Below are 225,203 nucleotides of genomic sequence, written 5' to 3'. Positions count from 1 at the left end.
ATGTCTTCGACTACAAGGACGGCGAGGTCTACTGGTGCACGGCCGACGTGGGTTGGGTCACCGGCCACAGCTACATCGTCTATGGTCCGCTCGCCAACGGCGCCACCACGCTGATGTTCGAAGGCGTGCCGACCTATCCGGACGTCTCGCGCTTCTGGCAGGTCATCGACAAGCACAAGGTCAACATCTTCTACACCGCGCCGACCGCCATCCGCTCGCTGATGCGCGAGGGTGAGGGCCCGGTCAAGAAGACCTCGCGCGCCAGCCTGCGCGTGCTGGGTTCGGTCGGCGAGCCGATCAATCCGGAAGCGTGGCTGTGGTACTACAATGTGGTCGGCGACGCCCGCTGCCCGATCGTCGACACCTGGTGGCAGACCGAGACCGGCGGCATCCTGATCACCCCGCTGGTCGGCGCCATCGGCCAGAAGCCGGGCTCGGCGACCAAGCCCTTCTTCGGCGTCCAGCCGGTCGTCGTCGACAACGAAGGCCAGATCCTGGAAGGCGAGACCGAGGGCAACCTCTGCATCGCCGATGCGTGGCCGGGCATGATGCGCACGGTCTACGGCGACCACGAGCGCTTCGTCCAGACCTACTTCTCGACCTTCCCGGGCAAGTACTTCACCGGTGACGGCTGCCGCCGCGATGCCGACGGCTATTACTGGATCACCGGCCGCGTCGACGACGTCATCAACGTGTCCGGCCACCGCATGGGCACCGCCGAGGTCGAAAGCGCGCTGGTCGCCCATCCGAAGGTCGCCGAGGCCGCGGTCGTCGGCTATCCGCACGACCTGAAGGGCCAGGGCATCTATGCCTACGTCACCCTGAACGCCGGCGAGACCCCGACGGAAGAACTGCGCAAGGAGCTGGTGAACTGGGTCCGCAAGGAGATCGGCCCGATCGCCTCGCCCGACCTGATCCAGTGGGCCCCCGGCCTGCCGAAGACCCGTTCGGGCAAGATCATGCGCCGCATCCTGCGCAAGATCGCCGCGAACGAGCATGACAGCCTGGGCGACACCTCGACGCTGGCCGATCCGGGTGTCGTGACCGACCTGATCGACAACCGCATGAACAACGGCTGATCGGCGGTAGCTTGATGGGAAGAGGGGGCGCTCCGGTTGGGGCGCCCCTTTTTCTATTGGAGGTGTTGGCTTTTTGCCCCCTCCCTAACCCTCCCCCACCTTCGGTGGGAGAGGGAATTCCGCCGCTCTCGCGCTTAACTCCCTCTTTCGCGTTAGCGGGCGAGGGCTGGGGAGGGGGCAATCGCCAGCCAACCACTCCCCAAACCGCGAACGCCCTCAGCCCTCCGGCAGCACCAGCGGGGCGGCAGGGGAGATGGAGAAGGAGGTGGGGGAGGGGTGGCGTTCGGCGATCCGTTTCCGCGCGTCCTCCGCACTCTCGGCGGCGACGGCATAGGTTCGCACGCCCGTCCAAGGGGCGGCGGCGTCCAGCGCCTCCACCGCGACATACCACAGTGGACCGGCGGAGCGGGCGACGCGGTCGACGCAATGGAACTCCATCGGCGCCAGGGCGGAATCGGCGGTCACGGCGGACTGCAGGGACAGGATCTCGCCCTCGACCTCCGCCACCTCGCGGCGCAGGCCGGCCAGCATCTCTTCCGCCTCCACCCGGCGGACGGCGGCGAGCTTGGCATAGTTGGCGTAGACGTCCAGCCGTTCCCTCAGGGCGGCCAGTTTCTCCGACTGGCGGCGGGCGCGGATGCCGAGGATCCGTTCGCCTAGCATGCCGACGCCAAGGCTGGTGACCGCGCCCAGCAGCCAGACGATGGTCATGGCGCGACGGCTCCGGCAACTGCCTCTTCGTCCGCACCCTCGCTGGAAACGGTCACGCCCACCCCGTCGTGGAAAATGTTGCGGGTCAGCATCTGGGCGGCGGCGAAATCGCCGGCCCAGACCTGCGCCTCGTTCTCGAAGCGCCAGATGGCGGGATGGACCACCGCCTTGGCATCGGGGCGTGCGGTGAAGCCGGGCGCCATCGCCAGCCGGAAGACGAAGCGGTTGCGTCCCGGCTCATGCCGGCCGATCTCGTGGATGAAGTGGCGCGCGGTGTCGGCGCGCTTGCCGCCGCGACGGTTGAGGATCAGCTTTTCGGTCGATAGCTCGACCAGCTTCGCCTTCATCGCCCCGATCTCGGCCTGCATGGCCTCAAGCTCGTTGGCCTTGCTTTCCAGTGCATCGCGTTCGGCGGTCAGGGTGGCGCCGCAACGGCGGATCTGCTGGTCGGCCCGCAGGATCAAGGCACGGCGGATGCCCAGGAACAGCAGGGTGGCGCCGATGCAGAACAGCGCCAGCAGCATCTCCGACGTCATAGGCGCCCGCTCCGCAAACCATCCGGCTAGTTGAGGGAGTTGTAGCGCAATCCGCGCGGGTACGCATCACAAGCAAGTGCTTAGCGGCCATGAAAAACGGCGCCCCGAAGGGCGCCGTCATTCCTTGCACCGGCGAAGGTGAGGATCACTTCCGCGCGGCGATGGCGGATTGCGCCGCCTTCACCAGATCGGGGCCGATCTGCTTGGTCCACTTGTCGAAGACCGGCTGGGTGGCGGTCTGGAAGGCCTTCTGCTCGTCCGGCGTCAGGCGCACCACCTCGACGCCCTGGGCGGTGATCTCCTTCAGCAGGCTGTCGTCCTCGGCGGTGATGCCCTTGCGGGAGATCGCGACCTCTTCCGCCGCGGCCTGCACGGCGGCGGCGCGCACCGCCTCCTGGTCTTCCTTCGACCAGCTGGCCCAGACTTCCTTGTTGACGACGAAGATCAGCGGGTCGGCGACATAGCCCCACAGGGTCAGGTTCTTCTGCCCCAGCGTGGCGAGCTTGGCGGCGACGAAGATTGCCAGCGGGTTCTCCTGCCCGTCGACCGCGCCGGTGGACAGCGCCGGCTGCGCGTCGGCCCAGCTCATCTGCGTCGGGTTGGCGCCCAGCGCGGTGAAGGTGTCGAGATAGAGCGGCGAGCCGACAACGCGGATCTTCATCCCCTTCAGGTCGGCCGGCGTGCGGATCGGGTGCTTGGAATTGGAGATCTCGCGGAAGCCGTTCTCACCCCAGGCCAGCGGCACGACGTCCTTGGTGGCGAGCAGGTCGAACAGCGTCTTGCCCACCTCGCCCTGGGTCAGGGCGTCGAGCGCCTTGTGGTCGGGCATCAGGAAGGGCAGGGAGAAGAGGTTCAGCTCCTTCACCTGCGGCGACCAGTTGATGGTGGAACCGACCGCCATGTCGATGGTGCCCTGGCGGAGCGCGGTGAATTCCTTGGTCTGGTCGCCGTTCACCAGCGAGGTGCCGGGATACATCTTGATGTTGATGCGGCCGCCGGTCTTCTCCTTGACCAGCTCGGCCCAGCGGTCGCCGCCGACGCCCCAGGGGAAGGGCTTGCCCAGAACGGTGGAAAGCTTGTACTCCGCCTTGTAGTCGGCAGCGTTCGCCGCACCGGCAACCAAGGCCGGAACCGTCAGCGCGGCCAGCGCGATGCCGGCGAGCAGAGCCTTCAGCGATTTCATACTTGTTTCCTCCCAAGCGCCCTATACGAAAGATACGGAGCGGGATCGTACAGATGCACGCAGGACTGTTCCACGAGCAATTTGACACGACCGTCCGCGGTCCGAACAATGCGGCCATGCGGCTGGGCCTGATGCTCGGTGCTTGCGTCTGGCTGGTCCTGCCGGTCGCGACAGGCGCCCAGGGGTTGCAAAATCCGGCGATGCCGATGGGGCCGAATCCCAGCGAATGCGAGATCGAGGCGGCGCTGCTCGGCACCACCGGCCCCAATTGCCCGCCGGTGGCGATGCAGAGGCCGGCCGTGCCGCCGCCGGCCACTCCCCCGGCTTCACCTCCGACCGGGCGGCCGGCGCCGGTGACGGTGCCGCCCCTGCCGGGACCGGCGGCGATGCCGGCGCCGGAGCTGCGCGCCGCCTTCCGGGTGGAGTTCGATTTCAATTCCGCCCGCATCCGCCCGGAATCGCGGACGATCCTCGACAAGGTAGCAACGGTGATGGCGGCGGCCGGCAACACCCGCTTCCGCATCGTCGGCCACACCGACGCCGTCGGCGGCGACGCGGCGAACCTCGCCCTGTCCAAGAAGCGGGCGGCGGCGGTGGTCGAGTATCTGGTATCCAAGCACCAGATCCGCCGCGACCGGCTGGAGGCGTCGGGCATGGGCGCGCGGGAGCTGCTCCTGCCCGATCAGCCCAAGGCGGCGGCCAACCGGCGGGTGGAGATCGTCAATCTGGGCGGCTGAAAATTTTCGGATCCGAATTTTCGCACCGGGGGGAACCTTCGGCGCCGTGAGGTGTTGCGCAGGTGCGCCAGCGGGCCGTGGCCCCGCGCGCACCGACCCTCCACCCTCCAACCGGGAGAGCCGATGCCCGACCACACCCCCATCCCCATCGACAGCCGCCGCATCGCCGACGACGAGGTCGGCAAGCCGGCGGTCTTCGGCGCCATCCTGTCCGGCCAGCCGCTGGAGATTCACCGCAACATTTTCGAAGGCGACTATGGCCGCTTCCGGTCGGGGGTGTGGCAGTGCACGCCGGGCTTGGTGGCGATGAAGGACTGGCCCTATCACGAGTTCTGCCTGCTGCTGTCCGGCCGGGTCATCATCACGCCGGAAGGCGGGGTCCCGCGGGAATACAAGGCCGGCGACGCGCTGGTTCTGCCGATGGGCTTCACCGGCACCTGGGAAATCCTGGAGACGGTGCGCAAATACTATGCGGTGCAGGCGCGCCAGCCGCTGATGCGCCGGGTGAAGGAGCGGGTGAAGGGCTGGCTGCGGCCCGGCGCCAAGGGCGGGCGGACCACCGATGCGCAGGCCGGGGCCGCGTTCTGACGCCTCGCCATCCGCTGGACGCCCGTGTTAGGGTCCGCCGCGCCGTCCGTCAGGACGGCCCGTGAAGAGTCCGTCCGCAGGGGCGGCCCGTGAAGACCCTGACACCGGTGTTCCGACCATGACCAAGCACCCCATGACCCTCACCGAGATCGCCGAAGCGCTGGGCGCCGCGGTCGAAGGCGACGGCTCCCTCACCATCCGCCGCGCCGTCCATCCGTCGGAAGCGGAGGGGCCGGAGGATCTGGCGCTGGCGATGGACAAGGACCTGCTGGCCCTGCTACCCGGCAGCAAGGCGGTCGCCGCCGTGGTCGCCGAAGGGGTCGAGGTGCCGGACACGATCAGGGGCCGCATCGTGGTGAAGCGTCCGCGCTATGCCATGGCCGGGATGCTCGACATCTTCGAAAAGCCGGTCCATGCCGAACCGGGCGTGTCGCCGCAGGCCTATGTGGCGCCCGACGCCGTGGTGGCGCCCGACGCCTCCATCGCCCCCTTCGCCTATGTCGGCCCGCGTGCCCGCATCGGTGCCGGGGTCGTCATCCTGCCGCACGTCACCGTCGGCGCCGACGCGGTGATCGGCGAGGGCTGCCTGCTGCATCCCGGTGCGCGCATCGGCGAGCGGGTGGAGATGGGCGCGCGCTGCATCATCCATCCCAACGCCGCGGTCGGAAACGACGGCTTCAGCTTCGTCACGCCGGAGCCGGGCAGCGTCGAATCGGCCAAGACCACCGGCCGTGTCGTCGGCACCAACGTGCTGATCCGCCGGGTGAACTCCATCGGTACGGTGATCCTGGGCGACGATGTCGAAATCGGCGCCGGCGCCACCATCGACCGCGGCACGGTGACCGCCACCCGCATCGGCAACGGCACCAAGATCGACAACCTCGTCCAGATCGGCCACAACGTCCAGGTCGGCACCAACTGCATGCTGTGCGGCCATGTCGGCATCGCCGGCAGCACGATCATCGGCGACCGCGTGGTGCTGGCCGGCAAGGTCGGCGTGGCCGACCATGTGAAGATCGGCAGCGACGCGGTGGTGGCCGCCAATTCCGGCGTCGGCATGGACATCCCGCCGAAGTCGGTGTGGATGGGCTATCCCGCCGTGCCGCGCGCCCGCGCCTTCGAACAATACAAGGGCCTCGCCCGCCTGAAGCGCCTGTATGCCGACGTCTCCGACCTGAAGAAGCGCCTGACCGCCATCGACGGCGGCCCGGTGAAGGTCGAGGCGCCGGAGACGGAGCAGCAGGAATAGGCGGGGCGCGGGTCCGGATTGCCCCCTCCCTCCCACGGCTTCGCCGCGGGTCCCTCCCTCCCCCGCTTCGCGGGAGAGGGAGGAGCTTGCGAGGCGGCGGCAGTTCCCTCTCCCTCGAAGAGGGAGAGGGTTAGGGAGGGGGCCTCAGCACTTCACCTCAAACGAACTTACGTCCAATGACCTCCGGCCAGAATCCCACCCGTGAGTCCATCCTTGGCGGCCCCGCCGTCATCCTGGTGCAGCCGCAGCTCGGCGAGAACATCGGTGCCTGCGCGCGCGCGATGCTGAATTGCGGGCTGACCGACCTGCGCCTCGTCAAGCCGCGCGACGGCTGGCCGAACGCGAAGGCCAGTGCGGCGGCGTCCGGCGCCGACCTCGTCATCGACAACGCGAAGATCTTCGAGACGACGGCCGAGGCGGTCGCCGATCTGGAGGCGGTCTACGCCACCACGGTGCGCACCCGCGACATGATCCAGCGCTTCGTCACCCCGCGCGTCGCGGCCGGCGAGATGCGCGAACGCTATGCCGCCGGTCAGAAGGTCGGCGTCATGTTCGGGCCGGAGCGCACCGGGCTGGTCAACGACGACCTGACCTTCGCCCAGACGCTGGTGACGGTGCCGCTGAACCCGGCCTTCTCCTCGCTCAACCTGGCGCAGGCGGTGCTGCTGATCGGCTACGAGTGGTTCCAGGCCGGCGACCGCACGCCCGACCGCTTCCTGCACACCGGCCAGACCCGCCCGGCGACGATGGCGGAGCGGGTGAACTTCTTCGAACGGCTGGAGGCGGCGCTGGACCGCACCGGCTTCTTCACCAGCGAGGAGAAGCGGCCGTCGATGGTCCGCACCCTGCGCAACGCCTTCGAGCGGATGGAGATGACCGAGCAGGAGGTGCGCACCTTCCATGGCGTCGTCGCCGCCCTGGTCCAGGGTGACCGGCGGAAAGGCGAGAGTTAAGGGCCAAGCGCGGCTATAGTGGGCATCCATGGACTATGCGTTGCAGAACATGGATGTCGGGCTGGTGCTGCTGGACGGCGCGCGGCGGGTGCTGGCGCTGAACCCGGCGGCGGTGCGGCTGCTGGGAGAACGGGCGGCCGGGCTGGTCGGCGCCTATCTGCACGACCTGCACCCGCCCTCGCACCGCGCCAAGGTGGAATTGCTGCTGGCCGCGGCGGGCGATCCGTCCGCCCCGGCGTCCGCCTGTTCGATAATGGTGGCGTTGCCCGGCCGGGTGCTGGTGGTCAAGGCCACCGCGCTGGCGCCCGCCGCGGCGGTGGCGGAGGGAAGCGCCGTCACCGCCCTGATGCTGATGGAAGGCGGGCGGCCGGCGGCGGCCGATGCCCAGGCCGTTCCGGTCCCGCCGCCTGAACCGCTGGTCAAGCTGCCGGTGGAGAAGGGGCAGGGCATCGTGCTGCTCGACCCGGCCGATGCCGTCTATCTGCAGGCCGACGGCCATTACACCACCGTCCACACCGCCGACGGCGCCTTCTTCTGCGGCCTGCCTTTGTCGGAGCTGGAGGCGCGGCTCGACGCCCGGTCCTTCGTGCGCACCCATCGCGGCTACATCGTCAACCTGCGCCATGCCCGCGCGGTGGAACGGCAGGATGGCCGCGCCGCCTTCGTCATGGCCGCCCCCGGCGCCCCCCGCGTGCCGGTCAGCCGCAACCGGGCCGAGGCGCTGAAGAAGCGGCTGGCGCTGTAGGGTCGCGCCATTCGTGCGGCGATCCGGCCATTCGCGCGAGCCGGATGCTGCTGGTGCGGCGCGGCTTGATGGCGGGGTCGCGGGCGGGGGAGCATCGGCGTCATGTTCCCCGCCTTCGGCAACCGGCATGAGGAGACCGCTTCCGTGGACAGCATCGACGCGCCCGACCGTTACGTATCGTTCAAGGGAATCGACTGCGACGGCAACAGCCGCCGCATCATCGACCGGCTGTACATGCACATCGACGATCCCGCCAAGACCAACGCCTTCTGGGAGCGGTTCCGGGCCAAGCTGGCCGTCGCCGAGGACCCGCTGAAGCGACAGGCCGACGGACTGTGCCTGCTCTGCGCCAACATCTATTACATCGCCGACCTGTTCGAGGAACATGACGACGAGGACGGCCTGGCAATGCTGCGCCAGCTGGAGGACGAGTGCTGCTGAGCGGTCAGCGCTCAACAGTCAGCGCTTGGGGCCCGCCGCCGGCTCCTTCTCCGTTTCCTTGTCCGCCGCGGCGTAGGCGACGCGCCAGACCGAGCCGGAGGCGTCCTCGGCGATCAGCAGGGCGCCGTCGGCGGTCACCGCCAGACCGCTCGGCCGGCCCCAGACCTTCGGTGTCTCGTCGCCCTCGGCGGCGCTTCCGGTGGCGGTGCCGGCGGGGCTGGTCACGCGGAAGCCGGTGACGAAGGTCTCGTAGGTGCCGGTCGGCTTGCTCTTGTCGAACGGCGCGGTGTCGAAGGGCACGAAGGCGACGGCATAGCCGGTGGGGCGGGACCGGTTCCAGGAGCCGTGCAGCGAGACGAAGGCGCCCATGCGGTAGCGTTCCGGGAAATGGGTGGCGTCGCCGAAAGCCAGCCCGATCGGCGCCGAATGCGCCTGGAACAGCAGGCCCGGCACCAGCGCCGCCTTCACCAGATCGGGCCGCCGATCGGCGAAGTCCGGCTGCGGGTTGTCGCCGATGTAGGAATAGGGCCAGCCATAGAAGCCGCCCGGCTTCACCGCCGTCAGGAAATCGGGCACCAGCTGGTCGCCCAGCCCGTCACGCTCGTTCACCACGGCATAGAGGTCGCCGGTGCCGGGCTTGAAGGCGAGGCCGACCGGGTTGCGCAGGCCCGCGGCGTAGGTGCGCTGGCCGCTGCCGTCCATGCGGAATTCCTGGATGGTGGCGCGCGGTTCGGCCTCCATCCCGATGTTCGATTCCGAACCGATCCCGACATAGAAATGCCGTCCGTCGGGCGCCACCGCGATGGAGCGCGTGTTGTGGCCGCCGCGCCGGCCGAAGGCACCCTCGGCCGTCAGCCGCCGCCGTTCCCCCGCCTGGACGGTCCCGGCGGTCCAGGGCAGGCGCCACACCCCCGCCAGATCGCCGACCAGCACCGCCCCGTCATGGAAGGCGAGACCGAAAGGATGGTCGAAGCCGTCGGCCCAGACCTGGGCCATCTCCGCCCGGCCGTCGCCGTCGGCATCGCGCAGCAGGGTCAGGCTGCCCGGCCGCTGCTGTGCCACCAGCACATCGCCGTTGGGCAGGACCAGCAGGTTGCGGGCATTCTCCACATGGTCGCGGAACAGGGTGACGGTGAAACCGCGCGGGGCGCGCAACGGCTGGTCCTCGGGACGCGGCACCTGCACCGCCTGGTTGGCGACGGCGGGGGTGGCGTAGGGCTTCGGCAGCGTTTCGATCCGGACATGGACCTCGGCGCCGACCGTCTGCATCGGATCGGAACGCACCGGACCGGTCATCGCCGCCTGGGCCAGGGCGGTGGCCGGCAGCATGGACAGGGCGAGGGCGGAACCGGCGGCCAGTGCGAGTAGGCCGACCAGAAGATGCTTGAGCGACGGGGTAGGGCGGTCGGCCATCGGACGGGCGCTTTCACGGCGAAACGGAGGATCGGATAACGAAGGATCGGACGGGGGATGAGACAAATGTCGGACTTAATTATGGGGACGATGCCGCAGGCCGCACGGAAAGGCAGGCGGTGCAAGGGGGGCTGTACCGGAGGGGTCCCCCACAAGCGCCGGGTGTCGCCAACGTCATCGTTGCACCCATCAACTTGCTTGCGGTCGCCACCGGCGCAAGACCATACTCCGACCGATCTAGGCGGAAGGGCCGGCGGGCGGCGATGATTCGGCAATGATGGACAGACACGGGATCGACGCTGCGGTTCTCACGCTATCGCCCACGCGGACCCGCCTGCTGCTGGCCGCCGCCTTCGCCCTGATCGCGCTGATGGGCGCCGGCTTCTGGGGCTATGTCGTCTGGGCCGACCGGGAAGAGACTCTGCGCCACAGCCGGGAGCAGGCCCAATCCACCGCCCGCCTGCTGCAGGAGCATGTGCGGCGAACGGTCGCAACCGCCGACCTCGCCATCGGCCGCGCGCAGGATCTGATCCATCACCACGGCATGGTCGGCCTGGACACCAACCGCGAGGCCTGGATCACCATCCGCGACATGGTGGAAGACCTGCCGGAGATTGCGGCGCTGTGGGTGCATGGCCCGACCGGCGACAATATCCTGTCCAGCCGCCAGTTCCCGGCGCCGACCGGCAACGCGTCCAACCGCGCCTATTTCCAAGCCCACCGGGACGGCGCCGATTTCCATGTCGGCGAGCGGATCACCGGCCGGATGACCGGCGCCCAGTCCTTCACCGTCAGCCGGTCCATCCTGCAGGACGGCCGATTCCTGGGCGTCATCCACGCCAACATCGAGATCGATTACTATCGGATGCTGTTCGAGGGGCTGGATCTCGGCCACGGATCGGCCATCGCGCTCTACCGCACAGACGGCAAGTCGGTGCTGCGTTTCCCCTCCACCGAACCGCTGGATGGGCCGGAAGGGCCGACGGTGCTTAGCCACGCGGCGGAGGCCGCGACCGAGGTCTTCGAGGTGGACGGGCCGGCGGGCCGGCGCATCCTGTCCTACCAGCGGGTGCCGACCCTGCCGTTGGTCGTCTTCGTCGCCTTGTCGGAGCGGACGGAGCTGGCGCCCTGGCGGGAGCGGACGTTCCGCGGCAGCATCCTGGTCGGGCTGGCGGTTCTGGCCTGCGCCGGGCTGGCCTATGCCGCGTTGCGCAGCCTGGAACGCGAGGTCGCCGGCCGCCGGGAACTGGCCGACACCAATGCCGAGCTGGACGCCAAGAAGCGCGAGCTGGAGACCGCCAACGAGGCCTTCGCCAGCGCCAACCGCCGGCTGAACCTGATCCTGCATTCGGCGTCCGACAGCATCTGCGGCGTCGACCGCGACGGGCTGATCACCTTCGCCAACCCCGCCACCTCCGCGCTGACCGGCTATGACAACGAGGAGCTGCTGGGCGGCAATCTGCATCTGCTGATCCACTCCCGCCGCGCCGACGGCAGCCATTTCCCGGCGCTGGAATGCCCGGTGACCGAGGTGCTGCTGAGCGGGGAGAGCCGCCGCGGATTGGAGGACACATACTGGAGCAAGGACGGCAAGCCGTTCCTGGTCGAATACACGGCCTCGCCCATGCTGGCCGACGGCAAGGTGGAAGGCGCCGTGGTGGTCTTCCACGAGATCGCCGAGCGCAAGCGGGCGGAGGCGGCGATGCAGCGCGCCCGTCTGGCGGCGGAGGCGGCGAGCCGCGCCAAGAGCGAGTTCCTGGCCAACATGAGCCACGAGATCCGCACGCCGATGAACGCGATCCTCGGGCTGATCCACCTGCTGCAGCAGACGGAGCTGACCGGACGGCAGGCGGACTATGTGCAGAAGGTGCGGGTTTCGGCGCAATCGCTGCTGGGCATCCTGAACGACATCCTCGACTTCTCCAAGGTGGAGGCCGGCAAGCTGGAGCTGGAACGGGTCGATTTCCGCCTGGACGACCTGCTGCAGACGCTGGCGGTGATCGTCGGGTCGGCCGCGCAGGAGAAGGACATCGACGTCCTGTTCTCCGTCGCGCCGGATGTGCCGCTGGATTTGATCGGCGATCCGCTGCGCCTTCAGCAAATCCTGATCAACCTGACCGGCAACGCCATCAAGTTCACCGAGGCCGGCGAGGTCGTGGTGTCGGTCCGGGTGCGGTCGCTGAGCAACGAGCGCGCCGTGCTGGACTTCGCCGTGCGCGACACCGGCATCGGCATCGCGCCGGAGCAGCGCGAGCGGCTGTTCCAGGCCTTCAGCCAGGGCGACAGCTCCACCACGCGGCGCTTCGGCGGCACCGGTCTGGGGCTGGCGATCTGCGCGCGGCTGGTCCGGCTGATGAACGGCGCCATGGATGTGGAGAGCGAACCCGGCAAGGGCAGCGTCTTCCGCTTCCAGGCGGAATTCGGCCTCCAGCGCGGCGCGGCGGGACGGCCCGCCCTGCCGTTGCGCCCGGTGCCGCGCGACCTGGCGGTGCTGGTGGTCGACGACAACCCCACCGCGCGCGAAGTGCTGGGCGAGATCGCCACCGCCTTCGGCTGGACCGTCAGCGCCTGCTGCGACGGGCAGTCCGCCATCGCCGAGCTGGAGCGCGCCGCCGGCGCCGGCCATGCCTACGACGTGGTGCTGATGGACTGGAAGATGCCGGGGATGGACGGCATCGAGGCGGCGCGCCGCATCCGCGCCGATGCCGAGTCCGGCACGCCGATGATCATCGTCATCAGCGGCTATGGCCGCGAGCGGCTGGGCAGTCGGTTCGAGGAGGCCGGGATCTCCGGTTTCCTGGTGAAGCCGGTCACCGCCTCCACCCTGCTCGACGCCGTCACCGTCGCCTATGCGCAAGGTGGCCATGCCCAGGGTGGTCAGGTCCCGGCCGGCCCGGACGACGCCGGCTCGAACGGCGGCGGTCTCCGCCTGCCGGTCCCGGTCCCGGCGCCTGCCGGGGAGCCGGGGGGCGGATCGCCCGGCGGCCTGTGGGGGCCGGTCTGGGATGCCAGCCGGGGGCTGCATGGCCGTCGCCTGCTGCTGGCCGACGACAACGCCATCAACCGTCAGGTGGCGCGGGAGATCCTCGAACGCGCCGGGGCGAGCGTCACCACGGTCGGCACCGGACGGCAGGCGGTGGAATGCGTGCGGATCGCGGAGCAGCCCTTCGACGCCGTGTTGCTGGACGTGCAGATGCCGGACATGGACGGCTTCGCGGCCACGGCGGCCATCCGTGCGCTGCCGGGCGGACGGCAACTGCCGATCATCGCCATGACCGCGAGCGCCCTGCCGGCCGATCGGCAGCGCTGCCTCGACAATGGAATGGACGCCCATGTGCCGAAGCCGCTCGACCTGCCGCAGCTGTTCGCCACGCTGGCCCGCTGGATCGGCCCGCCGCTGGTGGCTGTCCGGCCCTCCACGCCCTGCGGTGCCGGGCCGATCCCGCCCCGGGGGGAAGCCATGCTGACAGCCGCCGGCGCTTCCGCATCGGGCATCGCCGCCGCTTCGCCCGCGCGGGCCGGCCAAGGGACAGGTTTGCCCGACGAGCTGCCGGGCATCGACCTTGCCGACGCGCTCAACCGGCTGGACGGCGACGCCGGCCTGTTCCGCCGCTTCATCGGCCAGTTCGCCGGGAGCTATGGCGATGTCGTCGAACGGATCGCCGGAGCGCTGGAGGTCGGCGACCTGTCGGCGGCGAAATCCATCGCGCATGAGCTGAAAAGCGTCGCCGGCAACGTCGGTGCCCGCCGGCTGTCGGAGTCCGCCGATGCGGTGCAGATCGCGGCCCAGCGCGGGGATGCCGCGGCGGCGGCGGCCGAGGTGCCGGTGCTGCGCGCCGAGCTGGCGCTGGTGCTGGACAGCGCACGCCGCCTCGCGGCGGAGGGCGCCGGCGGAGGAGCGGCGGACGGAGGGGCGGCAGAACCGGCCATGCCCGCCCGGTCGGCGGAAAGCCGGCGGCTGCTGGCCGGGCAACTCCCGCAATTCGCAACTTTGTTGCAGGACAGCAACTTCGCAGCGGCGGAAGAGTTCGCTATGCTGGCGCCGTTGCTGACGGATTGGATCGAGCCTTCGACTATGAAGGGGCTGTCCGCCGCCATCGACGCTCTGGATTTCACCAAGGCGCTTGGGATTGTGCAGCGGATCGCACGCGACCTCGGCCTTTCGTTACCGACGGTCTGAACGCGCCCATGGCCGATCCCCGCCCTAAGATACTGGTGGTTGACGATATCCCGTCCAACGTCCATGTGCTCAGCCGCATCCTGAAGGACGATTACGACATCTATTTCGCCACCGACGGCGAAAAGGCGTTGGATCTGGTCCAGTCGCGGATGCCCGACCTCGTCCTGCTCGACATCATGATGCCGGGGATGGACGGGTTCGAGGTGTGCCGCCGCATCAAGGACGATCCCACCACCCACGACATCCCCGTCATCTTCATCTCCGCCAAGAGCGAAGTGGAGGACGAGACCCGCGGGCTGGAGGTGGGAGCCATCGACTTCATCACCAAGCCGATCAGCCCGCCCATCGTGAAGGCGCGGGTGCGCAACCATCTGCTGCTGAAACGGCAGACCGACCTGCTGCGCAGCCTGTCCTTCCTGGACGGGCTGACCGGCATCGCCAACCGCCGCCGCTTCGACGAGACGATGGCGCGCGAATGGCGGCGCTGCGCCCGGTCGCATCTGCCGCTGTCGCTCGTCATCCTCGATGTCGACCATTTCAAGGCCTACAACGACCAGTACGGCCATCAGGCCGGCGACGAATGCCTGCGCATCGTGGCCGAGGTGCTGGCGGAGCGGGCAAGGCGGCCGAGCGACCTCGTCGCCCGCTATGGCGGCGAGGAGTTCGTCTGCCTGCTGCCGGAGACGGACGGTCCCGGCGCCGCCCGCGTGGCCGAGGGGTTCCGGGCCGCCGTCGCCGAGCGCCGCATCCCGCACGCCCAGTCGCCGGTCGCCCCCTATGTCACCATCAGCCTGGGCGTCGCCACCGTGATCCCGTCCCTCGACAGCAGCCCCGAAAAGCTGGCGGAGATGGCCGACCAGCTGCTCTACCGCGCCAAGCGCACCGGCCGGAACCGCGTGCAGGACGCCACGGTGCCGGCGCTGTGACGGCCCGGCCGCCTCCGCCGCCCGTCCATGACGTCCGCGGGCGCGGATTCACCCGCCGCGCCCCGCTGACGGAGGCCTGGGACTGGGTCGACGCCAGGATTGCCCCGCCGCCTGCAAGGATTCTGCCCCTGGCGGCGTGTTCCGGGTTGCGGCTGGCCGATGCGGTCGCGGCGGCGGGCGACTGGCCGCCGGCCGACCGGGCGGCGGTGGACGGCTATGGCGTGGCGGCGGCCGACACGCTGGGGGCCGGCTCCTACAACCCGGTGTCGCTGACGGCGGCGGTGGCGGTGAGTGCCGGCGATCCGCTGCCGCCGGGATGCGACGCGGTGATCCCGTACGAGGCGGCGCAGGCCGTCGGCCCCTTCATCGAGGCGATCGACGCGGTGGCGCCCGGCAGCGGGGTGGAGCGCCGCGGCGCCTGGACCGTCGCCGGAAGCCCGCTGCTGCCGGCCGGGCGGCGCCTGCGCCCCGCCGATCTCGGCCTGCTCGCCGCCGCCGGTCACAGCGCCGTGCCGGCCCAGCCGGCGCCGCGGGTGCGCATCCTGATTGCCGGCGGACCCAAGGCCGGCGCGCCGGAGCAACTCGGCGCGATGCTGGCTGCGCTGGTCGGGCGCGACGGCGGTGTGGTCGAGGCGGTCGAGGAGCTGCCTGCCGACCTCGCCGCCCTGGCCGACGCCTTCGCCCGGCCGGGCGCCGACCTGATCCTGTCGGCCGGGCGCACCGGAACCGGTCCCGACGACGTGGCGCCGCCCGCCCTGGCGCAGGCTGGCAGCCTCGACCTGCACGGCATCGCCATGCGGCCGGGCGGTAGCGCCGGGCTCGGGCTTGCGGGCGGTCCTGCCGGCGGCGTTCCGGTCCTGCTGCTGCCGGGCGAGCCGATGGCGGCGCTGGCGGCCTATGAACTGCTGGCCGGGCGCGCGGTGCGTCGTGCCGCCGGCTTGCCGGCCGCATTGCCCCATGCGACGGTCGAGGCGGTGACCGCGCGCAAGCTGGTGTCGGAGATCGGCAGCTTCGACCTGCACCGGGTGCGGCTGGACGAGGGCGGCAGGGTGGAGCCGGTGGCCTCGCCCGGCTGGCCGGGACTGGCGGCGGCGGCGCGGGCCGACGGCTTCGTCCTGATCGGGGCGGACAGCGAAGGCGTGCCGGACGGCGCCGCAGTCATTATGTATCGTTTCGCCTGATCTTCTTCCGCCCTGATCTTCTTCCGTAAGGGTTTGCCGCGTGCACAGCTCCGACCGCAGCCGTGAGGACATCCGCCGTTTCGTCGCCCAGGCCGCCCGCCAGGACCAGTTCCTGGAGGTGGTCAGCGGGGAGGAGGCGCGCGCTCGTTTCCACCGCCATCTCGACCTGTCGCCGCGGGGGGAGGAGCGGGTGCCGCTGGCAGCATCCCTCGGCCGCGTGCTGTCCGCCGATGTGGTGGCGGAGGTGGACGTTCCCGGCTTCGACCGCTCGGTGGTCGACGGCTTCGCCGTGCGCGCCGCCGATACGGTCGGCGCGGCGGAGGACCGTCCGGTCGCCCTGCGCCTGAACGACGAGGTGCTGGCCGCCGGCCATGCCCCCGAACTGACGGTGGAACCCGGCACCGCCACCGTGATCGCCACCGGCGGCATGCTGCCGCGCGGGGCCGACGCCGTGGTGATGGTGGAGACGACCGAGGCGGTGGAACGGCCCGACGGGCTCTTCGTCACCCTGACCCGCCCGGCGACGCCCGGCGCCTTCGTCGCCGCCGCCGGCTCCGACATCGGCCGGGGCGAGGTGGTGCTGCGCAAGGGCCAAGCCCTGACCTCGCGCGAGATCGGCGTGCTGGCCGCCATCGGGCTGGCCGAGGTGCCGGTGGTGCGCCGGCCGCGCGTCGCCATCCTGTCGACCGGCGACGAGATCGTGGCGCCGGGCCAGCCGATCCGCACCGGGGCGGTCTATGACAGCAACGGCGCCATCCTGGCCGCCGCGGTTTCCGAACTGGGCGGCGAGCCGGTGCCGCTGGGCATCGCCCCGGACGAGGACGCGGCGCTGGAACGGCTGGTCGCCCAGGGGCTGGAGTGCGATGCGCTGCTGCTGTCGGGCGGCACGTCGAAGGGAGCCGGCGACCGCTCCCACCGCATCGTGGCGCAGCTGTCCGATCCCGGCATCGTCGCCCATGGCGTGGCGCTGAAGCCGGGCAAGCCGCTGTGCCTCGCGGTGACCGGCGGCAAGCCGGTGGTGATCCTGCCGGGCTTCCCGACCTCGGCCATGTTCACCTTCCACAGCTTCGTGGCTCCGGTGATCCGCGCGCTGGCCGGCCTGCCGCCGGCGCTGGCGGAGGAGGTGCCGGCCACCCTGCCGGTGCGGCTGGGGTCGGAACGCGGGCGCACCGAATATGTGATGGTCTCGCTGGTCCATGGAGCCAACGAGGACGAACTGGCGGCTTATCCGCTGTCCAAGGGGTCGGGCGCCGTCACCGCCTTCAGCCATGCCGATGGCTTCCTGGCCATCGATGCCCAGGCGGAGGCGATGGAAGCCGGCACGCCGGTGTCGGTCCAGCTGCTCGGCCGCGCGCTGGCTCCCGCCGACCTGATCGTGGTCGGCAGCCAGTGCATCGGCCTCAACGCCGTGCTCGGCCGCCTGATCGGCGAGGGGATGAGTGTCAAGGCGCTGAATGTCGGCTCGATGGGCGGGTTGGCGGCGGCGCGGCGCGGGGAGTGCGACATCGCCCCCGTCCATCTGATGGACCCCGCCACCGGCGCCTACAACACGCCCTTCCTGGCGCCGGGTCTGGAGTTGGTGACTGGCTACCGCCGCATGCAGGGCATCGTCTTCCGCCGCGGCGACCCGCGGTTCGAGGGCAGGACGGCGGCGGAGGCGGTCGCCGCGGTCGCCGGTCTGGCCGACTGCATCCTGATCAACCGCAATGCCGGCAGCGGCACCCGCATCCTGACCGACCGTCTGCTGGGCGCGGCGCGGCCGACTGGCTACTGGACGCAGGCCAAGTCGCACAATGCGGTGGCCGTCGCGGTGGCGCAGAACCGCGCCGACTGGGGCGTCGCCATCGAAACCGCGGCGAACCTCTACGGGCTGGGGTTCCTGCCGCTGCAGGAGGAGCATTACGACTTCGTCATCCCCACCGCCCGCCGCGACCGCCCGGCCGTCCGCCGCTTCGTCGAGGCGCTGGAGACGCCTGAGGTGGCGGAGGCCCTGCGCGCCATGGGCTTCGTCAGATAGAGTCTGACCAATTCGTCAGGCAAATCCGAACAAAATGCCGCGGGTCGGGTTTTTTCGTGATCCAACGGCCGGGTGGTTGCGTACCGAAGGTCACGATGCGACATACAGCCCGGCGTGTTCGGCGGTGATGTGCAGGATTGACGCAGAGTCCTTGAAAAAGGGGGCGCTGCCGCGATTTCCGGGAATGGGTGCCATCCCCGGCTTGTGCGGCGGCCGATGTTCCCCTTGAATGGGACCATGCAGGACCAGCACACCCCCGCGGCCGACACGGCCCCCAGTCTGGAAACCCTGCTCGTCGCCGTCGGGCGCGAGCGGGACAAACAGGCGTTCGGGGTGCTGTTCGGCCACTTCGCGCCGCGGCTGAAGACGTATCTGCGCCGGTTGGGATGCGATTCCGGTGCGGCGGAAGAGCTTGTTCAGGAGGTCATGCTGTTGGTCTGGCGTCGTGCCGAAACCTACGATCCGAGGCACGCCTCGGCCGGCACCTGGGTGTTCACCATCGCCCGCAACAAGCGAATCGATGTGCTGCGCCGCGAACAGCGGCCGGAGATCGACCCCGACGATCCTGCCCTGGTGCCCGAACCCGACGAGTCCGCCGACCGCCGGATCGAGGCGAAGGAAAGCAGCGGGCGCCTGCGCGCCGCGCTGAAGGATCTGCCGCCGGAACAGGCCGAGCTTCTGCGCATGGCTTATTTCGAGGACAAGCCGCACAGCGTCATTTCCGCGGAGCACGGCATCCCGCTCGGCACCGTCAAATCGCGCCTGCGTCTGGCGATGGAACGCCTGCGCCGGTCGCTGAAGGATGTCGGATGAGGCATTTCCGATGAACCGGCCGAGCCACCACCCAGGCGACACCCTGCTGATCGACTATGCCGGCGGCGCCCTGTGCGAAGGCGCGTCGCTGGCCGTCGCCACTCACATGGCCTTCTGTCCCGCCTGCCGTCATGCGGTGACGGAAATGGAGGCGATCGGCGGCGCCCTGCTGGATGATCTGGAGCCGGAACCGCTGTCCGACGGTTGCCTGGAAGCGCTGATGGCCCGCCTGGACCACGAGCGGCCGGCGCCCTGCCGCCCGGCGGTCAAGCCGTCGCCTGAGAAATCGCGCTATCCGGAACCGTTGCGCAGCTATCTGCGCGGGCGGCTCGACGGCGAGGGGCGGATCGGGGAGGGCGGCTGGCGCTTTCTTCAGCCGGGCATGCGCTGCATGGATTTGCTGTCGGGTCCGAACGGGACGACGCGGCTGATCAGCATGAAGGGCGGGGTCGGCGTGCCGCAGCACACCCATGGCGGCATCGAGCTGACCGTGGTGCTGGAGGGCGGCTTCTCCGACGAGTTCGGCGCGTTCCTGCCCGGCGATATCGCCATCGGCGATCCGTCGCTGGTCCACCGGCCGGTGTCGGACCCGGAAGGCTGCCTGTGCCTCGCCACCACCATTGGCGGGCTGAGGCTGACCGGGCCGTTGGGGCGGTGGTTCAACCGGTTCGTGAAGTTCTGAGAGGGATGGGCGCCGGAGCGCCCATCGCACGCGTCTTGCTGGCCCGCTCGCCTTACTGGAACGCGATCTTCGCGTGGTCGCCGGGATCGGGCGACTGGCCGGTCAGCTTCGCCTTCACATAGCCATAGGCGTAGACCATGGTGCTGGACGGGCTGTCCCAGTATTCGGCCTGATCGACCGAAACCTTCAGCAGCGCCACCTCCGGATCGTCCGGACCCTGGGGAAACCAGGTGCTCATGATGTCGCGCCACAGGAACCGGATCTTGTCGCGGTCGCGCACCACTTCGGCGACGCCGGAGACGGACACGTAATCCTGCTTGTCGGGATTGGCGTAGGCGAGGTTGACGCGCCAGTGGCGGTCGATCTCCGCCACCTTTTCGGAATGGGCGCGGGTGAAGAACCACAAGGTGCCGTCTTCGAACCCCGCATGGGACAGCGTCGCCATCGGACGGGAGTTCATCCGGCCGTTGTCGTCCAGCGTCGTCATCATTGCGACCTGGACGCCCTTCATCATTTCCCAGAGCTTCTTGACTTCGCCCTGGTCGGGGTTATGGCCGGCGGTGGTGCTATGGACCATGGTCTGCCTCTCGTTCGGTAGCCCAACGGAGACTGGGGAACGCCTGCCGCGGTCAGAAAGTTCCGACCTGTTGATTCACTCCCCCGACAGACCAGGATCCCGTCCCGGTGTGGTGGTGGTCGATCCGGGTCAGCGACCAGGGGTCGATCCGCAGCCGCAACGCCGCTTCCGGCGTGAGATCCAGCGCCAATGCCAGCGCCCCCCGGATGCTGCCGGCATGGATCACCGCAACCAAATCGCGCCCGGCATGGAGGTCGGTCAGCCGCCGTAGCGCCGCCGCCGTGCGCTCCATCACCGTGGCGAAGCTTTCGCCGCCGGGCGGGGCGTTACGGGCCGGGTTTCGCCAGAAGCGCGCCGCCGCCTCTGCATCGCGCAGGGCCGCGGTGTCGTGGCTGATGCCCTCCCAATCCCCGAAATCCTGCTCGGCCAGTGCCGGCTCCACCACGGCGGTGTCGGCAAGCCGTGGGTTCCGGCTCCACAGCGCCTGGGCGGTCTGGCGGCTGCGGCGGAGCGGGCTGGTCAGCCACAGGGCGTCGGCGGGAAGGCCGGCTGCGAGCGCCGCCGCCGCGGCGCGGTTGCCGGTGTCGGCCTCGCGGTCGCTCGACCCGCAGATCAGGTTGTCGGGGTTGTGGACCGGCGCATGGCGGATCAGCCACCAGCGGGTGACGGTCAGGGGGGTGAGGCTCGCCGCGCTCATGCCACTGCTCCCAAGAAAGCGGAGAGGGTCAGCAGCACCGCGGCCTCCGCCACCTGCTGCGCGGCGCCGAAGACGTCGCCGGTGTGCCCGCCGATCTGCCGCCGGGCCAGCGCCGCCACCGCGACCACCGCCAGAAGCGAGGCGGCCAGCGCGGGCAGGGCCAAGCCGCCAAGGGCGACCGCCGCCACCGCCGTGCCGGAGACGAGCGCCAGCAGCACCGTCGCCGTCGCCGGACGGCCCTGTGCCGCCGCCAGCCCGTCGCGCCGCGCAGGGGACAGGGCGCGCGCCATCGCCGCCAGCCCGCAGCGCGACAGGGCGCCGGCCGCCACCAGCCCTGCCACCGCCGCCGGCACCGGCAGGGCGGCCAGCGCCGCGGCACGGATGCCGATGGAGAAGACCAGCGCCAGCACGCCGTAGCTGCCGACCCTGCTGTCGCGCATGATCTCCAGCTTGCGGGCCAGGTCACGTCCGCCGCCGAAGCCGTCGGCGACATCGGCCGCGCCGTCCTCGTGCAGTCCGCCGGTCAGCCGCACCGTCGCCGCCAGGGCCAGCAGCGCGCCCGCCAGCGGCGGCAGGTGCAGCGCCGCCGCTGCCGCGAAGACGGCACCGCCCGCCAGCCCGACCAGTGCGCCGACCAGCGGGAACCACCCCATCGCCCGCGCCGACGCGCCCTCGGCCAGCGGGCCGTTGAGCGGACCCAGCGGAGGGAAGGGCAGGCGGGTCAGGAACACCAGCGCCAGGGCGGCATCCTGGGTCCAGCGCGGCGGGGGAGCGGGGGCGGTGGTCGCGTCGGGCATGATCGGCATCGACTACGCCCAAGCGGCGTCCGGCGCAACCTCCTCCACTCCCTCTCCCGCCCCGGGAGAGGGAAGGGGCCCATGCGGAGCATGGGAAGGGTGAGGGGCATTCCAAGAAACCATGCGCTTCCGGATTCTTGGGTTACCCCTCACCCTCCCCACGCCTACGGCGCGGGTCCCCTCCCTCTCCCGGGGCGGGAGAGGGCATGAAGCAGCGCATGGCTGCTTCGCTCCCTCAGGCCCGATTCCTTGACCAAAACACTCGGTCCGCCTACTTTGTCCGTTTGAACTCCCCCTACCAGCATCGAGCACCCATGGCCCGTCTTCCGATCCTCGTCGCCCCGCATCCGATCCTGAAGCGCAAGGCGCAACCCGTCGCCGAAGTGGATGCGCGCGTCGTCAAGCTGATGGACGACATGGTGGAGACCATGTACGACGCCAACGGCATCGGTCTGGCCGCCCCGCAGGTCGGCGTGCTCGACCGCGTCATCGTCGTCGACGTCCACGAGAAGGGTGAGCCGGCGAACCCGATGCGCCTCGCCAACCCGGAGATCGTCTGGTCCTCCGACGAGAAGTCGGTGTGCGAGGAAGGCTGCCTGTCGGTGCCGGAGCAGTATGCCGAGGTCACCCGGCCCCAGCGCATCCGCGTCCGCTATCTTGACGAGAAGAACCAGCAGCAGGAGATCGAGGCCGACGGTATGCTCGCCACCTGCATCCAGCATGAGATCGACCATCTGAACGGCGTTCTGTTCGTCGATTACCTGTCGATGCTGAAGCGGAACATCCTGCTGAAGAAGGTCCAGAAGATGCAGAAGGCGACGGCCTGACCCGCCTCGATTGGAAATTGATGACTCCGCTCCGTCTCGTCTTCATGGGCACGCCGGATTTCGCCGTGCCCAGCCTTGCCGCGCTGATCGAGGCGGGGCATCAGGTCGTCTGCGCCTACAGCCAGCCACCGCGCCCGGCCGGCCGTGGCCAGCAGGTGCAGAAATCGCCCGTCCACCGCTTCGCCGAGGAGCACGGCATCCCCGTCCGCACGCCGAAGAGCCTGCGCAACGCCGAGGCCCAGGCGGAGTTCGCCGACCTCAAGGCCGACGCCGCGGTGGTCGCCGCCTATGGCCTGATCCTGCCGCAGCCGATCCTCGACGCGGCGCGGCTGGGTTGCGTCAACGTGCATGGCTCGCTGCTGCCGCGCTGGCGCGGGGCGGCGCCGATCCAGCGTTCCATCCTGGCCGGCGACGCCGAGACCGGGATCACCATCATGCAGATGGACATCGGCCTCGACACCGGCGCCATGCTGTCGAAAGAGGCGGTGGCGATCACCCCCGCCACCACCGCCATCAGCCTGCATGACGAGTTGGCGGCGCTCGGCGCCCGCATGATCGTTCCGGCGCTGGACGGTCTGGCCGCCGGCACGCTGGCCGCCGTGCCGCAGCCGGAAGAGGGCGTCACCTACGCCGCCAAGCTGACGCGCGAGGATGGCCGGCTCGACTGGACACAGCCCGCGGACTACGTCGAGCGGCAGGTCCGCGCGCTGACGCCGTGGCCGGGCTGCTGGTTCGATGCGGCCAATGGCGAGCGCATCAAGGTGCTGGCCGCCGAACCCGCGACCGGCACGGGCACGCCCGGCACGCTGCTCGACGACCGGCTGACGGTCGCCTGCGCCGATGGTGCGGTGCGGTTGATCAAGGTGCAGCGGCCGGGCAAGGCGCCGGTGGACGGCGCGGCCTTCCTGCGCGGATTCGCGCTGGCGGTCGGGCAGCCGGTCTCCGCCGAAACCGTTGCGGACTGACCGCCGTGCAGCGCTGGAAACTGACCGTCGAGTATGACGGCCGTCCCTTCGTCGGCTGGCAGCGCCAGGACAACGGCCCCTCCGTCCAGCAGAGCCTGGAGGAGGCGGTGCAGCGCCTGTCCGGCGAGGTGGTACGGGTCCATGGCTCCGGCCGCACCGACGCCGGCGTGCATGCGCTGGGGCAGGTCTGCCATTTCGACCTGGAGAAGCCCTTCACCGGCCTGAAGCTGCGCGACGCCCTGAACTTCCACCTGAAGCCGGCCCCCATCGCGGTGCTGGAGGTGGAGGCGGTGGCCGAGGACTTCCACGCGCGGCTGACCTCCACCGGCCGCGCCTATGTCTACCGCATCGTCAACCGCCGGGCGCCGCTGGCTCTCGACGCCGGCCGGGCGTGGCACGTCACCCGGCCGCTGGACGCGGAGGCGATGCACGCGGCGGCTCAGGTGCTGGTCGGCCAGCATGACTTCACCAGCTTCCGCGCCGCGCTGTGTCAGGCCAAGTCGCCGGTGAAGACGCTCGACCGGCTGGATGTGGAGCGTCAGGGCGAGGAAATCCGCGTCCACGCCGCCGCGCGCTCCTTCCTGCACCATCAGGTCCGTAACATGGTCGGCACGCTGGAACTGGTCGGCGCCGGCAAATGGAGCGTGGACGATGTCCGCCGCGCGCTGGAGGCCCGCAACCGCGCCAAGGCCGGGCCGACCTGCCCGCCGGACGGGCTCTATTTCATGGCGGCGCGATATTAGGTGCCGGGAAAACTACAGATCTCAAGTAGTGTTGCTATACACTAAAATAAATTTCAATATAAGCTGAGATATTTTTTGAGTATTGTATAGTCATCCGAAAATATAAGTTGATAGATTTATTTGAGAATTTGCGTGATTTTATGTGTGGCGTTATCTATATGTCTTGTGATTATTCAGAGAACTTCTCCAATTATTTGATTGTAAATGTATTGTTTGTGTACGATTAATGAAATCGCAAGCGTGCAAGCTGTGTGGCATGTTGATATACTGAACTCTTTTTCATATTATCTGAGAGAATTTTTGTATTTCCTGATATGAATGCGCGAGAAATACATCGCGGACGTATTGAGAGAAGGTGGAGATGATGGCAAATATTACTCAGCATAATCAGGAATTGGCTCGTGGAATAAAAGAGCTATTCCATCAAAGGGACCAATTTATTGTTATTGGATTGACTGGAAGAACGGGGAGCGGGTGCAGTGCTGCTGCGGATATTCTTGCTAGCGATGCCTCATCCATTAACCTTCCGTCTCCGGCTTGCCCAATGAAAAGTAATGAGCAAAGAAAGTATGGTATAATTTATGAATGGGCAAAGAGCAACTGGTCAAGATTTAAGGTGATTAGTGTAAGCAGCATCATATTCTTTAAGATTTCACGTCTCGACGACGAACAAATTCGATCAATTCTTGAGAAATTCTGTTCCGATGATTGTCTTAATCGAGCGTTGAGTATTTTTAACGATGTAAAGAATATATCCAATAGTTATAAAATTCAGTCTATCATCAATGAGCAAGAGACATCTAATGAGATCATAGAAGGGGCTTATAACTTCTATTTCAATATTCTAAAGGATCGAGCTTGTGAGTTCAAAAAGGTATTTTCAAGCCATGGTCTTCAGAATTATACAAAATTGATGCAGGCAGTTGGAAATAACATTAGACGTTCTGGGGATTCTTCAAAAGACAGTCCTGATCCTGAAAATATATTTGCGTTGCCAAAGTTTATAAATTCTCTTTTGAAACTTGGGCGTAGATATAGTGAAATTAAAGACGAGCCTGGATATTTTGTTATTGATGCAATCAGAAACCCTTTTGAAGTTCAATTCTTCCGCGGGCGCTATTCTGCATTTTATTTATTTGCAATTACAACGGATGAGGTCTCTCGGCGAGCAAGGTTGCACAAGCATAATTTTACAAATGACGCAATAAAAGATTTATCGGAAAAAGAATATCCGAAGAAAGATAATCTCACGAACTACGATATGCTCGTTTCTCAGCATATAGGGAAATGTTTGGAGCTTGCGGATATTATCGTCGAGAATCCGCAAGATGAAGCTGATATTGAGCGTAGTGTCCTTAGGAAGTCGCTTATTAAATATGTATCGCTCATACAACATCCCGGCTTGGTGCCTCCAAATCAGCTAGAAAGATGTATGCAGGTTGCTATAACGGCAAAACTCAATTCAGGATGCATCTCAAGACAAGTTGGTGCTGTTGTCACCGACGACAGTTACTCTATTCGTGCAGTGGGTTGGAATAGCGTGGCCGAGGGACAAGTCCCTTGCGTCTTAAGAAATGTAAAAAGAATAAAAGATCAGAGTGATGTCGAAGCTTTTAGCGACTTTGAGCGAGATCCAAACGATATGAGATTTAAGAATGGCTTTGATAAGCTGTCCCAATTTAGTCAGGAAGGTTACTCTATACAAGGAAGACCGCTATTTTATTGTTTTAAATCGACTTACAATAAAGCTATAAATGAGAAGAACCAAGTCCATACTCGAGCGTTGCATGCAGAGGAAAATGCTTTTTTACAAATTACAAAGTATGGCGGGCAAGGCATTAAAAGGGGTGCTCTTTTTACTACTGCGAGCCCATGCGAACTTTGCTCAAAGAAGGCTTACCAGTTGGGGGTTTCAGAGATATACTATATTGATCCATACCCTGGCATCGCAGGTGAGCACATCTTATCTTGCGGTAATGCCCGTCCAAAGTTGAACTTATTTACAGGAGCTGTTGGAAGGGCATACGTACAGCTCTACCAACCTCTAGTTCCGCTGAAAGACGAGCTTGATATTCTGATGAGTAGCTCATGATTATTGGATATTTAGATCGTCTAGAAAACAGGAAAAGCGCGCTAGATTTTCTACTGGGCGAAAATGTCGAGAATAGCGACGTACAGTGTATGCTGAAAGCTGTGGTCGCGCCAACGACTCTTATACTGGAGGATCCTGTGATGGTATTATCAAGCGTAGCTTAACTTGTGATGATTCCCGCCAGCCGCTCCTTCTCGGCGGTGAACACCGCCACCAGATGCTCGATCACCGCCCGTACCCGCGGCACTTCGCGGCGGTCGCGGTGGACCAGCAGCCACGCCTCGCGAGTCAATGGTGGACCGGGGAGGGCAAGACGCTCCAGCCCCGGCACGCCGTCCGCCAGCATGCAGGGCAGGAAGGCGGTGCCGAAGCCGGCGACCGCCGCGGCAAGCTGCCCCTGCACGCTGTTGGAACGGAAGGCGACGCGCCGGCCGCCGCCATGGCGGTCCAGCCACAAGGCCTCCGGCAGGTCCGCCATCGACTCGTCGTAGGCGATCAGCGTGTCGGGCGCGTCCGGCGCCGCGTACAGCCCATAGCCCAGCGTCGCCAGCCGCCGTCCGACCAGATCGCCGCGTTGCGGCCGGGCCAGCCGGATCGCCAGATCGGCCTCCCGCCGGGCGAGGCTGAGGGTGCGGTTGTCGACCACGATCTCCAAATCCAGGGCGGGGTTGGCCACCCGCAGCGGCCCAAGCCGGGGGATCAGGAAGACGTCGGCCAGCCCCTGGGTCATGGTCAGACGCACGGTGCCGGTCAGGCCCGCCGCATCTCCCTCGCGCCGGCGGATCGCCTGCGCCCGCTCGTCCATCGCCTCGGCCAGGGCGCGGACGCTCTCGCCCTCCGCGGTCAGGACATAGCCGTCGGGGCGGCGCTCCATCAGGCTGCGGCCGAGCGTTGCCTCCAGCGCGGCCAGCCGGCGGCCGACCGTGGCATGGCTCAGCCGCAGGCCGCGTGCCGCCGCCGACAGGCTGCCGGCGCGGGCCAGTTCCAGGAAGACGCGCAGATCGTCCCAGTCGAGCGGGCCTGTGAATTTCTGAACAGTCATCGTGCAAGGATAGCGGATGGCCGCGCATCGGTGAACGGGGCAGCATGGCCCCCATCAACGCTCAAACGACAGCGGAGCATTTCCCGATGACGACTCTTCCCGCCCGGACCCTGCGCCAGATCGTCGGCGCGCCGAGCACTCCCGCCCCGCTCGACAAGGCGGTTCTGGTGCTGATCGACCTTCAGCGCGAATACACCGACGGCGCCGTGCGGCTGTCCGGCGTCGATGCGGCGGTGGAGCAGGCGGCGGAGTTGCTGGGCCTTGCCCGCGCCAATGGCGTGCCGGTGATCCACATCGTCCATCACACTGCGGCGGGCGCGCCGGTGTTCGACCCGACCGGGCCGATGGCGGAGATCGTCCCGGCGGTCGCCCCGCGCGAGGACGAACCGGTGATCGTCAAGAAGCTCGCCAACGCCTTCGCCGGGACGGATCTGCAGACGGTGGCGCGCGATACCGGACGGACGGAGATGATCGTCGCCGGCTTCATGACCCACAACTGCGTCAGCAGCACCGCGCGGTCGGCGGTGGATCATGGCTGGCGGGTGACGGTCGTGGCGTCGGCCACCGCCACCCGCGACCTGCCGGACGGCAAGGGCGGCGTGGTGCCGGCGGCCGACATCCAGCGCGGCGTGCTGACCGGCCTGTCCGACAGCCTCGCCACCGTGGTCGAGGACGCGCGGGCCTGGGGGTGAGACGGGAGGGGGCGCGGTCGGCGCCCCCGCCGCATTCTTACTTCTTCTCGGCCTTCCAGTAGTAGTTGGTGTCGAAGCTCGGCCCCCAGACGAGGCCGGTGACGTCCTTGCGCTCCGCCACCATCTCGGTCTGCTGGAACATGATGACGAAGGGCGAATCGGCCAGGACCGAGCGCTGCAGCTCCTCGTACATCTTGGCGCGCTTGGCGCTGTCGCGTTCCTCGACCGCGGCGGCGGTCTTCTTGGTCAGCTCCGGAATGTCCCAGGCGTTGCGCCAGGCCAGCGGCTTGGACTTGGCGTCGTCGCTGTTGTCGGGGTTGGAGGCGAAGGTGTCGGCGTTGGAGTTCGGATCCTGGTAATCCGCGCCCCACTGCTGGATCATCAGTTCATGGTTGCGGGCGCGGAACTTGGTCAGCACCTGCTTGCCGTCGCCGGGGATGATCTCGATCTTCACGCCGGCCTTGGCGGCACTGGCCTGGATCGCCTGGGCCATGTCCTGGGTCGGGTTGGTGTTGCGCACGTCCATGCTGACGGTGAAGCCGTCGGGATAGCCGGCCTTCGCCAGCAGTTCCTTCGCCTTGGCCGGATCGTACTTGTAGGGGTTGTCGTTGACGGCGCCCAGGAAGCCCTTGGGCAGGAAGGCCTGATGGACGGCGCCGATGCCGTTCATGATGGAGCCGGCCATGCCGTCGTAATCGACCAGATACTTGAAGGCCTCGCGCACCTCGGGCTTGGCCAGGGCGGGGACCTTCTGGTTCAGGCTGAGATACCACAGCGTGCCCTTCGGCGCCTGGACCAGACGGATGGCGTCGCTGGACTTCAGCGGTTCGAACTGCTCCGGCTTCAGGTTGCGTGCGACGTCGACGTCGCCCTTCTCCAGCAGCAGGCGCTGGGTCGCCGGTTCCGCGATGTGGCGGATCAGCACGCGCTTCAGCTTCGGCGCGCCGCGCCAGTATTTCGTGTTGGCTTCGAAGGTCAGCAGTTCGCTCGGCTTCCACTGCTTCAGGATGAAGGGGCCGGAGCCGGCGGAGTTGGTCTTCAGCCAGCCGGCGCCGAAATCGCCGTCCTTCTCCTTGCTCTTCACCAGCTTGGAATCGACGACCGACGCGACGTCGGCGGTCAGGCAGTAGAGCACGAAGGTCGGGGCATAGGCCTTGTCGGTGGTGAAGACCAGCGTCTTCGGATCGGTGGCGCGCACCATCTGGTCGACATTGGCCGGGGTCAGGCCGAACTGGGTCAGGATGAAGGCCGGACCCTTGTTCATCTTCACCGCGCGGGCGAAGGACCATGCCACGTCGTCGGCGGTCAGCGGGTTGCCGGAATGGAAATTGATGCCGTCGCGGATCTTGAAGGTGAAGGTCTTGCCGTCGGGCGACACGGTCCAGCTTTCGGCGACCTCGCCCTCGATCTTGCTGACGTCGTTGACGTCGAAATGGATCAGGCGGTCATAGACCTGTGCGCTGTATTCCGCGCCCGACAGCTCGAAGATCTCACCGGGGTCGAGGCTGACGATGTCGTCGAACTGCCACGCCATCACCAGCGAATCCTTCGGCGTGGCGGCGATGGCCGGGGCGGCGAGGCTGACGAGGGCGAGAGCGGCGGCGCCGAGAACGGTCTGGGCAATAAGGCCGCGCTTGAAGCTGGTCATCCGTGAAGTCTCCCTGGAGGCCCGTTCGGGCACTGTTGAAGAGTGAATCTTCCTGCTGCCTTCCCCGGTATGTCAACCCGGCAGGTTGGCCGGTTCCGCCCCGCCTGTTTCCAGCCCGCCGTTTCCAGCCGGGACGGGTTGCAATTCGTGGGGAAAGCGCCTAGCTCCTATCGCCCCCCGGCACCATTCTTGTATTCGCGGACATTCGGCAGAAGGAATCCACCGTCATGGGCTATACCGTCGCGGTCATCGGCGCCACCGGCAATGTCGGGCGCGAGATCCTGCAAACGCTGGCCGAGCGGAAGTTCCCGGCCGACAAGGTCATCGCGCTCGCCTCCGAAAAGTCGATCGGCCAGGAGGTGTCCTATGGCGAGGACGACATCCTCAAGGTCCAGGACCTCAACAAGTTCGACTTCCATGGCGTGGACATCGTGCTGTCGTCGCCCGGCGCCAAGGTGTCGGCCGTCCATGTGCCGCGCGCCGCCGCCGCCGGTGCCATGGTGATCGACAACACCTCGCACTTCCGCATGGACCCCGACGTGCCGCTGGTGGTGCCGGAGGTGAACCCGGAGGCGCTGGCCGGCTATCGCAAGCGCGGCATCATCGCCAACCCCAACTGCTCCACCATCCAGATGGTGGTGGCGCTGAAGCCGCTGCACGACCGCTACAAAATCCGCCGCGTCGTGGTATCGACCTACCAGTCGGTGTCGGGCGCCGGCAAGGAGGCGATGGACGAGCTGTTCACCCAGACCCGCGCCATCTTCGTCAACGACCCCATCGCCAAGAGCGTCTTCCCCAAGCAGATCGCCTTCAACGTCATCCCCCAGATCGACGCCTTCATGGAGGACGGTTCCACCAAGGAAGAGTGGAAGATGATGGTGGAGACCAAGAAGATCCTCGATCCCAAGATCAAGGTCGCCGCCACCTGCGTCCGCGTTCCCACCTTCATCGGCCATGCCCTGTCGATCAACATCGAGACGGAGGAGCCGATCAGCGCCGAGGAGGCCCGCGTCATCCTGCGCGCCGCCCCCGGTGTGTCGGTGGTCGATCAGCAGACCACCGACGGCTATGTCACGCCGGTCGAAGTCGCCGGCGACAATCCGGTCTTCGTCAGCCGCATCCGCGACGACTTCACGGTGGAGAACGGCCTGTCCTTCTGGTGCGTCGCCGACAACCTGCGCAAGGGCGCGGCGCTGAACGCCGTGCAGATCGCCGAGCTGCTGGTGCGGGATTACATGGTGGAGTGAAGGGACGGGTGTAGCTGGCCCCCTCCCTAACCCTCCCCCGCCTTCGGCGGGAGAGGGGACTGCCGCCGCTTTGGCATATACATCACGCCGACAAGCATTCTGCCCCCTCTCCCTCGAAGAGGGGGAGGGATGGGGAGGGGGCACCCGCGCAACCACTCTCTCACCTTCCCACCCTTCCAAATTGTCGGTAGGCTGAACCATCCCACCTGACCGGGCGGTTCCGTGCCTCGCATCCTGCCGCTGTTGTGCCTTGTCCTGCTGCTGCTCACCGGGTGCGGCGTCGATGCCGACCAGGACGCGCTGTGCCGGAAGCTGATCCCGGCCTTCGACGACGGTCCCGTCACCGACCTGTCCACCCGCTCATACGCCGAGGACAAGCGGGTGCTGCGTGTCGATTACCGCAGCGGCGGGCAGGCGCATTGGATCGCCTGCCGCTTCGCCGGCACGTCGATGGAGGAGGGACGGCGCACCCTGGCGGCGGTCGCCACCGACCGCAGCGGCTGGCTGACCGGGATCCGTTTCGCCATGCTGCAGCAATGGCTGCGCATCAGGCCGCCGCGCGATGCCGTGGGCGGCGTGGTGGAGGTGGAACGGGCGCCGCCGACGCGCTGGACGCCTGTCCTGTTCCTGGTCCAGCAAATCATCAATGCCGCCACCGTCGCCTGCGTCTATGGGCTGCTGGCGCTGGGCTACACCCTGGTCTACGCCATCCTCGGCCAGATCAATCTGGCGATGGGGGAACTGACGATGCTGGGCGCCATGCTGACGGCGATGGCGGCGGCCGGTCTGGGCATGGCCGGCTGGGCGACCTGGCCGCCGGCCCTGCTCGGCGTTCTGGTGCTGGTGATGGGCTTTACCGCGGTGCAGGGCTGGACGATGGACCGGCTTGTCTTTCGCCGCCTGCGCGGGGTGCGCAGCCACACGCCGCTGATCGTCGCGGTGGGGCTGTCCATCGCCTATCAGGAGGGGGTGCGGCTGCTGCATGGCGCCCGCGACTGGTGGCCGGCGCCGGTGCTGACCGGGCGGTACGACCTGCTGAGCGACGGGGCCTTCACCGTCACCGCGCTGACCGCGCAGCTGGCGATCCTGGCGCTGACCGGCGGTCTCTATGCCTTGCTATGGGGAATCATGCAGCGCACCGCCTATGGGCGGGCGCATCGCGCCTGCACCGACGACATCGCGGCGGCGGAACTGGTGGGGGTGGACGTCAACCGGACGGTGGCGGCGACCTTCGCCATCGGCGGCGGACTGGCCGCGGCGGCGGGGGCGGTGATCGCGCTGTATTATGGCGGGGTGAACTTCTTCACCGGCTACCTGATCGGCTTCAAGGCGCTGGCCGCGGCGGTGGTCGGCGGCATCGGCTCGGTGCCGGGGGCGATGCTGGGCGGCGCCCTGCTGGGGCTGGTGGAGACCTTCTGGTCGGCCTATTTCGCGCTCGCCTACAAGGACATCGTCGCGTTCGGACTGCTGACGCTGTTCCTGATCTACCGGCCGCAGGGATTGATGGGGCAGGCGCGGGGGAGGGGCGATTAGGCGGGAGGTGCCGGCCGGCGACTATTCGGCCCCGGCCGGCACCGTGAGCCTCCTTACCCCACCTTCACCAGTGCATGCCGCTTCTTGCCGGCGCTGAGCTTGACCACGCCGTCGGCGTTCAGGTCCGCCGCAGTCGCCTTCGCCGTCTCGTCGGCGATCGGCCCGTCGTTCAGCTTGGCCCCGCCGCCCTTGATGAGGCGACGCGCCTCGCCCTTCGACGCCGCCAGACCGGCCGACACCAGCAAATCGACCACCGGCAGACCGGCCTCCAGATCGGCGCGGGAGACCTCGATGCTGGGCAGCCCCTCGGCCGCGGCGCCCTCCTCGAAGGCGCGGCGCGCGGTCTCGGCGGCCTCCAATGCGGCCTCCTCGCCATGGGCGAGCCTGGTCACCTCGTTGGCGAGGATCTTCTTGGCCTCGTTGATCTCGGCGCCCTGCAGGCTTTCCAGCCGGGCGACCTCGTCCAGCGGCAGTTCGGTGTAGAGGCGCAGGAAGCGGCCGACGTCGGCATCCTCGGTGTTGCGCCAGTACTGCCAGAAATCATAGCTGCCGAGCTTGTCGGCGGTCAGCCACACCGCGCCGGCAGCCGTCTTGCCCATCTTGGCGCCGGAGGACGTGGTCAGCAGCGGCGTGGTCAGGCCGAACAGCTCCGCCCCATCGGTGCGGCGGCCGAGTTCGACGCCGTTGACGATGTTGCCCCACTGGTCCGACCCGCCCATCTGCAGCGTGCAGCCATAGCGACGCTTCAGTTCCACGAAATCGTAGGCCTGGAGGATCATGTAGTTGAATTCGAGGAAGGTCAGCGGCTGCTCGCGGTCCAGACGCAGCTTGACCGACTCGAAGCTCATCATCCGGTTGATGGTGAAATGCCGGCCGATGTCGCGCAGCAGCGGGATGTATTTCAGCTCGTCCAGCCAGTCGGCGTTGTTCGCCATCACCGCGTCGGTCGGCCCGTTCCCGAAGGTCAGGTAACGGCCGAAGATGCGCTTGATGCCCGCCATGTTGTTGCCGATGACCTCGTCGGTCAGCAGCTGGCGCGCCTCGTCCTTGCCCGACGGGTCGCCGATCTTGGTGGTGCCGCCGCCCATCAGGACGATCGGCTTGTGGCCGGTCTTCTGCAGCCAGCGCAGCATCATGATCGGAAGCAGGCTGCCGACATGCAAGCTGTCGGCGGTGCAGTCGAAGCCGATATAGGCGACGATCGGCCCCTTTTGCGCCCGCTCGTCCAGCGTGGCGAGGTCGGTGCACTGGTGGATGAACCCGCGCTCCTGAAGGGTGCGCAGGAACTCCGAGGCGGGGGCCGAGGGGGTGGTCGTCGTCATGGCCGCAATCCGGCTGTCGTTGAAATGAAGGGCGGGCAGGGTCGCAGAATTCCCGCGGTCTGTTACCACGGAACGGCCCCTGCCTCAATGCGGCGGCCGGATCGGCGCCGGATCGGCGGGGTGGGAACCGACGCGGCTGCCCGCCGGTTCTCCGGCTCAAGCATCGCTGCACCGCCGCAAGTCAAATCCCACAAGTTATGCTGGGGAATTCCCCGGATTCCGTCCTTATCGCAATTGACATTGATTCGCAAAACAGACATCCCGCCCTGACTGTATTTTGTGCAGCCCGCGACCGACCCAAATGATAGTGACTATCAACTACATTTATGTTTCTACAGGAGATTTTTATTGTGCGAGTCCTTCGTCTGTGACAAGGTGCGTCAAATTGTCCATTTCGGAGCATTCCATCATGCAAGGCGATCAAGGGGTCCTGGACCGTTTGAACAAGCTGCTCACCGGCGAGCTGAGCGCGGCCGACCAGTATCTGTCCCACGCGCGCAGCATGGAGGACATGGGCCTCAAGGCGCTGAGCGAGCGCATCTCGCACGAGCGGGTGGAGGAACTGGAGCATGCCGACAAGCTGATCCGCCGCATCCTGTTCCTGGAAGGCACGCCCGACGTCGCCAGCCGCGACCCGATTCACATCGGCAAGACCGTTCCGGAGATGATGCGGAACGACCTGAACCTGGAATATGAGGTGGTGGCCGCCCTGAAGGAGGCAATCGCCTATTGCGAGCAGGTGAAGGATTACGACACCCGCCGCATCCTGCTGGAACTGCTGGTCGACACCGAAGAAGACCACGCCCACTGGCTGGAACAGCAGCTTGGCCTGATCGACATGCTCGGCGTGCAGAATTACCTGCAGTCGGCCATGGGCGGCTTCCCCACCTGAGCGGAGGACGGACCATGAAAGGCAACAGCGACGTCATCGCCCAGCTTCAGATCGTCCTGAAGGACCAGCTGACGCAGATCAACCAGTATTTCCTGCACGCCCGCATGCTGAAGAACTGGGGCGTCAAGGCCCTGGGCAAGTGGGAGTATCACGCCTCCATCGAGGTGATGAAGAGCGCGGACGAGATCATCGAACGCATCCTGTTCATCGAGGCGATCCCCAACCTCCAGGACCTCGGCAAGCTTCACATCGGCGAGGACGTGCCGGAGATCCTCTCCAGCGATCTCGCCGCCGAGCGTGAGGCTCGCGACCGCATCGCCAACGCCATCGCCGTGTGCGAGGAAAAGGCCGACTACGTGTCGCGCGACGAGCTGTCCGAACTGCTGGAAGAGTCGGAAGAGCGCATCGACTATCTGGAAACCCAGCTGAGCCTGATCGACGACATCGGCCTGCCGAACTACATCCAGTCGGCGATGGGCGAGTTCAAGGACTGAGGGGGATTGGGGGGCGAGAGCAGCTTGCCCCCTCAAACCCGCTCCAAAATCTCCTCCGCCAGCGCCTGCATCTCCGCCGCCGCCTGGGTCTTGCGCGCGGCCTCCGTCACCGACAGGCCGGTCATCAGCGTGCCGGCATAGGCGGTGCGGTTGCCGACCTGCGCCGTCGCCAGGTCCACCGCCGGCGGATCGACCAGTTCATGCACCTTGGCGATCAGTTCGTCGGCGATTCGGGCGCGCGGCGGCACGCGGTTCAGCACCAGTAGCAGCCGGCGCTTCTCCTGCGCCGCCAGATCGATGGTCGGATGCACCGCCCACAGGTCCATCGGGCTCGGCTGCACCGGGGCGATCACCAGCGTGGCGGCACGGACGGCGATGCGCGCCTCCGTCTGGGCGTGCGGCGGGCTGTCGATCACCACGATGTCGTGGGCACGCGCCAGCTTCTCCACCTCGGCCTGGGTGCGCCAGCCGGTGATCTGCACATGGGTGAAGCCGGGCTGCCCGCCGGTCGCCTCCGACCGCACGGCGTGCCAGCGGGTCAGGCTGCCCTGCGGGTCGATGTCAACGGTGGCGACGCGGTATCCAAGCTGCGCCCAGGCGATGGCGAGGTGGGCCGCCAGCGTGGTCTTGCCGGCGCCGCCTTTCTGCTGCGCCACGGTGAAGACCTTGCCCGTCATGCCCGTACCCATCATGTTGTGTTCGGTGATTGCGCACTCCCCTCATAACCTTGGGCATGGCACCGGTGCAACCGCGCGAATTGACACCGGTGCTGCACGGGCTAGAAAGACGCCGTGACCGACCATTCCGCACCCGATACCGGTGAAAAGCGCCCGGCGCTGATCCCGGCCACCCCCACCGGCATCGCCCGCGCGGCCGAACTGCTGCGCGCCGGCCGTCTCGTCGCCTTCCCGACCGAGACGGTCTATGGCCTGGGCGCCGACGCCACCGACGACCGCGCCGTGGCGGCCATCTTCGCCGCCAAGGGCCGGCCGCAGTTCAACCCGCTGATCGTCCATGTGCCCGATCTGGTCGCCGCCCACTCCTGGGGCCTGTTCGACGACCGCGCCCACGATCTGGCGACGCAGTTCTGGCCCGGTCCCCTGACCATGGTCGTGCCGCGCCCGGCCAACTCCGCCCTGTCGCTGCTGGTCAGCGCCGGGCTGGACAGCATCGCCATCCGCGTGCCCAACCACCCGGTGGCCCAGGCCATCCTGCGCGCCGCCGGAAAGCCGATCGCCGCCCCCAGCGCCAACCGATCCGGCGCCGTCAGCCCGACCACGCCGCACCATGTGCTGGAAAGCCTGGGCGACCGGGTCGACGCCATCGTCACCGGCGGCAAATGCATGGTCGGCCTCGAGTCCACCGTCATCGACCTGACCGGGCCCGAGGCGGTGCTGCTGCGCCCCGGCGCCGTGCTGCCCGACGAGATGGAGCGGCTGATCGGCCCGGTCCGCCTGTCGGCCGGCGACCCGACCGCGCCGAAATCGCCCGGCCAGCTGGAAAGCCACTACGCCCCGAATGCGGCGGTGCGCCTCAACGCCTCTTCGGCGGAGGAGGACGAGGCGTTCCTGACCTTCGGCCCCGACCGCTTCGTCTTCGGCGGCATCACCCGCCTGAACCTGAGCCTGGAAGGCGACCTGAACGAGGCGGCGGCCAACCTGTTCTCGCATCTGCGCAGCCTGGACCAGAGCGGGGCCAAGCGCATCGCCGTGATGCCGATCCCGGAGGTGGGGCTGGGCATGGCGATCAACGACCGCCTGCGCCGCGCCGCCGCCCCGCGGAGCTAAACGCCCAAAGAGCCAAAAGCTGGCGTGGCGGCTGGTCTGCGCAACAGTTGCATGGAAATGAGGGCGGCTAGATTGTAGAAGTGTCGCGTTTCGATGCGACCACCTCCACCTGCCGGACCCCGCGCCATGACCAACATCGCCGCTGCTCTCGACCAGATCCGCGCCATCGTCGGCCCGTCCGGCATCCTCACCGATGCCGCCGACATGGCCCCCTACCTGTCGGAGTGGCGCGGGCGCTTCAAGGGCAACAGCCCGGCGGTGGTCCGCCCGGCCAGCACCGAGGAGGTCGCGGCGGTCGTCAAGGTCTGCGCCGAGGCCGGCATCCCCATCGTGCCCCAGGGCGGCAACACCAGCCTCGTCGGCGGCTCCATCCCCTACGAGGAGGGGCGCGAGATCGTGCTCAGCCTGTCGCGCATGAACCGCATCCGCGACATCGACACGCTGAACTACACCATGACGGTGGAGGCCGGCGTGGTGCTGACCAGCATCCAGGAGGCCGCGGCCGACGCCGACCGCCTGTTCCCGCTGAGCCTGGGGGCGGAGGGCACGGCGCAGATCGGCGGCCTGATCTCCACCAACGCCGGCGGCATCAACGTCCTGCGCTATGGCAACACCCGCGACCTCGTGTTGGGACTGGAGGTGGTTCTGGCCGATGGGCGCGTCTGGGACGGTATGCGCCGCCTGCGCAAGAACAACACCGGCTACGACCTGAAGAACCTGTTCGTCGGCGCCGAAGGCACGCTGGGCATCGTCACCGCCGCCGTGCTGAAGCTGTTCCCGCGCCCGCGCCAGTCGATCACCGCCTTCGTCGCCGTGCCGAGCCCGGCGGCGGCCATCGAGCTGCTGGCCCGCCTGCGCGCCGCCTCCGGCGATGCCGTGTCGGCTTTCGAGCTGATGTCGCGCCGCTGCCTGGATTTCGCCCTGAAACACGTCGCCGGCACCATCGACCCGCTGTCGGAGCCGTCGCCCTGGTATGTCCTGACCGAGCTGACCGCCGGCACCCGGTCCGACGCCTTCCAGGAGACGGTGGAGACCGCGCTGGGCGAGGCGTTCGAGGCGGAACTGGCGACCGACGCCACGCTGGCCCAGTCGGACGCCCAGGCCAAGCAGTTGTGGTTCATCCGCGAGGCCATCGTCGAGGCGCAGAAATTCGAAGGCGGCTCGATCAAGAACGACGTGTCGATCCCGGTTTCCCGCGTCGCCGAGTTCATCGAACTGGCCGAAGCCGCGGTGGCGAAGGCCTGCCCCGGCATCCGTCCGACCCCCTTCGGCCATGTCGGCGACGGCAACATCCACTTCAACCTCAGCCAGCCCGAGGGCACCGACACCAAGGCCTATCTCGACCGCTGGGACGAGATCTGCCACGTCGTCAATGAGGTGATCTTCAAGCTCGACGGTTCCATCTCCGCCGAGCATGGCGTCGGCCGCTTCAAGAAGGACGAGATGCCGGTCATCAAGGGGCCGGTGGAGTTCGACATGTTGCGCGCCATCAAGGTGACGCTCGACCCCAAGGGCCTGCTGAATCCGGGCAAGATGCTGCCCTGAACACCTCTTCAACGGCCGCCCGCGTCATAATATTGCGGGGGACAGGCTTGCGGCGAAAGACGTATGGCCGCGCTTGTCCCCGGCGCGACACAAGGCTATGGTGCGGCCTCCGATTGTTCTGCGCCTGTCGTACCGCGAGAGAGAGTTTTTCCGATGTCCAAGCCGCGCACTCTGTTCGACAAGATTTGGGACAGCCACGTCGTGCATCGCCAGGACGACGGCACCTGCATCCTCTACATCGACCGCCATCTGGTCCATGAAGTGACCAGCCCCCAGGCGTTCGAAGGACTGCGCGTCGCCGGCCGCAAGGTGCGGCGTCCGGAAGCAACTCTCGCCGTGCCCGACCACAACGTCCCCACCACCGACCGCTCCAAGGGCATCGTCGAGGAGGAGAGCCGGATCCAGGTGGAGACGCTGGACAAGAACGCCCGCGACTTCGGCGTCCGCTACTTCCCGATGGACGACGTCCGCCAGGGCATCGTGCACATCGTCGGCCCGGAACAGGGCTTCACCCTGCCCGGCGCCACCATCGTCTGCGGCGACAGCCACACCGCCACCCACGGTGCGTTCGGTGCGCTGGCCTTCGGCATCGGCACGTCGGAGGTTGAGCATGTGCTGGCCACCCAGACCCTGCTGCAGAAGCCGGCCAAGAACATGCTGATCCGCGTGGACGGCAAGGTGAATCCGGGCGTTACCGCCAAGGACATCGTGCTGGCCATCATCGGCAAGATCGGCACCGCCGGCGGCACCGGTTACGTCATCGAATTCGCGGGCGAAGCCATCCGCGACCTGTCGATGGAAGGCCGCATGACCGTCTGCAACATGGCGATCGAAGGCGGCGCCCGCGCCGGCCTGATCGCCCCGGACGAGAAGACCTTCGCCTATGTCCAGGGCCGCGCCCTGGCGCCGAAGGCCGGCGCCTGGGAACAGGCCGTCCAGTATTGGAAGACGCTGCCGTCGGACGAGGGTGCGGTCTATGACGCCACCGTCGTGCTGAACGCCGCCGACATCGTCCCGCAGGTCACCTGGGGCACCAGCCCGGAAGACGTGCTGCCGATCACCGCGACCGTGCCGAACCCGGCCGAGATCGCCGATGCCGGCAAGCGCGCCGCCGTCGAGCGCTCGCTCGCCTACATGGGCCTGACCCCCGGCCAGCCGCTGACCGAGGTGAAGGTCGACACCGTCTTCATCGGCTCCTGCACCAACGGCCGCATCGAAGACCTGCGCGCCGCCGCCGAGGTCGCCAAGGGCCGCAAGGTCGCGGAGGGCGTGCGCGCCCTGGTGGTTCCGGGCTCGGGTCTGGTCAAGGAGCAGGCCGAGGAAGAGGGTCTGGACAAGATCTTCACCGAGGCCGGCTTCGAGTGGCGCGAGCCCGGCTGCTCCATGTGCCTGGCGATGAACGCCGATCGTCTGGCTCCCGGCGAGCGCAGCGCCTCGACCTCCAACCGCAACTTCGAAGGCCGTCAGGGCCGCGGCGGCCGCACCCACCTCGTCAGCCCGGCGATGGCCGTGGCGGCGGCGGTGACCGGCCATCTGGCCGACGTCCGCGCGCTGTAAGACTGTAAGGTTTGGTTGTTGAAGGGGCAGGATCGGGGTTTCCCCCGTTCCTGCCCCTTTTGCTTGGAACGTCGCTTCGTACCGGTACGGTGGGCTGACGCCTCACCGCGTATGCGCCTCCGGCGGCGCCTTGGTGTCGGGCATCGGCGTGCCGTCGCCGCCCAGGAAGAACAGGTTGCGTAGGAAACCCGGCGCCAGCACGGCCAGCGGGTTGACCGACACGTCCGGGTCGGACAGCGGTCCCTGCACATGCCAGGTGGCGGAGAAGATGCCCTGGCCCTCGCCGCCGCTCAGGATGTCGCCCAGCAGCGGGATCTGGCCGATCAGCCGGTTCAGGCCATAGACCGGGACGATGGTGCCCTGCAGGTTGGCGGTTTCCGTCTCCAGGTCGATCTGCCCTTCCAGCGTCAGGCCGAGCGCCGAGCCCGAGGTGCGCAGGTCCTTCAGCGTCAGCAGCCGGCCCTCCTTGCGGAAATCCGCCACCATCCGACCGAAATTGACACCTTTGCCGCCGCCCAGCAGTTCAGCAAACCCTGATGGCGAGATGGCGTTCAGGATGCGGGCCAGTGCCGGAACGTCGATCAGCGTGTAATCGCGGATCTCGGCCTTGCCGACGATGGCGGCATCGGCCCGCGGCTCGGCAGAGCGGCCGGTCAGGGTCAGCCGGCCGCCGCGCATGCGGTCGTTCAGGTCCATCGCCTGCAGGGCGGAACCCAGATCCTCGGCATTGATCGCAAGGTCGTAGACGCCCTGCGGACCCGGCCGCCATTTCAGCGACACGCCGCCGCCTTCGCTGCGGCCGGTGAGGTCCAGCAGGGTCCATGCGGCGGCGTTCCGCCGCATGGTTCCCGAGACCTGCCGCAGCCGCCGTCCCTCGCCGAACACCACCGAATCGAACTTGATGGTGACGTCAAGCGGCGTCTTGCGGCCATCGTCGGTGGGGGAGGGCGGCTTCTTGGGCGGCGGAGTGACGGCGCCCTCGCCGGACGGCGTCTTGCCGGTCAGGCCGCGGGCGTCCAGGCTGGCGCCGGTGATGGTGCCGGCATAGCCGCCGGACGGGCCGCCGGGCTTGGCGGGAGGCAGAACGGTCAGGTCGGCGCGCAGGTCGGTCTGGCCCAGCTTGAAGCTGGGGGTCTGCACCCGCGCCACCCGTTTGCCGCCGTCGGCCAGCTCCAGGTTGGTGACGCTTTTCAGCCCGCCGGCGTCGATGGTCAGGTTGCTGATGCGGGTGGGACGGTCCTTGTCGAACTCCAGCGTCAGCTTGCCGGTGCCGGGTTTGCCGGGGGGCTTGGCCCAACCCAGTTCCTCGATCGACAGCCGGGTCTTCTCCAGGTTCAGGTTGCCGGTCAGCAGCAGCTTGTGCTTGCGGTCCACCGTGAACAGGATGTCGGCGCCGAAGGGACCCTGCACCCGGTCCTCCAGATCGATGCCGTGGGCGCGCAGATCGTCGGCGGTGGCGTCGCCCTTCACCGCGATGCGGGTGCGCGGCCCCTTGGCGGCGCTGTCGAAGGACTCGTTCCAGTCGACGGTGACGGGAATGCCGTCCAGCTTGGTGGCGCCCTTGATCTGCATCGCCTTGAGGTCGAGGGCCAGCGACAGCTCGCCGTCGGTGGCGTTCAGCCCGGCCGCGACCTTCTCCACCGCCACCTTGTGCAGCTTGCCGGTCACGTCCAGTTCCAGCTGCTCCACCTTCAGGTCGGCCAGCAGGGGGAAGGCGAAATGCAGCTGCGCCTCGGCGGTGCCCTGGGTGCGCTTCGGGTCCATCTCCAGCTTGGTCGGATAGCCCAGCGGCGGCATGTCGATCAGGGTCAGGATGGAGCGTACCGGACCCTGGACCGGCAGGCGGATGTCCATCGTCTCCTTGCCGATGTCCAGCCCGCCGATCACCACCTTGCCGTCGCCGATCTCGATGTCGCCCGATTTGGGGTCGGCGATCCGGCCGCCCTTGGTCAGGACGGTGAAGGTCTTGCCGTCGGTCGTCGCCTCCAGCCCGGCGCCGGTGACCGGCGTCAGGTCATGGAAATAGCGGACGCTGATGTCCTGCCCGGCCATGGTGGCGAGGAAGCGCGTCTGTTCGGGCGGTCCCGACCCGTCGAGTGGTACCGAGAGGTCCACCTCCGCCCGCGCCTCCGTCACCGTCCCGTGCGACAGGTTCCGGGTCACCCATTCCCGCGCGTTGCGACCGGCGACGGTCGGCCAGTAGCGATGCAACTCGTCCAGCGCGACGCCGCGGGCCGCCGCCTGCGCCTCCACCGCCATGCGGTCGCCCTGGCGGAGCGCGGTGCCGCTGGCCTCGACCTTCGGCTGCGGCCCGCCGGTCTCGCCCAGCACGGCGCTCAGCCCATCCAGCTCGATGCGGTCGCGGTCGCCATGCAGCCGCAGCCGGGCCGATTCGATCGGCAGCGGTCCTTCGAACAGGTCGGGGCGGAGCAACTGCCCGCGTCCGGCGGTGATGTCGGCCTTGCCGCCGGTCGGCTGCAGCGACGGGTCGAAGGCGACCTCCACCGTTCCCGACAGCGGCAGGTCGGCGGCCTTCAGCGGTTCCAGCGGCGGGGCGAGGCCGGCGACGGCGGCGGGGGTGAAGCCGGTCAGCCGCGCGGTGGCCCGGCCATCCTTGTCCGGCCCCTGCCGTCCCGACAGCTCCAGCCCGGCGGTCCGGCCGCCGGCGGTCAGCGACAGGCTGGCCTGGAGGGCACGCTCGCCATCGGTATCCACCAGTTCGCCCCGGCCGCTCAGGCCCAGCGCTTCGCCGCCATCCGCCGCCGCCAGCGACAGATCGTCGATCCGCAGCCGCCGGCCCGGCACATCCAGGCTGCCGCGCAGCTCCAGGCTCCGCACCGTGAGCGGCTCCGGCCGCAGGGCGGCGGGCAGGGCGACGCTGCCGCTGCCGCCGCGCAGGTTCAGATCGACCGTCGAGGGTTCGAAGCGCGGGTCCAGCCGCGCCGAGACCGTGCCGGACAGCGGCAGCTTCACCGCCGACAGCGGCGCCATTGCCGGCCCGACCTCCGCCAGCGCCGCCGGCTCCAGCCCGTCGACCGACAGGGTCAGGTCGGTGGTGGCGTCGGCGATGTTGTAATGGCCGGCGGCGGCGACGGTCACCGCCTGGGGCGTCGCTCCACTGCCGCCATTGCCCAAATCCAGCGTGACGCGGGCGCGGCCCTGGGCGCCCTGGGAGTCGCGGGTCAGCACGACGTCGGCGCGCGTGGCGTGCCAGGACAGATCGAGCATGCGGTTCTCGACCCGCAGGTCGGCACCCACCACCGACAGACGGCGCAGCAGACCCAGCGGCCGGTCGATGTCGGGCGGGCGGCGCAGGCTGTCCAGCGCCTCGTCCATCAGGTCGGGGCCGCTATTCTCGGAACTTCCGGCGGACTCGGCGTCTGCCCGCACGTCGAAGGCGAGGCTGCCGTCGGCGCGGCGCAGCACGGTCAGGCGCGGCCGGACCAGATCCAGGCGCGTCGGCGACAATGTGCCGCGGAACAGGGCCGGAATGGAGAAGCCGATGCCCATCTCAGGCACCGCCGCCAGTTCCGCCCCTCCGGCATTCAGGGCCTGCACCCGGCGGGCGCGCAGGTCCAGACGCCGTCCGCCGGTGTTCTCAAGCCCGTCCTCGTCCTCCAGCGACAGCACCAGTTCGCCGATGTCGATGTGGAAGCGGCCGTCACGGTCGCTCAGCGCCTGCTCGACATAGGGGATCAGCGGATCGAGCGCGATCGGCCCCTGCGACAGCCGCCACGCGAACAATCCGCCGGCGGCAAGCGCCACGGCGCCGACCCCGGTCAGCGTCAGGCCGAGGATCTTCGCGGTACGGCGGATCATCGGGCACCGTTGGAAATAGAAGGAGAATCGGTCCGATTGACCTTCGCGCCCGACACGTGCAGCTTTCTGCCCATGATTTGAGCAGGAAAGACGGTTGCCATGCCCAGCCCCATCGCGTTCTCAAGCCCCTTGCCGAAGCCCTTCGATGCCGCGCAGGCGTCGTTGGGGATGGAGCGCTGGCGCCAGCAGGCCGCCGCGGCGGAGCCGGAGACCCGCGCCTGGGCGGAGGCCTTCGCCGATTCGGAGCCCGGCCGGGCGCTGATCGAGGCGGTGTGCGGCAACAGCCCGTATCTCGGCCACAGCCTGACGCGGGAGCTGCCCTTCGTCGCCCGGACGGTGCGGGACGGCTTCGACGACACCTTCGCCGCCCTGATCGCCTCGCTCCACGCCGAGCATGGCGAGGAAAAGTCGATGGACCGGCTGATGGCGGGCTTGCGGGTGGCAAAAAGGCGGGCGGCGCTGCTGATCGCGCTGGCCGACATCGCAGGGGCATGGCCGCTGTTCCGCGTCACCGGCGCACTGTCGGAATTGGCGGAGACGGGGGTGCAGCTGGCCGCGAATTTCCTGCTGCGCCGCGCCGGGGAGGCGGGGACGCTGACGCTGCCGGATCCGCAGCGACCGTGGGTCGGTTCGGGCCTGATCGTTTTGGGCATGGGTAAGCTTGGCGGGCGCGAACTCAACTATTCCAGCGACATCGACCTGATCGTCCTGTACGACGACGCTGTTGTGCAGACGCCCCAGCCGGACAACCTCGCGCGAACCTTCATCAGGCTCGCACGCGATCTTGTCCGCATTATGGATGAACGGACCAAGGACGGCTACGTCTTCCGCACCGACCTTCGGCTTAGGCCGGATCCGGGCGCCACGCCGCTGGCGGTTTCCGTCTCCGCGGCCGAAATTTATTACGGCAGCGTCGGCCAGAACTGGGAACGCGCGGCGATGATCAAGGCCCGCCCCATCGCCGGCGATCCGGAGGCGGGGGCCGCCTTCCTCCGCTTCCTGGAGCCCTTCGTCTGGCGCCGCAACCTGGATTTCGCCGCCATCCAGGACATCCATTCGATCAAGCGCCAGATCAACGCCCACAAGGGCCACCGCGAGGTGACGGTCAACGGCCATGACATCAAGGTCGGCCGCGGCGGCATCCGCGAGATCGAGTTCTTCGCCCAGACCCAGCAGCTGATCTTCGGCGGTCGCGACCCGCGCGTGCGCATCGCCCCGACCCTGATGGCGAACGAGGCGCTGCGCGACGTCGGCCGCGTGCCGCCGCAGACGGTGGAGGAGCTTGCCGGGGCCTATCATTTCCTGCGCCGTGTCGAACACCGCATCCAGATGATCGACGACCAGCAGACCCACCGTATTCCCGCCGACGATGCCGGGGTGGCGCATCTGGCGACCTTCCTCGGCTACGGCGACCCCGCCGCCTTCCGGGCGGAGCTGCTGGCGACGCTGGGGCAGGTCGAAGACCGCTATGCCGAGCTGTTCGAGGAGGCGCCGTCGCTCTCCGGCCCCGGCAATCTGGTCTTCACCGGCACCGACCCCGATCCCGGCACGGTGGAGACGCTGAGCGGCATGGGCTTCGCCGATCCGGCGCGCGTCATCAGCGTGGTGTCGGCCTGGCACCGCGGCCGTTACCGCGCCACCCGGTCGGGACGCGCGCGGGAACTGCTGACCGAGATGACGCCGGCCCTGCTGAGCGCGCTGGCCAAGACGCCGGCCCCCGATTCGGCGTTGATGAACTTCGACGATTTCCTTGGAAAGCTGCCGGCCGGCGTCGGGCTGTTCTCCCTGTTCGTCGCCAATCCCTGGTTGCTGGAGCTGGAGGCGGAGATCATGGGCATCGCGCCGCAGATGGCGCAGACCCTGTCGCGCAACCCGTCGCTGCTGGACGCCGTGCTGTCGCCGGACTTCTTCGATCCTCTGCCGGGCAAGGCGGACGGGCTGGCCGACGACCATGCCCGGGTGATGGCGCCGGCCCGCGACTTCGAGGATGCGCTGACGCTGGCCCGGCGCTGGACCAATGACCAGCGCTTCCGCGCCGGGGTGCATATCCTGCGCGGCATCACCGACGGCGACCGCTGCGGTGCCTTCCTGGCCGATCTGGCCGACATCGTCGTCCCCGACCTCGCCCGCCGGGTGGAGGAGGAGTTCGCCCAGCGCCATGGCCGCATCCCCGGCGGCGCCTGGGTGGTGGTGGCGATGGGCAAGCTGGGCAGCCGGCAGCTGACCATCACGTCGGACATCGACCTGATCGTCATCTATGACGTGGCGCCGGGCCAAGGGAGCGGCGGGGGGCCGCGCCTGTCCGACGGCACGAAGCCGCTGTCGCCCAACGAATATTACATCAAGCTGACCCAGCGCCTGACCAACGCCATCACCGCGCCGATGGGCGACGGGCGGCTCTACGAGGTCGACATGCGGCTGCGCCCCTCGGGCAATGCCGGACCGCTCGCCACCTCGCTGGACGCCTTCGTCAAGTATCAGGCCGCCGACGCCTGGACCTGGGAGCATATGGCCCTGACCCGCGCCCGCGTGATCGGCGGCGATCCGGAACTGGGGGGCCGCGTCCAGGCGGCGATCCGGTCGGTGCTGACCGCGCCGCGCGATGCCGACCGGCTGCTGTGGGATGTCGCCGACATGCGGCGGCGAATCGAGAAGGAGTTCGGGACGACCAATGTCTGGAACGTCAAATACGCCCGCGGCGGCCTGATCGACATCGAGTTCATCGCCCAGTACCTGCAACTGCGCCATGGGCACGAGCGGCCGGACATCCTGCATATCGGCACCGCCAAGGCGCTGCGATGCGCCGCCCGGACCGGCGCGCTGGACCCGGAGGTGGCGGAGGATCTGGAAACGACTCTGCGGCTGTGGCGGCGGGTGCAGGGCTTCCTGCGGCTGACCACCGCCGGGGTGCTCGACCCCAATCAGGTGTCGCCCAGCCTGCTGGCCGGGCTGGTCCGCACGGCCTTTCCTGACGAGCGTGAGCCTGACGGTGTTGACTTCCCGGAACTGGACCACAGAATCCGTGCCGTCGCCGCCCGCGCCCACGGCCATTTCAAGGCCCTGGTCGAGGAACCGGCGGGCCGTCTGGCCCCACCCACCACCACGCCCCCGGCCTGAGGGTTTCCGATCCCCGCCGGCAGGAAGAAGGATAGTCGAGCAGCCATGACCGTAGACGTCGGATCGCCCGCCCCGGATTTCACCATGCCGACCGACGGCGGGGGCAGCGTCACGCTGTCGGCCCTGCGCGGCAAGCCGGTGGTGCTGTATTTCTACCCGAAGGACGACACGTCGGGCTGCACGTCGGAGGCCTGCGGCTTCCGCGACCAGCTGCCCGACTTCTCCGCCGTCGACGCCGTGGTGATCGGCGTCTCCAAGGACAGCGTCGCCAGCCACGACAAGTTCAAGGCCAAGCACGAACTGACCTTCACGCTGGTGTCGGACACCGACGGCGCCGTGTGCGAAGCCTATGGCACCTGGGTTGAAAAGAGCATGTACGGGCGCAAGTACATGGGTATCGACCGCGCCACCTTCCTGATCGACAAGGACGGCATCGTCCGCAACGTCTGGCGCAAGGTGAAGGTCACCGGTCATGTCGCCGCGGTTCTGAAGGGCGTGCAGGCGCTGTAACCTTCAACGGGAAGGTGGGGCGCCTTTTTCTCCCGGCATGGTCCGGACGGGAAGGGCGCCCTGCCGGCCCGGCTATTCCCCCGGCGTGTGGGCGTACGCCCGAAGGGTATTTTTAGAATCGCCCCAAACAAGCCTACACTTCGTGCATTCCCGCACCAGAGGCCGCGCAACCCACCGCGGTTTTGGTCCTTCGGCTGCCCCAGGGATGCACACGCCATGAACGTTGCGAACATTGCCCGGCGCCTCGTCGCCGGAGAGCTTCACTATGCGCTGGGCCGGTTCGAATCGGTGCGGCGCGGCTACAGTGCTCTGCGTCGCCTGTCTCCCCGGTCGCGCCAGCGGGCGCCGGCCGGCCCGCCCATATCGCTGCCTCCGCTTCCGGTCAGCCTGTTCCCCGGCCAGACCATCGACCGCGCGTTGGCCGACCTGCGGCGCGACTCGATCGCGCTCGGTTTCGATCTGCCCTGGCCGATGGTGGAGGAGATGGTGGAGTTCGCCACCCACTCCCCCCTGCAGCGGCGGCTGCGCGACGACCGCGTGTTCTATCGCCACACTGTCCGCAAGGGCCGGCTGGAGGATGGGTCGCCCGCGGTGATGGGCATCGTCCCCGATCCGCTGGACTGCCCGGCGGTGCGCCGGGTCTGCCGCGATCCGCTGCTGATGCAATGCGCCGGGGCGTTCCTGGGCTTCCCCGCCACCAAGATCATCCCGCGCCTGTTCTGGAGCTTCGTCACCGATGCCACCGACGAGGAGCGGCGGCAGCTGGGCCAGACCATCGACTGGCATTACGACGTCCACGACTTCCATTTCTGCTCGGCTCAGTTCTATCTGACCGATGTCGGGCCGGGGTCGGGGGAGCATGCGCTGGTCCGTGGCAGCCATCACGGCAAGTCGCTGCGCATGCTGCTGGGCTCCGCCAATGCCCGCGACGATGAGCTGTTCACCCGCTTCGCCCGCGACCGCATCCTGGTGGTGGAGGGACCGGCCGGCACCGGCTTCCTGGAGGACACCTCCTGCTACCACCGCGCCACCCCGCCGGCCAGCCGCGAGCGGCTGATGCTGCAGCTGTGGATCAGCTGAGCTAGACTGGTCCGCATCGTCACTGGGGAATGCGGATCGGATGATGGAAGCGAAGGACGGGCTGCGCACGGTCGTCGGCCTGATGAGCGGCACCTCGATGGACGGCATCGACGCCGCCCTGCTGCGCACCGATGGCCGCGACCGGGTGGATGCGCTGAACTTCCTGACGATCCCCTATGACGACGGCTTCCGTGCCCGTCTGCGCGGCTGTCTGGGACGCACGGACAATGGCGAGACGGTCGCGGCAGTGGAGCGCGACCTGACCGACGCCCATGCCGACGCGGTGCGCCGCCTGCTCGACAAGGCGGGCGTCGCGGCGGCGGCGGTCGATCTGATCGGCTTCCACGGCCACACCATCCACCACGATCCGGACCGGCGCATCACCCGCCAGATCGGCGACGGCGCCCGGCTGGCGGCGGCGACCGGCATCGCCGTGGTCAATGACTTCCGCAGCGCCGATGTCGCCGCGGGCGGGCAGGGGGCGCCGTTGGTCCCGCTGTTCCACCGGGCGCTGGCGCATGGGCTGCCGCGTCCGCTCGCCGTCCTCAACATCGGCGGCGTCGCCAATGTCAGCTGGATCGGCCCCGAATCTGCGGACGGGGAAGCCGATGTCGTCGCCTGCGATACCGGTCCCGGCAACGCCCTGATCGACGACTGGGTGCTGCGCCACGGGATCGGCCGTTTCGATGCCGGCGGCGCACTGGCGGCGTCGGGGCGGGTGGATGACGCGGCGCTGGCCCAACTGATGGCCCACCCCTATTTCGGCCGTCCGGCGCCCAAGTCGCTGGACCGCGACGCCTTCGATCCGGCGCCGGTGGCGGCATTGTCGCCCGAGGACGGCGCCGCCACCCTGACCGCCTTCACCGCCCTGTCGGTCGCCCGCGTCGTGCCCCACCTGCCGGCCGCGCCGGTGCGCTGGCTGGTCTGCGGCGGCGGGCGGCACAACGCCACGCTGATGGCGATGCTGGCCGACCGGCTGGGCGTGCCCGTCGAGTCGGCCGATCTCGTCGGCTGGGATGGCGACGCGCTGGAAGCGCAGGCCTTCGGCTATCTGGCGGTGCGCAGCCGGCTGGGACTGCCGCTCAGCCTGCCGGCGACCACCGGCGTGCCGGCGCCCATGCCGGGCGGGGTGTTCCACCCGAAGCCCTAATCGGCGGCCGACCCCAGCAGGTCCGCCAGCGCCGACCGCTGGTCGACGCCGCGGAAGTCGGTCTTGCGCTCCATCGCGGCGGCGAGGCGGCGGCGGTAGTCGGTGCGTGGGATCTCGATGGCGCCGAATCGGCTCAGATGCTCGGTCACGAACTGGGTGTCGAGCAGGGCGAAGCCGGCGGCGCGCAGCCGGGCGACCAGATGGACCAGCGCCACCTTGCTGGCCCCGGTTTCGCGGCTGAACATGCTCTCGCCGAAATAGGCGCCGCCGATCGACACCCCGTACAGCCCGCCGACCAGCCGGCCGTCGCGCCAGCATTCCACGCTGTGGGCGAATCCGCTGTCGAACAGGTCGCCGTAGAGGCGGACGATGTCGTCGTTGATCCAGGTCTTCGGCCTGTCCTCCGTCGCTTCGGCGCAGCCCTCGATCACCGCGCGGAAGGCGCTGTCGAAGCGCAGTTCGAACGGGCAGCGCCGCAGCGTCTTGCGCAGGCTGCGCGGCACATGGAAACCGTCCAGCGGCAGGATGCCGCGGAGTTCCGGGTCGAACCAGTGAAGCTCCCGCGATTCGGCGCTTTCGGCCATCGGGAAGATGCCGGCGGCGTAGGCACGCAGCAAGATCGGTGCGGACAGGGTGAACATGCCGGTCACTATACCCGCTGATGGGGCGGAACGCGCAAACGTTCGGCCGAAGTTTGGCTGAGTGATACTGGTGTCGAGACCCCGCGACAGCAATCTCCTTCCATGGTATGCAACGCAGGGAAGCACATCCGTGGGGAAGACTGTCATGCGAAGCGCCGTCGCCGCCATCCTGTCCGTCATGGTTGCCGGACTGCTCGCCGCAAGCCCCTCCTGGGCGCAGAGACGGGCGGAGCCGGGCAACTTCGACTATTACCTTCTGTCGCTGTCCTGGACGCCGACCTATTGCGCCCGCGACAAGAACGGCCCCGATCCCGACCAGTGCGGCGACCGCAAGTACGGCTTCGTCGTCCATGGCCTGTGGCCGCAATACAATGACGGCAGCTATCCCGCCACCTGCACCCGCGACCGCAACCTGCCCAAGGCGGTGGTGGACCAGACCATGCCGGTGATGCCCAGCGTCGGGCTGATGATGCATGAATGGCGCAAGCACGGGACCTGCTCCGGCCTGAACGCAACCGACTATTTCGCCAAGCTGCGCGCCGCGGCGTCCAAGGTGGCGATCCCGGAGCAGCTGAAGGTTCCCGGCCCGACCGTGCCGGCGACGCAGGTGGAACGCCTGTTCCTGGAGGCCAATCCCGGCCTGACGGCGGAGGGGGTGGCGGTCGTCTGCTCCCGCCGCGACGTGGCCGAGGTGCGGGTCTGCCTGAACAAGGATCTGGGTTTCGTCGCCTGCGGCCAGAAGGTGGTCGACCGCTGCCGCGACCGCGACGCCGCCCTGTCGCCCGACGTGGTCCCGGCCCAGCCGCGCCGCAGCGCCACCCCGCCCGCCGCCCCGGCCCTGCCGCCGGCGCCTGCTGCGGCACCCGCCCCGGCGCAGTGAGGCTCAGCCGCCCGTCCCCTCCGCCAGCGACGCCATCACCGCCGGGATTTCCGCCAGCAATTCGCGGGCGAGGAATCCCAGCGGGCCGATCCGGCTGCTCAGCCGGTTGCCGGCCTCGCCATGCAGGTAGACCCCCCAGATGGCGGCCTGTTCGGGACTGGCGCCGCGGGCCAGCAGGCCGGTGACGATCCCGGCCAGCGTGTCGCCCGAACCGGAGGTCGCCAGCCCGACCGTGCCGTCGCGATAGGCCCAGGCGCGGCCGTCCGGCGCGACGATGCGGGTGCAGCCTCCCTTCAGCGCCACCACCGCCTTCAGCCGGGCCGCCGCCTGCCTTGCGCTGCCGAGCGGGTCGGCATCCACTTGTTCGCGCGGGCAGCCCAGCAGGCCGGCCATTTCGCCGGCATGGGGGGTGACGACCACGCGGCCTTCGTGCCGGTGCAGCGGCGCCGGGTCCTGCGCCAGCCCGGCCAGCGCCCCGGCATCCAATACGAATCGTGGGCCGTCCCCACCCGGGTCCAGCCGCCTCAGCAGGTCGGCGGTCAGGGCCGCCGTTGCCGGTTCGTCCATCATGCCGGGGCCGATCAGCACCGTGTCGCAGCGTGAGGCCCGCTCGGCCAACGCCTGGGCCGACTCGGCGGCGATCCCGCCCTCCGGCGTCTCACGCAGGCCGGCGACCAGGGCTTCCGGCAGGGCGAGGCCCAGATGCGCAGCGACGCTGGCCACGGTGGCGATCTGTAGCTTGCCGGCCCCCGCCCGCAGCACGCCGATCCCGGCCAGCAGGGCGCCGCCCGGCACCGGCACGCTGCCGGCCACCACAAGCGCCCGGCCACGGGTTTCCTTGTCGCCGTCGCCATCCGGCTGGGGCAGGGGCATGCCGCGCAGAAGCCCGGCGGTGATGGGGATCTCGGCGTCCAATCGGCTCTCCTCGGCGGGCGGCCCTCTGCGGGCGGCGATTTATCGGGCGGCGACTGCGGCATCCGGCTCGGCGGTGACCGGGGCGCCGGCCTCCTCCAGCGGGGCGACGAAGTTGTAGCGGTGCAGCAGCAGTCCGCCGCGCGGCCCGGCCTGGGCATCGAAGCGGTATTCGGTGACGGAGCAGTTGGCGACGTCGCCGGTCGCGTCGATGGCCAGGATTTCCTCCTCCGTCATGTTTTCCAGCAGATAGCGCAGGCACAGCACCACCACCTGGTGCCCGACGATCAGCACCCGGCGGCCGCCGTGATGCAGGCTGACGGTGTCGAGCGCGCTGCGCAGCCGCAGGATCACGTCGCACCAGCTCTCACCACCGGGCGGGCGGTGATAGAACTTGCCGAGCAGGCGGCGGAATTCGGCCTGTTCCGGGAATTCCTGGCGGATGCCGGCGCTGGTCAGCCGGTCGAGCACGCCGAACTCCTTCTCGCGCAGCCGCTCGTCGATCACGAAATCGGCCGGGTCGATCGGCAGCCCGCCCGACTGGTGCAGCCGTTCCGCCGTGCGCAGCGCCCGGCGATAGGGCGAGGTCAGCACCACGTCGGGCCGCTCCACCGCCGGCATGGCGGCGAACCAGCGGCCGAGCGCATCCGACTGCCGCTCGCCCAGCGGGCTGAGCGGCACGTCGACGTCGCGTTCGTCGATGTCGATCCGGACATGTCCGGCGGCGTGGGCGGCGTCGCGCGCGACGTTCCCGGCGCTCTCGCCATGGCGGACGATCCACAATCGGTCGGGCCAGCGCTGTTGCATCGGCGATCCCATTCCCTGGCAGGCGAAACTGTCGGAAATAACCGCCCGGCGGGCCGAAAGGTCCCTCCGCCGTGCAGGGCACGGTATGGCAGCCATGCTGCCCGTTCCGCCGCTATGGCGACGCGGCGCCTTGCCGGTGGCGCCGGCCGGGCCACACTTTCCTGTCCAGTTTCCAACCAGCAGCCAGTCTTCAATCATACAGGATGGATCGGACATGACGGACAGCCAGGACGCGGCCCCCCTGTTCCAGCCGGTGACGGTCGGGCGCCTTACCCTGCCCAACCGCATCGCCATGGCGCCGCTGACCCGCAGCCGCACCGACAACGCCACCGGCGTGCCGACCGCGATGAACGCCGAATATTACGCCCAGCGCGCCAGCGCCGGCCTGATCATCGCCGAGGCGACGCAGATCTCGCCGCAGGGCAAGGGTTATGCCTACACCCCCGGCATCCACAGCGCCGAACAGGTGGCGGGCTGGAAGCTGGTGACCGACGCGGTCCACGCCAAGGGCGGGCACATGTGCCTGCAGCTCTGGCATGTCGGCCGCATCTCCCACCCCGATCTGCAGCCGGGCGGCGCCCTGCCGGTGGCGCCGTCCGCCGTCAAGCCGGAGATGAAGGCCTTCACCGTCGACGGCTTCAAGGACATCCCGGCCCCGCGCGCGCTGGAACTGTCGGAACTGCCGGGCATCGTCGAGGATTACCGCCGCGCCACCAGAAACGCGCTGGCCGCCGGGTTCGACATGGTGGAGGTGCATGCCGCCAACGGTTACCTGATCGACCAGTTCCTGCGCGACGGCACCAACAGGCGCACCGACGCCTATGGCGGCTCGGTCGAGAATCGGGCCCGCTTCCTGTTCGAAGTGCTGGACGCCGTGGTGGCGGAGGCCGGGGCCGACCGCGTCGGCATCCGCCTGTCGCCGCTGAGCCCGGCCAACGACGCCCAGGAAAGCGACCCGGTCGGCACCTTCAGCCCGGTGATTCGCCGCCTGAATGATTACGGCCTTGCCTATCTGCACATGATCGAAGGGGTGACCCGCGGTCCGCATCCCGGATTCGGCGGCGATCTCGCCGAGCTGCGCGCGCTCTACAAGGGCCGCTACATGGCCAACAACGTCTATGACCGCGCCATGGCGATCCAGGCGACCGCGAGCGGCCATGCCGACATGATCGCCTTCGGCCGGCCCTTCATCGCCAACCCGGACCTGGTGGAGCGGCTGCGAATCGACGCCCCGCTGGCCGAGCCGGACCCCAAGACCTTCTATGGCGGCGACCGCCACGGCTACACCGACTATCCGACGATGAGCCGGTCGGTCGCCTGATCCGGCGCCGCACGGCCTGCGTGCAAAAGCCCTTCCGAGTCGCGCCGGGGCCGGCAGGCCGGGGGTGCCGGACAGGGGTGGCGAAGCGGCACTTCGGTGCCGCTTCGGGCGGTCGCAAGCACCGGGGATGCCGCAAGCGTGAGCCAGGGGTGAGGCATTTAAAGGCGATTTGGTCATCTTTCCTTTGGAAGGCTTGACCTGGGACCGGATCCCTGTGACAAAAGACATTCGGCACACTCTATGAGCTTGAAGACACATGTTCGACCGCCCGCCCCGCCAGGGCTTCCGCGCTCCCGAGATCACCAAGTCCAACGTCACCGCCACCGTGAAGTGGTTCAACCCCACCAAGGGGTTCGGCTTCGTGTCGCCTGAGGACGGTTCGCCCGATGCCTTCCTGCACGTCTCTGCGGTTCAGGCCGCCGGCTACGACGCGCTGGACGAAGGCACCACCATCACCTGTGACCTGGCCCGTGGGCCGAAGGGTCCGCAGGTGGCCTCCATCCACTCGGTCGATGCGTCGACCGCTCAGCGTTCGGCCCGTCCGCGGACCGGCGGCTTCGACCGTGGCGGTTTCGACCGCGGCGGCTACGATGCCGGCGGCGCCGGTGGCGAAGAAGTCGACGGCACCGTGAAGTGGTTCAATGCCGACAAGGGCTTTGGCTTCATCACGCCCAGCACCGGTGGCAAGGACGTCTTCGTCCACGTCAACGTGCTGCGCCGTTCGGGCATGCAGACCCTTCAGGAAGGCGATCAGGTGCGCGTCACCGTTCGCCAGGGCCAGAAGGGTCCGGAAGCGGGCAAGGTCGAGTACCTGTAAGGCTCCGGGAACTCCGGGCCTCGGCCGCGCGGCGTTCGTCCTTTCCGGACGCGCGCCATACCGGCCGGCTCCGCTTGGCTGAATAGCCTCTTGAGGTCCTGAGCCGTACCGGCTGCGGGCCTCCCGGTGAGAATCCGGACTTTCAGCGCACGGCGCCTCCCTTCGGGGGCGCGCCGTGCGTTCCTGTCTTTTATGCTGCTGCTTTTGCGGTCCTGGCTCGTGAGTGATCCGGCCGTGGCTCTGTTCGGCCCGGCTGTTCGTTGCGTGTGTCTTCCGCTCTTTCTTTTGTTCCTGCTTTTTTCGTGACGCCTGTTCTCCTGCGCCGCCCTCCGGGGCGGCCGGCGCCACGTCTCCCCGCTGTTGTCCCCCTTGCTGCCAAAGGTCCGATCCGGCATGAGCGAGGTGTTGACCGACTTAGTCGCCGTCTTGACAGGTGGGGGGGCCGGTGGGGAAGGGGTGGCGGGCGGTGGATGGTCCGCGGCCCAGCTGATCGGTTTCTGCGGCACCGTCGGCGGCATGCTCTGGCCGTTCTTCCGCAGCCGGACCGGCATGCTGCTGGTGCAGCTGGTGCCCTGCCTGTGCTTCGCCGTGCATTACGCCCTGGTGGGCGCCCCGACAGCGTCGGCGCTGAACGGGCTTGCGGCGCTGCAGGTGGTGGCGGCGCTGGCGATCGGCGCGCGGCCGGCCTTTCGACTCGTCTATCTGGCAATCCTTCCGGTGATCGCCGCGGTAATGGCCTTCACCTGGACCGGGCTGCCGTCCGTCTTCGCGGCGGGGGGCATGGCGCTGATCAGCCTTGCCCGTTACCAGACGCGGGTCGCACCCTTCCGCGGCATCATGCTGGTGGCATTGCCCTGTTGGTTCGTGCACAACAGTCTGGTGGGGTCGGTGCCGGCAATGATCTCGGACGTGACCGGAATCGCCGTCAATGCCTGGATGCTGCTGCGCGGCACCGGACTGACGCCGCCCTCACCAACACCAATGCCACCGGCTGCTGCAGCAATGCCGCCGGCGGCCGGGGAGGCGAAGCTGTCATGACCGTCAACCATTCCAATCTGTCGGCGGAAGACGCCGCCGCACTGCGCGCGATTCCGCTTTTCGCCAAGCTGACCGACCGGGCGGTGTCGCTGCTGGGCGGGGTCGCCATCGTGCGCCCGGTGTCACGCGGCACCACCCTGTTCCTGCAGGACGAGACGGCTGATCGCTTCTTCGTCCTGCTCGACGGCTGGGTGAAGCTGTACCGCCTGACCCGCGATGGGACGGAGGCGGTGGTGCATGTCATCGGTCCGGCCGAAAGCTTCGCCGAAGCCGCCATGTTCGCCGACGGCAAATTTCCGGTTTGCGCCGAGGCGGTGACCGATGCCCGCGTCCTGACGCTGACCGCCGACGGATTCGCCCGCTGCCTGCGCGAGGACGACCGCATCGCCTTCGGCATGCTGGGTTCACTGTCGGTCCGCCTGCGCCATCTGGTGACGCAGATCGAACAGCTCCAGGTCCAGCCGGCGCCGCAGCGGGTCGCCGCCTTCCTTATGCGCGTCTGCCCGCCGGGCGACGGGCCGGCGCAATTCCAGCTTCCCTTCGACAAGGCGCTGATCGCGCGGCGCCTGGGCATGCAGCCGGAAACCCTGTCGCGGGCTCTGGCCAAGCTGCGCGCAGTCGGGGTGGAAACCCAGGGGCTGACCGTCAGCGTCGCCGAACGTGCTTCCCTGCGCGCCATGGCCGAGGCCGGCGAGGAGGAGTGACGGGGATGGTGCGCCGACGATGCTTGTGACAGCGTCGGCGGAGCGGTTCAGACCCGATTGACGGCGGTGTCCCCCCGTGCGAGTTTGCACCCCTCCCGGTACCGCATTTGTTCAGGATTTCGAGGCAGCGATGGGCGACAGCAAGACGGTGGCGACGGCATCGGATCCGGCGCAGGATCTGGTGGCCTTCGCCGGTGACCGGCGCTTCGCCACCGTGATGGCGGACCCGCCCTGGCGCTTCGTCAACCGCACCGGCAAGATGGCGCCGGAGCATCGCCGCCTGTCGCGCTACGGCACCATGACGGTGGAGGACATCTGCGCCCTGCCGGTCGCCGACATCGCCGCCCCCACCGCGCACCTCTATCTCTGGGTTCCCAACGCCCTGCTGCCGGAAGGGCTGCAGGTGATGCGCAGCTGGGGGTTCGAGTACAAGACCAACCTGATCTGGCACAAGGTGCGCAAGGATGGCGGGTCCGATGGGCGTGGCGTCGGCTTCTATTTCCGCAACGTCACCGAACTGATCCTGTTCGGCGTGCGCGGCAAGAAGGCCCGCACGCTGCCGCCCGGCCGCACCCAGGTCAACCTGATCGAGAGCCGCAAGCGTGAGCACAGCCGCAAACCCGATGAGCAGTATGAACTGATCGAGTCCTGCAGCCCCGGCCCCTATCTGGAGATGTTCGCCCGCGGCGCCCGGCCCAACTGGTCGGTCTGGGGCAATCAGGCCGACGACGGCTACGAGCCGACCTGGAAGACCTACGCGTTCAATTCCGCGACGGATCGTGAGGCTGCGGCGGAGTAGGGGGGCCGCATCAAAGCAGCCCCACTGCCTCCAGATCGCGCCGCAGCGCCTCGGCGCCCAGGAACAGGTGCGCCGACATGCCCACCGACCTTGCCGTCTCGACATTGTCGGGATTGTCGTCGATGAAGTAGCAGTCTTTCGGTTCGAGACCGTAACGATCCATCAGCAGCCGATAGATCGCCGGGTCCGGCTTCACCAGTCGTTCCTGACCCGAAACGATGATCCCGTCGAAGCCGTTCAGGAAATCGAAGCGCTTGCGCGTCAACTCGAACTTGTCGACCGAGAAGTTGGTGATGGCGTAGACGGGGACGCCGCGGGCCTTCAGCTCGGCCAGGATTTCCGGGGTGCCGGGGATCGGGCCGGGCACCATGCGTTCCCACATGTCGTCATAGGCGCGGATCAGCTCGGCGCAGTCCGGATGCTCCTCGGTCAGCAGGGCGACCGCGTCCGACCAGGGACGGCCGCGGTCCTGTTCCAGGTTCCAGGTCGGAGTGCAGACCCGGTCGAGGAAATCCTCCATCAGATCTTCGTAACCGTCGAACAGTTCGCGGTAGAGATGCCGCGGATCCCATTCGATCAGCACCTGCCCGACATCGAAGACGACGACGGACGGCTTCCCCTGCTCGGTCATTCCGGTCATGAAACAGTCCGCCTCAGCCCTTGGCGCGGGCGGCTTCGGTCAGCCGCTTCATGTCGTCCAGCCGGATGGCGCCGGGCACCAGCTCGTCGCCGAAGATGAAGGCGGGGGTACCGCGGATGTTCAGCTTTTCGGCCAGTGCCTGGTTGGCGGCGATCACCTTCAGCACGTCCGGCGACTCCATGTCCTTCTTCAATCGGTCGGTGTCAAGCCCGACCGACTTGGCGAGGCGCATGATGACGGCCTCGTCCAGCTGGCCGCGCTGCGCCATCAGGGCATTGTGGAACTCCATGTACTTGCCCTGTGCGCGGGAGGCCAGCGCCGCCTTGGAGGCAACCACGGAGGCCGGCCCCAGGATCGGGAATTCCTTCAGGACGAAGCGCAGCTTGGGATCGCCCTTGATCAGCGACTGGGTGTCGGCCTGCACCGCCTTGCAGTAGCCGCACTGGTAATCGAAGAATTCCACCACCGTGACGTCGCCCTGCGGGTTGCCGGCGACCGGGTCGGCGGGGTTGCGGGTCAGCTCCTGCTTGTTCTCCACCAGAGCCTTGCGCGCCTGTTCGGCCTCGGCCGTCTTCTGGCGTTCCTGCATGGCGTCGACGGCCTGCAGGATCACCTCCGGATGCTCCATCAGATAGTCGCGGACGATCTTCTCGATGGCGGTCTTCTGGGTGCTGTCGAAGCTCGCCGATTGCGCATGGGCCGGGGCGGCGGCGGACAGCGCCAGCGCCGCGACGGGCAGGGCCAGCAGGGCGGAACGCAGGAACGGCAGGGCGGGGCGCATGAGGGCGGTCTCCGAAGCACGAAGAGAGTTGGGCCGAAGGCCGCCCACACTGGACCGACAATGCGGTCCGGACAAGTGCAAAGCGCCTGTCCGGACATCACCTTTGCGCGATCAGCGATCGGCGATCATTTGGGATTGGCGATCATTTGGCGCGCAGCAGCTCGCCCACCGACAGCAGCGCCATCTCGTCGCCGTCGGCCTTGCCGATGGTCCGGCCGGTGGAGTAGGGCAGGTTGTTGTCGTTGACGACGACGATGTGGTCGCCATCGACGATGTTCACCCCCTCCGGCCCGAGATGGGGCATGACGAAGCGGCCTTCCGGTGCCTGCCCGGCGCGGGCCTTGTGGTCGGGGTCGGCGATGTCGGTCAGGTCGATGTAGCCGATCTTGCGGACGAACCCGTCGGCATCGGCCCCGGCGATGTCGATCTTGTAGATGCGCTTGAAGGCGGCGGGCGCGTTGAAGCAGTCCGGCTTCGGCTCGCCCTGGCATGCCTCGGTCCTGGCCCCTTCGGTGCTGTCGTCCCGCTCGATCACCAGGGCGCTGCCGGCGTCGATCATCGCCATGTCGGCGACGACGTTGGCGTTGTCCTCCAGCCTGTACTTCCACGACTTGCCGGTGTACGTGCGGCCGGCGACGTCGAATTCGAGGATGCGGGTGTACGCGTGGCCGTCCTTGTTCTCGAAGCTGTTGCCGGCGGCGTTCCACAGCGGGCCTTCCAGCGACGGGTACAGCGTCTTGCCGTCCGGCGACACGCCCATCGGCTCGAATCCGCGGGACCGGCGGACCTCGAAGGTGACGGCGCCGGGGACCGCCGGCAGGCCGTTGTTGCGGTAATGGTCGGGCGAGCGGGCCGGCTTGCCGTCGATCACCGTCTCATGCACCGCGATGACCACGCCGTCCCGGCTCAGCTCCAGGATATAGGGACCGAATTCCTCGCCGATGAACAGGCGGTCGCCCTGGACCACCAGCGATTCGGGGTCGAAGTCGGCGCCGGTCAGATAGCGGCTGGTGCTGTTCTCGTTGACGATGGCGAAGGGGACCTTGCGGTCGGGGTCGCGCAGGAAGATGGTCTCCAGCCGCTGCATGGCGCCGCTCTGCCAGTCCGGCTTGACACGATGGACCATCAGCAGGGCGTCGACGGAGTTCACCTTGCTGCCGAAGCCGTTGTCGGTCAGCGCCAGGAACTCGCCGTTGCCCTGCGGCACGATGGCGGAGAAGCCCTGCACCGCCTGCCCCGCGACCGGCAGCATGATCTCCGTCCCGCGCGGCGCCTTGGGATCGGCGGCGAAGGAGGTGGCGCGGATGGTGCCCACGGCGTCCACCCGCTTGCGGTCGGCGTTGGTGAACTTGCCGGCGCTGGCGAACAGCGGCCCGGCATCGGCCGGCGGCTGCACCAGCGTGTCGGCCGGCAGCACCGCATGGCCGGCGAGCGTGGCGGGATAGCGCTTGGCCTGCTGCTCCTGGGCCGGCGCCGGGATGGCGGCGAGGCTGGCGGACAGAAGGGCGGCGGTGGCGAGCAGGGGGCCGCGCCAGGATTTCGGACGGACGGACGGCATGCGGTGTACTCCGTGGACGGAACCGCGCGCCCGGCTGGCGTGGCGCGCTCGATGTCCGCGGAATAGCAAGCGGCGATGACTTGGCCGGGACGGTTCGGTGACCGTTGCGTTACCGGAAGAACGCTTTCGTCATATGACCCGCAGGCCGGCGTTACGGTCGGCTGGCGTTACTGCCCGCCGCCGGTCTGGCCGCGGATGTCCTGGGCGCGCAGCCAGCCGGGCGAGCCGGCGGGCAGCAGCTTCTCCGCCCGCTCCGCCTGTGCCTTGGCCATCGGCATGTCGCCGCGCGCCAGCGCCTCCTCCGCCGTGGCGTAGGCGACCATGCCGTCGTTCTTCTTCATGCTCCAGGCCTGTGCGGTCAGCCGCCACAGGAAGGCGGACTGCGCCTTGCCCTTGGAGGCGATCTGCAGATTCTTCAGCGCCTCGTCCGCCAGACGGGGATCATGCTGTTCCAAGAGGGCGTGGGCGAGGGAGACGCGGATCGTTCCGGCTTCGGAACCAGCCAACTCCACCGCCTTTCGATACGGGGCCGCCGCATCCGGCGCCCGGCCGGTCTGCAGCATCAGGTCGCCCTTCATCTCGTAGAGGTAGGGGTTTTTCGGCTCGTCGGCGATCAGCCCGTCGATCAGCGGCGTCGCCTGCTTGATGTCGCCCTGGCGGAAATAGGCATAGGCGCGGCCATAGCGGGCGGCCGGGGACGGGTCGTTCGCCTTGTAGCGCTGCAGGGCGCCGCGCGGGTCGAGATAGCCGTACAGCTTGGCCTGGATGCGCCGCAGATCGGCCTCCGTCGCCGCCGGCAGATTGGCGTTGGCATAGCGGGAGCGGGCGACGAAGGTCTTCACCGCGTCGATGCGCTCGCGCGTCAGCGGGTGGGTCAGGCGATAGCCGGCGTCGCGGTCGTTCATCAGCGGATCGCCGACGCCCAGCTTCTCCAGGAAGGTTTCCATCCCCTTGGCGGAGATGCCCGACTGTTCCAGGAAGGACAGGCCGGCCTGATCGGCCGATGCCTCCTGCGTGCGGGAGAAGGACAGGTAGTTCCGCTCCGCCAGATGCTGGCCCAGCATGACGCCGGCGGCACCCGCCCCGGCATTGCGCGAGGCCAGGCCGCCGATGACGCCCAGCCCCATGCCGAGCAGCGAGGAGAGGAAGGCGTTGTCCATCGCCTCCGCCCCGCGCACCAGATGGCCGCCGGCGATGTGGCCGGTCTCGTGGGCGATCACGCCCAGCAACTGGTCGGCGTTGTCGACGTCCAGCAGCAGCCCGGTGTGGATGAAGATGTTCTGCCCGCCGGCGACGAAGGCGTTCACCGTCGGGTCGTTGATCAGCAGGATCTGCACCGAATCCGGGTCGACGCCTGCCGCCTGGAAGATTGGCCGGGCCATCTTGCGGATGATATGGTCCGTCTCGGCGTCGCTGAGGATTTGCATCTCCGAGCGGCGCTGCGCGCTCGCCGGTGGCGCTCCCCACACCAGCGACATCAGACAAACGGACATGATGGCGACGACCGAAACCAGCCTGCTGGGCTTGCGCACCGTGACGACCTCCGGCTTGGAACAGCGGATTCCCGCGCGCGACCGGCGGAACTCCGGACCGCGACACACTCGCTTGCAAATCTGGCAACGGTTGGGCGCGGTTGCCATAGCTGCATCACTGCTGGCGGGCTGCGTCAACACCAAGTTCAAGACCGACGCCACGGTGCAGAGCTTCGTCGTCGCCGACGAACCCTATGCTGCCGGCGTGGGGCGCGACATCATCGCCCAGGGCGGCAAGGCCGGCGACGCGGTCGCGGCGATGGCGCTGGCGATGACCGCCAGCCTGCCGTCGCGGGTCGGTCTGACCGGCGGCGGCGTCTGCGTTCTGTTCGACGCCGCCTCGAAAAAGGCGCGCACCATCGATTTCCTGCCGCGTCCGGCCGGTGCCGGCGGCGTCGCCATGCCCGCCATGGCGCGCGGCCTGTTCGCCGTCCAGGCCTCCGCCGGCGTGATGCGGTGGGAGCAGGTCGTCTCCCCGGCCGAACAGCTGGCCCAGTTCTCCCCCGGCCTCAGCCGCGCGATGGTGCAGGATCTGACCGCCTTCGGCGGGCGGCTGGCGCCCGATTCGGAGACGCGGCGCCGCTTCCTCGGCAGCGGCACCCCCGCCGTCGGTGCGGTGGTCGGCCAGCCGGAGCTGGCCGCGACCCTGTCGGTCCTGCGCCGGCAGGGGGTGGGCGCCTTCTACAGCGGGCCGCTCGCCGCGACGGTCGCCCAGGGCACCGGCATCGACCCGGCGCAGCTGCGCGCCTATCAGCCGCGTGTCGCCGGAACGCTGACCGTGCCCTTCGACATCAGTGACCTGCATTTGCCCGACCTGAACGAACCGGAAGCCGGCGCCGCCCTGGTCCAGGCATGGAAGGCGGTGGCATCGCTGCCGCCGGCCGAGCGCGCGACCCGCGCCGCCCAATTGCTGGGCGCCACCGGCAGGGGCGCAACCGCCGCGGGGGCCGGGGTGATGGTGATCGATCCGGACGAGAACGGTGCGGCCTGCGCCTTCACCCAGGGAGCGCCCTTCGGCACCGGCCGCGGCATCCCCGGCACGGGCATGCTGGTGGCCCAGGGGGTTGACCGCGGCGGCTTCGGCGCGCCGGCGCTGATCGCCAACTCCATCATCGGCCGCACCCTTTTCGCCGGGGTCGGCACCGCCAACGGCGACGACGGCCCGGCCGCCGGCCCGGCGGCACTACTGTCCGCCGCCCTTCCGGCCGGTCTGGAGGACAAGTCCACCGCCCCGCAGATCCAGGCGGCCCGTCCGCAATCCATCCCCGGACGGGTCAGCTTCGTCGGATGCCGGGTTTCGATCGAGGACGGGGTCCGCTATTGCCAGACGGCGATCGACCCGCGCGCCGGCAGCCTGGGACTGACGGTCGAAAGCGAACGCAAGCGGGAATGACACGGCCGGAAAACGGCCCGCCCAAAGAAAGCCCGCCCAAAGAAAGTTAGAGACGGACGATCATGAGCAAGCAGCCCAAGGTTTCCAAGCGGGGCGCGATTCCGCCCTTCTTCGTGATGGAAGTGATGCGCGCCGCGGCAGAGCGCGAGGCCGCCGGACTGGAGGTCCTGCATATGGAGGTGGGGCAGCCCTCCACCGGCGCGCCGAAGGGCGTGGTGCAGGCGGCGGCCGCCGCGGTGGTGGGCACCGATCCGCTGGGCTATACCGGCGCGCTCGGCATCCCGCCGCTGCGTGCGGCCATCGCCAAGTGGTACAAGGACCGCTACGGCGTCGATGTGCCGGAGCGCCGCGTGGTCGTCACCACCGGGTCGTCGGGCGCCTTCCAGCTGGGCTTCCTCGCCGCCTTCGATCCGGGCGACCGGGTGGCGATGGCCTCGCCCAGCTACCCGGCCTATCGCCACACCCTGACCGCGGCGGGCGTCGTCCCGGTGGAACTGCCGACCGGGCCGGAGCATCGCTTCCAGCCGACCATCGAGCTGCTGGAAGCCCTGGACGAGCCGGTCCAGGGCCTGATTGTCGCCAGCCCGGCCAACCCGACCGGCACGATGTTGAGCCGGGAGGAGCTGACCGCCCTGTCCGACTGGTGCCGCGCCAATGGCGTGCGCATGGTGTCGGATGAGATCTACCACGGCCTGACCTATGGCACCGACGCGGTGACGGCCGCCGAGGTGAACGATCAGGCCCTGGTGGTCAACAGCTTCTCCAAGTATTTCTCGATGACCGGCTGGCGTCTCGGCTGGATGATCGTGCCGGATGACCTGCTGCGCTCGGTCGAATGTCTGGCGCAGAACCTGTTCATCTCCGCGCCGACTCTCAGTCAGGTTTCGGCGGTCGCGGCCTTCGACTGCACGGAGGAGTTGGACGGTCACGTCGCCCGCTATGCCCGCAACCGTGCGCTGCTGCTGGAGGAGTTGCCGAAGGCGGGGTTCACCAAGATGGCTCCGGCCGACGGCGCCTTCTACATCTATGCCGACGTGTCGGACATGACCGACGACAGCGAGGCGCTGGCGAAGCGGATCCTGGAGGAGACGGGCATCGCCTGCACCCCCGGCATCGATTTCGACACCGCCCGCGGCCGCCGCTTCCTGCGTTTCAGCTTCGCCGGGGCGGAGGAGACCATCGCCGAGGCGGCGCGGCGGCTGATCGCCTGGCGGGCGGGGAAGTAATGCGTATTTGAGAGGGGGCGCTGCGGGTGCCCCCTCCCTAACCCTCCCCCACCTTCGGTGGGAGAGGGGACTGCCGCTGCTCAAGCACTTACTCCCTCTCCCGCAAAGCGGGGGAGGGTCGGGGAGGGGGCGGCCGTTTGAGGCGCCCCTCTCAAAACAGATGCTGCCCGCCGGTGATGAAGGTCTCCGTCCCCGTCACATAGGCGGCATCCGGCCCACAGAGATAGAAGATCACCGCGGCGACATCCTCTGGCTTGCCCATGCGCTTCAGCGGGATGCGCGGGATCAGCACGTCGTATTCCGGGCCGGTCATCGAGGTCTCGATCTCGCCGGGGGCGACGGCGTTGACGCGGACGCCGATCTCCGCGAACTCCACCGCCATTTCGCGGGTCAGGCCGGACAGCGCCGCCTTCGAGGTCGAATAGGCCGAGCCGGCGAAGGGATGCACCGAATGGCCGGCGATGGAGGTGACGTTGACGATCGCCCCCTTCGCCCGCGACAGCGGGGCGGCGAAACCGCGCGCCAGCACCAGGGCGGCGAAGAAGTTCAGCTCGAACACCCGGTGCCAGCCCTCGATCGAGCCGTTCAGGCAGCCGAGCCGCTCCTTGATCGGGGTCTTGGGCGAGATGCCGGCGTTGTTGATCAGGGCGTGCAGCGGCGCGCCGTCCAGCGCCTTGTTCGCCTCCTCCACGAAGGCGGCGCGGCTGGCCGGGTCCGACAAATCGGCCGGGATGTGGTGGGTCCAATTGGGATCGCGCCGGCAGTGGTCCGGCACCTCCTCGCGCGAGCAGGAGATCACGCGCCAGCCTTCGTTGCTGAACCGGGTGACGGTGGCGTGTCCGATACCCCGGCTGGCGCCGGTGAGAATGACGACTTTGCGGTGCGGCATGGGGGCTGCGCTTCACGAATGATTGCGGTCGGCGGGGAAAGCGGACACCCTGGGAACGGCCTTGGGGTTACGGATGCGGGAGCCGGGTGCTCCCCATCCTCCGGTGGTCCACCGCCTGCGGCGATCCTAACCGCCGCCGCCCCGCCTGTCATCCGCCAGCATGCCGGGCGCCTGTTCGCCGTCCGGCGCGCCTGAATCCGGCGCGACTGAACGACGCAATCGCCGGCTTTGTCCATTGACGTTGCGCCCGGCAGCGCCAACCTTGGCGCAATCCCCGCACCGACGGAGCCAGCCCTTGCCGCGCCAGCCCTTCCGTCCCGCCGTCGCCGTTCCGCGCCGCCGCCTCGCCCTGCTGACCGTCGCGGCGCTGTTCCTGAGCGCTCCCACCGCTTGGGCCACGGAGGCCAAGGCCGAGGACGCGGCGCGCATCGGCTGCGTGCCGCCCGGCGTCTGGGCGGACGGCACCGGAACGGCGGTGGAGCCGGTGCCGCTGCTGCGCCGGATCGCCGAGGCGCCCGTGGTCCTGCTGGGGGAACGGCATGACAAGCCGGACCATCACCGCTGGCAGCTCCACACCCTGGCAGGGCTCCATGCGCTGAACCCCGATCTGGCGATCGGGATGGAGATGCTGCCGCGCCGGCTGCAGCCGGTGCTCGACCGCTGGGTGGCGGGAGAGCTGACGGAGAGCGAGTTCCTGAAGGAGACGGACTGGCGCGCGGTCTGGGGCTTCGACCCGCAATTCTATCTGCCGATCCTGCAGTTCGCCCGTCTGCACCGGCTGCCGGTGGTGGCGCTGAATGTCGAACGCTCGCTGGTCAGCCGCACCGCCCGCAACGGCTGGGCCGCCATCCCGGAGACGGACCGCGAGGGCGTCGGCACGCCCGCCCCTCCGACGGAGGAATACCGCAAGCGCCTGAACGAGACGCTGGCGGCGCACGACCGCTCGGAAGCCCGCGCCGCCGCGCCCGACGATGCCCCCAACAAGGCGGCCCAGCGCTTCATCGAGGCGCAGGGCGTCTGGGACCGCGCGATGGCGGAGAAGATCGCCGAGACCCGCCGCGCCACCGGCCGCAGCGTGATCGGCATCCTGGGGGAGGGGCATGTCGCCCGGCGGGATGGCGTGCCGCACCAGCTGGCCGATCTCGGCATCGGCGAGGCCGCCGTGCTGTTGCCCTGGGACGTCGACCGCGATTGCGATGAGCTGGACGGCCGCATCGCCGATGCCGTCTTCGGCCTGGGGCCGGAGCGGGAGGATGCCGAACCGCAACGGCCGAAGCTGGGTGTGCAACTCGATCCCGCGCCGGACGGCATCACGGTTGGGGCGGTCAGCAGCGGCAGCGTGGCGGCGGCGGCGGGCCTGCGCACCGGCGACCGCATCCTGGTCGCCGCGGGAATGCCGGTGCGTGCACCGGCCGATCTCGTCGCGGTGATCCGCCGTCAGGCGCCGGGCACCTGGCTGCCGCTCACCATCCGGCGCGACGGGGCGGAGCAGGAACTGGTGGCGAAGTTCCCGATGGAGGGGAGGTAAGGGCGAGGTTGTCGCCCGCTACAGCATCTTCCCCCACCGCGCGAGCGCATCGGGCGTGGGATTGACCGCCGGCGCGCAGTCGGAGCGGCCGAGCCGCTCATGATGCTCGCGCAGGGCCCAGACGACGGTGGGGAAGGCAAGCTCGCTCCAGGGAATGTCCTTCCAGGCGAACAGGCCGACCTCCAGGCTCTCCGGGCCGGGCTCCACGTCGGGGGACAGCAGGCGGGCGCGGAAGATCATCTGGACCTGGCTGATGCGCGGGATGTCGTAGATCGCCAGCAGATGGTCGATGTCGATGCGCGCCCGCGCCTCTTCCCAGGCTTCGCGGGCGGCGCCCTCGCGGGTGCTTTCGCGCTCTTCCATATAGCCGGCGGGCAGGGTCCAGAAGCCCTTGCGCGGTTCGATGGCGCGGCGGCAGAGCAGGATGCGGCCATCCTCCCAGGTCGCCACCGCCCCCACCACGATCAGCGGGTTCTGATAGGCGATATAGCCGCAGTCCGGGCACATCAGCCGCTCGCGATCCTCGCCGGGCGGGATGCCGCGGACGCGCGGGCCGCCGCAGTTCGGGCCGCAGTCGGAGGATTTGTCGTCGGGAATCGTATCGTCTGGCATGGCCACCGATATGGCGCCGCATCCTTCGCCGGGCAAGCGGAGAAAGCGCCAGCCGGGCCGCTGCGGCGCCGCGCCCGTTCGCGGCCTGTTCCAATTCGCGATTCGTTCCGATAGGCTGTGCCCGTCTCAGTGGTGGGGCCTGTGGTGAAGGAATTCGGGGTGACGCAGTTCCTGGTGAACGGGATGGTGATCGACGGCCTGTCGCTGGCCGCCGGGCTGGTGGCTGGGCTGCTGCTGGGCGCCGCCGTCGCCTGGGCGGTGATGCGCGCCGCCGCCGGCCGGGCGGAAGCCGCCGCCGCCGCCCTGCATGCGGAGTTCGCCACCCGTCTCGACCTCGCCGAACGGACCGAGGACGATCTGCGCGAGGAGATCGAGGCGCGCGACCACCAGATCGCCCGCCTGCATGGCGAGGTCGCCGATGCCCGTGAACGCCATGCCCAGCTGTCCACCCGGCTGGAGGCGGAGCGGACCGCCGCGGCGGAGAAGATGGCGCTGCTGGAGCGCGCCCAGGCGGCGCTGGCGGACAGCTTCAAGGCCCTGTCGGCGGAGGCGCTGCACCAGAACAACCGCAGCTTCCTCGATCTGGCGCGGGAGACGCTGACCGGCTTCCAGGAGCAGGCGAAGGGCGACCTGGACAAGCGCCAGACCGCCATCGCCGCCATCGTCGACCCGGTGCGCCAGTCGCTGGAAGCGATGGACCGCCAGATCCGCGAACTGGAAAGCACGCGGGCCGGCGCCTATGAAGGGTTGAAACAGCAGGTGCTGTCGCTGGTCGAAACCCAGACCCAGCTGCGGGCGGAGACCGGCAACCTCGTCCGTGCGCTGCGCACCCCGGCGGCGCGTGGACGCTGGGGCGAAATCCAGCTGCGCCGGGTCTGCGAGATGGCGGGGATGCTCGACCATTGCGACTTCGTCGAGCAGGTGTCGGTCGACAGCGGCCGGCTGCGCCCCGACCTGATCGTCACGCTGCCCGGCGGCAAGACCATCGTGGTCGATGCCAAGACGCCGCTGGAAGGCTATCTGGACGGCATCCAGGCGGTGGAGGAGGCCGGGCGGCGCGACGGCATGGTCCGCCATGCCCGCCATGTGCGCGAGCATATGAAGCAACTCGGCACCAAGGGCTATTGGGACCAGTTCGACGACAGCCCGGAATTCGTCGTGCTGTTCCTGCCCGGCGAGAACTTCTTCTCCGCGGCGCTGGAGCAGGACCCGGCGCTGATCGAGGCCGGCATCGACCACCGCGTCATCCTGGCCACCCCGACCACCCTGATCGCGCTTCTGCGCGCCGTCGCCTATGGCTGGCGGCAGGAGCGGCTGGCCGACAATGCCCGCGAAATCAGCGCGCTGGGTGCCGAGTTGTATAAGCGGCTGTCCGACCTGGGCGGCCATATGGAAAAGCTGGGCGGGCAGTTGGACAAGGCCGTCGGCTGCTACAACAGCGCGGTCGGCACGCTGGAATCGCGGGTGCTGGTCAGCGCCCGCCGCTTCCGCGACCTGCACGCCGCGCCGGAGGGGGCGGAGATGCCGCTGCTGGAACCGCTGGACCACAGCCCGCGCCGTCTGCAGGCGGCCGAACTGCGCGCCGTGCCGCCGGTGGAGACCACCGCCGCCGATTGAGGCGCATCCAACCGGGTGATGCGGCATTTCGCCCCAGCGGTGACGGCGCCCGGTCGCTGCTCATCGACGCTGCGGTGCGGCAGCGGGCGTGCTATCCATGCGGCCTTACCGCCCTTCGACCTCATGGAACCCACCGATGTCGGACCAGACCGCGACCGACCAGACCGTCCGCTGCGACCGCTGCGCCCACCGCTATCCCGCCGCCGAGGACGGGTGCCCGCGCTGCCGTTCGATTCGCCGCACCAATGCCGTGATCGTGGCCCTGCTGGTGATGCTGGTGATCCTTGCCCTGGCCGGCTGGGTCGGCACCTTGGTCTTGGCGTGAGCCGATATCCGGCACCTTGGTCTGTTCTTGCGCAGACTCTGCACAATCCGCGTGCAGAGCGCTCAATGAAACATCATTTCCGTTTTACCCGATAATCGAGCAAGTTTTTTGCTTGTCACATTAGGTTTATTTTGAGAAGCAACCCTGTGCCGTCGTCTCTGCGCAGGGGTTGCAACATGCTGAAGAACCTCCGGATTGCCGCGCTTACCAATCTGTTCGGGGTGGTGGTCACGCTCGGTTTCCTGGCGGTGGTCGTCACCAGCGCGCTGGCGATCCGCGAGTTGAAGGTGGGTGGGCCGATCTACCAGCGCATCGTGCTGGGCAAGGACCTGATCGCCGACATCCTGCCGCCGCCGGAATATGTGATCGAAGCCTATCTGGAGGCGACGCTGGCGATGAACGACCCGGCGTCGGTCGAACAGCGCCGCGCGCGGCTGGCGCAGCTGCGCAAGGATTACGACGAGCGGCACGAATATTGGCTGAAGGAGAGCTTCGAGCCGGCGCTGCTCGACCAGCTGACCCGGACGTCCCACGCGCCGGTGATGCGCTTCTGGAGCGAGATCGAGTTGAAGTTCCTGCCGGCGCTGGCCCGCAAGGACGAGGCGGCGGCGCGGGCATCTTATGCCGCCATCGCCGAGGCCTATGCCGCTCACCGCGCCGTCGTCGACCGGATCGTCGAGGACACCACCCGCTACAACAGCGAGACGGAGGTCTATGCCGCCGGCCGCGAGAGCCTGTTCATGACGGCGGTGTGGGGCGTGTCGGCCGTGGTGCTGGCGGTCGTGGTGCTGGGTGTGCTTGGCATCCGGCGGCGTGTGGTGAGGCCGGTGGGCGAACTGACGGTGGCGATGCGGACCCTGGCCCAGGGCAACCTCGCCGTTGCCATTCCCGGCGCCGACCGCGGCGACGAGGTGGGGGCGATGGCACAGGCGCTCAGCGTCTTCAAGGAGAATGCCGAGGAGGCCGAACGCCTGCGCCGCCTGCGCGACGAGGAGCGCGAACGGTCGGAGCGCGAGAAGCAGGCGGCACTGCTGCGCATGGCCGAAACGGTGGAGACCGAGGCGTCGAACGCCGTCGATGTGGTCGCCAACCAGACCAGCCAGATGGCCGGCAACGCCACCCGCATGGCCGAATCGGCCCGCGCGGTCAGCGACAACAGCCAGAATGTCGCCGCCGCCGCGACCCAGGCGCTGTCGAACGCCCAGACCGTGGCCGCCGCGTCGGAGCAGCTCAGCGCCTCCATCCGCGAGATCGCGACCCAGATCGGCACCGCCACCACGATGACCGGCGATGCCGTCGGCGCGTCGGTCCGGGCGGAGGAGACCATCCAGCGTCTGGCCGAGGCCGTGACCCGCATCGGCGAGGTGACCGACCTCATCAACGACGTCGCCGGCCAGACCAACCTGCTGGCGTTGAATGCCACCATCGAAGCGGCGCGGGCCGGCGAGGCGGGCAAGGGCTTCGCCGTGGTGGCGAGCGAGGTGAAGCAGCTGGCCGGCCAGACCGCGCGGGCGACCGAGGAGATCGAAAGCCAGATCGCCGCCATCCAGGCGACCACGGCGGAGGCGGTGAACGCCGTGCGCGCCATCGCCGAGCGGGTGCGCGGCGTCGAAACGGTGTCGGCCACCGTCGCCGCCGCCATCGAGGAGCAGGAGGCGGCGACCGGCGAGATCGCCCGCAATGTCGTCCAGACCTCCAACGCCGCGCAGGAGGTGGCGACTCGCATCGCCGCCGTGTCGCAGGAGGCGACGGCCACCGGCGAGCGGGCCAGCGAGGTCAATGCGCTGTCCACCCGCGTCGCCACCAGCATCGACCAGCTCCGCCGCGTCCTGATCGAGGCGATCCGCACGGCGACGCCGGAGGTGAACCGTCGCGTCGCCCCGCGTTACCCGCTGAACCGCCCCGGCCGGCTGACGGTTGGCGGGCGTGATTTGCCGGTGACGGTCGACAACGCCTCGGAAGGCGGCGCCCAGCTGAGCGGCCTGCCGCAGGAGGCATGGAGCGGATCGGTGGGGAGCGCATTGGCCGAAGGAACCGCGCTGCGCGTCGCCCTGCCGGGGCTGGAGCCGGTGCCTGCCGTCGTGCGCGCGTTGGAACGCGGTGGCGCCGGGCGCCTGCATGTCACCTTCACCCTGGCCGGGGCCGAGCGCGACCGGTTCGCGGCGCAGTTCGGCCGCAGCGTCGCCGGGCTGGTGCCGATGGAGCGCGCGGCCTGAGCGGCTGGCCCGCCACAGCGCGGGAAAAGCCTTAATCATGACAGGGATTTCATGACGTCGGGAGGGGGCGCGGGTCCAGAATGGCCTTGGTTCCAGGGCCCCCCGCCCATGCTGAAAGCCCGTCTGCCATGGTCGACACCACAGCCTGTCCCTATTGCGGGTCCGATTACGGGCATGGTCCCGACGACTGCCCGCTGTGCCGCTCCGCCCGACGCAAGGACCTGATCGTGCGATGCGTCATCGGGCTGATGTTCCTGATCCCGATCCTGACGCTGTTCGCCACCATCCTGTTGGACAACGGCATGGGGAAGATGCTGTCGATGGATTGAAGCGGGTGGGGATCGAGCGGAAAGCGGCCGGCGCCTACAGGTGGCCGGTCCGCGCCGACTGTTCCAGCGCCTTGATGTGCGACAGGCCGGGCAGAATCTCCGACTTCACGAACTCCATGCGGCGGTTGGGGCCGCCGCCGCCGCGGGCGAAACGGTGCTTCCACAGGTTCATCTTCACCGCCAGGCCGCACAGCACCCCGCCGATGGTGACGTGGTGGGACGAGATCAATTCGCGGATCGACCGGAAGGTGTCGGCGTTGATGTCGCTCCAAAAATCCTTGGAGCGGTTGTCGAAGCTCTCGAACCGGCCGGTGATGGAGGTCGAGATGTCGGTCAGGTCGCGGGCGATGTCGTCGAGCATCCGGATCTGGCGCGGGTCGCGCTTGACCTCGGCGGAGCTGCGGATTTCGCCCATCCAGCCGACGAAGCGCTGGACCTCCGGCACGATCTCGTCCAGGCATTTGCGGAAATAGGCCAGGGATAAAAAGACGTCGCCGTATTCCTCGAGGAACTGCGGGATCTCGCCCAGGCCGATGTCCAGCCGGTCGGCCATCATGCGCAGGTTGCGCAGAGCCTCGTCCCGGTTGGGGTTGGCGAACAGCTGGATGATGTCGGTCACGTCGGCGACCTGCAACTCCTCCGTGCCATAGACGTATTCCATCAGCGGCCGGGTGAAGACCCGCATGTAGTTGGTCAGCTCGGCCTTCTTGCGATCGGACAGGGTGAGCGACTCGACGTTGTTGACGTCGATGTTCAGCCTCCGCAGCTCGATCCGCGAGGAATAGACGTCGAAGCTGGAGGCGGCGCCGATCTTCTCCAGCTTCACCAGATCGCGTTCGATCTCGTCCTTGTAGGATTCGAAATAGGCGGGGATGTGGCGGGGGGAGACTTGCCCGCTGCCGGTCTGGGCATCGCGGAACATCTCCACCACCGTCTGCAGGCGGACATTCTTGATCAGGCGCGCATGCTGCAGGCCGGGCGTTTCCAAGGGGATCGCCGACAAGGGCAGGATGTGAAGGGAATCCCGCGCCTCGTCATCCCAGGCCCTGCGCTTTTCCGTGTCGGGAGCGGACTTCGCATCCGCCGCCGTTTCGCTTGCCCCGCCGTCCAACCGACCGTCCCCCACTGCCTCTTCGCGTCTCGTCTCGGCGATTATCGCAGAGCGCACCTTACAACAGGAGTTAGGGCTGACAAGGATCGAGATGTGGCGATCGAGATGTGGCCGATTGCGGCGCAACCGGCCGGGGGCGCCCGCCGATGGCGGCGGCGCCCCCGGCCGGACCGGTCAATGGACGCTGACCGGTTCCATGTCGTTCTGCACGATGGCGGCGAAGGCCAGATCGCGGTCGGCCACCACGCTCAGCGGCGTGCCGTCGGCGGCGTGGATGGCGAAGGCGGCGGTTCCGTCCATCTCGACCGGACGGACATAGGCGACGTCGCCCAGGCCGAAGCTGGCGAAATCCTGCGGCGACAGCTGGCGCAGCTGGGTGTGGGTATCGTTCATCATGATCGTGGTCTCCCGGCGGCTCCCCGTCATGGGCGGCCGCGCGTGCAGAGTGTCGGGGGTAGAGTGTCGGAGAACAGGGGTGAAGGCCGTGACCTGGATCAGACTTACCGGCGATCAGGCTTCCGGGCGATCAGTCGTCCCGGCCATCGGCGGACACGTCGATGGTGCGGGGCATCGCGCCGCCGGCGGCCTTCTTCGGCTGCTCGATCTTGATGGTGCGGACCTTCGGTTCCGGCATCGGGCGGGTCAGGTCGATGTTGAGCAGCCCGTTGTCGAGCGAGCAGCCCACCACCTCGATCCCCTCGGCCAGGACGAAGCTGCGCTGGAACTGCCGCGCGGCGATGCCGCGGTGCAGGTAGACGCGCGATTTGTCGTCGGTCTGGCGGCCGCGGATGACCAGCTGGTTGTCCTCGATCTGGACCGACAGGTCATCGGAGGTGAAGCCGGCCACGGCAAGCGTGATGCGCAGGCCGTCGTCGCCGATCTGCTCAATGTTGTAGGGGGGATAGCCTTCGGCCGAATTCTTGGCGATCCGGTCGAGCGTCCGCTCGAACTGGTCGAAGCCAAGCAGCAGTGGACTGTTGAAGAGCGAAAGGCGAGTCGTCACGACGCATCCTCCTCACGACGGGAGCGAGTTGCGAAAGATGGGCCCGTTTCCGGCGCCCGGCGGGTCGGCGGCCCAGCATCGGCCGGCGCCGCCATGCCTATAGATTGGGAGACCCGAGGTCGCGGTCAAGAACCCTGTGAGCCTCAGGAATGGTTAAGAATTTCAGGCGCCTCGCCGAGCGCCATCGCCACCGCGTCGGCGATGGCCAGACAGGAGGTCAGACCCGGCGATTCGATGCCGAACAGGTTGACCAGACCGTCAACCCCATGGGTATCCGGCCCCTGGATCAGGAAGTCGGCCTGCGGCTGCCCCGGCCCGCTCAGCTTCGGCCGCACGCCGGAATAGGCCGACACCAGCGCGCCGTCCGGCAGACCCGGCCAATAGGCGCGCACCGCGCCGTAGAAGGAGTCGGCACGGGCGGGATCGACGGCGTAATCAACAGCGCCTTCGATATCGCCCAGCCATTCCACGTCGGGACCGAACCGGGCCTGTCCGGCGAGGTCCAGCGTCAGGTGCACGCCCAGCCCGCCCTCCACCGGCACCGGATAGACCAGCCGCGAGAAGGGGGAGCGACCGGCGGCCAGCGCATAGTAGTTGCCCTTCGCCAGCACGCGTGGCGGCACATGGACGGCGTCCAGACCCTCCAGCCCGCGCGCCACGCCCCAGGCGCCCAAGCCCCCGGCGTTGACCAGGGTGGAGCAGGCGATGCGCATCGGCTCCGCCCCGCCGACTTCCAGCTCGAAGCCGGTGGCGGTGCGGTGCGAGCGCGTCAGCGGGCTCAGCAGCGCCAGCATCGCCCCGGCCTCCTCCGCGTCGCCCAGCAGGGCCAGCATCAGCCCGTGGCTGTCGATGATGCCGGTGGAGGGCGACAGCAGGGCGCCGACGGTGCGCAGGTTGGGCTCCCATGCCCGTGCGGTGGCGGCGTCGATCTCGGTCAGGTCGGTAACGCCGTTGGCGGCGGCCTGGGCGCCGATCGCCGCCAGCTTGGGCAGCTGGTTCTCCTCCGTCGCGACGATCAGCTTGCCGACGCGGCGATGCTCGACCCCATGGGCGGCGCAATAGTCATAGAGCGCGTCGCGCCCAGGCACGCACAGCCGGGCGCGCAGGCTGCCGGTGGGGTAATAGATGCCGGCATGGATGACCTCGGAGTTGCGCGAGCTGGTGCCGGTGCCGATGGCGTCCGCCGCCTCCAGCACGATCACCTCGCGCCCGGCCCGTGCCAGCCGCCGCGCCACCGCCAGCCCGACCACGCCCGCCCCGACGACCACGCACTCCACCCGTTCCATCGCGCCATTCCTGCCTGCAGCTTGCGGTGCCGGGAAAGGGAGCGCAAAAGGATGGGAGGGCGCAAGAAGTTCCGGATATGCCGTCGGGCTTGACTCGGCGGCGCCAATGGGTATTGTGCGCGCCTTCACCTCCTGGGAAAGCGGGCGCGCGCAATCTTTGACGCCCCGTCCGCCGCCTGTAACAGGGCGGATGGAACTACCGGGACAACATCAACTCGTGTCCAACGAGGCCTGAGAGTTATGAGCAAGCGTCAAGAGTCCAAGTACAAGATCGACCGCCGCCTTGGCGTCAACCTGTGGGGCCGTGCCAAGAGCCCGCTGAACAAGCGCGAGTATGGCCCGGGCCAGCATGGCCAGCGCCGCAAGAAGCCGTCGGACTACGGTCTGCAGCTGATGGCCAAGCAGAAGCTGAAGGGCTACTACGGCAACATCGGCGAGAAGCAGTTCCGCCGCATCTATGCCGAGGCCGTCCGCCGCAAGGGCGACACCGGCGAGAACCTGGTCGGCCTGCTGGAGCGCCGTCTGGACGCGGTGGTCTACCGCATGAAGTTCGCGCCGACCCCGTTCGCCGCGCGCCAGCTGATCAACCACGGCCACATCCTGGTCAACGGCCGCCGCCTGAACATCGCGTCGGCCCGCATCAAGGACAACGACACCGTCGAGGTGCGCGCCAAGTCCAAGCAGATGGCGCTGATCCTGGAAGCCTCCGCTTCCGGCGAGCGTGACATCCCCGATTACCTGGAAGTCGACAGCAGCGCGCTGAAGGGCCGCTTCGTCCGCGCCCCGCTGCTGGCCGACGTTCCGTACCCGGTCCAGATGGAACCGAACCTGGTCATCGAGTTCTACTCGCGCTGATCGGTCGGCTCCCGCCGAACGCGAAAGGCCGCTCCCTCGGGAGCGGCCTTTTTGCTTTTCAGCGGGTCGCTTGCCAATGCGGTTCCTCCCGCATGCGGTGCTATTTCCGCCGCGTCAGCAGCAGCGCCGTCAGGTCGTCGTCGATGGGGCCGGTCGCGGTCAGGTCGCCGAGCAGGCCGGACAGCAGGGCGGCGTCGTCCGGCTCCTGCAGTCGGCGGGCGAACAGGGTGGCGAGGCCGTATTCGTCCAGAACCTCGTGGCTGTCCTCGCCGCCGATCGGAATCTCGATGGCGGCATCGGAGTAGAGGAACAGGCGGGCGCCGGGCGGCATCGGCATCAGGCGGCTGTCGTAGCTGGCCGACGCCAGCAGGCCGAGCGGCAGGCCGCTGCCGTCGCCCAGCCGCGGCGCCTCGTCGCCGGGATGCCACATCATCGGCGCCGTCGATCCGGCCGAGGCATAGTGGAACAGGCCGGCCGCCGGGTCGATCACGCCGGTCAGCATCGTCGCGAACTGGCCGCAGGGCAGCAGCCCGCACAGCCGTCGGTTCACGGCGGCCAGGAACTCCGCCGGGCTCAACTCCGTGCTGCCGATCTGGCGGCAGATGGCGTCCAGCCGGAAGGTGTTCAACGCCGCGCCGACGCCATGGCCGGAGAAATCAACCAGATAGATTGCCACCCGGCCGTCCGGCAGCCGATTGATTCCCCAGAAATCGCCGCCCAGCTCGGACGAGGGGGCGAAATGGGTATGGATGGCGATGCCGGTCGCCGCCTCCAGTTCCGCCAGCCGGTCGGGGCCGGGCAGCATCCGGGCCTGCATGGCACGGGCCAGCTCCAGCTCGGCTTCCGTGCGGCCGTGATACTGCTGCAGGTCGCGCAGCATGGTGCGCTTGCGCAGATGGATGCGGACGCGGGCCAGCAGTTCCACCGCGTTGATCGGCTTGGTGACATAGTCGGTCGCCCCGGCGGCGAAGGCGCGGGCGCGATCCTCCGCCCGGTTCAGGCTTGACTGCACCAGGACCGGCAGCGATTTCCAGCGCGGATCGGCGCGCAGGCGCCGGCACATCTCGAACCCGTCCATCTGCGGCATCATCAGGTCGAGCAGCACGAGGTCGGGCTTGAACCGCTCGATCCGGACCAGGGCGTCGTGCCCGTCCTCCGCCTGTTCGATCAGGGTGATGCCGCCGCGTTCCAGCAATGCCAGCAGCAGATGGCGGTTGATGCGGTTGTCGTCGACGACCAGCACACGGGCGCCGGCCAGCCCGTCGAAGGCATCGCGCGTCTCTATCGGCAGCAGTCCGGGCGGCGGGGAACCGGTCATGGCGCCGTCTCCCGCTCGATCCACAGCAAGGTGTGGTCGTCGCCGCTGGCCTGGCCCAGGGCAAAGCCCAGCGAGCGGACCACCGCGTCGAAACCCTCGCCTTCCGCCACCGCGCGGGCGATCATCCAGCCAAGCCCGATTCCGGTCCCGCCGGCGTCCAGCGCTTCCAGCACCGCGACGGAGTAGAGCGCCAGCACGCCGCCGCGCGGCAGTTCCATCATTTCGCTGCGATAGCGGGTGCCGGGGGCGATGCCGATCGGCAGGCCGGTGGCCAGGCCGAAATGCGGCCCGCCGTCATCATCCAGGATCATCGGCGGGGCGCCGTCGGCCGAGGCGTGGATGAAGCGGCCGGCCTCGCCGTCCACCACCCCATAGGTCATGGTCGCCTTTTCCCCCGCTGCCAGAAGCCCGGCGGCGCGGTCGTTCAGCGCGGTCAGCAGGCCGGCGGCATCCTGGCCGTGGATGGGCCCCAGCTCCTGCAGAAGGGTATGCAGGCGGAAGGCGTTCAGCGCCGCCGAAACCCCGCGGCCGGCGACATTCAGCAGATAGACGCCGAAGCGCCCTCCGCCGAGCGGCAGGAGCCCCCACAGGTCGCCGCCGAGATGGGGGGAGATCGCGCTGTGGGCCCGCAGGCGGCAGCCGGCGGCGGCGGCCACCGCGTCGCATTGCGCCGGGGTCGGCAACAGGTGCTCATGCATCGACCGGGCGATGGACAGTTCCGCCTCCACCCGCGCCCGATAGGCCTGCAGACGGCGGATCAGCACCCGGTCTTCCAGATGGATGCGCACGCGGGCCAGCAGTTCGGTGCGCTCCAGCGGCTTCGACACCAGATCCGTGGTGCCGGCGGCGAACGCGCGGTTGCGGTCCTCGCCGGACGACAGCGCGGTCTGCACCAGGATCGGCAGGTCGGCGGTCTCCGGCATGGCGCGCAGGCGGCGGCAGACCTCGAACCCGTCCATTCCCGGCATCATGATGTCGAGGATCAGCAGGTCGGGGAGAGCGGCCTCGATCATCGCCAGAGCCTCCAGCCCGCTTGCGGCGAAAGAGACCCTGCGGAAGCCGGCTTCGGCCAGGAAGGCGCCGATCAGGGTGCGGTTGAAGGCGGTGTCGTCCACCACCAGGATCGGGCAATCGAGAATGGTGCAGTCGGGTTCCTGGCAGTCGCAGGCACGGCCGTCCGGTCGCTGCGGATCGGCAAACCCGTCCGGGGGCGCCGACACGGCCGCGCAGCCGGGGCTATGCCATCCCGCCGCGGTCACAGCCGGAACCTCAGGCGGATGCTTCGGCCGCCATTTCCGATCTCCAGCTCTTCGGCGATGTTGCCGATCAGGTCGAGGCCACGGCCGGAGGCGCCGGAACTGATGCGCGGGCCGGGGGTGAAGCCGGCGCCTTCGTCGGTGACCTCCACCGTCGCCAGCGCGCGGCCATCCTGCGCCGGCTCAATCCGCACCGCGATGACGATGCGGCGGGCGGCCAGAGCCGGGTCGGCCAGACGGTCGCCCAAGTCGCGGGAAAAGCGTTCCAGTTCCTGCGCGCTCAACTCCTTCATGCCGGCGACGCCCAGATTGCCATGGACCAGCGCGTTGCTGACCGCCTCGTGCAGGGCCAGCTCCAGATCGTCGCGGCGATCCCCATCCAACGGGTGGCGCGCGTTCAGCGCAGCCAGAAGGCGCCCGCCGAGTTGGAGATCATGGGCAGTCCCGGTCGTCAGGTTGAGGTAGAGGTCGTTGGCCGCCGCTTCGGCGAGCAGCGGAGCCAGCCCGGCGGCCTCGCTTCCGGCGGGCGGCTCGATCCAGGCGGCGACGGGGGGGAGCCACAGCTCGTCGGCATCGCTGCCGGGGGACGCGCCGGTCAGCAGGATGGCCAGCGCCGCCGGCCCGGCGGGCTCCGCAACCGGGGCCAGACCCAGAGCCTGAGCCAGACCGGCTAGCCGTTCGGCCGGCATCCGGGGAGCGGCGATGCCGGCGAAGCGGGTGCGGCATCCGGTGATCTGGGTCGTCCCGTCGCTCACCGGGATCAGTCCTCCATCGGAACGATCTTGGCGATCTGCGCCACGGTCAGCACCCGCTTCACCTGACCGGCGGCGCCCCGCAGAACGAATTGCTTGGCAGCGCGGTCCATCTCCTCCCGCGCGATCAGCAGCATGCCGATGCCGGCGGAATCGACGAACTCCAGCGACGACAGGTCGAGCACCTGGCGCTTGAGCTTGTTCTGCCCCATCTCGCCGATCAGGGTCCGCAACTTTGCATGGTCGTTGAAGGTCAGGCGGCCGCGCAGGCGGACGACCGCCTCCTGATCGCGCACTTCTATGCCGTAATCCATAGCCCCGTCTTTCCGGAAAAGTGGTTCACTGTACAGGCGGCGGGCGCACCGCGCTAGAAGAGTTCAATATCACCGCCCGAGCCGCCTCCCCCTGCGGCATTGAGGTCGAGCACGCCGTTTTCGTCCAGCGCGGTGCCTTCCAGCAGCAATTTGCGGACGAAGCGCTCGCGCATCTCGCTGAGCGTGAATCGGCCCATCAGCTGGTTCAGCCATTCCTCCGGCTCCCGCGCGCCGATGCCGGCGGGCACCTGGGCACGGATTTGGGTTTCCAGCTCTCCCAGCCCGGCGCCCATGATGGCGAGGCTGTCGTTGATCGCCTCGATCCGCTGCTTGGTCAGGTCCTGGAACTGCATGCCGGTGATGACATGGGCGATGGTGGCGGACATGTCGGACGACACCGATGCAGCCGTTTCCAGCACCGACTGGAAATGGTTGGTCTGCGCCACCAGGCTGTCCATCGTCTTGTCGACGCGCTCCTTGGCCAGCATCTGCGGCGACATGTCGGTGTTGGCGATCTGGCGCAGGATGTCGTGGCCGTTGCGGACGCCCTTCACCACGGCGGTGACCTTGCTGCGCATGCGCTCGGCCAACTCGCCGGTGGAGCGGGAGAGGTGCCGCACCTCCTGCGCCACCACGGCGAAGGTGCGCCCGGCCTCGCCGGCGCGGCTGGCCTCGATGGTGGCGTTCAGCGCCAGGAAGTTGGTCTGGCGGTTGATGCCGTCGATGTCGCCGATCGACTTCTCCAGCTCGGCCACATCCTTCTGCACGTCGTCCAGCAGATAGACCATGCTCATGGCGTGGCGCGACAGGGTGACGATGTTGGTCACCATGTCGGTGATGATGTCCTGCATGCCGACGACCAGCGTGTCGAGCGGCACCCGTTCGCCGTCGATGTCGACCGACCCGGCCATGGCGACGATCTGGGCCACCCGCTCCGACTGTTCCAGCGCCTTCTGGGCCAGCTCGCGGAAACGGTCCGACAGATCGAGGGTGGAAGCCTCCACATGGTTCGAGGTGCGCGTCAGCTCGCCCTGCACGACGTCCAGCGTGCGGCGCTGCACATCGGCGAAGCCGAGCCATGTCGACAGAAGCTCCGCGGTGACCGCGACCTTGGCGTTTCCGCCCTGGGAGTTGTCCGGCGTCGCGGGCACGGCATCGGTGGAAGCGGGGGTAAACATACTGGTGCTCCTTGGAAACTCTGCCCGGGAAACCTTGCCCGGAAAAACTCTGCCCGGATGCCCGGTCGGATCAGGCGGTACGGGGGCGCTCGCCGACGGCGTCGAAGGCGCGCAGCATTTCGGCGGGGATTTGGCCGAGCGGCAGTTCGACCGCGACCGCGCCGGCCTCCTTGGCGGCCCGCGGCATGCCATAGACGACGCAGCTCGATTCCTGCTCGCCGATGGTGAAGGCGCCGGCATCGAACATGGCTTTCATGCCGATGGCGCCGTCGCGGCCCATGCCGGACAGGATGACGCCGACCGCATTGCCGCCTGCCGCCTTGGCGACGGAGGCGAACAGCACGTCGACCGACGGCCGGTGGCCGCTGACCGCGGGGGTGTCCTGGATGTGGCAGACGAAGCCGGCGGTGTCGCGGACGATGGCGAGATGGCGGTCGCCGGGGGCGATCAGCACCAGCCCCTGGGCCGGCCGGTCGCCATGGGCGGCCACCCGGACGGTGGGCGCCGACAGCCGGTCCAGCCGCGCCGCGAAGCTGGGCACGTAGCTGGGCCCCATATGCTGGGTGATGACGATGGGCGGGCAATCGGCCGGCATGGCGGCCAGCACGTCGCGGATGCGCTCCACCCCGCCGGTCGAGGCGCCGATGGCGATCAGCCGCTTGCCCGACCCGGCGCGGCGCGGCGTCGGCAGGACGCCGTGCGTGGCGGCCGGCCGGCGCATGGTCAGGCGCGCGGTGGCGGCGACGCGGATCTTGGAGACCAGCTCCATCGCCGTCGCCTCGAACCCGTGCCCGTCGGAGCCGCCGGGCTTGGCGACGCAGTCCACCGCCCCCAGTTCCAGCGCGCGGATGGCGGCGTCGGAACCCTCGCGGGTCAGGGAGGAGACCATGATGACCGGCGTCGGCCGCAGGGTCATGATCTTCTCCAGGAAGGACAGCCCGTCCATCTTCGGCATCTCGACGTCCAGGGTGATGACGTCGGGGTTGGTGGCCTTGATGACCTCGCGCGCCTCGAAGGGGTCGCGGGCGACGCCGGCGACCTCCATCCCGGCCTCCCGGCTCAGGATGTCCTTCAGCATTTCGCGCATCAGGGCGCTGTCGTCGACGATGACGACACGGATCGGTCTGGGCATCGGTCAGCTCCCTCCCGGATCGGCGGGCGCGAACAGTTCGACCTCGCCTTCCTCGGGGGTCTGGCTCAGGTGGGTGATGAAGCGACGTTCGCGGGTGACGGTGTCGGCCGCCGCCTCCGGCCGCAGCAGGCGCCGCAGCGCCCGGCCGCTGTGGGGGAAGTAATGCAGCCGCCGGGCGGAGCCGCCGCCCAGATCGTGGCCCGCCAGCATCAGTCCTTCCGCCCGCACGTAATCCAGGGCGAAACGGCTGTTCAGCCCGCCGATGTCGTAGCTCGACTCGATGACCCGGCCGCCGCCGAACAGCTTGACCTGCAGGCGCCGGCGTTCGGCCCCCGCCGCCAGCAGCGCGTTGATCAGCCGCTCCATCGCCACCGAGCCGTAGCGCGCGGCGACGCCGGCCCCCTCCAGTTCGCTCGCCGGCAGGTCGGGCAGCATGAAATGGTTCATGCCGCCGATGCCGCGCACCGGGTCGTGGATGCAGGCCGCCACGCAGGACCCCAGCGTCGTCGCGATCATCAGGTCGGGCCGGTCGCTGACCGCCTGCTGGCCCAGCGCGATCTTGACGGTGTCGACCTTGAATTCCTGGTTGAAGTAGCGCCCGCTGCCCAGACGGCGGGGGGATACGGCATGTGTGGAGTCGTGTCGGGGGAGGGGGGCGGCGTTCATCGCTCAGTCCCTCCGGTAGATCGTCGGACCGGCCTGCCGGAACAGGTTCGACACGCCATACAGGCTCTCCGAATGGCCAAGGAACAGATACCCGCCGGGGCGGAGCATCCGGGCGAAGTTTTCTATCACCTGCATCCGGCCGCGGCGGTCGAAATAGATCAGCACGTTGCGGCAAAAGATCGCGTCGAAGGGGCCGGACATCGGCCAATGTTCCAGCAGGTTCAGCGGCTTGACGGTGACGAGGCGTTTCAGCTCCTCACCCATCGCCACTGCCGGCTCGCCGTCCAGCCTCGTGTCCTGGGTGAAGCGCTGGCGGACCTGTGGCGGGATGCCGGTGGCGCCCGACAGCGGATAGATGCCGCGCCGGGCGGTGTCCACCATGTGGGTGTCGATGTCGGTGGCGAGGATGCGGGCGTCCCAGCGGCGCAGATCGGCGCCCATGGTGGAGACCAGAACCATCGCCATGGTGTAGGGCTCCGGCCCCGACGAACAGCCGGCCGACCACAGCCGCAGGCGCGGCTTCGATTGATGGGCGTTCAGGTCCCGCACCTCCGGCAGGACGGTGGAGGCGAGGAAGTCGAAATGGTGCGATTCGCGGTAGAAGCTGGTCAGGTTGGTGGTCAGCGCATTGACCAGGAAGCCGATCTCGTCCGCCACCTCGTCGCTCTGCAGCAGGGCGCAGTAAGCGTCGAAATCGGGCAGGCGCAACTCGCGCAGGCGCCGCGCCAGCCGGGCATAGACCATCTCGGCCTTGTGCGGGGCCAGCGCGATGCCGGCCAGCTGATAGAGCAGCCCGGCGATCAGGTCGAAATGGTGCCGCTCGAACCGGAACTCGCGTGCGCCGCCGAACACTGCGGCCGGCGAGGCGGCGAGGGAGCGCCGCAGCGTCGCGGGTTCGGTCGACAAGGCGGGCGAGCGGTCGGTCATCGCGGCACCGGTGGCGTCCTCAGGCGGATTTGCGAGAAGCGGACTGGCGGTCCAGGGTGAAGAAGGTCATCTGGCGGCGCAGCTGGTCGGCCTGTTCCTCCAGCGAGCGGGCGGCGGCGGTGCTTTCCTCCACCAGGGCGGCGTTCTTCTGGGTCATCTCGTCCATCTGGGCGATGGCGATGTTGACCTCGTCCAGGCCGGACGCCTGCTCGGCGGTCGCCCGCGCGATCTCCGACACCAGATCTGCGACGCGGCCGATGCCCGACACGATCTCGGTCAGGGAGCTGCCGGCGGAGCGCACGAGGTCGACGCCGTCGCGCACCTGCCCGCCGCTGTCCATGATCAGCGCCTTGATCTCCTTCGACGCCTGGGCGGAACGCTGGGCGAGCTGCCGCACCTCCTGCGCCACCACGGCGAAGCCGCGCCCGGCGTCGCCGGCCCGCGCCGCCTCCACCGCCGCGTTCAGCGCCAGCAGGTTGGTCTGGAAGGCGATCTCGTCGATCACCCCGATGATGTCGGAGATCTTCTGCGACGACTGCTCGATCCGGCGCATCGCCTCCACCGCGCTGGTCGCCACGCCGCCGCCGCGCGAGGCCGCGCTCCGCGCCTCGGTGGCATAGCCGTTGACCTGCTGGGCGTTGTCGGCATTGGAGCGCACGGTGGCGGCGAGCTGTTCCATGCTGGCCGCGGTCTCCTCCAGCGAGGAGGCCTGCTGTTCGGTCCGTTCCGACAGATCCAGGCTGCCTTCCGCCACCTCGCGGCTGGCGACGGCGATGGAGCCGGCGGCCTGGTCGATGCGCTGGACGATCTCCGACAGGCGGGCGACCGTGCCGTTGAAGTCGTCCTTCAGCCGCTGGAACACGCCTTCGTACTGCTTGTCGATGCGGCGGGTCAGGTCGCCCTGCGACAGCGCCTCCAGCACCGAGGCGAGTTCCTCGGTGACGCCGGCGATGTTCTCCGACAGCCGGTTGATGCCCTCGCTCACCAGCCGGAAGAAGCCGGTCTTGCCGTCCAGCGCGATGCGGTGGGTGAAGTCGCCGCGCACGGCATTCTCCACCATGGAACCGATCTCCGCCTCGATCGCCAGCTCCTCGGTCAGGTCGCGCCATTCGATGACGGTGCCCAGCCTCTCGCCCTGGCGGCTGACCACCGGGTTGGCGATGACCTGGAAGGTGCGGCCGCCGGTCTTGGCCAAGCCGCGGTGGGTCTGGGTCAGGTCGGCCAGCAGGCGGCGCTGGTGGCCGGGGTCGCGGTGGAAAACGTCGAAGTTGCGGCCGACCAGCGCGTTCGGGTCGAAGCCGGGCAGCGAGACGCGCAGGTCCGCCTCGGCATGGCGGAACATCGCCATGATCGAATCGTTGGCGTAGAGGATGCGGCCGTCGATGTCCGCCATCATGATGTTGGCCGACACCCGTTCCAGCGCGATGCGGGAGCGCAGTGCCTCCACCGCCTCGTCCTTGAAGGCCGCGACGGCGCGGGCCATGTCGCCCAGCTCGTCCTGCTGGCCGGTGTGGGGGACGCTGACCGACAGCTTGCCTTCGGTCAGGTCGGCCATCACCCGGCGGATGCCGGTGACCGGCCCGATGATCGAGGCGGCGATGCGGTTGGCGGCGACGATGCCGATCACCAGCGACAGCAGCCCAAGACCCAGCGTCAGACGGATGGTGAAGGTGGCTTCGGTCTCGGCTTCGGCCTCCGTCACCTTGGCGCTGGCGGCAATGGAGGCGACGATGCCGTCGATGGCGCGGTTGATCGCGGCGGCGGCGGCGGCGAGGTCGTCGGTCAGCCGCTTCGCCTCGTCGTTGGCGGCCATCGCGTCGCGGAAGGCGGCACGGTAGTCGGCGGCGCGGGCGTCGATCTCGCGCAGGGCCGCCAGCAGGCCGCCATTGCTGCGGACCATGGACGACAGCCGGGCGATGCTTTCGCTCATCGCCTTTCCCACCGCCTCGACCTGCGCCGCGGCGGCGGCGTCGCGCAGGCCGATGGCGCGGTTGGCCTGGAAGCGGGTCATCAGCCAGCGGTTCTCCACCTCCTGCACACCGAAGGCGAAGTCCTTGTCGCCCGACGTCTCGGCGGCGGACACGATGTCCTCCAGCCGCTTGGTCACCTGGGCGCCCAGCGGGTCCATGCGCTCGTGCAGCAGGCGGTCGGCCCGTTCGCGCACGGCGCGCACCGCCTCGAACCGCTCATGGTAGGCGGTGTGCAGGCTGCCCAGTTCGGCGAAGGCGGCGGCCTGGGGCGAGGCCTTCAACTTGGCCTGCCGGGCCGCCATCGCCTGGTCGAACTCGCCGCGCAGGACGCGCAGCCGGTCCAGCGCCTCGGTCGAGCCGATGTTGATGTACTCGCGGGTCTGCAGCCGTTCGGCGGCCAGACGGCTTTCCAGGTCCTTGGCGAAGACGGCGAGGTCGCCCGACGCGATGACGCCGTCGACGCGGCGGTTCAGCCCGTCCAACCCGTAGATGCCGGTGCCGGACTGGGCGGCGATCAGCACCAGCAGCAGGCCGAAGGCCAGCCACAGCCGCTTGGCGATGCGCATGTTGCTGAGGAAGGTGCCGGCCTTGGCGATCGTACCGTCGGTGGCCATCGGTGACGTTCCCTCTTTTTATTGTTTCTCGTTGCGGCTGGCCTGCCGGGGGCTCGGCAGCCTGCCGCGGTCAGGTCGATTCCAGGGCGGCGCGGGGCATGGCGTCCTGATCGACATGCTCGCCCGCGAACAGCTTGCCCACGTTCAGCAGGGTCACCATGCGGTTCTCGGCGGTGTAGAGGCCGCTGAGATACTCGGCGTCGATCAGCCCGCTGTCGACGTCGGGCGGCGGCTTGATCGCGTCATGGCCGATGGCCAGGATGTCGGAAATCGCGTCGACCAGGATGCCGCGCGTGCGCTCGCCCACCTGCATCACCACCACGACATGGCGCTTCGTCACCTGGGTCAGGCCGCCGCCGAAGCGGGCCCGCAGGTCGAAGATCGGGATGATGATGCCGCGCAGGTTGATGACGCCGCGGACATAGTCGGGGAGATTCGGCAGGCGGCTTTCCGGCGTCCAGCCGCGGATTTCGCGCACGGCCAGGATGTTGACGCCATATTCCTCGCTGCCGACCGTGAAGGTCACATACTGCTCCTCCGTCCCGTTGGCGGCGGAGCCTGCGGCCGAAAGGTCGGTGCGGGAGCTGACGGGGGCGATTGCGGTGGAACTGCTCATCGCTGGGCCTCAAACCGTTTGGCGTTGACGCTGGGCGGACCTGTCCGCCGGGGCGGGCAGGGACGGGGGAGGGGTGGTGGCGGACGGGCCGGCGGGATCGCTGCCGGAGCCGTGGCGGCTCATTTCGCGCAGGCCCGCCACGTCCAGGATCAGGGCGACCCGGCCGTCGCCCAGGATGGTTGCGGCGGCGACGCCGTCCAGCCGGCGGAAGTTGGCTTCCAGGCTTTTGATGACGACCTGCTGCTGTCCCAGCACCTCGTCCACCACAAGGCCGAGGCGGGAGCCGTCCTCCGTCTCCACCAGCACGACAAGCCCCCTGGTGGCGTCGTCGATGGCCTTGGGGATGCCGAACAGCCGGTGCAGGTGGACCAGCCGCACGTACTCGCCGCGTGCCATCATGACGTCGCATTTGTTGACCAGCCCATGCAGGTCGGCGGGCTTCGGCCGCAGGCTTTCCACGATGTTGGTCAGCGGCAGGACGAAACGCTCCTCCCCCACCGAGATCACCATGCCGTCCAGCACCGCCAGCGTCAGCGGCAGTGACAGGACGAAGCGCGAGCCCTCGCCCGGCGTCGAATAGACGCCGATGCGCCCGCCCAGGCTGGTGATGTTCCGCCGCACCACGTCCATGCCGACGCCGCGGCCGGACAGGTTCGACACCTGATCGGCGGTGGAGAAGCCGGGCAGGAAGATCAGGTTGTCGATCTCCTCGTCCGACAGGCTGGCTCCCGGCTGGACCAGCCCCTTCTCGATCGCCTTGGACAGCACCTTGGCGCGGTTGATGCCGCGGCCGTCGTCGGTCACCTCGATCACGATGCGGCCGGACCGGTGGGCGGCCGACAGATGCACGGTGCCGGCGCGCGGCTTGCCGATGCGCTCCCGCTCGTCCGGGCCTTCCAGCCCATGGTCGATGGAGTTGCGGATCATGTGGGTCAGCGGATCGACGAGGTTCTCCACCACCGTCTTGTCGACCTCCGTCGTCTCGCCCGAGGTGACCAGCATCACCTCCTTGCCGGTCATGGCGGCGCATTCGCGCACCAGCCGCGGCATGCGCGAGAAGACGCTGGAGACGGGCTGGGCGCGGATCGACATCACGCTCTCGCGCAGTTCGCGGGTGTGCTGGGCGAGGCCTTCCAGACCTTCCAGCAGCTCCTGGAACTGGCCGGGCGGCAGGTCGCGCAGATGCTCCGCGATCATCGCCTGGGTGATGACCATCTCGCCGACCATGTTGACCAGCCGGTCGATCTTGTCGAGGTCGACGCGGATGGTGTGGGTGGTCGGCCCGGTATGATCGCCGCCGCCCGTGCCGCCAGCACCGCCGTTGGGGCGCTTGGCGCCGTCGCCGGGCTTCGCCGAGCCCGAGGTGGTGGCGGCCGGAGTCGCTGGCGGGGGTGGGGGAGCGGCAGGTTCCGGCAGGTTGGCGGCGACCGGGACGGGAGCCGCTTGAGGTGCCGGGGCGGGTTCCGCCGGCGCAATGATCGCGGGCGGCGGGGCTTCGGCGCTGATGCGGATGTCGCAGTCGTCGGCGACGAATTCGAACACGTCGTCGATCTGGGCGCGGTCGACCTGCGGGTCGGCCAGCAGCGTCACCGTCCAGGACAGGTGCAGCAGTTCGGCGTCGAGGTCGCGCAGCGACGGCAGCTGGTCCAGATGGCAGACCACCTCCGCCTCGCCCAGCCGGCGCAGAGCGCGCAGCATGTAGGTCGGTTCGTTGCCCGACAGCAGCAGTTCGGCCTTCGGGCGGAAGACGATGGTCCAGCGGACCTTGCCCTCCGGGACCGGGCCGGATGGCGCTGGGGTCGGGTGATCGTCGCGGGCGGCCTGGATGGCGGCCAGGGCGTCGCCGAAGATGCCGGCCTCGTCATCCTCGTCGTCGGGATAGAGCGTGGCTGGCGGCGCTGCGGGCGCGGGCGCCGTCGGCGCTTCGCCCTTGCCCAGGAAGCGGCGGAGCGCGGCGACGGTGTCGTCGGTGGTGCCGGCCGGCGCCTCCGTCTCGTCGGAGGCATGGGACAGCAGGCGCGCCAGCAGGTCGTTGGCGCGGATCAGCGTGTCGACCAGTTCGGTGGTGACCGGAATCTCGGCGTTGCGCACGCCGTCCATCACCGTTTCGAATTCATGGGCGAAGGCGACGAGATCGTTGAATCCGAAGGCGCCGCCGCCGCCCTTGATCGAATGGACGGCGCGGAAGATCGCGTTCACCTCGTCCATGTCGACCTCGCCGGGGGCGAGGCGCAGCAGCCCGGCCTCGGCGACGGCCAGCAATTCGGCGCTCTCGTCGAAGTAGGTCTGCTTGAAGCGGCTGAGATCGTCCACGGCTGTACCCCTTCCTTCGCTGACGGCTCGCGGTCAGCCGCAGACCTTCTGCACCACCGACACCAGCTTGTCGGGGTTGAAGGGCTTCACGATCCAGCCGGTGGCGCCGGCGGCGCGGCCCTCGGCCTTCTTGCTTTCGTCCGCTTCGGTGGTCAGCATCAGGATCGGCAGGGTGCGGTGGGCCGGGATGGCGCGCAGCCTGCGGATCAGGGTCAGCCCATCCATCACCGGCATGTTCAGGTCGGTGATGACCAGATCGACCTTGGTGGCGGCGATGGCGCTCATCGCCTGCTGGCCGTCGGCGGCCTCCACCACCTCATAGCCGGCACCGCGCAGGGTGAAGGACACCATGTCGCGCATGGTCCGCGAGTCATCCACCGTCATCACTTTTTTCTTCACGCACGCCTCCACTGCTTCAGCCAGCCGGCCAGCCCCAGATCCTCGCAGGCATCGGCGAGGACCTCCGACGGGCGCAGAATGGCGAAGGAATTTCCCTGTTCCGCCGCATCGCGGGCGGCGACGACCAGCGCCTGGACGCAGGCGACGCTGATGCGCTCCACCGCGTCCGCCTGGACGCCGACGTCCACCGAGGCCTTGAAGGCGGCGCGCAGGCTGTCGAGCAGAGGTTGCGCCATGGGCAAATCGAGGTCGCTCGGCAGGCCCAGGCGAATGCGCCCGTCATCCTCCTCCGTCCACTTGATCAGCGACACGCCACCCCTCCGTCCAATGCCGGCCCGCTCCTGCGCACTCCGGTTGCAGGAGCGACGTTGCCAGAAGGCGTCTCAAGGATTCGTTAAGCGGACGTGGTGGACGGACCGGGCGTCGTCGGGAAGTTGGGGATAACCGCAGTCAAAATTGGGACATGCTGCCGGGACCGGTGCGGGGGTATGCGGATCAGCCCTTTGCCCGCGCGATCAGCGGACGGAATTCCGCCAGCACCGATTCATAGACCGGCCGTTTGAAGGCGACGATCAGGCCCGGCAATTCCTCGGCATCGATCCATTTCCAGGCGTCGAATTCCGGATGGTCGGTGTCGAGCCGGATGTCGGTCTCGGTTCCCGTGAAGCGGGCCAGCATCCACATCTGCTCCTGCCCGCGCCAGCGGCCCTTCCATACCTTGCCCAGCAGGTCGTCGGGCAGGTCGTAACGGTGGGGGGCGGCGGTCATGGCGATGAACTCCGCCTTGGCGGTGCCGATCTCCTCTTCCAACTCGCGGAAGGCGGCGCTGCGGGCGTCCTCGCCGTCGTCGACGCCGCCCTGGGGCATCTGCCAGTCGGCCTCCGACCCGCAGCGCCGGGCGACGAACACCTCGCCGCGGTCGTTCAGCAGCATGATGCCGACGCAGGGGCGGTAGGGCAGGGCGTCACGGTCGATGGAGGCGGTCATGCCGGGGGAACTCCGTTGGGGTCAGGTCTTGGTGATGAAGAAATAGACGGTCATGCCCGCCCCCACCAGGATCACCATCTTGCGCAGGACCGGCGGCGGGATGTGGCGGGCGACCGACGCGCCGGCATAGCCGCCGGCCATGGCGGCGACCAGCATGACCAGCGCCTCCGGCCAATAGACCGCTCCGCCGGCGACGAAGGCCGCCACGGCGACGGCGTTCAGGCATCCGGAGACCAGCGACTTCAGCCCGTTCATGGCGTGCAGGTCGGTCAGGCCGAAGACGCCGAGCGTCGCCAGGATCAGGATACCGATGCCGCCGCCGAAATAGCCGCCATAGACGGCGATCAGGAATTGCACCGCCAGCACCGTGCCGTGGCCGATGGTGAAGTTGCGGCGGATCCAGGCCGACGCGGTCGGGCCGACGGCGAACAGCAGCGTCGCGAACAGCAGAAGCCAGGGAACGATGATCTCGAAGGTCTTTTGCGGCGTCCACAGCAGCAGCAGGGCGCCCAGCAGCCCGCCCACCAGGCTGATGCCGAGGAAGGAGGGCAGGTGGATGTCGCGGATGCGGCCCAGTTCCCGCCGATAGCCGAAGGCGCTGGCCAGCGCGCCGGGCGACACCGCGACGGTGCTGGTGGCGTTGGCGTTCAGCGGCGGAACCCCGGCGAGGATCAGCGCCGGAAAGGTCAGGAAGCTGCCGCCCCCGGCCACGGCGTTCAGCACGCCCGCGAAAAAGGCGGAGACGATCAGCAGCAGCGTCAGCATGTCACCTTACCCGAAACCCAGCCCGGCCATGGAACGGCGCGTTGCGTTTTGCACACGCCCGCCCATACCGCAACGCCGAAGTCCCACAACCGCGCGGCTTTCGCAACCCCGAACAATTCGTTAAGGTCGTCGTCCCTTCAACGGATAGAGTGTCTGGAGACCTCCATGTCCGCCCTGCTCGACACCACCGACGCCCTGCACGACCAGATGATCGCCCTCGGCCGCGCCGCCCGCGCCGCCGCGGCCGCGCTGGCGACCGTGCCAGGACCGTCGAAGGACCGGGCACTGAGGGCGGCGGCGGCGGCCATCCGCGCCCGCGCGTCCGAGATCAAGGCCGCGAATGCCGAGGACATGGCGAACGCCCGCGACCTGTCCGGCCCCATGCGCGAACGGCTGATGCTGGACGACAAGCGCATCGAGGCGATGGCCAAGGGGTTGGAGGACATCGCCGACTTCCCCGATCCCATCGGCGGCGTGCTGGCGGAATGGACGCGGCCCAACGGCCTGCGCATCCAGCGTGTCCGCGTGCCGCTGGGCGTCGTCGGCATCATCTATGAAAGCCGGCCCAACGTGACCGCGGACGCCGGCGGCATCTGCCTGAAGTCGGGCAACGCCGCCATCCTGCGCGGCGGGTCGGAGAGCATCCGCTCGTCCCGCGCCATTGCCGACTGCCTGGTGCAGGGACTGCGCGAAGCGGGGCTGCCGGAGGCGGCGATCCAGCTGGTGCCGACCACCGACCGCGCCGCCGTCGGCCACATGCTGACGATGCGCGACCACATCGACGTCATCATCCCGCGCGGCGGCAAGTCGCTGATCCAGCGCATCGCCGACGAAAGCCGGGTGCCGGTCATCAAGCACCTGGACGGCAACTGCCATGTCTATGTCGATGCCGGCGCCGACCTGGAGAAGGCGCGCAAGGTGGTGCTGAACGCCAAGATGCGCCGCACCTCCATCTGCGGCGCCGCCGAGACGCTGCTGGTCGACCGCGCCATCGCCGACACGGCGCTGCCGGTTCTGGTGAAGGACCTGCTGGATGCCGGCTGCGCCGTGCGCGGCGACGCGGCGGCCCAGGCGGCCGATCCGCGGGTGACGGCGGTGGCGCCGGAGGATTGGGACACCGAGTATCTCGACGCCATCATCGCCTGCGGCGTGGTGGACGGGGTGGATGCGGCAATCGACCACATCAACGCCCACAGCTCCCACCACACCGAATCGATCCTGACCGAGGATTCGGCGGCGGCGGAGCGGTTCCTGTCGCGGGTGGACAGCGGCATCGTGCTGTGGAACGCCTCGACCCAGTTCGCCGACGGCGGCGAGTTCGGCATGGGGGCGGAGATCGGCATCTCCACCGACAAGTTCCACGCCCGCGGCCCGGTGGGTGCCGAGCAGCTGACCAGCTACAAGTATGTCGTGCGCGGCGATGGCCAGACGCGACCGTAAGGAAAAGGCCCCCCACCTCTATTCCGGCCCGCTCTATGCCGGCCTCACCGTCGGCATTCTCGGCGGGTCGTTCAATCCGGCCCATGCCGGGCACCGGCACATCAGCCTGTTCGCGCTGAAGGCGTTGGGGCTCGACCGCGTCTGGTGGATGGTCAGCCCGCAGAACCCGCTGAAGTCGGCGTCCGGCATGGCTTCGCTGTCCGACCGGATGGCGGAGGCGCGGGCGGTCGCCGCCCATCCGCGGATCGAGGTGACGGCGATCGAGACCGCGCTCGGCACCCGCTTCACCGCCGACACGCTGGTCAAGCTTCAGCGCCGCTTTCCCCGAACACGCTTCGTTTGGTTGATGGGGGCGGACAATTTGCGACAAATTCCGCGCTGGAAGCATTGGAATCGAATCTTCGACTCGGTGGCCGTTGCGGTTTTCGCCCGTCCAACCTATTCTCTTGGTGCGTTGAGCGGCAAGGCCGCCCAACGCTACACCCGTCGACGGGTGTCGGTGTCGGGGGTCAAAGGGCTGGCGCGCCGCAGGCGGCCGGCCTGGGCGTTCTTACGCAACCCCTTGCACCCGGCCTCGGCGACGGCGATCCGGCAGGCACGGGCCGCCGGGTCGTGAAACCGTTGCAAGAGGTTGGAGCCATCACCACGCACACCGAAACGGCCGCGACCGCTCCGCGGCCAGCCGCCGTTCCCCAGATCCTGGAACCGCAGGACCTGAAGGCGCTCATTCAGGCGTCGCTCGACGCCGATCAGGCGGATGACGTCACCGTCATCGATCTCGCCGGGAAAACCACCTTCGCCGATTACATGATCGTGGCGTCGGGCCGCAACACGCGGCACATCGCCGCCATGGCGATGAAGCTGGCCGAAAAGCTGAAGCAGGCCGGCGTCCGCGGCGTCGAGATGGAAGGCATGGCCCAGTGCGACTGGGTGCTGGTCGATGCCGGCGACGTGATCGTCCACCTGTTCAAGCCGGAAGTCCGGACCTTCTACAACATCGAGAAGATGTGGGGTCTGGAACTGCCGACGCCGTCGGGCACGGCGCGGCTGAGCGCCTGACAGGACGAGGGCGGAGGGCCGCACCATGCGTCTGTGGCTCGCCGCCGTCGGGCGGTCGCGGGGCGGACCGACCCGCGACCTGTTCGACGAGTATGTCGGACGGCTCGGGTGGCCCTTCACCCTGAAGGAGGTCGAGGTGAAGAAGCGCCTCTCCTCCGAAGAATTGAAACGGCAGGAGGCGGAGCTGCTGCTCGCCGCCGTGCCGGCCGGCGCCATCGTGGTGGCGCTCGACGAACGCGGCAAGGCACTGCCCAGCGAGAGTTTCGCCGCCAAGATCGGCGACTGGCGCGACCGCGGCGCCGGCGACCTCGCCTTCCTGATCGGCGGTGCCGACGGCCATGGCGACGCGGTGCGCGCGCGGGCCGACTTCCTGCTCGCCTTCGGGCCGATGACCTGGCCCCACATGCTGGTGCGCGGCATGCTTGCGGAGCAACTCTATCGCGCCCAACAAATTCTTGCCGGTCACCCCTATCACAGGTCCTGATTCCCTGCGTCGCATCCGGCGCGCGGAAAAGCGCCGGAGCGGAAAAACACAAAACTCCGAGACCACAACCTTTCGAGAAAGGTAAGCGCGATGACCGAGACCAACCGACCCCGCCCTGTCGTCCTCTGCATTCTGGACGGCTGGGGCTATCGCGAGGAGCGGTCCGACAACGCGATTGCGCTGGGCGACACCCCGAACTGGGACCGCCTGTGGTCGGCCGAGCCGACGGCCTTCCTCGACGCCAGCGAGGAGGAGGTCGGCCTGCCCAAGGGCCAGATGGGCAACTCCGAGGTCGGGCACATGAATCTCGGCGCCGGCCGGGTGGTGATGCAGGACCTCGTGATGATCGACCACGCCATCGTCGAGGGCGATCTGGAGCGCAACGCTGCGCTGAACGATCTGGTCAAGGCGATGCACAAGACCGGCGGGCGCGTCCATCTGATGGGCCTGCTGTCGCCGGGCGGCGTCCATTCGCACCAGGACCACATCGCCGCGCTGGCCGGCGTGCTGTCGCGCGAGGGCGTGCCGGTGGCCGTCCATGCCTTCACCGACGGCCGCGACGTGCCGCCGCAGAGCGCCAAGGATCAGGTCGCAGAGTTCATGGCCGACGTCTATGAGCTGCCGGGCGTCGAGGTGGCGACCGTCATCGGCCGCTATTACGCCATGGACCGCGACAAGCGCTGGGACCGTGTCGCCAAGGCCTATGCCGCGATGACCAAGGCGGAGGGCGAGCGCGCCGCCGACCCGATCCAGGCGATCGAGCAGAGCTATGCCGCCGACAAGCATGACGAGTTCATCCTGCCGACGGTGATCGGCGACTATGCCGGCATGAAGGACGGCGACGCCATCCTGATGGCGAATTTCCGCGCCGACCGCGCCCGCGAGATCCTGGCCGCCTATGTCGATAAGGATTTCGACGGCTTCCCGGTGGAGGGTGCGCCGAAGCTGGCCGCCGCCGTCGGCATGGTCGAATATTCGTCGGTGCTGGCGAAGCTGATGACCACCATCTTTCCGCCGAAATCTCTCACCAAGGTGCTGGGCGAGGTGGTTTCCGAGGCCGGAATGAAGCAGCTGCGCATCGCCGAGACGGAGAAGTACCCGCACGTCACCTTCTTCTTCAACGGCGGCGAGGAGCGGGTCTATGAGGGCGAGGACCGCATCCTGGTGCCGTCGCCGAAGGTCGCCACCTACGACCTGCAGCCGGAGATGTCCGCCGCCGAGGTGACCGGCAAGCTGGTCGGCGCCATCGATTCCGGAAAGTACGACCTGATCGTCGTCAACTTCGCCAACCCCGACATGGTCGGCCACAGCGGCATGCTCGACGCCGCCATCAAGGCGGTGCAGGCGGTCGACGGCAGCCTGGGTCAGGTGGAGGCGGCGGTGCGCCGCGCCGGCGGCACCATGCTGGTCACCGCCGATCACGGCAACTGCGAGCTGATGAAGGATCCGGAGACCGGCGGCCCGCACACCGCCCACACGCTGGACAAGGTGCCGCTGATCCTGATCAACGGCCCGGCCGGTGCGCGCATCGAGAGCGGGCGTCTGGCCGACATCGCGCCGACGCTGCTCGATCTGCTGGGCCTGCCGAAGCCGGCCGAGATGACCGGCCGCAACCTGCTGGTCCGCACCGCCGCCCGCGCGGCGGCGGAGTAACGGATGGCGCCGCGTGGCTCTTTCATGCCGTATTCCCCCTCTCCCCCCCGGGGAGAGGGTCGGGGTGAGGGGGACGCGTGGCGTGGAGTCGCGGGAAGCCCGGCGCTTGGTCCTGCATTTGGATTTACATTCCGAAATGCATCCCCCTCACCCAGCCCTCTCCCCAGGGGGGAGAGGGTATCCGGGGCGGGAGAGGGAATCCTCGCCGGCTTCGTCATCATCGCCGGCCTGATTCTCGCCCAGCCGGCGAATGCGCAATCGGAAGCGCCCAAGGACACGCTGAAGCGCGTCGAGCAGCAGCTTCAGACCGGCAAGCAGCGCCAGCAGCAGCTGGAACGCCAGTCCCAGGCGCTTCAGACCGAACTCGACGACCTGCGCGGCCGGCTGATCTCATTGGCCGATCAGGCGCGCGGGCAGGAACAGGCACTCGATCAGCTGGAGGACTCGCTCGCCGCGCTGGAGGCGGAGGAGCGCGAACGTTCCGCCGGTCTCGACGCCGAACGGCAGCAGATCGCCACCCTGTTGGCCGCCCTGCAGCGGCTGGCGCGCATCCCGCCGGAAGCGGCGCTGGCCCGGCCGGAAAGCCCGGTCGATACGCTGCGCTCCGCCCTGCTGCTGCGCGATGCGGTGCCGGCGCTGAAGGCGCGGGCCGATGCCTTGGCCCGGGCGCTGACCGCACTGGCCGACACCCGCGGCAAGCTGGTGGGCCAGCGGGCGAAGGCGCTGGCGGCGCGGGTGGCGCTGTCGGAAAAGCAGGACGAGATGAACCGCCTGATCGCCCGGCGCGAGGAGCTGTCGCGCCAGACGGAGGAGGAGCGCGTCCAGGTCGGCCAGCGCATGGCGGACCTGTCCGGCCAGGCCACCGACCTGCGCCAGCTGATGGAGCGGGTCGAGGCCGAACGCCGCGCCGCGATTGAGGCCGCCGCCCGCCGCGAAGCCGAACGGCGCGAGGCGGAACGCAAGGAAGCCGCCCGCCGGGAGGCGGAAAAGCGCGAGGCCGAACGCCGCCTTGCCGCGCAGAAGGAAGCGGAGCGCAAGGCGGCCGAACGTAAGCTGGCCGAACTGCGCGCCGCGGAGCAGAAGGTGGCGGAAGAGAAGGCCGCCGAGGAAAAGCGGGCGAAGAACGCAGCCGCCAGGGAAGCGGCGCGCGAGCGGGAGCTGGCCGCCCGCGCTCCGGACGGCCCGCCGGCCGTCGCCGGCATGGTGCTGCCCGCCGCCGGCAAGCTGACCACCCGCTTCGGCGAAGCCGACCGCTTCGGCGCCACCAGCCGCGGCGTGACGGTGCAGACCCGTCCCGGCGCGGCCGTGGTGGCGCCGCGCGGCGGCACGATCGTGTTCGCCGGCCCGTTCAAGGGCTATGGCCTTATCTTGATCGTGGAACACGGCAACGGATATCATAGTTTGATTGCGGGTTTGGGCCGGATCGACACGGCCGTCGGGCGTAAGGTGGCCAGCGGGGAACCGCTGGCGGTCATGCCGTCGGACGGCAATCCGGATCTCTATTTCGAGCTGCGACGAAACGGCCAGCCGATCAACCCGCAACGCGGGTTCGGCGCCCCGGAGGGGAAAGGACAAGGGTAGATGAGGATGATCAAGCGCGCCGCCACGGCGGCTGCTCTGGTGTTTCTGGGCGCCGGCGTCGCCACCGTCACCGCGCAGTCCAGCAATTCGTCGGACACCTACCGGCAGCTGAACCTGTTCGGCGACGTCTTCGAGCGTGTCCGCGCCGAATATGTCGAGCCGGTGACCGATGAACAGCTGATCGAATCGGCGATCAACGGGATGCTGACTTCGCTCGACCCGCATTCCAGCTATCTGAACAAGAAGAGCTTCCAGGACATGCAGGTCCAGACCCGCGGCGAGTTCGGCGGGCTGGGCATCGAGGTGACGATGGAGAACGGCCTGGTGAAGGTCGTTTCGCCCATCGACGACACCCCGGCCTTCCGCGCCGGCCTGCAGCCGGGCGACCTGATCGTCCAGCTGAACGGCGAGGCGGTGATGGGCCTCAGCCTGAACGAGGCGGTGGAGAAGATGCGCGGGCCGGTGGGCAGCGAGCTGAAGGTCACCGTCCGCCGCGGCGAGGCGGGCGAGCCCTTCACCGTTTCGCTGACCCGCGCCGTCATCAAGGTGCAGTCGGTCCGCTACCGCACGGAAGGCGACATCGGCTATATCCGCATCACCAGCTTCAACGAGCAGACGCAGAGCGGGCTGGAGAAGGCGATCTCCTCCATCCAGCAGCAGTTGGGCGACAAGCTGAAGGGCTTCGTGCTCGACCTGCGCAACAATCCGGGCGGCCTGCTCGATCAGGCGGTGTCGGTGTCCGATACCTTCCTGGAAAAGGGCGAGATCGTGTCGACCCGCGGCCGCCGGGCGGAGGAGGGCACCCGCTTCAACGCCAAGCCGGGCGACCTGATCAAGGGGCTGCCGATGGTGGTGCTGGTCAACGGCGGTTCGGCCTCGGCCTCGGAAATCGTCGCCGGCGCCCTGCAGGACCACAAGCGTGCGATCATCATGGGCACCCAGAGCTTCGGCAAGGGATCGGTGCAGACCATCATCCCGCTGCCCGGCCATGGCGCCATGCGCCTGACCACGGCGCGCTACTACACGCCGTCGGGCCGTTCGATCCAGCAGCTGGGCATCACCCCGGACATCGAGGTGCATGTCGCCAAGGTGGAGGATCTGGACAAGAACGTCATCCGCCGCCGCGAGGCCGACCTGAAGGGCGCGCTGGTCAACCCCGACGCCTCCAACAAGGCGCCGCGTCCGGCCACCACCAACCCGGCCGCTCCCGGCACGCCGGCTGCTCCCAATCCGGGGGCGCCCGCTCCGGGTCCGGGCGCCGGCGCTGCTCCGGGGGCTGCTCCTGCGCCGGGTGCCGCTCCGGCCGAGGGGGCGGCGGCGGAAGGGGCCGAGCCGCCCTTCGACTTCCAGCTCGCCCGCGCGCTGGATCTGCTGCGTGGCGTCGCCCTGTTCCAGCAGCGCGCCGCGGCGCGCTGACCGGAGCAACCGACGGTGAAGGCTCCCGCCCTGCTGGGTCGTCTGCGGTTCGATGTCCGGGGTCTGCGCCCCGGACTCGGCTGGCTGCGCCGTTTCCGCCGCAATGGAGGCGATTCGGCGGGACGGCCGCGCAAACCGCTGTCCAAGCCTTTGCTGGCTGCCGTCGCCCTGGTGGCGGTCGCCGGTGGCGGGCTGGCCGGCTGGCTGGCCTTGAACGGCGAGGCGACGCGGGAGGCCTGGCAGGCATCGATTCCGGCGGCGACGGTCGCGGTCGCTCCGCTGCCGCCGCCACCGGTGCCGGAAGCCAAGGCCGCCGCACCGGCGGCGCCTTTGCCCACCGACGCAGCCCCGCTGCCCCTGCCGGGCGTTCCGGCGGCGGCGGTGACGCTGACCCCGGCGCCGGTGCCGGGACTGGTGGAGGACAGCCGCAACGGTCCCTTGCCACGCATCGCCCAGGATGGCCGCAAGCCCTGGCAGGTCTATGCCCGGCCCTTCCCGGCGACGGACAAGCGGCCGCGCATCGCCATCGTCATGTCCGATCTTGGGCTCAGCGGCGTCACCACCGGCAACGCGCTGGCGAAGCTGCCGCCCGGCATCACCCTGGCCTTCCTGCCCTATGCCGAGCGGCTGGACGATTGGGTCGAGCGGGCCCGCACCAAGGGTCACGAGGTGATGCTTTCGGTGCCGATGGAGCCGCTGAACTATCCGCGCGACGATCCCGGTCCGAATGCGCTGCTGACCATGCTCGGACCCGACCGCAATGTCGAACGGCTGGAATGGTCGCTGGGCAAGGCGGTCGGCTATGTCGGCATCACCAGCACCACCGGCAGCAAATTCACCGCTAACCCGGCGGCGATGCAGCCGGTGATCGACGTGCTGAAGGCGCGCGGTCTGCTGCTGGTCGATTCGCGGGTCAATCCGAAGAGCGTGGCCGGGCCGCTTGCCAATCTGGCCGGTGTGCCGCGGGCGCTGGGCGACCGCGTCATCGATCGCGACCTGTCGCGCGGCGCCATCGACGACCAGCTGCGCGAGTTGGAGGAGCTGGCCAAGACCAACGGCGCCGCCGTCGGTTTCGCCTCGCCCTATCCGACGACGATCGAGCGTCTCAATCTGTGGCTGACCTCGTTGGCCGACCGCGGCATCGCGCTGGCCCCGGCGTCGGCGGTGGTCAACATCCAGAAATAGCGGCCCCAGAAATAGAGGCCCCAGAAATCGAGATTGCGACGGAGCCGCCCGATGCGACAACGCGCATCGGGCGGCTTTCCGTGTGCGGCTTGCCTGATTGCGTCCGTTGCGCGAATATCTCGACCGAATTTCGAATTGGTGGAGAGGGCGGATGTATCACCCCGAAGCGCTGGAACCCATCGTCGCCTTCCTGCGCGGCATCGACATGCAGGTGGAATATGGCGAGGGCGGGCGCGACGGCTTCCTGCCCGGCGTGAACATCCATGCCGGCGCGCTCCATGTCGATCCGGAGACCCTGAAGGGACCGGGCGACCTGCTGCACGAGGCCGGCCACATCATGGTCATGCCGCGCCGGTACTGGCCGTTGCTGAACCGCGACGTGCAGACGGACATCGACGCCATCCTCGCCGACCAGACCGCGCGCGACGGCACCCCCGATCCGATCCTGACCCGTGCAGCCCGCCAGGGCGAGTTCATGTCGCAGGCCTGGTCCTATGCCGTGGTCCAGTATCTGGGCCTGCCGCAGGAATGCCTGTTCTTCCCCGGATCCTACCAATACCACGACTATCAGGGCACCCACCCGATGCAGGCTTGGATCGAGCAGGGAACCCATTTCGGCCTGATCAATCTGGCGCAGGCCGGCTTCACCGGCTATGCGGGAATGTTCGCCTATATGGGCGACAACGGGCTGGCGCCGTTTCCGCAAATGGCAAAGTGGACGTTGGATTGAGGGGGAATCCGGCGGAAAACCCTCACCCGCAAAGCGCATCCCAATCCAGCGCCCCCGGATCCTCCACCAGATGGTCGACGGTGTCGAAGACCACGGCGGGGTGCTGGGGCCAGGCGATGGTCAGCATGCCGGCGGCCTTGGCGCTGCGGGCGCCGGTGGGGCTGTCCTCGATCACCGCGCAGGCTTCCGGGGGCAGGCCCAGCATCTTCGCGGCCAGCAGGTAGGGCTCCGGATGGGGCTTGCCGTTGGCGACGTCCTCGCGGGCGATGCTGAAGCGGAAATGCGGGATCGACATCGCGCGCATGTTGGCGTCGACGATCATGCGCCCGCCGTTCGACACGCAGGCCTGCGCCAGCCCGCGGGCGGCGAAGGCCTCCACCAGGGCGAAGGCGCCCTCGCGCGGGCGGACCTGATGAACGCTGGCGACATACTGCGCGTTGATCTCGTCGGCCCAGGCGTGCAGGTCGATGGGGAAGGGGCGGCGGGCGTGAAGCGCCGCGTAGATCTCGCGGAACGCCACCCCGTGCATCGACCGGCAATCCTCGTCGCTCAGCTCATGGCCATAGCCGCGGCAGACCTCGACGGTGATCTGCTGGTGCCAGGGTTCGCTGTCCATCAGCGTGCCGTCGATGTCCCACAGGACGGCGCGGATCGGGTTGCGGGCAGGGGAATCCAGACTGGTCACCGCACCACCAGATCGTCGCGGTGGATCATCTCGTCGCGCCCCTGATAGCCCAGGATCTCCGGGATCTCGGTGCTCTTGTGGCGCAGGATGCGGCGGGCGTCGTCGGCGCTGTAGGCGACGAGGCCGCGGGCGACCTCGCGTCCCTCCTGGGTGCGGACGATCACCACGTCGCCGCGGTCGAAATCGCCCTGAACGGCGGTGACGCCGGCCGGCAGCAGGCTGGCGCCATGCGACAGGGCGCGCATGGCGCCGTCATCGACCACCAGCACGCCGGTGGCATTGACATGGCCGGCGATCCAGGCCTTGCGGGCACTGGTCGGCTCGGCGGACGGCAGGAACCAGGTGCAGAGCGCGCCGCCATCCTCCGGCCGCTGTTCCAGCGCCGCCAGCGGGTTCATGCGCTTGCCCTTGGCGATGACCATGCGGCAACCGGCCGACAGGGCGACTCGCGCCGCGGCGATCTTGGTCACCATGCCGCCGCTGCTGTAGCCGGGGGGCGGCTCGCCGGCCATGCCCTCGATCTCCGGCGTCAGCTCGCGCACGGTGGGGATATGGCGGGCGTCCGGGTCCTTGCGCGGGTCGGCGGTGTAGAGGCCGTCGATGTCCGACAGCAGCACCAGCGTGTCGGCGCTGACCATCTGCGCCACGCGGGCGGCCAGCCGGTCGTTGTCGCCGAAGCGGATTTCCGCGGTGGCGACGGTGTCGTTCTCGTTGATGACGGGAACGGCGCCCAGCTTCAGCAGCGTGTCGATGGTGTTGCGGGCGTTCAGGTGGCGCCGCCGCTCCTCCGTGTCCTCCAGCGTCACCAGGACCTGGGCGACGGTGACGTCGTGGCGGGCCAGCGTTTCCTGATAGGCGTGGGCGAGGCGAATCTGGCCGGTGGCGGCGGCGGCCTGCTTCTCCTCCAGCTTCAGCGCCCGGCCGACGAGGCCGAGATGCTCGCGCCCGCAGGCGACGGCGCCGGAGGTGACGATCACCACCTCCTGCCCGCGCTTGCGGCAGGCGGCGACGTCGTCGGCCAGCGCGTCGAGCCAGTCCCGGCGGATTTGCCGGGTTTCCCCATCGACCAGAAGGGCCGAGCCGATCTTCACGACCAGCCGGCGGGACTCGAGAAGGGTAGGGGCGTCAAGCGCCATGGCGGGAGGTTCCGTCCGTATCGTCGTCCGAGCCGTCCTCTTCGCCCTCCGGCTCCTCTCCGTCAAGGACTTCGTCCGAGTCGCTGTCCAGCTCTTCGCCGTCCAGCTCCTCACCCTCTTCGAGATCGCCCTCTTCGAGATCATCCTCCTCGAAGTCCTCGTCCTCGCCGCCGACCCATTCGCCGGTTTCGTCATCCCACTGCATCCCGCTGTCGTCGGGCAGCTTCTGGCCGACCGGCGGGCGCGGGATGGAACGGGTTGCGGGGGCGTGGATGACCTCGGGTTCTTCCGACTTGGACTCCTTGATGACCGTCAGCAGCCGGTAGAGGACCTGTTTCACGCCCTGGCCGGTGGCGCCGGACAGCACCATGACCTCGGCGCCCGATGCCTCCTCCAATGCCGCCTTCTTCTCCTCGATCTCCTCGTCCAGCAGGGCGTCGGCCTTGTTCAGCCCGATGACCTCCGGCTTGTCGGCGAGGTTGCCGCCATAGGCCTCCAACTCGTTCCGGATCGTGCGGTAGGAGGCGACGACGTCGTCGGCCGTGCCGTCGATCAGGTGCAGCAGGATGCGCGAGCGTTCGACATGGCCGAGGAAACGGTCGCCCAGCCCATGGCCCTCGTGCGCGCCCTCGATCAGGCCGGGGATGTCGGCGATGACGAATTCTTCGTCACCGGCGCGGACGACGCCCAGGTTGGGGGCCAGCGTGGTGAAGGGGTAATCGGCGATCTTCGGCTTGGCCGCCGTGGTGGCGGCCAGGAAGGTCGACTTGCCGGCGTTGGGCAGGCCCAGCAGACCGGCGTCGGCGATCAGCTTCAGCCGCAGCCACACCCACTGCTCCTGCCCCGGCCAGCCGGGATGGAACTTGCGCGGCGCCCGGTTGGTCGGCGTCTTGAAGTGCGCGTTGCCGTGCCCGCCGTCGCCGCCGCGCAGGAAGACTCGACGCTGGCCGGCCTCGGTCAGGTCGCACAGCACGGTTTCCTGATTCTCGTCGAGGATCTGGGTTCCGACCGGCACGCGCAGGACGACATCCTCGCCGCGCGCGCCGTTGCGGTTGCTGCCCATGCCGTGATGGCCGCGCTGCGCCTTGAAGTGCTGCTTGTAGCGGTAGTCGATCAGCGTGTTCAGGCCGTCCGCCGCCTCGATGATCACGTCCCCGCCCCGACCGCCGTCGCCGCCGTCCGGGCCGCCGAACTCGATGAACTTCTCGCGCCGGAACGCCACGGCACCGGGGCCGCCGTCACCGCTCTTCAGGAAGACCTTGGCTTGATCGAGAAACTTCATCGGGGAACCTGCCCGTAAACGGAAGGGAAACCGGCGGCGGGACGGCACCGGACTGAAAACGAAAATCGGGGAGCCGGTCGCCCGGTCCCCCGATTTTATCCCACAAGCGTGCAGGCCTGCGACACAGGCCGCGCAACGACCTTAGAGGTTACTCGGCAGCGACGGCCGGAACTTCCTGGTCGTTGGCCGGAACGACGTTCACGAAAGTGCGGCCGTTCGAGCTGTGCTTGAAGTAAACCTGGCCATTGGCCATCGCGAACAGGGTGTGGTCGCGGCCGATGCCGACGTTCTCGCCCGGGTGGAACTTCGTGCCACGCTGACGGACGATGATGTTGCCGGAGACGACGTTCTCGCCACCGAAACGCTTCACGCCGAGACGGCGACCGGCGGAGTCACGGCCGTTGCGGGACGAGCCGCCTGCCTTTTTGTGTGCCATGGGGTGTTGCTCCTAAACTGAAGATGCGCCTGGAAGCCCGACCGGAGAACCCGGATCAGGCCGCGCCGTTGATGCCGGTGATGCGCAGGACGGTCAGGTCCTGGCGGTGGCCGTTCTTGCGGCGGTAGTTCTGGCGGCGCTTCTTCTTGAAGACGATGATCTTCGGGCCGCGGTCCTGGGCGACGACCTCGGCGACGACCGAGGCGCCGGCCACGGTCGGGGTGCCGATGGTGGTGTTGCCTGCGTCGCCGACCATCAGCACGTCATCGAGCGTGATGGAGGCGCCAGCATCGGCCTCGAGCTTCTCAACACGGATCACGTCGCCATTGGCGACCTTGTACTGCTTGCCGCCGGTGCGGATCACTGCAAACATTGTCGTCACTGCCTATGTCAAAACAAACGGCGGGCTTCTCGCCCACCGTTCGATGCGCAAGCCCGTTCATGGGAGCGACGATCTATACTCAGGAGGGACTGAGAGTCAACAGGGTTGCGGGCCAAGGCCATCGCATTTTTCTGCAAAAAAGGCTTGCACGCCCGAAGGCGTTTATATAGGTTCCGCCCACCCCGCCAAACGGGGCAGCGGATGGGTGGCAGAGCGGTTGAATGCACCGCACTCGAAATGCGGCATACCCTCACGGGTATCGGGAGTTCGAATCTCCCCCCATCCGCCATTCTCTCTCTTCTGAGAGAGAGAAGATAGCGGAAAGCGCCAGCCGGACCGGCTAGGCGCTTTTTTGATGCCCGGATGCCGCCTCGGCCGGTCGGGTTTCCCCTTTTTCGCCGCGCGTCGCGATGGCCGTTCCCCCGGCTGGTTTGTTGGTCATGTCGACGCCAACGCCCAGATAACCAACGCTCAAGATCCCTTTGGTGCGATCCGCCAGGGGTGCGACCGGAGGGGTGCCGCCATGAACACGCTCAGCCGCCGTGATGGATGCCTGCGATTCTCCTATGTCGTCGAGGGCGGCCTGCGCGTCGAAGGCACTCATGATCCGGCGGAGCAGGTGCTGATCCTGAAGGTGACGGCGCCGCAGGGGCGGGTGATCCATATGGATGCGATCCCCTGCGACGATCCCCGGGTCATCCTGGAGGCCTTGCGCGAGTGGGGCGAGCCGCCGGAGGAGGTGCGCGATGCGCTGCCGGCACTGGGCGGCAACGCGATCCTGCTGGAAACGCGGCTTGGCGACTCGGTGCGGGCCTCGGTTCGCCGTCATGGCATGAAGGTGGAGGTCGTCTTCATCGATGTTGACGGCCGGCGTTTGGCGGAACTGCGTGCCGGCAGCCTCGAAGCGCTCGACGCCAAGGCCGGCGGGCTGCTGCGCCTGTCGCAGCGGACCCGCGCGGTGCTCGGCGCCTGGCTGTCGGCCGAACCGCTGTGGCTGGCGGCATTTCTGCTGGGCGGGCCATTCCTGGGGGCTTTGCTGATCGGATTCGGGGCGCAGGTGCCGCCGGAGCAGGTGTTGGTCACCGCCTACGCCGGCGCGGCCGGGCTGGTCGCCGCCTACGAGCTGATGCGGGCAGGTTACGCGGAGTGGGTGCTGGCGCCCCCGGACAGTTTTCCGCGGCGGTGACGCGGTTCCGGCCGGCCGGTCGATAAAAGGCATTTTATCAGCATTACGGATCTTCCGTTTTGCGGAAAAACAAGAGCCGATGCTGTGGCGACGGCATCGCTGGTCCGACCATCGCCCCGCCCATCCATGGGCCAAACGACTGGGAGGACACCACATGACGCAGGCTCGATTCTGGATTGCCGGCTGTGCGATTTCCCTGCTGTGCGCGGGCACGATTTCCATGGCGTCGGCCGCAGACCCGGCATTGGAAGGGTCGGTGCGCAAGGCGGTCAGTCCGCAGGCCCAGACCTGGCTGTCCGATCCGGCGGTGGTCGGGGCGGTGAAGTCGCAGAATGCCAAGCATGCCGGCATCGCCCAGTCCAAGATCGACGAGATGGACAACCAGTGGAAGGCGGCGGCGAAGGCCGGCGGCGCCAACCCGGCCTTCGATGCGGTCTTGTCGAATGCGGTGTCCAAACAGCTGAAGCAGGTCGTGGCGGGAAGCAACGGCCGGATCGTCGAAATCCTGCTGATGGACGACCACGGCCTGAATGTCGGCCAGACCGCCGGAACCTCCGACTTCTGGCAGGGCGACGAGCCCAAATGGCAGAAGGTCTTCACCGGCAACGCCGATCTCTACATGACCGATCCGGAGAAGGACGACAAGAGCGGCGCCATGCTGACCGAAGCCAGCGTTCCGCTGCTGGACCCGGCGGGAAAGCAGAAGATCGGCGTGGCGATGATCGTGCTGGATACTGCGAAGCTGGGGCAATAGACGCCGCGGACATCGACTGATCGGCAAAGGAAACGGCGCCCCGGATGGTCCGGGGCGCCGTTCCCATGTCCGCGTCATGCGCGGACGGATCGTGTCAGGCGTGTCAGGCCGCCTGCTGGGTCAGGGCGGGGGTCTCGACCTCCACCGCGCCGCTGCCGGCGGCGGTGACGATCGGAATGCTCCGCGGCTTCATCGCTTCGGGTACCTCGCGCGCCAGCTCGATGTGCAGAAGGCCATTCTGAAGAGACGCGCTGGTCACCTTGATGAAATCGGCCAGCTGAAAGCGGCGCTCGAACGCGCGCCCGGCGATACCCCGGTAGAGGAATTGGCCGGTCGGCTCGTCCTTCTTAGCTTTACCCGTGACGGTCAACGAGTTCTGGTGAGCGACGATGTTGAGGTCGTCGATCCCAAAGCCGGCGACGGCCATGGTGATCCGATACGAATCCTCGCTCAGCTTTTCGATGTTGTAGGGCGGATAGGATGCAGACTCGTCACCGGTGGTCGCGGTCTCCAGCAGACGCGACAGGCGGTCGAAACCGACGGTGGATCGGAACAGCGGCGAAAGGTCGTAGCTACGCATGACATATCCTCCGAAAGAGCGATACGGCCGTCGAGGACCACGGCATCGGTCGGTCCTCTGAGGGCTGGCCCAAGGGCCGGTTCGATGGCGGACCCCGTATGGGCATCCGCCTGACGAGCGAGAGATAATCGACGCTTTTCCCTGTTCAAGAGGGCGGGGCCACAATGACCGGTCAATCCCCGCCTGGGGTTGCCGGGTGCCGCCCGGTCACCAATTGTTAATCAGTTGCGGCAAGGCTCACGCTAGGGCCGTAAGTCCGCAGGAGGGGGCCGACGACCATGACTTCGCACACCTTCTTCTTCAACGGTCCCTATGACGAGACGATGGCCCTCTTGATCGAGGCGCGGAATTACATCGCCTATCATGATGCGGCCGAACACCGGAAGCTGCCGCCGCAGGTGCGTCTTCAGATCTCGTACGAATCCATGCGGGTGACCAGCCGCCTGACCCAGGTGATGGCGTGGCTTCTGGCGCAGAAGGCCGTGCATGCCGGCGAGATGTCGAAGGAACAGGCGGCGAGCGAGGATTTCGCGCTGTCCGGCGGCGAGATCTGTTCCGACCCCAGCGGCCCCGACAACGAGGATCTGCCGTCCGGCCTGCGCAGCCTGCTGGAGCGCAGCCACAGCCTGTATATGCGCGTCCACCGGCTCGACGCCATGGTCCGCGCCGATGTGGAGCGCGAGGCCGCGGCGGCGGTGGGGTAGCGGTTTCCTGCGGAAACTGCACAAACGATCCTGCGGATCAAGCGCAAACGAAAAGGGCGTCCGAACCGGTCGGACGCCCTTTTCGCATCGGCAGGATAGAAGTGCGGTAACGCTTACTTCTTGAGGCCGAAGTTCGCGAAGCGCTTGTTGAACTTGGCGATCTGCCCGCCGGTGTCCAGCAGCTTCTGCACGCCGGTCCAGGCCGGGTGCGACTTCGGGTCGATGTCGAGGCGCAGCGTGTCGCCCGGCTTGCCCATGGTGGAGCGGGTCGTGAACGAGCTGCCGTCGGTCATGACCACGGTGATCTCGTGATAGTCGGGATGGATGTCAGTCTTCATGGCCGGGGTTCCTGCAAAGCGAGCGGCGTCTATACCAAAACCCCCTCCCCGGCGCAACCCCGGAATCTCGCCTCATTCGGGATGGTCGCGACGCGCTCCACGGCTCTTTTCCGGGCAGTTTCGCCTGTCCGTCGCCTTGTTGGCGTCCCTTTACCGCGCTATATGCCAGCGATCCGCATCAATAACCCCAACTGACAAGCGGGAACCGCGTGGCTCGCCAACCCTCCCCCGACATGATCGCCGCCTCCGCCCGTGGCGAGGCGGATACCCGCCGCCGCGACCTTGGCCCGCTACGCCGACTGGTGCCGTTCCTGCTTCCTTACAAATGGCGGATCCTGGGCGCCATGATGGCGCTGACCGTGGCCGCCGGCACCGTGCTGGGGCTGGGGCAGGGGATGCGGGTGCTGATCGACCAGGGCTTCGCCGGCGGCGACACCACGCTGCTCGACCGGGCGCTGCTGGTGCTGCTGGGGGTGATCGCGCTGATGGCGGCCTCCACCTATGGCCGCTTCTATCTGGTCAGCTGGATCGGTGAACGGGTGGTCGCCGACATCCGGCGCGCCGTCTACGACCATGTGCTGACCCTGTCGCCGGGCTTCTTCGAGACGACCAAGACCGGCGAGATCCTGTCGCGCCTGACCACCGACACCACGCTGTTGCAGGTGGTGGTCGGCTCGTCGGCCTCCATCGCGCTGCGCAACACGCTGCTGTTCCTGGGCGGCACCGGCATGCTGCTGATCACCTCGCCCAAGCTGACCGGGCTGGTGGCGCTGGTGGTTCCGCTGGTGGTGGCGCCGATCATCTTCTTCGGCCGGCGGGTGCGCAAGCTGTCGCGCGACAGCCAGGACCGCATCGCCGACATCGGATCCTTCGTGGAGGAGACGCTCGCCGCCATCCGCACGGTCCAGGCCTTCACCCACGAGGCCATCGACCGCGCCCTGTTCGGCAAGCGGGTGGAGGAAGCATTCGACGTCGCCATCCGCCGCGTGCGGGTGCGGGCGGTGATGACGGTGATCGTCATCGTGCTGGTGTTCGGCGCCGTCGGCATCATCCTGTGGATCGGCGGCCATGACGTGGTGGCCGGGCGGATCACGCCGGGCGAATTGTCGGCCTTCGTCATCTATTCCGTGGTGGTCGCCGGATCGGTCGGCGCCATCAGCGAGGTGATCGGCGACCTGCAGCGTGCCGCCGGTGCCACCGAACGGCTGTTCAGCCTGCTGTCCGTCGAGTCGGAGATCCGCGCGCCCGCCGTGCCGAAGCCGCTGCCGCTCCCGGCGGCGGGTGCGCTGTCCTTCGACGCCGTCCGCTTCCATTACCCCTCGCGGCCCGATTGGGCGGCGCTGGAGGGCTTCTCGCTGGACGTGCGCCCGGGCGAGCGGGTGGCGCTGGTCGGTCCGTCGGGCGCCGGCAAGTCGACGGTGTTCCAGCTTCTGCTGCGCTATTACGACCCGCAGGCCGGTTCGGTTCGACTCGACGGGGTCGAACTGCGCGACGCCGATCCGGTGGAGGTGCGCCGTCGTTTGGGACTGGTGGCGCAGGACCCGGTGGTCTTCTCGGCCAACGCCTGGGAGAACATCCGCTACGGCCGGCCCGATGCCTCGGACGCCGAGGTGCGCGCCGCCGCCGATGCCGCGCATGCGCTGGACTTCCTCGATGCGCTGCCTGAGGGGTTCGATACCTTCCTGGGCGAGAAGGGCGTGCGGCTGTCGGGCGGCCAGCGTCAGCGCCTCGCCATCGCCCGCGCCATCCTGCGCGACCCGCCGGTGCTGCTGCTGGACGAGGCGACCAGCGCGCTCGACGCCGAGAGCGAACGGATGGTTCAGGACGCGCTCGACCGGCTGATGCATGGCCGCACGACGCTGATCGTCGCCCACCGGCTGGCGACGGTGCTGAACGCCGACCGCATCGTGGTGATGGACCAGGGCCGCGTGGTGGAGACCGGCACCCATGGCGAACTGGTGGCGCAGGGCGGCCTCTATGCGAGGCTGGCGGCGCTGCAGTTCGACCGCGCGGACGGGGTGGCGTAGGGGGAAGTGTCGGCTTCGATGCCCCCTCCCTAACCCTCCCCCTCTTCGAGGTGGAGGGGACTGCCGCCGCATTGCGAATCCACCCTCTCCCGCGAAGCGGGGGAGGGAAGGGGCCCATGCGCAGCATGGGAAGGGAGGGGGCATCGACGCTTCCATCGAACCGCGCTACCCTTCTCCCCATCCCCAGCCCTGTGAGGCAGTGCGATGGCGCGGATATCGGCGGGCCGCCTGATGGCGGTGATGGTGAAGGAATTCATCCAGATGCGGCGCGACCGGCTGACCTTCGCCATGATGGTGGGGGTGCCGATCCTGCAGTTGATCCTGTTCGGCTTCGCCATCAACTCCGACCCCAAGGCGCTGCCGACCGCGGTGCTGGTCGCCGATTCCAGCCCCTTCGCCCGCACGCTGGTCGCGGCGATGGAGAATTCCCGTTACTTCGCCATCACCCGAACCGCGGGGTCCGAGGCCGAGATCGACCGGCTGCTGGCGGAGGGGGAGGTGCAGTTCGCCGTCACCATCCCCACCGGCTTCGCCCGCGATCTCCAGCGCGGCACACGCCCGGTCCTGCTGGTGGAGGCCGACGCGACCGACCCGGCGGCGACCAGCAACGCCCTGTCGGCGCTGTCCACCATCGCCCGGCAGGCGCTGAACCCCGACCTGACCGGGCCGCTGGCGGGCCTGCGTGCCGGCCCGGACCCGGTGGAACTGCGCGTTCACCGCCGCTACAACCCGGAGGGCATCACCCAATACAATGTCGTGCCGGGGCTGATGGGCGTGGTGCTGACCATGACCATGGTGATGATGACGGCGCTGGCCGTCACCCGCGAGCGGGAGCGCGGGACCATGGAGAACCTGCTGGCCATGCCGGTCCGGCCGTTCGAGGTGATGCTGGGCAAGATCGTGCCCTTCGTCGTCGTCGGCTATGTCCAGGTGCTGCTGATCGTGGTGGCGGCGCGGCTGCTGTTCGACGTGCCGATCGTCGGCAGCCTGGGACTGCTGTCCGCCGTGCTGATCCTGTTCATCGCCGCCAATCTGGCCGTCGGCTTCACCTTTTCGACGCTGGCGCGCAACCAGCTGCAGGCGATGCAGATGTCCTTCTTCTTCTTCCTGCCGTCGATGCTGCTGTCGGGATTCATGTTTCCCTTCCGCGGCATGCCGGGCTGGGCGCAGGCGGTGGGCGAGATACTGCCGTTGACCCACTTCCTGCGCATCGTCCGCGGCATCCTGCTGAAAGGAAACGGGTTCGCCGAGATCGCGGCGGAGGTGCTGGCGCTGGCGCTGTTCCTGACGGTGGTCACGGTGGTGGCGTTGAAGCGCTACCGCCAGACGCTTGACTGAGCGCCTTGCGCTGAAAGCCGTCAGGCGGCGGACAGATACTGGAACACCGCCCGCCGGCTGTCATAGGCCGTTCCCTTGTCGATGACGAGGTCGAGGCCGCCGCCCTGGAACCGCCGGTTGGGATCGACGAAGGCGGAAACCAGGAATTTCTTCGGAACTGTCAGGTTGAACTGCGCGATGCCGTGCTTGGACGCCGGATACTGGTCGGCCGGCCCCATCGCCTGGTCGTGGCCGATCACCGGGACGATCTTGGCAAGGCGGCGCTCCCCCGTTGCCGGGATGTCGCCGGCGATCTTGCGGGCAAGGCCGTTCACCCCGGCGACCCCGAATTTCTGCTCCAGGGAGCCTTGGACCGTCTGCCGTGCCGTCTCCACCGCGGGATCGTTGCTGGGCAGGCCGTATTTGCCGCCGGACAGGTGGGTGTAGCCCAGGAACTGGAATTCCCCGGCAGCCATCGGTTCCTTCAGAAGCAGCAGGTAATAGCCGCGGCTGAGGCGCCCACGGTGGAAACCGATCAGGTCCTCCAAATGAATAGGATCACGGTTGATAATATCGATCAGTCGGGTCAAGCAACCGCGGACACTGACGATATCGCCAATACGGAAGCTCATTGTCGGTGGCATTTTATCGAATTCCTTGTTGATGATGCTTTGACGTTTCCATTGCTAATGATGGCCTGTCAATATTCGCTGCGGCTAGTCCGGTCAGCCAGGGTGGGGTGCTCCTGTGCGGCGATGGTGGCCAGAACGGGGCCGTCGGACGCACCCCGGACGGATTGCCCGGATGGACCCGGCCGGTGCCGGACGGTCCGGTTGTGCGGTCCGGATGCATCCTCCATCATTCCTTAACCACGGATCCGCTATAGCGGTATCGGCCGCGGTGCCGGGGACGGCGGGGGGACGGACATGGGGATTCGTGCTTTCGGGGGGCGCGCCTTCAAGGCGATCGCATGCGTTGGACTGGTGGCCGCTCTGCTGGCGGCCGGCGATGCCGACGCCAAGTCACGGAAGAAGAAAAAGCCGGTTCCGATCCCGGCCTATGCCACCAGCATCGCCTGGGGGGCGGTGGCCGGTCCCTCGCTGGGGACACCGAGATCCATCGGCGGTTACGCGGCCGGCTGCATCGCCGGTGCCCGCGCCCTGACGCCGGAAGGCGTCGGCTATCAGGTGATCCGCCTGTCGCGCCAGCGCAATTACGGCCATCCGGTGCTGGTCGACATGCTCCGCGACTTCGGTCAGCGGGTGGCGCAGGCCGGGCTGGGCACGGCGCTGATCGGCGACATGGGGCAGGCGCGCGGCGGACCGATGCCGTCGGGCCATGCCAGCCACCAGATCGGCCTGGATGCCGATGTCTGGCTGCGGCTGGACCTGCCGCCGATGGGCCGCGCCGGGCGCGAGCGGCTGGACGAGATCAAGTATGTCGATTACGACCGCATGCGCGTCACCGCCGACTGGTCGGACCGGCAGGCCCGGATGATCCAGATCGCCGCCAGCGACCCCCGCGTCGCCCGCATCTTCGTCAATCCGGCGATCAAGCTGGCGATGTGCCAGCGCAGTTGGTCCGACCGCGGCTTCCTGAACAAGCTGCGGCCCTGGCACGGCCATGACGGCCACATGCACATCCGGCTGAACTGCCCGGCCGGCAGCCCGCTGTGCGAACAGCAGACGGCCCAGCCCGACGGCGACGGCTGTGACGACGAACTGATGTCCTGGCTGGACAGCGCCTCCCCCGCGACCGAGCATCCGCCGGGTTACAAGCCCGAGCCGCGGGTGGTCCGCAAGATGCCGGAAGCCTGCGCCCCGGTGCTGAATGCGTCGGGCACGCGCATGGCGTCCCTGCCCGAATCGGGCGCGGCCCATGCCAAGACCGCGCGCTGACGGCCGTGTTTCCGCGGAGAAATTTTTCCACTTGCATGCAATTAGCGTGCGTCTAACCTGAAGCCGGACGGATTCTTGCGGGCGGTGTGTTTGGATCGCGCAGAACAACCGCAAGCATGTTGCGCCCTGCGGATTCGGACGGGCGGATTCGGACGGGCGGCGTCGGATGGGGAAGTCGGCGATGACGGACAAAGGGCGATGACGGACAAGGACGGATCGTCCGGGCATGGACCGAGCCTGAAGACGCGCCTCTATGCGTGGTGGGAAGGCTATGACCTCTCCGGACTGAAGGCGAAGAAGGGCGAGGAGCAGCCGCACCAGCCCGAACAACCGCAGCCTGCCGCACCCGGCCCCGGGATGAACCGCTGGGGAAAGCCGCTGTGGACCGCCACCCGCATCGAGGTGGCGGAGAAGATGTGGGGCGAGGGCTTCAACACCCCCGGCGGCGCCGATCACATTCCCTATCTGGTCAAGCCGCTGGGCCTGAACCCGGCGATGAGCGTGCTCGACCTCGCCGCCGGGCTGGGCGGCACCAGCCGCACCATGGCCGGCAAGTACGGCTGCTGGGTCACCGGTCTGGAGGCGTCGGAACTGCTGGCGAAGGAGGGGATGGTCCGCTCCTTCAAGCTGGGGCTGGAGAAGAAGGCGCCGATCGAGACCTTCAATCCCGAACATTTCGGCTATCCCAAGCGCGTCGACGCCATCGTCTACAAGGAAGGCCTGTTCTTCGTCCGCGACAAGGAACAGATGTTCGACGGAATGGAACTGGCTCTGAAGCCGCGCGGCCACCTGCTGATCACCGACTATATCGCCGAAGCGGATGTGATGGGCGCCAAGGCGATCCAGAGCTGGTGCGACAAGGAGCCGTTGACGCCGAACCTGTGGCCGAAGGACCGTATGGCGAACGCGTTCGCCCAGCGCAACCTCGACCTCCGCATCGCGGAGGACATCTCCGACACCCATCGCGGCCTGATCCTGTCCGCCATCCAGGGGCTGGTCGAACATCTGGAGAAATTCCAACTCGACACCCCCACCAAGCTGGCGGTGATGGAGGAGGTCGAGTTGTGGGCCCGCCGCGTCGCCGCCATCGAGGCCGGCGTGCGGGTGTACCGCTTCTACGCGATCAAACCGGCGGAGTAGGGGGCGTTACGCCCCCGCCCCAAAAAACTTTTGCGCGATTGCATTTTCCCCCTTGAGTGCGACGCCCGGTCTGGGTACATAGAGCGCCCCGCGTGACCCCAAGTAACGCGGATGCGCTTGTGGCGGAACTGGTAGACGCGCTAGGTTCAGGTCCTAGTGGCTGAAAGGCCGTGGGGGTTCGACTCCCTCCAAGCGCACCAACATCTCCAGTGTTGGTGAAGAGTAGAAGAAATATAGTGGGGCCATAGCTCAGCTGGGAGAGCGCTACAATGGCATTGTAGAGGTCAGGAGTTCGATCCTCCTTGGCTCCACCATTTCTTCCCGCCTGTCGGGGCGGTTAATTCCCGACCAATCCGGAAATTTATCGGTACAGCCACTGTGGCTATCCTGCATCAGCAAGATGCAGACAGGGTGTTACCACCTTGGGGCGCATGGCCGAACGGGTGCCGCGCACGGATAATTGCGCCTGTCGAACCGCGAGCTTTCATCTGTTCGCTTCGATTCACGCGCATCAGAACCGCATGCCATTCCGATTTTTCCGGAGCCCCCGCCATGTCCACACGGATGGAACACGGGTTGAGGACGCTTGTCCTCGCCCTTTACGATGAAGCTGCATTGACGGCGGCTGCCAAGGGCCTGACCGGGCTGTTGGCCGAACGGGCGGCTTTGTGCGAGGCGGCAAGCCTCGCCTCCGTCACGGCCCGTCGTGCGGTGTCCGAAGAGGAGGTGTTGCGCCTCGTGCTGTCGGCACGCCGGCTCCAGCGGCTCGGCGGCACGCGCGACGACCGGCCGGTGTTTGTCCCCGGCCTGGCGTCGATCCCGCCCGTGCATCGGGCGGCCGAGGCGATGAAGCCGCGTCGCGGCCGTCTGGCGCTGTGGGCGATGCGGTCGCTCGCCCGGAATCCCTCGGCGCCGCTGATCTGACGCGCGCCGCACTCCGGAACGGGCCGCTGTCGCTTTTCGCCGCAGCGGCCCGTCGCCACATAGGTTGATTGGGGCCGGTCAATTGGAGGCGGCCGCATTCGGCGCGGCTCCGACGCTCTCCTGCGAGGGGGAGCTATCGCGGATGCGCGCTGGTGCGCTGCAGCGGGACGGGTTACATACGCAAGGCTGTGCTTGCGTCGCAGCGATTGCGTCGCGAGCATCCGCGCCTGCGTCGGATTGGCCTCCCCCGGAGTTGACCGTTGACCAGTGGACCGTTGACCAGCTTGCTGCCCGTCTCCCTTTCCACGCGCCCGTCCGCCGCCGCTGCGCGCCGTCCGGCTCGCCGGCACTGACATCCGGGGATCGGAACCGGCATGCGCAGGACGACGATGAAGCCGCGGGCCGATTGGCGCCCGGGCCTCCGCAAATATCCCTATGGTGTGCGCGCCATGTCGGCCGGAGCCGCCTGGCGGGAGGACACCGTCTATGAGTTCACCGCTTCGCAGATCGACCTGATCGAAAGCGTTGCTGACGAGCTGCACAGCATGATCGCGGTCGCCGTGCGCCATGTGATGGAGCACAAGCTGTTCGCCTCGCTCGGCATCCGCGGCGACCTCGCGCGCCTGCTGGAGGCGTCGTGGCTCGATTACTGGGCCGGCGGGCGGCGAAACGAACGGGCGGGCGGGCTCGCCGGACGATTGACGCTGGCCTATGACGGGCGCGACAGCGTCAAACTGCTGGGCTGCAATTACGACACCTGCGAGGGGCTGTTCGCCGCCTCGCTGATTCAGCGCAACTGGCGCGAGGCGATGGCCCCCGACGCCAACCAGTTCAACGGTCTGCACGAGGCGCTGGTGGAGCGGTGGGAGGAACTGGCGACGGGCGTACAGGGGCGCGGCCGCATGCATGCGACCTGCGCCACCCCCGATCCGGTGCGCGAGGGCGAACTGGTCTATCTCGCCGCCACCGCGGCGGAGGCCGGCATCGACACCCGCCTGCTGCCGCTGCAGTCCATCGCCTGGGACGGCCGTCGCTTCCTGGATGACGAGGGGCAGCCGATCTCCTGGCTGGCGAAGCTCTACCCCTGGGACGGGCTGGCCGACGACGGGTTCCTTCAGCGGCTGCGCAGCAGCGGCATGAGCGTGCTGTCCCCGCTGTGGTGCTGGCTGTGGTCGAACCACGGGCTGTTGGCGGTGCTGTCCTATCTCTATCCACGCCACCCGAACCTGTGCCGTGCGGCGCTGGATCCCAGCGGCGTGGCCGGAGCCGACATGGTGACCGTGCGCGCGCTGCATGGGCTGGACGGCGCGCCGAGCCGCATCCTGGAGCAGGGGGCGGTGATCGCCGACGACGGGCCGGACATCGGCGAGGATGTCGCGGCCCATGGCGCGGTCTGGCTGGAAACACCGCCCTGCTTCCGCGAGGAGGACACGCGCGCCGTCCTGCACGCCTGGATCGTCGGCGACAAATGCCTGGGCATGGGGGTGCGGGAATCGGCCGATCCGCGCCTGGGCTCCGGCGTCGGCCCGGATTCGGCGATGATCCCGCACCTGTTCAGGGGCTGATCGCTCCGGTTAGATCGGATCGCGTAAAATCGGAATCGATTTGGAGCGTGAATCCGATCGCCAAACATAAAGCTACAGCGCCGTTAGGGAGCGAAGGGGTTCTTGAGCGCCGGGCCGAAGGTCGCCTTGCGGGCGGCGCGCCAGATATTCTCGGCCGCCACATCGTTGCCGCGGTCGGCGATTGCCATGCCGGCCACGCCCGGCTGATGGCTGAGCCAGTCGCGCAACAGGTTTTCAAAACGCGTGACCTCGCGCGGGTCGTCGCTGGTCATGGTGATCGAAACGGTCAATTCGGTGGTCACGGTCGGTTCCCTCCTGACGGTTGGACGGGCCGGCAAATCCGGCAATTCCGCCGGACCGGCACCGTGGACGCGAAGGTGCCCCCTATGCACAGTTCCAAGCCTGCGCGCCCGTCCCGGCCCGCGCAATGAAAAAGGCGGGGTATGACCCCGCCTTCCGTGCCGCCGGTTTGTCGGAAAAATCTTCCGCCGGATCCGTCCGACCGTCCGGTTACTTTGTGTCCGACTTGCTACCCGGGCTGGCGATGCTGGCGATCTGCTTCTGCAGCTCGTCGATCTGCTTCTGCAATTCGTCGAACGTCACGCCGCCCGGTCCGGCGGGCGGGTTTGCGGACGACGGGCCGGGCTGGCCGGCCGGGCGCTGGCCGCCGGGAATCTCGTCCGGGCCGCCGGCGGCGCCGAAGGGCGTGAACATGCGCATGGCGCGCTCGAACATCGCCATGTTCTGCTTGCTGACCTCGTCCAGCCGGCCGAACGGGAAGATGCCGCCCAGCGTGTTCTGGAAATAGTCGCGCATCTGCTCCTGATTGCGGGAGAAGGCCTGCATCGAATATTCGAGATAGCGCGGCACCACCGACTGCATGTTGTCGCCGTAGAAGCCGATCAGCTGGCGCAGGAAGCTGATGGGCAGCAGGTTCTGCCCCTTGCTTTCCTCTTCCACGATGATCTGGGTCAGGACGGACCGGGTGATGTCTTCACCGGTCTTCGCGTCATAGACCACGAAATCCAAGCCGTCCTTCACCATCTGGCACAGATGGTCCAGCGTGACGTAGCTGCTGGTGGCGGTATTGTAGAGCCGCCGGTTGGCGTACTTCTTGATCGTGATCGGAGCGGACTTCTGGTCTTCCTTGTCGGCCATCGCGGACTCTTTCAAGAAGGGACGTGTTCCAGGGCTGGTGTTCCGGAACACGCGGGACAGGCGGCGGAAATTGTTCCGTCATTAGGACTACTCGAAGGGATAGCAATTTGTCCAGCGTTGCGCCGCGGCATAGCGCCGCGGTTGCGTTGGTTCAGCCGGTGCAGACGGAGAAATGGAACGCGCCCGGGCCACTCCCGCCGATACCCGAAAGGTCAGGTGACCCGCCATGCCGGACTGGTCAATCCGGCCCCGCCGCCCCTATAATCCGGCCATGGCCGACCCGTCGAACCCAGACCGTCCTTCCGATCAATCGTCCGGCGATCCGCCTTCCTACGAATCGCTGGCGCGCCGCTATCTGGACCTGTGGCAGGACCAATGGACGGCCAGCGCCGCCGATCCGGAAGCGGCGGACATGATGACCCGTCTGTTCCAGATGATGGGGCAGGGCGCCGGGGCGTTGGGTTTTGGAATGGGCGGTTTCGGAATGGGCGGGTTCGGCGCCGGCTCCATGGCCGGCACCGGCTGGGATCCCCGCCCGTGGCCATTCCCGAACACCGGCTACCCCCAACACGGACAGCCTTCCGATGAGCGATCGTCTGGCGGACGACAGGCAGGCGGGGGGGACTCCGCCCGGCACAGGGACAAGGCCGGGGAGGCGGCAGGGGCCGCGCCCGCTGGCCCTGCATCTGACGGCGGCTCTGGGCAGCTTGCTCAGCTCCTCGGCCGCATTGCCGCTCTTGAGGAACGGCTTGCTGCCCTGGAGTCCGGCCCTGCGGGACCGGGCGGCGGCGCTCAGGGACGAAATGTCGCAGGCCGACCGGATGACCCCGGACAGAAGGCCGGACGGAGCCCTGGCCGGGGTGGCGGACGGCGCCGACCGCCTGACCGGTGAAGTCGACCGCGAGATTCGCCGCCGCATCGACGCCGTCCTGACCGGGATCGAGCGGTATCGCCACCACCCCTACCGCCGCGACCTGCCCGACCCGCCGGTGGTCTGGACGGAAGGCGGATCGCGCCTGCTGGATTATGGCGATGGGGCCGGCGGTAATGGGGCGGGTGGCCGGCCGGTGCTGTTCGTGCCGTCGCTGGTCAATCGCGGCTATATCCTGGACCTGTCGCGGGACAAGAGCCTGATGCGCTGGCTGGCGGCGCACGGCTTCCGGCCGCTGCTGCTGGACTGGGGCAGGCCGGGGCCGCTGGAGCGCCGCTTCACCCTGACCGATTACATCGCCGGCCGGCTGGAGCGGGCGCTGGACTTCGTCGTCGAGACGGTGGGGGCGCCGGTGCCGGTGGCCGGCTATTGCATGGGCGGGCTGCTGGCCGCGGCGCTGGCGCAGCGCCGGCCGCGCGCCGTCGCCGGGCTGGTGCTGATGGCCACGCCGTGGGATTTCCACGCGGAGGATGCAGCCACCGCGCGTCGGGTGGCGACCTTCATCCAGCCCTGGGGTCCGGTTCTGGACCGCTGGGGCGAGTTGCCGACCGACGCGCTGCAGGCGCTGTTCGCCCAGCTCGACCCGCTGCTGGCGCTGAAGAAATTCACCAGCTTCGCCCGCATGGTGCCGGACTCCCGCGCCGCGGCCGCCTTCGTCGCGCTGGAGGATTGGCTGAACGACGGGGTGCCGCTGGTGGCCGGGGTGGCGCGCGACGCGCTGGCCGGCTGGTACGGGCGCAACGACACCATGGCCGGCACCTGGATGATCGCCGGCCTGCCGGTCGATCCGGGCGCCATCCGCGTGCCCACCCTGGCCCTGATCCCGGAGCGCGACCGCATCGTCCCGCCGGCCTCCGCCCTGGCGCTGGGCGCCGCGATCCCCGGTGCCCGGATCCTGCGCCCCCCGCTCGGCCATATCGGAATGGTCGTGAGTGCGGGCGCCGAGACCGGAGTGTGGAAGCCGCTGGCCGAATGGCTTGCTGCGACAGGTTAGCGCCGCGACCTTCAGCCAGCTTGCACCTGTCATGTTGCCCGACTTAAGGTAACAATCACTCCGAGCGTCCCACCAGCGCTATAATAAAACTGTCCTATTTCGAGGAGCGTTCAATGACCGAAGTCGTCATCGCCGGTGCCGCCCGTACGCCCATCGGCAGCTTCAACGGTGCCCTCAGCGCCGTTCCCGCCCACGTCCTGGGCGAGGTCGCGATCCGCGAAGCGCTGGCCCGCGCCAAGACCGACGCGGCGGAAGTGAACGAGGTCATCTTTGGCCAGATCCTGACCGCCGGCCAGGGCCAGAACCCGGCCCGCCAGGCCGCCGTCAACGCCGGCATCCCGGTGGAGGCCACCGCCATCGGCGTCAACCAGCTCTGCGGTTCCGGCCTGCGCACCGTGGCGCTCGGCTATCAGGCGATCAAGAACGGCGACGCCGATATCCTGGTCGTCGGCGGCCAGGAGAGCATGAGCATGGCGCCGCACGTCATGCACCTGCGCAACGGCACCAAGATGGGTTCCGCCGAACTGCTCGATACCATGCTGCGCGACGGCCTGACCGACGCCTTCCATGGCTATCACATGGGCAACACCGCGGAAAACGTCGCCCAGAAGTGGCAGCTGACCCGCCAGGAGCAGGACGCCTTCGCCGCCGCCAGCCAGCAGAAGGCCGAGGCCGCCCAGAAGGCCGGCCGCTTCAAGGACGAAATCGTCCCGGTCACCATCAAGGGCCGCAAGGGCGACGTCGTCGTGTCGGACGACGAGTATCCGAAGCACGGCACCACGGTGGAATCGCTGGCCAAGCTGCGCCCGGCCTTCTCGAAGGACGGCACGGTGACCGCCGGCAACGCCTCGGGCATCAATGACGGCGCCGCCGCCCTGGTGCTGATGACGGCGGAGAACGCGGCCAAGCGCGGCATCACCCCGCTGGCCCGCATCGTCTCCTGGGCGACCGCCGGCGTCGATCCGTCGATCATGGGCACCGGCCCGATCCCGGCCTCGCGCAAGGCGCTGGAAAAGGCCGGCTGGACCGTCGACGACCTCGACCTGATCGAGGCGAACGAGGCCTTCGCCGCCCAGGCGCTGGCCGTCAACAAGGACCTGGGCTGGGACACCAGCAAGGTCAACGTCAATGGCGGCGCCATCGCGCTCGGCCACCCGGTCGGTGCTTCGGGCGCCCGCGTGCTGACCACGCTGCTGTTCGAAATGCAGAAGCGTGACGCGAAGAAGGGCCTCGCCACCCTGTGTATCGGCGGCGGCATGGGCATCGCCCTCTGCGTCCAGCGCGACTGATGACCGGACGGGCCGCTTTCCAACCTGGGAAACGGCCCGCTTCGCTTAAGGCTCGGGACATCCGCCGGACCTGCGGAGGGAGTCCCGTGCCCAACAATAAAAAGTCAAAGAAACCAACCAATCATCACTAAATCTGGGGAGAAGAACTATGGCTCGTGTTGCAGTCGTCACTGGGGGCACCCGCGGCATCGGCGAGGCGGTTGCCGTCGCCCTGAAGAATGCCGGTTACAAGGTCGCCGCCACCTATGCCGGCAACGATCAGGCGGCCGAGGAGTTCACCGCCCGCACCGGCATCCCGACCTACAAGTTCGACGTCGCGGATTTCGACGCCTGCAAGAAGGGGATCGCCGCGATCGAGTCCGACCTGGGCCCGGTCGACGTGCTCATCAACAACGCCGGCATCACCCGTGACGGCGTGATGCACCGCATGACCTACGATCAGTGGGAGAAGGTGATCCACACCAACCTGTCCTCCTGCTTCAACATGTGCCGCAACGTCATCGACGGCATGCGCGAGCGTGGTTTCGGCCGCATCGTCAACATCGGCTCGGTCAACGGCCAGGCCGGCCAGTACGGTCAGGTCAACTACGCCGCGGCGAAGTCCGGCATCCACGGCTTCACCAAGGCGCTGGCGCAGGAGAGTGCGGCCAAGGGCATCACCGTCAACGCCATCGCCCCCGGCTACATCGACACCGACATGGTGCGCGCGGTGCCGGCCAACGTGCTGGAGAAGATCGTCGCCCGCATCCCGGTCGGCCGCCTGGGCCGCGCGTCGGAGATCGCCAAGGCCGTGCTGTACCTCGTCGACGACGACAACGGCTTCATGACCGGCTCGACCCTGTCGGTCAACGGCGGCCAGCACATGTATTGATCCCAGGCCCTGATCCCTTGGCCGGGTCTCGCACCCCGGTCCCTGAGAGGTGACGAAGCCCCTTTCCCGCTTCCGGATGGACCCCTGGTCCGCCAGGGGCGGGGAAGGGGTTTTGTTTTGTGCGGGTGGCGGCGTCCTGTATTTTGAGGTGGAGGTGGTTATGGTAACGGACACATCGAAGCAGCCGATCGATGGCATGGACGAGCACTCGCAAAGCACGATCGACCTGCTTCGGCGGCTGATTGCTCAGCGGCTGGCCGGGCCATTTATTGATGCTGACGAGTTCAACACACTACTCGCCGCCCGGCGAAACCGACGTCGGAAGGAAGGCTCGGCGAGCTAAGCGCCAATACAGGTCTTTCTCCGCATTTCCGCTCCACCGCACTTGACGGACCGGCCGCCGAGTTGAAGGTTATCGTCCGTTTCGGATGCACCACCACATTGGACACCCCGCGATGCCCTACACCTCGTTGCGTGACTTCATCGACCGGCTGGAAAAGGCGGGGCGGCTGGTGGTGGTGAAGGAACCGGTGTCCACCGTGCTTGAGATGACCGAGATCCAGACCCGCCTGCTGGCCGAGAACGGCCCGGCGGTGCTGTTCGAGAATGTCGTCAAGGCCGACGGCACGCGCTCCGAGATGCCGGTGCTGGTCAACCTGTTCGGCACGGTGGAGCGGGTCGCCTGGGGCATGGACCGCGAGCCGCACCAGCTGCGCGCGGTCGGCGAAACGCTGGCCTTCCTCAAGCAGCCGGAGCCGCCGGGCGGCTTCCGCGAGGCGCTGGAACTGATCCCGCTTGCCAAGACCGTGTTGTCGATGAAGCCGAAGACCGTCGGCTCGGCGCCGTGCCAGGAGGTGGTGCTGACCGGCGACGACATCGACCTCGGCCGCCTGCCGGTGCAGAGCTGCTGGCCGGGCGAGCCGGCGCCGCTCATCACCTGGCCGCTGGTGGTGACCAAGGGGCCGACGGGGAAGCGCGAGGACGACTTCAACCTCGGCATCTACCGCATGCAGGTGCTGGGCAGGAACAAGACCATCATGCGCTGGCTGAAGCACCGCGGCGGCGCCCAGCACCATCACCGCTGGGCCGCCCATCAAGACAAAAAGGGCGGAAAGCGCGAGCCGCTGCCCTGCGCCGTCGTGCTGGGGGCCGATCCCGGCACCATCCTGGCGGCGGTGACGCCGGTGCCCGACACCCTGTCCGAATACCAGTTCGCCGGCCTGCTGCGCGGCAAGAAGGTGGAACTGGTGGATTGCAGGACGGTGCCGCTGAAGGTGCCGGCCCAGGCGGAGATCGTGCTGGAAGGCCATGTCAGCCTGGACGAGTACGCCGACGAGGGGCCCTACGGCGATCACACCGGCTATTACAATTCGGTCGAGCCCTTCCCGGTCTTCACCGTCACCGCCATGACGATGCGGCGCAAGCCGATCTACCTGTCTACCTTCACCGGCCGTCCGCCCGACGAGCCGTCGGTGCTGGGCGAGGCGCTGAACGAGGTGTTCATCCCGCTGCTGGTCCAGCAATTCCCGGAAATCGTCGATTTCTGGCTGCCGCCGGAAGGCTGCTCCTACCGCATCGCGGTGGTCAGCATGAAGAAGGCCTATCCCGGCCATGCCAAGCGGGTGATGATGGGCGTCTGGTCCTTCCTGCGCCAGTTCATGTACACGAAGTGGGTGATCGTCGTGGACGACGACATCGACGCGCGGAACTGGAAGGACGTGATGTGGGCGATCTCCACCCGCATGGACCCGGCCCGCGACATCACGGTGATCGAGGGCACGCCGATCGACTATCTCGACTTCGCCAGCCCGGAATCGGGGCTTGGCGGCAAGGTCGGTCTGGACGCCACCAACAAATGGCCGCCGGAGACCAAGCGCGAATGGGGCGAGAAGCTCCACATGACCGATGAGGTCGTGGAGAAGGTCAGCCGCAAATGGGACCTGTACGGCCTGCCCGGCAGCGGGAAGCCGATCTGGAAGTGAAGTGAGCGCCCTCTCCCGGCTTGGGTCGGGAGAGGGACACGATCACCGCCGCGGGTCGCGGCTCAGGCCCTTGGCCTGCAACTCCTCAAGATATTCGGCCCACAGGGTCTCCTGTTCGGTGCCGATCTCGTAGAGGTATTTCCAGCTGTAGATGCCGCTGTCGTGCAAATCGTCGAAGACGATGCGGATGGCATAGTTGCCGACCGGCTCCAGACGCATGATGCCGACATGGCGGCGGCCGGCGACGGTCTGCTTCTGGCTGGGGTTGTGGCCCTGCACCTCGGCGGACGGGCTGACCACGCGCAGGAACTCCGCCGGGTAGGAGAAGGTCCGGCCGTCGTCGAAATCGACCTCCAGCCGCTTCTCCTCCTTCTTCAGGCGGATTTCGGTCGGCCAATGGACCGTTCCGAAGCCGTCATCACTCATCGCTGCGACCCCGCCTTGTCCAGGCTGCGGGCCTCGTCGATCAGCATGATCGGAATGCCGTCGCGAATCGGATAGGCCAGCCCGGCGCGCTCGCTTACCAGTTCGGCGCGTTCGGCATCATAGCGCAGCGGACCCTTGGTCAGCGGGCAGACCAGAATCTCCAGCAGCTTCGGGTCGACGCGGGCGTTGGTTTTCGCGTCGCTGCTCTTGTCCTCGGGCGTCGCCATGTCGTGTCTCATAATGATTGGAAGAAGGGCGGTGATTGGAAGACCGTCAATGCTTGGGCGGCGGACCGTCCCCGTCATGGCTGTCGAGAATGGCCATCTCGACCAGTCCGATCAAGAGCTTCCCGCGTTCCGCCAGGGTCGGCGCCTCCAGCAGCGCCTGTTTTTCGCCGGGCGTGAAGGGGCAGATCATCGCCAGAGAGTTGACCAGCCGCTCGTCCAGCGTCGATTCGATGGATTTCCAGTCCACCGACAGGCCCTGGACGCGGAAATAGGTCTTCAGCGCGCCGAGCAGCCGGTTGCGGTCGATATCGCCGCAGGCCTCGGGCTCCAGATCGGCGCGGAAGGGGCGCCAGTCGGGAACCACCCGGCGGTAGCCGCGGGTGCCCTCCACCTCGCGTCCGATCTCGAACCGGGCGACTCCGGTCAGGGTGATCAGAAGGCGGCCGTCGTCGGACTCGGCGAAGCTGGTGATGCGGCCGGCGCAGCCGCAGGGATAGACGGCCGGCTCGCGCTCGCGTCCGGCCGGGTCGAGGGGCTGGACCATGCCGATCATGCGACCGCTGCCCAGCGCGTCCTCGACCATGGCGAGGTAGCGGGGCTCGAAAATGTTCAGCGGCAGCCGCGCCCGCGGCAGCAGCAGAACGCCGGCCAGCGGGAAGATCGGCATCATCGCCGGCAACTGGCTGAACTCAGGGTCGAAGGGGTATCTGGTGGGGTTTCTGGTCATGCCAATCAGATAGAACCCCTTCGCCGATGGAACAGCCGTCCTGTTTTCGGAAAAGCGTCAGCTGAACATCATGGTCGACAGACGGCGGCGGGTCTTCACCGTCAGCGGGTCGGTCTGGCCGAACGCCTCGAAGAACTTCACCAGCTGCTTGCGGGCGCCGTCGTCGTTCCAGGTCCGGTCGCGCTTGAAGATTTCCAGAAGCTCGTCCACCGCCGCCTCACGCTTGCCGGCGGCGAACAGCGCCATGGCGAGGTCGAAGCGCGAAGCATGGTCGTTCGGATCGTGGGCGACCTTCTCCATCAGCTCCGGGATCGGGCCGGCGTTGGCGGCCTGCTCCGCCACGTCGAGAGCGGCGCGGACGTTGGCCAGTTCCTTGTCCTTGGCGATGGCTTCCGGGGCCTGGGCCAGCATCTGCTTGGCGTTCTCCAGGTCGCCGGCGGCGATCAGGCAGCGGATGATGCCGGCATAGGCCTGGGCGTTCTCCGGCTCGGCCTGCATGATCTGGCTGTAGAGGTCGAGCGCGCCCTGCAGGTCGCCGCCCTCCATCATCTCCTTGGCCTGGGCGAAGGCCTCCTCCAGCAACTCGCCGGCGCCACCGCCGGCCCCGGCCTGCTTGGCCAGCGCCACCAGCTTGTCGACGAAGGCCTTCACCTGCGATTCGGGCAGGGCGCCCATGAAGCCGTCGACCGGACGGCCCTGGAAGAAGGCGTAGACCGCCGGGATCGACTGCACGCGCAGCTGCGAGGCGATCATCGGGTTGGCGTCGGTGTCGATCTTCACCAGGCGCACCGCGCCCTTGGCGGCGCGCACCACCTTTTCGATGATCGGACCCAGCTGCTTGCAGGGGCCGCACCAGGGTGCCCAGAAATCGACGATCACCGGGACGTCGGCCGAGGCCTCGATCACGTCCGCCATGAAGGCGCGGTCGGTGCTGTCCTTGACGATGTCGGCGGCACCGGGGGCGGCACCGGGAGCGGCGGGCTTGGACCCGTTGGCGGGGGGCATGGAGAACATGGCGTGTTTCGGTCCCGTTGGTGATGCCTGGCCCATTAGGACATCCCGGTGGGCCATGGAGTTGCCGGTCAGGCCGCTGGCGGTCCTGGACCCTGTCGTTGCCGACATATGTGAGCGCGCAAGGCGGCTCAGGCAAGCATTGCGTGGAAACGGCCGCCCTGCCGGTCAGTCCGCCCTGTCGTTCTCTGCGCGGCCGAACTCGACGATCGCCGGTTCGTGACCGCAGGCGCGGATGAAGCGCAGCAGGTCGTCGCGCCGGATCGCCGTGGTGCGGTCGTTCAGCAGCGGATGATAGTTCAGCAGGTCATGCTCCATCATCGCCTGCTGCAGGACCACGCGAACCTTGCGCTCGGTGTCGTTGACCAGGGCGAAGGGCGTGACCGATCCCGGCCGGATGCCAAGGAAGCGCCAGAGCCGCTCCGCCGAGGCGAAGGACAGCCGCGCCGACCCGATGACCTTGTCCAGCCGGTTCAGGTCGACCTGCGCATCCTCCAGCGCCACCACCAGCCAATGCTGGTCCTTCTTGTCCTTCAGGAACAGGTTCTTGCAATGGCCGCCGGGCAGGGCGCCGCGCAGGGCCTTGCTCTCCTCCACCGTGTGCAGCGGGGGGTGGCTGTGCGTGGTCGCCTGGATGCCCAGCGCGTCGAGCCGCACCAGCAACTGGTCCGGAGAGGTCGGAAGCGGCGCGTCGCCATCTGGCAGGGAGACGCCCGGAAGGGAGGTCGATGCGGTGTCCATGACAGCCCTTTTACCGGCTGTGCGGAAAATCGTCCAGACGGTGAAAAAAACTGAAACAAGGCCCTTGCATTGCGTCGGCCGATGAGTATAGTCCGCCGCACACCGCCGGACGGCACCGACAAGTTGCTGAACGGCAGTACGGAGCGCGGGCGTAGCTCAGGGGTAGAGCACAACCTTGCCAAGGTTGGGGTCGAGGGTTCGAATCCCTTCGCCCGCTCCAGTTTCCTCCGGTCATTACGCCGGAGCATGCGATCTCAAAAGGCCGGACCTTCGGGTGCCGGCCTTTCGCATTTTGGCTCCGTGACAGCTTGCGAGCTGCCCGCCTGCTCTCCAGCCTGCGCACTTAACGGATGGCTCCGCACCTTATCTCCGCGTCATCCCCGCGAAGGCGGGGATCCAGGCTTAACCCATTGGTTCGGCTTGGGAAACACTGGATCCCCGCCTTCGCGGGGATGACGGTCGATGAGGGTGTCCTTGGCTTCAAGAGCAATCAACCCTGTAGGTTCACGCCTGTGCACGCCGGTGGCGCAACCCGAGGCCCGGCCGGACGGCACACGGTCACTGCAATCCCGTTAAAACTGCGGGGAAAGCACCCGAGCGCCCTGCCGTGCATCCGCCCAGTCGCGCGCGGTCGTCGGGCGGCCGTCGGCGTCGATCAGGCCGCGGGTGAACAGTTCCTCGGCGTGGCGGATGAAGAAGGCGGCGGTGCTCGGCCGCTCCCAATGCTCCATCCAGTTCTGCTCCAGGAAGGCCAGGATCCCCGGCTGGCCCAGTTCCACTTCCCACAGCACGCCGAGCAGGGAGGTCTGCTGCTCCTCGTGCATGCAGTCCTCGAAGCACAGGCGCTTGTCGGCGCGCGCTTCCCGGCGGGCGGTGGTCTCCGGGCCAGGGCCGAGGCCGTAGTCGATCAGGGTCCGCCGCTCCGGCGTCGCGCACAGCCAGTGCGCCACCTCATGCACGATCACCGTCGCCTCGACATCGGTGCGGATCACCTTGCCGTCCCACATGAAGGAGCGGCTGGGCGGCTCGTCCAGCGTGTCGATGCCGTGGGCATGGGCAAGCCGCACCGCGTCCGCCCGATGGGCCGGCGTATCGACACCGCCGCCGGGCTCGTCCGCCGGCCGGACGGGCCAGGTGGCGGCGATCCGGCGGAAGGCGGCCCGCGCTTGGGCATGGCTGTCCAGATGGGCGTCGAAGGCGGCGATGGCCTTCGGCATGTCGTCGATGGCGATGGGGGTCAGGATCATCGCGCCTATGTGCCCAAGGGGGCGGCGTGGCGCAAGGGGAAAGTAACCGGACAAAGGAGCAGGGCTGCCCGCCAGAAGAAGGGCGCCGGCAAGCCCCGGTCCATTCGGGTCCCGCCGGCGCCATAACTGTCACCGTAGCGCTGAAGATCGGTGCCGTTTCTTACGCGGCGCGCATTTCGGCCAGGAACCGCGACACGAAGCCGCGCAGGTCGGTCGCCTCGTGGTTCAGCCCGTCGGCGGCGGTCAGCACCTCGCGCGAGGCATCGCCGGTGGAGGCCGCGGCTTCCGACACGCCGGCGATGTTGCCGGACACCTGCTGCGTGCCGCGCGCCGCCTGCTGGACGTTGCGGCTGATCTCCTTGGTGGCTGCGCCCTGTTCCTCCACCGCGGCGGCGATGGTGGTGGAGATGTGGTTGATCTCGGCGATCACCCGGCCGATCTCGGCGATGGCGCCGGCGGCCTGCCGGCTGATCTCCTGAATGCCGGCGATCTGGCTGCCGATTTCCTCCGTCGCCTTGGCGGTCTGGCTGGCGAGGTTCTTGACCTCCGAGGCCACCACGGCGAATCCCTTGCCCGCCTCGCCGGCGCGCGCCGCCTCGATGGTGGCGTTCAGCGCGAGAAGGTTGGTCTGGCTGGCGATGTCGGTGATCAACTGCACCACCTCGCCGATGCGCTGGGCGGCGTCGACCAGACCGCGGACGGTGCCGTCGGTCTTCTCGGCGGTGGCGACCGCCTGACCGGCGATGCGGGTGCTCTCCGCCACCTGCCGGCCGATCTCGGCGATGGAGGCGGTCAGTTCCTCCGTCGCTGCGGCCACCGTCTCCACGTTGCCGGTCGCTTCATTGGATGCGCTGGCGACCGCATCGGCCTGCCGGGTGGTCTGCTCCGCGGTGGCCGACATGGTCTGGGCGGTCGCCTGCAACTGGGTCGCCGCCGCCGATACCCGGCCCAGCGCCTGCAGCACCAGCCGGTCGAACTCCTGGGTCAGCCGGTCGATGCGTTCGCCGCGGCCACGCTGCGCCGCATGGTCGGCGCGTTGGGTTTCGGCAAGCCGGTCGCTCTCGATCAGGCTGTCCTTGAACACCTGCAGGGCCTTGGCCATGCCGCCGATCTCGTCGGCGCGATCCAGGCCGGGGATGTCGACACTGCGGTCGCCGCCGGCCAGCCGGGTCATGCGGTCGGTCATCGCCACCACCGGCCGCGACAGCCCGCGGCCGATCAGCAGCGCCGTCGCCAGCCCCAGGACCACGGCGACCAGCGAAGCAAGCACCATCCCGCCGCGCGCCTTGTCGAGGAAGGCGCCGGTTGCCATGCCCAGGCTCTTCTGAGCGCCGACGCTGGCTTCCGTCAGCTGTTCCGCCTCCTTGGCGATGGAATCGCCGACGGGGATCAGCACCTCGTTGACCAGCCGGTCGCGCTCGGTGGTGGCCTTGACCACGGCGTTGAAGCCGCTGACGTAGACGCGCAGCATGGCGGTGTAGGACATCGCCATCTTGCGGCGGTCCATGTCCGTCAGCTTCGCCATCATCGCGCCGCCGCGGCCGGCGGCGTCGGTGAACTGGGACCGGGTCTGGGCGGCCAGCGCCGGGGAGCCGTCGACATTGTAGCGCGTCGCCGAGATGCGGGCCGACAGCATGTGGCGCAGCGCCATGCCCGCCAGATAGGCGGCGTCGGTGTCGCCCGCCGCGCCGGCGCTGTCCATGATGCCGTCCAGCGCGGTTTCCAGCCGCGGCCCGATCTCGTCCAGGTCGGCGATGGCCTTGCTGCGCTGGTCCTGGAAATCCATCATGGCAGCGAAGGCCTCCCGATACTGGGCGATCTCCTGCGCCATGTGGTCGGCCGTCTGCAGCAGGGCGGGGTCGGTGAACAGGGCGCGGGCCTTGTCGATGGTCTGCGCCGCGTCCTCCGCGGTGCGGCGGACGGTGGCGCCGACCTCCGCATCGCCGGTCAGCAGGAAACGGGTGGCCTGCTGGCGCATCTCCAGCATCAGGGCCTGGATGCGTCCCAGCTCGTTGGTCTGCTGGCCGAGCCGCCGGTAGGTGTCCACGGCGCCGCCGGCTTCCGACAGCGCCGCAATGCCGATACCGCCGATCAGCACCAGGAACACCAGGATGCCGGCGCTGGCCGCCGTGATCTTGCTTCCTACGGAAAAGCGATTGAAAAGGCTCATGGCCGGGGCCTCCATCGGCACAGGGACGTTGCCCAACCTTGGTTCGGGGACGATCCGAAAAGGTCAGGCATTGCGACCTGTTTCAGAAAGCGTGCCACATGCCCCGGTATGGTGCGGTTGCGTGTGCCGGCAACCGGAGTGACCTGTGGGTGACGTAGGGAAATGCGGTCGTTCCGCTGCAATGGAATAAACGGCAACGGAGGATGTTTGCCTGTTTCGGCAGATCGCAGGTAACCGGGGTCCGGACGCTTTCACGGGCGGACAGACCATTTTTTGTGCCGTGGCGGTCACAGGAGAGGCATTTTGAACATCCCCCCGTATCGTGATATATGCCGAAGGGCGCAGCGGCCGACCGGGGTCGTCGCCGATCCCTTCATCTCCCGGTCCCTGACGCTTTGACCCGACGGCTGGCCATGTCCATTCCCGACGCGCCCCTTTCCGCGGCTTCTCCGGAGGTCCGGACCACTCCCGTCCGCCTTGAGGGCGAGGTCCTTCCATCGGCGAACCGGCCTCCGGCGAACAGGTCGGGTCGCCCGCGACGCGGCTGCCTGTCGGTCGTCATTCCCTTCTACAACGAGGGGCCGAACATCGAGGCCCTGTTCGCCCGGCTGGTCCCGGTGCTGGACGGGTTGGACATGGATTGGGAAGTGGTGTGCGTCAACGACGGCAGCCGCGACGACACCATCGACCGGCTGCTGGACGTCCATGACCGCGAAGCGCGGGTGAAGGTGGTCGATCTGTCGCGCAATTTCGGCAAGGAGTTGGCGTTGTCCGCCGGCTTGAGCCACACCACCGGCGACGCCGTGGTGCCGATGGACGCCGACCTGCAGCATCCGCCGGAACTGCTGCCGGCCTTCATCGCCAAATGGCGCGAGGGCTTCGACGTGGTGGTCGCCGTGCGCCATGCCCGCGTCGGCCAGAGCCTGAAGCACCGGCTGTTCGCCCGCCTGTTCTACTGGGTCTTCGACCATCTGTCGGAGATCAAGCTGCCGCGCGAGGTCGGCGATTTCCGCCTGATGGACCGCCGCGTCGTCGAGGTCATCAACCGGATGCCGGAGCGCACGCGCTTCATGAAGGGCATCTTCGCCTGGGTCGGCTTCCGTCAGGCCGCGATCCCCTACGAACAGGGGGAGCGCGCCGGCGGCGACACCAAATGGGGCTTCGTCAAGCTGCTGCGCCTGTCCTTCGACGGGCTGACCGCCTTCTCCACCTTCCCCCTGCGGGTGTGGAGCCTGGTCGGGATGGCGGTTTCGGGCGTCGCCTTCGTCTATATCCTGATCCGCCTGATCCGCACGCTGGTCCACGGCATCGACGTGCCGGGCTATGAATCGCTGCTGGTCGCGGTGCTGTTCCTGGGCGGCATCCAGCTGATCACGCTGGGCATCATCGGCGACTATCTGGGCCGTGTCTTCGCCGAGGTGAAGGGCCGGCCGCTGTTCATCGTGCGATCGGCCCACGGCTTCGGCCCGGCGGATGGCCGGGATGAGCATGAGTTCGATCCCGTCGGCGGATCAGTGGGGCGGGAGCCGCGCCGATGAGCATCGAGACCGGCCTGCGCGACGACGGAGATACCGTCGGCGGCCCCACTTCCTCTGCCCGCCGCCCCGCCGTGGCGACGGCCGCGCCGTCCACCGCCGGCGCTGGCGGCGTCGTGCTGCCGCGCGGCGAGGCGGCTTTGTGGGACGGGCTGTCGCGCGCGCTTCTGCTGGGCCTGCTGATCCTCGCGGCGCTGACCTTCCTCAGCTACGGCATCAGCACGGACGAGGAAGTGCAGCACATCTACGGCAAGAAGCTGCTGTCCTACTACCTCAGCGGCTTCCAGGACCGGTCGGCCTTCCATTTCAAGGATCTGGCCTATTACGGCGGGCTGTTCGACCTCGTCACCGCCGTGATCGTGCCCTTCTCTCCCTTCGAGGAGTATGAGACGCGGCACCTGCTCTGCGCGCTGGTCGGCGTGCTGGGCATCGCGGGCACCTGGCGCTACACCCGGCTGCTGGCCGGTCCGCGCGCCGGCTTCATCGCCGCGGCGCTGCTGTCGCTGAGCGGTGTCTATTACGGCGCCATGTTCAACAACACCAAGGACGTGCCTTTCGCGGCCGGCATGGTGTGGACGCTCTATTTCGCCACCCGCATCCTGAAGCAGATGCCGCGGCCGAGCCGCAGCGCGGTGCTGAAGTTCGGGCTGGTGCTGGGCCTGACCCTGGCGATCCGCGTCGGCGCGGTGCTGGCCGGCTTCTATCTGGCGGTCGCCATGGCGATGCATTTCGCGCTGGTGACGCGGCAGGAGGGCCGGCGCTGGGCGCTGGTCGATGCGCGGCGCGCCTTCCTCAGCCTGTGGCCGGCGATTCCGGTCGCCTATGTCATCATGGCGGTGTTCTGGCCCTGGGTGGTGCAGCGGCCGTTCCGCAACCCGTTGGAGGCCCTGCGCGTCGTCTCCCATTTCCCCATCGACATCCAGACGCTGTTCATGGGCGAGCTGGTCCATTCCAACGCGCCGCCCGCGCTGTACCTGCCGGTCTATCTGGCGGTGAAGCTGCCGGAAGCGGTGGTGATCGGCGTCGGGGTGGCGGTGGTGATGGCGGCGGTCTGGCTGGCGCGCGGCGGCTGGCGGCGGACCGGCGCCTTCACGGTCGTCCGCTACACGCCGCTGGTTCTGGCGGGCTTCCTGCCGATCCTGCTGTTCGTGCTGATGCGGCCGTCGGTCTACAACGGCATCCGCCATTTCCTGTTCCTGGCCCCGCCCATGGTGGTGATGGCGGCGATCGCCGCCGACCGGCTGTGGACCCTGTGCCAGCGCGGCGGCCGGGCGTTGGGGCAGACCTTCGCCGCGGCGATGACCGTGGTCGGCGTGGTGTACGCATGGCAGCTGGGCGCCATGCACCCGAACCAGTACGTGTACTACAACCAGTTCGTCGGAGGCGTACGCGGCGCCGACGGCAAGTTCGAGCTGGATTACTGGGGCAACTCGCTGCACGAGGCGCTGCAGGAACTGGTCGAGTATGTCGAGCGCGAAAATGACGGCCATGCCCCGCCGCGCCAGTACACGCTGACAGTCTGCGGCAACACGCTGGCGGTGCGGTTCGAACTGCCGCCCTGGCTGCGTCTGGTGAACGGGATCGAGCCGGATTGGCGCAAGGCCGATTTCTTCCTGGCCTTCACCCAGGTGAAGCGGTGTCCCTCGCTGCTGGACGGCCATCCGATCCTGGAGATCGCGGCCGACGACGTTCCGCTGTCCATCGTCAAGGACCGCCGCCCGCCCAGGGCCGACATCCCCACCGAATAACCCCCGCAAACCTGCCAAGCCCGACCGGTCGGGCGGTGGCGGGGCGGTGGTGGAGTACCCCGGCGGCTCCCGCGCCGTCTTTCGTCGCATCGCCCTTCGCGGCCCTGTGCGCCCGCCGTACGTCCGCCCACTCTCCGTACTCGCGATTGGGGCCGGGCGGAGGCGGGGATGCGGCGCGGGCTGCTCTGGGGCGTTTTGTGTCTGCTGCTGTGGAGCGTTCCGCTCGGGCCCACCGGGGCCATCGGCCTGGACCGGAGTCCCGACCAACTGGTGGGCGACGTGACCCGCGCGGTGGAGGACCGGCAGCCGCCGGCCGGTGCCGGCAGTCTGGTGGTCGGCGTGATCCGCGACGGCCGGACGCTGGTGGTCGGGCGCGGCGATGCCGGGCGCCCCGACGGCGGGCCGCCCGATGGGCGCACCCTGTTCCAGATCGCCTCGCTGACCAAGCCCTTCACCGGCACCATCATGGCGGAGCTGATGCGGGAGGGTCGGGTCGATCCCGCCGACCCGCTGCAGCGTCATCTGCACCGCGTCGGCCCGGTGCCGGTCGCCCATGTGCCGGAGTATGAGGGCCGGCCGATCCGGCTGCGCGACCTCGCCACCCACACGGCCGGCCTGCCCAACGTGCCCGAAACCCCGCGTTTCTCGTGGAACCGGCTGGAGGACCCCCGCAACCCCTACAAGCCGCTGTCACGCGGCGAACTGGCGCTGTGGCTGTCCGGCTATCGGCTGCCGGTGTCGCCGGGCGTGCGCTTCAGCTATTCCAATGCCGGCATGTCGGTCCTGGGGGAGGCGCTGTCGGCGGCGGCCGGTCAGCCCTACGAAACGCTGCTGAAGCGGGTGGTGACCGACCGCTTCGGGATGCGCGACACCACCCTGCATCCGACCGCCGAGCAGCGGGCGCGCAAGGCGGCAGGCCATGCCCGCGGCCGGGTCGTTCCGGATTGGGAGGCGCCGGCGATGCTGCCCGCCTTCGGCCTCTATTCCTCGGCCGACGATCTGCTGCGCTGGCTGTCCGCCAATCTCGGCGACTGTCCGGCGGGTGCGGCTGCCGGGCTGGGCGGCCATGGCTGTGCCCCGCCGGTGGCGGCGACCTTGGCGCTGGCGCAGTCGGTGCAGGTGGATGGGCGGTCGCTGGCCGATCCCGGAAGCCTGGGAAGCGGGGCGATGGCGCTCGGCTGGTTCGTCGCCTGGGCCACGGACGGCACGCCGATCCATTGGCATTCCGGCTCCACCGGCGGCTTCAACGCCTATATCGCCTTCTCGAAGGCGCACCGCTGGGGCGTGGTGGCGCTGACCAACAGCGACCCCGACCGGGTCACCGCCGACCATGTGGTCATCGATCTCGTCCGCCGCCTGGAAGCGCGGCCGGAGGTGGCCAGTCTGCCGTGAGAGCCAGGATCAGTGCAGGCGGCGAGGCGGCTTGGCCGGGATCTCGACATCTGCGCGGGCATGGGCGATGGGGCCGGCCTGATGATGGGCGAGGCGCCAGCTGCCCTTTTCGCGGGCGAACAGGTTGGTGGCGGCCAGCACGGCGTCGCCCAGCGTTTCCTCGCAGACCACCAGCGCGGTGTCGCCATGCAGGGTCACGCGCTCGTTCCGCGCCTCGACGACGATGCCGCTGGGCGTGCGCAGCACGTCCCGCCAGCTGGTCAGCACCGCGTCGCGCCCGAACAGGGCGGTCCAGCCGGGATGGATGCAGGAGACGGGCAGCGTTTCCGCCCACAGGGCTTCCATCGCGGCGGCGTCGCGATTTGTGAAGGCCCGGTAGAAGGCTTGGTTCAGGGCCAGCAGCGTGTCGCGGTCGGTCATGGCGTTCATCCGGGCGATGGTTCCGGGAGGACGGACGGTGCACGGCCCTGAGGCCGTCACCGCGACCGCTTGTAAAGAAGCCATCCCGCATGGGCAAGCGCCGGTCCGGACGGATCCGGGCCGGTGCTGTGACAATGAACGTAGAAAACCGGATCAGGCCGTCAGGTTGACGCCCTGCGGCTTCGCTGACGTGCCGGCGGTTGCAGCGGTCGCCGCACCGTCCGCCGCCGCAGCGGCCTTCCCGGTCGACAGCCCCGCAATCGGCGTGGACAGGTCGAGCGTCAGGTGGGTGACGCCGTCCTTCGACGTGGTCGGCTTCAGCACCGCCAGCCCCTTCATTCCATCGCCGCCGCCACCCTTGGCGGCCATGTCGTTCAGCTTGCCGAGGATATCCTTGATCTCATCCTCGCTGAAACCTTCGGAACGGACGATCATGCCGGTGGACTTGCCGGTGGCGGTGGTGGTCATGCCGGTTGCGCTGAGCGCCATGTCGCCGCCCTTGCCCAGCGACGCCTGCAGACGTTGATCGTCGCGCCGGAAGTCCAGGGTCGATTTCGCGAAGGAAATCTTGACGCTGCGGTCGCCATCCTGGATTTCCAGGTCGATTCCGTGGGACTCGATCGACCATTGCGACTGGGTGGCCTGCATGTCCACCGACAGATCGCTGAGGTTCATGCCGTCGAGCTTGGACTTCAGGCCGTCGCCGAAACCCTTCACGGCATCGTCGATGCGGTTCTGCGGAACGCCCAGTGCGCTCAGCGTATCGCCCAGCCCCTGCTTCAGCGCGTCGATGCCCTTGCCGAACATGCCGGCCAGATCCTTGCCGTGGTCCAGCGCCGACTGCATCAGCGATTGCGCCTGCTTGGCGCGGTCCACGCCGCTGTTGGCGGTGGCCGGCCCGCCGCCGCCCGCCGCCTGGGCGCCGCCCTTGCCGGTCATGCTGTCCAGCAGCGATTCCATCGACTGGCTGATGGTGTAGGCCGGCGACTGTGTCTTCTTGTCGCCGTCCACCGGTTTCGCGTCCGATTTGGCCAGCCCGTCCTTTGCCGTGCCGGCCGTCTTTGACGAACCGTTCTGCACAGCCGTGGACAGCACCGACGGTTTGCCGTTCGGGCCGCTGAGCTCCGCGTAGTACATGGATGCCCCCGCATCGCGTTGTTTGTGCGCAAGCGGAAGCATGGCGCCGACAACCTTTACCATTTCTTAATTTCGCGATCTTCTTTCAATAATTGAAATAAATTCGTTACCTTACTAATTGTTCGCAACTGTGGAACTTCATCCCATCTCTTGCCGCCACTTGTTCCGCCTGCGTGATGACCTGCGACGAGCGGCGGCTTTCACCGCGGGTGAGGCGCTGCTACCCTTGTCGGAAAAGGACCCGCCAGAAGGAAGCCGACCATCATGACCGATCGCCTGTCCATCGCGCTTGCCCAGATCAACCCGACCGTGGGCGACCTCACTGCGAATGCCGGCCTGATCCGTGCGGCGCGGGCGGAGGCCGCGGCCCGCGGCGCCGACCTCGTCATCTGTCCCGCGGGCTCGTTGTCCGGCGCCCCGCTGCTGGATCTGGCGGCGCTGCCCGCTTTCCTCGACGCGGTGGAGGAGACGGTGCGGGTGCTGGCTGACGCCACCGCCGACGGCGGTCCGGCCCTGCTGGTCGGCGCGCCCTGGCGGGAGGGCAAGGGGCGTCACAACGCCGCTCTGCTGCTGGATGGCGGCAAGCTCGCCGCCATTCGTTTCCAGACCGTAACGGATGCGGGTGAGATCGGTGCGCCGGAGGAGGACCGTTTCGATAGCGGTCCGATGCCCGGCCCGGTCAATGTCCGCGGGGTGCGGATCGGCCTGCTGATCGGCGGTGATCTGGCGACCGGCGACGTGGCGGAGACCCTGGCGGAGAGTGGGGCCGAGCTTCTGGTCGCGATGCTGGCCGGCCCCTTCGCCCCCGGCCGCGCCGATGAACGCGTGCAGGCCGCCGTCGCGCGGGTGGTGGAATGCGGATTGCCGCTGGTTGCGGTGAACCTTGTCGGCGGGCAGGAGGAGCGGGTGTTCGACGGCGGCAGCTTCGCGCTCGCCCCAGGTGGCCGGCTGGTCGCCCAGGCTCCGCTGTTCGCCCAACATCTGCTGCTGACCCGGTGGGAGCGCGGACTCGACGACAGCTGGGACAGTTCCGAGGCTGAAACGATTGCTCCGGCCGAGGGGACGGAGGCGCTTTACACGGCGCTGATGCTGGGCCTGCACGATGCCGTAACGAAAAGCGGCGCGCCGGGCGTGGTGGTCGGGCTGACAGGCGGGCTGGACTCGGCGCTGGTCGCGGCACTGGCGGCCGACGCGCTGGGACCGGAGCGGGTGCTGGCCGTTCGCGCTCCGCTGCCGGCCGGCGAGGCCGGGGCCTCGGCCGATGGCTTGGCCGATAGTTTGGCCGATGCGGCGGAGATCGTCGAGTTGCTGGGCTGCCGCCTGGACAATGTCGCGCTCACGCCGGTGCTCAAGGCCGCCGACTCGCTGCTGGCCCCCGCCTTTGCCGGGCGCGACTCGGCTGCGGCGGCCGACCGCCTGCATGCCCGCCTGCGGGCCGCGACCCTGGCGGCCCTGGCGGAGCGGATGGGCGCCGTGCTGCTGTCCACGGCGGACCGGACCGACCGCCTGCTCGGCCTTGCGGCGGAGGAGACGGGCTGCGGCTATGCCGTGCTGTCCGACGTGCCGAAGACGGCGGTTCTGGAACTGACGCGCTGGCGCAACGCCAACCAGCCGGCGGGATCGCGCGGGCCGGCGGGGCGGGTGGTTCCGGAACGGGTGCTGGCGCGCAGACTGAAGGCCGAGACTCCGGCCGGACTGCCGCCGGTGGAGGCGCTGGACGATCTGCTGGCCAGCCTGCTCGACGGCGGGTTGTCGCCGGCCGACCTTGCCGGGCGCGGCCATGCTGTCGAGACGGTGGAGATGGTCTGGCGGCTGGTGGTCCAGGCGGAGGCGGGCCGCCGCAGGGCTCCGCCGGGGCCGCGGATTTCCCGCCGGACGGTCGCGCGGCTGCGTCGCTTTCCGATTGCCGGCGGTTTCGTCGACTTGATGTAGAGCGGACGGGGAGGGGGAGCGGTCCCCCTTCCCCCTTCGCCTCCGCGCCGGCTTCAGCCGCGCGTCAGCTTGATGATGGTGGCGATCATGCCGAAGGTCCACAGCACGGCCGGCAGCACCACCCAGGTCGGGTGGAAGATGATCGCCAGCGGCATGATGAAAATCAGCAGCATGGCCGGGAAGACGAAGAATGGCGAATTTCCCCAGTTGCTCAGCAACCCGGAGGGGTTCTCGTCTGCACCCAGATAAGCATCGGCGGTAACCGCTTGGTCCGTCATCTCTATCACCCAAGTTTCTTGTGGTTATTCCCTGTCCTGCACTGCAGCAGGACAGGGGTTCATACGCCACGATGCTTTGGATGACCAGAGCGCGGCCTTGGCCGGCCCTTTCGACTTTGGTCGAAGGTTGGGGTCGAAGGGGAGATTACGCGGCTTCGGTCAGCGCCAGCTGCGGACGGCGCAGGCTGGACTGGATGGTGAAGGGGGCGCGGACGCCGCCGTTGAACAGCTCGGCGCATTCGAGGGCCTTCAGCACGCGCTCTTCCGGCGGCTGACCGACGGTGGAGGCGAGCGAGCCCAGCGCATAGTCCGACCCGCAGCCGATGGCATGGTAACCACGCACCGCCTCGCCGACCTGATAGTCCGACTGCACGGTGAAGAGCCGGCCTTCCAGCCCGACCATGAAGGTGCCGCCGGTCTCCACATCGTTGGAGCGGTGGGCGTAGCCGCCGTCCTTCAGGCAGTTGCGGACGGCATCGACGAAGTCCACGACCATGTAGCGGAACAGGTCGACGTCATGTTCACGCGGCGGGACCTCCAGCCGGTAATGCAGCAGCTGGCCCATACGGAAGGAGCTGGTGAAGCCGATCAGGCTGTCGCCATTGCGGAACACCTTGGTGTCGGCCCGCACCGTAATGTCCAGGCCGTTCACTCCGGCGCTGTCGCCGCCCATCCACACCCGGTCGCCGTCCACCAATCCCACAATGCAGGTCATCGCCAACCCTCGCCTGATAGAAAAGAAGCTGAGGCAAAGGGTGTGGGAAGGCGGTTAATGAATTATTGCTCAGCTTTGTGACATTGCCGGTGACAAAGGAGGTATCTCTACCTCCTTCGTCGGAAGTTTTCACTTGGTCACTTCACCAGATCGACCAGAGCCTTGACAGTATTCTCGGCGCCCTCGGCAATCTGGACCAGATTGGCGTCCAGCATGTAGCAGGGCGAGGTGACGACCTTCAGGCCGCGGTCGATGACGATCTCGCCATGGGTGGTGGTGCGGTGGACGGCGCCCATCGACTCCAGCGCGGAGGCGGTACCGGGATCACTGCCGATGGTCAACTCCACGCTCTGCTGGCCCAGGATCTTGGCCAGAATGGCCGGCGCGATGCACAGCGCGCCGATCGGCTTGCCGGCCGCGCGCATGGCGGCGACCGCGGCGACCACCTGCGGGTTGACCGAGCAGTCGGCCCCCTTGAAGGCGAAATCGCTGAGGTTCTTGGCGGCACCGAAACCGCCGGGGAAGATCAGCGCATCGACGTCGCCGGCCGAGAATTCGCTGAGCGCGGTGATCTTGCCGCGGGCGATGCGGGCCGATTCGACCAGCACGTTGCGGCTCTCGCCGGTCTCCTGGCCGGTCAGGTGGTTGACGACATGGGCCTGCGGGATGTCTGGGGCGTAGCACACCGCCACCGCGCCCACCTTGGCGATCGCCAGCAGGGTGCAGACCGCCTCGTGGATTTCCGCACCGTCATACACGCCGCAGCCCGACAGCACGACGCCGATGCGCAAGCTCTTGTCCGCCATAGGATGTCTCCGAGATTGGATTTGCCGCCAAGCTAACGCAGCCGGACGGCCGCGCCTACCGCGCGGACGGACGCAGGGCACCACCTGTTGCCGGGATGCATCGGTTGCGGACCGCTTTCGGAAGGCGCGCCGGCCGTGCTAGGACTGCCCGCCTGTCCCGTCTGCAATCGAGTCCAGCCATGTCCACCGCCGTCCGTTTCGCCCCCAGCCCGACCGGCCGCATCCATGTCGGCAATGTGCGCCTCGCGCTCGTCAACTGGCTGTTCGCGCGCAAGACCGGCGGCAGCTTCATGTTCCGGCTGGACGACACCGACGAGGAACGCTCGACCCAGGAGTTCGCCGACGCCATTGCCGCCGACCTGACCTGGCTCGGCCTGAGCTGGGATCGTTTCGCCCGCGAAAGCGACCGTTATCCGCGCTATGACGAGGCGGCTGCGGCGCTGAAGGCCGCCGGCCGGCTCTATCCCTGCTACGAAACGCCGGAGGAACTGAATCTCAAGCGCGCCAGTCTGGTGTCGCAGGGCCGCCCGCCGATCTACGACCGCGCCGCCCTGCGCCTGACCGACGAGGACCGCGCCCGGCTGGAAGGGGAGGGGCGCAAGGCCCATTGGCGCTTCAAGCTGAACCCCACTCCGGTGGAATGGACCGATCTGGTCCGCGGGCCGGTGCGGTTCGAGGGCACGGCGCTGAGCGATCCGGTGCTGATCCGCGAGGATGGCCGGCCGCTCTACACCCTGACCAGCGTGGTCGACGACGCCGATTTCGCCATCACCCACATCATCCGCGGCGAGGACCATGTCGCCAACACCGCGGTGCAGATCCAGATTTTCGAGGCGCTGGGCGCCGCCGTGCCGTCCTTCGCCCATCTGCCGCTGCTGACCGATGCCGGCGGGCAGGGGCTGTCGAAGCGGCTGGGCAGCCTGTCGGTCGGCAGCCTGCGCGACGAGGACGGCATCGAGCCGATGGCGGTCAACAGCCTGCTGGCAAAGCTCGGTACCTCCGACCCGATCGAGGCGCGGCTGACGCTTGACGAACTGGTGGCGGAGTTCGATCTGTCGAAGATCGCCCGCGGCACGCCGAAGTTCGATCCGGAGGAACTGGGCCGGCTGAACGCCCGTATCTTGCACCTGACGCCGTTCGAGGCGGCGGCATCCCGGCTGGAGGCGCTTGGTCTGACCGATGTCGACGCCGCCTTCTGGGAGGCGGTGCGGCCCAATCTGGCGCGGCTGAGCGACGCGCGCGACTGGTGGGCGGTGACCCATGCGCCGGTGACGCCGGTGGTGGAGGATGCAGGATTCCTGGCCCAGGCGGCGGCGTTGCTGCCCGACGAACCGTGGGACCTCGGCACCTGGGGCGCCTGGACCAATGCGGTGAAGGGTGCCACGGGCCGCAAGGGCAAGGAGCTGTTCCTTCCTCTGCGCCGCGCCCTGACCGGGCGCGACCATGGACCGGAATTGAAGAACCTGCTACCCCTGATCGGACGGGCGCGCAGCCTCCGGCGACTGGCCGGCGAAACCGCCTGAAACCTCTCTTCATTCAGGAGTTCGGACCGTGCCGTTGGACCTCTACAACACGCTGACCCGCCGTAAGGAGCGCTTCGAGCCGCTTCGCCCGGACCATGTCGGCATGTATGTCTGTGGTCCGACCGTCTACGACACCGCCCATATCGGCAACGCCCGGCCGGTTGTGGTGTTCGACCTGCTGTTCCGGCTGCTGTCGCGGCTCTATCCGGCGGTGACCTATGTCCGCAACATCACCGATGTGGACGACAAGATCATCGACCGGGCGCGGGACAGCGGCGAGCCGATCGACGCGCTGACCGCGCGCACCACCGACCTGTTCCATGCCGACATGGACGCGCTGAACGCCCTGCGCCCGACCATCGAGCCGCGGGCGACCCAGCATATCGGCCAGATGATCGCGCTGATCGCCACGCTGATCGAACGCGGCAACGCCTATGCGGCGGAAGGGCACGTGCTGTTCTCCGTGCCGTCGATGCCCAACTATGGGCAGCTGTCCCGCCGCTCGCTGGATGACATGATCGCCGGCGCGCGGGTGGAGGTGGCTCCTTATAAGCACGATGCCTCCGATTTCGTGCTGTGGAAGCCCAGCACGCCGGACCAGCCCGGTTGGGACAGCCCGTGGGGCCGCGGTCGTCCGGGTTGGCATATCGAGTGCTCCGCCATGGCGAAGGAGCATCTCGGCGTCACCTTCGACATCCATGGCGGCGGGCTGGACCTGATCTTCCCGCACCATGAGAACGAGATCGCGCAGAGCTGCTGCGCCAACGGCACCGACCGGCTGGCCCGCACCTGGGTCCACAACGGCTTCGTGACGGTCGAAGGCGAGAAGATGTCGAAGTCGCTCGGCAACTTCTTCACCGTGCACGACCTGCTGGACGAGTTCCCCGGCGAGGCGATCCGCCTGACCCTGTTGAGCGCGCATTACCGCCAGCCGCTGGACTTCACCCGCGAGGGCATCCGGCAGGCCAAGGGTGCGCTTGACCGCTGGTATCAGGCGTTGCGCGGCGAACCGGTGCCGGCGGCGGGCGAACTGCCCTTCGATGTGCTGGCGGCGCTGGAGGACGACCTGAACAGCCCGCTCGCCATCGCGCATCTGCACGAGCTGGCGACCGCGGTGAACAAGGCGAAGAGCGATGCCGAGAAGGCCGCTGCCAAGGGTGCACTCCTGGCGGCCGGGCAACAGCTCGGCCTGTTGCAGCAGGACCCGGAGGCATGGTTCCGCTGGGCGCCGACAGGCGGGGCTGAAGGGCTGAGCGACGCCGAGGTCGAGCAACTGATCGTCGACCGCAAGTCCGCCCGTGCGGCCAAGAACTTCGCCGAGGCCGACCGCATCCGCAAGGAGCTGGCCGACAAGGGTATCATCCTGGAAGACGGCCCGCAGGGCACGACCTGGAAGCGGGGGTGAGTTAGCGAAAGTCCCCTCTCCTCCCCGGGGAGAGGGTTAGGGTGAGGGGGATGCGTGGCGAGGATTCTTGGGAAGGCACGCGGTGCCTCCCCCTCACCCAGCCCTCTCCCCGGGGGAGAGAGGGTTACCGAGCCGGGAGAGTGTGCTTCCTCCTTATTGTCCCTCCGTCCGCAACAAACATTCGTCAATTCTGCGGATTATCCCGCACCTCGATCCGGCCTAATCTCCTCTTCAGACAAAACGCGGCCCCTCTGGCCCACCTGATCGAGGAGACCCTGACCATGATCGACAATCGCACCGCTCCCTATGCCGCCTTCCTGCTGCGCGTCGGCCTCGGCCTGCTGTTCCTGGCCCACGGCCTTGTGCTGAAGGTGCTGACCTTCACCATTCCCGGCACCGTCGGCTACTTCGAGAGCATCGGTTACCCTGGCGTCTTCGCCTATCTGGTGATCCTGGGCGAGATCGGCGGCGGGCTGCTGCTGATCGCCGGTATCTATACCCGCTGGATCGCGCTGGCTCTGCTGCCGATTATGATCGGCGCCACGCTGCAGCATGTCGGCAATGGCTGGGTGTTCAATTCGCAGGGCGGCGGTTGGGAGTTCCCGGCCTTCTGGACGGTCCTGCTGGTGGTGCAGTCGCTGCTGGGCGACGGGGCCTTCGCGCTGAAGGTTCCCGCGCTGGGTGCCCCGGCTGCCCGTCGCGAACTGGCCTGATCCGCAACCGTAAACGGCATTTGATGGCGACGTGGAGCGGGGAGGGGGCAATTTGCCTCTTCCCCGTTCCGCGTCGCCGTCCCATTTGGTAGACAGGACGGAGACCAACCGGAGAGCCTGATGACCGTTTCGCCGAACGACCAGCACAAGACGGATTCGTCCGGGGTCCTGAATCTGCTGGACGACCTGATCGCCAAGGCGCGCGCCGCCGGTGCGGATGCCGCCGATGCCGTGCTGTTCGACAGCGCGTCCGTGTCCCTTTCCCACCGGCTGGGCAAGACCGAGAAGCTGGAGCGCTCCGAATCCGGCGATCTCGGCCTGCGGGTGTTCGTCGGCAAGCGGCAGGCCATCGTCTCCTCGACCGACCGCAGCGGCAAGGCGCTGGACGAGCTTGTCGAACGCGCCATCGCCATGGCCCGCGTGGTGCCGGAGGACGGTTTCGCCGGCATCGCCGATCCGGAGCAGCTGGCCCGCAGCTGGCCCGACCTCGACATCTGCGACAGTGAAGAGCCGTCGTCGGAAACACTGATCGAGCGGGCGCGAATCGCCGAAGAGGCGGCGTTGGCGGTCCAGGGCGTCACCAACTCCGAAGGGGGCGATGCCGGCTGGAGCCGCTCGACCATCGCGATCGCCGCGTCCAACGGCTTCGCCGGCACTTATGGCGTGTCGCGCCAGTCGCTGTCCGCCTCCGTCCTGGCCGGGACCGGCACGGGGATGGAGCGCGACTATGATTATGACAGCAAGGTCTATGGTGCCGACCTGCGCGATCCGGCCGAGATCGGGCGGGAGGCAGGCGAGCGCGCCGTCCGCCGCCTGAACCCGCGCCGGGTCAAGAGCTGCAAGGTGCCGGTGTTCTTCGACCCGCGGGTGTCGCGCGGTCTGCTCGGTCACCTGACCGGCGCCATCAGCGGCCCCAGCATCGCCCGCGGCACCAGCTTCCTGAAGGACAAGATGGGGCAGCGGATCTTCGCCCCCTCCATCACCATCGTCGACGACCCGCATGTGAAGCGCGGCCTGCGCTCCCGTCCCTTCGATGCGGAGGGCGTCGAAGTGTCGCGCCGCACGCTGATCGAGGACGGTGTGCTGACGACTTGGCTGCTCGACCTGCGGTCCGCCCGGCAGCTTGGCCTGCAGACCACCGGCCATGCCGCCCGCGGCACCTCCGGCCCGCCGGGTCCGGCGCCGGCCAACGTCTATATGACCGCGGGAACGCGCAGCCGCGCCGACATGCTGGCGGAGGTCAAGGACGGCTTCTACGTCACCGACCTGATGGGCATGGGTGTCAACGGCGTCACCGGCGACTACAGCCGCGGTGCCGGCGGCTTCTGGATCGAGAACGGCCAGCTCGCCTATCCCGTCAACGAGATCACCATCGCCGGCAACCTCAAGGACATGTTCCTGAACATGGAAGCCGCCGACGATCTGGAGCTGCGCTTCGGCATGGATGCGCCGACCGTGCGCATCGACGGCATGACCATAGCCGGTATGTAGGCGTTAGGGGCGGAGGCATCTCCGCCCGTCTCTTCATCACTTGGCATCGTTCTTGCGCAGACAGCGGGCAACCCAAAGCGGGTTCGCCCGCTTTTTGTGCTGCATTTCCGCCACTCTGCCTGTCCAAACGTCAGCTAGGCCCTTGCGCATATTTGCCTGATCTGTTAGCAATCTGCCGCTTTTTTGGGCGAAATGCTGAAGGTTTGTGCAAATGGATGCGGCAAAGACGGGTGGCGACGTCCTTTTCGTGCTGATGGGCGCGGTGATGGTGCTGGCGATGCATTGCGGCTTCGCCCTGCTGGAGGTCGGGACGGTCCGGCGCAAGAATCAGGTCAACGCGCTGGTGAAGATCCTGTCGGACTTCGCCATGTCGACCATCGCCTATTTCTTCGTCGGCTATGCCGTGGCCTATGGCGTCGATTTCTTCGCCGACGCCCACACGCTGGTCGGCAAGGGCGCCGGCGGCTTCGCGGCCTATGGCTACGACCTCGTGAAGTTCTTCTTCCTGGCGACCTTCGCCGCAGCGGTGCCGGCCATCGTGTCGGGCGGCATCGCCGAGCGCGCCAAATTCTGGCCGCAGGCCGGCGCCACCCTGGCGCTGATCGCGCTGTTCTATCCGCTGCTGGAAGGCACGGTGTGGGGCACCCGCTTCGGCCTGCAAAGCTGGATGGCGGCGACCTTCGGCCAGCCCTTCCACGACTTCGCCGGATCGGTGGTGGTCCATGCCTTCGGCGGCTGGGTGGCGCTGGGTGCGGTGCTGAATCTTGGCAACCGCCGCGGCCGGTACCGTCCCAACGGCTCGCTGATCGCCATTCCGCCGTCGAACATCCCCTTCCTGGCGCTGGGCGCCTGGGTGCTGTGCGTGGGGTGGTTCGGCTTCAACGTGATGAGCGCGCAGGTGCTGGACGGCGTGACCGGGCTGGTCGCGCTGAACTCGCTGATGGCGATGGTCGGCGGCATCGTCACCTCGCTGGTCATCAGCCGCACCGACCCCGGCTTCGTCCACAACGGCGCGCTGGCCGGTCTGGTGGCGGTCTGCGCCGGCTCCGACGTGATGCATCCGCTGGGCGCGCTGATCACCGGCGGCATCGCCGGGCTGCTGTTCGTCTGGGCCTTCAACAAGTGCCAGATCGACTGGAGGATCGACGACGTGCTGGGCGTCTGGCCGCTGCACGGCCTGTGCGGCCTGACCGGCGGCCTGCTCGCCGGCGTCTTCGGCCAGGAGTCGCTGGGCGGCCTCGGCGGCGTGTCGATCCTCAGCCAGATCGTCGGCACGTTGGGCGGTGCTGGCTTCGGATTCGCCGCTGGTCTGGCGGTCTACGGCCTGCTGCGGGTCACCGTCGGCATCCGGCTGGACCCCGAGCAGGAGTACAAGGGCGCCGACCTGTCGTTGCACCACATCACCGCCTACCCGGAAGAGGATGCGCCGGGGATGTGACGGTCAGGCCGTGCAATGACGAAGGGCGTCGCTGTGGCGGCGCCTTTCCGTAAGGACCAATCCATCCGGACGTGCGGCGAGCCGGTCAAGAATGCTTGATGATGAAGCCGGTCGTAATCGAATCCAGCAAAAGCGCCATGTGATGGGGGCTGATGTTTCGGAAGCGCAGGTTGTAGATCAGGGATGTGTAGTTGAACCAGTCACACGTCTGCCAATACTTGGCGAGATAATCTTGCAGATCGGGTCGGCGCGGTTGGACGTTCGCCCGCTTCATGATCGCAGTCGTGTTGGGGTGATCCGCGTAGCGCAACAGCAGATCGGTCATCAGCCAGACGGAAACCTGCTCGTTGATGTCGCAGATCTCCGCGTCGCTATTGACCTTGGCCGCGAAACGGATGGGCTTGAGCCGTCGAACCCAAAAGGCCAGTCCGGCGATCCGCTTGTTCACGGAGATCTCGTTGCCCTGATGGTATTCGAGTTTGGACAGGTCTTTCTGGTAATGCGAGGCGACCTGAACCAAGCAATCATCGGACAGTTCGATCTGCACGCTTTTCAGCCGGCAAAGCGAGAACAACAGGTTATGAAGCCGTAGTGCGTCTACGGCTATACGGTCTTCGCTCATGCGGGTTGGTTCCAGCGCCTGACGGGAGTTCCGGTGACAGAGAGTGCGCCGACGGTGGATCAGCGTTTGGTCTGATAGAGGGCGGCGGTAAGGGCTGGATCGGGAAACATATCAGCTGATGCGAGGATGTCCGTCGCGGCGGTCACCAAGTCGTTGCTGAACTCTTCGTCCGATGGCCCACCGTTCGCAGGCTCCTGAATCGGGGTGCGGTCAACAAGTTTGCGGAAGCGTTCAATCGTTTCCGGGGTTTCCTGCAGAAACCCGGTTATGAACTGCCTGGACACACGCACGCTCCTGCAAAAGGCAACAACTCGTTGGGAGTGGGGCCTTATCACGGCGCCTCAACCCTCGCAACGGTTATTATTTTTGCAACTCTTGGAACAGCTTAGCAGCCTTCGTCATGGCTTGGCCCGCGCAAATCGTTGCCGTGCCATGCACGAAACGCGACTCAGCTCAGCCAAATGGCTGTGTTTCGAACCCGCCGCCGCTTGCTTTGCCGGGGCGGCGGCTTTAGTGTCCGGCCTCGAACAACTCCCTCCACGACGCCGGATTTTGACCGCCCCATGAAGGCCGCCATCGTCGTTTTCCCCGGCTCCAACCGCGAACGCGACGCCGTCGCCGCGCTGGAGGCCGTCAGCGGGACCAAGCCGCATCTGGTCTGGCACCGCGACACCGAACTGCCCAAGGTCGACCTGATCGTCGTGCCCGGCGGCTTCTCCTATGGCGATTACCTGCGCTCCGGCGCCATGGCGGCGCATTCGCCGATCATGCGCGAGGTGAAGGCGCGGGCCGATCAGGGCGTCCGGGTGCTCGGCGTCTGCAACGGCTTCCAGATCATCACCGAGGCCGGGCTGCTGCCCGGCGCGCTGATGCGCAACGGTGCGCTGAAGTTCGTCTGCCGCGTCCAGCATCTGCGGGTGGAGAACACCGACAGCCCCTTCACCAAGAAATACGCCAAGGGCCAGATCGTCCGATTCCCGGTGGCCCACGGCGACGGCAACTACTGGACCGACGCGGAGACGGTGAAGCGGCTGGACGGCGAAGGCCAGGTCGCCTTCCGCTATGTCGGTGACGAGGCGCGCAGCGACCCGCGCGGCAACCCCAACGGCTCGGTGTCCGACATCGCCGGCATCTTCAACGCCAAGCGCACCGTGCTGGGCCTGATGCCGCACCCCGAGGACGCGGTGGAGGCCCTGCACGGCAACACCGACGGCAAGCCCATGTTCGAAGGTCTGGTGGAGGCCCTGTCGTGAGCGCTGAAGCTACCAAGGCGCAGGAGCGTCCGGTCTCCGCCGAACTCGCCAAGGAGTTCGGCCTGTCCGCCGAGGAATACCAGAACGCCCTGGACATCCTGGGCCGCTCCCCGACCTTCACCGAGTTGGGCATCATCTCGGTCATGTGGTCGGAGCACTGCTCCTACAAGTCGTCCAAGGTGTGGCTGAAGACGCTGCCGACCACCGGCCCGCAGGTGATCTGCGGCCCCGGCGAGAATGCCGGCGTGGTCGACATCGGTGACGGCGACGCCGTCATCTTCAAGATGGAGAGCCACAACCACCCGTCCTACATCGAACCCTACCAGGGTGCGGCGACGGGCGTCGGCGGCATCCTGCGCGACGTGTTCACCATGGGCGCGCGCCCCATCGCCAACATGAACGCGCTGCGCTTCGGCGATCCCTCCCATCCCAAGACCCGCCATCTGGTCTCGGGCGTCGTCGCCGGCATCGGCGGCTACGGCAACTGCGTCGGCGTGCCGACCGTGGGCGGCGAGACCAACTTCCATCCGGCCTACAACGGCAACATCCTGGTCAACGCCATGACCGTGGGTGTCGCCAAGACCGACAAGATCTTCTATTCGGCCGCCGCCGGCATCGGCAACCCGGTCGTCTACGTGGGATCCAAGACCGGCCGCGACGGCATCCATGGCGCCACCATGGCGTCGGCCGAGTTCACCGAGGATTCGGAGGAGAAGCGTCCGACCGTGCAGGTCGGCGATCCCTTCACCGAGAAGCTGCTGATCGAAGCCTGCCTGGAACTGATGGAGACGGACGCCATCGTCGCCATCCAGGACATGGGTGCGGCCGGCCTGACCTCCTCCTCGGTCGAGATGGCCGGCAAGGGCGGCCTGGGCATCGAGCTGACGCTCGACACCCTGCCGATGCGCGAACAGGCGATGACGCCCTATGAGATCATGCTCTCCGAAAGCCAGGAGCGCATGCTGATCATCCTGAAGCCCGGCCGCGAGGAGGTGGCGAAGGCCATCTTCGACAAGTGGGAACTGGACTTCGCCGTCATCGGTCACCTGACCGACACCGGCAACCTCGTCATCAAGATGTATGGCGAGACCTGGTGCGACATGCCGATCGCCCCGGTGTCCAACGCCGCGCCGGAATACAACCGTCCGTGGGAACCGACGCCGAAGGCGTCCGACCTCGACGACAGCGTGTTCGACGGTTATTCCGAAAGCCTGGGCGACACGCTGACCAAGCTGTTCGGCTGCCCCGATCTGGCCTCCAAGCGCTGGATTTGGGAGCAGTATGACAGCCTCGTCGGCGGCGACACCCGCTTCATGTCGGGTCAGGCCGACGCCGCGGTCGTCCGCGTGCCGGGCCAGACCAAGGCGGTCGCCATCACCACCGACTGCACCCCGCGCTACTGCCTGGCCGACCCGGTCGAGGGCGGCAAGCAGGCGGTGGCCGAGGCGTGGCGCAACCTGTCGGCGGTGGGCGCCCTGCCGCTCGCCATCACCGACAACATGAACTTCGGCAACCCCGAGAAGCCGCGGATCATGGGCCAGTTCGTCGGCGCCGTCCAAGGCATCGGCGAGGCCTGCAAGGCGCTGGACTTCCCGGTCGTGTCGGGCAACGTCTCGCTCTACAACGAGACGAACGGCGAGGCGATCCTGCCGACTCCGGCCATCGGCGGCGTCGGCATCATGCCGGACGCGATGATCGCCGTCGGCATCGCCTTCCGAGGTGAGGGCGACGTGATCCTCGCCGTCGGCGAGACCAAGGGCCATATCGGCCAGTCGATCTTCCTGCGCGAGATCCTCGGTCGCGAGGAGGGGGCTCCCCCGCCGGTCGATCTGGCGGTGGAGCGCCGCAACGGCGACTTCGTCCGCGGCCTGATCCGCGATGGTCTGGTGGTATCGAGCCACGACGTGGCCGACGGCGGCCTGATCGTCACCATCGCCGAGATGGCGCTGGCCGGCGGCATCGGTGCCTACCTGACCGGCTTCGACGGCCAGCATGTCCGCGTGCTGTTCGGCGAGGACCAGGGCCGCTACGTCCTGGCCGTCCGTCCGGACGTTGCCGCGACGGTGCAGGAGAAGGCCAAGACGGCCGGCGTTCCGGTCAGCGTGTTGGGCGAGACTCGCGGCACCGCGCTGTCGGGCCGTGGCGGCGACATCGTCTCGCTGAAGCGCCTGCGCGAGGCCAACGAAGGCTGGCTGCCGACCTACATGGCGGCCGAGCTGTAAGACGGCCGAACGGTTTGGCGGCCGAGCAGTAGGATGATTGGCGGGGTCGCTTCCAGTGAAGCGGCCCCGTCCATTTTTCGGCGATCATTTCTTGCCGAACGTCCACCATCGTGTACATACCGAAGGATCGCGCTAAACTCGCCGTCCAAAGGGGTTGGAACGGTGCATCGTTGCGCCTGGAGGCGGGGGAATGGGGTTTTCAGTCACCTTCTGGGGGGTGCGCGGCACGATTCCCTGCCCGATGGCCTCGCATCTGGGGTTCGGCGGCAACACGTCCTGCGTCGAAGTGCAGGCGGGAAAGCAGCGGATCATCATCGACGCCGGTACCGGACTGCGGATGCTGGGCCGCAAGCTGCTGGCCGAGGGGGTGACCAGCGCGACGCTGCTGCTGAGCCATACCCATCTGGACCATATCAGCGGCTTTCCCTTCTTCGCGCCGGCCTACACCAAGGGGTTCGACCTGCGGGTGGTCTCCGGCCATCTGGCCGGCAGTCCCGACATCGAATCGGTGATGGCGCGCCAGATGGAACGGCCGCTGTTCCCAGTGCCGCTGCGCACCATGGGCGGCAACCTGAGCTTCCTTGAGGTGCCGCCCGGCCACAGCTTCAAGCTGGAGGGCGGGGTGCGAATCCACACGGGGGCGTTGAATCATCCCGACGGCGCCACCGGTTATCGGATCGAGTATCAGGGCCGGTCGGTCGCCTATGTCACCGACACCGAGCATGTGCCGGACAAGCCCGACCGCAACATCCTGAACCTCGTCGATGGCGTCGATCTTCTGCTCTACGACTCGACCTACACCGACGAGGAATGGGCGCAGCGCGTCGGCTGGGGCCATTCCACCTGGATGGAGGCGGTGCGGATCGCCCGCGCGGCCCATGTGAAGACGCTGGGCCTGTTCCATCACGATCCCGACCACGACGATGCCACCATGGAGCGGATCGAGGCGGCGGCGAAGGCGGAGTTCCCGAACTGCTTTGCCGCGCGCGAGGGAACCACCATCTCCCTCGACTGACTTTCCCTGCGCATCGGGCATTATGACCGCCACCATCCTGATTCTGTTCACCGCCACCTATCTGGGCATGGCGCTGGGGCGCTTTCCCGGTCTCAGCATCGACCGCACCGGGATCGCGCTGGTCGCGGCGATCCTGCTGCTGGCGGCCGGAGCGCTCGACACCACGCAATTGGTCGCGGCGGTCGATTTCCCGACGATCTTCATCCTGCTCGGGCTGATGATCCTGTCGGCGCAATATGCCGGCAGCGGCTTCTACGACTGGTGCGCGCTGAAGGTGGCGCAGGCGGCGCGCTCGCCGGCGCGGTTGCTGGCGGTGATCGTGCTGGTCGCCGGCGGCTTGTCGGCGGTGCTGGCGAACGACGTGGTCGTCTTCGCGATGACGCCGATGCTGTGCTTGGGGCTACAGGCCCGCAAGCTGGACCCGCGGCCCTACCTGATCGCGCTCGCGGGGGCGGCCAATGCCGGATCGGCGGCCACGCTGATCGGCAACCCGCAGAACATTCTGATCGGGCAGATCGGGCATCTCGATTTCTGGCGTTTCCTGGCGGTCTGCGGCGGTCCGGCGCTGGCGGCCATGGCCATCGTCTACGGCACGGTCTGGCTCGTCTGGCGCGGGCGTTTCGGCATGCCGCAGGAGGGCGGGGGACAGGTGGCGCCGGTGGCGCTCGACCGCTGGCAGTTGGGCAAGGCGGTGGCGGCGACGCTGGTGCTGCTGGTGCTGTTCACCCGCGACATTCCGCAGGAACATGCGGTGCTGCTGGTGGCCGGCGTGATGATGATCAGCCGGCGCATGGCCAGCCGCGACATGCTGGGGATGGTCGACTGGCATCTGCTGGTGCTGTTCGCGGCACTCTTCGCCATCAACCACGCGCTGGGGCTGACCGGCATCCCGGCGGCCCTGGTCGGCGACCTGCAGGCGGCGGGATGGCTGCCCGACCGGCTGGCGGTGATGCTGCCGCTGGCGCTGGCCGGCAGCAACAGCATCGGCAACGTCCCGGCGGTGATCCTGTTGCTGGCCGCCTGGCCATCCCCGCCGGAAGGGGCGCTCTATGGTCTGGCGCTGCTGTCGACCCTGGCCGGCAACCTGCTGCTGCCGGGCAGCCTCGCCAACATCATCGTGGCGGAGCGGGCGGCGGCGTCCGGCGTCCGGTTGGGCTTCGTCGAGCATGCCCGCTGCGGCGTGCCGATGGCGCTGCTGTCGATGGCGCTGGCGGCGGTCTGGCTGTGGGCCGGCGGCTGGATGGGGTTGTGACTCGTCATCTGTGACCTGTGACCAGCCCGTGACTTTCAGGACCGCAAGCCCCTTCTTCCAGGTGCGACAAATGGGGTACTCTGTTCGTGCACCGTTGTATGTGCGCCGGGGTGGGGGAGCGCTGTGGGTCTGGTCGGCCAATTCCTTGAATTTATCGAAAGTGCGCCGAACCGGTCGCTGCGATCGCTCAGCGATCGGGTGCTGCGCAAATGCCGCGACCTGACGGGAGCGGAGGCCGGCACGATCTTCATGCTGCGCGGTCAGGGGCGATACCGGCATCTGGAGGCGGTCAGCGCCCAGAACGACGTGATCCGCGCCAAACCGACGCTGTTCTCCGTGCCGGTGAGCCAAGCCTCCATCGTCGGCTATGTCGCGGCGACCGGTGAGACTCTGCTGCTGGAGGATGCCTACGCCATCGCGGAGGATCGGCCTTACAGCTTCAACCCCGCCTTCGACCAGCGCACCGGCTTTCGCACCCGGTCCATCATGGCCTTTGCTTTGAAAGGCTTCCGCGACCGGCCGATCGGGGTGGTGCAGTTGATCAACCGCCGCCCGGAGGAGGGACCGCCCGCCTTTCTGCCGGAACATGAGCAGATGATCGCCCCGGTCAACCACATCGTCGGCCGGGCGCTGGAGCGGGCCGCGACGCTGGAGCGGCTGACCGAGCGCAACCGCGCCCTGACCCGCGAGCGCCGCCGCGTCGCCGAGCTTCAGGCGGAGACGGAGCGCGCCTTCATGGTGTCGGTCAATCTGCTGGCCCGCGCCGCCGAGGTGCATGACGAGGACACCGGCAACCACATCCTGCGCGTCAACGAATACTCCCACGCGCTGGCCACCTGGGCCGGCTGCAGCCGCGCCTTCTGCGACGAGATCCGCTTTTCCGCCGCCCTGCACGATGTCGGCAAGATGAGCGTCGATCAGGCGGTTCTGCACAAGAAGGGCCGGCTCGACGACCGTGAACTGGCGGAGATGCGGCGCCATCCAGTCTACGGCCACGATATTCTGGTCGCGTCGGATCGGCTGAAGATGGCCGCCGAGATCGCGCTGTACCATCACGAGCAATGGGCCGGCACCGGCTACCCCCAAGGCCTGAAGGGGGAGGAAATCCCGCTGGCCGCCCGCATCGTCGCCATCGCCGACTGTTACGACGCCCTGCGCAGCGCCCGACCCTACAAGCCGTCATTCAGCCACGAGAAGGCCGTCGACATCCTGCTGAACGGTGACGACCGCCTGGATCCGAGGGTCCATTTCGACCCGCGCCTGCTGTCGCTGTTCGCCGGCCGCCATGCGGAGTTCGATGCGATCTGGGAGCGGCTGAAGGATCAGGAGACTCTTGCGGTCTGAGACTGGCGCGGTCTGAGAAGCCGGCGGATCACTCCGCCGGGTTGGTCGCGGCAAGCGCACGGCGGCGGACCCAGCGGAAGCTCTTGACCCCGATCCACAGACCGCCGATGGCAAGGCCGGTCAGCAGCAGGATCTTCGGGCCATCCTCGCCGATGGCGGCGGCGGCTTCACCGAACAGGTAACCGGCCCCGGCGAAAGTCCAGGCCCAGATGCCGGCGGCGATGAAGTTCCAGAACAGGAAGCGGGACCACCGCATTCCAGAGGTGCCGATGGCGACGGACGCGATGTTGCGCACGCCGTAGAGGAAGCGGAAGACCAGGATGAAGGCGACGCCGTATCTCTCCAGCCAGTTCAGGACCCGGCAGGCATGGGCATCGGCGGACGGAAAGCGGGCGAGTGCCCGTTTGCCCCAGCGGCGGCCCAGCCAGAACCACACCTGATCGCCCATGAAGCTGCCGATCCACACCGAACCGACCAGCCAATACAGATTGATGATGCCCAGTTTGGCGCCCATCCCGCCGAAGATTACAAATGTTTCACCTTCAAAAAAGGCCCAGATAAAGGCCATCGGGTAAAAGGCGTTCCCCCATTCCTGCAACCAATTGATCCAGTCCAAAGACCCCTCCGGGAGACGTCGCTTGTGGGTTCCGCGGGCCCGGTGGCGCTTTGTAACCGCTATATTGTGCGATGCGGTATGTGGAGCGTGGGCTGGGACAGATCATGACATAAAGCCGCGCTGTTTGTCTCGGAAACTTTATTGACTAAGGGGCCGCCCCAACGGTGAGACGCGGCTCAGAAATCATCCCCGGACAATTCGCCGACAGCCTGCCGCGCGGCGCGCAAAAGGGCGGGGTTGGGCTCCATCGCGACGTCCCCATCCTCGCCGTCGGCATCGCTGCGGTCGGGCGCGGCGCGGCGTTTCAGTTCGCGTGCCGCCTCGATCAGCAGATGGGCCAGCCGCTGATCGGGCAGCGCCTGCACCAGCGCCCGAAGCTCAGGGTTGGACAGCGCGGCCGGATCGAAGGCCGGGGGAGGGGGGGGAGGGGCCGGCGGGGCGAGCGGCAGAGTCGCGACAGTCGCCGCCATCACCGCCGCCCTGGGCAGGGGGGCGGCCTCCCGCACCACATCGACCGCGACTTGGGCGGCCATCGTCGACGGTGCGGCACCCGTCGCGGCAGCCCGCGCCCGGCGCGGCTTGCGCGCCGGTTCGGTCTCCGGCAGATCGTCGAACAGAAGCCGTTGGACGCTCATCGCTGCGGTTGCCCCCTGCGCTCCGCCAATATCGCCGGCGCTTCGCGCGCAGGCTATTCCCTGTTCACCCGCGGTTTGCGGTATGTTCTCTTTTCATTCTAGGAAGAGCGCTGGGTTTGTCGAGTGGATTCTGCCGGCTATGTCCGAGGGGCATGGAGGAGAGCCAGCGTCTCCAGGAAGCGTTCGGGCCGCAGCACCCGCGTTTCGCCGGCCCGGCGCACCGACAGGAGCTGGCGGTCGACCGTCACCAGCCAGGGCACCGATCCGCCGACGGCGGCGGCCAGGAACATGTCGTCTTCCGGATCGCGGCACAGGCGCCCGACCGCGGCAGGAGCGACCAGCGTCGTCTCGTCCCTGATGCGATCCAGGAAGGCGCGGCGATCTGCCGCGGGGGTATAGCGGTCGAAGGTCGGGCGCATCAGCACCTCTTCCAGTTCCGTCAGCGTTTCGGTGCTGCCGACGAGGCCCTGGTCGGTGCGCACCCGTTCCACGCAGCGGCGGATCGCGTCGTGCCGGCGTGCCCCGGCATCGCCCAGCAGCGCATAGGCAACCAGGATGTTGGTGTCGAGCACGGCCCGGATCGACACCGGAGCCGAAGGGGGGGTCGCGTCGGGGGCGGCAGGGTCGCGGCTGAGCATTGATATATTGCGGGACCGTCGCGGTTGAAGTTGTCGGGGCCGATGCGAAGCGTCTGTTGTGGGCAGGAACGCTTTGCGGTAAGAAGCCCGCAAGGTGTGAACGGAACCTTTAGGACGGAAATATCGGCATGACCAGCATCCTCGTCGTCGACGACAGCCGACTGGCGCGCAACATGGTCTCCAGCGTCATCGCCTCTCTGCGGCCCGACTGGACCATCGTCACCGCGGCCAGCGGCGAAGAGGGGCTGGAGATCGTCGGCGAGGTGCCGCCGGTCGCCGCCATCGTCGATTACAACATGCCGGGCATGGATGGGCTGGCCCTGGCCGAGCGGCTGAAGGAGCGCTTCGTCGGCCTGCCGATCGGCCTGCTGACCGCCAACGTGCAGGACACCCTGAAGCGCAAGGCGGAGGCGCTGGGCGTCCGCTTCATCGCCAAGCCGATCACCTCGGACAAGATCCGCGACTTCCTCGCCGCGGCCGGGCAGTGACGCCGATGGCCGACTCCACATCCGCCGGCCCGGCATCGGAAGACCCGCTGCGCCTCGACGCCGACGAGGCCGACGCCATCGCCGAGCTGTTCAACATCGGCATGGGCGAACCGGCCGCCGCGCTCAGCTCCATGCTGGGCGAGGAGGTGCATTTGTCGGTGCCGTCCTTCGCGGTGTCGACCCGCGCCCGCATCACCAGCGAGGTGGGCGACGAACTGGACGGCGATCAACCGGTCTGCGCCGTGCGCGGCGCCTTCACCGGCCCCTTCACCGGCGAAGCGTTGCTGATCTTCCCCGAACGCGGCACGCTGGCCCTGGTCGGCCGCCTGGTCCCCGTCGATCCCGCCGCCGAGGCGCCGGGCGAGATGGAGCAGGATGCGCTGACCGAGATCGGCAACATCATCCTGAACGGCTGCCTTGCCAGCCTGTCCAACCTGATCGGCGGCGAGCTGTCGGGGGCGGTTCCGGGCTATGGCACCGGCGCGCCGGCAGCGGTCATCGGTTCGGCCACCGACCCGGTGCTGTTCGTGCGCATCGACATGGCGCTGGCCGCCGGCGATGCCAGCGGGCATGCGCTGTTCCTGCTGGACATCGCCTCGCTGGATGCCTTCCGCGAGGCGATCCGGCGGGCTTTGGCGGGTTTGTGACAGAGGAGTTGAAAGGGGGGTAAGGCTTTTGCCCCCTCCCTGACCCTCCCCCACCTTCGGTGGGAGAGGGGACTGCCACTGCTTCGGCATTGAAGTACCGCTTACAAGCGTCCTGCCCCCTCCACCGCCGAAGGCGGGGGAGGGATGGGGAGGGGGCAGAGAACGGAAGGGAGGCGTGAACGCCCCCCAACCTCAACCCTCGATCTTCGAGAAGTCGGCGACCGCGTTCAGAGTCGTGCGGATCTGCGTCAGCAGGCGCAGGCGGTTGGCGCGCAGGTCCTTATCCTCCGCGTTCACCGTGACCTTGTCGAAGAAGGCGTCCACCGGGCCGCGCAGCTTCGCCAGCGCCGCCATGGTGCCGGTGAAGTCCTCCGCGTCCAGCAGCGGCTTGGCGGTGGCCGAGGCCTCGTTCAGCGCGGCGAACAGAGCCTTTTCCTCGTCCTGGGCCAGACGGGCGGCATCGACCGGCTGGTCGAAGGTCGCGCCGTCCTTCTTCTCCTCGATACGGACGATGTTGGAGGCGCGCTTGTAGGCCGCTGCCAAGTTGGCGCCCTCGTCGGAACCGACGAAGGCCTGCAGAGCCTTCACGCGGGCCAGCAGCCGCACCAGATCGTCCTCGCCGCCGAGTGCGAACACGGCATCGACCAGATCGTGACGGACGCCCTGCTCGCGCAGCACCACCTTCAGGCGGTCGGCGAAGAAGGACATCAGGTCTCTCTTTACATCCTGAGGATGAATGGCTCCGGTTTTCGGGCCATTGCCCTGGCTTATGTAATAATATGCACCGATATCCTGCTCCCAGACTTGAGAGAGGACTTCGCCAAACACTTCTCCCAACTTCACCCGCAGCCCGTTCTCCAGCACCAGCCGGATCACGCCCAACGCGGCACGGCGAAGCGCATAGGGGTCCTTCGATCCCGTCGGCTTCTCATCGATGGCGAAGAAGCCGACTAGCGTGTCGATCTTGTCGGCCAGTGCCACGGAAACCGAAACCGGCGCGGTCGGGCAGCTGTCCGACGGACCCAGCGGCTTGTAATGGTCGGCGATCGCGTTGGCGACGTCGGCGCTCTCGCCCTGGCCCAGCGCGTAGTAGCGGCCCATGATCCCCTGAACCTCGGGGAACTCGCCGACCACCTCGGTCACCAGATCGGCCTTGCACAGCAGCGCGGCGCGGCTGGCGGCGTCGCTGTCGGCGCCGATGGCACGGGCGATCTCGGCGGCCAGCAGCTGCACGCGGGTGACCTTCTCGGCCACCGTGCCCAGCTTGGCGTGGAAGGTGATCTTCTCCAGCGCCGGGACGCGGGCTTCCAGCTTGGTCTTGCGGTCCTGGTCCCAGAAGAACTTGGCGTCGGACAGGCGGGCGCGCAGCACGCGCTCGTTGCCGGCGACCACGGCCTTGCCACCGTCCAGCGTCTCGGTGTTCGCCACGACGATGAAGCGCGGGGCCATCTTGCCCTCGGCGTCCAGCACGGCAAAATACTTCTGGTGGGTGCGCATGGAGGTGATGAGCACCTCCGACGGCACGTCCATGAAGCTCTCGTCGATGCCGCCCATCAGCACGACCGGCCATTCGACGAGGCCGGCGACCTCCTCCAGCAGCGCGTCGTCGGGCGACAGGGTCAGGCCCTGGGCCTTGGCCAGCGCCTCGGCGTCGGCCTTGATCTTGGCCTTGCGCTCCTCGCGGTCGAGCACGACCTTGGCGGCGCGCAGTTTCTCCTTGTAGTCGGCGAAGCTCTCGACCGTGAAGGCGTCGGGGGCCAGGAAGCGGTGGCCGCGGGTGCCGTTGCCGAAGGCGATGCGGCCCTGGGTGCCGCCGATGTCATAGCCGCCGTCGAGAACACGCCCGCCGAACAGGGCGATGATCGAGTGCAGCGGACGGACCCAGCGCACGGTGCCGGTGCCCCAGCGCATCGACTTCGGCCAGGGCAGCTCGGCCATGGCGGCGGGAATGATCTCCGCCAGCACCTCGGCGGTCTCGCGGCCCTTCTTCTCGGTCACGGCGAAGTAGAACACGCCCTTGCCGGTGTCGCGCTGCTCGCACTGGTCGAGGCTGTCGAGGCCGGCCGACTTCAAGAAGCCGGCGACCGCCTGCTCCGGCGAGCCGACGCGCGGACCCTTCTTCTCCTCGCGCACGTCGGCGGTGCGCTCCGGCAGCCCGTCGACCACCAGGGCCAGACGGCGCGGGGTGGAGTGCGCTTCGGCCTTGGCGAAGGTCAGGCCGTTCGCCGCCAGCTTGTCGGTGACGAGGCGCTTCAGGTCGTCGGCGGCCCGCGCCTGCATGCGGGCGGGGATCTCTTCGGAGAAGAATTCGATCAGGAGTTCGGTCATTGGATTACTTCGCCCCCGTCCAGACTTCGCAGCAGGCCTTGGCCAGCGTGCGCACGCGGCCGATATAGGCGGCGCGCTCGACAACGCTGATCACGCCGCGGGCGTCCAGCAGGTTGAACAGATGCGACGCCTTGATGCACTGGTCATAGGCGGGCAGCGCAAGGTTCTGCGCCACCAGGGCCTGACACTCGGCCTCGGCATCCTTGAAATGCTGGAGCAGCATGTCGGTGTTGGCGAACTCGAAGTTATGCTTCGAATATTCGATCTCGGCGCGCTTGAACACGTCGCCGTACTTCACGCCCTGGCCGTTGAAGTCCAGGTCATAGACATTCTCCACGCCCTGCACATACATGGCGAGGCGTTCCAGGCCATAGGTCAGCTCGACCGCGACGGGGTCGCATTCGATGCCGCCGACCTGCTGGAAATAGGTGTACTGCGTCACTTCCATGCCGTCGCACCACACTTCCCAGCCCAGGCCCCAGGCGCCCAGCGTCGGGCTTTCCCAGTCGTCCTCGACGAAGCGGATGTCGTGCAGCGCCGGGTCGATGCCGATGGCGCGCAGGCTGTCCAGGTAAAGCTCCTGCGCGTTGGCCGGCGAGGGCTTCATGATGACCTGGTACTGGTAATAGTGCTGCAGGCGGTTCGGGTTCTCGCCATAGCGGCCGTCCTTCGGCCGGCGGGACGGCTGGACATAGGCCGCCTTCCAGGCATCGGGCCCCAGCGCGCGCAGCGTGGTCGCCGGGTGGAAGGTGCCGGCGCCGACCTCCATGTCGTAGGGCTGCAGGATGACGCAACCCTGCTCCGACCAGAACTGGTGGAGCTTGAGGATCAGGGCCTGGAACGACAGGCCGCGGCGGTCGGCGGAGTTTCCGCCGTCGGAAGTCCCGATCTGGGAGGCCATGGACGGTCCACAATGGAAATGTTGAAAACGCGCGGCACGATAGGCGGGTGCCACCGCCAAATCAAGCCGCAGCGCAGAGCGCGATCAAGCCGTAGCGCGGAGCGCGGCCAAGCCGTAGCGCAGAGCGCGATCAAGCCGTGGCGCGGAGCGCGGCCAAGCCGTGGCGCGTAAAGGCCGCTCCCGCCGTCAGCGACCGTAGGGGCAGGCCGGGCGGCCGCAGGACACGGCGGAGCGGGGGGCGACATAGGCGCCGCATTCCGGACATTTCTCCATGTCCTCCGCCTCCACGGCATAGGCACCCGCATCGCGCGACGAGGCGCCGGGTGCGGCATCGCGCCGTCCGGGCTGGTTGGGTCCGTCCTGGCGGCGGGCGGCGGTGCGGGCGCGGCCGATCTCCTGAACGCGGTTGATCCAGCGCCAGCCGTACCAGACCGCGCCGATCACCAGCGCAAGGAGAAGAATCTTGGACAAGGATATCATCGCCGGCAACCCGTCTGATCTCCCGGGCATTCAGCCCGCAGGCGACGGGAAGTCAAGAGAATAGGGTGGAGACGGAATGGGCGGGACCGCGGCACGGGCGGCGGCGGTCCCGCCCATCCTGCGTTACTTGGCGGCGACCGCCGGGCGCCAGCTGTAGACCGGGACGACACCATAGGTGCGGGTCATGTCGGCCTGCCGCACGCTGCGCACCAGCACCTCCGCACCGGTCGCGACGCGGATGTCGGTGCCGAGCAGGCCGCAATCCTCCGGCACGATGTTGACGCACTGGGTGGCGTCGACCCGGCTCAGCACGATGTCGAAGGGCAGGCCATTGCGGGCGTAGACGCCGAGCAGGCCGGGGGCGGAGGTCGCCGTGCGCAGCGTCACCACCCCGGCCGCCAGCGCGCGGTCGCTGGGCGCGGTCGGACGCTGGTTGTGGCTTTCGTCCCACACGGGCTGGCCCGAGGAATCCAGCTTGGACTGGGCTGCGGCGCCGCCGCTGAAGCCGGCGAGGGCCAGGGTTGCGCCGCTCATTGCCGTCAGGGCCAGAGCCGCCATCCGAAACCGCGACATCATCGTACTCCGTTCTTGTGTCCGTTCTTCTTGTCCCCACGGTCGCGGGACCGGGAGGCGCGCTACTATATGGGTTGCCGGACACGCCGCCACCCTAGCCCAGAACGCCTAGGGTGTTCCGCTTAGATGAGGGGGTAGTACCGACAGTTCGCTCTGGACGGACGGCTGATGCCTGTGAATGATGATTCGTCCATGCGTTGTCTGAAGCGGTGCTGTCATGTGTCTTCGGTTGTCGATTATCCCCGATCTGCGCGCAATGCCTTGGCTTCCCGCGAAGGATATTCCCGGCTTGGATTTGCCGTCTTCACGGTGCTTTCCGGTTGGCGATGGTGGCATCCATGGGTGAGCCGGTGCTGGAAACCGCGCGTCTGATCCTGCGGCCCACGCATGCCGAGGACTTCGATGCCTGGTCTGCGATGATGACCGACCCCCAGGCGACCGTCTTCATCGGCGGCCTGCAATCGCGTTCCGTGGCGTGGCGCGGGTTCGTCGGCATGGCCGGTGCCTGGGCGATCCAGGGCTTCGGCATGTTTTCGGTGATCGAGAAGGACAGCGGCCGGTGGGTGGGGCGGGTCGGTCCCTGGGTGCCCGAAGGCTGGCCGGTGACGGAGGTCGGCTGGGTACTTCCACGCGACTGCTGGGGGCGTGGCTATGCGATGGAGAGCGCCGTCGCGGCCATCGACTGGGTGTTCGACCATCTCGGCTGGACCGAGGTCGTCCATTCGATCCACCCGGACAATGCGGCCTCGCAGGCCGTGGCGCGCCGTCTTGGGTCCCAAATCCGCGGATCGGGTCTTCTGCCTGAACCCATGGTCCCGGCCGAGGCCGATTTCTGGCGCCAGACCCGTGAGGAGTGGTTCGGTGGCGGCCGTGCTCAAGCGGTCCGGTCGCTGCAGAGTCGGGCCTGCTGATCGGATGGCCAGACGGTAGAAATATTCCCCCCAAGCGCAACTTTTTTAGCTTGTTCGAGACTGAGGCTTCACAGTACCGTCGTCATGTCCGCTGGAACTGGCCGGCATGAATGATGGAGGCGATGAACATGGCCGACTCGACGGCTTTCGATCTTTTGAAGTCCCTCGCTACCGACCATGGCTTTCGCAGCCAGTTGCAATCCCTCGACGCATGGGGGAAGCGCGATCTTCTCCAGCGTTGCGGTTTCGGAACGCTGACGGCGTCCGACATGCGCACGGCTGCTGCAAACGTCTTCGGCACGCAAGCCGAGGCCGTTCAGCCCGTCGCTTCCAACCTTGCTCCGAGCGCCGGCGTGGCGACCGCCGTTGGCGCCAGCGCGTCTGCGATCGAGACAGTTGACGGCCGTGCGATGGCTCCGATGCATGTGGCGATGAGCGCATCTGCAATCGAAACGGCGGATGGTCGTGCGCTGGCTCCGATGCATGTCGCGATGAGCGCATCTGCGATCGAGACGGCCGATGGTCGTGCGCTGGCTCCGACGCATGTCGCGATGAGCGCTTCCGCGATCGAGACGGCCGACGGTCGTGCGCTGGCTCCGACGCATGTGGCGATGAGCGCTTCCGCGATCGAGACGGCCGACGGTCGTGCGCTGGCTCCGACGCATGTCGCGATGAGCGCGTCTGCGATCGAGACGGCTGATGGTCGTGCGCTGGCTCCGCTGCATGTCGCGGCAAGCGCGTCTGCGATTGAAACGGTCGATGTCCATGTGATGGCGTCGTTCACCGCGAATTTCAGCCGTGCGTCCGCCTCTGCTTATCAGAAGGCAGCCTGAATTCAGGAACGGTAGTGGGTGGGCTGACTGGAGAGATCCCGAGTCGCTCCAGTCGGCCTGCCGTTTTTGACCCTGTTTATCACGGCAACCGGTTTGTCTTTGCGCGTTGTGCTCAATATTTTGCGCGTTGGATCGACGCGCGGTATTTTCTTGGCGAATCGGTACCGTTTCCATCGCCTGACAGGTCGGCGGCCCAATATTAAATTTACGCGCGATTCATCGGAAGCCGCCGGATTTTGGTGGAAACTGACTCGATTGCCTATGCTATTGGTTTAGCTGTTGCTCAACGATAGTAACAATCAAATTGGCAGTCCCGTTGCAGGAGGGGCCAAATGGCCAGCGAACAGGCTCTTGACCTTATTAAGCGTCTCGCCACCGATGGCGGTTTTAGGGATCAGCTGAACACGTCGGATATTGCCGGCAAGCAGGCGCTTCTTGCGCAGGGCGGGTTTGCCGGAATAACGGCGGAAGATGTGCGCTCTGCCGCGGCCGAAGCATTCGGCAGCCTGTCAAAAGAGACCGGTGTCGCAACGGTCGCTGAATCGATTGCAAATGCGGCGTCGGCTGTATCGCTGGCCGGCGTAGCACTTCCGTCCTTTGCTGGCGCCGGCATGGCCGGACACGCCGCGGCGGGTGCTCCGTCGCCTGCGGCCAGTGCTGCGGGTATGGCCGGGTTTGCTGCGGCGGGTGCCGCCGGCACGGCCGGGTTCGCTGCGGCGGGTGCTCCGTCTCCTGCGGCCAGCGCTGCTGGCATGGCCGGGTTTGCTGCGGCTGGCGCTCCGTCTCCCGCGGCCAGCGCTGCTGGTACGGCCGGCTTCGCCGCGGCGGGTGCTCCGTCGCCTGCGGCCAGTGCTGCTGGCATGGCCGGGTTTGCTGCGGCTGGCGCTCCGTCTCCCGCGGCCAGCGCTGCTGGTACTGCCGGCTTCGCCGCAGCGGGTGCCGCCGGCACGGCCGGGTTCGCCGCGGCTGGCGCTCCGTCGCCTGCGTTCAGCGGTGCGGGTATGGCTGGGTTCGCTGCGGCTGGCGCTCCGTCTCCTGCGGCCAGCGCCGCTGGCATGGCCGGGTTCGCCGCAGCGGGAGCGCCGTCGCCTGCGTTCAGCGGTGCGGGCATGGCTGGGTTTGCCGCGGCGGGTGCCGCCGGCACGGCCGGGTTCGCCGCGGCTGGTGCCCCGTCGCCTGCGTTCAGTGGTGCGGGCATGGCTGGGTTCGCTGCGGCGGGTGCTCCGTCGCCTGCATCCAGCGCTGCGGGCACGGCCAATCCGGCGGCGACCGAAGACGACACGCCGATCAAGTCGTGATGTCGGGGGGGGCCGGCGTCCTCGCGACGCCCGGCCCCCGCGTCACGACGGTTCCGCTGAGTGGTTCCGCTGAGTTGGCTCTTGCCGATGGCGGCGGGACGATGAATGCTGACGTCCCTATCCGAACCGGCCGCAGCCGAGGGCCCAGACCGCACCCATGCCAGTCAACGCTTCGTTCGATCAAAGCCGTCCTCCGGCGCCGGCTCCGGCCGCGCCGCACTTCGGTGTCTCTCCCGTTCCGAATGGGGCGGCGCTGTTCGGTATCCGGCTGGGCGATACCGTCCACCATGCGGCCAAGCGCTTCTTCCTGGGCACCCATCGCACAGCGACGCCTGAAGAGACGCTGGTGCGCATCGCTCCCCATTTCGCGCGCTGCGGAATCACCCGGCTGGCCGACGTCACCGGGCTCGACCGGCTGGGCATCCACACGGTGCTGGGCCACCGGCCCAACAGCCCCACCTTGTCGGGCAGTGCCGGCAAGGGGTTCAGCCTTGCCGCCGCCACCGTGTCGGCCGCGATGGAAGCGATCGAGTTCTATCACGCCGAGACGTTGCAGCTTCCTTATCTGGAGGTCAGCTGGAACCAGCTGCCCGCCGACGGGCGCATTCCGCTCGACCGGATCCCCGGTACAAAGGGCGGAGCTTTTCGACCCGACAATCCGGAATTCTGGACCTGGGGCTGGGATCTGATGAACGGACGCCCGGTCGCCGCGCCGTGGACATCCGTCGGCCTCTACAGCAACCCGGTCGCCCGCCCCGGCCTGCGCAGCTTCTATGCGATGGGGACCAACGGACTGGCCAGCGGCAACCACATCCTCGAGGCGGTCGCGGCCGGCCTCTACGAGGTGATCGAACGCGACTCGGTGGCGTGCTGGCGCTATGCCAGCGACGTGCTGCGCGTTCCGATGCCGCGGGTGGACCTGTCGACCATAGACGCGCCCTCCGTTCTCGATCTGCTGCGCCGTTTCGACGAGGCCGGTATCTGTCCGTTGCTGTTCGACGTCACCACCGACATGGGGGTGCCGAGCTATATGGCGATGGTCTATGACCGGGACGTCCGCAAGACGGGCATGCATCGCGGCTATGGCAGCCATCTGGAGCCGGCGGTCGCCATGTGCCGGGCACTGACCGAGGCGGTGCAGTCGCGTCTGGTGCTGATCGCGGGATCGCGGGACGACTTCTTCCGCCGCGACCTGATCCGCAACCAGAACGCCGACGGCACGGCGGAAATCGCGGCGTTGGAAAGCACGCCGTGCAACGTCGACGGCCGGCGCCACGCGAATCTCTCCGCGCCGACCTTCGAGGGCGATATCGCGCTGCTGCTGGAGGTTCTGCGCCGCTCCGGCATCGAACAGGCCCTGGTCTTTGACCTGACCCAGCCGGAGATCGGCATTCCGGTCGTGCGGGTGGTGGTGCCCGGTCTGGAAGGGTATCTTTTCGATTTCTACACCCCGGGCCCGCGCCCCGTGGCCTTCGCCAAGGCATTGCAGGCGCAGTCCGGCCGGGTGGGAGCGGTCGCATGAACAGGATGGGGCGCATGAAGATCTGCGTGTTCCTCGGCCCTACGATGCCGTTGGACGACGCCCGGGTGCTGCTGCCCGACGCGATCTATCTGCCGCCGGCGGCGCAGGCGGACGTCCTCAGCGCGATGACCATTCATCGCCCGGACGTGATCGCTCTGATCGATGGCGTGTTCGGCCAGTCCCTGTCGGTCTGGCACAAGGAGATCCTGTTCGCCCTGCATCAGGGGATCGCCGTCTATGGCGCCTCCAGCATGGGCGCCCTGCGGGCGGCGGAATGCCATCCCTTCGGCATGGTGCCGGTGGGCGAGGTGGCGCGGCAGTTCATCGATGGCCGCCTGACCGGCGACGACGAGGTCGCGCTTGCCCACGCGGGACCGGAGGACGGCTATTTCCCATTGTCGGAGCCGCTGGTGAATCTGCGCGCCAGCATGGCGGCAGCGCTGGCGGCGGGGGTGGTCGACGTCGATCTGCACGATCGGGTGATCGCTGCGGCGAAGCGGCTCTACTTCACCGACCGCAAGCGCGACCGCATCTGGGCGGACGCCGGGCTGACCGACGCCGAGGCGCAGCGGATCGATGCCTTCCTGGCGGTCGGTGCGGTCGACCAGAAGCGCCGCGACGCCGAGGCGCTGCTGGGCCATCTCGCCAGCCTGATCACCCCGCCGCGTCCGGCCCCCTTCACCTTCAATGCCTCGCATGCGTTCAACGTTCTGTATGAACGTGACCGGCGCGTCGCCCATGGCGGCTACAGCGTGCCGCTGTCGGAAATTGCCAGCCATGCGGCGCTGCACCGTCCGGATTTCGCCCAGATCAACAAGGCGGCGCTCGGCCGGCTGTTGATCATTCAACTGGCGGAGGTGGTCGGCGTGACCGTCGACCAGGCGGCGGTCGATGCCGAGGTTTGGCGTTTTTGCAGCGCAAGGAAGCTCGGCAGCCCGGAGGCGCTGGCCGACTGGTGCCGCCGCAACGACCTGGCCGACGCCGAATTCGCCGAACTGATGCATGAACTGGCGGTCGAGCGGGCGATGATCCGCTGGCTGATCCCCCGCCGCATGATGGCGCGCACGACCAAGCCGGTGCTGAACGAACTGCGCCTGCGCGGGCTGTACGAGGCGACGGCGGAGGAGGCGGCGCTGATCGAACAGGTGATGGCGCTGCATTTCGGCGACAACAGCCAGCAGCCGACCGACTCGATCGATGAGCTGATCGCTGACCATCTCGCCCATACCAACTGCCGCATGGATGCACCGGCCGATGTCTGGGCCAACGAGAACGGCTTCAAGGACGTGCTCGACCTGCGTATCGACCTGATGCGGGCCAAGCAGGTGCGCGATCTGTTCCGCCGCCTGGCCGCCGAGGCGGAGGCGGCGCTTGGCAAGGCCGCCGAGGCCCTTCCCGAAGAGGAGATGCAGGCGTGACCGAGGTGACGATTCGCATACCGACTCCGCTGCGTGGCTTCGTCGGCGGGAAGGATCAGGTGGCGGTTCCGGGTGCCACCGTGCGCGAGGCGCTGGCGGCGCTGACCGCCGGGCAGGAGACGTTCCGCGACCGGCTGTTCACCGCGGAGGGCGAACTGCGCCGGTTCGTGAACGTGTATCTCGGTCGTGACGATGTCCGGCGTCTGGGTGGGTTGGAGGCGGCAGTGCCGGCCGGCGCCACCCTGACGCTGATGGTCGCCCTGGCGGGTGGTTGAGGAGCAGTCATGAGCTTGAAGGACCGGCGCCTGTCCGACCTGCGCGCCCGTATTCCGGAGATCGTCGCCGCGGAGGCGCTGTCCCTGCAGGCCGAAGGCGCCCTGCTCGTCGACGTCCGCGAGGACGAGGAGACGGCGACCGGCACTCCGGCCGGGGCGCTGCGCCTGCCGCGCGGTTTCCTGGAATTGCGCATCGAAGAGGCGGCGCCCGATCCGGCGCGCCCGATCCTGCTGATGTGCGCCGGCGGCACCCGGTCGCTGTTCGCGGCCGAGGATCTGCTGCGGCTGGGCTATGGGGATGTGCGTTCGGTCGCCGGCGGTTTTTCCGCCTGGAAGGCCGCGGGCCTCCCGGTGGAGGTGCCGCCGCGGCTCGACGCCGCCCAGCGCGAGCGCTACCGCCGTCATCTGACCATGCCCGAGGTCGGCGAGGCCGGACAGCACAAGCTGCTGCGCAGCCGCGTCGCCCTGATCGGCGCCGGCGGTCTGGGGTCGCCGATCGCGCTGTATCTGGCTGCCGCCGGCGTCGGCCGGCTGACCTTGATCGATGACGACCGGGTCGAGCGCAGCAACCTGCAACGCCAGATTCTGCATGCCGAAAGCCGGCTGGGGCAGCGCAAGGTGGAGAGCGGACGCACCGCGCTGCTCGACCTGAACCCGACCATCGAGGTGGTGGCCCACGAAGCCCGGCTGGAAGCCGCCAATGTGCTGGATTTGCTTGCCGGCCATGACGTGGTGGTCGACGGGTCCGACAATCTGCCGACGCGCTATCTCGTCAACGATGCCTGCCTGCGGCTTGGCGTGCCGAACGTCTACGGCGCCATTTTCCGGTTCGAAGGGCAGGTCTCGGTGTTTGGCGGCGCCGCGCCGGGCGTTCGCCCGTGCTACAGGTGCCTGTTCCCGGAACCGCCGCCGGCCGAATACGCGCCGTCCTGCGCCGAGGCCGGCGTGCTGGGCGTGTTGCCCGGCGTGATCGGCACCATCATGGCGGCCGAGACGATCAAGCTTCTGCTGGGGCTGGGAGAGCCGATGGCCGGCCGCCTGCTGCTCTATGATGGCCTGCGGGGCGAGTTCAGCGAGATCGCGATTCCGGTCGACCCGCACTGCCCGTCCTGCGCGGCCGGCGCATCATCCGAACTGACCGATCTTGCAGCCGTGTGCGGGGCATGAACGGAATGGGCCGGTATGCCCCGTCAGGCGGCGCTTTTCTGCTCGATGACGCTGTGGACCAGCTTTTTCAGCGCGACGAAATCGACGGGCTTGGTCACCAGATCCGTGGCACCGATGTCGAGCGCCCGGCGGCGGTTCTCGTTGTCGCCATAGGCGGTGACCATGATGACCGGCACGTCCGGCGAGTCGACCCGCAGGCGCTCCAGCAGGTCCAGCCCGCTCATGCCCGGCATGTTGATGTCGCTGAGGACGAGCACCGCCTCCGGTTGCAGTCCGGAGTTCAGGCTTTGCAACGCCTCCTCGGCCGAAGCGGCGAAGTGAAAGACCAATTCACCCCGGCGGAGTTCGGCACGAAAGCGCTGGCGGAACAGATCCTCGATGTCGGGTTCGTCGTCGACGACAAGAATTCCCAGGGTCATGTCTTTCGGCGCTCCCCTAACGACACCGCGGTCGCTGCACGCGGCAGCGTGATTGTGAATTCGGCGTGGTCGTTCTCGACGCTGGACACGTCGAATCGCCCCCTGTGCTGATGTACCACGATGTCATAGCTCAGCGAAAGACCTAACCCGGTCCCCTCCCCGGTCGGCTTGGTGGTGAAGAAGGGTGTGAACAGCTTGTCGATGACGGCCGGCGGCATGCCGATGCCATTGTCCCGGATCCGGATCGACACGTCTGCGGCGCTTGCAAAGGTTGTAACGTCGACCCGCGGCGCGAATGTCGGGTCGCCGCAGATCAGTTGACGTTTCCGGATGGCGTAGAAGCTGTTGGTGAACAGGTTGACCAGGACACGCGACACGTCCTGCGGCACCAGCTTCACCTCGCCGACCACAAGGTCGAAATGCTTCGCCAATATGGCGTTGAAGGCACGGTCCTGAGCACGGAAGGCATGGTAGGACAGGGTCAGCGCCTCTTCGACCAGGGCATTCAGGTCCGTAGCCTGCCACTCGCCACCGCCGCCGCGCGAATGGGCCAGCATGCTTTTGACGATGCCGTCGGCGCGCCGGCCATGATCGGCGATCTTGCGCAAATTGCCTTGCAGGCTGCCGGCCAGGTCATTGACATCGACCCGTGTGGCATCATCCAGATGGCCGTTCAGCGGCTCCAGCAGCTCCAGCAACTCGTCCAGCAATTCGCCCGAAAGCTCGGCGAAATTATTGACGAAGTTCAGTGGGTTCTTCAATTCGTGGGCAATTCCTGCGGTCAGCTGGCCCAGTGCGGCCATCTTTTCCTGCACGATCAACTGCCGCTGGGTTTCCCGTAGTTCCTTCAGGATTGCTTCGGCACGCTCCTTGGCCTGCCGAAGCTCGTCCTCGATGCGTTTGCGGTCGGTAATGTCATGGTGGGTGATGACATAGCCGCCATCGGCACGTGGCGCAGTGCGAATATCGAGGGTGCGGCCGTTCGGGACGCGGCGCTCGGAGTTGAAGACTCCCTTGACCAAATAACGGGAGCACAATTCCGCGACGGTCTCTTCACAGGGAACGTCGCCATAATCGCCGCGTGCGTGGTTGTAGGTCAAAATCAAGGCAACGGCCGTTCCGGGGGGGAACATGCCGATGGGATAATCCCACAGCCGATAGAATTCGCTGTTGGCGCCTTCGACGTTCAGGTCGCGATCCAGCATCAGAACACCGTTCGGCATGGCGTCGATCGCCGCCTGCAACAACTGTTCCTGGTGCGGCAGCTCGGCATTGGCGGCCAGCGGGCGCATCAGGGTCAGCATCTCCATCACCGCCGGCCGGCCGCCCCAGTCCACCGACTCCATGAGCTGGTCGAACCACTGGACGCTGCCGTCCGCGCGGTGGCGCTTGATCCTGCGCACCTGCGACCGGATCAGTCCCTTCAGGCAGCGCGTGTAGACATCCTGTTCGGTGTGCCGGTCGTCTTCGGGGACCAGCGTCATGGCGCCGGGCAGTGCCTGGATGCTTTCGGCCGATTCATATCCAAGCAGGCGGGCGAGGGTGGCGCTGCAATGCAGGATGGTATCGTTGCGGTGGACGAGCAGGCCGGGCATCGCGGCGACGAGTTGGTCATGGTAGACGCGCCCCAGGTCCAGGGCTTCCTGCACGGATCGGGGCGGCAAAACCTTGAGGTTGGTGAAATCGTCCATGTCCGTTTCCCGTCTCCCGTACCGGTCTTGCGAGGTGGTCATCCAAGCCGTGTCAGGGGGCATCCAGCGGCAGGCGCAGGATCACGGTCGTTCCACGGCCGACCGCGCTGTCGATGTCGATCTCGCCGCCCAGCTTGCCGGTAACGAGGTTGAAGGCCGCATAAAGCCCCAGCCCCATGCTGCCCGATCCACGCCGGGTGGTGGCGAAGGGCTGGAACAGCCGCGGCTGGATGTCGGCCGGGATGCCGCGGCCGTTGTCCGACACGGCAAGTTCGATCCGCTCGTTGTCGAGCAGCCGGACCGAAACCGTGACCCGGCCCCGGCGGTTCCGGCTGCCGTCAGGCTCCTCTTCCAGACCTTCGGCTCCGCCGCCGGCCATGGCCCCGACGCCTTCCACGACGGCCGCCGGGGCTGGTTCCGTTTCGAAGGCGTGGGCGAAGGCATTGGTCAGCAGGGCCAGAAGCACCTCGGTCAGCGCGCCGGGATAGGTGTCGAGGGCAATGCCGTCGGGGCAGTCCAACACCAGCTGGTGCCTGGACGCGGCCGGCTGCACCTGCACCGCCAGAACGATGTCGGACAGATAATCGCGAAGGTCGAAGCGGCTGCGCGGGGAATTGGCCTTGCCCTCCGTCACCAGCTTCAGGCTCTGGATCAGGGCGGCGGCACGTTCGATGTTCGCGACCAGAAGCGTCGAAACCTCGCTGGCCGTGCCGATATATTCCTGAAAATCGCTCTTGCGCAGCTGTCCGCCGTTGAAGGTCAGGATGATCTCTTCCGACGCGGTCTGCAGATGGGTGGCGGCGGTCAGCGCGATGCCGACGGGCGTGTTGATCTCGTGCGCGACCGCGGCGATCAGCTGTCCGATCACCGCCATCTTCTCCGCCCGGATCAGGTCCGACTGCATGCGTTCCAGGTCGGCCAGCGCCTGTTCGGCCGAATCCTTGGCGCGGCGCAACGCCTCCGCCTGCACCTTGCGTTCGGTGATGTCATAGAGCCAGACGATGAAGACCGGCTTGCTTTCATAGTTGGTGCGGTCGACGGACATCGCCATCCACACCGTGCGCCCGTCCTCGCGCACGTAATGGATCTCTTCCGAAGCCGACAGAGCCTCGGTTTCCGATGGCCGTCCCGTCAGCCGGTCCTGGACATGGCGGAACAGGGTGGGGGCGCAGTGATGCTGCAGCGTCTCCGCCGGCACGCCGAACAGGTCGGTGCAGCGCTGGTTGCAGTAGAGCAGTTCCCCGGTTTCGGTGATGATCGCCACGCCGATCGGGCTGCCGTCCAGGACCCGGCGCAGGCGGGCGGCCTGGGCGCGCGACGCCGCCTCCGCCGTCCGGGTTTCCTGCAGCGCGTCGCGCAGCCGGCGCACGGAACGGCAGGCCTCCAGCGTCTTGTGGATGGTGGCTTCCAGGTCGGCGAAGTCGATGGGTTTGATGATGAAGTCGAAGGCGCCGCGGTTCATCGCCGCGCGGACATTGCCGAGATCGCCGTAGGCCGACACCATCACCGCCCGGATGTCGGCATTCACCTGCGGCAGATGGTCGAGCAGAGTCAGCCCGTCCATGCCCGGCATATTGATGTCGCTCAGCACCATGTCGATGTCGGGACGGGCGCGCAGGGTCTCCAGCGCCTCCTTCCCGTCATGGGCGAACAGGAATTCCAGTTCGCCGGCACGCACGGCACGGCGGAAACGCTGCATGATCAGCGTCTGGACGTCCCGCTCGTCGTCGACAACCAGTATCTTGCCCATCCCGCCTTCCTACCGCCAACCCGCCCGACAGGCGGGCCGCTCCGCCGAACCCGCATGGCGCCCGGTTGCGCGCAGCCTACCATAAGCGCGCATCGTCCGAACGGGAAGGGCTGTGGCGTATGGCACCCCATCGGTTGTATGCCGCTCGGGGCAAGAGCTTGGGCCGGACCGCAAGCGGAATTCCCTTCTTCAAGGTGGGGTTTTGATGTGGGGCGCGGATATCCTGCAGGATAACACGGGATCGCGGCGCCGCCAGACCATTGTAACGGATCGGCGCCCGCTCACTCCTGCCGCACTCCGAACTCCGGGACATCGGCCGTGTTCGCGGCGAGCGGCAGCGTGAACCAGAATGCGGCGCCCTTGCCCGACTCGGGGTTCGGCCCGGCCGGCGCGTCCGCCACCCCGATCCGTCCGCCGAGATGCTCGACGATTCGCTTGGCGATGGCCAGCCCCAGGCCGGTGCCGGCCGGCTTGCCGGTCAGCGTGTCGCCGGACTGGCGGAAGCGGTCGAACACCAGTTCGCGGTCCTTCGCCGCCACGCCGGGGCCGCTGTCGGTCACCGTCACCCTCAGGAAGCCGCTCTCCAACCGGGTTTCCAGCCGGGTCCGGCCGCCGGGCGGCGTGAATTTGGCGGCGTTGGACAGCAGGTTGACGACGACCTGGATCACCCGGTCGACATCGCCGCGCACCGGCGGCAGGCGGTCGGGAATATCGACCGACAGGGTGATGCCGCGCTCCAGGAACAGCGCCTCCGTCGCGGCGACCGCCTCGGTCAGCGCCGGTCCGGCGTCGATAGTCTCGATCCGCCAGTCCAGCGCCCCGGCCTCGATCTTCGCCATGTCCAGCACCTGGTTGATCAGGCGGGTCAACCGCTCGCTCTCCTTGATGATGACGGCCAGGAACTCCTGCCGCTGGTCGGTATCAAGGTCGGGGTCGTCGTGCAGGATCTCGCTCAGCGCCCGGATCGAGGTCAGCGGCGTGCGCAGCTCGTGGGTGACGGTCGACAGGAAATCGTCCTTCAGCCGGTCCAGCTCGGTCAGCCGTTCGTTGGCGGCGCGCAGGGCGTCGGTGGCGCGCTCCAACTCCGCAGTCTTGCGTTCCAGTTCGCGGCTGTGGGCGATGACGTCGCTGGTCTCGTCCAGCATGCGCAGAAGCTCCGCCGCCTCCACCGCCCCGGCCGAGACGGAGGACGCGAGGGCGACGCGGGCGGACGCCCCGCCGATCGCGCCGGCAAGCAGCCGTTCAGCCAGCCGCAGCCGCTCCGGCCCGGCCGGCTCGTCCGGATCGGCACCGGCAAAGGCCCGCTCGGCGCGCTGGGGCCCGAGGAAGCGGGCGACCACGCGGGTGAGGTCGCCGACGCTGGCGGCGCTGCGCCAGTCCGGCGGTGCTTCCCGCAGCGGCACGACACCGTTCGGCGCGGACTGGAAGACGTCGACGAAGGCGGCTGCCTGCGCCCGCTCCGCAGCGCCGGGCCGATCGAACAGCGACAGGCCGACATAGGCACCGATGTTGACGAGCGCGGTCCAGAACAGGGAATGGGCCAGCGAATCCCAACCTTCCAGTCCGAACAGCGCATAAGGCCGCATGGCGGCGATTCCCCATGGCCCGTCGGCGATGAAGCTGGCCGGCAGCCAGCCCGACCGCGCGAAGCTGGGCAGCAGCAGGGTATAGGCCCAGACCAGCGTCCCGGCCGTTACCCCGCCGATGGCGCCGCGCCGGGTCGCTCCGCGCCAATAAAGGCCGCCGATCAGCGCCGGGGCGAACTGCGCCACCGCGGTGAAGGAGATCAGTCCGATCGACACCAGTGCGTAGGCCGATCCCGCCAGCCGGAAATAGCCATAGCCGAACAGCAGGATCGTCACGATGGCGATGCGCCGGACCGCCAGCAGCAGCGGCGCCAGATCGGCGGAGCGCGCCAGCGCCCGCGACCGGGTGCGCAGCAGGATCGGCATGACCAGGTCGTTGCACAGCATGGTGGACAGCGCCACCGACTCCACGACGATCATCCCCGCCGCCGCCGACAGCCCGCCCAGGAAGGCCAGCAGCGCCAGCCAGTCCGCTCCACCGCCGAGCGGTAGGGCGACCATGAACAGGTCCGGATCGATCCGTCCGCCGAAGCTCAGCAGCCCCGACAGGGCAACCGGCAGGACGAACAGGTTGATGAGCAGGAGATAGAGCGGGAACAGCCAGACCGCCCGGTCCAGATGGCATTCGTCCACCGATTCGATCACCATCACCTGGAACTGGCGCGGCAGGCACAGCATCGCCGCGGCTGACAGGATCGTGGTGGTGACCCAGGCGCCCCACGGCCCATTTCCCACTGGCCCGTTTCCCCCTGGCGCATGGCCGAGCGCCGGATCGCTGCCCGTCAGGCGGGCGAGGTCGGGACGGGCGGCTGCCGCATCGAACAGGCTCTCCAGCCCGTCATGCAGGCCCCAGACGACGAACAGCCCGACCGCCAGGAAGGCGATCAGCTTCACCAGAGATTCCAGGGCGATGGCGGCGACCATGCCGGGATGGTGCTCCGCCGCGTCGATCTGGCGGGCGCCGAAGACGATGGCGAACAGCGCCATCACCGCGGCGATCAGGAAGCCATGGTCGAGAAACGGACCCTCCGCCGGACCCATCCCGCCGCCGCCGGTCAGCGCATCGAAGCTGACGGCGACCGCCTTGAGCTGAAGGGCGATGTAGGGCGTCACCCCCACCGTGGCGGTCAGTGCCACCAGCCCGCCCAAGAGCGGACTGTGGCCGTAGCGGCTGGCGAGGAAGTCGGCGATGGATGTGATGCGCTGCGTTTTGGCAATCCGCAGGATCTTGCGCAGAACCAGCGGCGCCAGCAGCATCAGCAGGGTGGGGCCGAGATACACCGGCAGGAAACCGATGCCCAGCGTCGCCGCCCGCCCGACCGATCCGTAGAAGGTCCAGGTCGTGCAATAAACGCCCAGCGACAGGGCGAAGATCGTGGGAGAGGCGATGACGCTGCGCCCCGCCGCCTCCCGCCGGTCGGCCCAATGGGCGATGGCGAACAGGGCGGAAAGGTAGGCGAGGGCGGCGATCAGGACGGTGGTCCAGTCCAGTCCGACCTCCATGCCGCGCCCCTATCGCGTCCGGCCGGCCAGCGCGGCCAGCGCGATCACCGCCGCCCACAGGCCGAACACCCAGACATAGAGCGTCGGCACGCCCAGGACTCTCCCTTCCACCCCGAAAATGCCGAGAAGCGGCGGGTTGAACACCACCGCCGCCAGCAGGAACAGGCCGATCATCCGGTCGCGGTGGCGGCCGGAACCCGCATCCTGGCCCGCTTCCCGGCCCGCCTCCCGGTCAGGCGCGCTCAAAAGGCGCGCTCCCGGGCGGCGAGTTCGACCAGGATGTTGGCGCCGCGGATGGCGTCGTCCAGCGTCCGCACGTCGCGCTCGCGCAGCATCTCGACCATCCGCAGGAACACCGCGGCGGTGACCAGGCTGTCGCCCAGCGCGGTGTGGCGGTCGACCACTGCAATGCCCAGCCGTTCGGCGATGCCGTCCAGCGTGTGGTCGCCGTCATTGCCCAGCAGCATGCGGGACAGCAGCATGGTGTCCAGCACCGGGCAGTCGAAGGAAACCCCCGCCGCCCGTTCCTTCATCTTCAGGAATTTCAGGTCGAAGGCGGCGTTGTGCGCCACCATCACCGCGCCGGAGACGAAGCTGCGGAACTGCGGCAGCACGGCGTCGATGGTCGGCTTGCCCGCCACCATGCCGTCGGTGATGCCGTGGAAGGGGACCGACTCCGGCGGGATCGGCCGCCGGGGATCGACCAGCGTGTTGAAGGTCTCGCCCGTCAGGATGCGCCCGCCGACCACGCGGACCGCGGCGATCTGGATGATCTCGTCGCCGGTGCTGGGCGACAGGCCGGTGGTCTCGGTATCGAACACCACGTAATGCAGCCGGTCCAGCGGCGTGCGGCCAAGCTCGCTGGTTGCCAGCGGCTGGTGCAGCAGCCCGAAATCGAAGAATTCCGGGCGGGCGCCGGCCCGTGGGCGCGGCTGTGCGGTGCGTGGCGACTGTGCAGGCGGCAACGGTACGCGCAGCCGGGCGCGGCCGGCGCCGCCGGGAAGGTCGTTGGGCAGCGGTTCGCTCCAGGCGGTGCTGCGGTGGTGCTGCAGCACGTCGCCGGCGCTGAGGCCGCCCAGGCCGTCGGGCAGCGTCTGGTCCAGCCAGCCGTCCAGCGTGGCGCTGGGCACCGCGGGCCCTTCCCACACGAGGTCGAGATAGACCCAGCGGTCGCCATCCTGCAGCCCGGCGGCCTCCAGATCGAAGGCGGTGGCGCCGGTCAGCGCCTGCACCCGCCCGATCAGATAGGCGAACAGCAGGACGAGGCTGTGGCTGTCGCCATGCACCCATTGCGGCAGGCCGGTCAGCGTCACCGTGGTGGCGGTCTCCGTCCCGACCCGGTGGGCCACGAGGTTGATCAGGTTGTTGGAGTGGATGTCGCTCATCGGCCAGCTGCCGGTGACGACGTTGCGGTAGGCGGTCGTCACCCGCTCCAGCCTTTGCGACAGGCTGTCGCAGGATTCCAGCATCGCGCTTTCGAAGGCGGCGCGGTCGCCGGGGCCGAGATCGGGGGCGTCGTACAGCGTCTCCACCGCCGCCCGCAGGTTGGCGATGGGGGCGCGGAACCCCTCCGTCGCCTCGCGCAGCAGGGCGTCGCGCTGGCCGAGCGCGGCCATTTCGCTGGTGGCGTCGGACAGGGTCAGCACATAGCCGGTGATGGCGGGCGGCTCGTCCGACGCAGGATCGGGATCCTGCAGGATGGCGCTCATCCGGCCTTCCAGCAGGATGCGGCCGTCGGTGGTGGCGCCGACGAACTGGGCGGTGGTGCCGTGCTCGTGGTTGAGGTGCCGGCCTTCGCGGACGCGCAAGCTCAGCCGTTCCAGCGTGTGGGTCACCGGCTCCGCCACCACGAAATGCAGAAGCGAGCGGCCCAGCCCGAGGTCGCCGGCCAGGTGGAGGATGTCGAGGGCGGTCTGGTTGTAGAGCAGGATCTGGTGGCGGGTGTTGCAGACCAGAACGCCTTCATGCAGGTCGCGCAGCACGGCGGCGAGCTGGGTCTTCTGCTCCTCCACCTTGGCGGTATGGTCGGCGACGGTGCGGGCGATGTCGCGGCGGACCTGGGCCAGCTTGTCCGACAGTTCGTTCACCGCGCGTGCGATGGGCAGGAGATCGCCATAGCGGGAGAGCGGCACCCGGCCGCCGACGGCCCCCTCCGCATTGCCATGGGCGATCAGCCCCGCCTCGCGGCTCAAGGTCTCGGCGGCGCGCAGCAGGTAACGGTCGACCGCCAGCCAAAGCCCCCACACCGCCGCGGCGCAGGCCGCCGTCATCACCACGGCATAGGTCAGCAGCGGATCCGATGCGTCCGACCCGCGCACCGCCGCCGCCAGCCCGACCGCCAGCGCCACCAGACCGAGGCCGGCGGCGCGGAAGGCGAGCGGGATCATGCGGCGGGGCAGGGGAGGAGCCGCGGAGGCGGCGGTTGTCGGCGCGGCCGGTGAAGCCGGGGCGGTCATGGCGCCGGCTCCCCGCCGCCGGCCGCGGCGGTCAGGCCCAGATGGCGGCGGACGGTGGTCAGCAGATCGCGGGTGGAGAAGGGCTTGGTGATGTAGTCGGTGGCGCCCAGCGCCAGACCCTTCTGCCGTTCGACGTCGCGGCTGCGCGCCGTCAGCATGATGATGGGCAGCGATTTCCAGGCCGGATTGGTCCGCAGGGTCTGGCAGACATCGAAGCCGTCGCGCTTCGGCATCATCGCGTCGAGCAGGATCAGGTCGGGGGTGAAATTCTCCACCGAGCGCAGCGCCTCGTCCCCGTCGCGGGCGATGCGCACGTCGAACCCGGCGCGCTGCATGAGAACCTGGAGCGACAGGACGATGCTGGGCTCGTCGTCGACAACCAGGATGGTCGGCTTCATGGCGGGGCGTCCTCCGGTACGCCGGTCTTTTGCCGGCTTCCCAATTTGTGGCCGGGGCAATGCATTCGTGCCCTGGAATGTCCATGGTACGAGCAAAGAGAAGCGGGGATCAAGCGGCACTCCCGGCTCCCCCGACCAAAGAACGGGGGTGCTAAGCCCAAGAAAAAGCCCGGCCGCGACCAAATGTCGCCGCCGGGCTTTCGTTTGGATGACACAGTGTCGCAGGGGCAAGAACCGGCTGCGAATCGCCTCCGGTCCGGACCGGGATCAGCGCGTGGTCACGACGACCGGGTTGAGCCCCATCTTCGATTTCAACTGCTCCGCTTCGCGCTTGGCCGCGGCCGGATCGGGGAAGCCGCCGACGCGCACGGCGCGCCAGGACCGGTTGGAACTGTCGGTCCAGTCCACCGTATAGGCCTGGAAGCCGCCGCCCTGCAGCCGCTGCGCCAGCGAATCGGCGTTGGCCGTTACCGAGAAGGTGCCGACCTGTACGGTATAACGCCCGGCCGGCGCCGCGGCGGACGGGGCTGCCGAGGGGGCTGCCGAGGTGGCGGTTGACGGGGCTGGGGCCTTGGCGGTCGGCTTCGACTCGCCATTGCCGGCCGATGCGGTGGGCGGACGCTTCGCGGCATCCTTGGGCGGGGCCAGCATCGCCTGCAGCGAACCGGAATCGTTCGGCGCGGCGGCAGGCTGTTCCGGCTTGGCCGCGTCGGGCTTCGGCGGCTCCGGCTTTTGTGCGGCCGGCGCGGCGGGCGCGGTCTCGGTCGGGGCGGCGGCCCGCGGTTTCGGCGAGGTGGCAGGAGCGGTGGCGGGCACGGCCGGCGGCTCCGGCACCTTCAGGACCGGCGGCGGGCTGGCGGGCAGGGCGGCGACCGGAGGCGGCGGCGCGGCGGACGGCGCGGTTTGGGCCGGTGCCGACTGGACCGGTGCCGCCTGGGTGGGAGCCGGCAGGCTTTCAGTCGCCGGGGCCGCGGCGGTCGGTGCGGGGGCCGGGGAGGAGGGCGCGCGGGTGATGGCGGGCGCCGGCACCATCGGCGCCGAGCTGTTGGTGGCCGTCGTCACCGGTGCCGGATCGCCCGAGCCGAAATAGACCACGCCGACGGCGATTCCGCCAGCCGCCAGCAGGGCGAGGGCGATCTTGCCCAACGGCAGGCTGCGGCCCGCGGGCTCCTCCTCCTCATACTCCACGTCCTCGTCCTGCGGGTCGGCCCGCAGATCCTCGTTCAAGGCGCGAAGCAGCTTGGCGATGTCCTCGTTCTCCGGCGGCGGAGTCTCGGAAGGTTTGCCGTTGGCCTTCATCTCGTCCTTGGAAGTCGGTGTCGTCAGGGTGGGAGCCCGCCGGGGCGGTGGCTGGAGCGTCACGGTCGACCTGCGCTTGCCCGTCATGCGGGCCGGCTGAATGCACAAAAAGGGGCCTTCCGGTTGCCGGGGTCGCGGTGACACGGCCCGGCTGCGGAAAGCCCCTTCTCTTTATCGTATTTTGCCGCTCCATCAAACCGCCATGCGGTCGCGCCCGGCGGATGGGCGGCACGAAAGAAGGGACGTCAGCCCTGGTGCGGCCTGTTCGGATCGGCGGGCTGGGTGGAGGCGGGCTGGGTGGGGGCCGGCTGGGGTGCGGCAGGCTGAGCGGCCGCGGACTGGGCCGGTTGGGCGGGGGCGGGGTTGATCGCGGCGGGAGGGGCCTGGGCGGTGGTCGCCGCGGGCGGATTGGCCTCGTCGCTCTCGTCCTTCAGGCCGGCCTTGAAGGCCTTCACGCCCTTGGCGATGTCGCCCATCACGTTGGGCAGCTTGCCGGCGCCGAACAGGAGAAGCACGATGACCAGAACGATCAACCAGTGCCAGATGCTGAAACTGCCCATCGATCAATACCTCTGAAATTCGGTCGGAGCGGACGTCGTCGCGGTCGCCACCAATGTGAGTGCCCCTTCCGCGCCGCACAAGAGGCGGCCGTGGGGAGCGCCGTGATAAAGGACGCCCCTCAGGCCGCCGGGCCGCTTTCCGCCGGCTCCTCCGGCAGTTGGTGGCGCATGATCAGCGGCGCCTGGAAGGCGCTGAACAGCAAGGTCAGCGGCATGATGCCGAACACCTTGAAGTTGACCCACATGTCGGTGGTGAAGTTCCGCCACACCACCTCGTTCAGCACCGCCAGCAGCAGGAAGAACCAGGCCCAGCGGATGCCCAGCGTGCGCCAGCCGTCGTCCGACAGGCTCAGCACCGTGCCCAGCAGGCGCTTCATCACGTTGCGTCGCATCGCATGGGCGACGAACAGGACGATGGCGAACAGCAGATTGACCAGGGTCGGCTTGATCTTGATGAACAGATCGTCCTGCAGCCACAGCGTCAGGCCGCCGAACAACAGCACGAATCCGGCGCCGACCACCGGCATGATCGGGATGCGGCGTTCCAGCCGCCAGGACACCGCCACCGCGATGGTGATGGCGACCATGAAGACCGCGGTGCCGGTCATGATGCCGGCCTGCGAATTGGCAACGAAGAAGGCGGCGAGCGGGCCGGCCTCGATCGCCAGACGTGCGAACTGGTTCATGCCCCCTGACATAGCCCGAACCGGCCGCCCATGAAAGGGGCGAATGTTGGCGTGCGGGACATTCGGGTGCGCTACCACGGCAGGCCGACGGCGTGTGTGCGACGGTGACATCGCGCGGATCGGCCCACAAGGACGCAAGGGGGGCTTTTCTCGCGACGCGTGCTTCGCTACCTCTTTCGTCATCCGCCGATCGGCGGGCCTCCGACGAAGGGCAGCGGGACGATGGAAGCAGCCGAAGTGAAGGACCTGATCGACGAAGCGCATGAGCGGGAGAAGGCCCAGCGCCGTTCCGCCGGACGGCACCATTCGGAAGACGGGGAAGAGGGCGGGCATGGGGTGAAGACCTCCACCGCCATCTACATCTCGGTCCTGGCCGCGGTGCTCGCCATCGTCAGCGTCGCCGGTTCCAACGCGGGCAAGGAGCTGATGGCCAGCGCCATCGAGGCGTCCGACAGCTTCGCCTATTATCAGGCCAAGACCCAGCGCCAGATCAGCCTGCGGCTTGCCGCCGACGAGATCGAGCTGCTGTCCGCCGGCATGCCGGCCGATGCGCAGGCCAAGGCGCTGCAGCGGTCCGCCGAATACCGCCAGTCGGCCGAACGGATGGAGGCGGACGAGGGCAAGAACAGCCGCAAGGACCTGCTGGGCAAGGCGAAGGCGGCGGAATTTCGCCGCGACCATGCCGCGGCCCAGGATCCCTATTTCGACTTCGCCGAGGGCATGCTGCAGCTCGCCATCGTGCTGGCGTCGGTCTTCGCCATCACCAACAAGGGCTTCATCCTGTGGACCAGCCGCGCGCTGGCCGTGACCGGCGTGCTGATGGCGGCCGACGGCTTCACCCTGATCCTGCCGCTGCCTTTCCTCTGACCGCTCAGAACTGGACCGACAGACGCAGGGAGCCGTAGTTGGTCAGCGATTTCTGGCCGCGGAATTCCGGCGTCTGCAGGGTCTGGGCATAGGTCACGCCATAGCGGCCGTAACGCAGGGTCAGGCCGGCCTGCATGCTGCCGACGAAGGGATGCTTGGCGACCGACCGGCTTTCGCGGAACGTGTTGCCGTCCAGGAAGATGTTGCGCGCCACCGCCCGCCCTTCGGCGCTGGCATAGACATACCAGGAAAAGCGCCCCGGCCGCTCCCAATAGGGATTGTCCTGGTAGGGGATGCTGGAGGTCGGGCGCGTCACCAATGCCCCCACCGGCGGCGGCATGTTGCCGCCCAGCCGGACGGTGGCCCCGGCCGCGGCGAAGGTCAGGACATTGCCCAGGCTGCCGGCGACATGGGGGCTGAGGTCCCACTCCACCGGGCCGAGGCTGTTGGGCTTCTCGTCGCGCCAGACATGCTCATAGCTCAGCACCACGCCCGGCTCGTCATGCAGCTGATAGTTCCAGCCCTCCGGGTAGGTGGCGCCGTCGACGATCTTGTGGACCGCCTTCTGCGTCTGTTCCGCCAGCGAGGCCGGACCGACCATGCCGAGGTCGAGGTCGATGCGGTCCACCGCCGTCGGCGTCTCGTTCAGTACCGACAGCCGGCCATAGAGCCATCCGGCATAGGGCCGGTCCCGCGGGTCGGGATCGCGGGCGGTCAGGTTGCCGGGGGTGTAGATGTTCTGGCCGAAGGCGAAGCCATAGCGCCGGACCCCTCCCGGCTCGATCCAGGGCACCAGATTGGCCAGCCAATCGATGCTGCCGTAGGTCGGCCGCGCGCCGGAGAAGTAATAGAACTGGAATCCATTCGTGTAATAGCGATCGGTCCCGCCGCCGAACAGGTCGTTGTCGATCCAGAATCCGATGGCCGGGCCGGAGGTCGCCGGTTCGTCGCCGGGGGGAGGGGTGGTTTCCTGCGCGGTGGCCGCCGATGCGGTCAGCAGCAGGGTCGCAAATGCTGCGGCCAAGGCAGGGCCGCTTTTCGTCACCATTCCGGCATGCTCCATCCGTTCCGCAGGGTAACGGACGGAAAGAGAGTGTGTTGCGCTGCGGCGCGGCTTCTTTTGGGGTAGGGGCAGCCGAAGCTACCCCTCAATCCTCACATCCGTGCCCGCAACCCCTCCACCGCCTCCTCCAGCGTCATGTCGATCCGCTTGATCCCGTGCAGAGCCAGGAACCGCGCCTCGTTCTTCGACAGCTCGCCGGGGATCACCGCCCAATGGCTGCCTGAGGAACGCTTGGCGATCTGGCGGGCGAAGGTGCGCTGGATCTCGTGGTCGAAGCGGCAGCCCAGGAACAGGAAATGGCGGCCGGCGCGGCGGTCCTTCACCACGGCGGGGATCGGGGTCTGGATGTCGATCTCCGTCAGGATCTCGACATAGTCGCTGTCGGAGATCAGGTAGTTGCCGGCCGGCGTCACCGCGCCCGACGGCTTGTAGAGCACGGTGTCCCAGCCGGATGCCGCCTCCGCCGTCGACTCGGCCCCGTCCGGAGCGTAGTAGCGCACCCATTCGCCGGTGGATTGCGGGTGCGACACCCCCTGAATCTGCCCCCAGGTCCGGTCGGCCGCCGCACTCAGCAGGCTGTCCAGGACATTGTCGTACCAGACGTCGACCAGCAGCGGCGGGGCCGGGATCGCCGCCAGCAGGGCGTGGACCGGGGTCGCCGGCACGGTCTGGCGGAAGATTTCGTTGAGGATGGTCTCCAGCGTCTTACGGTGCTTGCGCGTCTCGATGAACTGGGCGACCGCGGTCAGGTTGGAGCGGATGCGGCCGGGGGCGGCGACCTTGGCGTTCAGGCGCTGCACCAGTTCCGCCGAGTTGCGCGGGATCGGACATTGGTCGGGCGGCAGAAGGGCGAAGGCGCCGGGGCCGAGATAGGGCACCACCTGCCTCGCCGCCAGCGCCGCGGCGATGTCGGCCAGCGCCGCCGCGGCGTCCGGAACCGTGACGGAGTCCGAATCGGTTGCCAGCGTGGTGTCGGTCATGGAAGGCTTCTCCCTGATTTTCTAGAGATAGATCGCGGCGCCGGCGCCGGTGTTGACGCTGGCGTCCTTCAGCGTTTCCACGATGAAGGCGACCTGATCGCGGGTGATCTTGCGGTGCAGCGGCAGGGCCAGCACGCGGTCGGCGGTCTTGGTGCAGACCGGGCAGGCCCCGCGGCCGGCACGGTCCTCGCCGAGTGCCTCGATGTAGTATTGCTGGGTATGCAGCGGCTGGCCGAAGTCGCTGGCGTCGATGTCATGGGTGTCCAGGTCTTCGATGATCGACCGGCGGCCCGACGCGGTGAACCGGGTGCCGAGATGGACGCAATAGACCATCGGGTTGACCACCTCGGCCCCAGGCCCGCGATAGGGCGGCTTGATCCCCTCGAAGCTCGCCATCGCCGCGTCGTAATAGGCGATGACCAGATTGCGGCGGGTCAGGATCTCCGGCAGGCGTTTCAACTGCACCAGGGCGAGCGCCGCGTTCAGATCGCTCATCTTCGCCTGCCAGGGCAGGGTGCGGGTGATGACCACCGTGTTGCGGTGCTCCGTCTCGCGCCGGCGCATGTAGCGCAGCCGGTGGGCAAGGTCGCGGTCGTCGGTGACGATCATGCCGCCCTCGCCGGCCAGCAGGATGCCGGGTTCGGAAAAGTCGAAGACCGCCGCGTCGCCGAAGGTGCCGACCATCTGCCCCTTGTAGGTGGAACCGATGGCCTCCGTCGAATCCTCCAGCAGGATCAGGTGCTTGGCGTCGGCCAGCGCGCGCAGCTCGTCCCAATGGGCGGGGTGGCCGTTGACGTTGGCGGCCAGGATCGCCTTGGTCTTCGGCGTGACCAGAGCCGCCGCCTTTTCCGGGTTGATGGTGTGCTGCCAGTAATCGATGTCGACCAGCACCGGCGTGGCACCGGACAGCGCCACCGCATGCTGGACCTGATGCCAGCCGAAGGGGCTGCACAGCACCTCGTCCCCCTCGCCGATGCCATAGCCCTTCAGCATCAGCAGCGTGGCCATGGTGCCGCTGGACACCGCCACCGCATGGTCTCGGCCGACATAGGCGGCGAAGGCATCCTCGAACGCCCGCACCATTCGCCCGTCGCTCAAGGCCCCGGAGGACAGCAGGCGGCCGAGCATCTCGACCTCCGCACCGGATATGTCCGGGTCGGTCAGCGGGATATAGTCGTCAACCCCGTCATCGTCGGAGGCTTCGGGGTCCCATGCTGCGGCGGCATCGCTCATTCATTCGTCCTCGTCCCGTTGGGCGATCACGACGCCGGTGGCAAGCTCCGGCTTGTCGGTGATGAGCCAGCAGTGGTTGTTGCCGTCCACCAGATGCAGGTCGAATCCCGTCTCTTCCCGAAAGGGATCCTCGGCCATCACCGCGGCCATGGCGCCGGTGACGGTCTTCAGGTCCGGGTTGGCCTCGCGCACGCCGCGGACCACGGCGTCGAGCTTGCCGCCCCCGGCGAACAGCCGGCCGGCCAGCGTTGCGATGCTGTCGATGCGCTCGGGAGACAGGGCCATCGGCGTCACTCCGTTCCGCGTTTCTTGGCTTCGACGGTGATCGGCAGGCGGGTGTCGTCCGGCATCTCCGGCAGGTCGAGCGTCCAGCCGTTGGCGACCTTGATCCAGCCGCCCCACAGGCCCGGCTTCTCCATCTCGACGATGGGCTCCTCCAGGTCCTTCTTGGCGACGTAGATCGTGTATTGCTCGGACGCCTTGCGGATCATCACCTTCATCGCGGACACTCCATCCTTTTGTTCTGATTGTCTTTTGTCTCAGGCGGCGATCAGCCGGGCATGCAGCGCCGGCAGTTCCGACAGGACGGCGTCCACCTCCGCCGCGGTGGTGTAGCGGCTGAGCGAGAAACGCAGGCTGGCGGCGGCCTGGGCGGCGCTCAGCCCCATGGCGGTCAGCACATGGCTCGGCTCGTTGCCGCCGGAGGAGCAGGCGGCGCCCATCGACACCGCGATGCCGGCGCGGTCGAGCCGCATCAGCAGTTCCTCCGCATCCACCGGATGGCCGCGGCCGTCGGCGAAGCGGATGTTGCTGGTGTTGGGCAGCCGGGCGGCGCCGGCCCCGTTCACCACCGCACCGGGCCAGCGGGCGAGGATGCCCTGTTCCAGCCGGTCGCGCAGGAAGGCGATCAGGTCGGCCTCGTCGAGCCACAGCGCCGCCAGCGAGGCGGCGGCGCCGAAGCCGACGATGCCCGGCACATTCTCGGTTCCGCCGCGGCGGCGACGTTCCTGATGGCCGTGGATCAGCGCATGGAAGGGCGCGCCCTTGCGGACATAGAGAGCGCCGACGCCCTTCGGCCCGTGCATCTTGTGGGCGGACAGCGTCAGGTAATCGGCGATGCCGCAATCGACCGGCACCCTGCCGGCCGCCTGCACCGCGTCGCTGTGGAACAGCGCGCCGTGGGCGTGGGCGATGGCCGATGCCCCCTCCACCGGCATCAGCACGCCGGTCTCGTTGTTGGCCCACATCATGGAGACCAGCGCCGTCGCCTCCGTCACCATGGCGGCGAGATCGACCAGCGAGGGACGGCCGTCGCGGTTCACCGGCAGGATGGTGACGCGCCAGCCGCGCTGGCGCAGATCGTCGAACAATGCCAGCGTCGCCGGGTGCTCCACCGCGGTGGTGACGATGTGGTCGCGGCGGTGGTCGGTCTCCTCGATGACGCGCAGTGCGCCCAGGATGGCGGCGTGCGTCGCCTCGGTGGCGCTGCCGGTCATCACCAGATCGGCCGGCTTCGCGCCGATCAGTGCCGCGACCTGCGCCTTGGCCTCGCTGACCGCGCGGCGGGCGGCCATGCCGGCGGAGTGGGGGCTGGACGGGTTGGCGAATTCGCCGAACAGGTGCGGCATCATGGCGTCGCGCACTTCCGCAGCCAGGGCGGTGGTGGCGTTGTTGTCGAGGTAGATCGTCATCACATCACTCCCATCACATCACTCCGGGCACGCCGCGCCGCGACCCGTCGGCCGGGACGATCTCCTCCTCCAGGCAGCCGACGACGGTGCCGCCGGGGAACTCCACCAGATAGACCGGCAGGCTGCCTTCCTCGGTGCGGCCGACGCGGACGATCACGCCCGGCGTGCCCTTCGGCGCCAGCAGCGCACCGTCCGGCACCTGCGGATGGCTGCCGTCGTTGAACAGGTCCTCCTGCACCGTGACCCGCAGGCCCCAGTCGTACAGCGGTTCGCGCGGCGGGATGAAACCGGGCTTGGCGGCGGCTTCGACGTCGGACATCGCGAGGCTCCTTATCAGGTGGGGACCGGGGTCTTGGACCGGGTTATTGGGGGTCGTTGCAATGGGCGTCGATCACTTCCAGCTCGCGCGAACGCATGCCGACGACGACCCGTTTTTCATAAAAATCAACGGCATAGATGTAATACATCTGCAGATAGGTCCCGATGGAGATGACGTAGCCGACATCGCCCTCGCGGATCAGGAAGTCGCCGACCGGACGGCCGGGATAGGTGCCGTCATTGCGCACGTCGCGCAGAGCCTTGACCTTGAAGCCCTGTTCCAGCACCGGCGGGCCGACCAGCTCGTTGGCGTCGTCGGCATTGCGGGCGCGTTCGCGGCGGTATGGGGCGGTGGCGGTATCGGCTTCGGTCATGGCGCTGGCGCTCCGTCGGTCGAGGGGCCGCTACAGCGGCGGAAGGTCGTTGGCGATGGTGAGCCCGGCGGCGAGGCCGGCGGCGCGCTGGCGGGCGATGGCGCGCACCTCCTCCTCCGGGTCGTCGAGCAGGGGGCCGAGCTGTCCGGCGTCGATCCGCCCGGCGACGGCAAGGCGGACCATCCAGTCGGCGTCCGGCAGCAGCACATGCAGCTTCGACGCCGGCAGCCGCTGGGCCACCACCAGCCGCACCCGCGGGCTGTCGTCCCAGGCGAGGCTGGGCAGCCAGTCCATGGAAAGGCGGCGGGCGACCTCCACCCGCACCTCCGGATCCTCGTCATGCATCATCGCCGGCAGCATGCCGTCGGGGATCCGCCGCACCACGCGCAGCCGCACCGAACAGTCGGGATCGCGCATCAGCGGGGCGAGGTCGGCATCCTCCAGCCGGCTGGCGACGGCGATCCGCACCTCGCGGTCGCGGTCGTCGCGCAGTTTCAGCAGCAGCCGGCGCGGCAGCCGGCGGGCCAGGACGGAGCGCACCGTCTCGTCCGGATCGTTCATCAGGCGGGGAAGCTGGAAGATCGGGGCGAAACGCGCGGCGTTCGCCCGCACTTCGAAATAGGGATGGTCGAGATGGCCGGCGGCGAGGTCCGGGTTCCATTCGAAGAAGCGCTGGATGCGCTTGGCATAGCGGTCCTGCACGCAGGCCTTCAGCGGCAGGCAGTGGCCGGTCAGCTTGCCGCCTGCGGAGAGGGCGGTGGTCTCGGGGTCTAAGCGGCGGTCGCGGTGGGTGCAGGCGGTGCAGTCCACCGGTTCGCCGCGCCAATCCAGGGATTCGAGGATGTCGTCGCTCATGCGCCGGCCTCCTCAAGTTCATGCCGGTCGGCGACGGCGATCAGGCGGGCGGCGCCGAAGCGGTCGTCGGGGTCGAGGTCGCAGACCTTGGTCAGCGCCTCCCGCCCGGCGTCGAGCCGGCCGGTGCGCAGCAGCAGGTAACCGATGGCGACCAGGGCGAACAGGAACAGGCGGGGCGCCGGCTCCAGCCCGCGGAAATCGGCGGTGGCCGGGGTGACGGCGCGCCAGTCGGTGTGGTTGACGCCGAGCGCGGCCATGGCGTGGCCGATCATGCGCTCGCCATAGACCAGCGCTTGGTCGAGGTTCGCCTTGTAGAAGTGGAACTTGTAATGGCCGAGATCGACGAGGCGATGGCCGGGGGCGACCTCCGCCGCGCGGGCGAGATGGGCGAGCGCCGCCCCGCTGTCGGCATAGCTGGCGGCGGCCAGATGCAGGCAGCGTTCCGCCTCGGGCGGGAGATCCCCACCGTAGTAGCGGCGGGCGAGCCAGTCCTCATCCACCTCGTCCAGCATGGCGCGGTGCTCCTGGGGTTCCCCCTCCCCACCAGAAGGGAGGGGATTTCACATCACGCCGGAACGCAGCAGTCGGCCGGGCAGACGGCGGCGCATTGCGGGCTGTCGAACTGGCCCTGGCACTCGGTGCACTTGGCCGGGTCGATGACGTAGGTGCCCTTCTTCAGGCTGATCGCGACGTTCGGGCACTCGGCCTCGCAGGCGCCGCAGACGGTGCATTCGGCGGACTTGATCTTGTAGGCCATGGCTCTCTCCTTCGGTGATGGGATGGCTGTGGAAGGGGGAAAAGGGAGGTGAGGTGTCAGGCGCGGCGCGCGGTCAGCGCCCCGGTGCGGATCACCGCGTCCTGGCCGGCGCGGGACTGGACGGTGCCCTGGCCGAGCCGCTCGGCGTAGTCCTTGAAGTAGGCCAGCGCCGATTCCTCGATGTAGTCGAAGGCGAAGCGGTCGACCGGCTCGATCCCGGCATCGGCCAGCGACTTGGACGGGCAGCCGCCGATCTTGGCGACGAACACCGCGGTACAGTCGTTGACGGCCGCCAGCACGCCGTCCAGCGTGTCGACGTCGCCGGAGCCGCCCTCGCAATACTGGTCGACGCGGCGATGGCCGACGAACTTGGCGCCGTTCGGGCCGACCTCGTAGATCTGGAATTCCTTGGCGTGGCCGAAATGCTCGTTGATGCGCTCGCCGCCCTTGGTGGCGACGGCGATCAGGATCGGGTCGACATTGGTGCCGATGCTGTCGCGGACATCGGCCTGGGCGGCCGCCTTGGAGGCATGACGGCCGGCGCGTTCGGCCTCGACATGGTCGCGGTAGCTGCGGCGGGCCTCGTCGTCATAGTCGATGGCGCCCATCGCCTCGATCTTGTCGGCGGTGAACTCCTCGCCACGGTCCTCGCCCAGCAGCCCGACCGCATCGGCGCGGCACTGGCGGCAATGGCGCATCAGCTTGGCGCCGCCCTCGCAGGCGTCCTGCACCACCTTCAGCTCCTGCGCGGTGGGGCCGCGCTGGCCGTTCAGGCCGAACCAGGTGCCGTGGGCGGCGTCGGAGATCAGCGGCATGATGTTGTGCAGGAAGGCGCCGCGGCTCTTCACCGCCTTGTTCACCTCCAGCAGGTGTTCGTCGTTGATCCCCGGGATCATGACGGAGTTCACCTTCACCAGGATGCCGCGCGAGGTCAGCATCTCCAGCCCCAGCATCTGCTGTTCGTGCAGGATCTTGGCGGCGTCCAGCCCGGTCCAGCGCTTGTGCTTGTGGAAGATCCACGGGTAGATCCGCGCGCCGACCTCCGGATCGACCATGTTGATGGTGATGGTCACGTGGTCGATGTTGTACTGCGCGATGGTGTCCACATGGTCCGGCAGGGCCAGACCGTTGGTGGACAGGCACAGCTTCAGGTCCGGCGCCTTCTTCTGCAGCATTTCGAAGGTGGCGAAGGTGTTCTTGCCGGCGGCCGCCAGACTGTCGCCGGGGCCGGCGATGCCGATCACCGACAGCTGCGGGATTTCCTGGGCAACGGCGAGGATCTTCTTGATCGCCTGATCGGGGGTCAGCTTTTCGGAGACCACGCCCGGCCGGCTCTCGTTCGAGCAATCGTATTTGCGGTTGCAGTAGTTGCACTGGATGTTGCAGGCCGGGGCGACCGCGACATGCATGCGGGCGAAATAGTGATGCGCCTCTTCCGAATAGCAGGGGTGGTTCTTCACCTTCTCCCACACCGCCGGGTCCATGTCGGCCGGACCATCGGAGGATCCGCAGGACGACGACGAACAGCCGGACGCCGCCTCGGGCGCTGCCGGCATCGTCGCGGGCGGGGCCAGTTCCCCGAGCCCGAAGATGCTGTCGAGCGAAACCACGTTGCTCATCATCCACTCCTTCCCTGCCGTGCCGGACGACACCGTTGGACGAATGGAGGAAAAGCAAGTTCGGGGCCAGAGCAGAGAACTCAGGAATTACAATGGCTTGCCGGGATTTGTCGGCGTCGCGGACGCTGTCGTCATTGCGACAATGGCGGGTGTGGCAGGGGGCTTTGTCGGGGTGCCGACAAACCGGTCAGGCCAGTTCGCCGCGGAAGGCGACGACATGGTCCTGGCTCTCGTCCAGCGCCTCGGCTCCGAAGCCGATCAGGCCGCTGCCGACCAGCTTGGTCGAATCGCGGCGCAGCACCACCGGCGGCGACCCGCCGCTGCGGATGTAGGTGCCGTTGGTGGAATGGTCGGTCAGCAGGAAGCTTTCGCGGGTGAAGTCGATCACCGCATGCTGGCGCGAGGTCTGGCGCGAGGCGATGCGCAGGCCGCTGCTGTCCTCCCGGCCGATGGTGACGCGCGGCAGTCCCCGGCTCATCGTGATGTCCTGCCCACGGTAGGAGAGGTGCAGGGTCACCATGCTGCGGCCGGCCTCCGGCACCAGGGAGAAGCCCAGCGTCGTGCTTTCGATGGCATCGTCGGCCTCGTCGGCGGAGCGGATCTGGTGGACGCGGATCGGTGCGGCCTTGCCCTTCATCGCGACGTTGCTCAGCGGCTTGGTCCGGCTCCGCTGGTCCGGCGACAGGCCGTCGACCAGCGCCTGGGTCGCCAGGATTTCGCCCGGCCGGGCGATCTGCTGCACCCTTGCGGCGACGTTGCAGGCGTCGCCGTACAGGTCGCCCACCCCTTCGATAACCGCGCCGAAATGGATGCCGATGCGCAGGCGCATCCCGTGCTGGTCCTGGATGCCGATCATCGCGCAGGCGGCGCGGGCGCTGTCGTCGCATACCGGAAAGGCGGCGAGCAGCCCGTCGCCCAGGCTCTTGATGACGCCGCCGCGTTGCTCCTCCACCAGCCGGCGCAGATGGGCCAGCACCCGCTGCGTCAGCGCCGCGGCAGTGGCGTTGCCGATTCGCTCGTACAACATCGTGCTGTCGGCGATGTCGACGAACAGCAGGGCAAGGGGCTTCTCAAGCGAAGGCAAGACGGAAATCCGTTGGAACGGGGAATGCGCCATCGAACCGAAGGCCCGTCAGGGTAGCACGAAATCGCAGCGAAGTGTGACGGAGAGGGGGCTTCGCCCGATTCCTAGAACCTCTTGATCTCGATGTTGTACTTGCGCAGGGCGTAGCTCACCTGCCGCGTCGTCATGCCCAGCAGGCGGGCGGCCTTGGCCTGGACCCAGCCCGTCCGTTCCATCGCCCAGATCAGGCGGTCGCGCAACGGACCCGACTCGGGCTCGTCCAACGGCAGGTCGGGGCCGGCTGCTGCCGGCTGCGGAGCCGGCGCGGAGGGGATGGCGGGGGTGGATGCCGCCGGTTGCGGAGCGGGCAGGGGCACGATGGCCGAGGGCGGCAGCGGCTTGGAGGCGCCGCAGACCGGCATCGGCCCGGCCCCGCAGCCGGACGCGCAGGCCGGCCACTGTGCGCCGCCGGGGGCGCCGTTCAGCGCTCCGTTGGCGGGGGCAGGCACGGCCGGCGGCATGGTGGCGCCGTTCATGGGGGCCGGCTGGGCCCGCCCTTGCGCCGGATTGCCCACCCCCGGATTGCCGGCCGCCGGGTTGGTGGGGGTCCCGCTCATCGACGGCGCCAGCCCGCCGACGGCGGCGCCCATGGTGCGGTACTGGAACAGCACCGACGAGTTGCAGAGATTCATGCTGCAGGACAGGTCGGGCACGCGGATGGTGCCGTTGCGGCACTGGGTCGCCGCGCGCTCGATGCAGTTCTCCAGTTCGCGCACGTTGCCGGGCCAGGTGCAGCGGTTCAGCACCTCCAGCGCTTCGGCGGCGATGTCGAGGTTCAGGCCGTTGTCGCGGCCGAACTTGGCGACGAAATGCTTGGCCAGCGTGGCGATGTCGCCGCGCCGTTCGCGCAGCGGCGGCAGGTGGATCGTCACCACGTTGATGCGGAAATACAAATCGGCGCGGAACTTGCCGTGGCCGACCGCCTCCTCCAGGTTCAGGTTGGTGGCGCAGATCAGCCGCACGTCGGTCTTGATCGTCTTCGACCCGCCGACCCGCTCGAACTCCTGCTCCTGCAGAACGCGCAGCAGCTTGGCCTGGAAGTTGGAGGAGATGTCGCCGATCTCGTCCAGGAACAGGGTGCCGCCCGACGCAAGTTCGAACCGGCCCTTGTGGTCCTTCTGCGCGCCGGTGAAGGAGCCCTTCTCGTGACCGAACAGCTCCGACTCCAGAAGCGATTCGGGCAATGCTGCGCAGTTGACGCGGATGAAGGGGGCGTCCTTGCGCGGCGACAGGTTGTGGATGGCCCGCGCGATCAGCTCCTTGCCGGTGCCGCTCTCGCCGCGGATCAGCACGGTCGACTTGAAGGGCGCCACCCGGTGCACCTGGGCCAGCACGTCGACCATGTTGGGGCTGGTGCAGACCACGTCGTTGACGGGGGCCACCACCGGCCGCAGTTCCTTCTGCACGCGGAAGGTCTCGCGCATCATGAAGCGCCGCTCCTCCGCCACCGTCCGGTGAAGGCGCACGGTCTGGCCGATCAGGTTGGCGACCATGGTCAGGAAGCGGACGTCGGAGCCGAAATGGCCGCTGGGGCCGTCGTCGGAAATGCGGTCGATGGTCAGCACCCCGATGACGGTGCCGGCGGCCTTGATCGGCACGCCGACCAGCGAGGCCACCTGTTCGTCCAGATCGTCCCGCCCGCCGGAGCGGTTGTTGAACAGCGGCTCTTCCGCCAGGTTGGGAACGACGGCCGGCATGCCGGTCTTCAGGATGCGGCCGCTGATGCCTTCGCCCTGGTTGTAGTCGATCTCCTGTGCCGGCGAGTCCTTCGGCAGCCCTTGCGCGGCGACGAGCCGCAGAGCCCCGTCCTCGCCCTGGAGATAGACCCGGCCGCGGTGCATCTGCAACTGATAGGACAGCGCGCGCAGCACCTCGCGCAGGGTTTGTTCCAGATCGAGCGACGACCCGAGGATCTTGCTGACCTCGTAGATCGTCAGCAGCTCCAGGCTGGAGGATGACGCGGACTGGGCAGCACTCGGCATGATCGATCCCCTTGCTCGGCAGGAGGCCCGGGCATATGCCGGACAAGGTCGTCCAGGCATCGCAATGCATCGGGTCCCGGCGTCGGCGCCTTGATCCGTACCTCCCGATAACCGCGGCGACCGTTGGTCCGGCCACGCCGTTCATGCCCTGTTTTGGAGCCCGCCGTCCGGGCCGGGGACTGCCGCAACTCTGTTCGTACGCGGCCAGCCGGTGGAAAGTGTCCGTGACTACTCGCCGAAAGGCAAGACTTTTTGCATAGATTCCGCTGCGTCGCACAATGACCTTAGCCATTGGTGGAAGGGCCGAATCGTGTTAATTACTGACTGGTCAGTTATAAAAAGGGGCGAGCCATGCCCTCCCGCCAGTCCGGTCCCGTCTCCGGTCCCGATTCCGATCCGGTTTCTCCCGGCGACCCGCCGCGCTGGCGCCGCCGCAAGGAGGCCCGCCCGCAGGAGATCGTCGCCGCCGCGATGGATGTCTTCGCCGAACGCGGTTTCGCCGCCGCAAGGCTGGAGGAGGTGGCGGCCCGCGCCGGCGTCAGCAAGGGCACGCTCTATCTCTACTTTCCCAGCAAGGACGAGCTGTTCAAGGCGGTGATCCGCGCCGCCATCCTGCCCAACCTGCAGCAGGCCGAAGCGCTGGTCGCCGCGGCCGGCGGACCCTGCTTCCCGGTGCTGGAGCGGCTGCTGCGCATGGTGGCGCGGCTGATCGCCACGACCCGCATGGCGGTCATCCCACGGCTGGTGATCGCCGAGGCCGGCAATTTCCCGGAGCTTGCCGCCTTCTACCACCGCGAGGTGATCCGGCGCGGCTTCGGCTTGCTGGCCGCCCTGTTGCGGCGGGGAATCGACAGCGGCGAGTTCCGCCCCGTGGCCGTCGATCCCACGGTGCGTCTGATCGTGGCGCCGCTGCTGATGAGCGCCGTGTGGCGGACTTCCTTCGACGGTGTCGACGGCGAGCCGCCGCTGGACGTGACGGCGTTGGTGGAAACCCACATCGACAATCTGCGCCGGGCGCTGCTGCGCAAGACGGAAGACTGGGCAGAGGAGGGCGCGCCATGAGCGGCTTTCTCGGGACCATACTGGACGGGTTGACCGCGCTGGCGCTGGCGGTCGGTCTGCCTATCGGGGCCGGCGGGCCGCCGCCGCTCGCCCATGGCTATGTGGAAGGCGAGTATCTGCGCATCGCCGCCCCCAGCGCCGGCATGCTGGAGAGCCTGTCGGTGACCCGCGGCACCCAGGTGGCGGCCGGAGCGCCGCTGTTCGCCATCGACCGTGCCACTGCGACGGCGGAGCGCGACCGGCTGACCGCGGCGCTGGCCCAGGCGCGGGCGCAGCGTGCTGACCTCGCCACCGGCAAACGAGCGCAGGAGGTGGCGGTGCTGGCCGCGCAAAAGGCGCGGGCGGAGGCGGCTCTGCGCTATTCCACCGCCGAACTGACTCGCCAGCGTGAACTGGTCGCCCACAAGGTCTCCTCTCCCGACAAGCTGGATCAGGCCCGTGCCGCCTATGATCGCGACCGCGGCCAGTTGGCGGAGGCGGAGGCGCAACTGGCGGTCGCGGCGCTGCCCGCCCGTCCGGAACAGTTGCGGGCGGCCGACGAGGCGGTGACCCAGGCGGAGGCGGCGTTGGTCCAGGCGGAGCGCCGGCTTGCCGATCTGGCCCCCGTCGCCCCGGCGGCGGCGCTGGTGGACGATACGCTCTACAATCCCGGCGAATGGGTGCCGGCGGGCTCCCCGGTGGTCTCGCTCCTGCCGCCGGAGCGGGTGAAGCTGGTGCTGTTCATGCCGGAAACCGCCATCGCGGGAGTGGCGCCGGGAGGAACCCTGTCGGTGCGCTGCGACGGCTGCCCGCCCGGCCTGTCGGCGCGGGTGACGCGGATCGCCTCCCAGGCCGAATACACGCCGCCGGTGATCTACAGCGTCGGCAGCCGCGAGAAGCTGGTCTTCCGGGTGGAGGCGGTGCCGGATCGGCCGCTGAATCCGGGGCTCCCGGTCGATGTCTGGCCAGTCAATGCCCAGGCGGCGGGGACGACGCCATGAGAGAGGAAGGCGCACCCGCCGCCGCCACCCCCGCCATCGACGTGCGCGGGCTGGTCAAGCGCTTCGGCAGCAAGACAGTGGTCGACGATGTGTCGATCCGGGTCGAGACCGGGGAGATCTATGGCTTCCTCGGTCCCAACGGGTCGGGCAAGACCACGACGATCCGCCTGCTGTGCGGCCTGCTGACCCCCGACGCGGGGGAGGGCACCTGCCTTGGCCTCGACATCCGGCGGCAGAGTGCGGCGATCAAGCGGCAGGTCGGCTACATGACCCAGAAGTTCAGCTTCTGGGAGGATCTGAGCATCGCCGAGAACCTGGACTTCGTCGCCCGCATGTACGGTCTGCCCGACCGGCGCCGCCGGGTTGCCGAGGCGCTGGACCGGCTTGGGCTGTCCAACCGCCGGACGCAGCTGGCCGGGGAATTGTCGGGCGGCTGGAAACAGCGTCTGGCGCTGGCCGCCTGCATCCTGCACGAGCCGAAGCTACTGCTGCTGGACGAGCCGACGGCGGGTGTCGATCCCAAGGCGCGGCGGGAATTCTGGGACGAGATCCACCGGTTGGCCGGGGAAGGGCTGACCGTGCTGGTCAGCACCCATTACATGGACGAGGCGGAACGCTGCCACCGCATCGCCTACATCGCCTATGGGACGCTGATGACTCACGGAACGGTCGATCAGGTCGTCGCCGATTCGGGCCTGCACACCCGTCTGGTTGCCGGCAACGGCCTGCACCGCATCGCCGCGGCGCTGGAAGGACAGCCGGGGGTGGAGATGGTCGCGGTCTTCGGCAGCCGTCTGCATGTCAGCGGCAGCGACGCCGCGGCGCTGGACCGGGCGCTTGCTCCCTGGACTGCACAGCCGGGGACTGCACAGCCGGGGAGCGGACAGCCGGCGCTGCGGATCACCGCGACGGAACCGACGCTGGAAGACGTCTTCATCCACCTGATGAACCGCAGCACCGACAATTTCCGCTGAGACGCTTACTCGGTCTGGGCGGAGGTGACGCCGGTGTTCTTGTTCCACTTGAGCGTCAGCTTGGCGATCTGGCAAAGGTTCAGGCCCTGCCACACCGCCGATTCACCATCGTCATAGACGACCTTCATGTCCCACTTGCAGGTCTTCTCAGCCTTCGCGAAGGAGACCTCGAAATATTCGCCGTCGTCCAGGACGTCGCGGCCGAGGATATCTTCGTCCCAGCTGTTGTTGTTGTTTTCGGAAACGTAGATGTGCTTCAGCGGATAGCCGGTCTTGTTGACGATCGTGAAGTCCTGCTGTCCGGCGAACGCCGCACCATTCAGCAGGAACAGAGAGGACGCGACCAGCAGGGCCTTGGCGGCGACGTTCTTCAAGATAAGCTCCGTGTGGGGAAATTACATTCGTGTCGAAATTTGGGCATTAAAATCGAGATTCGTCAACAGTCGAGTTAATCCGAAATTTTGTCATGACCCTGAAGCATTATTTCTTTCGCTGGAAAGAAAAAGCTGATGGCGGCCGCTCGACGGCACGACGCAGGGGAAGCGGGGATGTGAAGCCGTTCGCCGGTTGCAAGAGGCCAATGGTCGCAAGCGCTTGGCGCGTCGGGAACTTTGTGGCGGCGCACACAATGTGGTACATGATGGAAACCGGCATCCGAAGCCGGGCAAGATCATGACCAAGTTCTGGACCGCAGCCGGTCCCGCCGGGGCGGTCCCAATCCAGGGGAAGGAACAACGCATGTCGGGATTCAAGGACGCGCCGCCGGACGACCGTTCGGAGCTGACTCCGGAGCAGGAAAGCGCCATCCGCATCGTCGCCAACAACCTGCATCGCCTGAACGACGCCGTCGTCAAGGCGGTCGAGGCTGGCGTGACGGTGGAACTGATGCGCACCGCCCGCTATCACAACGAGGCCGGCAACTGGGGCGACCAGCTCACCCCGGTGATCCGCCCCGGCAAGTGATCGCTTCCGGCCGAACAGGCCGGTAGCTTGGCGAAAAGGCCCCATCCGTCCAGCGGGTGGCGGCCTTTTTTCGTATGTCGACAAAATTCGATGGCTGACGGAAGAAAGGGTGGCCGGCAGCGGCAATGGCCACAAACTTGTTGGGCATTCCGCTGTCCATGCGAGGCCCAGCCATGCTGTCACGCGACCCTGAACGGCGCGCAGCCGCAAGCCGTGAACCGACCGATCGCCGCGCCGCCGGTCCCGCCGCCGGTCCCGATGCCGATGCCGATTCTTCCGGTCAGGCGCCGACGCCGGGGGAACTGAATGCGATGTGGAGGCTGAACCGTCTGGAGCAGCCGACCTTCGACGATCTGACCCGCGGCCTGTGCCTTGGTCTCGTCTGGTGCATGGCGATGTGGACGCCGATGTTCGTCAGCGCGCTTATGTGATCCCCTGTGGCGTGATCCCCTGTGGCGTGATTCCCGCGGGCCGCGCCGATCCCGATCCCGCCTGCACCAGCGATCGGATGCGGGCCGCCAGCTGGTCGGGGCTGAAGGGCTTCGCCAGAACGGACGCGGTGTCGGCGCCCATGGTGGCCAGCGACTCCGGGCTGTAGCCGGACGCCAGCAGCACGCGCAACTGCGGCCAGCGCTCGCGGATTTGGCGGGCGAGGTCGATGCCGGAAACACCGCCCGGCATGACGACGTCCGACACCACAAGATCGAAATTCCGGTCGGTCTCCAGCAGGGTCAAGGCCGACACCCCGTCTTCCGCGGTCTCTACCGTGAAGCCTTCCTGGGTCAGCCCCTCGACCGTCGCCATCAGCACCAGCGGATTGTCCTCCACCACCAGGATGCGAAGCTGGCGCAGGTCCGCCGCCGCAGCGGCCGGGGCTGGGGGCGGTTCGGGCGGCCGCAGGTCGGTCAGCGGCAAGTCGATGCGAACGCAGGTACCGTCGCCGGGCCGGCTGTCGATGGCGGCGATGCCGCCCGACTGTCGGGCGAAGCCGTAGACCATCGACAGCCCGAGCCCCGTCCCCTTGCCGACGCCCTTGGTGGTGAAGAAGGGATCGAAGGCGCGGGCCATCACCTCCGGCGGCATGCCGGCCCCGGTGTCGGAAACCGCGATGCGGGCGGTGCGCGGCTCCGGCCCGGGGGATGCTGCGATGCGGATGCGGCCACCGCCGGGCATGGCGTCGCGGGCGTTCAGCACGAGGTTCAGGACCGCCATTTCCAACTGCACCGGATCGACGGCGACCGGCATCGGCGCCGCGGCGATGTCCCAGCTTAGGGTGATGTCGGCACGGACCGACCGCTCCAGCAGGTCGGCCATCCGGCGCAGGCTGTCGCCCAGATCGACCACCGTCAGGTTGACGGCGTCCTGGCGCGAGAAGGACAGCAGTTGCCGGGTCAGCTTCTCCGCCCGATCCAGCGCGGTCCGCGTCCCGGCCAGGAAACGCTGGCCCTCGGCCGGCAGATGGCGGGCCATCAGATGCAGGTTGGCGAGCGCGGCGGTCAGCAGGTTGTTGAAATCGTGCGCCACGCCGCCGGTCAACTGGCCCAGCGCCTCCATCTTCTGGCTCTGGCGCAGCGCCTCCTCCAGCCGTTCGCGGTTGCGCACCTCGTCCGCCCAGCGCCGGACGGCGGCACTTTCGGAGGCGGCGCGGCTGTAGGCCAGCCAGGCGATCAGCGCCAGCGCAAGTGTCGCCGGGGCGACGAAGGCGGCGTCCAGCGCCATGTTCCGCCACCAGGAGCGGGCGATCTGCGCCTGGTCCAGCCCATAGACGACATAGACCGGGAAATCGCCGACGCGCTTGTAGGCGAACACGCGCGACAGTCCCTGCACATGGCTGCGCCCGGTGCGGAATATTCCCTCGCCCGGATGCCTGCCGATCTCGGCGCGCAGCCCGTGGTCGGCCGGCAGGGTTGGCAGCGCCGCCGTCGGCCGTGACGGGTCCAGGGTGGGGTAGCGCATCAGGATCGCGCCGTCCTCGCGGATCAGCGCGATGGATTCCCCCTCGTCGCCGATGATCTGCCGGTAGAAGCTGGCGAAGTAATCGGGATCGACGATGGCGGCGATCATCCCGTCGAAACTGCCGTCCGGGCCGCCGGGACCGCTGCGGCGCCGGCTGATGCCGAAGCTCGGCTTGCCGGTGGCGGGATCGGCGACCGGACCGGCGATCAGCAGGCCGGAATCCTGTTCCCGCTGTTCCCGGAAATCCCCACGATTGCCGACATAGGTCTTGCGCGAGGGGAAGACGAGGCTGGAGTTGCGCACGATCCCATCCGGATCGGTCAGCCCGATGGCGCCGATCTGGTCCAGTTCGCCTTTCAGCGTCCGCAGATATTGGTGCAGCGATTCCGACTCGGCGATCTCGCGCCAACTGCGTCCGTGGATGCGCTCGTCCACCCGGTCCAGCACCTGGGCCATGGTGTCGAACACCTTCAGCACATGCTCGTGCAGGATCAGTGCGTTCTTGCGGCTGTTCCGTTCGGCTTCTTCCTGGGCCTCCCACCGCTCGCGCCAGCCGATGCCGACGAACAGCACCAGCGGCAGGGCGACCGACACCGCCAGGAGGAGGCGCAGGAGGCGCAAGGACCCCCTGCGGTCGGTCCGACTGTCGAAGCTGCGAAAGGGCATCACCAACCGTTGCCAAGGAAATGGACCGTGCCGACCCACGCCGGCAGAGCGAAGCTCGCCCCGGTCACCATGGCCCAAGCATTTAAGGCGGGGCAACTCCGACTTTACGGCAGGGCGCCGCCGGATGCGTCATGGATCGCAGGTGCAGGCGCGGGGAAAGCGGCCTTCGGTCCAGCGGCGGCGGCGGCGGACATCGGTTCCATCCTCGGCCGGCCGCGGCAGTCCGCAGGCCTCGCCGAGCCGGTCGCGCAGATCGTCGAGCAGCGCATTGGTCAGAATGGCGATGCCGGCGAAGAAAGGCTCCCGGCAGCGGGTGGCGACCCGGCTGCAGAAATCGGGAACCCAGCGCAGCGGATGACGGTCGAGAAAGCGCACGGCATCGATCGTGCGGCCGCGATCGAGCAGCGCCGCCAGCAACGCCAGTTCCGCGGCGATATGGTCGTCCGGCAGCCGGTCGAGCGGCGACCGCCGCAACTCCGCCTCCAGGCCGCTTCGCCAGCGGGCCAGGGAAGCGGCGGCATCGGCCCGCAATTCCTCGTCCAGCCAAGAGCCTTCGGTCGGGCATGCGCGCAGCTCGCCGCTCCGGTGAATGGCGGCGAAATCGGCAGCCAGCGGGGCGAGGCTGCGGCGGGTGATCCGGTCCGGCAGGTCGCTCACCACCTCGTCGACCAGGGCGGCGGCCTGCAGGGCGTCGTCGCGGTCGAGCGCCAGGGGGCCGCGGGCAACCGGGGCGTTGCGTAGCGCCTCCAGCAGGGCGGGAGTCGGCTCTTCGGCATGCAGATGGGCGAGAAGGCGCAGCCCCTCGGCGGTGGCGCCCGGATCCAGGCCGCCGGTCCCGGTGCGGTTCGTGACGGGGACCCCGCCCTGGCGGGGCGGTGACAGGGCTTCTAGAACCGTGCTCTCCACGCTGTTCCTCCCGGCAGTCGGGCCGGATCGGGCGAGAGTGCCGGGACCGGGCCGCATGGGAACGCTGCACGAATGGTTTTCGTGTCTTATGGAAGTCTTGCGGTGCCGCCGCTTGCGGCCGGATCATCGTCCGAACGTTTGCGCGATCTGTTGCAAGTCTCTACTACCAGGGGGGCAAGCATTGGTCAATGTGGCCGATGGATCGGGGAAAGCCTTAGGCCGGCGGTTGCCTTGCGACACGATGTCCGGCCTTATGGCAGGCCCCCCGTCCCACACAGGAGTTTCCGCCGCCATGCCGCTCCCCCTCATCGAACAGGCCGATGCCGCGCCGGATGTCCGCGCCGTCTACGACGACATCAAGGCGACGCGCAACGTCCCCGACGTGAACAATTTCTGGAAGATGATCGCCCACCACCCGCCGACCCTGGCGCGGACCTGGGACAGCCTGAAGGAGGTGATGGCCCCCGGTGCGCTGGACCCGCTGGTGAAGGAGATGATATTCGTCGCGGTCAGCGTCACCAACAACTGCCAGTACTGCGTCCGCTCGCACGAGGCGGCGGCGCGCCGGCTGGGCATGACCGACGCGCAGTTCGGCGAGCTGATGGCGGTGGTGGGCATGGCCAACGAGACCAACCGCCTTGCCGTCGGCTATCAGGTGGAACTGGACGAGCGGCTGAAGTGATCCCTTGTCAGGCGGCGCGCGGCAGCGCCCGTGCCGCCGCCCCTTCCAGACGCCCGTCCAAACGGCGCTGCGGCATGCCGTTGATCAGGTCGCTGCGGACGATGAAATGGGCGATGCTGCGGCCGTCGCCCACATCCTCGCTGGCGAGGCGCTCCACGCGCACCTCCACGTCCCAGCCGATGTTGGCCCAGGCGGTGCGGATGCGGCGGGCCAGTTCGCGGGCGCCGCGCTCGCTGAAGCTGTCGAGCCGACCGGCCGACGGGCCGGGGTGGAAGCGGGGATAGGGCTGGGGCATGGCCAAGTTTCCTTGATCGGCTGCGGCACGCCGGACTGCCCGGCGATGCGACGACCAAGGAATAATCCAAAATGGATTTATTTTGCGACTTAAAGACGATACCGAAGCGGTATAGACGTCAAGGCTCCTGCAGGCCGACCACGGTGTGCAAGGTGTCGAGGTCCTCCAGTGCCACAGCGAACTCGCGGTCGGCCGGGCGGTATTCACGCAGGATCACCGCATCGGTGACGCGGCGCACGAACTCCTTCACCAGCACCGCCTTGTTGCGTTTGACCACCACGACGCCGGCACCCGGCGCCGGCGGCTTGTGCGGATTGACGTGCAGAAGCTGGGCCGGACGGAAGCGCGGCATCATCGAGTCGCCGACCACATACATGGCATAGGGATCGCGGGCGTTCTTCAGGTAATCGGGCCGCGCGATCCAGTCGATGGGGCCGTCATCCAGGAACATCTCCTGGTCCACCCCGCCACGCGCCGCCGCCCGCACCGGCATCGAAGCGGCGGCCTGCGCCGGCGGAACCGATGCCGTGCGGAGCAGTGGCGCAAGCGCCGGGCGGGCGGGGCGGGGAGCCGCCGGAGGAACCGCCGGCACATCGAGGCCGAGCAGCAGCGCCGGCTCCACGCCCAACGGGTGGGCGAGCTTGACCGCCCAATCGACGGTCATCTTGCGCTGGCCGGTCTCCAGCTTGTTGATCTGGGGCTGGGAGGTGCCCGCCAGTTCGGCCAGCTTCTCCTGGCTCAGCCCGGCGGCCTGCCGCAGTTCACGCATTGTGGTCATGGTCCGTTCATACCAAAACGGCTTTGGAAAGTCCATAACTGCGGCATAAATCCAGTTGCGCGCAGAAGCCGGCTTGGTCTAAACCATTGCGGTATGACGCTCGACGACTGGCTCACACGGACCGCAACCAAGGAAGAGGCCTTTGCCGCCCTGATCGGGACGAGCCAGGCCACGGTCAACCGCTACCGCCACGGCCGCCGCGTCCCCCGTCCCGCCGTGATGGCCCGCATCGCCGCCGCCACCGGCGGGCAGGTGACGGCGAACGATTTCCATGGGCTGGGGGAGGGGTGAGGGCAACAGCGCTTTGCCCCCTCCCCGCCCCTCCCCCGCTTTGCGGGAGAGGGAGTTAAGCGCAAGTGCGGCGGAGTTCCCTCTCCCGCCGAAGGCGGGGGAGGGTTAGGGAGGGGGGCCAAGATGCGCGCAACAAAAAAAGGCCCCTTCCCGGCGGGAAAGGGCCTTTCCTGGTAAGGCTGTTGCTCTTACGAGAACAGGCTCGACACCGACCGCTCTTCGCTGATGCGCATGATCGCTTCGGCGAGCAGGGGGGCGATGGTCAGCTGGCGGATGTTGCGCGACACGCGCACCGCTTCGGTCGCCTGGATGCTGTCGGTGGTGACCAGCTGCTCCAGAGGCGACACGGCGACGCGGGCGACCGCACCGCCGGACAGGACGCCGTGGGTGCAGAAGGCGTGGACCGACTTGGCGCCGGCTTCCATCAGCGCGACCGCGGCGTTGCACAGCGTGCCGCCCGAGTCGACGATGTCGTCGATCAGGATGCAGCGGCGGCCATTGGCGTCGCCGATGATGTTCATCACCTCCGACACGCCGGCGCGCTCGCGCCGCTTGTCGATGATGGCGAGATCGGCGTCCAGACGCTTGGCCAGCGCGCGTGCGCGCACCACGCCGCCGACGTCCGGCGACACGATGGTGACCTCGCCGATATTCTCGAAGGACTGGCGGATGTCCTTCTCGAAGACCGGGGCGGCCATCAGGTTGTCGGTCGGGATGTCGAAGAAGCCCTGGATCTGACCCGCATGCAGGTCCATCGTCAGAACGCGGTTGGCGCCGGCCTGGGTGATCAGGTTGGCGACCAGCTTGGCCGAGATCGGCGTGCGCGGGCCGGTCTTGCGATCCTGCCGGGCATAGCCGTAATAGGGAATGACCGCCGTGATGCGCCGGGCCGACCCGCGCCGAAGCGCATCGATCGTCACCAGCAGTTCCATCAGGTTGTCGTTGGCCGGAGCCGAGGTCGACTGGACGACGAACACGTCCTCGCCGCGCACGTTCTCCAGGATCTCGACGAACACCTCCATGTCGGAGAATCGGCGTACGCTCGCTTTCGTCAGCGGCACGCCGAGACAGGTGGAGATCGCCTCGGCCAGCGGACGGTTGCTGTTGCCGGCAAGCACCTTCATCGGGGTCGGCTCTCTTTGCAGGGATACGGCTCAAGGCACGTTGGACGCTCGCGCGCCGCCGCCCCTTGAAAACGGGGCGGACCATAACAAAGGGCCGGGCCCATGTAAACGTTCCATGACGGTCGGGTCTTTCCCCATTGGGGAATGCCGCCCTGCGCGGGCGGCATGACCGTGGCCCTCGCCATTGCCCGTTCGGGCTGGTTCAGGTCTGCAGGACGATGGCCGAAAGGCCGCGGCCGTAATCCGATTCGCCCCGAAGGCAGGAACGGCGATAGCTGAAGAAGCGGTCCTCCTCCGCCACCGTGTCGTTGGGGCAGCGCTGGATCACCGTTACGCCGGAGTCGCCCAGCCGGCGCGTGACGTAGGCGGCCAGATCGAACAGGAAATGGCCGGGCTTGCGGGCGGGGGCGAAATAGTCGCGGTTGCGCGCGTCCTCCTCCTCGAACGGGGCGGGGAACTCCGGCCCGACCTCATAGGAGCGCTGGGCGATGCAGGGGCCGATGCAGGCGACGATCCGGTTCGGCTTGGCGCCCAGTTCCACCATGCGGGCGACGGTCGCCTCGATGACGCCGGCCCTGGCGCCCTTCCAGCCGGCATGGGCGGCCCCGATCACCCGCGCCTTGCTGTCGGCGAACAGCACGGGCGCGCAGTCGGCGGTCAGGATGCCAAGCGCGATCCCCGACTGGCGGGTGGCCATGGCGTCGGCCTTCGGCGCCGTCTCGGGTGTCCACGGCTCCTCCACCACCACGCAGGTCGGGCTGTGGACCTGATGGCAGGTGATCAGGTTTCCGGGCTCCACCTCCATCCGCGCCGCGGCGCGGGCACGGTTCTCATGCACGGCCGCCGCGGAGTCGTTGGACCCCAGCCCGCAGTTCAGCGAGGCGTAGAGCCCGGTGGACACCCCGCCGGTTCGGGTGAAAAAGGCGTGGCGGATATGGGTGATGTCGTTCAGCGCGCCGAGTGTGATCACGAACGCCGTCCTTCCCTGTTCTGTGGCCTCCCGCATGCCCAACAGGGCAGGGGGGCCGCTATGCACGGTCCGCCCGGATTGTCTTGGTGGCGGTTATGGTGCGGTGTCTCCAACCGGGGTCGGCGCCCGCCGGGTCAGAAGCCGGCCGGCGGGTTGGCGTCGGCGAAGGCTCCGGGCGTGGCAAGCGCGACCAGCTTGAACAGCCTGCCCATTTGCGCCGGATCGATCAAGCGGTCCAGCGCGCCGCGGATATCCTGCGCCTGGGCCGGGCTGGCCTTGGCCGACAGGGCCGACGCCCGTTGGCGGATGCCCAGCCGGGTCAGCCATTCCCCCTGCTCCACCGGGCCGAAGGATTGGGCGCCACCCTCCCTCGCCGCTGCGGCAATCCCGGCGAAATCGACATGGGCCGTCAGGTCGGCCTCGCCCGGCGCTTCCAGCACAGGGGCATAGGCATGGCGGCGCATCGCCTGCAGCGTGTCGCCGACCGCCGGACCCTGGGCATAGCCATAGTCGATCACCAGCGCGGCACCGGGGGCCGCGGCCAGCCGGGCGCCGATCAGCCGCGCCACCGCCTGCGACGCGGGGGAGACCTCGACCACGCTGCCGTCGGGCGCATCGCGGAGCGCGTCCGGCACCAGCCGGCCGCCTGAGCTGCCGAAGGCTTCCAGCACGAAGCGGAATCGCGGCTCGCCTTCCGTGCTGTCGGGGTCGATGTCGACCAGCCGCTCGAACCAGCCATGGTTGGTCTTCTGCACCTGACGGATCGGCAGGGCATCGAAGAACTCGTTGGCGATCAGGATGGTCGGGCCGTCCGGAACGTCCTCCAGACGGTCGTGCCACCGGACGGAGTCGCCCAGGATCGGCTGCAGCGTCTGGCGCTGGCGATCGCGCAAGGCCGGGCTGGTCTCCACCAGATGGACGACGGCGTTGTCGCGGAACAGCGGCAGCACCGCCGCCGCCCGCAGCACGTCGGCCATCAGCGTTCCGCGGCCGGGCCCCAGCTCCACCAGATGGAAGGGGCCGGGACCGCCCAGCCGCGCCCATGTGTCGACGCACCACAGACCCACCAGTTCGCCGAACATCTGGCTGATTTCCGGCGCGGTGGTGAAATCGCCGCCGCTGCCGAACGGGTCGCGCCGCATGTAGTAGCCGAAACGCGGATGGCCCAGCGACTCCGCCATGAAGGCGCCGACGCTGATCGGCCCATCCATCACGATCCGGCGGGCCAGCAGGCGGGCCAGAGTGTCCGGAGCGGCGCGCTCGTCCTCCAGCATGACGTCGGACCCGGCCATGGCGTCAGGCCGCGATGGCGTGGCGCCGGCCGCGGACGACCAGCCACAGCCCGATGGCCAGCATCGGCAGCGACAGTAGCTGTCCCATCGTCGCGCCGGCGAACAGGAAGCCCAACTGCGGGTCGGGCTCGCGGAAGAACTCCACGATGATTCGCGACAGGCCGTAGCCGATCAGGAACAGCCCGCCGACCGTGCCCGGCCGATGGCGCAAAGCCGGCGTGCGGATGGCGATCGCCAGCAGGATGAACAGCACCACGCCCTCCAGCGCCGCCTCGTAAAGCTGGCTGGGATGGCGCGGCACCTGCAGCGGATCGCGCGGGAACACCATCGCATAGGCGAAGTCGGGGGCCGGCCGGCCATACAGCTCGCCATTGATGAAGTTGGCGATGCGGCCGAAGAACAGCCCGATGGGCGCGCAGGCGGCGATGATGTCGCCGAAGACGAAGGGCGAGATGCCGCGGCGCCAGCAGAACAGCCCGATGGCCGTCAGCACGCCGATCATGCCGCCGTGGAACGACATGCCGCCATGCCAGACCTGAAGGGCGTCCAGCGGGTTTTCCATGTAGTAGGGCAGGTTGTAGAACAGCACATAGCCGATCCGCCCACCCAGGATGGTGCCGATCACCGCCCAGGTCAGGAAGTCGTCGAACTCCTCGGGCTTCGGCCGCAGATCCGGGTCGAGCCGCGCCAACCCCATGCAATAGCGCCAGCCCAGCACGAACCCGGCCAGATAGGCCAGCGCGTACCAGCGGACGACGATCGGGCCGACGGCGACGGCGACCGGATCGATGGTGGGAAAGGCCACCATTGGCAAAGTGGCGGGCAGGGTGGCGAACATAGGAACTCCGGTCAGCGGTACGGGTCGGGCTGCGACAGGAAATCCTGCACATAGCGCCGGACACCCTCTTCCAGCTCGGTGAAGGGCTGGTCGAACCCGGCGGCGCGCAGGCGATCCGTCGTCGCCTGCGTGAAATATTGGTATTTGCCGCGCAGATGCTCGGGCATGTCGAAGTACTCAATCCGGGGAGGCAGCCCCAGGGCGGCGAAGGTCGCCAGCGCGAGGTCCTTGAAGCTGCGCGCCTTGCCGGTGCCGACATTGAACAGTCCGCTGACCTCCGGATGGTCGTACAGCCACAGCATCACCGCGACGCAGTCGTCGACGTAAATGAAGTCGCGCAGCTGGCCGCCGTCCTCGAAGCCGTCCTTGTGCGACTTGAACAGGCGCGCCGGATTGCCCGCCGTCAGCTGCGGGTGCAGCTTGGCGACCACGCTCATCATGTCGCCCTTGTGGGTCTCATTTGGACCGTAGACGTTGAAGAACTTCAGGCCGGCCCATTGCGGCGGCACAAGATCGCCGCCGGCGACGGCGCGGGCGATGCGGCGGTCGACCAGATGCTTGGACCAGCCATAGGCGTTCAGCGGCCGCAGCCGCGCCAGCCCGTCGCAGGAGCCGTCATCGTCGAAACCCGCCGATCCGTCGCCATAGGTCGCGGCGGAGGAGGCGTAGATAAGCCGGCAGCCGCGCCAGGAACACCAGCGCCACAGGTCCAGCGTCAGCGCCACATTGTTGGCGACGATCTTGTCGACGTCCCGCTCGGTGGTGGCGGAGATGGCGCCGAGATGGAAGACGGTGTCGATCTCGGCGGCATGCTGGTCGAGGAAGGCGAGCGTCTGCTCCGGCGGCACCAGCGCCGCGACCTCGCGCTTGGCGAGGTTCTGCCACTTCTCGCCGTCACGGAAGCGGTCGACGACCGCCACGTCGGTGATGCCGCGCGCAGCCAATGCCGCGACAAGGTTGGACCCGATGAAGCCGGCCCCGCCGGTGACCACGATCATAGCGCTGTCCGCTGTTGCTCGACGCGTTTCGTGGGGACTTATAGGCGGGTGGGGCGGTGGGGGCAAGTTAATGGCCCTCTCCCGCCCCGGGAGAGGGAGGGGACCCGCCGCGAAGCGGCGGGGAGGGTGAGGGGTGATCCAAGGAACCCGAACCGCATGGCTTCGTGCCACACCCCTCACCCTTCCCGCTTCGCGGGCCCCTTCCCTCTCCCGGGGCGGGAGAGGGAGCAAATTACCGCGCCGCGCGGTTGGCCGCGCTCACCAGCGCCCGCAGCGAGGCGGTGACGATGTCGGCGTCGATGCCGACGCCGAACAGGGTCTTGTCGCCGGTCTTCACCTCGACATAGGCGCAGGCCTGGGCGTCCTCGCCGGAGCCGATGGCGTGCTCGCGGTAGTCGACGACGTGCAGGTCGGTGCCGCAGCCCTGGCGCAGGGCGTCCAGGAAGGCGTCGATCGGGCCGTTGCCCTTGCCCTTGGTGGTGACGATCTCGCCGTTGCGGCGCATCACCACGCTCATGGCGCGGGCGCCGGAGTTCGGGCCGCGCGGCTCGGTCGAATGCTCGACCAGTTCCAGCGGGGTGTCGGCGTCCAGATATTCGGCCTTGAAGGCGGCGTGGATGTCGGCGGGCGACAGCTCCTTGCCGGTTTCGTCGGCGACGCGCTGCACGACCTTGGAGAACTCGATCTGCAGGCGGCGCGGGATCTGCAGGCCGTAGTCCTTTTCCAGCACATAGGCGATGCCGCCCTTGCCGGACTGGCTGTTGATGCGGATCACCGCCTCATAGCTGCGGCCCAAATCCTGCGGGTCGATGGGCAGGTACGGGACCTCCCACTTGCCGGTGTTGGACTTGGTCAGCGCCTTCAGCCCCTTGTTGATCGCGTCCTGGTGCGAGCCGGAGAAGGCGGTGAACACCAGCTCGCCGGCGTAGGGATGGCGCGGATGAACCGGCAACTGCGTGCAGTATTCCGACACGCGGACGATCTCGTTGATATCGTCGATGTTCAGTTCCGGATCGACGCCCTGCGTGAACATGTTCAGCGCCAGGGTGACGACGTCGACGTTGCCGGTGCGCTCGCCGTTGCCGAACAGGGTGCCTTCGACGCGGTCGGCACCGGCCAGCAGCCCCATCTCAGCCGCGGCGACGCCGGTGCCGCGATCGTTGTGCGGGTGCAGCGAGATGATCGCCGATTCGCGGTTCTTCAGGGTGCGGCAGAACCACTCGATCTGGTCGGCGTGCACGTTCGGCATCGACATCTCGACCGTGGCCGGCAGGTTCAGGATGACCTTGTTGGTGGGCGAAGCGCCCCAGGTCTCCATCACCGCCTCGCAGATCTCGACCGCGAAGTCCAGTTCGGTGCCGGTGAAGCTTTCCGGCGAGTACTGCAGGACGATCTCGGTCTCCGGCGTCTCGGCGGCCAGCTGCTTGATCAGCTTGGTGCCGGCGACGGCGATGTCGATGATGCCCTGGCGGTCCAGCCCGAACACCACGCGGCGCTGCAGTTCGGAGGTGGAGTTGTACAGATGGACGATGGCGCGCTTGGCGCCCTTGATGCCGTCGAAGGTGCGGCGGATCAGTTCCTCACGCGATTGGGTCAGCACCTGGATGGTGACGCCGTCGGGGATCTTGCCCTGCTCGATCACTTCGCGGCAGAAGTCGAAATCGGTCTGCGAGGCGGCGGGGAAGCCGACTTCGATCTCCTTGAAGCCCATGCGCAGCAGCAGGTCGAACATCGCGCGCTTGCGGTCCGGCCCCATCGGCTCGATCAGCGCCTGGTTGCCGTCGCGCAGATCGACCGAGCACCACATCGGCGCCTTGTTCAGGGTGCGCGACGGCCACTGGCGGTCGGTCAGCTTCACCTGGGGGAAGGGGGCGTATTTGGACGGGGACTTCGGCAGGGTCGGGATGCCAGCGTTCGTTTGGGTGGCGGTGCTCATGACGTCGTTCGGCTCCACTGGCGGCCTCGGGCCCCGGTTTTCAGTGCGGGCAGGAGGCGGCGGATCGGAATTTGAAAGGCGGAGGGACCGGCGAGGGGTACGGCCGCAGAGCCGCCGGACGTGGCTCAGCGACCGTCGGTAAGTCGCAGTCCCGGCCCCTGCCGGGCGACGCCGATGCCGGCGCCTTTGCAAACATCGCTCATGGAACAGACACTTCGACCGATGGAAACGGGATGAGAACGCGACGAACCCGGACGCTTAAAGCGCCGGGCCGAGAAGTCGAAGAAGGGCGTTCTTGCGGTCGATGGTGTTCATGGGGCGCACTGTGCGCAGGTGCGGCATGGCTGTCAAGCCCGGATTGGCGAAAATCGGACTGCGGGACGCACCAACCATTGCCGCCGTCAGCTCCAGATCAGCCCCAAATCAGCCCCAGATCAAATGGTACAGCGTCGGCAGCAGCAGCGCCGTCGCCAGACCGTTCAGCCCCATGCCCAGCCCGGCGAAGGCACCGGCCACCTCGTTGACCTGCAGGGCGCGCGCGGTGCCGATGCCGTGCGCCGCCACCCCCATCCCGAATCCGCGGGCGCGCCAGTCCTTCACCCGGACAAGGTTCAGCACCCAGGTGCCGAGGCTGGCGGCGACGATGCCGGTGATGATGACGAACACCGCGGTCAGCGACGGCAAGCCGCCGATCTGCTCCGACACGCCCATGGCGATGGGGGAAGTGACGGATTTCGGCGCCATCGACAGGATCGTCACCTTCGTGCCGCCGCAGATCCAGACCAGCGCCACCGCGCTGAGCGCCGACGCCGTGGACCCCACCAGCAGCGCCACCACCAGCGCCAGGGCCGAGCGCCGCACCTCCTGGAACTGGTTGTAGAGCGGGATGGCCAGCGCCACCGTGGCCGGGCCGAGCAGGAAGTGAACGAACTGCGCGCCGTCGAAATAGGTTCGGTAATCGATGCCCGACAGGCTCAGCGTGCCGGCGATCAGGATGACGGCGATCAGCACCGGGTTCAGCACCGGCCGCCGGCCCAGCTTCTCGAACACCCACAGGCCGATCTGGTAGGCGACCAGGGTGAGCGTCAGCCCGGCCAGCGGGCTGGCCGACAGATAGACCCAGATCTGGTGGAGATCGGCGCTCATGTCCGGTCTCCCTTCGCCGAACTCCCGGCCGGCTGCTCTTCCTCCAGCCGCGGATCGCCGCGGCTCAACAGGAAGGCCATCAGCTTGGCGGTCACCGCGATGCCGAACAGGGTGCTGCCGAACAGCGCGACGACGATCGGCAGCGCCTCCGTCTCCAGGCGGGTGACATGCACCATCACACCGACGCCGGCCGGCACGAACAGCAGGGACAGGTGACGCAGAAGCCCGCCCGCGGTGTCCTGGATGGCGGCCGGCACGCCGCCGCGCAGCAGCAGGCCGGCGAACAGCAGCAGCATGCCCAGCACCGGGCCGGGGACCGGCAGGTGCAGCAGGCGGGCGGCCAATTCGCCGGCGAGTTGGCAGAGCAGCAGGAGCGTCAGGGTTCCGAGCATCGCGGACTCCGATGGAAGGGGCGCTGTGCGTCCCTTCTACCGCAGTTGCGAAGGCGCCGGGCTGCAATCCGCGAATGCGAGCCTCGCGAATCGGCGATGAAGCTGACCGGAATGAGAAAGGGGTGTTATTGCAGCTTGGTGCGGGCGTGGAGGCTGCGGCGGACGACGGATTGGGCCTCCACCATCACTTCCTTCTTGCCGAACAGGCGCAGGAAGACGGCGTTGACGGTGGCGTGGGCGCTGACCGTCAGCGTACCGGCGGCCGCGTCCTCGGCGATCGTCAGCGGCGACAGGTGCGAACCCAGGAAGCCGTTGGGAAAGGCCTTGTCGAAGAAACTGCGGATGTGGCCGTCCCGCTGTGAATCGAACATCACGCGGCCGCCGGCCAGGGCGGCGGCATCGACGGCCTGCGACAGCCGTGCCTCCACCGCATAGCTGCGGAGGGCGTCGACGGTGCACCCGGCGCCCAAAGCGGTCGGGATGGCGAGGATCAGCGCCACCACCAGAAGCAGGTGGCGGCCCGTCCGCCGGTCTTCGTGCCCGCCATAGGGCAGGGGACGATAGACCAAAGTCATTGCCGGCCTCCTAAGCAATTGCCTATGCGGAAAGGAGTGTTTTGGTTGGATGCATTACTCTTAGCATCATCCGACAAGCAGGCAAACCAGGAAATGCAGCAAAAGCACAGCAAAAATCGCGTCGCAAATTGCTATGTATTTTACGCAAAGGCGGTAACTCGAATTTGCGTTGGTGCCCGCAAAGGGTAAAGCCATTCACAGCGGGGAAAAAGCGCAGCCTCGACTTTGAAAATGACCCCGATTCGAAATAGAGCCGAGACAAAAGCGGGGCAACCGGCCTTCGATCGAGCGCCGTTAAGGGTTCCTTCGTCCTCTCCGCCGGTAGGCTGACTTCCTGACGCCTTGATCCATGCCGGAGCCGATAGCGATGCCGTTCTTCCAAATCCCGTTTCGCCACCGTTCAGAGGTGCGGCGGCCGGCCCGGCCGCTTGTGGATCATGCCCTGGCGGTTGCGCTGGTGGCGCTGCTGCTGCTCGGGCTGTCGGGGGAGGTTCGCGGCGCGCTGGCCGGTCTCATGGCGCAGGTGGAGGGGGCAAAGGCGGCGGTCGTGGCGCGCTGAACACGCGCGCGGCTTCTCCGTTTCCGTTCTGCCGGCTAGACTCGGCATGCAATGACGGGGAGACGGCCCGATGAAGGGCGGCGTTTGGCGCGTGGTGATGCTTGGTCTGGCGGTGGCGGCGGCCGCGCTGGTCTTTCTCGGCGTGGAAATCACGCAGCTGGCGGCCGACGACCGCACCGCCTTCACCCGCGGGCTGGCGATCTGCGGACTCGGCCTGCTGGCGGTCTGGTTCGTTTTTTCCCGCCTGTCGCGCCATTTCCGCGATCTCGACCGGCTGTCGGACCGCTTGTCCGGCGCCCGCGGCCGGGTGGATCTGGAGCCGATCTCCGGCGGACCGGGCGGCGAGCTGGCGCGCTTGGCCGAAGCGGCGAGCCTGGCCCGTGGAGGCGAGCGCGGGCTTGGCGACGGACCTCTGGGATCAGGACCGCTCGGGGGCGGACGCGCGGACCGGGCGTTGCGGGCGGTGCTGACTTTGGCCAACGATCCCCTGCTGGTCCTCGACGAACTCGGGCGTGTGGAGCAGTTGAACCCTGCCGCCGCACGGCTGCTGGCGGTGGAGGAGGGGGCCGACATCGGCAAGTCCCTGTTTCGCGACGATCTCGCCCGTGCGATGGAGCGGGCGCGCGGCGGTGGCGCCCCCGTCACCGCCGTGCTGCGCCGGATCGAAGATGGCGAGCTGTCGGCGCGGATCGCCGATCTGGGTCTGAGCGCCGGTGCGATCCTGTCCTTCCCCGCCCGCGGCATGGCCCATGCCGCCGGGCTCAGCGGCAAGCGCACGCTCAGCCTGCGGGCGGCCCAGGCCGCCGGCCCGCTCGGTGATGAAGAGCCGCTGGCGGCCCTGCCCTTCGTCGCGCTCTGGGTGGCGACGGCGGGGGTGGAGCCGGACAGCGGCCCGGTGATCGCAATCGGCACCGTGCGGCTCGTGGGGTCGCGCATCTTCCCCACCGTGTCGCTCGCCCTGCTGATCGACCCCATCGATCCCGTTCCGCCCGAGGCGACCGCCCGCCACGGCATCGGCACCGCCATGGTGGCGGGCGAGCGCCCGTTCGCCGCGGTGTGGCCGGCGATCCAGGACGCACTGCACAACTGCATCGCCGTCGGCATCGGAATCGACTCAAGCCTCGCCGCCCTCGCGCGGTCGGCCGCTCAGGCCGGTATCGCCGATCCGGCGCTGCCGCCGTCGCTTGACCTCGGGGGATTGGCGGCGGCGCTGGATCCTGCTTTGGCAGATGCGTCGCCCGACCGGCTGGCCGAGGCTTTCGGCGTGCCCCGCCACCCGCGCAATGCCTCGCAGGAGGAGGGCCCGCAGGGGGAGGCGCTGTTCCAGGCCGAATTGGCCGTGGCGCTGCTGTCCCGCCTGACCGAGCGCGGAATCCTCACCCAGGGGCAGGCGCGGGCGCTGACTGCCGGCGCGGACGGACAAGTCTCCCCGCAAGCCTCTCCTTAAGCGTCTTCCGCCAGCCGGAACCCGCTCACCGACAGCCGGGTCTCCGGCCGCAGATAATGTCGCGTCCAGGGGCCGGCATGGTCGAAGGGCGTCAGACAACTGCCGCCGCGCAGGACCATGCGGTTGACGGCAAGCCGGCCGTTGACCGCCTCGTCCGGGACCGCCTTTTCCGCGCCGTGGGGCCGGCGGTAGCCGGGATATGTCAGGAAGGCGTCGCCGGTCCATTCCCACACGTCGCCGCACATCTGCCAGGGGCCGGTGCCGTGGCAGGTTCCGGCGCGGGGGTGGCGGTGGCCGGTGCCCAACAGATTGCCCATGCTGTCGCAGCCGGCGGCGACCGTCTCCCACTCCGCTTCCCGTGGCAGGCGCTTGCCGGCCCAGCGGGCATAGGCATCGGCCTCGTACCAGCTGACATGGCAAACCGGCTCATCCGGGCCGAGCGGCTGCATGCCGTACAGGGTGAAGACCTGCCAGCGGGCGCCGGACCCGAAGCCGCCGCGCTCCCAATAGAGCGGGGCGCTCCAACCCTCGGCGTGCGCGATCTCCCACCCGTCGGTGAGCCAGAGCGAGCGGTCGCTGTAACCGCCGGCGTCGATGAAGGCCAGGAACTCGCCGCAGGTGACCGGGCGGGCGGCCAGCCGGTAGGGGTCCAGCCAGACGCGGTGGCGCGGCCCCTCATGGTCGAAACCGGGCAGCGGCGCCGGCCTGCCGACCTCGACGAGGCCGCCGGGCTGCTCCAGCCAGCCATCGGGCGGGGCGCCGAGATGCGGGTGGTCCGGCGCCTGTTCATAGGCCGGGCGCAGCGGGTTGCACCACAGGGCATGCTTGATGTGCAGCAGCATCCGCTCCTGATGGCGCCGTTCGTGGGCGATGGCCATCATCAGCGCCGATTCGGCGGCCTCCCATAGCGACTCGTCCAGCGCGTCGATCAAATGCAGCACCGCGCCGTTGATCTGGTCGCGGTGGCGCATGATCTCGGCCGCCGTCGGACGCGACAGAACGCGGGGAGGCGCGGGGCCTCCGTCGGTGCGGGCGGCGAACAGGTCGAGGAAGGCCGGGTCGGTCGGCCGGTAGCCGGGACTGAAGGGAATCAGCACCGCGACCTCGAACAGCCAGCTGGTGTGGGCGAGATGCCATTTCGCCGGCGCGCCGTCCGCTACCGTCTGCACCATCAGGTCTTCCGTCGACAGGGTGGCGACCAGTTCGGCGGTGCGGGCGCGCGCCTTCTGGAAACGGGTGGCGATGGCTTGCCGACGCTCGGTGACGGTTTGGGTGGCGGCCGGGTCGGCATTCTGGATGGGATGTGTGTCGGGCACGAGCGGTCCCTCCGAGATCCGAATCTTTCGGAGAGTGTCCACCCGGAGCGCCTCTTTTGGAATGCATGCATCCGTGGTGTGGCCGTCACCGCAAATAGCGGCTGCGACAGGACGCCGCATCGGTAAAGGCGTGGGAGATGCAGGGTGGCGCGTACGCCGACGACCCAAAACGAAAAGGCCGCCCAAAAAGGCGGCCTTGTTCATTCGAAGCACAGCTCAGTGTCGGACAAGCCTTACTTGATCTTGGCTTCCTTGAACTCGACGTGCTTGCGCGCCACCGGGTCGTACTTGCGGAACGACAGCTTCTCGGTGGTCTTCTTCGGGTTCTTCTTCTTGACGTAGAAGAAACCGGTGTCTGCCGTGCTCACCAGCTTGATGAGGACGGTGTTCTGCTTGGCCATGATCTCGATCCCGACAAAAAATCCGTGCCCCGCCGGCCCGGCGGGGCGGCGTCGTAGCGGCGGAAAATACCGTCTGACGCCGCAATGTCAAGCGTTATGGGCGGTGAAATCGGCGTCCGACGGCAATTGCCACAGCGCCGCCGCCCCGCCGCCGCCCGCTGGCCCGCTCAGCGCTCCGCCACGGTGTTGACCACCGCGGAGGCGACCGCCCGCTGGTACAGCGCCGGTTCCGCCAGCAGCCGCATGGCGACCTGCAGGTCCAGTTCCGGCTCATGCTCCTTCCACGGGCAGGCTTCGCGCAGGGCGTTCAGCGCATGCTCGTCGTCGGCCGCCTTGGACCGCCAACTGGCGATCTGGGCCGGGCGCAGCCGCCCTTCGCGCAGGTCGGACAGCAGCGCCTCCGGGTCGGTCTGGCCGGCCCGGCTGGTGCAGACGGTGGGCTGCACGCCCTGGCGATGCAGGGTGTAGCCGGCCGGCGTGTAGATGCGGCTCCAGGTCAGGAACAGCTCGCCGTCGTTCGGCAGGCGGTTGACCGTCTGGACGCTGCCCTTGCCGTAGCTGGATGCCCCCACCACCACCGCGCGGCCGGAGTCCTGCAGTGCGGACGCCACCACCTCGGCCGACGAGGCGGACCGGCCGTCGACCAGAACCACCAGCGGCAGCCCGTCGAGCAGGTCGTCGGGGTTGGCGTCGAAGCGCTGGCGGCTTTCGGGATTGCGCCCCTCGGTGGAGATGATCCGGCCGCGGCGGATGAACAGGTCGGCGACCGCGACGGCCTGGTCCAGCAGCCCGCCCGGATTGCCGCGCAGGTCCAATACCATGCCCTGCAGCGTCGGGCCGGCCGCCTGCCGGATGGAGGTCACCGCCGACCGCAGGCTGGAGGCCGTGGTGGCGTTGAAGCGGTCGAGCTTGACGATGCCGACGTCGCCGGACAGCGAGTAGGTGACGGTGTTCGGCACCACCCGTTCACGGCGCAGGGGCAGCCGGCGGGGGGCGCCGCCGTCGCGGGCGACGGTGAGGGTGAGCAGGGTACCGGTGGGGCCGCGCAGACGCTCGCGCATGTCCGCCGCGGTCATCCGGGTCGTCAGGTCGCCGTCGATGGCCAGCAGCAGGTCGCCGCCGACGATGCCGGCGCGCTCGGCCGGGCTGTGCGGCATGACGTCGTGCACGGTGACGCGGCCGTTGGCGGCGCTGTCCAGCGAAATTCCGACGCCGCCATAGCCTTCGCGCTGGGCGCGCTCGTTGCTGGCGCGCTGGACGCCGGTATAGCGGGAATAGCCGTCGAGGTCGGCGGTGACGCCGTCGAAGACGACCTGATACAGCCGTTCCGGCGTCGCCTTCGCCAGGATCGGCGAATGGCTGCGGGCGCGGTCGATGATGCGAGTGGTCAGAACCGCCCAGCCGGCGGCATCGCGGTCCGCCGCGGCGCCATATTCCGCTGCCAGCGCGCCCGACACGTACAGGCGTACGGTGTTGCCGGTCTGCTCCACCGCCACCGACGGATCGATGGTGCTCAGTCCCTTCAGCCCGTCCATTCCCAGCCGGTCGAAGGAAACCGGGTCCAGATAGACCTCGGCGATCTTGCCGAAGCCGACGCTGAAGACCTGCTCCGTCACCGGGGGCGGCGGCGCGGCGATCGCGACCTGCGGTTGCCCGGCGAAGGCGGTGGAGGCGAAAAGGGCTGCGGCGGGAAGCTGGAACGCAAGATGGCGGAACGAACGGCTCAGGCGGCGCGCCATGTTCGACATCGCGGGGAAGCGAAGGTGCGGCAAGTCAAAAGGCGGCACTTGGGACGGTGCATTCGGATCGCACACGCCGTGATCGCACAGGTTGTGATCGAACTGGGCCATGGGGCGAACCGCGGCCTCCCTTTCCTGCAGCCGGACCGGACGAGGATGTTGCCGATCCCGGATGGGTGATAGATACACCTTCGTTCAGGAGGCCGGGCGGGACAAAATTACGGGCCGCACCACAATGTCGCAGATTGTCCGATTCTGTGTCGCCAAGGTCACGCTGGTATGGTGGCGATGTGGCCAAAGCTTGGCCGGGCCACGATTCGGCCACATTGCTCAAGCGTTGCCATTGTGCAACGGTGTCGGCGGCTTCCGAGTCGTCAGCCTGAGTCGGCCAGCCGGAAGAGCGTGCTGCCGCTGACCGGATCGGCCTCCACCAGCACCACCTTGACCGGGCCGCTGAGGCGGTACGTCCGCCCTGTACGCTGCCCGACCAGCGCGTGTGCGGCCTCGTCATGATCGTACCTGTCGTCGGGCAGGCTGCTGGCCGGGATCAGGCCGTCGGCACCGCTTTCGTCCAGCCGAACGAACAGCCCGAAGCGGCTGACGCCGGAGATGCGGCCGCTGAAGCGTTCACCCACCCGGTCGGCCAGGAAGGCGGCCGTATAGCGGTCCACCGCGTCGCGCTCCGCCACCGCGGCACGGCGTTCGGTGCCGGACAGATGCTCGCCGATCTCCGCCAGTCGGCCCAACGTCTCGTCGTCCAGCCCGCCGACGCCCAGCCCCAGCGTGCGGATCAGCGCCCGATGGACGATCAGGTCGGCATAGCGGCGGATCGGCGAGGTGAAATGGGCGTAGCGGTGCAGCGCCAGCCCGAAATGGCCGATGTTGTCCGGGCTGTAGGCGGCCTGGGCCTGGGCGCGCAGGATCACCTCGCTGACCAGCGGCGCGTGCGAGGTGCCCTCCACCTTGCGCAGGATGCGGGTGAAATGGCTGGGCGTCAGGTCGGCGCTCTTGACCAGCGGATGCCCAATCTCCGCCAGGAAGCCGCGCAGCGCCTCCATCTTGTCCATCGAGGGACGGTCGTGGATGCGGTAGAGGCCGGGCATGGTGCGCCGTTCCAGCACCTCCGCCGCGGCGACGTTGGCGGCGATCATGAACTCCTCGATCAGCCGGTGGCTGTCGTGGCGTTCGCGTCTGGTGATCTCGGCGACCCGGCCGCGCTCGTCGATCCTCACCCGGCGTTCGGGCAGGTCCAACTCCAGCGTGCCGCGCTTGGCGCGCGCGGCGGCGAGACGGGCGTACGCGCCGAACAGCGGGGCGATCACGCCCTCGGCCAGCGGCGCCGTCACCTCGTCCGGCCGGCCATCGTGGCACTCCTGCACCTGTTCATAGGTCAGCCGCGCCACCGACCGCATGAGTCCGCGCACCAGCCGATGCCGGATCAGCACACCGTTGCGGTCGATCCACAGGTGGAAGGCCAGACAGGCGCGATCTTCTCCCGGCCGGAGCGAGCACAGCCCGTTCGACAGCGCCTCCGGCAGCATCGGCACGACGCGGTCGGGGAAGTACACCGAGTTGCCGCGCTCGTACGCCGTCCGATCGAGCGCCGATCCGGGGCGTACGTAATAGGATACGTCGGCGATGGCGACGATCAGGTGCCAGCCGTCCGGATTCTCCGGATCGCTGTCCGGTTCAGCCCACACCGCGTCGTCGAAGTCGCGGGCGTCGGCGCCGTCGATGGTTACCAGCGGGATGTCGCGCAGATCCTCCCGCTGCATCAGCGCCGGCACCGCCGCCAGTTCCGCCTCGCGCAATGCCGCATGCGGGAAGCCGGTGGGGATGCCGTGGGCGTGGATGGCGATCAGGCTGAAGGCGCGCGGTTCGTCGGTGGAGCCGAGACGCTCCACCACGCGGGCCTGCGGCTGGCCGGCGCGCCCCGCCGGCAGGATGTCGGCAAAGACGAGATCGCCCGGTTCGGCCTCGCCGCGATTGAGCGGCAGCACCAGGAACTCGGTCTTGTGGCGGCGGTCGGTCGGGTGGATGCGCCCGCCATCGGCGCTCGGCCGGTAGACGCCGAGGATGCGGCCCTCGCGCTCGCCGTCTATCCGGCGGATGACGCGGGCCTCGTACAGGCGGTCGTTGATGCGGGCGAGCTTCGCCAGCAGCGTGTCGCCGACCGCCAGCGGCTTGTCCTCGCCCCGCGATCTCTTTTCCGGCAGCAGGAAGATGCGCGGCGGGTCGCCTTCGCCGGTCCAGGTCAGCGGTCGGGCCGACAACTCGCCGTCCGCGTCGGCGCCGGTGACCAGCAGAACGGCGACGGCGGGCAGCGCCTGCGGCGGGGCCATGCGTTTGTTGCGGCCACGCTCCACCGCGCCGTCGGCCTCCAGTTCGCGCAGCAGATCCTTCAGCGTCTCGCGGTCGGCCGATCCGGACAGCTTGAAGGCGCGGGCGATCTCGCGCTTGCCGACCGGGGTGGTGCTCGACCGGATGAAGGCGAGGACGGCGTCCTTGCTGGGGAAATGGCTGTCGGTCACGGGGCGGGGAGTCCGTCGGTTCTTTTCATGGAGTTCGCAATATAGGGATCAGTCCCCGTCGGGGCTCGTCGCCCACGGCCTGCCGGCCATCGCCCGGATGGCGTCGCTGCGTTCCAGCGCCTCGCGGAAGCCGGCAAGGGGGAAACGAACCTCCGTCTTCTCGCCGGCCGGCGACTGGCCGACGATGGAGACTTCCGGCGCCGGTGCCATCTTCTCCACCATGCGGCGGTTGATGTCGGGATCGGTCACGGCGCAGGTGTTGGTCTCGAACCGGTAGGGCTTGCAGGGAGAGTCGGGCTTGAACACCGCCCGGTCGGCCCAGACCCGCACCAGCTTGTCGAGGTCCAGCGATTCGGCATTCACGCGGAAGCGCAGCCCCTCGCGCCATTTTTCGGTCGAACGCAGCCAGACCAGCCGGGCGGTGCGGTCGTTGGTGCCGCGGGCGGTCAGCTCGCACTCCACCTGCCGGTTGGCTGTCCAGAGCTGGCAATAGAGCTTCCAGGACTTGAAGGTTTCGTCGAATTCCCGGAAGGGCCTGTCGTCCGCCACGGCTGCGGGAACTGCGCCGGCAAAGAGAGCGGCCAGCATCGCCAGGGCGAGGATCAGGCGCTGTCCGTGGCGGAGGGCGGGCATGGCGTGGTCACTCCCGCCGTTCGGCCCGGCGCCGCAGCAGATGGTCGGCCAGTACGCAGGCCATCATCGCCTCGCCCACGGGGACGGCGCGGATGCCGACGCAGGGGTCGTGGCGGCCCTTGGTCAGGATGTCGGTGTCGTTGCCGGCGGTGTCGACCGTCTGGCGCGGCGTCAGGATCGAACTGGTCGGCTTGACGGCGAAGCGCAAGACGATGTCCTGCCCGGTGGAGATGCCGCCCAGGATGCCGCCGGCATTGTTGGACAGGAACTGCGGCTGGCCGTCGGGACCCATGCGCATCTCGTCGGCATTCAGCTCGCCGGTCAGTTCCGCGGCGGCGAAGCCGTTGCCGATCTCCACGCCCTTCACCGCGTTGATGGTCATCATCGCGCAGGCGAGGTCGCTGTCCAGCTTGTCATAGAGCGGGTCGCCCAGCCCCACCGGCACGCCGGACGCCACCAGTTCCACCACCGCGCCGACGGACGAGCCGCTCTTGCGGATGCCGTCGAGATACTCGGCCCACTGGGTGGCGGCGACCGGGTCGGGGCAGAAGAAGGGGTTGTTGTCGATCTCCGCCCAATCCCAGCGGCTGCGGTCGATCTTGTGCGGGCCGATCTGCACCAGCGCGCCGCGCACCTGGATGGCGGAGCCCAGCACCTTGCGCGCCACCGCACCCGCGGCGACCCGGCAGGCGGTTTCCCGCGCCGAGGAGCGTCCGCCGCCGCGGTAATCGCGGATGCCGTATTTCTGCCAGTAGGTGTAGTCGGCATGGCCGGGGCGGAATTTGCCGGCGATGTCGCTGTAGTCCTTGGAACGCTGGTCGGTGTTCTCGATCAGCAGCGAGATCGGCGTGCCGGTGGTCTTGCCTTCGAACACGCCGGACAGGATCTTCACCTGATCGGGTTCCTGGCGCTGGGTGGTGTAGCGCGACTGGCCGGGACGGCGCTTGTCCATCCAGGGCTGGATGTCGGTTTCCGCAACGAGGTCGATCAGCGACGGGCAGCCGTCCACGACGACGCCGATGGCCGGGCCGTGGCTCTCGCCCCAGGTGGTGAAGCGGAAAAGCGTGCCGAAGCTGTTGCCGGCCATGGTGACATCCTCCCGAAACGAACCCGCGCCTGTGATTTCACGCATTGTGAAATCGTGTACCAACTGTTCACGCTGTGTGAACTCGCGCGCGTTTCTTGCGGCCTTTCGGCGGCAAGGTCAAGGAAGCGATGAACCGATTTTTAAGGGGAGTTTTTAAAAGAGGAGGATGGTGCTGCCAGAGAGGATTGAACTCTCGACCTCTCCCTTACCAAGGGAGTGCTCTACCACTGAGCTACGGCAGCGCCGGATACGAACGCCTGATGTCAGGATCGGAGGAATGGTGCTGCCAGAGAGGATTGAACTCTCGACCTCTCCCTTACCAAGGGAGTGCTCTACCACTGAGCTACGGCAGCCCCGATAACCGATCATCGCCGGGGCGATGCGTCCGGGTGAGGCGTCCAGGCTTGGCCGCCCCCCGAAGTGGCGCGGGTTATGCCACAGGCCTTTGGGGGATGCAAGCGCTTAAAATCACCCCCGACGATACTTTTTCTGCCGCGGCGGCGGAGCGTCCCCCAAAATGCCTTTCCGGACGGCGCAACCCAACGGGACCGTCATCCCCGCGCAGGCGGGGATCCAGGCGTTCCCAAAGTGAACCTGTTGGAATAGCTGGATTCCCGCCTTCGCGCACTGCTGTCCGGGATTTTCAGGGCTCGGCCAGTTTGAGGCTGAGTTGGCGGTCTGGCGGTCGTTTTTGCGGTGGCCGTGGCCTTGTCGGACAGCGATTGGTGGTGTTGAAAGGCTCGAAAAGTGCAACCTTGAGCCTGACCTTGAGGGCCTTCGCACCGCCAACGTGGTTTTTGGCGTAGGTGTTCTGGAATAGCCGCAACAAGCAGAAGGCAATCAATGCCGTGTAGATCTGAATTCTGACGGCATTCTCTGAGCGACCGAAGAATGTCTTCAGCTTGAGGTTCTGTTTGATCCACTTGAAGAACAACTCAATCTGCCAGCGCTCCTTATAGAGATCGGCAATCTCCTGGGCAGTCCGGTGAAGATCATTGGTGATCAGATGGAGTGGCTCCTTATCCGGGCGCGCCACCACCACTTCACGAAGTTCAGTGTCATAGAGCGGGTTGGTCGCGCCGCCACGCGGCTTCTTGTGGCCGATCTTCACCCGGCGGTCCGCTTCGATGTTGTCGCCAACCGCCTCGACGGTTCGCTCCACCCGGCGGCGGGCATTGCTCTTCAGCCGGGTCACGAACAGCGCCCCTGCCATGG

The 225,203-nt window shown here is 68.1% G+C and carries 215 protein-coding genes and 6 tRNA genes (1 of these 221 running past the window's edge); 103 read left to right on the top strand and 118 right to left on the bottom strand.

The window, feature by feature from the left end; translation table 11 throughout:
- On the top strand, positions 1-1,079 hold the 3' portion of the coding sequence (gene acs / locus FZ029_RS03805; RefSeq protein WP_149268071.1) for an acetate--CoA ligase. It extends 862 nt beyond the left edge of the window; only the last 1,079 of its 1,941 coding nucleotides appear in the window; the start codon falls outside the window, past its left edge; its stop codon occupies positions 1,077-1,079.
- Between the two features lie 216 nt (positions 1,080-1,295).
- Here the strand turns inward: acs and FZ029_RS03800 are convergent, their stop codons facing one another.
- The 3 genes from FZ029_RS03800 to FZ029_RS03790 form a co-directional block, all read right to left on the bottom strand.
- Positions 1,296-1,790, bottom strand: a complete 495-nt coding sequence (locus tag FZ029_RS03800) for a hypothetical protein (RefSeq protein ID WP_149268070.1) — start codon at positions 1,788-1,790, stop codon at positions 1,296-1,298.
- Positions 1,787-2,326, bottom strand: a complete 540-nt coding sequence (locus FZ029_RS03795; protein WP_149268069.1) for a hypothetical protein — start codon at positions 2,324-2,326, stop codon at positions 1,787-1,789. The genes FZ029_RS03800 and FZ029_RS03795 overlap by 4 nt, the downstream gene beginning before the upstream one ends.
- Before the next feature lie 145 nt (positions 2,327-2,471).
- Positions 2,472-3,509 carry a DctP family TRAP transporter solute-binding subunit gene (locus FZ029_RS03790; RefSeq protein WP_149268068.1) on the bottom strand — a complete coding sequence of 346 codons (1,038 nt, stop codon included), beginning with the start codon at positions 3,507-3,509 and terminating at the stop codon, positions 2,472-2,474.
- Between the two features lie 53 nt (positions 3,510-3,562).
- Between FZ029_RS03790 and FZ029_RS03785 the strand changes: the two genes are divergently transcribed.
- From FZ029_RS03785 to cowN, 6 genes are all read left to right on the top strand, one after another.
- On the top strand, positions 3,563-4,246 hold the full coding sequence (locus FZ029_RS03785; protein WP_149268067.1) for an OmpA family protein: 684 nt from the start codon (positions 3,563-3,565) through the stop codon (positions 4,244-4,246).
- A 123-nt stretch (positions 4,247-4,369) separates the two neighbouring features.
- Positions 4,370-4,834: a cupin domain-containing protein gene (locus FZ029_RS03780; RefSeq protein ID WP_149268066.1), complete on the top strand. Its 465-nt coding sequence runs from the start codon at positions 4,370-4,372 to the stop codon at positions 4,832-4,834.
- A 118-nt stretch (positions 4,835-4,952) separates the two neighbouring features.
- Complete coding sequence (locus FZ029_RS03775; protein ID WP_149268065.1) at positions 4,953-6,083, top strand: UDP-3-O-(3-hydroxymyristoyl)glucosamine N-acyltransferase; 1,131 nt, start codon at positions 4,953-4,955, stop codon at positions 6,081-6,083.
- Positions 6,084-6,259: 176 nt separating this feature from the next.
- Positions 6,260-7,036: an RNA methyltransferase gene (locus FZ029_RS03770; RefSeq protein ID WP_149197968.1), complete on the top strand. Its 777-nt coding sequence runs from the start codon at positions 6,260-6,262 to the stop codon at positions 7,034-7,036.
- A 28-nt stretch (positions 7,037-7,064) separates the two neighbouring features.
- Positions 7,065-7,781: a PAS domain-containing transcriptional regulator gene (locus tag FZ029_RS03765; RefSeq protein ID WP_149268064.1), complete on the top strand. Its 717-nt coding sequence runs from the start codon at positions 7,065-7,067 to the stop codon at positions 7,779-7,781.
- 144 nt (positions 7,782-7,925) lie between these two features.
- The gene (cowN, locus tag FZ029_RS03760; RefSeq protein WP_149268171.1) at positions 7,926-8,222 is read left to right on the top strand and encodes a N(2)-fixation sustaining protein CowN; all 297 of its coding nucleotides are present in this window, start codon (positions 7,926-7,928) and stop codon (positions 8,220-8,222) included.
- 18 nt (positions 8,223-8,240) lie between these two features.
- On the opposite strand, the gene FZ029_RS03755 is transcribed toward cowN, so the two are convergent.
- On the bottom strand, positions 8,241-9,635 hold the full coding sequence (locus FZ029_RS03755) for a PQQ-dependent sugar dehydrogenase (protein WP_149268063.1): 1,395 nt from the start codon (positions 9,633-9,635) through the stop codon (positions 8,241-8,243).
- Between the two features lie 274 nt (positions 9,636-9,909).
- On the opposite strand from FZ029_RS03755, the gene FZ029_RS03750 reads away from it, so the two are divergent.
- From FZ029_RS03750 to FZ029_RS03725, 6 genes are all read left to right on the top strand, one after another.
- Entirely contained in the window at positions 9,910-13,815 is a 3,906-nt protein-coding gene (locus FZ029_RS03750; protein ID WP_149268062.1) for a response regulator, read from the top strand.
- 35 nt (positions 13,816-13,850) lie between these two features.
- On the top strand, positions 13,851-14,741 hold the full coding sequence (locus tag FZ029_RS03745; protein ID WP_247892138.1) for a PleD family two-component system response regulator: 891 nt from the start codon (positions 13,851-13,853) through the stop codon (positions 14,739-14,741).
- Positions 14,738-15,922, top strand: a complete 1,185-nt coding sequence (locus FZ029_RS03740) for a molybdopterin-binding protein (RefSeq protein WP_149268060.1) — start codon at positions 14,738-14,740, stop codon at positions 15,920-15,922. Before FZ029_RS03745 ends, FZ029_RS03740 begins: the two co-directional genes overlap by 4 nt.
- Before the next feature lie 40 nt (positions 15,923-15,962).
- Positions 15,963-17,939, top strand: coding sequence for a molybdopterin biosynthesis protein (locus FZ029_RS03735; RefSeq protein ID WP_149268059.1), 1,977 nt, complete (start codon positions 15,963-15,965; stop codon positions 17,937-17,939).
- A gap of 237 nt (positions 17,940-18,176) precedes the next feature.
- The gene (locus tag FZ029_RS03730; RefSeq protein ID WP_149197976.1) at positions 18,177-18,752 is read left to right on the top strand and encodes a sigma-70 family RNA polymerase sigma factor; all 576 of its coding nucleotides are present in this window, start codon (positions 18,177-18,179) and stop codon (positions 18,750-18,752) included.
- A gap of 10 nt (positions 18,753-18,762) precedes the next feature.
- Positions 18,763-19,434 (top strand): ChrR family anti-sigma-E factor, encoded by a 672-nt coding sequence (locus FZ029_RS03725; protein ID WP_188051811.1) that lies wholly within the window; start codon positions 18,763-18,765, stop codon positions 19,432-19,434.
- Between the two features lie 52 nt (positions 19,435-19,486).
- Here the strand turns inward: FZ029_RS03725 and FZ029_RS03720 are convergent, their stop codons facing one another.
- From FZ029_RS03720 to cobS, 3 genes are read right to left on the bottom strand one after another with little or no spacing between them, the layout of a single operon-like run.
- Positions 19,487-20,011, bottom strand: coding sequence for a pyridoxamine 5'-phosphate oxidase family protein (locus tag FZ029_RS03720; RefSeq protein WP_149268057.1), 525 nt, complete (start codon positions 20,009-20,011; stop codon positions 19,487-19,489).
- A gap of 52 nt (positions 20,012-20,063) precedes the next feature.
- Entirely contained in the window at positions 20,064-20,708 is a 645-nt protein-coding gene (locus FZ029_RS03715) for a histidine phosphatase family protein (protein WP_149268056.1), read from the bottom strand.
- Positions 20,705-21,514 carry an adenosylcobinamide-GDP ribazoletransferase gene (gene cobS, locus FZ029_RS03710; protein WP_149268055.1) on the bottom strand — a complete coding sequence of 270 codons (810 nt, stop codon included), beginning with the start codon at positions 21,512-21,514 and terminating at the stop codon, positions 20,705-20,707. Before cobS ends, FZ029_RS03715 begins: the two co-directional genes overlap by 4 nt.
- A 305-nt stretch (positions 21,515-21,819) precedes the next feature.
- Here cobS and def point away from each other — a divergent pair, with 305 nt between their 5' ends.
- From def to FZ029_RS03685, 4 genes are all read left to right on the top strand, one after another.
- Entirely contained in the window at positions 21,820-22,332 is a 513-nt protein-coding gene (gene def, locus FZ029_RS03700; protein WP_109157004.1) for a peptide deformylase, read from the top strand.
- 20 nt (positions 22,333-22,352) lie between these two features.
- A complete protein-coding gene (fmt, locus tag FZ029_RS03695) occupies positions 22,353-23,297 on the top strand; it encodes a methionyl-tRNA formyltransferase (protein WP_149268054.1) in 945 nt (314 codons plus the stop codon).
- A gap of 5 nt (positions 23,298-23,302) precedes the next feature.
- Positions 23,303-24,040: a tRNA pseudouridine(38-40) synthase TruA gene (gene truA, locus FZ029_RS03690; RefSeq protein WP_149268053.1), complete on the top strand. Its 738-nt coding sequence runs from the start codon at positions 23,303-23,305 to the stop codon at positions 24,038-24,040.
- Positions 24,041-24,401: 361 nt separating this feature from the next.
- A complete protein-coding gene (locus FZ029_RS03685; RefSeq protein ID WP_149268052.1) occupies positions 24,402-26,132 on the top strand; it encodes a hypothetical protein in 1,731 nt (576 codons plus the stop codon).
- Between the two features lie 160 nt (positions 26,133-26,292).
- Here the strand turns inward: FZ029_RS03685 and FZ029_RS03680 are convergent, their stop codons facing one another.
- The gene (locus tag FZ029_RS03680) at positions 26,293-27,174 is read right to left on the bottom strand and encodes a LysR family transcriptional regulator (protein ID WP_149268051.1); all 882 of its coding nucleotides are present in this window, start codon (positions 27,172-27,174) and stop codon (positions 26,293-26,295) included.
- Between the two features lie 86 nt (positions 27,175-27,260).
- On the opposite strand from FZ029_RS03680, the gene FZ029_RS03675 reads away from it, so the two are divergent.
- Positions 27,261-27,866, top strand: a complete 606-nt coding sequence (locus tag FZ029_RS03675; RefSeq protein ID WP_149268050.1) for a cysteine hydrolase family protein — start codon at positions 27,261-27,263, stop codon at positions 27,864-27,866.
- Between the two features lie 37 nt (positions 27,867-27,903).
- Here the strand turns inward: FZ029_RS03675 and FZ029_RS03670 are convergent, their stop codons facing one another.
- Positions 27,904-29,514: an ABC transporter substrate-binding protein gene (locus FZ029_RS03670; protein ID WP_149268049.1), complete on the bottom strand. Its 1,611-nt coding sequence runs from the start codon at positions 29,512-29,514 to the stop codon at positions 27,904-27,906.
- 227 nt (positions 29,515-29,741) lie between these two features.
- Here FZ029_RS03670 and FZ029_RS03665 point away from each other — a divergent pair, with 227 nt between their 5' ends.
- The gene (locus FZ029_RS03665) at positions 29,742-30,761 is read left to right on the top strand and encodes an aspartate-semialdehyde dehydrogenase (RefSeq protein ID WP_149268048.1); all 1,020 of its coding nucleotides are present in this window, start codon (positions 29,742-29,744) and stop codon (positions 30,759-30,761) included.
- A gap of 222 nt (positions 30,762-30,983) precedes the next feature.
- Positions 30,984-32,294 (top strand): branched-chain amino acid ABC transporter permease, encoded by a 1,311-nt coding sequence (locus tag FZ029_RS03660; protein ID WP_149268047.1) that lies wholly within the window; start codon positions 30,984-30,986, stop codon positions 32,292-32,294.
- 53 nt (positions 32,295-32,347) lie between these two features.
- Here FZ029_RS03660 and tyrS read toward each other — a convergent pair whose 3' ends face one another.
- Positions 32,348-33,616 (bottom strand): tyrosine--tRNA ligase, encoded by a 1,269-nt coding sequence (gene tyrS / locus FZ029_RS03655; RefSeq protein ID WP_149268046.1) that lies wholly within the window; start codon positions 33,614-33,616, stop codon positions 32,348-32,350.
- A gap of 409 nt (positions 33,617-34,025) precedes the next feature.
- Between tyrS and bfr (FZ029_RS03650) the strand changes: the two genes are divergently transcribed.
- Positions 34,026-34,508: a bacterioferritin gene (gene bfr, locus FZ029_RS03650; RefSeq protein WP_149268045.1), complete on the top strand. Its 483-nt coding sequence runs from the start codon at positions 34,026-34,028 to the stop codon at positions 34,506-34,508.
- 14 nt (positions 34,509-34,522) lie between these two features.
- Positions 34,523-35,002 carry a bacterioferritin gene (gene bfr, locus FZ029_RS03645; RefSeq protein ID WP_149197991.1) on the top strand — a complete coding sequence of 160 codons (480 nt, stop codon included), beginning with the start codon at positions 34,523-34,525 and terminating at the stop codon, positions 35,000-35,002.
- 32 nt (positions 35,003-35,034) lie between these two features.
- On the opposite strand, the gene parA is transcribed toward bfr (FZ029_RS03645), so the two are convergent.
- Positions 35,035-35,679 (bottom strand): ParA family partition ATPase, encoded by a 645-nt coding sequence (gene parA, locus FZ029_RS03640; protein ID WP_149268170.1) that lies wholly within the window; start codon positions 35,677-35,679, stop codon positions 35,035-35,037.
- 114 nt (positions 35,680-35,793) lie between these two features.
- On the opposite strand from parA, the gene FZ029_RS03635 reads away from it, so the two are divergent.
- The 3 genes from FZ029_RS03635 (at position 35,794) to leuC (ending at position 39,891) form a co-directional block, all read left to right on the top strand.
- The gene (locus FZ029_RS03635) at positions 35,794-36,789 is read left to right on the top strand and encodes an L-threonylcarbamoyladenylate synthase (RefSeq protein WP_149268044.1); all 996 of its coding nucleotides are present in this window, start codon (positions 35,794-35,796) and stop codon (positions 36,787-36,789) included.
- 126 nt (positions 36,790-36,915) lie between these two features.
- A complete protein-coding gene (locus FZ029_RS03630) occupies positions 36,916-38,334 on the top strand; it encodes an FAD-binding oxidoreductase (RefSeq protein WP_149268043.1) in 1,419 nt (472 codons plus the stop codon).
- A gap of 153 nt (positions 38,335-38,487) precedes the next feature.
- On the top strand, positions 38,488-39,891 hold the full coding sequence (leuC, locus tag FZ029_RS03625) for a 3-isopropylmalate dehydratase large subunit (protein WP_109150871.1): 1,404 nt from the start codon (positions 38,488-38,490) through the stop codon (positions 39,889-39,891).
- A gap of 102 nt (positions 39,892-39,993) precedes the next feature.
- Here leuC and FZ029_RS03620 read toward each other — a convergent pair whose 3' ends face one another.
- Complete coding sequence (locus FZ029_RS03620) at positions 39,994-43,710, bottom strand: DUF3971 domain-containing protein (RefSeq protein ID WP_149268042.1); 3,717 nt, start codon at positions 43,708-43,710, stop codon at positions 39,994-39,996.
- 99 nt (positions 43,711-43,809) lie between these two features.
- On the opposite strand from FZ029_RS03620, the gene FZ029_RS03615 reads away from it, so the two are divergent.
- The 4 genes from FZ029_RS03615 to FZ029_RS03600 all read left to right on the top strand — a co-directional run bounded on the left by FZ029_RS03615 (position 43,810) and on the right by FZ029_RS03600 (position 49,567).
- Complete coding sequence (locus tag FZ029_RS03615; protein ID WP_149268041.1) at positions 43,810-46,827, top strand: bifunctional [glutamine synthetase] adenylyltransferase/[glutamine synthetase]-adenylyl-L-tyrosine phosphorylase; 3,018 nt, start codon at positions 43,810-43,812, stop codon at positions 46,825-46,827.
- Between the two features lie 45 nt (positions 46,828-46,872).
- Entirely contained in the window at positions 46,873-47,337 is a 465-nt protein-coding gene (bcp, locus tag FZ029_RS03610) for a thioredoxin-dependent thiol peroxidase (protein WP_149268040.1), read from the top strand.
- A 216-nt stretch (positions 47,338-47,553) separates the two neighbouring features.
- Positions 47,554-48,417: a hypothetical protein gene (locus FZ029_RS03605; protein WP_149268039.1), complete on the top strand. Its 864-nt coding sequence runs from the start codon at positions 47,554-47,556 to the stop codon at positions 48,415-48,417.
- A 40-nt stretch (positions 48,418-48,457) separates the two neighbouring features.
- Positions 48,458-49,567 (top strand): anhydro-N-acetylmuramic acid kinase, encoded by a 1,110-nt coding sequence (locus tag FZ029_RS03600; RefSeq protein ID WP_149268038.1) that lies wholly within the window; start codon positions 48,458-48,460, stop codon positions 49,565-49,567.
- Here FZ029_RS03600 and aat read toward each other — a convergent pair.
- On the bottom strand, positions 49,564-50,208 hold the full coding sequence (gene aat / locus FZ029_RS03595) for a leucyl/phenylalanyl-tRNA--protein transferase (RefSeq protein WP_149268037.1): 645 nt from the start codon (positions 50,206-50,208) through the stop codon (positions 49,564-49,566). The genes FZ029_RS03600 and aat overlap by 4 nt on opposite strands.
- A 145-nt stretch (positions 50,209-50,353) precedes the next feature.
- On the opposite strand from aat, the gene FZ029_RS03590 reads away from it, so the two are divergent.
- Complete coding sequence (locus tag FZ029_RS03590) at positions 50,354-51,088, top strand: ribonuclease T2 (protein ID WP_149268036.1); 735 nt, start codon at positions 50,354-50,356, stop codon at positions 51,086-51,088.
- A 3-nt stretch (positions 51,089-51,091) separates the two neighbouring features.
- Here the strand turns inward: FZ029_RS03590 and FZ029_RS03585 are convergent, their stop codons facing one another.
- A complete protein-coding gene (locus FZ029_RS03585) occupies positions 51,092-52,003 on the bottom strand; it encodes an NAD(P)H-hydrate dehydratase (protein ID WP_247892137.1) in 912 nt (303 codons plus the stop codon).
- A 39-nt stretch (positions 52,004-52,042) separates the two neighbouring features.
- Positions 52,043-52,807 (bottom strand): histidine phosphatase family protein, encoded by a 765-nt coding sequence (locus tag FZ029_RS03580; protein WP_149268035.1) that lies wholly within the window; start codon positions 52,805-52,807, stop codon positions 52,043-52,045.
- 214 nt (positions 52,808-53,021) lie between these two features.
- Here FZ029_RS03580 and FZ029_RS03575 point away from each other — a divergent pair, with 214 nt between their 5' ends.
- From FZ029_RS03575 to FZ029_RS03555, 5 genes are all read left to right on the top strand, one after another.
- Positions 53,022-54,128 (top strand): alkene reductase, encoded by a 1,107-nt coding sequence (locus FZ029_RS03575; RefSeq protein WP_149268034.1) that lies wholly within the window; start codon positions 53,022-53,024, stop codon positions 54,126-54,128.
- Positions 54,129-54,384: 256 nt separating this feature from the next.
- The gene (locus FZ029_RS33890; RefSeq protein ID WP_149198005.1) at positions 54,385-54,945 is read left to right on the top strand and encodes a cold-shock protein; all 561 of its coding nucleotides are present in this window, start codon (positions 54,385-54,387) and stop codon (positions 54,943-54,945) included.
- 393 nt (positions 54,946-55,338) lie between these two features.
- The gene (locus tag FZ029_RS03565; protein ID WP_149268033.1) at positions 55,339-55,983 is read left to right on the top strand and encodes a YgjV family protein; all 645 of its coding nucleotides are present in this window, start codon (positions 55,339-55,341) and stop codon (positions 55,981-55,983) included.
- Positions 55,980-56,687, top strand: a complete 708-nt coding sequence (locus FZ029_RS03560) for a Crp/Fnr family transcriptional regulator (RefSeq protein ID WP_247892136.1) — start codon at positions 55,980-55,982, stop codon at positions 56,685-56,687. Before FZ029_RS03565 ends, FZ029_RS03560 begins: the two co-directional genes overlap by 4 nt.
- Before the next feature lie 130 nt (positions 56,688-56,817).
- Positions 56,818-57,486: an MT-A70 family methyltransferase gene (locus tag FZ029_RS03555; RefSeq protein WP_109150884.1), complete on the top strand. Its 669-nt coding sequence runs from the start codon at positions 56,818-56,820 to the stop codon at positions 57,484-57,486.
- Positions 57,487-57,496: 10 nt separating this feature from the next.
- On the opposite strand, the gene FZ029_RS03550 is transcribed toward FZ029_RS03555, so the two are convergent.
- The 4 genes from FZ029_RS03550 to FZ029_RS03535 form a co-directional block, all read right to left on the bottom strand.
- Complete coding sequence (locus FZ029_RS03550; RefSeq protein ID WP_247892135.1) at positions 57,497-58,126, bottom strand: HAD family phosphatase; 630 nt, start codon at positions 58,124-58,126, stop codon at positions 57,497-57,499.
- Positions 58,127-58,139: 13 nt separating this feature from the next.
- Positions 58,140-58,907 (bottom strand): DsbA family protein, encoded by a 768-nt coding sequence (locus tag FZ029_RS03545; protein ID WP_149268032.1) that lies wholly within the window; start codon positions 58,905-58,907, stop codon positions 58,140-58,142.
- A gap of 142 nt (positions 58,908-59,049) precedes the next feature.
- Positions 59,050-60,465, bottom strand: a complete 1,416-nt coding sequence (locus FZ029_RS03540; protein WP_149268031.1) for an esterase-like activity of phytase family protein — start codon at positions 60,463-60,465, stop codon at positions 59,050-59,052.
- 167 nt (positions 60,466-60,632) lie between these two features.
- Positions 60,633-61,997: a M48 family metalloprotease gene (locus FZ029_RS03535; RefSeq protein WP_149198009.1), complete on the bottom strand. Its 1,365-nt coding sequence runs from the start codon at positions 61,995-61,997 to the stop codon at positions 60,633-60,635.
- Between FZ029_RS03535 and FZ029_RS03530 the strand changes: the two genes are divergently transcribed.
- Positions 61,957-63,390 carry a gamma-glutamyltransferase gene (locus FZ029_RS03530; RefSeq protein ID WP_247892134.1) on the top strand — a complete coding sequence of 478 codons (1,434 nt, stop codon included), beginning with the start codon at positions 61,957-61,959 and terminating at the stop codon, positions 63,388-63,390. The genes FZ029_RS03535 and FZ029_RS03530 overlap by 41 nt on opposite strands.
- Before the next feature lie 62 nt (positions 63,391-63,452).
- Positions 63,453-64,616 carry an aminotransferase class I/II-fold pyridoxal phosphate-dependent enzyme gene (locus FZ029_RS03525; RefSeq protein WP_149268030.1) on the top strand — a complete coding sequence of 388 codons (1,164 nt, stop codon included), beginning with the start codon at positions 63,453-63,455 and terminating at the stop codon, positions 64,614-64,616.
- Positions 64,617-64,767: 151 nt separating this feature from the next.
- On the opposite strand, the gene FZ029_RS03520 is transcribed toward FZ029_RS03525, so the two are convergent.
- Positions 64,768-65,505, bottom strand: a complete 738-nt coding sequence (locus tag FZ029_RS03520; RefSeq protein ID WP_149268029.1) for an SDR family oxidoreductase — start codon at positions 65,503-65,505, stop codon at positions 64,768-64,770.
- 295 nt (positions 65,506-65,800) lie between these two features.
- Between FZ029_RS03520 and FZ029_RS03515 the strand changes: the two genes are divergently transcribed.
- The gene (locus FZ029_RS03515) at positions 65,801-67,033 is read left to right on the top strand and encodes a ChaN family lipoprotein (protein WP_247892133.1); all 1,233 of its coding nucleotides are present in this window, start codon (positions 65,801-65,803) and stop codon (positions 67,031-67,033) included.
- Positions 67,034-67,051: 18 nt separating this feature from the next.
- Here FZ029_RS03515 and FZ029_RS03510 read toward each other — a convergent pair whose 3' ends face one another.
- On the bottom strand, positions 67,052-67,645 hold the full coding sequence (locus FZ029_RS03510) for an NUDIX hydrolase (protein WP_149268028.1): 594 nt from the start codon (positions 67,643-67,645) through the stop codon (positions 67,052-67,054).
- 159 nt (positions 67,646-67,804) lie between these two features.
- On the opposite strand from FZ029_RS03510, the gene rmuC reads away from it, so the two are divergent.
- From rmuC to FZ029_RS03490, 4 genes are all read left to right on the top strand, one after another.
- Positions 67,805-69,262, top strand: a complete 1,458-nt coding sequence (gene rmuC / locus FZ029_RS03505; protein WP_247892132.1) for a DNA recombination protein RmuC — start codon at positions 67,805-67,807, stop codon at positions 69,260-69,262.
- A gap of 136 nt (positions 69,263-69,398) precedes the next feature.
- On the top strand, positions 69,399-69,587 hold the full coding sequence (locus tag FZ029_RS03500; RefSeq protein ID WP_149198014.1) for a hypothetical protein: 189 nt from the start codon (positions 69,399-69,401) through the stop codon (positions 69,585-69,587).
- 176 nt (positions 69,588-69,763) lie between these two features.
- Positions 69,764-71,803 (top strand): methyl-accepting chemotaxis protein, encoded by a 2,040-nt coding sequence (locus FZ029_RS03495; protein WP_149268027.1) that lies wholly within the window; start codon positions 69,764-69,766, stop codon positions 71,801-71,803.
- Positions 71,804-71,931: 128 nt separating this feature from the next.
- A complete protein-coding gene (locus FZ029_RS03490) occupies positions 71,932-72,132 on the top strand; it encodes a hypothetical protein (protein ID WP_244560865.1) in 201 nt (66 codons plus the stop codon).
- A gap of 34 nt (positions 72,133-72,166) precedes the next feature.
- Here FZ029_RS03490 and FZ029_RS03485 read toward each other — a convergent pair whose 3' ends face one another.
- From FZ029_RS03485 to FZ029_RS03470, 4 genes are all read right to left on the bottom strand, one after another.
- Entirely contained in the window at positions 72,167-73,243 is a 1,077-nt protein-coding gene (locus tag FZ029_RS03485) for a hypothetical protein (protein ID WP_149268026.1), read from the bottom strand.
- 174 nt (positions 73,244-73,417) lie between these two features.
- Positions 73,418-73,639, bottom strand: coding sequence for a DUF1150 family protein (locus tag FZ029_RS03480; protein WP_085090731.1), 222 nt, complete (start codon positions 73,637-73,639; stop codon positions 73,418-73,420).
- A gap of 130 nt (positions 73,640-73,769) precedes the next feature.
- Complete coding sequence (locus FZ029_RS03475; protein ID WP_042689584.1) at positions 73,770-74,246, bottom strand: Hsp20 family protein; 477 nt, start codon at positions 74,244-74,246, stop codon at positions 73,770-73,772.
- Positions 74,247-74,389: 143 nt separating this feature from the next.
- A complete protein-coding gene (locus FZ029_RS03470) occupies positions 74,390-75,532 on the bottom strand; it encodes an NAD(P)/FAD-dependent oxidoreductase (RefSeq protein ID WP_149268025.1) in 1,143 nt (380 codons plus the stop codon).
- Between the two features lie 240 nt (positions 75,533-75,772).
- On the opposite strand from FZ029_RS03470, the gene rpsD reads away from it, so the two are divergent.
- Positions 75,773-76,387 (top strand): 30S ribosomal protein S4, encoded by a 615-nt coding sequence (rpsD, locus tag FZ029_RS03465; RefSeq protein ID WP_014248629.1) that lies wholly within the window; start codon positions 75,773-75,775, stop codon positions 76,385-76,387.
- Positions 76,388-76,487: 100 nt separating this feature from the next.
- Here rpsD and FZ029_RS03460 read toward each other — a convergent pair whose 3' ends face one another.
- From FZ029_RS03460 to FZ029_RS03390, 15 genes are all read right to left on the bottom strand, one after another.
- Complete coding sequence (locus tag FZ029_RS03460) at positions 76,488-77,705, bottom strand: SpoIIE family protein phosphatase (RefSeq protein WP_149268024.1); 1,218 nt, start codon at positions 77,703-77,705, stop codon at positions 76,488-76,490.
- The gene (locus tag FZ029_RS33885; RefSeq protein ID WP_149268023.1) at positions 77,702-78,925 is read right to left on the bottom strand and encodes a fused response regulator/phosphatase; all 1,224 of its coding nucleotides are present in this window, start codon (positions 78,923-78,925) and stop codon (positions 77,702-77,704) included. The genes FZ029_RS03460 and FZ029_RS33885 overlap by 4 nt, the downstream gene beginning before the upstream one ends.
- A 35-nt stretch (positions 78,926-78,960) precedes the next feature.
- Complete coding sequence (locus FZ029_RS03450) at positions 78,961-79,716, bottom strand: ATP-binding protein (protein WP_149268022.1); 756 nt, start codon at positions 79,714-79,716, stop codon at positions 78,961-78,963.
- Between the two features lie 5 nt (positions 79,717-79,721).
- Complete coding sequence (locus tag FZ029_RS03445; RefSeq protein WP_085090120.1) at positions 79,722-80,027, bottom strand: STAS domain-containing protein; 306 nt, start codon at positions 80,025-80,027, stop codon at positions 79,722-79,724.
- Between the two features lie 53 nt (positions 80,028-80,080).
- Positions 80,081-81,205, bottom strand: coding sequence for a methyl-accepting chemotaxis protein (locus FZ029_RS33880; RefSeq protein WP_282184126.1), 1,125 nt, complete (start codon positions 81,203-81,205; stop codon positions 80,081-80,083).
- A gap of 70 nt (positions 81,206-81,275) precedes the next feature.
- Positions 81,276-82,337 carry a chemotaxis response regulator protein-glutamate methylesterase gene (locus FZ029_RS03435; protein ID WP_149268021.1) on the bottom strand — a complete coding sequence of 354 codons (1,062 nt, stop codon included), beginning with the start codon at positions 82,335-82,337 and terminating at the stop codon, positions 81,276-81,278.
- 3 nt (positions 82,338-82,340) lie between these two features.
- Positions 82,341-83,003 (bottom strand): chemotaxis protein, encoded by a 663-nt coding sequence (locus tag FZ029_RS03430; protein ID WP_149268020.1) that lies wholly within the window; start codon positions 83,001-83,003, stop codon positions 82,341-82,343.
- Between the two features lie 3 nt (positions 83,004-83,006).
- On the bottom strand, positions 83,007-83,930 hold the full coding sequence (locus FZ029_RS03425) for a protein-glutamate O-methyltransferase (RefSeq protein WP_149268019.1): 924 nt from the start codon (positions 83,928-83,930) through the stop codon (positions 83,007-83,009).
- Positions 83,931-83,949: 19 nt separating this feature from the next.
- Positions 83,950-86,514, bottom strand: a complete 2,565-nt coding sequence (locus tag FZ029_RS03420) for a methyl-accepting chemotaxis protein (RefSeq protein ID WP_149268018.1) — start codon at positions 86,512-86,514, stop codon at positions 83,950-83,952.
- 70 nt (positions 86,515-86,584) lie between these two features.
- Positions 86,585-87,130, bottom strand: a complete 546-nt coding sequence (locus tag FZ029_RS03415) for a chemotaxis protein CheW (RefSeq protein ID WP_149198024.1) — start codon at positions 87,128-87,130, stop codon at positions 86,585-86,587.
- A 9-nt stretch (positions 87,131-87,139) separates the two neighbouring features.
- Entirely contained in the window at positions 87,140-89,443 is a 2,304-nt protein-coding gene (locus tag FZ029_RS03410; RefSeq protein WP_149268017.1) for a chemotaxis protein CheA, read from the bottom strand.
- Positions 89,444-89,476: 33 nt separating this feature from the next.
- Positions 89,477-89,827, bottom strand: a complete 351-nt coding sequence (locus tag FZ029_RS03405) for a response regulator (RefSeq protein WP_247892131.1) — start codon at positions 89,825-89,827, stop codon at positions 89,477-89,479.
- An 11-nt stretch (positions 89,828-89,838) separates the two neighbouring features.
- Positions 89,839-90,153, bottom strand: coding sequence for an STAS domain-containing protein (locus FZ029_RS03400; RefSeq protein ID WP_149268015.1), 315 nt, complete (start codon positions 90,151-90,153; stop codon positions 89,839-89,841).
- A gap of 184 nt (positions 90,154-90,337) precedes the next feature.
- Positions 90,338-90,829 (bottom strand): RNA pyrophosphohydrolase, encoded by a 492-nt coding sequence (locus FZ029_RS03395; RefSeq protein WP_149268014.1) that lies wholly within the window; start codon positions 90,827-90,829, stop codon positions 90,338-90,340.
- Positions 90,830-90,850: 21 nt separating this feature from the next.
- Positions 90,851-91,594 (bottom strand): sulfite exporter TauE/SafE family protein, encoded by a 744-nt coding sequence (locus tag FZ029_RS03390; protein WP_149268013.1) that lies wholly within the window; start codon positions 91,592-91,594, stop codon positions 90,851-90,853.
- A 165-nt stretch (positions 91,595-91,759) separates the two neighbouring features.
- On the opposite strand from FZ029_RS03390, the gene FZ029_RS03385 reads away from it, so the two are divergent.
- The 9 genes from FZ029_RS03385 (at position 91,760) to FZ029_RS03345 (ending at position 101,142) form a co-directional block, all read left to right on the top strand.
- The gene (locus FZ029_RS03385) at positions 91,760-93,034 is read left to right on the top strand and encodes a glutamate-5-semialdehyde dehydrogenase (protein ID WP_149268012.1); all 1,275 of its coding nucleotides are present in this window, start codon (positions 91,760-91,762) and stop codon (positions 93,032-93,034) included.
- Positions 93,015-93,650: a nicotinate-nucleotide adenylyltransferase gene (locus FZ029_RS03380; protein WP_149268011.1), complete on the top strand. Its 636-nt coding sequence runs from the start codon at positions 93,015-93,017 to the stop codon at positions 93,648-93,650. Before FZ029_RS03385 ends, FZ029_RS03380 begins: the two co-directional genes overlap by 20 nt.
- Positions 93,647-94,093 carry a ribosome silencing factor gene (gene rsfS / locus FZ029_RS03375; RefSeq protein ID WP_014248611.1) on the top strand — a complete coding sequence of 149 codons (447 nt, stop codon included), beginning with the start codon at positions 93,647-93,649 and terminating at the stop codon, positions 94,091-94,093. Before FZ029_RS03380 ends, rsfS begins: the two co-directional genes overlap by 4 nt.
- A gap of 25 nt (positions 94,094-94,118) precedes the next feature.
- On the top strand, positions 94,119-94,577 hold the full coding sequence (gene rlmH / locus FZ029_RS03370) for a 23S rRNA (pseudouridine(1915)-N(3))-methyltransferase RlmH (RefSeq protein ID WP_136704485.1): 459 nt from the start codon (positions 94,119-94,121) through the stop codon (positions 94,575-94,577).
- A 90-nt stretch (positions 94,578-94,667) separates the two neighbouring features.
- Positions 94,668-96,230, top strand: a complete 1,563-nt coding sequence (gpmI, locus tag FZ029_RS03365; RefSeq protein ID WP_149268010.1) for a 2,3-bisphosphoglycerate-independent phosphoglycerate mutase — start codon at positions 94,668-94,670, stop codon at positions 96,228-96,230.
- Positions 96,231-96,254: 24 nt separating this feature from the next.
- Positions 96,255-97,811, top strand: coding sequence for a peptidoglycan DD-metalloendopeptidase family protein (locus tag FZ029_RS03360; protein WP_247892130.1), 1,557 nt, complete (start codon positions 96,255-96,257; stop codon positions 97,809-97,811).
- A complete protein-coding gene (locus tag FZ029_RS03355) occupies positions 97,812-99,227 on the top strand; it encodes a S41 family peptidase (RefSeq protein WP_149268009.1) in 1,416 nt (471 codons plus the stop codon).
- A 15-nt stretch (positions 99,228-99,242) separates the two neighbouring features.
- Positions 99,243-100,412, top strand: a complete 1,170-nt coding sequence (locus FZ029_RS03350; RefSeq protein WP_149268008.1) for a divergent polysaccharide deacetylase family protein — start codon at positions 99,243-99,245, stop codon at positions 100,410-100,412.
- Between the two features lie 151 nt (positions 100,413-100,563).
- The gene (locus FZ029_RS03345; RefSeq protein WP_149268007.1) at positions 100,564-101,142 is read left to right on the top strand and encodes a hypothetical protein; all 579 of its coding nucleotides are present in this window, start codon (positions 100,564-100,566) and stop codon (positions 101,140-101,142) included.
- A 22-nt stretch (positions 101,143-101,164) separates the two neighbouring features.
- On the opposite strand, the gene FZ029_RS03340 is transcribed toward FZ029_RS03345, so the two are convergent.
- The 5 genes from FZ029_RS03340 to rplU all read right to left on the bottom strand — a co-directional run bounded on the left by FZ029_RS03340 (position 101,165) and on the right by rplU (position 105,054).
- Complete coding sequence (locus FZ029_RS03340; protein ID WP_247892129.1) at positions 101,165-101,827, bottom strand: HAD family phosphatase; 663 nt, start codon at positions 101,825-101,827, stop codon at positions 101,165-101,167.
- Positions 101,824-102,963, bottom strand: a complete 1,140-nt coding sequence (gene proB / locus FZ029_RS03335) for a glutamate 5-kinase (protein ID WP_149268006.1) — start codon at positions 102,961-102,963, stop codon at positions 101,824-101,826. Before proB ends, FZ029_RS03340 begins: the two co-directional genes overlap by 4 nt.
- A complete protein-coding gene (obgE, locus tag FZ029_RS03330; RefSeq protein WP_149268005.1) occupies positions 102,953-104,245 on the bottom strand; it encodes a GTPase ObgE in 1,293 nt (430 codons plus the stop codon). Before obgE ends, proB begins: the two co-directional genes overlap by 11 nt.
- A gap of 148 nt (positions 104,246-104,393) precedes the next feature.
- A complete protein-coding gene (gene rpmA, locus FZ029_RS03325; protein ID WP_063635180.1) occupies positions 104,394-104,681 on the bottom strand; it encodes a 50S ribosomal protein L27 in 288 nt (95 codons plus the stop codon).
- A gap of 55 nt (positions 104,682-104,736) precedes the next feature.
- Positions 104,737-105,054 (bottom strand): 50S ribosomal protein L21, encoded by a 318-nt coding sequence (rplU, locus tag FZ029_RS03320; protein ID WP_012974890.1) that lies wholly within the window; start codon positions 105,052-105,054, stop codon positions 104,737-104,739.
- A gap of 208 nt (positions 105,055-105,262) precedes the next feature.
- On the opposite strand from rplU, the gene FZ029_RS03315 reads away from it, so the two are divergent.
- The 3 genes from FZ029_RS03315 (at position 105,263) to FZ029_RS03305 (ending at position 107,003) form a co-directional block, all read left to right on the top strand.
- A tRNA-Ser gene (locus FZ029_RS03315) sits at positions 105,263-105,352 on the top strand.
- A 234-nt stretch (positions 105,353-105,586) separates the two neighbouring features.
- Entirely contained in the window at positions 105,587-106,249 is a 663-nt protein-coding gene (locus FZ029_RS03310) for a hypothetical protein (protein WP_149268004.1), read from the top strand.
- 154 nt (positions 106,250-106,403) lie between these two features.
- Positions 106,404-107,003, top strand: a complete 600-nt coding sequence (locus tag FZ029_RS03305) for a PDC sensor domain-containing protein (RefSeq protein ID WP_149268003.1) — start codon at positions 106,404-106,406, stop codon at positions 107,001-107,003.
- A gap of 103 nt (positions 107,004-107,106) precedes the next feature.
- Here the strand turns inward: FZ029_RS03305 and FZ029_RS03300 are convergent, their stop codons facing one another.
- Positions 107,107-107,583 (bottom strand): Hsp20 family protein, encoded by a 477-nt coding sequence (locus FZ029_RS03300; RefSeq protein WP_149268002.1) that lies wholly within the window; start codon positions 107,581-107,583, stop codon positions 107,107-107,109.
- Positions 107,584-107,861: 278 nt separating this feature from the next.
- Between FZ029_RS03300 and FZ029_RS03295 the strand changes: the two genes are divergently transcribed.
- Positions 107,862-108,287, top strand: a complete 426-nt coding sequence (locus FZ029_RS03295) for a DUF1465 family protein (RefSeq protein WP_042703640.1) — start codon at positions 107,862-107,864, stop codon at positions 108,285-108,287.
- Between the two features lie 113 nt (positions 108,288-108,400).
- Here FZ029_RS03295 and rpmE read toward each other — a convergent pair whose 3' ends face one another.
- Positions 108,401-108,625, bottom strand: coding sequence for a 50S ribosomal protein L31 (gene rpmE, locus FZ029_RS03290; RefSeq protein ID WP_012974887.1), 225 nt, complete (start codon positions 108,623-108,625; stop codon positions 108,401-108,403).
- Between the two features lie 233 nt (positions 108,626-108,858).
- Between rpmE and FZ029_RS03285 the strand changes: the two genes are divergently transcribed.
- Positions 108,859-110,652, top strand: a complete 1,794-nt coding sequence (locus tag FZ029_RS03285) for an ABC transporter transmembrane domain-containing protein (RefSeq protein ID WP_188051815.1) — start codon at positions 108,859-108,861, stop codon at positions 110,650-110,652.
- A 204-nt stretch (positions 110,653-110,856) separates the two neighbouring features.
- The gene (locus FZ029_RS03280; protein ID WP_149268000.1) at positions 110,857-111,990 is read left to right on the top strand and encodes an ABC transporter permease; all 1,134 of its coding nucleotides are present in this window, start codon (positions 110,857-110,859) and stop codon (positions 111,988-111,990) included.
- A gap of 20 nt (positions 111,991-112,010) precedes the next feature.
- Here the strand turns inward: FZ029_RS03280 and FZ029_RS03275 are convergent, their stop codons facing one another.
- Positions 112,011-112,517, bottom strand: a complete 507-nt coding sequence (locus FZ029_RS03275; RefSeq protein WP_149267999.1) for a hypothetical protein — start codon at positions 112,515-112,517, stop codon at positions 112,011-112,013.
- 378 nt (positions 112,518-112,895) lie between these two features.
- On the opposite strand from FZ029_RS03275, the gene mepA reads away from it, so the two are divergent.
- The 6 genes from mepA to FZ029_RS03245 all read left to right on the top strand — a co-directional run bounded on the left by mepA (position 112,896) and on the right by FZ029_RS03245 (position 117,496).
- Positions 112,896-113,867: a penicillin-insensitive murein endopeptidase gene (gene mepA / locus FZ029_RS03270; protein WP_149267998.1), complete on the top strand. Its 972-nt coding sequence runs from the start codon at positions 112,896-112,898 to the stop codon at positions 113,865-113,867.
- 198 nt (positions 113,868-114,065) lie between these two features.
- Positions 114,066-115,007, top strand: a complete 942-nt coding sequence (locus FZ029_RS03265; RefSeq protein ID WP_149198049.1) for a methyltransferase domain-containing protein — start codon at positions 114,066-114,068, stop codon at positions 115,005-115,007.
- A gap of 113 nt (positions 115,008-115,120) precedes the next feature.
- Positions 115,121-115,207: transfer RNA gene (locus tag FZ029_RS03260), tRNA-Leu, on the top strand.
- Positions 115,208-115,245: 38 nt separating this feature from the next.
- Positions 115,246-115,321, top strand: a tRNA-Ala gene (locus FZ029_RS03255).
- Between the two features lie 238 nt (positions 115,322-115,559).
- Positions 115,560-115,931, top strand: coding sequence for a hypothetical protein (locus FZ029_RS03250; protein WP_149267997.1), 372 nt, complete (start codon positions 115,560-115,562; stop codon positions 115,929-115,931).
- Positions 115,932-116,305: 374 nt separating this feature from the next.
- Entirely contained in the window at positions 116,306-117,496 is a 1,191-nt protein-coding gene (locus FZ029_RS03245; RefSeq protein ID WP_149267996.1) for a glutathionylspermidine synthase family protein, read from the top strand.
- Between the two features lie 83 nt (positions 117,497-117,579).
- Here the strand turns inward: FZ029_RS03245 and FZ029_RS03240 are convergent, their stop codons facing one another.
- Together FZ029_RS03240 and phaR are read right to left on the bottom strand one after the other, a co-directional pair.
- On the bottom strand, positions 117,580-117,798 hold the full coding sequence (locus FZ029_RS03240) for a hypothetical protein (protein ID WP_109075592.1): 219 nt from the start codon (positions 117,796-117,798) through the stop codon (positions 117,580-117,582).
- Between the two features lie 208 nt (positions 117,799-118,006).
- Positions 118,007-118,654, bottom strand: coding sequence for a polyhydroxyalkanoate synthesis repressor PhaR (gene phaR / locus FZ029_RS03235; RefSeq protein WP_149267995.1), 648 nt, complete (start codon positions 118,652-118,654; stop codon positions 118,007-118,009).
- Between the two features lie 584 nt (positions 118,655-119,238).
- On the opposite strand from phaR, the gene FZ029_RS03230 reads away from it, so the two are divergent.
- From FZ029_RS03230 to FZ029_RS03210, 5 genes are all read left to right on the top strand, one after another.
- On the top strand, positions 119,239-120,579 hold the full coding sequence (locus FZ029_RS03230) for an alpha/beta fold hydrolase (RefSeq protein ID WP_149267994.1): 1,341 nt from the start codon (positions 119,239-119,241) through the stop codon (positions 120,577-120,579).
- Between the two features lie 113 nt (positions 120,580-120,692).
- Positions 120,693-121,868, top strand: coding sequence for an acetyl-CoA C-acetyltransferase (locus FZ029_RS03225; protein WP_149267993.1), 1,176 nt, complete (start codon positions 120,693-120,695; stop codon positions 121,866-121,868).
- 148 nt (positions 121,869-122,016) lie between these two features.
- Positions 122,017-122,739, top strand: a complete 723-nt coding sequence (gene phbB, locus FZ029_RS03220) for an acetoacetyl-CoA reductase (RefSeq protein ID WP_149267992.1) — start codon at positions 122,017-122,019, stop codon at positions 122,737-122,739.
- 49 nt (positions 122,740-122,788) lie between these two features.
- Positions 122,789-123,082: a hypothetical protein gene (locus FZ029_RS03215; protein ID WP_149267991.1), complete on the top strand. Its 294-nt coding sequence runs from the start codon at positions 122,789-122,791 to the stop codon at positions 123,080-123,082.
- 112 nt (positions 123,083-123,194) lie between these two features.
- Entirely contained in the window at positions 123,195-124,721 is a 1,527-nt protein-coding gene (locus FZ029_RS03210; RefSeq protein WP_149267990.1) for a UbiD family decarboxylase, read from the top strand.
- A gap of 42 nt (positions 124,722-124,763) precedes the next feature.
- On the opposite strand, the gene FZ029_RS03205 is transcribed toward FZ029_RS03210, so the two are convergent.
- The 5 genes from FZ029_RS03205 to FZ029_RS03185 form a co-directional block, all read right to left on the bottom strand.
- A complete protein-coding gene (locus FZ029_RS03205; protein WP_149267989.1) occupies positions 124,764-125,147 on the bottom strand; it encodes a DUF971 domain-containing protein in 384 nt (127 codons plus the stop codon).
- Positions 125,144-125,374: a Trm112 family protein gene (locus tag FZ029_RS03200; protein WP_085090082.1), complete on the bottom strand. Its 231-nt coding sequence runs from the start codon at positions 125,372-125,374 to the stop codon at positions 125,144-125,146. The genes FZ029_RS03205 and FZ029_RS03200 overlap by 4 nt, the downstream gene beginning before the upstream one ends.
- A gap of 46 nt (positions 125,375-125,420) precedes the next feature.
- Positions 125,421-126,101, bottom strand: a complete 681-nt coding sequence (locus tag FZ029_RS03195) for an LON peptidase substrate-binding domain-containing protein (RefSeq protein ID WP_149267988.1) — start codon at positions 126,099-126,101, stop codon at positions 125,421-125,423.
- Positions 126,102-126,158: 57 nt separating this feature from the next.
- Positions 126,159-127,115, bottom strand: a complete 957-nt coding sequence (locus FZ029_RS03190) for a co-chaperone YbbN (RefSeq protein WP_149267987.1) — start codon at positions 127,113-127,115, stop codon at positions 126,159-126,161.
- A gap of 165 nt (positions 127,116-127,280) precedes the next feature.
- The gene (locus FZ029_RS03185) at positions 127,281-127,853 is read right to left on the bottom strand and encodes a prolyl-tRNA synthetase associated domain-containing protein (protein WP_149267986.1); all 573 of its coding nucleotides are present in this window, start codon (positions 127,851-127,853) and stop codon (positions 127,281-127,283) included.
- Positions 127,854-127,998: 145 nt separating this feature from the next.
- Here FZ029_RS03185 and FZ029_RS03180 point away from each other — a divergent pair.
- Positions 127,999-128,073, top strand: a tRNA-Gly gene (locus tag FZ029_RS03180).
- A 352-nt stretch (positions 128,074-128,425) separates the two neighbouring features.
- Here FZ029_RS03180 and FZ029_RS03175 read toward each other — a convergent pair.
- Together FZ029_RS03175 and FZ029_RS03170 are read right to left on the bottom strand one after the other, a co-directional pair.
- Entirely contained in the window at positions 128,426-129,100 is a 675-nt protein-coding gene (locus FZ029_RS03175; protein WP_149267985.1) for an elongation factor P hydroxylase, read from the bottom strand.
- A gap of 160 nt (positions 129,101-129,260) precedes the next feature.
- Complete coding sequence (locus tag FZ029_RS03170) at positions 129,261-131,270, bottom strand: methyl-accepting chemotaxis protein (RefSeq protein WP_149267984.1); 2,010 nt, start codon at positions 131,268-131,270, stop codon at positions 129,261-129,263.
- 413 nt (positions 131,271-131,683) lie between these two features.
- On the opposite strand from FZ029_RS03170, the gene FZ029_RS03165 reads away from it, so the two are divergent.
- From FZ029_RS03165 to FZ029_RS03155, 3 genes are all read left to right on the top strand, one after another.
- Positions 131,684-132,808 (top strand): glycosyltransferase family 2 protein, encoded by a 1,125-nt coding sequence (locus FZ029_RS03165; RefSeq protein ID WP_149267983.1) that lies wholly within the window; start codon positions 131,684-131,686, stop codon positions 132,806-132,808.
- Entirely contained in the window at positions 132,805-134,553 is a 1,749-nt protein-coding gene (locus FZ029_RS03160) for a glycosyltransferase family 39 protein (protein WP_149267982.1), read from the top strand. The genes FZ029_RS03165 and FZ029_RS03160 overlap by 4 nt, the downstream gene beginning before the upstream one ends.
- Before the next feature lie 168 nt (positions 134,554-134,721).
- Positions 134,722-135,945, top strand: a complete 1,224-nt coding sequence (locus FZ029_RS03155; RefSeq protein ID WP_149267981.1) for a serine hydrolase — start codon at positions 134,722-134,724, stop codon at positions 135,943-135,945.
- Between the two features lie 9 nt (positions 135,946-135,954).
- Here FZ029_RS03155 and FZ029_RS03150 read toward each other — a convergent pair whose 3' ends face one another.
- Entirely contained in the window at positions 135,955-136,365 is a 411-nt protein-coding gene (locus tag FZ029_RS03150; protein ID WP_246457718.1) for a nuclear transport factor 2 family protein, read from the bottom strand.
- A 153-nt stretch (positions 136,366-136,518) separates the two neighbouring features.
- A complete protein-coding gene (locus FZ029_RS03145; RefSeq protein ID WP_188051809.1) occupies positions 136,519-137,502 on the bottom strand; it encodes a hypothetical protein in 984 nt (327 codons plus the stop codon).
- Positions 137,503-137,766: 264 nt separating this feature from the next.
- Here FZ029_RS03145 and nadE point away from each other — a divergent pair, with 264 nt between their 5' ends.
- Positions 137,767-139,434 carry an NAD(+) synthase gene (gene nadE / locus FZ029_RS03140; RefSeq protein ID WP_149267979.1) on the top strand — a complete coding sequence of 556 codons (1,668 nt, stop codon included), beginning with the start codon at positions 137,767-137,769 and terminating at the stop codon, positions 139,432-139,434.
- 53 nt (positions 139,435-139,487) lie between these two features.
- On the opposite strand, the gene FZ029_RS03135 is transcribed toward nadE, so the two are convergent.
- The 3 genes from FZ029_RS03135 to elbB form a co-directional block, all read right to left on the bottom strand.
- Complete coding sequence (locus FZ029_RS03135; RefSeq protein WP_149267978.1) at positions 139,488-139,712, bottom strand: hypothetical protein; 225 nt, start codon at positions 139,710-139,712, stop codon at positions 139,488-139,490.
- A 145-nt stretch (positions 139,713-139,857) separates the two neighbouring features.
- Positions 139,858-140,427 carry a hypothetical protein gene (locus FZ029_RS03130; RefSeq protein ID WP_149198069.1) on the bottom strand — a complete coding sequence of 190 codons (570 nt, stop codon included), beginning with the start codon at positions 140,425-140,427 and terminating at the stop codon, positions 139,858-139,860.
- 137 nt (positions 140,428-140,564) lie between these two features.
- Positions 140,565-141,233 carry an isoprenoid biosynthesis glyoxalase ElbB gene (gene elbB / locus FZ029_RS03125; RefSeq protein WP_149267977.1) on the bottom strand — a complete coding sequence of 223 codons (669 nt, stop codon included), beginning with the start codon at positions 141,231-141,233 and terminating at the stop codon, positions 140,565-140,567.
- Positions 141,234-141,412: 179 nt separating this feature from the next.
- On the opposite strand from elbB, the gene gltX reads away from it, so the two are divergent.
- From gltX to FZ029_RS03100, 5 genes are all read left to right on the top strand, one after another.
- The gene (gene gltX / locus FZ029_RS03120; RefSeq protein ID WP_149267976.1) at positions 141,413-142,756 is read left to right on the top strand and encodes a glutamate--tRNA ligase; all 1,344 of its coding nucleotides are present in this window, start codon (positions 141,413-141,415) and stop codon (positions 142,754-142,756) included.
- A gap of 28 nt (positions 142,757-142,784) precedes the next feature.
- Complete coding sequence (gene cysS / locus FZ029_RS03115; protein ID WP_149267975.1) at positions 142,785-144,161, top strand: cysteine--tRNA ligase; 1,377 nt, start codon at positions 142,785-142,787, stop codon at positions 144,159-144,161.
- Between the two features lie 281 nt (positions 144,162-144,442).
- Positions 144,443-144,874, top strand: coding sequence for a DoxX family protein (locus FZ029_RS03110; protein WP_149267974.1), 432 nt, complete (start codon positions 144,443-144,445; stop codon positions 144,872-144,874).
- 120 nt (positions 144,875-144,994) lie between these two features.
- Positions 144,995-146,365, top strand: coding sequence for a metallopeptidase TldD-related protein (locus tag FZ029_RS03105; protein WP_149267973.1), 1,371 nt, complete (start codon positions 144,995-144,997; stop codon positions 146,363-146,365).
- A 211-nt stretch (positions 146,366-146,576) separates the two neighbouring features.
- The gene (locus tag FZ029_RS03100; RefSeq protein WP_149267972.1) at positions 146,577-147,803 is read left to right on the top strand and encodes an ammonium transporter; all 1,227 of its coding nucleotides are present in this window, start codon (positions 146,577-146,579) and stop codon (positions 147,801-147,803) included.
- An 85-nt stretch (positions 147,804-147,888) separates the two neighbouring features.
- Here the strand turns inward: FZ029_RS03100 and FZ029_RS03095 are convergent, their stop codons facing one another.
- Positions 147,889-148,425, bottom strand: coding sequence for a hypothetical protein (locus tag FZ029_RS03095; RefSeq protein ID WP_149267971.1), 537 nt, complete (start codon positions 148,423-148,425; stop codon positions 147,889-147,891).
- A 59-nt stretch (positions 148,426-148,484) separates the two neighbouring features.
- The gene (locus FZ029_RS03090) at positions 148,485-148,709 is read right to left on the bottom strand and encodes a hypothetical protein (RefSeq protein ID WP_149267970.1); all 225 of its coding nucleotides are present in this window, start codon (positions 148,707-148,709) and stop codon (positions 148,485-148,487) included.
- A 279-nt stretch (positions 148,710-148,988) separates the two neighbouring features.
- Here FZ029_RS03090 and purQ point away from each other — a divergent pair, with 279 nt between their 5' ends.
- The 5 genes from purQ to FZ029_RS03065 all read left to right on the top strand — a co-directional run bounded on the left by purQ (position 148,989) and on the right by FZ029_RS03065 (position 155,511).
- Entirely contained in the window at positions 148,989-149,678 is a 690-nt protein-coding gene (purQ, locus tag FZ029_RS03085) for a phosphoribosylformylglycinamidine synthase subunit PurQ (RefSeq protein WP_109075620.1), read from the top strand.
- The gene (purL, locus tag FZ029_RS03080) at positions 149,675-151,900 is read left to right on the top strand and encodes a phosphoribosylformylglycinamidine synthase subunit PurL (RefSeq protein ID WP_149267969.1); all 2,226 of its coding nucleotides are present in this window, start codon (positions 149,675-149,677) and stop codon (positions 151,898-151,900) included. Before purQ ends, purL begins: the two co-directional genes overlap by 4 nt.
- A 190-nt stretch (positions 151,901-152,090) precedes the next feature.
- A complete protein-coding gene (locus FZ029_RS03075; RefSeq protein WP_149267968.1) occupies positions 152,091-152,915 on the top strand; it encodes an MBL fold metallo-hydrolase in 825 nt (274 codons plus the stop codon).
- A 22-nt stretch (positions 152,916-152,937) separates the two neighbouring features.
- Positions 152,938-154,167: an SLC13 family permease gene (locus FZ029_RS03070; protein WP_149267967.1), complete on the top strand. Its 1,230-nt coding sequence runs from the start codon at positions 152,938-152,940 to the stop codon at positions 154,165-154,167.
- A gap of 123 nt (positions 154,168-154,290) precedes the next feature.
- The gene (locus FZ029_RS03065; RefSeq protein WP_247892128.1) at positions 154,291-155,511 is read left to right on the top strand and encodes an HD domain-containing phosphohydrolase; all 1,221 of its coding nucleotides are present in this window, start codon (positions 154,291-154,293) and stop codon (positions 155,509-155,511) included.
- Between the two features lie 28 nt (positions 155,512-155,539).
- Here the strand turns inward: FZ029_RS03065 and FZ029_RS03060 are convergent, their stop codons facing one another.
- The 3 genes from FZ029_RS03060 to FZ029_RS03050 form a co-directional block, all read right to left on the bottom strand.
- Positions 155,540-156,079 (bottom strand): DedA family protein, encoded by a 540-nt coding sequence (locus tag FZ029_RS03060; RefSeq protein ID WP_149267966.1) that lies wholly within the window; start codon positions 156,077-156,079, stop codon positions 155,540-155,542.
- A gap of 224 nt (positions 156,080-156,303) precedes the next feature.
- Complete coding sequence (locus FZ029_RS03055) at positions 156,304-156,762, bottom strand: hypothetical protein (protein ID WP_149267965.1); 459 nt, start codon at positions 156,760-156,762, stop codon at positions 156,304-156,306.
- Between the two features lie 137 nt (positions 156,763-156,899).
- Positions 156,900-157,400, bottom strand: a complete 501-nt coding sequence (locus FZ029_RS03050; RefSeq protein ID WP_149267964.1) for a putative toxin-antitoxin system toxin component, PIN family — start codon at positions 157,398-157,400, stop codon at positions 156,900-156,902.
- Between the two features lie 128 nt (positions 157,401-157,528).
- Here FZ029_RS03050 and FZ029_RS03045 point away from each other — a divergent pair, with 128 nt between their 5' ends.
- Positions 157,529-157,888 (top strand): response regulator, encoded by a 360-nt coding sequence (locus FZ029_RS03045; protein ID WP_149267963.1) that lies wholly within the window; start codon positions 157,529-157,531, stop codon positions 157,886-157,888.
- 5 nt (positions 157,889-157,893) lie between these two features.
- On the top strand, positions 157,894-158,535 hold the full coding sequence (locus FZ029_RS03040) for a chemotaxis protein (RefSeq protein WP_149267962.1): 642 nt from the start codon (positions 157,894-157,896) through the stop codon (positions 158,533-158,535).
- A 192-nt stretch (positions 158,536-158,727) separates the two neighbouring features.
- On the opposite strand, the gene glyS is transcribed toward FZ029_RS03040, so the two are convergent.
- From glyS to FZ029_RS03020, 4 genes are all read right to left on the bottom strand, one after another.
- Positions 158,728-160,863 (bottom strand): glycine--tRNA ligase subunit beta, encoded by a 2,136-nt coding sequence (glyS, locus tag FZ029_RS03035; RefSeq protein WP_149267961.1) that lies wholly within the window; start codon positions 160,861-160,863, stop codon positions 158,728-158,730.
- Positions 160,864-160,867: 4 nt separating this feature from the next.
- Positions 160,868-161,764 carry a glycine--tRNA ligase subunit alpha gene (locus FZ029_RS03030; RefSeq protein ID WP_149267960.1) on the bottom strand — a complete coding sequence of 299 codons (897 nt, stop codon included), beginning with the start codon at positions 161,762-161,764 and terminating at the stop codon, positions 160,868-160,870.
- A gap of 186 nt (positions 161,765-161,950) precedes the next feature.
- Positions 161,951-162,244: a hypothetical protein gene (locus FZ029_RS03025; protein WP_149267959.1), complete on the bottom strand. Its 294-nt coding sequence runs from the start codon at positions 162,242-162,244 to the stop codon at positions 161,951-161,953.
- A 123-nt stretch (positions 162,245-162,367) separates the two neighbouring features.
- Complete coding sequence (locus tag FZ029_RS03020) at positions 162,368-162,820, bottom strand: hypothetical protein (protein WP_247892126.1); 453 nt, start codon at positions 162,818-162,820, stop codon at positions 162,368-162,370.
- Positions 162,821-163,155: 335 nt separating this feature from the next.
- Here FZ029_RS03020 and FZ029_RS03015 point away from each other — a divergent pair, with 335 nt between their 5' ends.
- The 7 genes from FZ029_RS03015 to moeB all read left to right on the top strand — a co-directional run bounded on the left by FZ029_RS03015 (position 163,156) and on the right by moeB (position 170,241).
- Positions 163,156-163,728 (top strand): GNAT family N-acetyltransferase, encoded by a 573-nt coding sequence (locus FZ029_RS03015; RefSeq protein ID WP_149267958.1) that lies wholly within the window; start codon positions 163,156-163,158, stop codon positions 163,726-163,728.
- A 128-nt stretch (positions 163,729-163,856) separates the two neighbouring features.
- Positions 163,857-164,561, top strand: coding sequence for a hypothetical protein (locus FZ029_RS03010; RefSeq protein WP_211104092.1), 705 nt, complete (start codon positions 163,857-163,859; stop codon positions 164,559-164,561).
- Positions 164,562-164,893: 332 nt separating this feature from the next.
- Complete coding sequence (locus FZ029_RS03005; protein WP_149267956.1) at positions 164,894-165,859, top strand: hypothetical protein; 966 nt, start codon at positions 164,894-164,896, stop codon at positions 165,857-165,859.
- Between the two features lie 157 nt (positions 165,860-166,016).
- Positions 166,017-167,381, top strand: a complete 1,365-nt coding sequence (locus FZ029_RS03000) for a YcaO-like family protein (RefSeq protein ID WP_149267955.1) — start codon at positions 166,017-166,019, stop codon at positions 167,379-167,381.
- A complete protein-coding gene (locus tag FZ029_RS02995) occupies positions 167,378-168,799 on the top strand; it encodes a TfuA-like protein (protein WP_247892125.1) in 1,422 nt (473 codons plus the stop codon). Before FZ029_RS03000 ends, FZ029_RS02995 begins: the two co-directional genes overlap by 4 nt.
- Entirely contained in the window at positions 168,796-169,074 is a 279-nt protein-coding gene (locus FZ029_RS32870) for a MoaD/ThiS family protein (RefSeq protein ID WP_246457728.1), read from the top strand. The genes FZ029_RS02995 and FZ029_RS32870 overlap by 4 nt, the downstream gene beginning before the upstream one ends.
- Before the next feature lie 9 nt (positions 169,075-169,083).
- Complete coding sequence (gene moeB / locus FZ029_RS02990; protein WP_188051808.1) at positions 169,084-170,241, top strand: molybdopterin-synthase adenylyltransferase MoeB; 1,158 nt, start codon at positions 169,084-169,086, stop codon at positions 170,239-170,241.
- Positions 170,242-170,264: 23 nt separating this feature from the next.
- Here moeB and FZ029_RS02985 read toward each other — a convergent pair whose 3' ends face one another.
- From FZ029_RS02985 to FZ029_RS02940, 10 genes are all read right to left on the bottom strand, one after another.
- The gene (locus tag FZ029_RS02985) at positions 170,265-170,660 is read right to left on the bottom strand and encodes a response regulator (protein ID WP_149267953.1); all 396 of its coding nucleotides are present in this window, start codon (positions 170,658-170,660) and stop codon (positions 170,265-170,267) included.
- Positions 170,657-172,351 carry a PAS domain-containing sensor histidine kinase gene (locus FZ029_RS02980; RefSeq protein WP_149267952.1) on the bottom strand — a complete coding sequence of 565 codons (1,695 nt, stop codon included), beginning with the start codon at positions 172,349-172,351 and terminating at the stop codon, positions 170,657-170,659. The genes FZ029_RS02985 and FZ029_RS02980 overlap by 4 nt, the downstream gene beginning before the upstream one ends.
- 52 nt (positions 172,352-172,403) lie before the next feature.
- Positions 172,404-174,101 carry a response regulator gene (locus tag FZ029_RS02975; RefSeq protein WP_149267951.1) on the bottom strand — a complete coding sequence of 566 codons (1,698 nt, stop codon included), beginning with the start codon at positions 174,099-174,101 and terminating at the stop codon, positions 172,404-172,406.
- Between the two features lie 281 nt (positions 174,102-174,382).
- Positions 174,383-177,190, bottom strand: a complete 2,808-nt coding sequence (locus FZ029_RS02970) for a sensor histidine kinase (RefSeq protein ID WP_149267950.1) — start codon at positions 177,188-177,190, stop codon at positions 174,383-174,385.
- A gap of 9 nt (positions 177,191-177,199) precedes the next feature.
- On the bottom strand, positions 177,200-177,436 hold the full coding sequence (locus FZ029_RS02965) for a hypothetical protein (protein ID WP_149267949.1): 237 nt from the start codon (positions 177,434-177,436) through the stop codon (positions 177,200-177,202).
- Positions 177,433-179,646, bottom strand: a complete 2,214-nt coding sequence (locus tag FZ029_RS02960) for an exonuclease domain-containing protein (RefSeq protein ID WP_149267948.1) — start codon at positions 179,644-179,646, stop codon at positions 177,433-177,435. The genes FZ029_RS02965 and FZ029_RS02960 overlap by 4 nt, the downstream gene beginning before the upstream one ends.
- Positions 179,643-180,044, bottom strand: coding sequence for a response regulator (locus FZ029_RS02955; protein ID WP_149198098.1), 402 nt, complete (start codon positions 180,042-180,044; stop codon positions 179,643-179,645). Before FZ029_RS02955 ends, FZ029_RS02960 begins: the two co-directional genes overlap by 4 nt.
- A 267-nt stretch (positions 180,045-180,311) precedes the next feature.
- Positions 180,312-181,406, bottom strand: coding sequence for an SPOR domain-containing protein (locus FZ029_RS02950; protein WP_247892124.1), 1,095 nt, complete (start codon positions 181,404-181,406; stop codon positions 180,312-180,314).
- A gap of 182 nt (positions 181,407-181,588) precedes the next feature.
- On the bottom strand, positions 181,589-181,903 hold the full coding sequence (locus FZ029_RS02945) for a twin-arginine translocase TatA/TatE family subunit (RefSeq protein WP_149267947.1): 315 nt from the start codon (positions 181,901-181,903) through the stop codon (positions 181,589-181,591).
- Positions 181,904-182,022: 119 nt separating this feature from the next.
- Positions 182,023-182,589, bottom strand: coding sequence for a septation protein A (locus tag FZ029_RS02940; RefSeq protein WP_109154513.1), 567 nt, complete (start codon positions 182,587-182,589; stop codon positions 182,023-182,025).
- Between the two features lie 222 nt (positions 182,590-182,811).
- Here FZ029_RS02940 and FZ029_RS02935 point away from each other — a divergent pair, with 222 nt between their 5' ends.
- Positions 182,812-183,456, top strand: coding sequence for a DUF4337 domain-containing protein (locus FZ029_RS02935; protein WP_149267946.1), 645 nt, complete (start codon positions 182,812-182,814; stop codon positions 183,454-183,456).
- A gap of 4 nt (positions 183,457-183,460) precedes the next feature.
- On the opposite strand, the gene FZ029_RS02930 is transcribed toward FZ029_RS02935, so the two are convergent.
- From FZ029_RS02930 to nifA, 14 genes are all read right to left on the bottom strand, one after another.
- Positions 183,461-184,504, bottom strand: a complete 1,044-nt coding sequence (locus FZ029_RS02930) for a lipid A deacylase LpxR family protein (protein ID WP_149267945.1) — start codon at positions 184,502-184,504, stop codon at positions 183,461-183,463.
- A 107-nt stretch (positions 184,505-184,611) separates the two neighbouring features.
- Entirely contained in the window at positions 184,612-185,499 is an 888-nt protein-coding gene (locus FZ029_RS02925) for an SIR2 family protein (RefSeq protein ID WP_149267944.1), read from the bottom strand.
- Positions 185,500-185,520: 21 nt separating this feature from the next.
- Positions 185,521-186,732: a DegT/DnrJ/EryC1/StrS family aminotransferase gene (locus FZ029_RS02920; RefSeq protein ID WP_188051807.1), complete on the bottom strand. Its 1,212-nt coding sequence runs from the start codon at positions 186,730-186,732 to the stop codon at positions 185,521-185,523.
- Positions 186,733-187,017, bottom strand: a complete 285-nt coding sequence (locus FZ029_RS02915; RefSeq protein WP_149267943.1) for a hypothetical protein — start codon at positions 187,015-187,017, stop codon at positions 186,733-186,735.
- A 5-nt stretch (positions 187,018-187,022) separates the two neighbouring features.
- Positions 187,023-187,232 (bottom strand): putative nitrogen fixation protein NifT, encoded by a 210-nt coding sequence (nifT, locus tag FZ029_RS02910; RefSeq protein WP_109156501.1) that lies wholly within the window; start codon positions 187,230-187,232, stop codon positions 187,023-187,025.
- A 39-nt stretch (positions 187,233-187,271) separates the two neighbouring features.
- Complete coding sequence (locus FZ029_RS02905; protein WP_149267942.1) at positions 187,272-188,423, bottom strand: aminotransferase class V-fold PLP-dependent enzyme; 1,152 nt, start codon at positions 188,421-188,423, stop codon at positions 187,272-187,274.
- 13 nt (positions 188,424-188,436) lie between these two features.
- The gene (locus tag FZ029_RS02900; RefSeq protein WP_063635114.1) at positions 188,437-188,742 is read right to left on the bottom strand and encodes a nitrogen fixation protein NifZ; all 306 of its coding nucleotides are present in this window, start codon (positions 188,740-188,742) and stop codon (positions 188,437-188,439) included.
- Between the two features lie 43 nt (positions 188,743-188,785).
- On the bottom strand, positions 188,786-189,115 hold the full coding sequence (locus FZ029_RS02895; protein ID WP_149267941.1) for a nitrogen fixation protein NifZ: 330 nt from the start codon (positions 189,113-189,115) through the stop codon (positions 188,786-188,788).
- A 30-nt stretch (positions 189,116-189,145) separates the two neighbouring features.
- Positions 189,146-189,970 (bottom strand): 4Fe4S-binding leucine-rich repeat protein, encoded by an 825-nt coding sequence (locus tag FZ029_RS02890; protein ID WP_149267940.1) that lies wholly within the window; start codon positions 189,968-189,970, stop codon positions 189,146-189,148.
- Positions 189,967-190,482, bottom strand: a complete 516-nt coding sequence (locus FZ029_RS02885) for a hypothetical protein (RefSeq protein WP_149198108.1) — start codon at positions 190,480-190,482, stop codon at positions 189,967-189,969. Before FZ029_RS02885 ends, FZ029_RS02890 begins: the two co-directional genes overlap by 4 nt.
- A gap of 53 nt (positions 190,483-190,535) precedes the next feature.
- Positions 190,536-190,727: a 4Fe-4S dicluster domain-containing protein gene (locus FZ029_RS02880; RefSeq protein WP_085090027.1), complete on the bottom strand. Its 192-nt coding sequence runs from the start codon at positions 190,725-190,727 to the stop codon at positions 190,536-190,538.
- 56 nt (positions 190,728-190,783) lie between these two features.
- Positions 190,784-192,346 (bottom strand): nitrogenase cofactor biosynthesis protein NifB, encoded by a 1,563-nt coding sequence (nifB, locus tag FZ029_RS02875; protein ID WP_149268156.1) that lies wholly within the window; start codon positions 192,344-192,346, stop codon positions 190,784-190,786.
- A gap of 187 nt (positions 192,347-192,533) precedes the next feature.
- Entirely contained in the window at positions 192,534-193,430 is an 897-nt protein-coding gene (locus FZ029_RS02870) for an adenylate/guanylate cyclase domain-containing protein (RefSeq protein ID WP_247892123.1), read from the bottom strand.
- 104 nt (positions 193,431-193,534) lie between these two features.
- Positions 193,535-195,451: a nif-specific transcriptional activator NifA gene (gene nifA / locus FZ029_RS02865; protein WP_149267939.1), complete on the bottom strand. Its 1,917-nt coding sequence runs from the start codon at positions 195,449-195,451 to the stop codon at positions 193,535-193,537.
- Positions 195,452-195,802: 351 nt separating this feature from the next.
- Here nifA and FZ029_RS02860 point away from each other — a divergent pair, with 351 nt between their 5' ends.
- Genes FZ029_RS02860 through FZ029_RS02850 form a run of 3 tightly spaced genes read left to right on the top strand, consistent with a single transcriptional unit; the run spans position 195,803 to position 198,467 of the window.
- Positions 195,803-196,513 carry a TetR/AcrR family transcriptional regulator gene (locus FZ029_RS02860; protein ID WP_149267938.1) on the top strand — a complete coding sequence of 237 codons (711 nt, stop codon included), beginning with the start codon at positions 195,803-195,805 and terminating at the stop codon, positions 196,511-196,513.
- Positions 196,510-197,493, top strand: a complete 984-nt coding sequence (locus tag FZ029_RS02855) for an HlyD family efflux transporter periplasmic adaptor subunit (protein WP_149267937.1) — start codon at positions 196,510-196,512, stop codon at positions 197,491-197,493. Before FZ029_RS02860 ends, FZ029_RS02855 begins: the two co-directional genes overlap by 4 nt.
- Positions 197,490-198,467: an ABC transporter ATP-binding protein gene (locus tag FZ029_RS02850; protein ID WP_149267936.1), complete on the top strand. Its 978-nt coding sequence runs from the start codon at positions 197,490-197,492 to the stop codon at positions 198,465-198,467. The genes FZ029_RS02855 and FZ029_RS02850 overlap by 4 nt, the downstream gene beginning before the upstream one ends.
- A gap of 5 nt (positions 198,468-198,472) precedes the next feature.
- On the opposite strand, the gene FZ029_RS02845 is transcribed toward FZ029_RS02850, so the two are convergent.
- Complete coding sequence (locus FZ029_RS02845) at positions 198,473-198,841, bottom strand: hypothetical protein (protein WP_149198113.1); 369 nt, start codon at positions 198,839-198,841, stop codon at positions 198,473-198,475.
- A 364-nt stretch (positions 198,842-199,205) separates the two neighbouring features.
- Here FZ029_RS02845 and FZ029_RS02840 point away from each other — a divergent pair, with 364 nt between their 5' ends.
- Together FZ029_RS02840 and FZ029_RS02835 are read left to right on the top strand one after the other, a co-directional pair.
- Positions 199,206-199,430, top strand: coding sequence for a hypothetical protein (locus FZ029_RS02840; protein WP_085090721.1), 225 nt, complete (start codon positions 199,206-199,208; stop codon positions 199,428-199,430).
- A 173-nt stretch (positions 199,431-199,603) separates the two neighbouring features.
- Positions 199,604-199,861: a hypothetical protein gene (locus FZ029_RS02835; RefSeq protein ID WP_149267935.1), complete on the top strand. Its 258-nt coding sequence runs from the start codon at positions 199,604-199,606 to the stop codon at positions 199,859-199,861.
- Here the strand turns inward: FZ029_RS02835 and FZ029_RS02830 are convergent.
- Both FZ029_RS02830 and FZ029_RS02825 read right to left on the bottom strand, forming a co-directional pair.
- Positions 199,854-202,007 carry an ATP-binding protein gene (locus tag FZ029_RS02830; RefSeq protein ID WP_247892122.1) on the bottom strand — a complete coding sequence of 718 codons (2,154 nt, stop codon included), beginning with the start codon at positions 202,005-202,007 and terminating at the stop codon, positions 199,854-199,856. The two genes, FZ029_RS02835 and FZ029_RS02830, sit on opposite strands and share 8 nt — an antisense overlap.
- Positions 202,008-202,181: 174 nt before the next feature.
- Positions 202,182-202,958, bottom strand: a complete 777-nt coding sequence (locus FZ029_RS02825) for a molecular chaperone TorD family protein (RefSeq protein ID WP_247892121.1) — start codon at positions 202,956-202,958, stop codon at positions 202,182-202,184.
- A gap of 292 nt (positions 202,959-203,250) precedes the next feature.
- Here FZ029_RS02825 and FZ029_RS02820 point away from each other — a divergent pair, with 292 nt between their 5' ends.
- Complete coding sequence (locus FZ029_RS02820; RefSeq protein WP_149267932.1) at positions 203,251-203,640, top strand: carboxymuconolactone decarboxylase family protein; 390 nt, start codon at positions 203,251-203,253, stop codon at positions 203,638-203,640.
- A gap of 7 nt (positions 203,641-203,647) precedes the next feature.
- Here FZ029_RS02820 and FZ029_RS02815 read toward each other — a convergent pair whose 3' ends face one another.
- Positions 203,648-203,935, bottom strand: coding sequence for a hypothetical protein (locus FZ029_RS02815; RefSeq protein WP_149267931.1), 288 nt, complete (start codon positions 203,933-203,935; stop codon positions 203,648-203,650).
- Between the two features lie 118 nt (positions 203,936-204,053).
- Positions 204,054-204,713 (bottom strand): LexA family transcriptional regulator, encoded by a 660-nt coding sequence (locus FZ029_RS02810; protein WP_149267930.1) that lies wholly within the window; start codon positions 204,711-204,713, stop codon positions 204,054-204,056.
- 93 nt (positions 204,714-204,806) lie between these two features.
- Between FZ029_RS02810 and FZ029_RS02805 the strand changes: the two genes are divergently transcribed.
- A complete protein-coding gene (locus tag FZ029_RS02805; protein WP_085090016.1) occupies positions 204,807-205,004 on the top strand; it encodes a helix-turn-helix transcriptional regulator in 198 nt (65 codons plus the stop codon).
- A gap of 188 nt (positions 205,005-205,192) precedes the next feature.
- Here FZ029_RS02805 and FZ029_RS02800 read toward each other — a convergent pair whose 3' ends face one another.
- The 9 genes from FZ029_RS02800 to FZ029_RS02760 all read right to left on the bottom strand — a co-directional run bounded on the left by FZ029_RS02800 (position 205,193) and on the right by FZ029_RS02760 (position 214,275).
- On the bottom strand, positions 205,193-206,128 hold the full coding sequence (locus tag FZ029_RS02800) for a ribose-phosphate pyrophosphokinase (protein ID WP_085090015.1): 936 nt from the start codon (positions 206,126-206,128) through the stop codon (positions 205,193-205,195).
- Between the two features lie 202 nt (positions 206,129-206,330).
- Positions 206,331-207,098 carry a peptidoglycan editing factor PgeF gene (gene pgeF, locus FZ029_RS02795; RefSeq protein ID WP_149198119.1) on the bottom strand — a complete coding sequence of 256 codons (768 nt, stop codon included), beginning with the start codon at positions 207,096-207,098 and terminating at the stop codon, positions 206,331-206,333.
- Positions 207,099-207,232: 134 nt separating this feature from the next.
- A complete protein-coding gene (locus FZ029_RS02790) occupies positions 207,233-208,390 on the bottom strand; it encodes an SAM-dependent methyltransferase (RefSeq protein WP_247892120.1) in 1,158 nt (385 codons plus the stop codon).
- A 4-nt stretch (positions 208,391-208,394) separates the two neighbouring features.
- The gene (gene lgt, locus FZ029_RS02785; protein WP_247892119.1) at positions 208,395-209,228 is read right to left on the bottom strand and encodes a prolipoprotein diacylglyceryl transferase; all 834 of its coding nucleotides are present in this window, start codon (positions 209,226-209,228) and stop codon (positions 208,395-208,397) included.
- An 11-nt stretch (positions 209,229-209,239) separates the two neighbouring features.
- Entirely contained in the window at positions 209,240-210,226 is a 987-nt protein-coding gene (gene rfaD, locus FZ029_RS02780) for an ADP-glyceromanno-heptose 6-epimerase (RefSeq protein WP_149267929.1), read from the bottom strand.
- Between the two features lie 232 nt (positions 210,227-210,458).
- Positions 210,459-212,123, bottom strand: coding sequence for a 2-isopropylmalate synthase (leuA, locus tag FZ029_RS02775; protein ID WP_188051813.1), 1,665 nt, complete (start codon positions 212,121-212,123; stop codon positions 210,459-210,461).
- 462 nt (positions 212,124-212,585) lie between these two features.
- Entirely contained in the window at positions 212,586-213,308 is a 723-nt protein-coding gene (locus FZ029_RS02770) for an LrgB family protein (RefSeq protein ID WP_149198122.1), read from the bottom strand.
- Entirely contained in the window at positions 213,305-213,700 is a 396-nt protein-coding gene (locus FZ029_RS02765) for a CidA/LrgA family protein (protein ID WP_149267927.1), read from the bottom strand. Before FZ029_RS02765 ends, FZ029_RS02770 begins: the two co-directional genes overlap by 4 nt.
- 125 nt (positions 213,701-213,825) lie before the next feature.
- Positions 213,826-214,275, bottom strand: coding sequence for a hypothetical protein (locus FZ029_RS02760; RefSeq protein WP_149267926.1), 450 nt, complete (start codon positions 214,273-214,275; stop codon positions 213,826-213,828).
- A 367-nt stretch (positions 214,276-214,642) separates the two neighbouring features.
- Here FZ029_RS02760 and FZ029_RS02755 point away from each other — a divergent pair, with 367 nt between their 5' ends.
- Both FZ029_RS02755 and FZ029_RS02750 read left to right on the top strand, forming a co-directional pair.
- The gene (locus tag FZ029_RS02755; protein ID WP_149267925.1) at positions 214,643-214,834 is read left to right on the top strand and encodes a hypothetical protein; all 192 of its coding nucleotides are present in this window, start codon (positions 214,643-214,645) and stop codon (positions 214,832-214,834) included.
- Positions 214,835-214,904: 70 nt separating this feature from the next.
- Entirely contained in the window at positions 214,905-216,281 is a 1,377-nt protein-coding gene (locus FZ029_RS02750) for a PAS domain-containing protein (RefSeq protein WP_149267924.1), read from the top strand.
- Here the strand turns inward: FZ029_RS02750 and egtB are convergent.
- The 9 genes from egtB to FZ029_RS02705 form a co-directional block, all read right to left on the bottom strand.
- Entirely contained in the window at positions 216,278-217,597 is a 1,320-nt protein-coding gene (gene egtB, locus FZ029_RS02745; protein ID WP_247892118.1) for an ergothioneine biosynthesis protein EgtB, read from the bottom strand. The genes FZ029_RS02750 and egtB overlap by 4 nt on opposite strands.
- A gap of 233 nt (positions 217,598-217,830) precedes the next feature.
- Positions 217,831-217,998, bottom strand: coding sequence for a 50S ribosomal protein L33 (rpmG, locus tag FZ029_RS02740; RefSeq protein ID WP_012974790.1), 168 nt, complete (start codon positions 217,996-217,998; stop codon positions 217,831-217,833).
- A gap of 167 nt (positions 217,999-218,165) precedes the next feature.
- Positions 218,166-219,737 carry a S41 family peptidase gene (locus FZ029_RS02735; protein ID WP_247892117.1) on the bottom strand — a complete coding sequence of 524 codons (1,572 nt, stop codon included), beginning with the start codon at positions 219,735-219,737 and terminating at the stop codon, positions 218,166-218,168.
- 374 nt (positions 219,738-220,111) lie between these two features.
- Complete coding sequence (rnr, locus tag FZ029_RS02730) at positions 220,112-222,268, bottom strand: ribonuclease R (protein ID WP_149267921.1); 2,157 nt, start codon at positions 222,266-222,268, stop codon at positions 220,112-220,114.
- Between the two features lie 48 nt (positions 222,269-222,316).
- On the bottom strand, positions 222,317-222,901 hold the full coding sequence (locus FZ029_RS02725; RefSeq protein WP_149267920.1) for a hypothetical protein: 585 nt from the start codon (positions 222,899-222,901) through the stop codon (positions 222,317-222,319).
- A gap of 7 nt (positions 222,902-222,908) precedes the next feature.
- Positions 222,909-223,988, bottom strand: a complete 1,080-nt coding sequence (gene aroC / locus FZ029_RS02720; RefSeq protein ID WP_149198131.1) for a chorismate synthase — start codon at positions 223,986-223,988, stop codon at positions 222,909-222,911.
- A gap of 167 nt (positions 223,989-224,155) precedes the next feature.
- Positions 224,156-224,230, bottom strand: a tRNA-Thr gene (locus tag FZ029_RS02715).
- Between the two features lie 36 nt (positions 224,231-224,266).
- Positions 224,267-224,341: transfer RNA gene (locus FZ029_RS02710), tRNA-Thr, on the bottom strand.
- Positions 224,342-224,631: 290 nt separating this feature from the next.
- Positions 224,632-225,201, bottom strand: a complete 570-nt coding sequence (locus FZ029_RS02705; RefSeq protein ID WP_149267919.1) for a transposase — start codon at positions 225,199-225,201, stop codon at positions 224,632-224,634.
- Positions 225,202-225,203 lie beyond the last annotated feature (2 nt).

Source organism: Azospirillum sp. Sh1 (genome assembly GCF_008365135.1).
GTDB lineage: Bacteria > Pseudomonadota > Alphaproteobacteria > Azospirillales > Azospirillaceae > Azospirillum > Azospirillum oryzae.
Note: the sequence above shows the minus strand (reverse complement) of the source record. Positions and strands in the feature narration are given on the sequence as shown.

Coding starts and splice junctions, on each gene's coding strand:
- FZ029_RS03265 (WP_149198049.1), top strand. CDS start 114,066: ATGACGGACAAGGACGGATCGTCCGGGCATGGACCGAGCCTGAAGACG.
- FZ029_RS03605 (WP_149268039.1), top strand. CDS start 47,554: ATGAACGTTGCGAACATTGCCCGGCGCCTCGTCGCCGGAGAGCTTCAC.
- FZ029_RS03670 (WP_149268049.1), bottom strand. CDS start 29,514: ATGACCAGCTTCAAGCGCGGCCTTATTGCCCAGACCGTTCTCGGCGCC.
- FZ029_RS03045 (WP_149267963.1), top strand. CDS start 157,529: ATGACCAGCATCCTCGTCGTCGACGACAGCCGACTGGCGCGCAACATG.
- FZ029_RS02750 (WP_149267924.1), top strand. CDS start 214,905: ATGAAGGGCGGCGTTTGGCGCGTGGTGATGCTTGGTCTGGCGGTGGCG.
- FZ029_RS02735 (WP_247892117.1), bottom strand. CDS start 219,737: ATGGCGCGCCGCCTGAGCCGTTCGTTCCGCCATCTTGCGTTCCAGCTT.
- FZ029_RS03460 (WP_149268024.1), bottom strand. CDS start 77,705: ATGACCGGTTCCCCGCCGCCCGGACTGCTGCCGATAGAGACGCGCGAT.
- FZ029_RS03500 (WP_149198014.1), top strand. CDS start 69,399: ATGTCGGACCAGACCGCGACCGACCAGACCGTCCGCTGCGACCGCTGC.
- FZ029_RS03495 (WP_149268027.1), top strand. CDS start 69,764: ATGCTGAAGAACCTCCGGATTGCCGCGCTTACCAATCTGTTCGGGGTG.
- FZ029_RS02885 (WP_149198108.1), bottom strand. CDS start 190,482: ATGCTGGACGAGGTGGATGAGGACTGGCTCGCCCGCCGCTACTACGGT.
- FZ029_RS03445 (WP_085090120.1), bottom strand. CDS start 80,027: ATGGATTACGGCATAGAAGTGCGCGATCAGGAGGCGGTCGTCCGCCTG.
- FZ029_RS03225 (WP_149267993.1), top strand. CDS start 120,693: ATGACCGAAGTCGTCATCGCCGGTGCCGCCCGTACGCCCATCGGCAGC.
- FZ029_RS03525 (WP_149268030.1), top strand. CDS start 63,453: ATGAGCAAGCAGCCCAAGGTTTCCAAGCGGGGCGCGATTCCGCCCTTC.
- FZ029_RS03730 (WP_149197976.1), top strand. CDS start 18,177: ATGCAGGACCAGCACACCCCCGCGGCCGACACGGCCCCCAGTCTGGAA.
- FZ029_RS03550 (WP_247892135.1), bottom strand. CDS start 58,126: ATGACCGGAATGACCGAGCAGGGGAAGCCGTCCGTCGTCGTCTTCGAT.
- FZ029_RS03540 (WP_149268031.1), bottom strand. CDS start 60,465: ATGCCGTCCGTCCGTCCGAAATCCTGGCGCGGCCCCCTGCTCGCCACC.
- FZ029_RS03755 (WP_149268063.1), bottom strand. CDS start 9,635: ATGGCCGACCGCCCTACCCCGTCGCTCAAGCATCTTCTGGTCGGCCTA.
- FZ029_RS03020 (WP_247892126.1), bottom strand. CDS start 162,820: ATGATGTCGCGGTTTCGGATGGCGGCTCTGGCCCTGACGGCAATGAGC.
- FZ029_RS02755 (WP_149267925.1), top strand. CDS start 214,643: ATGCCGTTCTTCCAAATCCCGTTTCGCCACCGTTCAGAGGTGCGGCGG.
- FZ029_RS03415 (WP_149198024.1), bottom strand. CDS start 87,130: ATGAGCAGTTCCACCGCAATCGCCCCCGTCAGCTCCCGCACCGACCTT.
- rplU (WP_012974890.1), bottom strand. CDS start 105,054: ATGTTTGCAGTGATCCGCACCGGCGGCAAGCAGTACAAGGTCGCCAAT.
- rlmH (WP_136704485.1), top strand. CDS start 94,119: ATGCGTCTGTGGCTCGCCGCCGTCGGGCGGTCGCGGGGCGGACCGACC.
- nifT (WP_109156501.1), bottom strand. CDS start 187,232: ATGAAGGTGATGATCCGCAAGGCGTCCGAGCAATACACGATCTACGTC.
- FZ029_RS03580 (WP_149268035.1), bottom strand. CDS start 52,807: ATGCAACAGCGCTGGCCCGACCGATTGTGGATCGTCCGCCATGGCGAG.
- FZ029_RS03600 (WP_149268038.1), top strand. CDS start 48,458: ATGATGGAAGCGAAGGACGGGCTGCGCACGGTCGTCGGCCTGATGAGC.
- FZ029_RS02920 (WP_188051807.1), bottom strand. CDS start 186,732: ATGAGCGATGCCGCCGCAGCATGGGACCCCGAAGCCTCCGACGATGAC.
- cobS (WP_149268055.1), bottom strand. CDS start 21,514: ATGCCGATCATGCCCGACGCGACCACCGCCCCCGCTCCCCCGCCGCGC.
- FZ029_RS03560 (WP_247892136.1), top strand. CDS start 55,980: ATGACCGTCAACCATTCCAATCTGTCGGCGGAAGACGCCGCCGCACTG.
- FZ029_RS03210 (WP_149267990.1), top strand. CDS start 123,195: ATGCCCTACACCTCGTTGCGTGACTTCATCGACCGGCTGGAAAAGGCG.
- FZ029_RS02960 (WP_149267948.1), bottom strand. CDS start 179,646: ATGACCGCCCCGGCTTCACCGGCCGCGCCGACAACCGCCGCCTCCGCG.
- rpsD (WP_014248629.1), top strand. CDS start 75,773: ATGAGCAAGCGTCAAGAGTCCAAGTACAAGATCGACCGCCGCCTTGGC.
- FZ029_RS03395 (WP_149268014.1), bottom strand. CDS start 90,829: ATGACCGCCTCCATCGACCGTGACGCCCTGCCCTACCGCCCCTGCGTC.
- FZ029_RS02820 (WP_149267932.1), top strand. CDS start 203,251: ATGCCGCTCCCCCTCATCGAACAGGCCGATGCCGCGCCGGATGTCCGC.
- FZ029_RS02705 (WP_149267919.1), bottom strand. CDS start 225,201: ATGGCAGGGGCGCTGTTCGTGACCCGGCTGAAGAGCAATGCCCGCCGC.
- FZ029_RS33890 (WP_149198005.1), top strand. CDS start 54,385: ATGTTCGACCGCCCGCCCCGCCAGGGCTTCCGCGCTCCCGAGATCACC.
- FZ029_RS03170 (WP_149267984.1), bottom strand. CDS start 131,270: ATGAGCCTTTTCAATCGCTTTTCCGTAGGAAGCAAGATCACGGCGGCC.
- FZ029_RS02860 (WP_149267938.1), top strand. CDS start 195,803: ATGCCCTCCCGCCAGTCCGGTCCCGTCTCCGGTCCCGATTCCGATCCG.
- FZ029_RS03300 (WP_149268002.1), bottom strand. CDS start 107,583: ATGCGTAGCTACGACCTTTCGCCGCTGTTCCGATCCACCGTCGGTTTC.
- proB (WP_149268006.1), bottom strand. CDS start 102,963: ATGGCGCTTGACGCCCCTACCCTTCTCGAGTCCCGCCGGCTGGTCGTG.
- FZ029_RS03780 (WP_149268066.1), top strand. CDS start 4,370: ATGCCCGACCACACCCCCATCCCCATCGACAGCCGCCGCATCGCCGAC.
- FZ029_RS03510 (WP_149268028.1), bottom strand. CDS start 67,645: ATGCCAGACGATACGATTCCCGACGACAAATCCTCCGACTGCGGCCCG.
- FZ029_RS03565 (WP_149268033.1), top strand. CDS start 55,339: ATGAGCGAGGTGTTGACCGACTTAGTCGCCGTCTTGACAGGTGGGGGG.
- FZ029_RS03555 (WP_109150884.1), top strand. CDS start 56,818: ATGGGCGACAGCAAGACGGTGGCGACGGCATCGGATCCGGCGCAGGAT.
- FZ029_RS03070 (WP_149267967.1), top strand. CDS start 152,938: ATGACCGCCACCATCCTGATTCTGTTCACCGCCACCTATCTGGGCATG.
- FZ029_RS03685 (WP_149268052.1), top strand. CDS start 24,402: ATGATGGCAAATATTACTCAGCATAATCAGGAATTGGCTCGTGGAATA.
- FZ029_RS03245 (WP_149267996.1), top strand. CDS start 116,306: ATGCGCAGGACGACGATGAAGCCGCGGGCCGATTGGCGCCCGGGCCTC.
- FZ029_RS02915 (WP_149267943.1), bottom strand. CDS start 187,017: ATGGCCCTGTCTCCCGAGCGCATCGACAGCATCGCAACGCTGGCCGGC.
- FZ029_RS02945 (WP_149267947.1), bottom strand. CDS start 181,903: ATGGGCAGTTTCAGCATCTGGCACTGGTTGATCGTTCTGGTCATCGTG.
- FZ029_RS03390 (WP_149268013.1), bottom strand. CDS start 91,594: ATGCTGACGCTGCTGCTGATCGTCTCCGCCTTTTTCGCGGGCGTGCTG.
- FZ029_RS03150 (WP_246457718.1), bottom strand. CDS start 136,365: ATGACCGACCGCGACACGCTGCTGGCCCTGAACCAAGCCTTCTACCGG.
- FZ029_RS03155 (WP_149267981.1), top strand. CDS start 134,722: ATGCGGCGCGGGCTGCTCTGGGGCGTTTTGTGTCTGCTGCTGTGGAGC.
- aroC (WP_149198131.1), bottom strand. CDS start 223,988: ATGGCCGGCAACAGCTTCGGCACGCTTTTCCGCTTCACCACCTGGGGC.
- FZ029_RS02940 (WP_109154513.1), bottom strand. CDS start 182,589: ATGAACCAGTTCGCACGTCTGGCGATCGAGGCCGGCCCGCTCGCCGCC.
- FZ029_RS03590 (WP_149268036.1), top strand. CDS start 50,354: ATGCGAAGCGCCGTCGCCGCCATCCTGTCCGTCATGGTTGCCGGACTG.
- FZ029_RS02930 (WP_149267945.1), bottom strand. CDS start 184,504: ATGGTGACGAAAAGCGGCCCTGCCTTGGCCGCAGCATTTGCGACCCTG.
- FZ029_RS03000 (WP_149267955.1), top strand. CDS start 166,017: ATGCCAGTCAACGCTTCGTTCGATCAAAGCCGTCCTCCGGCGCCGGCT.
- FZ029_RS03160 (WP_149267982.1), top strand. CDS start 132,805: ATGAGCATCGAGACCGGCCTGCGCGACGACGGAGATACCGTCGGCGGC.
- FZ029_RS03720 (WP_149268057.1), bottom strand. CDS start 20,011: ATGGTCCATAGCACCACCGCCGGCCATAACCCCGACCAGGGCGAAGTC.
- FZ029_RS03250 (WP_149267997.1), top strand. CDS start 115,560: ATGTCCACACGGATGGAACACGGGTTGAGGACGCTTGTCCTCGCCCTT.
- FZ029_RS02955 (WP_149198098.1), bottom strand. CDS start 180,044: ATGAAGCCGACCATCCTGGTTGTCGACGACGAGCCCAGCATCGTCCTG.
- FZ029_RS02895 (WP_149267941.1), bottom strand. CDS start 189,115: ATGACCGAAGCCGATACCGCCACCGCCCCATACCGCCGCGAACGCGCC.
- bfr (WP_149268045.1), top strand. CDS start 34,026: ATGCAAGGCGATCAAGGGGTCCTGGACCGTTTGAACAAGCTGCTCACC.
- FZ029_RS03575 (WP_149268034.1), top strand. CDS start 53,022: ATGACGGACAGCCAGGACGCGGCCCCCCTGTTCCAGCCGGTGACGGTC.
- FZ029_RS03050 (WP_149267964.1), bottom strand. CDS start 157,400: ATGCTCAGCCGCGACCCTGCCGCCCCCGACGCGACCCCCCCTTCGGCT.
- FZ029_RS03665 (WP_149268048.1), top strand. CDS start 29,742: ATGGGCTATACCGTCGCGGTCATCGGCGCCACCGGCAATGTCGGGCGC.
- FZ029_RS03615 (WP_149268041.1), top strand. CDS start 43,810: ATGCCCAGCCCCATCGCGTTCTCAAGCCCCTTGCCGAAGCCCTTCGAT.
- phaR (WP_149267995.1), bottom strand. CDS start 118,654: ATGGCCGACAAGGAAGACCAGAAGTCCGCTCCGATCACGATCAAGAAG.
- FZ029_RS03775 (WP_149268065.1), top strand. CDS start 4,953: ATGACCAAGCACCCCATGACCCTCACCGAGATCGCCGAAGCGCTGGGC.
- nifA (WP_149267939.1), bottom strand. CDS start 195,451: ATGCCGAGTGCTGCCCAGTCCGCGTCATCCTCCAGCCTGGAGCTGCTG.
- FZ029_RS02810 (WP_149267930.1), bottom strand. CDS start 204,713: ATGACCACAATGCGTGAACTGCGGCAGGCCGCCGGGCTGAGCCAGGAG.
- FZ029_RS03680 (WP_149268051.1), bottom strand. CDS start 27,174: ATGACTGTTCAGAAATTCACAGGCCCGCTCGACTGGGACGATCTGCGC.
- FZ029_RS03360 (WP_247892130.1), top strand. CDS start 96,255: ATGCCGTATTCCCCCTCTCCCCCCCGGGGAGAGGGTCGGGGTGAGGGG.
- FZ029_RS02900 (WP_063635114.1), bottom strand. CDS start 188,742: ATGTCCGACGTCGAAGCCGCCGCCAAGCCCGGTTTCATCCCGCCGCGC.
- FZ029_RS03725 (WP_188051811.1), top strand. CDS start 18,763: ATGAACCGGCCGAGCCACCACCCAGGCGACACCCTGCTGATCGACTAT.
- FZ029_RS03305 (WP_149268003.1), top strand. CDS start 106,404: ATGACGCAGGCTCGATTCTGGATTGCCGGCTGTGCGATTTCCCTGCTG.
- FZ029_RS02905 (WP_149267942.1), bottom strand. CDS start 188,423: ATGACGATCTACCTCGACAACAACGCCACCACCGCCCTGGCTGCGGAA.
- FZ029_RS03795 (WP_149268069.1), bottom strand. CDS start 2,326: ATGACGTCGGAGATGCTGCTGGCGCTGTTCTGCATCGGCGCCACCCTG.
- nadE (WP_149267979.1), top strand. CDS start 137,767: ATGACCGATCGCCTGTCCATCGCGCTTGCCCAGATCAACCCGACCGTG.
- FZ029_RS03790 (WP_149268068.1), bottom strand. CDS start 3,509: ATGAAATCGCTGAAGGCTCTGCTCGCCGGCATCGCGCTGGCCGCGCTG.
- FZ029_RS03630 (WP_149268043.1), top strand. CDS start 36,916: ATGACCAACATCGCCGCTGCTCTCGACCAGATCCGCGCCATCGTCGGC.
- FZ029_RS02760 (WP_149267926.1), bottom strand. CDS start 214,275: ATGACTTTGGTCTATCGTCCCCTGCCCTATGGCGGGCACGAAGACCGG.
- FZ029_RS03490 (WP_244560865.1), top strand. CDS start 71,932: ATGGTCGACACCACAGCCTGTCCCTATTGCGGGTCCGATTACGGGCAT.
- FZ029_RS03195 (WP_149267988.1), bottom strand. CDS start 126,101: ATGACCAGAAACCCCACCAGATACCCCTTCGACCCTGAGTTCAGCCAG.
- FZ029_RS02770 (WP_149198122.1), bottom strand. CDS start 213,308: ATGAGCGCCGATCTCCACCAGATCTGGGTCTATCTGTCGGCCAGCCCG.
- FZ029_RS03165 (WP_149267983.1), top strand. CDS start 131,684: ATGTCCATTCCCGACGCGCCCCTTTCCGCGGCTTCTCCGGAGGTCCGG.
- obgE (WP_149268005.1), bottom strand. CDS start 104,245: ATGAAGTTTCTCGATCAAGCCAAGGTCTTCCTGAAGAGCGGTGACGGC.
- FZ029_RS02970 (WP_149267950.1), bottom strand. CDS start 177,190: ATGGAGGTCGGACTGGACTGGACCACCGTCCTGATCGCCGCCCTCGCC.
- moeB (WP_188051808.1), top strand. CDS start 169,084: ATGAGCTTGAAGGACCGGCGCCTGTCCGACCTGCGCGCCCGTATTCCG.
- FZ029_RS03010 (WP_211104092.1), top strand. CDS start 163,857: ATGGCCGACTCGACGGCTTTCGATCTTTTGAAGTCCCTCGCTACCGAC.
- FZ029_RS02855 (WP_149267937.1), top strand. CDS start 196,510: ATGAGCGGCTTTCTCGGGACCATACTGGACGGGTTGACCGCGCTGGCG.
- FZ029_RS03200 (WP_085090082.1), bottom strand. CDS start 125,374: ATGGCGACGCCCGAGGACAAGAGCAGCGACGCGAAAACCAACGCCCGC.
- FZ029_RS03785 (WP_149268067.1), top strand. CDS start 3,563: ATGCACGCAGGACTGTTCCACGAGCAATTTGACACGACCGTCCGCGGT.
- FZ029_RS02935 (WP_149267946.1), top strand. CDS start 182,812: ATGGAAGCAGCCGAAGTGAAGGACCTGATCGACGAAGCGCATGAGCGG.
- FZ029_RS03765 (WP_149268064.1), top strand. CDS start 7,065: ATGGACTATGCGTTGCAGAACATGGATGTCGGGCTGGTGCTGCTGGAC.
- FZ029_RS03280 (WP_149268000.1), top strand. CDS start 110,857: ATGGCGCGGATATCGGCGGGCCGCCTGATGGCGGTGATGGTGAAGGAA.
- FZ029_RS03380 (WP_149268011.1), top strand. CDS start 93,015: ATGGCCAGACGCGACCGTAAGGAAAAGGCCCCCCACCTCTATTCCGGC.
- FZ029_RS03060 (WP_149267966.1), bottom strand. CDS start 156,079: ATGGCCTTTATCTGGGCCTTTTTTGAAGGTGAAACATTTGTAATCTTC.
- FZ029_RS03520 (WP_149268029.1), bottom strand. CDS start 65,505: ATGCCGCACCGCAAAGTCGTCATTCTCACCGGCGCCAGCCGGGGTATC.
- FZ029_RS02800 (WP_085090015.1), bottom strand. CDS start 206,128: ATGAAGGTGCTTGCCGGCAACAGCAACCGTCCGCTGGCCGAGGCGATC.
- FZ029_RS03355 (WP_149268009.1), top strand. CDS start 97,812: ATGAGGATGATCAAGCGCGCCGCCACGGCGGCTGCTCTGGTGTTTCTG.
- FZ029_RS03435 (WP_149268021.1), bottom strand. CDS start 82,337: ATGCCCAGACCGATCCGTGTCGTCATCGTCGACGACAGCGCCCTGATG.
- FZ029_RS02925 (WP_149267944.1), bottom strand. CDS start 185,499: ATGACCGACACCACGCTGGCAACCGATTCGGACTCCGTCACGGTTCCG.
- FZ029_RS03480 (WP_085090731.1), bottom strand. CDS start 73,639: ATGATGAACGATACCCACACCCAGCTGCGCCAGCTGTCGCCGCAGGAT.
- FZ029_RS02815 (WP_149267931.1), bottom strand. CDS start 203,935: ATGCCCCAGCCCTATCCCCGCTTCCACCCCGGCCCGTCGGCCGGTCGG.
- mepA (WP_149267998.1), top strand. CDS start 112,896: ATGGGGATTCGTGCTTTCGGGGGGCGCGCCTTCAAGGCGATCGCATGC.
- FZ029_RS03345 (WP_149268007.1), top strand. CDS start 100,564: ATGTATCACCCCGAAGCGCTGGAACCCATCGTCGCCTTCCTGCGCGGC.
- FZ029_RS02850 (WP_149267936.1), top strand. CDS start 197,490: ATGAGAGAGGAAGGCGCACCCGCCGCCGCCACCCCCGCCATCGACGTG.
- FZ029_RS03545 (WP_149268032.1), bottom strand. CDS start 58,907: ATGCGCCCCGCCCTGCCGTTCCTGCGTTCCGCCCTGCTGGCCCTGCCC.
- nifB (WP_149268156.1), bottom strand. CDS start 192,346: ATGAGCAACGTGGTTTCGCTCGACAGCATCTTCGGGCTCGGGGAACTG.
- FZ029_RS03185 (WP_149267986.1), bottom strand. CDS start 127,853: ATGGACACCGCATCGACCTCCCTTCCGGGCGTCTCCCTGCCAGATGGC.
- tyrS (WP_149268046.1), bottom strand. CDS start 33,616: ATGACGACGACCACCCCCTCGGCCCCCGCCTCGGAGTTCCTGCGCACC.
- FZ029_RS03620 (WP_149268042.1), bottom strand. CDS start 43,710: ATGATCCGCCGTACCGCGAAGATCCTCGGCCTGACGCTGACCGGGGTC.
- FZ029_RS03095 (WP_149267971.1), bottom strand. CDS start 148,425: ATGAGCGAAGACCGTATAGCCGTAGACGCACTACGGCTTCATAACCTG.
- FZ029_RS02995 (WP_247892125.1), top strand. CDS start 167,378: ATGAACAGGATGGGGCGCATGAAGATCTGCGTGTTCCTCGGCCCTACG.
- FZ029_RS03015 (WP_149267958.1), top strand. CDS start 163,156: ATGGGTGAGCCGGTGCTGGAAACCGCGCGTCTGATCCTGCGGCCCACG.
- FZ029_RS02765 (WP_149267927.1), bottom strand. CDS start 213,700: ATGCTCGGAACCCTGACGCTCCTGCTGCTCTGCCAACTCGCCGGCGAA.
- FZ029_RS02980 (WP_149267952.1), bottom strand. CDS start 172,351: ATGGACGATTTCACCAACCTCAAGGTTTTGCCGCCCCGATCCGTGCAG.
- FZ029_RS02880 (WP_085090027.1), bottom strand. CDS start 190,727: ATGGCCTACAAGATCAAGTCCGCCGAATGCACCGTCTGCGGCGCCTGC.
- FZ029_RS03110 (WP_149267974.1), top strand. CDS start 144,443: ATGATCGACAATCGCACCGCTCCCTATGCCGCCTTCCTGCTGCGCGTC.
- gpmI (WP_149268010.1), top strand. CDS start 94,668: ATGACCGAGACCAACCGACCCCGCCCTGTCGTCCTCTGCATTCTGGAC.
- FZ029_RS03175 (WP_149267985.1), bottom strand. CDS start 129,100: ATGATCCTGACCCCCATCGCCATCGACGACATGCCGAAGGCCATCGCC.
- FZ029_RS02790 (WP_247892120.1), bottom strand. CDS start 208,390: ATGGCCGGGTCCGACGTCATGCTGGAGGACGAGCGCGCCGCTCCGGAC.
- leuC (WP_109150871.1), top strand. CDS start 38,488: ATGTCCAAGCCGCGCACTCTGTTCGACAAGATTTGGGACAGCCACGTC.
- FZ029_RS03770 (WP_149197968.1), top strand. CDS start 6,260: ATGACCTCCGGCCAGAATCCCACCCGTGAGTCCATCCTTGGCGGCCCC.
- FZ029_RS03750 (WP_149268062.1), top strand. CDS start 9,910: ATGATGGACAGACACGGGATCGACGCTGCGGTTCTCACGCTATCGCCC.
- rpmG (WP_012974790.1), bottom strand. CDS start 217,998: ATGGCCAAGCAGAACACCGTCCTCATCAAGCTGGTGAGCACGGCAGAC.
- FZ029_RS03025 (WP_149267959.1), bottom strand. CDS start 162,244: ATGATATCCTTGTCCAAGATTCTTCTCCTTGCGCTGGTGATCGGCGCG.
- FZ029_RS02840 (WP_085090721.1), top strand. CDS start 199,206: ATGTCGGGATTCAAGGACGCGCCGCCGGACGACCGTTCGGAGCTGACT.
- FZ029_RS02975 (WP_149267951.1), bottom strand. CDS start 174,101: ATGGGCAAGATACTGGTTGTCGACGACGAGCGGGACGTCCAGACGCTG.
- FZ029_RS02890 (WP_149267940.1), bottom strand. CDS start 189,970: ATGAGCGACGACATCCTCGAATCCCTGGATTGGCGCGGCGAACCGGTG.
- FZ029_RS03105 (WP_149267973.1), top strand. CDS start 144,995: ATGACCGTTTCGCCGAACGACCAGCACAAGACGGATTCGTCCGGGGTC.
- FZ029_RS03145 (WP_188051809.1), bottom strand. CDS start 137,502: ATGTACTACGCGGAGCTCAGCGGCCCGAACGGCAAACCGTCGGTGCTG.
- FZ029_RS03310 (WP_149268004.1), top strand. CDS start 105,587: ATGAACACGCTCAGCCGCCGTGATGGATGCCTGCGATTCTCCTATGTC.
- FZ029_RS03285 (WP_188051815.1), top strand. CDS start 108,859: ATGATCGCCGCCTCCGCCCGTGGCGAGGCGGATACCCGCCGCCGCGAC.
- def (WP_109157004.1), top strand. CDS start 21,820: ATGGCCCGTCTTCCGATCCTCGTCGCCCCGCATCCGATCCTGAAGCGC.
- FZ029_RS03130 (WP_149198069.1), bottom strand. CDS start 140,427: ATGACCTGCATTGTGGGATTGGTGGACGGCGACCGGGTGTGGATGGGC.
- bcp (WP_149268040.1), top strand. CDS start 46,873: ATGACCGTAGACGTCGGATCGCCCGCCCCGGATTTCACCATGCCGACC.
- FZ029_RS02985 (WP_149267953.1), bottom strand. CDS start 170,660: ATGACCCTGGGAATTCTTGTCGTCGACGACGAACCCGACATCGAGGAT.
- FZ029_RS03430 (WP_149268020.1), bottom strand. CDS start 83,003: ATGAACGCCGCCCCCCTCCCCCGACACGACTCCACACATGCCGTATCC.
- phbB (WP_149267992.1), top strand. CDS start 122,017: ATGGCTCGTGTTGCAGTCGTCACTGGGGGCACCCGCGGCATCGGCGAG.
- gltX (WP_149267976.1), top strand. CDS start 141,413: ATGTCCACCGCCGTCCGTTTCGCCCCCAGCCCGACCGGCCGCATCCAT.
- FZ029_RS03530 (WP_247892134.1), top strand. CDS start 61,957: ATGATGGCGACGACCGAAACCAGCCTGCTGGGCTTGCGCACCGTGACG.
- FZ029_RS03420 (WP_149268018.1), bottom strand. CDS start 86,514: ATGGCCACCGACGGTACGATCGCCAAGGCCGGCACCTTCCTCAGCAAC.
- FZ029_RS03030 (WP_149267960.1), bottom strand. CDS start 161,764: ATGGCCTCCCAGATCGGGACTTCCGACGGCGGAAACTCCGCCGACCGC.
- FZ029_RS03470 (WP_149268025.1), bottom strand. CDS start 75,532: ATGGAACGGGTGGAGTGCGTGGTCGTCGGGGCGGGCGTGGTCGGGCTG.
- FZ029_RS03055 (WP_149267965.1), bottom strand. CDS start 156,762: ATGAGCGTCCAACGGCTTCTGTTCGACGATCTGCCGGAGACCGAACCG.
- FZ029_RS03230 (WP_149267994.1), top strand. CDS start 119,239: ATGAGCGATCGTCTGGCGGACGACAGGCAGGCGGGGGGGACTCCGCCC.
- FZ029_RS03190 (WP_149267987.1), bottom strand. CDS start 127,115: ATGTTCTCCATGCCCCCCGCCAACGGGTCCAAGCCCGCCGCTCCCGGT.
- rfaD (WP_149267929.1), bottom strand. CDS start 210,226: ATGATCGTGGTCACCGGCGGGGCCGGCTTCATCGGGTCCAACCTTGTC.
- FZ029_RS02725 (WP_149267920.1), bottom strand. CDS start 222,901: ATGCCCGCCCTCCGCCACGGACAGCGCCTGATCCTCGCCCTGGCGATG.
- FZ029_RS03205 (WP_149267989.1), bottom strand. CDS start 125,147: ATGAGTGATGACGGCTTCGGAACGGTCCATTGGCCGACCGAAATCCGC.
- FZ029_RS03005 (WP_149267956.1), top strand. CDS start 164,894: ATGGCCAGCGAACAGGCTCTTGACCTTATTAAGCGTCTCGCCACCGAT.
- fmt (WP_149268054.1), top strand. CDS start 22,353: ATGACTCCGCTCCGTCTCGTCTTCATGGGCACGCCGGATTTCGCCGTG.
- FZ029_RS03675 (WP_149268050.1), top strand. CDS start 27,261: ATGACGACTCTTCCCGCCCGGACCCTGCGCCAGATCGTCGGCGCGCCG.
- FZ029_RS03385 (WP_149268012.1), top strand. CDS start 91,760: ATGTCCGCCCTGCTCGACACCACCGACGCCCTGCACGACCAGATGATC.
- parA (WP_149268170.1), bottom strand. CDS start 35,679: ATGACGGGCAAGGTCTTCACCGTGGCGCAGCAGAAAGGCGGCGCCGGC.
- FZ029_RS03040 (WP_149267962.1), top strand. CDS start 157,894: ATGGCCGACTCCACATCCGCCGGCCCGGCATCGGAAGACCCGCTGCGC.
- lgt (WP_247892119.1), bottom strand. CDS start 209,228: ATGTTCGCCACCCTGCCCGCCACTTTGCCAATGGTGGCCTTTCCCACC.
- rpmE (WP_012974887.1), bottom strand. CDS start 108,625: ATGAAGACTGACATCCATCCCGACTATCACGAGATCACCGTGGTCATG.
- aat (WP_149268037.1), bottom strand. CDS start 50,208: ATGTTCACCCTGTCCGCACCGATCTTGCTGCGTGCCTACGCCGCCGGC.
- FZ029_RS02805 (WP_085090016.1), top strand. CDS start 204,807: ATGACGCTCGACGACTGGCTCACACGGACCGCAACCAAGGAAGAGGCC.
- FZ029_RS33880 (WP_282184126.1), bottom strand. CDS start 81,205: ATGTTTACCCCCGCTTCCACCGATGCCGTGCCCGCGACGCCGGACAAC.
- FZ029_RS03135 (WP_149267978.1), bottom strand. CDS start 139,712: ATGACGGACCAAGCGGTTACCGCCGATGCTTATCTGGGTGCAGACGAG.
- FZ029_RS03100 (WP_149267972.1), top strand. CDS start 146,577: ATGGATGCGGCAAAGACGGGTGGCGACGTCCTTTTCGTGCTGATGGGC.
- FZ029_RS03405 (WP_247892131.1), bottom strand. CDS start 89,827: ATGACGGTGGATGACTCGCGGACCATGCGCGACATGGTGTCCTTCACC.
- FZ029_RS02835 (WP_149267935.1), top strand. CDS start 199,604: ATGCTGTCACGCGACCCTGAACGGCGCGCAGCCGCAAGCCGTGAACCG.
- bfr (WP_149197991.1), top strand. CDS start 34,523: ATGAAAGGCAACAGCGACGTCATCGCCCAGCTTCAGATCGTCCTGAAG.
- rpmA (WP_063635180.1), bottom strand. CDS start 104,681: ATGGCACACAAAAAGGCAGGCGGCTCGTCCCGCAACGGCCGTGACTCC.
- FZ029_RS03800 (WP_149268070.1), bottom strand. CDS start 1,790: ATGACCATCGTCTGGCTGCTGGGCGCGGTCACCAGCCTTGGCGTCGGC.
- purQ (WP_109075620.1), top strand. CDS start 148,989: ATGAAGGCCGCCATCGTCGTTTTCCCCGGCTCCAACCGCGAACGCGAC.
- FZ029_RS03425 (WP_149268019.1), bottom strand. CDS start 83,930: ATGACCGACCGCTCGCCCGCCTTGTCGACCGAACCCGCGACGCTGCGG.
- FZ029_RS03715 (WP_149268056.1), bottom strand. CDS start 20,708: ATGAGCGCGGCGAGCCTCACCCCCCTGACCGTCACCCGCTGGTGGCTG.
- FZ029_RS03295 (WP_042703640.1), top strand. CDS start 107,862: ATGACTTCGCACACCTTCTTCTTCAACGGTCCCTATGACGAGACGATG.
- glyS (WP_149267961.1), bottom strand. CDS start 160,863: ATGACCGAACTCCTGATCGAATTCTTCTCCGAAGAGATCCCCGCCCGC.
- FZ029_RS03075 (WP_149267968.1), top strand. CDS start 152,091: ATGGGGTTTTCAGTCACCTTCTGGGGGGTGCGCGGCACGATTCCCTGC.
- elbB (WP_149267977.1), bottom strand. CDS start 141,233: ATGGCGGACAAGAGCTTGCGCATCGGCGTCGTGCTGTCGGGCTGCGGC.